This is a genomic window from Rhizobium sp. AG207R (genome assembly GCF_027109195.1).
Taxonomy (GTDB): Bacteria; Pseudomonadota; Alphaproteobacteria; order Rhizobiales; family Rhizobiaceae; genus Rhizobium; species Rhizobium dioscoreae.
Genome location: NZ_JAEPVT010000004.1, coordinates 227,580 through 456,745, shown reverse-complemented (window position 1 = coordinate 456,745; position 229,166 = coordinate 227,580). Strand labels below are relative to the sequence as shown.

The following is a 229,166-nucleotide window of genomic DNA, read 5'->3' as shown; positions in this document are numbered from 1 at the left end:
AATTCATCTGCAAATTATAGCCGATGAGGCGGGGACCGAAGGCGAGACGGGCAGGAGCATCGGGCTGTGCGGCGCGCTTCAGAGAGGCGACGAAGTTTTCCGGCTGCTCGAGGTTCGACAGGTCGCCGGAGCCGGCAACTGCCTGTACGTCGCGGTCTGCCCAGGTCGAGAGCTTGTAATGCAGCTCGTTGAGGTAAGGCAGTTGGTTGCCCTTTTCGTCGACCTTCCAGTAATAGGGATTGCGGCGCATGACGATGATATCGTCGGAACGGTATTCGACCGGGACCCAGGCACCCATGACCGGCATGTTCATATATTCCGGCGGGAAGGCGTTCTTGAACTGGTCGTAGGTGTTCTTGGAATATTTCGGGTGCTGCGGCTTCAAAAGATGCGACGGGCCTGGGCAGAAATTGGGATAGGCCATCGTGTAGAGATATTGTTTCGGGAAGGCGTCCTTGAAGGTCCATTCGATTGTGTAATCGTCGATCTTCTTGAGAGTTGTTCCTTCGCCGAAAGCTTCCGGAGATGCACCGCCGCCAAGCGGCGAGACGTTCGGATCGATGACCTCGTCATCCCAGTAGAACATGATGTCATCGGCGTTGAAGGGCGCGCCGTCGGACCATTTTGCACCTTCGATCAGGTGCATGGTGAGCTTATGACCGTCCGGAGACCATTCCCAGCTCTTGGCGAGGTTCGGCAGCGGTTCGGTGTCCTTGGCTTCCACCTGGAAGAGGGGAGCCGTGCGCGTCAGGCACTCCGAAAGGCCGATGTCGATGCCGCCCCAGCCCTGCGTCTGGCCGGCGCCGTAGTTCCAGCCTTCCGGCCGGCCGCCGATGACATGGCGCAGCGTGTCGCCATAGACACCGATGCCGTCGGGCATGTTGCCAGTTTTGAACACGAGCGGCTCTTTCGGTAGGCGATCCTTGACGGGCGGCAGTTTGCCGGTCTTGACGAACTTCTCCGTCACCCAGGCAGGCTCGTGATATTCCGGCAGCGCCTTGAACTCCAGAATGGAGTTGCGCTCGACATATTTGATTTTTCCTTCCGCCGGAAAGACCGGTGGAACGGGCGGCACAGTCGGGTCGGCCGCATGGGCGCTGATCGCGATTGCGGATGTGGCAATCGTCAACGCAGCCAAAAGGCCGATCGGTCGAAAATGTCTCATCTTTTCTCTCTCCCTAAATCGCGAGCGTTCCGTTCGAGACCTCGCGTTCCTCCTTTGAAACGAAAGATGGCTGGTTGAAGCGGGACATCCCCTTAAGATCCCGCTTCAACCCCCACCTTCCGGCCTGCCTGCTCGTCAGCCAGCCTGTTTCAAGGCTGCTTTCTCTGCGCGCAACTCCTCGATCGAGCGAACGTTGCGGCTCGCCGCGCCCTTCCAGTCGCGTGTCTTGACCTCGCCGCGCGACAGGCGCTCCTTTGCGCCATCAACCGCATGGGCATATTGCGGCAGCCAACGCGCTTCCGCGACGACCATTTCATCGACCATCTGCCACACCTCCTCCGGCGTGGCGACGGCGCCCACCAGCGGGTCGTGCAATACAGCGAGCTTCAAGAGATCGATGTCGCCGCTGATGGCGGCATGGACCGACATGCGCTGCACGTTGATCGAGGAAATGCAGGTGGCGGCGCATGCCTCTGGCAATGTGATACCCGCCACCATGTTGATGCCGAAGCGGTCGACGAAGCCTGGGGATTCAATGATCGCGTCGCTTGGCAGATTGGTGATGACGCCATTGTTCTTGACGTTGAAATGGCCGCGATAGACGCGGTTGGTTTCCAGCGCTTCGAGAATATGGCTGGCGTGCTCGTTGGAGCGGCGTGCGGGATCGATCGGTTGCGACGCGCTGTCGAGGATCTGCTGGAATTCCGTCTCGAACCAGTTGCGCGTCTCGGTGGAGTGGCGAAGATAGCCGCCGGTCTCGCCATGGATCCAGTCCGACATGTCGATCCATTTGTTGATCTCGTCCGGGCGCTTGCGGTACCAGGGCAGGTATTCCGACAGGTGACCGTTGCTCTCAGTCGAATAGACGCCGAAACGCTTGAGGACGTCGATACGCAGCTTTTCCTGCTGCGAATAGACCGGATGCGCCTCGAAGGCCGCGATCAGCTCGTCCCTGCCGATCTTGCGGCCGTTGAGGCGCAGGTCGACGAACCAGGTCTGGTGGTTGATACCGGAGCAGATATAGTCGAGTTCGCGCTTGTCCTTGGCGCCGAGCACCTCGGCGATCTGTTCGGCGCCGTGCTGGACGCCGTGGCAGAGGCCGATCGTATCGACCTTGCCGTATTCGATGGCCGCCCAGGTGTTCATCGCCATCGGGTTGGCATAGTTCAGGAATTTGGCGCCGCTCTCGGCGACTTCACGGATATCCTTGCAGAAATCGAGAATGACCGGAATGTTGCGCTGGCCGTAGAGAATGCCGCCGGCGCAGATCGTATCGCCGACGCACTGGTCGATGCCGTATTTCAGCGGAATGCGGATATCTTCGGCGTAAGCCTCCAAACCACCGACCCGCACGCAGCTGATGACATAGCGGGCGCCCTCCAGTGCCTTGCGGCGATCCGTGCTGGCGGTGACGCGTGTCGGAAGCTTGTTGGCTTCGACGATCCGGTCGAGGATCGCCTTGATCATCGTCAGATTGTGCTCACTCACATCGGTCAGCGCGAATTCGACGTCGCGGAATTCCGGCACGCAGAGAATGTCGGTGAACAGCTTTTTCGTGAAGCCGACGCTGCCGGCGCCGATGATAGCGATTTTGAAACTCATGATCCTCACCTTCAAGTCGATCGAACAAGCAGCGGCAGGGAAATCGACGGCATTTTCGTCCAGTGTCGCATCGATTGCGGAACAGGCCGAAATCGAGATTTTCCCTCCGATCGCCGTTCCTCGCCGGCGAGCATGCGCTGTTTTCTGGCGGGATTATGCCTATAATCGCCGAAGCGAACAGAGAACTATTATGCTTTTGAGGGTAATTTTGTGCTGCAAGAATTGATCGACAACGGACAGGTCATGCGGACGGTTTCGCTGCCGCGTGGACGCCACCGATTGCACGCCATGCCGACCAGTGCGGGATATGAAGTGCGCTATGACGAACCCTATGATTGGGATGGACGGCGGCGCGGCCTGACGCCATTCACCGTGCTGCAGCACACGATCAGCGGCACCGGGCGCCTGCGCTATGAAAGCCGCAATTATCGCGTCAATGCCGGCGACACGCTGCTCGTTCTCGTGCCGCATAATCACCGCTATTGGCTGGAGAAGGGGGAGCGCTGGGAATATTTCTGGATTTCCATGAACGGTGAGGAAGCACTGCGCATCCATCGCCTGATACTCGCTGCCGCCGGTCCTGTGTTGAAGCTGCAGCAGGCGACGATCGATCATCTTGCCGATTGCAGCCTTCGGCTCGTCAAGGGCGCCACGACGCCGGCTTCGGCTTCGGCCATCGCCTATGAGGCGGCCATGGCGCTCTATGACGACGTCTTCGGCTCGCATGCCTTTGCCGCCGACCGATCCGTCATGCAGATCGTCATCGACTACATCAATGCCAATCTCGACAAGCCGCTGCCGGTCGAAGAGCTTGCGAAAGTTGGCGGCCTCAGCCGCGCGCATTTTTCGCGCGTCTTCGCCGAGAGCGAAGGCGTGCCGCCGGCCGAGTTCGTGTTGCAGCAGCGCATGCAGCGCGCGGCGAAGCTGCTGACGAAGGCTGCCTTCATTCCGGTCAAGGAAGTCGCGATCATGTCGGGCTTCGACGATGCCAATTATTTCTCCAAGGTGTTTCGCCGCATCTACGGCATCAATCCGACGGAGTTCCGCACGACGGGCATGTATGCCGCGGTGCGCAGCCCGGTCGAGGAGACGAAGAATGCACGGAGCCGATAGAACCGTGATAGGTCGGCATTCTTGCTATCGCTTGCCTGTCTTGAAAATGGAAATCCGCCAACCGGTCGCATTGCGCAACGGCGGCGAGCCTGTATAGATATCGCCCCGCGGCGTCCCGCCTGCCTCGCCGCGCGTCTGACTTCCCAGCAACATCTGTTCGTCATCCGATGCGACGGGCTTAATCGATAGGATTGAATATGCGTTCTGTTGTCGCCTTCAATGAATCCTGGACGTTTCATGAAGGGTTTTCGCCCGGAGATGCCGGCCGCCCGCAGGATGGACAGCAGGTCACTCTGCCGCATACGGCCGTCGAACTGCCCTTCAATTATTTCGACGAGAAATCCTATCAGCGCGCCTTCACCTATCAGAAAATCGTCAATTGGGATGAAAGCTTCGCAGGCCGTGAGGTATCGCTGATCTTCGATGCGGCCATGGCCGATGCCGTCGTCTATCTGAACGGCGAGGAAATCGTTGCCCACAAGGATGGCTACACGCCGTTCGAGGCGCGGCTGACTGGTCGCCTGCATAAGGGTGAGAACCTGATCACGGTCAAGATCGATGGCAGCGAGAATCCCGAGATCCCGCCTTTCGGCGGTCGGATCGACTATCTCACCTATGCCGGACTCTATCGCGATGTCTGGCTGAAGGTCGCTGCGCCCGTCTCGGTCGCCAACATCAAGATCGAGACGACAGATGTCCTTTCCGACCACAAATCCGCGACGGTGCGCTGCGACATCTCCAATCCGCAAAATCTCGCTTTCAAGGGTACGGTGACTGTTACTCTGCGCTCTGCCGACGGAGCAGCCATCGCTTCGGGTGAGGCTGACACATCAGGTGAAAGCGTCAAGCTCAGCTTTAGCGGCCTTTCCGGTCTTGCGCTTTGGGAGCTCGACAACCCCGTCCTCTATTCGGCGGAAGTGGAGCTTGCGAGCGAGCACGGCGCGGACCGTCTTGCTGCGACTTTTGGCTTCCGTACCGCGAGCTTCACAGCGGAAGGCTTCCTGCTGAATGGCAAAAAGCTGAAGCTGCGCGGTCTCAATCGCCATCAGGCCTTCCCCTATGTCGGCTATGCGATGGGCCGTTCCGCCCAAGAGCGTGATGCCGAAATCATGAAGCGTACGCTGAAATGCAACATCGTACGCACTTCGCATTATCCGCAATCGAAATGGTTCCTCGATCATTGCGACCGTATCGGCCTCTTGGTCTTCGAGGAAATCCCCGGTTGGCAGCATATCGGCGATAAGGAATGGCAGCAGGAATCGATCCGCAACGTGCGTCGGATGATCGAACGCGACTGGAACCATCCCTCGATCGTCATCTGGGGCGTGCGCATCAACGAATCCCAGGATTCTCACGATTTCTACGCCGAGACGAACCGCCTGGCACGCGAGCTCGATCCGACGCGCCAGACGGGCGGGGTGCGCTATATCACCGAGAGCGAAATGCTCGAGGACGTCTATACGATGAACGATTTCATCCTCGGCAACGAGGAACTGCCGGGTGCCAACCGGCCGCGCACGCCGCTGAGGCCGCAGCAGGAAAATACCGGTCTCTCCAAGGATGTGCCCTATCTGATTACCGAATTCGGCGGCCATATGTATCCGACGAAAATCTATGACCAGGAGCAGCGCCAGGCCGAGCATGTCCGCCGGCATCTGGAAGTCCTGAATGCCGCCTATGGTGATCCGTCGATATCGGGCGCCATTGGCTGGTGCATGTTCGACTACAACACGCATAGCGATTTCGGCTCGGGTGACCGGATCTGCTACCACGGCGTCATGGACATGTTCCGCGAGCCGAAATTCGCCGCTTATGTCTATGCCAGCCAGTGCGAGCCCGCCGAAGAGATCGTCATGAAGCCGGTAACGATCTGGGCGCGGGGCGAGCGCAACATCGGCGGCGCGCTGCCGCTGATCGTGCTGACGAACTGCGACGAGGTCGAACTGCGCTATGGGTCGCTGACCAAGCGTCTCGGCCCGGACCGGGAAACTTTCCCGCATTTGCCGCACCCGCCTGTCGTTTTCGATCATCGATCCTTCACACCGGACGAACTCGGCGTATGGGGGATGGAGTGGGAGGACGTGCATTTCACCGGTTACATCAATGGCAAGCCGGTAGCGCAGCAACATATGGTCGCCAATCCGCTGCCGACCTCGCTGCAGGTGGAAGCCGATGCCGATACTCTGCGCGCGGGTGAGCGTGACACGGTGCGTGTCATCGTGCGTGCCCTCGATCAGGCCGGCTCGCGTCTGGCTTTTCTCAATGAAGCCATCACGGTCAAGATCGATGGCCCGGGCAAGGTCCTCGGACCGCAAACGGTGGCATTCCAGGGTGGAACCACGGGCTTCTGGCTGCAGGCGACGGGCAAGTCTGGGACGATCAACCTCGAAGTCTCGTCCCCGCGCTTTGCCAGCCAAAGCTTGAGTTTTACTGCGAGGTGAGCGAGCAGCCGGCTCTTGCCGTCAGGCGACCGAGCCGGCAATTTCCCCCGCACCCTGGGGGATCGACTGTAACAGCGTCTGCCGCGCCGAGGCGAGATGCCGGCGGCACGCGGCCTCGATCCTTCGCTGGTCGCGTGATTGCAGGGCCTCGATATAGTCGAGGTGTTCGGTCACGGCGCGGGCATTGCGCTCGCGGGCGAACGTCTTGTTCCACTGGTAGTGATAGTGAAAGATGATGGCGATGACGTCGTAGAAATCGGCGATGAAGCGGTTCCTTGAGGCGCGATGGATGAGAAGATGAAACTTTTCATCGAGACGCGAGAAATCGCGGTAATGCGCGTCGAAATCCTCGAGCAGGGCGTGATGCTCCTGCTCGATCGCTTTGAGATCCTCCCAGGCGCGGTGATTGGCGGGCAGGCGGCCGAATTCGGCGGCGGAATGCAGCTCGAACATTTCGCGCACGTCGGCGAGCTCAAGCGCAAATTCGCTGGTGAAGCCCTTGAGGATCCAATGGCTGTTTGGTCGCTTTTCGATCAGGCCGAAGCGGCTGAAACGAATGAGGAATTCGCGCACGACCGAGGTACCGGTGCCGATCTCGCGCGCCAGTTCCAGCTCGTTGATCTGCATGCCGGGCTGTGCTTCATCGGACATGATGCGCATCATGAAACTGCGTTCGATGATGTCATGGAGTGAATCGGTCTCTTCCTTCGGGAAGAAATCGTCCTCCGTCGGCCGGCGCAGAACCGTCTTCTGCCGCTTGTTCCAGAGAATGATGCCGGCGTCATTTAGACGCATTAGGATCGCGCGCGCCGTGCTGCGGCTGACGCCGAGTTCGGCGGCGATTTCCGGCTCGCTTGGCAGCTCGGTATCGGGCTTCAGGCGCGCCGCATAGCGATTATACGCCTCCTTGAAGAGCGTGTTTTGCCTTGCCATTTCCCCCTCGCGTATCGTCGCCGCTCTTTACCGGCGGCGCTGTCTGAACCATGATCGAATGGCAGTCAATTGCAGGAGTGTTGATGGAGCGCACTGGCCACCTTCCTCCAAGGCGTCAGGCGATTTGCTCGTTGACACCAAAATGTTTATTGTAGATAAAAAACAAAATCAATTGGTGGATGGACTATCGGGAGCTGACCGCCACCAATGACGAAGGAGGAATGGGAGCGGCCCGCTTGGATCGCTCCGATAGGGATACAAGAGCGCCGGAAATGCGCTCATGGGAAATTGCGTGACAGCCATCACAAGGGAGAGGTGATGCAAATAAGAACAATCGGCAGGACGGCCCTCAAGGTCACGGAGATCAGCTTCGGCGCTGCGGCGCTGGGCGGCCTCTATCGTGCCTGTCCGCGCGACCAGGCAATGGCAACCCTCCAGGCCGCCTGGGACAGCGGTATTCGCTATTTCGACGCTGCGCCCTGGTATGGCTTTGGCCTTGGCGAACGCCGCGTTGGTGATTTTCTACGAGACCAGCCCGAGGACAGTTACGTGCTGTCGACCAAGGTCGGTCGTCTCATGCGCCCGGTGCCGACCGACAAGGTGCCGAATTACGGCTATGTCGATCCTCTGCCCTTCGATGCCGACTACGACTACTCGTATGATGGCATCATGCGCTCAGTCGAGTTCAGCTATGCCCGTCTCGGACTCAATCGCATCGATATTCTCTATGTCCACGATATCGGCGGCTATACGCACGGCAAAGCCTTGAACGAGCGTTACCTTGGGCAGCTCCTGGGGTCGGGATTGAAAGCTCTGGGGGAGCTGAAGTCGTCCGGCGCGATCAAGGCCTATGGTCTCGGCGTCAACGAAGTGCCGGTCTGCCTGGATGTGATGAACGCGGCTGATATCGACTGCATTCTGCTTGCAGGCCGCTATACCCTGCTGGATCGTTCGGCCGTTGCCGAGCTGCTGCCGCTTTGCGAGAAGAAGGGAACGTCGCTCATCGTGGGCGGCGTCTTTAACTCCGGTATTCTGGCGACTGGCCCCGTGCCTGGCGCGCATTTCGACTATCTGCCGGCGACGCCGGATATTCTGGCCAAGGTGGGGGCGATGGAGGAGATCGCCCGCAAGCACGGTGTACCGCTTGCCCAGCCGGCGCTTCAGTTCCCGCTGCGCAGCCCTTGCGTGGCGTCGGTACTGATCGGTACGGCGAAGCCGGAAAGTCTTGTCCGCAACATGCAGCTCGTGGAGCCAAGGCTTCCCGACAGTCTCTATGCGGAGTTCGAAGGTTTGACTGTGGTCGCGCCTCCATTGGGAGACGAGGCGGTCAGAGTCTAGCAGATTGGGAGCTATCGAGCCGTCGGGAGAGACGGCCTCGAAGAGGAGGAAAGCCTGTTTTGGCGTCGGTGGCCTTTCCGCCGCGCGATGCGTAATGCCGCAAGGCGTTGCGATACCGAGCCGTAAGCGTTCAGCGGCGGGTGTGCAGGAGAACAGAGCGCGTTGAGAGGAGAAGCAGATGAAAATTGCCAAGTCACTTCTATCCCGCCGCAGCTTTACCGGCCTTGCCGGCGCTGCCATCATAGCGATGGCGATGCCCGTGCAGTCCTTCGCGGCCGACGTGACCATTCCGATCATTGTCAAGGATACCACATCCTTCTACTGGCAGATCGTTCTTGCCGGCGCTCGCCAGGCGGGCAAGGATCTCGGTGTGAAGGTGCCGGAACTCGGCGCACAGTCGGAATCCGACATCAACGGTCAGATCAGCATTCTCGAAAACGCCGTTGCCGGTAAGCCGGCTGCTGTCGTCATTTCGCCGACCGAGTTCAAGGCGCTCGGCAAGCCCGTGGATGAAGCCGCCAAGTCCGTGCCGGTCGTCGGTATCGACTCTGCTGCCGATTCCAAGTCCTTCGTCTCGTTCCTGACGACCGACAACGTCCAGGGCGGCCGTATCGCTGCAGACGGTCTTGCGGCCGCAATCAAGGGCATGACCGGCAAGGAAGAGGGTGAGATTGCCATCATCACCAGCCTGCCGGGCGTCGGTTCTCTCGACCAGCGCCGTCAGGGCTTCCTGGAAGAGGTCAAGAGCAAGTACCCGGGCCTGAAGGTCGTTGCCGACAAATATGCGGACGGTCAGGCCACGACCGGTCTCAACATCATGACCGACTTGATCACGGCCAATCCGAAGCTGGTCGGCGTCTTCGCTTCCAACCTGATCATGGCGCAGGGTGTGGGCCAAGCGATTGCGGAAAACAAGCTCGGCGACAAGATCAAGGTCATCGGCTTCGACAATGACGACAAGACGGTCGGCTTCCTGAAGTCGGGCGTTCTTGCCGGCCTCGTGGTGCAGGACCCTTACCGCATGGGTTATGACGGCATCAAAACGGCGCTCGCTGCTTCCAAGAAGGAAAAGGTCGAGGCCAATGTCGACACCGGCGCCAACCTCGTCACCAAGGCGAACATGAGCGATCCGAAGATCGACGCGCTGTTGAACCCGAAGGTCAAGTAAGGCTTGAGGCCGCGCCTGCACAAAGCGGGCGCGGCCTTTTCGTCTGGCCGCTTCTCCGAGGCGGTCGCGCGGCGGTGCGAGAGGGAGGAGACCTCATGACGAGCCTTGAAGAAATCAGCCATCGGCACGACGATACCGTCAAGACGGAAGCAAACCGCATTCCGCCAGGCTCGCCAATCCTGGAACTCAAGGGCCTGCAGAAACGCTATGGCTTCGTCGAGGCGCTGAAGCCGGCGACCGTCACGTTTCTGGCTGGAGAGATTCATGCGATCGTCGGCGAAAATGGTGCGGGCAAATCGACCCTCATCAAGCTCCTGACCGGCGTCATCACCAGGACGGCGGGCGAAATTTTCTGGTGTGGGCATCCGGTTGCGCTCGCAACGCCGAATGAGGCAATCGCCCGCGGCATCAATGCGGTGCATCAGGAAGTCGTGCTTTGCCCGCATCTGACCGTCGCTGCCAATCTTTTCCTTGGCGATGAAGTCAATCGTTTCGGCCTGATGCGCAAGAAGCAGATGGTGGCGATGGCGCAAACCGTGCTCGATGATCTCGGCTTCGGACTGCCGGCCGGCGAACTCCTGAGCTCGCTCACCATCGGCCAGCAGCAGCTCGTGGCAACGGCAAGAGCCGCGATGCGCGGCACCCAATTCCTGATTTTCGACGAGCCGACTGCCTATCTCACCCGCCAGGAATCGGCGCAATTGTTCAAGCTGATCCGCCGTCTGCAGGGCGAAGGCGTAACGATCGTCTATATCAGCCACCGCATGGAAGAGGTGTTCGAGCTGGCCGATCGCGTCTCGGTTTTGCGTGACGGCACGCATGTCGGCACCCGCACGATCGCCGAAACCAACGAGGACGAGCTGATCAAGCTGATGATCAATCGTTCCATCGAGCAGATCTACCACAAGGAGGAGATCCCGATCGGCGATACCATCCTCGATGCCCGCGGCCTTTCCGGCCCCGGCTTCGAGAATGTTTCGCTCAGCGTCCGTGCAGGCGAGATCGTCGGTCTTTACGGACTGATCGGCGCCGGCCGAAGCGAATTCGCGCTGGGTCTTTATGGTCGCCAGCCGCTTTCTGCAGGCGAAATCTACTGGCAGGGACGCAAGGTCGACATCCGCAACGAGCGTGACGCGATGGAACTCGGTATTGCCCTGGCACCGGAGAGCCGACGCGATCAGGGCCTCTGCCTCAACCTGCCGATCGGGCTCAACATCAATCTCCCCGTGTTCCGGCGGCTGAGCCACGGTCCGATCATCAACAACAAGAGTGAAGCTGCGAATGCCGACAAGCAGATCCGCGATCTCAGCATCAAGACACCGAGCCGGCGGGTTCTGGTTTCAGCCATGTCCGGCGGCAATCAGCAGAAAGTGGTCATCGGCAAATGGCTGAGCCACGGTGCCAAGCTCTTCATCTTCGATGAGCCGACAGTCGGCGTCGATGTCGGAACGAAGGCGGAGATCTATCGGCTATTTGCCAAGCTGCTGCGCGCCGGCGCCGGCATCATCGTCATTTCGTCCTATCTGCCCGAGGTTTACGAGCTCGCGGACCGTCTGCACGTCTTCCGCCACGGCCAGCTGGTCGCCAGCCATGATTTCCATGCCGCGACGCATGAAGAAGTCCTCGGCGAGGCGATCGGCGTCTGAACAATAAACAAGTCTAAAGAGGGAGAACAAAAATGGCCGCGAATACGACAGAAGGCCCGACCGTTGCGCCCCGGCGCAAGATGAACATCCTCTTCAGCTTGACGCTGATCCTGCTGTTGCTGGCACTGTGGGTCGTGCTCGGACTCTGGACCGACAAGTTCTGGACGCCGCTCAACATCACCAATCTGATGCGTCAGGGCTCTATGACGGCCATTCTTGCGCTTGGGCAAACCTTCGTCATCATCACCGCGGGCATCGACCTTTCCGTAGGCGCGATCGTCGGCTTCTGCACCGTCATCATCGCCTGGCTGCTGCAGGCCGGGTTTCCGGTCTGGGCGGCCATCCTGATCACATTGCTGTTCGGGGTTCTGATCGGGGCGTTCCATGGTTTCGGCATCGTGCGCATGGGCCTGCCACCCTTCATCATCACGCTCGCGACATTGACATCGCTTCGCGGTATCGGCCTGCTGATTACCAACGGTTCGACGATCAATATCGTCAATGATGATTTCACCAATTTCGCTGTCTCGGATTTCTTGGGAATCCCGAGCCTGTTCTGGATGGTGATCCTCGTGGCGATCCCGGCCGTGATCTTCCTGCATCTGAGCCGCTGGGGGCGCTATCTCTTCGCCGTCGGCTCAAACCGCGAGGCTGCACGTCTGTCCGGCGTCAACGTCAACTGGATGATCTATCTCGCCTATATCCTTTCAGGGACCTGTGCGGCGTTCGTCGGCATTCTTCTTGCCTCGCGTATCGCCATCGGCAATGCCACGCAGGCCGACGGCTGGGAGTTGCAGGCGATCGCCTCTTCGGTGATCGGTGGAACCAGCCTGTTCGGCGCCGTCGGAACGGTCTACGGCCCGCTGATCGGCGCCTTCATCCTGGCAACCATCAACAATGGCGCCAACCTGCTGAACCTGAATTCCTTCTGGCAGCGCATTATCACCGGTGTCCTGATCATCGTCATCGTTTATTTCGACCAGCTGCGGCGCCGCCGGGCCTAGGAAAGGGACAGGGCGAGGCATGGGGCGACAATCGAGCGGGACGCTATCCCCGTTCGATTGTTGCCCATGCTTGTCGTCAAGGAAGGTCGCTTTGGAGCGCTGTGGGCCTAGACCTATCCGGGCAGGCGCCAGTTTAGAGGCTTGCAGGTAGAAGCAGGCATCAGTCTGCGCACAAGCTGCGCCGGAACCAACTGTCCTTTAGGAGAGGTCTACCGAGGCGTCCTCAAGCGTATGCGCGATATTGCGCAACGGGTGTGCGCAGCGCGGGCCTCAGGCCGGCGAAGGGCGCGATCTTTGCCAGCTCAGGTTTCTCAGCAGATTGCGCAGCGGCTTTTCGACAGCTTCGTAGGCGCAGATGCCGAGAATGGTGCCGCTGATGACGGCGACGAAGGTGATGGCGTCGGAGGGTATCTGCATCCGCGCCATCAGCTTGACGACCACCGAAATGGCCAATGTGTGCCAGAGGTAGATCGAATAGGAGCTGTTGCCGAGATAGGTAAGGAGCGGGATGGAGGGCAACTTGCCGCTGCGTTCCACCGACACCATGCCGAGTACGAGGGCAACAGCGAGGGGTCCGCAGGTCACCTCGTTGAAGTCCAGGCCGAGAATCTGGATCGCAGCAAAGCCCGACAATGCGACGGCGATCAGGGCAAGACCGAGGCCCGCCCCCGGCACGTGTCCGGATAGCCAGAGGCGTCCGAGGATTGCGCCGGCGACGAATTCCAGGATGATCGGCCGCGTATAGGTCAAAAGCAGCGGGGACTGTGAGGCGATGATGCCGCCGGCAAGGACAAAGGCGAGGAAGATCGCCGTCATGCTGGCAAGCCGCAGCCGTTGCGGCAGGAACAAGCAGGCCGCGAAGATGACGTAGAAGAACATTTCGAAATTCAGCGTCCATCCCTGCACCAGAACCGGCCAGATCTCATCACCGCTCGTGCTTGGCGAGCGGACAGGAATGAACAGCAGCGAACCGAGGATATGACCTGCCGTCAGCTTCATGTTCGGAAACAGGCCGATGGCGGCGCCGGCAATCATGATGGCGGTCACGATCCAGTAGGATGGCGCGATGCGCTGCAGCCGGTCGAGCGCAAAGCGCAGCGGCGTCACCGGTCGACGCTCGCTCATGGTCCACATGATGAATCCGCTGATGACGAAGAAGACGTCGACGCCAGCGGCGCCGATGCGGAAATGGCCGCCGCTGCGCTCGGCTGCGTGAAAGAACACTACCGCGAGCGCTGCAAAGGCACGGAGATATTGAATGCCGTAGAGTGTCTTCATTGGCCCGTTCGCGGCTCCCAGTTGACAGGCGGCGCGAATGGTATCTGCTCATCCGTTCGCAATGGCATGTTCGCCGGCATGCGCGCTCGCATGGAAAGCTTTCCTGCTGTGAAGTAAAACAGGAAGGACCCGACATGGTACGGATTGAGAATATCGATCTCGACGAAAGAGCGGATCAGCAACAGGGTCGCGACACCCAGAAGGATGTAGGATTCATCGTTTCTGATGTCGCTCAGAAAGCGGCTGATATGGCCGATGAAAGCCGTCAGCAGGATCGAGGCGAGCAGGAAGACGCCGACGAGTCCGGTTTCGACCGTAGTTTCGATATAGGTATTATGGAAATGGAAGCCAGCGCGGGAGGCGATAAAGAACTCATCCCACAGTCGCTCGGGCTCGGAGAAACCCTGGACCCAATAAGCTTGATAGCCGACGCCGAAGAAAGGATTCTGCTGTGCGGCCGCGATGCCCTGCTGCCAAAGATAGGTACGCCCGGTAAGCGTGGAATCCTTGCCAAACGCACCGAGAACAAGATCGACCGCACCGAGATAGACGCCGGCAACCGCGAGGATGACGCCGGAGACGGCCGCTGTCACAAACAGCCTTTTACGCTGCTTGGGAGACAGATACAGGATGACGCGCAGGCTTATGCATAACACTACGACCAGTCCCGTCGTCAGCACCGATGTTGCCGATGCCGAAGCATGGAGGCAATAGGCGGACAGCAGGCCGGCAAATCCTGCACCCAGCATCCAGATCCGACGTTCGCCAAGGACGAAGACGGCTGCGAAGGCGAAATAGATGCCGAGCGAGGCATAAAAGCCGAGCTGGTTCTTGGAATCGAAGGCGCCGACGAAGCTGTAGCTTCCGTCGATCGGATCATAGGCGTAATAGCCGAACAATATCGAATAGATGAGCACGATGGCGGTGCCCGCGATCGCGCCGCGCGTCAGCGTGCGGATATCGAGCGTGCGCATGGCGACCAAGGCGCAGAAGATATGCGTCATGTACTGGATCGCCGCGCGCGCCGTCACGGAGGGCACGACCGACCAGAAAATCGAAAGGCAGGTGAAAACGCCGAATGCGAAGAGCCAGAGCTGTCTATTATAGCTGCCGAGCACGTTCCGGTAATCGATCATGACGAGCGGAAACCAGAGGGCATAGTACAGCAGAATCGAGGGCTGGCCGAAGCGGGAGGAATAGGCAAATACGAAGAAGGAGAGAGCAATCGCCACCGCTCCGTAGGTGGCGTTGCTGCCTGGACGCACAAAGATCGATTTGGCTATCCGCATCGACTTTCCTATCGGATGGCAAGGCCGGTAGTGACCTTGATTAGGTCGCCCGGCAGTACCTGCGTGTTCTCCTGAGCCTGAATTTCCTTCGACTGGCCGTTTTCGTCACGAATGATGGTGTAGGAGATGCTGACACCCGGTCCGCTTGGATCGAGGTTGCTGGCGTCGGCGGATTGGGCCACGGCTTCCTGCATGAGCGATTGGCTGGTCGACAGTTTCAGCTGCAGCGTTTCCAGCTGCGTGTCGGTATCCTGCATGTCCTGGGCCAACGAGCTCTGCCAGTCGTTGTGCAGAGTGATCTCGTCCTGGTTGGCCTTGTTGATATCCTGTTTGGCTTTCAGGGACGCGGTTTCCGTATCGAGAAGCGTCGCTTCCAGATCGGAGGCGCGCTGTTCAGCGGAGATCCTGCGGGAGGCAAGCTCCAGGCCGCGTTCCGTCAGGCTTTCGACTTTGTCGCGATCGGCCTTGGCCAGATCGAGCTGGCGGCTCTGCGTGTCGTTCTTTTTCGAAAGCGCCTCGACTTCGTTCTGTAGGAGCGCCTTCAGATCTTCCAGTGATTTTAGCTGCGTCGTCATGCGCTTGGCGCGCGTGTCCATCAGCGCTTTCTCGCTTGCGAGCAGACTTGCCGTTTGGGGCAATTGCTTGAGCTCTGGCGGCACATCGATGTCATCCTTGCCAGCCAATTCGGCCAGCAGCCGCGCCTTGCGCATCAGCAGGCGGCTGCGCTCCGCCATGTAGACGACGGCGTCGCCCTTGGCATTGATGAAATCGCGCGCAAAGCGCTGTCCGGCATCGGCACGGCGCATGCCGCCGCCGAGGCTTACGGCTTTCAGCACGGTCAGGTTGGGTACGAACGGATATTCACCCGGATTCTGCACTTCCCCTGAAAGGTAGATCGGTCGGAACTGCGACATTTCAACTGAAGCCGATGGGCGATCACGCAGGCCGAACTGCTTCTGCAGCCCGAGGCCGATGGCTTCGGCGATCTGATCCGTGGTCTTGCCGACTGCGGGCATGTCCCCGATGAAGGGAATGGATATCGAGCCGGAAGGGCCGACCGTATAATCGCCCGAAATGGTGGACCAGTCACGAACCGTGCCTTCGGCGGTCTGCCATTCGGCGACGCGCACATGCAGCTTGTCCATGACGCCCAGATGATATCCGGGAAGGTTTTCGGCCGAGGCCGAGACGGAAGCTACGCAAAGGCTGAGAGCAACGATAGTTGCGCAGCGTAGCGATGTATTGACGCGTACAAGCCTCTTGGAAGGCCGAAATTCAATCATGCAGGATCTTCCCTGTTATTGGTAGGCAACCCGCAAGACGCGGGAGAACCGCAGGAAACCTCCCGCGGTATCTGTCAGTCATCATCAATAGCTGCCGCGCGAGAGGCAGACTGCAGGAATGGTTTTGGCGATGATCACCATGTCGCTGCTGAGCGACCAGTTCTTCACATAATGCGTGTCGAAGGCGACACGGCTTTCATAGGAGACGTCGTTGCGGCCGCTGACCTGCCACAGACCGGTCAGGCCCGGACGGGACTGCAAATAGTAGATTGCCGCGGTCTCGTAGCGTTCGAGCTCGTCTTCCACGACCGGGCGTGGTCCGACGACGCTCATTTCGCCGCGGATGATGTTGATGAGCTGCGGCAGCTCGTCGAGGCTGAGCTTGCGCAGGACGGCCCCGACGGTGGTGACACGGGGGTCGTTCTGCAGTTTGCGCGTTGCGCGCCACTCTTCCATTGCCTTCGGATTGGCCTGCAGGTAGGCATGCAGCACCTTGTCGCCATCGACGACCATGGTGCGGAACTTCAGGCAACGGAAGGTCTTGCCGTTATGGCCGATACGGCGATGACCGTAGAAAGCGGGGCCGCGGTCTGTAAGTTTTACCAGCAGCATCAGCATCAGAAAGAGCGGGCTGATGAGAACCAAAGCGAGCATAGCGGTAGAGACGTCGAAAACGCGCTTCAGTACTCCACCAGTGGGCGGAAAGACGTCGCTTTCCGCGGCGCTGAAAAAAGCCGATGTGGCCGATCTCGTCGCAGACTTCATAGAGAAAACTCCATTCATGTTGACGATTGGTCGGAAATTCTCGGACGCGTAATTAGAGCCGGGATGATCGGAGTGTAGGTTCCGATTTGGACTTTTTAAGCCAAACTTTTGTAGCGATATGGCATGGCGGTATAGAATTACCGCACCGATGGTGAATTGGTTTAATTTAGTGATCAACTATAGATGGGTTGTACTGTATCGTGTTGCGTATAATGTCACGGTTGACAGCTCTGCCGCGTCATAGTCGACGATTTCTAAGGATGTTATAGGCATCGAACGGTAAGTTGTTCATTATCATTGGCTTCGATAGCCTGTGTTTGGTTTCCCTTCAGCTATATGCTATCCCGATTTCTTCATGAGATATATTGCGCTGCAGCAATATTTTGCAGCGCACATACTGAGATCGGATTTTTCAGGACTTTGTAATAAAAGTTGATTGGATTGACGATGAAACGATGGAGGCGCGGCTGACCTCATGCTTCGTAAAAATTGCATTATTTCATTACATCTCCATATAATTGCAAAGAGAAAGATGAACAAATTCAATTGTAATTATAATCGAGGTGTAGTTTTAACAGGCCCGGCGTTAGGGTCGTCTCAAATCGCAACGGATCTGGGTAACTTGGTTGAATCTCAATGAATCATAAAATATATTTAAGACTTAGGTCTGATAAGGGAGGAAAGACCTTGATCGTTTTTCATTTGATGGTCGAGCGGGCGGGGTAAGATTATGTATGCGCCCCGCGTTTTCATCAGCATGCTGGGCACGCTGATCGTATTTGCCATCGCAACATATTTCCTGACGAACTCGCTTTCGACCACCCTGATCGAAACGGTCATCTGTGCCGTCCTTCTGCAGGTCGGTTATTTCCTGGGTGTGCTCTACCTTGTCTGGAAAGAGCGCAAGGCGCATGAAGCCCTGTCGAGCGAAGATAAGGTGCCGTCATCGGCCCAGGAGGACAGCAAGGTCGCCGGTCTGTCCGCCTCCAGTTTAAAGCGTTCGGAACCGTTCAACCCCTGAACCGGCTAGACGATTAGATCTTTTGATGATCCGGTAGTTGCCGGATCGGCGCCATGTCCTAAGTCTCCGCCTGAACCATTGGAGGCTGACGTGATCGACAGTGCAGAAAAAAGTGTCTGCGTAATCATTGCCGCAAAGAATGCCAGCGACACCATCGGGCTGGCCGTTGCCTCGGCCCTTCGCGAGCCCGAAGTGGCGGAAGTCGTCGTCATCGACGACGGTTCGACGGATGGGACCGCTGCCGCGGCGGCCAAGGCCGATGACGGCAGCGGCAGACTGACGATCCAGGAATTCGAGAAGAACCGTGGTCCCGCCGCAGCACGAAACCACGCGATCGACATATCCAAGGCTCCGCTGATCGGCATTCTCGATGCCGACGATTTCTTCTTTCCGGGGCGTTTTGCTGCGCTGCTTGCCGCTGACGATTGGGATTTCGTCGCCGACAACATCGCCTTCGTCAGTGCCGACACCGTTCCTGACGCGCATGCACGGCTCGATCATTTCGATGCGAAGCCGCGGTTTCTTGATCTTGCTGCTTTCGTCGAGGGCAATATTTCCAAGCGAGGCGTGCGCCGCGGCGAGATCGGCTTCCTGAAGCCCTTGATGCGGCGTTCCTTTCTAGATGCGCATGGCCTGCGCTACAATGAGGCGCTGCGCCTCGGCGAGGACTATGACCTTTACGTCCGCGCGCTGGCGAAGCGTGCACGTTACAAGGTCATCCATAGCTGCGGTTACGGCGCCGTGGTGCGCAGCGATTCCCTGAGCGGCCGGCACAGGACGGAGGATTTGCGTCGTCTCTATGAGGCTGACCGGACCATTCTTGCCAAGGGCGGGCTTTCTTCGGAAGATGCTGCGGTAATCCGCCGTCATGAGCAGCATATCCGCGATCGCTACGAGCTCAGGCATTTCCTAGACATCAAGTCGCAATCGGGGCTCTTGTCTGCTGCGATCTATGCGCTTTCGCATCCCTTCGCCGTCCCGGCGATTGCCGGCGGCATTCTGGCCGATAAGACCGAGCGCTTCCGCAAGCGGAGCGGTGCGCCCATTGCCCATGCCGGTGCGAACGGCCTGCGCTATCTTCTGCAGGCCGCTCCGAAATAGCGGTATCGCGGCTTACAGATAATCGCGGCGAACGCCTTCGACCACATTGAGGAGGCGCTCCTTGCAGGCGGCGAGCGCGCTATCCTTGCTCAGCTGCGGCCTCGCCTTGCTTGCCTGCCACAGAGCCAGGGCGGAAGGCATGGCAAGTGCCTGCTTTGCCATGATGCGCAGCGTAGTCTGCTCGGGATCGGCAAGCATCACGTTTTCCCCGTAGCGCTGTTTTCCGAGCTCGTCTGCTGCCAGCTTGCTGCGTTCGAAGCCGACTCCCCAGAACTTCGCGCCCTTGGCGATCGCCTCGGCGCGGGTCGAAACGGGGATGTGCTTCGGCTGATAGGTGACGCCGAGCGAGCGCGCCCAGTCGTTCCATTTGAAGCTGTTGATGGAGCGCGAGGAGCTGACTGCAATCCATGGAACGCGGAAAGCATCGGCAAGGATGGCGCCATGCATGGACTCCGCAACGATCATTTCTGAGGCGGCAATTTCGCGGATCACGGCCTTTGCCTCGCCGCGGGGATCGAGATAGGAAAGGCCCACGGTCTTGCAGATTTCAGGCCAGAGACCAGCGGCAGCCGATTCCCAATGCGGAATGAAGGTGCGCTTGCCGTTTTTCGAAATGCTCTGGAACTCGGGCATTTCCGTCACCAGGACGGCGGGGTCGACAATGCCCATTGTGGCAGGCAGGCCAGCCTTTTCCGCTGTCAGCGGGCCGCGTACGCTGCGAATGTCCCATTGCGATGTGTCGCGCATGTCGGGAAGGGAACCATAGCCGAAGCCGCTGCCGATGACGAGCTTGCGTCCCTCGTCGGGCAGGATCTCTGTGTTGAGGACGGTTCCGACGCCGACCAGCAGTGTTTCCTTGTGAACATCGCGAAGGCCGGGAAGTAGGAAATCCCAGAGCCAGAGATTGAGATCATCACCGAAATTGCCATGGGTGGATTCCCAGTGGAACGGCTTCATACAGGACTCCTTGCTGATCCAAACGATAGCGGGGCACGCCGTGGCTCTTCGATGCGGCATGCGCAGCTCATGCTGCGCTGCAAAATCTAGGGCGCGAGTTTGCCGACGGCAAGCTGCATGACGCTTTGTAAAATCGCCGGGTCGCGCAAGGCCCATTTTGCCAGCAGTCCAAATTGCGGCAGACGCCGCTGCCGCACCTGCCGCGCCTGGCTCCAGAGCGCCTGCCGCCGGGCGCGATTTTTATAGAGGCGGATGGACTCGACATCCTGAGGCCGCCGCGAAAATCTCTGTTCCAGCGTGTTGAGCGCCGTCCACGTGTTGAATTGCTGACGCAGGAATTCGGGGGAATCGTTATCGATGCTGTGGAAGATATTCACGCCTTCGCCACGCAGTGCACCGGCATTTTCACATAGCAATACCCGCTTGGCTGCGAGAACGCAGTCGCAGAAGAACAAGACGTCCTCTGCCGCCAGCCGCAATGACGGCTCGAAACGGATCTTTTCGAAGAGCGGCCGCCCGATCACCATGCAGGACATATGCAAAAAGCTCCAATCCTGCAGCATGACGCTGGCAATGTTCGGAATTTCGACGACGGCGGGCCTGTCCGACAATCGTATCGTATCGGCCGACTTTCCGAGTTCGGCGATGCTGAAATGATAATAGAACTCCTTGCCGCCATCGATGGAGTCCCAGTAGCAATCTGCATTGTAATGGGTCAGCGTTCCGAAGGCGTTGCTGAGATGTTCCGGTGCCCATTCGTCATCGGAATCCAGAAAGGCCACGAACCGGCTCTCAGCTGGCACGCTGTTAAGGCCGGTATTCCGGGCCCCGCCGGGACCCGCGTTGGTCTGACGGATCACACGAATGCGTTTTCTTTCTTCATTGCTCAGCGACTGCAGCTCGTCTTCCGCCGGAAGCGGCGATGCATCGTCGACGATGAGGATGTCGAAATCCTGAAATGTCTGCCGGGATATTGATTTCAACGCGCGCAGCAGAACGCCGGTTTGCTTCTGATAGAACGGAATAACAATTGTGATAGACGCCATTTTCCCGCCTTTACGGTTTTGATTCAGGGGCTTGCGGTCTCATCCCCGAGGGCATGATCATTGGCTTTCCAACGGCATCCGCGGCAATTTTCCGGCCGATTGACCCATAACGGAGGTCGTTGTGACGCCAACAGGTAGCGTCCAATCGGTGTCGAGCAATGTTGAGAAACGAGATTTTCTGAAACTTTATCCCAGCGCGACGGCATCCAGACCATCCCGCCGTGGGATCCCAGACCATCTCGCGAGGGATCATTGTGACACATTGCGCGCCATGATCTTACATTTATGCACCCATGAGGGGAGCGACGTAAGCCGCTTTTCTCACATGGATTGAAATGCTGTCGCATTTTGGTCATGGTTCGCCTACCAAACTCTGCTGCGCTGCAAAAAATCTTCACCTTCCAGTAAAAAAACAAGACGGGTCGAACTCTTCCTCGGAAGCCGGCATCGAAAGTTCGCGCGGGCGTCTAAGTGCCTTTCGCAGCAGAGCTTTTCTCCAATTCAAATCGATTATTCCATGCTCAAAGGCATGCAGACCGGTGTTTTCAGCACTGGTCCGCATATGATTTTTTACTCATTTTTGCTGCGGTGCCATATTCCCTTTCCAAAGAGCGCCCTAGGTTAAGTCTGCGAGCTCTGCTGTGCTCTGTTTGAAATGGCTGCAAGGGGGGATGCAGCACGAAGAAGGGGTGACAGACATCGTGAATGTGACTGCCAACGTATCTTCGCGGATAAACCTCATGCGTATCGTGCTCATCTCGGGCATAATCTTTGTTCATATACCGTTCGATCCGCATAGCAGCCCATTCAACGGCGCCTATGGCTTTTTCGATTGGCTGCGAGTGTTCCTGCGTGACAGCTTGTTCCGTGTAGGTGTTCCCTGCCTGAGCGTAATCTCCGGATACTTGCTGTTTCGAAATGGAAAGGCACCGCAGAGCTATACAGAGACCATTAGCCGGAAGACAAAGACAATTATTCTGCCGTTCCTGTTGTGGAATAGCGCGTTCTTCCTCTTCGTACTTCTTCTTCAGTATTATGGTATCGGAGATGGATACCTGCCGGATCTGTCGGAGGCTAATCCGTACACGATATCGAATCTCCTGCTCGCTATCGATGGCGAACCGATAAATCTGCCGCTCTATTTCCTGCGCGATCTTTTTGTTTGCATTTTGCTGTCGCCGGTGCTGGCTTTTCTTATTCGTCGTGCTCCGTTACCGACGTTGATCTTTCTGCTCTTGCTGGCGGCATGGCCAATATCTATCGGGATAGTGTTGCGGAACTCGATCCTCTTCAGTTTCAGCTTTGGAATCTACCTGAGCCTCCATCGTATCGACGTGACGCTCATAGATCGCTATGCCGCCCTGATCGCGCCCGCCTTCATTGCGCTTGCCGCGCTTCTGGCCACGGCTGCCTATATGACAGGGCCTGGATTGCCGTTGTGGCTCGAGGTTTGTCGCAATCTGATGGTGTTGGTGGGCATTCCCGGGTTCTGGGCAGTATCGGCAATCTTCATCCGCAGCCGGATCGGGATGGGTCTGGCGGGAACGGGCAGCCTCAGCTTCTGGATTTTTTGCGCCCATTATCCGTTGCTCTTCTGTCTATGGGTTCTTTGGAACCGCGGCGGCAGCGAACTCTATCCGATTTTCTATCTTTTGGCGGCAGCGCTTGCCTTACTGCTGCTGCCCTTGACCAACGGCATGGCGCGCTACGCCCTGCCAAGCTTCCACAACCTGCTGACTGGCAGCCGGGTACGCCCGCAAACCGGAATCCGTGCTGTCCAGAACCGCGCCGCCGAAGGTCGGCAAGTGCGTTCGAAGCAAAGGTGATGCCATGACGACATCGAAAAGAAGTTACATGCAAAGACTTGGTCTTGTCTCAATCGCTCTCCTGAGCGCGTGCTTCCTGCCACAGGCCGTGTCTGCCCAGGATGATCAGGCAACCGGCCAGTCATTCGTCGACAATTTCGAACGTTTGGATACCAGCCGCTGGTATATTTCCGATGGCTGGAACAATGGAGCTTATCAGAATTGCACCTGGTCGCGGAAACAGGTGAACGTCAAGGATGGGACGCTGCAACTGCAGTTCACCCAGTCCAAGACTGGCGATCGCAATTATGCTTGTGGCGAAATCCAGACGATGAAACGCTATGGATACGGCACCTACGAGGCGCGTTATCGCACAGCCAAGGGGCCTGGCCTCAACTCAGCCTTCTTCACCTATATCGGTCCCACCGACAAGAAGCCGCATGACGAGATCGATTTCGAAGTGCTCGGGAAGAATCCCGGCCAAGTTCAGGTCAACCAATATATTTCCGCCAAGGGCGGCAACGAAAAGCTGGTGCCGGTTGCAGGTGGCGCCGACCAGGACTTCAACGATTATGCCTTCGTCTGGGAAAAGGATCGTCTGCGCTACTACGTGAACGGCAAGCTCGTTCAGGAAGTCACCGATCCTTCGAAGATACCGACGAACGCGCAGAAGATCTTCTTCAGTCTCTGGGGCACCGATACGCTCAGCGGCTGGATGGGCAAGTTCGCCTATAGCGGCGAGCCGGCAACCATGGAGATCAAGCGCGTCGCCTTCACTGCGCCGGGAGAGAAGTGCCTGTTCCCGGAATCGATCACCTGCAAGCTCGATTGAACATGGCCGGCCGCGTGGCATCTCGCGCGGTCGGTTGCAATGCCACCATGCAACACCAACCACACAAGGCGCCCGGTCGTGGCCGGGCGCAAAAGCGGAAATTTTGATGCTGCATATACTGTATTTCGTCCATGATCTTGCCGACCCGGCTGTGCGCAGGCGGGTGCTGATGCTGCAGGCCGGCGGGGCACTCGTGACGCTCGCGGGGTTCCGGCGCGATGACAATGCGCTGGCTGCCATCCAGGGTGTCGAGCCGATCGAGCTCGGCAAGACGCGGGACGCCCAGTTTGCGCAGCGCATCGCGGCGGTGGCCAAATCGGCGGCGAAACTGCGTGGTGCGCTGCGCTCGGTCGCAAGGCCGGACATCATCATCGGCCGCAATCTCGAAATGCTGGCGCTGGCCCATCGCGCCAAGTCCATTTTTGGCGGCGATATGCCTGTTGTCTATGAATGCCTCGATATCCACCGGCTATTGCTGCGCGACGATGTCGTGGGCAGCGCGCTTCGCAGTGCGGAACGCCATTTCGGTTCGCAGGCGGCATTGCTGGTGACCAGTTCGCCAGCCTTCATCGAACGTTATTTCCGCCCGCGCTCCGGGCTGCATGTGCCGGTCATGCTGCTCGAAAACAAGGTGCTGGCGCTTGAACCTGCGGCGCGCGCCATCGCATCGACAGCAAGACCGCCGGCTGCGGGCAAGCCCTGGAAGATAGGCTGGTTCGGCGCTCTTCGCTGCCGCAAGTCCTTGGCCTTGCTCGATCAATTCTCGCGGCGGATGGAGGGCCGTTTCGAGATCGTCCTGCGGGGTCGCCCGGCCTACTCCGAGTTCGAGGACTTCGATCGCACCGTCCGCGATGCACCCTTCATGCATTTTGCCGGCGCCTACAAGAATCCCGAGGATCTTTCGGCGATCTATGGCGAAGTCCAATTCTCCTGGGCGATCGATTTTTTCGAAGAAGGCTTGAACTCCAACTGGCTGCTGCCGAACCGCCTCTATGAAGGCGGTCTTTATGGCGCTGTGCCGATTGCGATCAAGGATACGGAGACGGCAAGATTTCTTGCCAGCCGAAAGATCGGGCTTACGCTCGACCAGGCTGATGCCGAACATCTGACGGCGCTTTTGGGTGAGATGGACATGAGGCGTTATCTCGACGCCTTCGAGGCGGTGGCTTCCCAGGATCGCAAGCAATGGATGATGGATCGCGCCGACTGTCAGGGGCTGGTGCAGCGGCTGGCGTCGCTGACGCACGCCAATGAGCAGATTGCCGAAGTACAGGCCCTCCCACAACTGCATCGCAATAGAGGTGGATTGCAATGACGACTGAAAGCTCTGGGGACATGCGCTGCATAATCGTTATTCCTTGCCTCAACGAGGAAAAGCATATCGAGCCGCTGATCGCCAAACTCGGGCAGGCTCTGGACGAACTCGACGCCAGGATCGTAGTGGCTGATGGCGGCAGCACCGATCGCACGCGCGAGATCGTCCGGGATATAGCTGTAAGAGATCCCCGCGTTCTGTTGCTCGACAATCCGAAGCGGCTGCAGAGCGCAGCGATCAATCTCGCCATCGAGACGTTCGGCGACGATCATGAGTATTTCATCCGCATTGACGCCCATGGCGATTATCCCGACGATTACTGCCAGACGCTGGTGCAAGAGGCCGGTGCGACGGGCGCGGATTCCGTCGTCGTTGCTATGCGCACCATGGGTTTCAGCGCCTTCCAGAAGGCAACGGCCGTCGCGCAGAACTCCAAGCTCGGCAATGGCGGCTCCAAACATCGCGAAGGAGCCAAGGGCCATTGGGCGGAGCATGGGCATCATGCGCTGATGCGCGTTGCCGCCTTCCGTGCCGTCGGCGGCTACGACGAAACCTTCAGCCATAATGAGGATGCCGAGCTGGATTATCGGCTGAACAAGGCGGGGTATCGGATCTGGCTGACGGACAAGACTGCCATGACCTACTATCCGCGCTCCAGCGTCCCGACGCTCTTCAAGCAATATCTCGGTTATGGCCGTGGCCGCGCGCGCAATATTCTCAAGCATCGCAGCATGCCGAGCCTGCGCCAGATGCTGCCGCTTGCGGTCGTGCCGATTTTCATCGGTGCCTTCCTGGCGGTCCTTAACTGGATTGCGGTTATTCCGGTTGGTCTGTGGGCTGTGGCCTGCATCGCCTACGGTTTCTGGATCGCTCTCGGCCAGAAGAACCCCTACGGCCCCCTGGCCGCAATTTCCGCCATGGTCATGCATTTCGCTTGGTCCATGGGCTTCTGGATGGAAGTTTTCAGCTTTCGCAATCGCAGGGTCGCGTCATGACACAAGTCCATCGACGCCCCATTAAGATCGACATAGCGGTCTGCACCTATCGGCGGGCAGAGCTCGATCAGACGCTGCTGTCGCTTGCCGTGCTCAACGTCCCCACAGGTGCGGTCATCCGGATCATCGTCGCCGACAATGATGTGACGCCGAGCGCGCGGGGCCGTGTCGACGCCATGCGTTCGGCCGTACCCTTCGAGATCGTCTATGTCCATTGCCCGGCATCGAACATCTCGATTGCCCGCAATGCCTGCCTCGATCATGCAAGCGGCGATTTCCTTGCCTTCATCGATGATGACGAGACTGCTTCGGAAGACTGGCTGACGGAAATGCTCATCATGGCCGACACGACCGGCGCCGACGCCGTTCTCGGCCCCGTGCAGGCGGTTTACGCGAATGTCGCTCCGGCATGGATGCAGCAGGGCGATTTCCATTCGACTCTGCCGGTCTGGGTCGCGGGAGAAATCCTGACCGGCTACACCTGCAATGTATTGCTGCGCCGCGGCGCGCCTTCGCTTGCCGGGCGGCGTTTCAATATCGCCCTCGGGCGCAGCGGCGGCGAAGATACCGAGTTCTTCACCCATATGCACAAGGCGGGCGGCAGGATCGCCTATGCCGCGGATGCGCTGGTCTACGAACCCGTTCCCAACGGTCGGGCAACCGTCTCTTGGCTCTCGAAGCGCCGGTATCGCATGGGACAGACGCATGGTCGCATGCTGCTGGAAGCCAGGGGTGGCTTCGGGCGCTGGCGCGCGATCGCGCTTGCAGGCACGAAATCTGCCTATTGCTTTGTTGCCGCGGCGTTGCTCTCGGCATCGCCCATCAAGCGCCATCGCTATGGCCTGCGCGGCATCATGCATGCCGGCGTCGTCAGCGGCCTCTTCGGAGTTCGCGAAATAGAACAATACGGAAATCTGGAGAAGGCACCGCAATGACGGATTTCATCCCCGATGTCAGCTTCGTCATTGCTGCCTATAATGCCGAGGAAACGCTCGAGCGCGCCATTGACAGCGCGCTGGCGCAAGGTGCCGTCAGCATGGAAGTCATCGTCGTCGACGATTGCTCGACGGACGGCACGCGCGAGATCGCCAGCAACCATCCCGATCCGCGCGTACGACTCGTCGCCATGGCCCGCAATGGTGGCCCGGGCGCTGCCCGCAATGCCGGGCTCGATGCGGCCCGGGGTCGCTGGGTGGCCGTGCTCGATTCTGATGATGCCCTGCGTCCGGACCGCATGGCCCGCCTGATCGCCAGGGCGGAAAAGGCCGAGGCGCAGATCGCGGTCGACAATCTCGACGTCATCCGCGAGGACGTGGGCACGATGCTGCCGATGTTCCCCGAGGCGATGCTGGCACGCATGCCGACGCTGACGCTGGCAAAGTTCATCGCCTCCAACATGATTTTCCAGTCCGAGCACAATTTCGGCTATATGAAGCCGGTCTTCGAGCGAGCCTTCGTCGAGAAGCATCGCCTGCGCTTCGATGAAACCCTGCGGATTGGCGAGGATTACATTTTCCTGGCTTCCGCGCTCGCTCGTGGCGGCCTCTGCGTCGTCGAGCCGACCGTAGGCTACTTGTATTACATTCGCGATGGATCGATCTCGCGTGTTCTCAGGCAAGACCATGTCGAAGCCATGCTTGCCGCAGATACCAGATTCTTCGCCGAACATCCCTTCGGGGCTGCTGCCCTTGCCGCACAGCGGCGACGCACGCGCAATCTGAAGGACGTCATCGCGTTCCTGAAGCTGGTCGACAGCATCAAGGAACGTGAATTGCAGGCGATGCTCAAGATCGCATGCCTCAACCCGCGGGCGGTGCGCCATCTCAGCATGCCGATCTTTGCGCGTTTTCGTCGGTTGGCCGCATCTCTGCGGAGCGGTCGCCAGCCGTCGCCTACCTCCCAACTTTCCTCCCCCCTGCCCAACATGGGCGCAGGCCCTCACTCTAACAAAGGATAGAGCCATGGACCCCAAACGTCGTGTGAGAAAAGCAGTCATCCCGGTTGCCGGCAATGGAACGCGCTTCCTGCCCGCCACCAAGGCGATGCCAAAGGAGATGCTGACGATCGTCGATCGTCCGGTCGTGCAATATGCCGTCGATGAAGCCATCGAAGCCGGCATCGAGCACATCGTCTTCGTCACCAGCCGCAACAAGTCGGCGATCGAAGACCATTTCGACGACACGCCGGAGCTGATTTCTTCGCTGCAAAGGGCAGGCAAGAGCCACCAGGTCAGCGAGCTGGAACGCCTCCTGCCGCGGCCGGGCGCTGTCAGCTTCACCCGCCAGCAGGCTCCGCTCGGCCTCGGCCACGCTGTCTGGTGTGCCCGCGATCTGATCGGCAACGAGCCATTCGCGCTGCTTCTGCCTGACATGCTCTGCTACGGCATTCGCGGCTGCATGGCCGGCTTGATGGACCTCTATAATGAGACCGGCGGCAACATCGTCGCTGTCGAGGAATGCGCTCCGGAAGAAACCTCGAAATACGGCATTATCGGCAAGGGCGAGTCCGTGCGCCATGGCTTCGCCGTGACCAAAATGGTCGAGAAGCCGCATCCGTCCGAGGCGCCTTCAAACTTTTACCTCAATGGCCGTTATATTCTGCAGCCCGAGATTTTCGACATTCTGGCCCGTCAGGAGCGCGGCGCCGGCAATGAGATCCAGCTGACCGACGGCATGCTGCGCCTTTCCGAGACGCAGACCTTCCATGCCCAGGTCTATAACGGACGCACGTTCGACTGCGGGTCCAAGCACGGCTTCATCGAAGCGAACGTCGCCTTCGCGCTCGCTCGCTCCGATATCGGCAGCTTGGTCTATGACTCGATCCGCAACATGGTCGTCTCGCACGAAGCGCAGATGACCGCCGCTTAAGCCTGTTCACATTGTGGCCTGCGGCCGGTAAGGCCGCGGGCCATGGCTATTGTTCATTCGGGCTTCTCCGACAAGGTGGTCGCCATGCATCAGAAGAACTTCACTTTCCACAGCGCTCTTCCGCAAGCGGAGTCGCAGGATAGCTTTATCGATCTCGACCGGCTGATGGCCGTCGTGGTCCGGCGCATCCGCACCATCATTTTCGCCGTGGCCGCCTTTGTCATCCTGGCCGTCGTCTATCTGTTGACGGCCACCTCGAGCTATACGTCGATGACGCAGATATTGCTCGACGAAACCATGACGAAATATGCCGAGGATCAGCCGCCGGCGGCAAGCAGCCAGCAGGCGGACATGGAGATCGCCAGTGCGGTCGAAATCCTCAAATCGAACGAGATGGCGTTGCGTGTCGTCGACACGGCGGGCCTCGCGGACAACAATACCTTGCTCAATCCGCCCGTATCTCCGGCGGCCTTGCTCAAATCCGGCGTTAGCCTGATCGTCAGCGTCTTCACACCTGGCCGCCCACCTATGACGCCCGAGGAACAGCGGGAAGCCCAGCGCCAGAAGGTTGCTGCCGTTCTGCAGGATAATCTGAAGGTCGAGCGCGTCACGCGAAGCTCGGTCGTAGCCGTCTCCTTCAGTTCGACGGACAAGCGTCTCGCCGCCAAGGTTACGAGCGCTTATGCCGACGCTTATCTGACCGACCAGCTGAACGCCAATTTCGACGCAACCGAACGCGCTTCCGTCTGGTTACAGGAACGCTTGAACGACTTGCGCCAGCGCGCTCAGGAGGCTTCGCTGGAAGTCGAGAAATACAAGGCGGACAATGGCCTGACGTCAACCGGCGGCGAACTGATGTCGGAACAGCAGATTTCCGACCTCAACAAGCAGCTGATCATCGCCCAGGCCGACACGGCCAGCGCCGCCGCCCGCTACAATCAGTATAAGTCGATCATTGACCAAGGCCCTGATAACGCCGTCAAGAACGCGACCATCTCGTCGAGCTCGACCGACAATTCGGTGCTGCAGGATCTAAAGACGCGCTATCTCGCCGTCGAAAAGCGCGAACAGGATGTCACGCAGAATTTCGGCGCCGATCATCCGCAGGCCGTGGCGCTCAAGGCCGAGCGGCAGGACATCACCCGGCAGATCTATCAGGTCCTTCAGCAGCTCACCGCCAGCTACAAGAACGAGTATGATGTCGCTCAGTCGCGGGCGGAATCGCTGCGCGAAAGCATCGACAAGGTCGTCGGCAAGAATTCCGAGGCCAACAAGTCGCTGGTTCACCTGAATGAGTTGAACCAGAAGGCATCGGCGCTGAAGACGCTTTACGAGTCCTATCTCGGCCGCTTCGAACAGGCGACCCAGCAGCGCTCGTTCCCCATCGCCAAGGCTCGCGTCATTTCGGTGGCCGGCGTGCCCACTGCGCCGTCCAGCCCGAAGAAGACGCTCGTCATGGCGCTCTCGGTCATCCTCGGTCTGATGGTCGGCTGCGGTGTAGCTGCATTCCAGGAGTTCCGCGACCGTTACTTCCGCGTCGAGGCCGACGTGCGGGCTGCTCTCGGTTTGAAATTCCTGGGCTATCTGCCGCTGCTCGGTCAGCAGAGCAAGAGCAAGAGCAAGAAGAAGTCGCGCAGGGCCGATGCCGGAGCGGAGCCGATAACGGCGGAAGAGGGAGAAAACGGCGTCGCCTTCGAGCGCATAATGCGCATCTCCGTCGAAGCGCCGCGCTCGATCTTCGCCGAGACCTTGAGGAATGCGAAACTCGCCAGCGACGTGATGCTGCAAGGCCGTGCCGACCGTGTCATCGGCGTCGTCTCGGCACTGCCGGGCGAAGGCAAGTCAACGACGGCTGCCAATTTTGCCGCCCTGCTTGCGAGCAGCGGTAAGCGCACGCTTCTCATCGACGCCGACTTGCGCAATCCGGGCCTCAGCCGCACGCTGAAGACGCCGCCGCAGGCGGGCCTGATCGAGGCTGTGCTTGGCGAGGTGCCCTGGACGAATGCCGTGAAGGTCGACCCGCGCACCAAGCTTGCCATTCTTCCGGTCGCCGTGCGTGATCATCTGCTGCACACCAGCGAGCTTCTGTCCTCGCAGGGCATGCAGCATCTGATGGAAAATGCCCGCAAGATGTTCGACTACATCATCGTCGATCTTGCGCCGCTTGGTCCCGTCATCGACGCAAAGGCCTTCGCGCCGCAGGTCGATGCCTTCCTGCTGGTGACCGAATGGGGCGCAACGCCGACCAATCTGGTGCGTGATGTTCTCGAGCAGGAGCCGCAGATCAACTCGCGCATCCTCGGTGTGATCCTCAACAAGACCGACATGTCGGAACTGCCGCGCTACAGCGATTTCGGCGGAACGGAGCGCTACCGGCAGAAATATGTGAGCTACTATACCGAGGTGCAGCCGCGCGCCCAGGTGGATGCTTAGCCCGCCGGTCTCTTGCCGGTCTTGAGCCGGGTTCTCGCCAGGGCATGTTCGCGCCAGATCGTGAATATGCCCGCCGCGACAACGATAAGCGCGCCTAAGATCATGGGCGCGCTCAACTTTTCGCCGAATATCATGACACCGATAATGGCGGAAAAGACGAGCTGCAGATAGGTCAGCGGCTGGATCACCACCGCGTCCAGCATATCGTAGGCTCGGATGAGGAAATAATGGCTTGAAACGCCGGTCAGGCAAAGAATGCCCATGAAGATCCAGTCATGGGGCGCAAGCGGTGTCCAGAAGAACGGCCCGATGCAGGTCATGGCGATCGCGCCCACCACACCCGTATAGAAAAAGCTGGTCATGGCGCCGTCTTCGCGGCTGACATAGCGTGTCAGGACGACGTAAAGCGAAAATAGCAATGCGCCGAAGAGCGGCACCAGGAAGCGCGCATCGAAGACGCCGCTTTCCGGCTTCAGGATCAACAGCACGCCGAAGAAACCGAAACAGATCGCCAGCCATCGCCGCCAGCCGACCTTCTCGCCGAGGATGGGGATCGACAGCAAGGCCACCATCAGCGGACCGGATGAAAAGATCGCCTGAGAATGGGCAAGGCCGACGACGACGAAGGACGAGATGGCGACGACGATCTGCGCGGCGAGCAGCAAGCCCCGGGCAATCTGTAGGACAGGGCGTTTGGTCCTGACGTTGCGCCGCAAGCCGCCAGGCGCGCGCGAAGCCATTGCGATGGCGAAAAGCATGAAAGCCCAATAGCGGATCATCGCCACCAGAAGCGGCGGGTAGGCGCTGACAAGGTGCTTGGAGATGCCGTCCTGTATGGCGAATATGCTGATTGCCAACAGCGTGAAGACGTAACCGGTACTATTGGATTTCATGGCTTTCGAAGGAAGAAGATGTGCGGGGCCCCGGAGGCGCCGGGACCCGGCACCACATTCACATTAGGTCATTCATCGGTTCAATCATAGGCTCCATGTTTGCGGTCCGGTCCATCCGCAGAGCCACGCATCAGTCCTTTTTGCGATCCGCGACGAAGGCCGTGAAGCCATCGATGAAAGCCGCAAGATTGTGCTTCACTTTCTCGTCGACGATTGCGCCATCGGCATCAAAGACACTGCCGGCACGTGACACCATGAGCCGACCGCCGAACCAGGCTTCGGCGCCGAGCGTGCGCAACACCGTCAACCAGGCGTTCTGGCTGAGGATGGTACCGAAATTGCCCGGCGAAGCTCCGAGGACGGCGATCGGCTTTCCGCCGAAAACCTGAGCGATGTCTGTGGAGGGCCGGCTCATCCAGTCGATTGCGTTCTTGAAAACGCCCGGAAGCGAATTGTTGTATTCCGGCGTAAACAGGATCAGCCCATCGGCTGAAATGGCGAGGTCCTTGAGTTCCTGTACTTTTTCCGGAATGCCATCCGCAGCCTCGAGATCGGCATCGTAAAGCGGCACGCCATGGATGGTGCGGGCGATCAGCTCGACGCCGTTTGGTGCCAATTCGACGGCCGCGTGCAGCAGGGCCGTGTTGAAGGAGCCTTTACGCAGGCTGCCCGATATGCCGAGTATCTTCATCGCTTCCCCCATTTGCCGTGATGGGAAGACATTTATGTTTCGCCGTCCTTCGTCAAGGCCTGACGGAATCTTATGTGGTGAGCAATAACTTCGGTTTGACCGTGCTTACCGCCCGGAAGGCATGACCCGGATCGGCGCTGAAGCCGATGCTGGCCGCCGCCGGCATCACTGGCCCTGTTGAAGCCGCCTGGTTTTGGTTGCCGCTCTCAAGGAGTATAGCCTAAGTCATCAGCTCTAACTGGGTAGTCCGCGGGCAACTTGCCGTCCACTCAGTCATGCGAATGGGGTTCGGGGTGGTCTGCGCCGTTGTCGGATGGAATGATGTGCAAGTTCCCGAAGCGTACGCCGCGTTGCGTCACGACGCTGTCGGCAAAGGTCTTTATCTCGTCCACCTTACCCTTCAGCACGGAGACTTCGAGGCAATCTTGCCCATCGATATGAACATGAAGCGTCGAGACTGAAAGATCGTGGTGATCGTGTTGCGCCGTCGTCAGCCGGCGCGACAGGTCGCGGGTCTCGTGTTCATAGACGTAGGCAAGGGCCGCGTAGCATCGCGCTTCGCCATCTATGGTCGGCTGCGCGCGGGTCACGGCATCGCGCACGAGATCGCGCAAGGTTTCCGAGCGGCTGGCATAGCCGCGCTGCGCGCTGATCTTATCGATCGTCTCCAAAAGATCGTCGTCGATGGTGATGGTTATGCGTTGCATATCCTGATCCTCGTTCCACGCAGCGGTTGACATCGACTAGAGGAAATTTCGAAGCGATTTGCAACGGTATCAGGCGTTATTGGCGGCCACGGAAACGACGCTGATAGGTGGGATCGTAGAGCGAGCTTTCGCGGAAATCACTAGCGGCGAGCGACGGGCCGACGAAGATCAATGCGGTGCGCTCGATCGGCTCCGCCGCTACCTTTGCCTCAATCGTGGCAAGCGTGCCCCGGATAATCCGCTCATCGGGCCAGGATGCCTTGACGACGATCGCAACCGGGCAGTCCGCGCCATAAAGCGGCGTCAGATCCTCGACGACTTCCTTGAGTGCATGGATGGCCAGATGGATCGCGAGCGTCGCGCCGGTCGCGCCGAATTTCGCTAGCGTCTCATTGTTCGGCATCGGCGAGGCCCGACCGGAAACGCGGGTCAGAACTAGGCTTTGGGCGAGGGCTGGTATGGTCAGTTCGCGGCCGAGCGCCGAAGCTGCGGCTGCGAAAGCGGGAACGCCTGGGGTCAGCGTATAGTCGATGCCATGCTGCTCCAGCCGGCGGATCTGTTCGGCAACCGCGCTCCAGACCGAGAGATCGCCCGAATGCAGGCGCGCGACATCCTCGCCCGCTGCATTGGCTTTCAGGTATTCGGCCTCTATCTCGTCAAGCGACATCGGCGCCGTATCGATGATGCGGGCGCCGGGTGGGCAATATTGCAGCAGTTCCGGCGAGACAATCGAGCCGGCATAGAGGCAGACCGGGCATTTGCCGATCAGGTCGCGGCCGCGCACCGTGATCAGGTCGGCGGCGCCTGGGCCTGCGCCAATGAAATGCACTGTCATCACTCTACCTCATTCTCAATTATGGCTTGATCCAAGACCATTGCGTCACCGGCATGGCCGGCCGCCAGCCGGTCATGCGGCCGACAGGTGCGGCGCGCGCAATGTCGATACGGATCAGCGAGCCGCCGCGGCGTGCCTGTTCGGCCAACAGAAGGACTTCCATTTCGGTCGTGACGGCATTGGCGACCAGCCTGCCGCCGCTTTTCAATTGGCCGATGGCGGCCTCCAGCACGCCGGCATCGCTGCCGCCACCGCCGATAAAGATCGCATCCGGTGCCGGCAGGCCGGTAAGAGCAGCCGGCGCCTCGCCTTCGACAACGGTCAGGCCCGGTACACCGAAATTCGCTGCGTTTCGGCGGATTCGAGCGGCGCGTTCAACGGAAGCCTCAATGGCAATGACGCGCAGTGACGGATCGGCCAGCATCCATTCGATGCCGATCGAGCCGGAGCCGGCACCGATATCCCAGAGCAGCTCACCATAACGTGGCGCCAGCGCGGATAGCGTCATCGCGCGGATCTCCCGCTTGGTGATCTGGCCGTCATGTTCAAAAAGCTCGTCGGCGAGGCCTGCGCTTAGCGGCAAAATCCGCGCGCCGGCTTCCGCCTTGACCTCGACGCCGCAGATGTTCAGATCGTTGATGCCGGAGAGGCTAAAGCTAGCCGCAGTTTCCCGGGAGACTTTTTCGTATGGACCGCCAAGCGCTTCCAGAACCGTCAGTTCTGACGGACCGAAACCAGAGCTGCGCAGCAGGGCGGCCAATTCGGCGGGGCCTTTGCCATCGGATGTCAGCGCCAGGATCTTGCGGCCCGAATGCAGGTGCGGCCGGATCAGATCGATGGACCGGCCATGGAGCGACAGAACCGTCGTCTCCTGCAGGGGCCAGCCGAGGCGCGACGCGGCAAGGCTGAAGGAGGAGGGTGCTGGGATAACGGTCATTTCAGCGGCCGGAATGTGCCGCGAAAGTGTCGCGCCGACGCCGTAGAAAAAAGGATCGCCGGAGGCAAGAACCACTGTCGGTTCTCCGCGCCGGGCAAGAACCGCTTCAACGGATTTTTCGAATGGCGAAAGCCATTGATGGGTTTCGCCTGTTATCAGTGACCTCATCAACTCGATGTGGCGTACACCACCGAAGACCGACGGCGCGTCAGCGATCTGCCGTTTGGCCTCGTCGCCGACACCGGCTGGACCGTCTTCGCCGATGCCGATAAGAGTAAGCCAGCGTTGAACTGAAGGTGTCTCAGCCATGGGCAAGGTCCGCATTCTGATCCTCGGCGGCACGACCGAGGCCCGAGCGCTGGCGGCGGCGCTTGCCCCGCGCACTGATCTCGACATTGTTCTGTCCCTTGCCGGACGAACCGCCGATCCGGCGCCGCAGCCCGTTCCGGTGCGCAGCGGCGGTTTCGGTGGCGCAGAGGGGCTTGCCCGCTATGTCATCGATGAAAAGATCGATCTGGTGATCGATGCCACCCATCCCTTCGCGGCCCGCATTTCCGCCAATGCCGCGCAAGCGGCTGTTCAATGCGCTGTGGCGGCCTTTGCGTTGCGCCGTCCGGCGTGGATGCCGGTCGAAGGCGATGACTGGCTTTCCGTACATAGCGTTTCGCAAGCCATCGCTGCACTTGGCGCCAAGCCTTTGCGTGTCTTCCTTGCGACTGGCCGGCAGGAGGCGCATCAGGCGAACGCGGCGCGGCAGCATCATTACTGGGTCCGCAGCGTCGATCCCGTCGAGCCGCCGCTGACCGTGCCTGACGTCAGCTACATCCACAGCCGCGGTCCGTTCCGCCTGGAGGACGAGCTGGAGATGCTGCAACGGCATGGAATCGAGGCGGTCGTCGCCAAGAACAGCGGCGGTGACGCGACCTACGGGAAGATAGAGGCGGCAAGGCAGCTCGGAATCAAGGTGATCATGGTCGAGCGCGCGGATACCGCCGGGTTGCCGGTGGTCGAAACGGTAGACGCTGCGCTCGATCGGATCGATCATTTCGTCTCTTCCCTGATGAAGCGCGGCGTATAGACCAGATCGGGGCGTCCTTCGCGGGCAATGACGCGCGTCTCGGCCGAGCCGATGATGACGCAGGTCGCCATATCCGCCTGCGAGGCCTCGGCATCGGCGAGCCGAGCCACTGTCATGCGCTCGTCGGGACGACCGGCGGCCCGACCGAAGATGGCAGGTGTTTCGCCGGGCAGCACGGCGCGCAGGATCTCGAAGGCTTTGCCAAGCTGCCAGGGCCGCGCCTTGCTGATCGGATTGTAGAGCGCGATCACAAAGCCCGCTTCGGCAACGGCGCGGAGGCGACTCTCGATCAGCGGCCAGGGTTTCAGATTGTCCGAAAGCGAGATCGCGCAGAAATCGTGCCCAAGGGGAGCGCCGATGCGGGCCGCAACGGCAAGCATGGCCGTGATACCCGGCACGACGATAAGGTCTACCGTCCGCCATTCAACCGGACCATGATCGATCGCCTCGCAAACGGCGGCCGCCATGGCAAAAACACCGGGATCGCCGCCGGAAACAACGCAGACATTGACGCCGGCTGCCGCCCGCTGCAGCGCCACCTTGGCGCGGTCCAGCTCCTCGCGATTGTCGGATGCCTGACGGATCTGGTCGCTGCGCAACGTCAGGCGGTCGAGATAGGGGCCGTAACCGTAAAATTCATGAGCATCCGTGACGGCAGCAAGCGCCTCCGGCGTCGTCTGCTGGGGATTGCCGGGGCCGGTGCCGATTACATAGAGACGTCCGCTCATGGCCGGCTTTCCCAGCCGGGAACCAGCACAAGGGAGAAATAGGGCGCTTCGGCATCGTTGCGGCTGGCTAGCGGCGTCATTGCGCCGTTCGCCATCGTGCCGCGCTCGACATAGATCGCTTCCTCCAGTCGGCCAGCGGCATCAAGCGCGCGGCGGATCTTGGGCAGATTGCGGCCGACCTTCATGATCACGGCAGCCTGTGTATCACCCAATCTGCGGGTTAGCTCGGCCTCCGCCATCGTTCCTGGCAGCACGGAGAGAATGTCGTCTCCCTGCACCATCGGCAATCCTGCAAGAGACCAGCAACCGGACATGGCGGTCACGCCCGGGATGACTTCAGTGGGGAAGCGATCGGCAAGGCGCACATGCAGATGCATGTAGGAGCCATAGAAGAGCGGATCGCCCTCGCTGAGTACGGCAACCGTCTTTCCTTCGCGAAGATGCGCCGCCACCATCTCGGCCGAGGCGTCATAGAAGGCGGTGATCTGACGGAGATATTCCGGCGCGTCCTTGTCGATCTCGGTCGTCACCGGATAGTAGAGCGGCAGCAGCGTTACGTCCGCCTTCAGCAGATCGCCGACGATGGCTTTCCCATTGCCACCTCTACCCTGCTTGGCGAAGTAAGCGACAACATCGGCACGGTCGAGAGCCTTGACGGCCTTGACCGTCAGCAGTTCCGGATCGCCAGGACCGGTGCCGACGCCGATCAGGTTTCCATTGGACGGCGCACTCATAGACCAGGCCTCGCAAGCGCATTGAGGGCGGCTGCCGTCATGGCACTGCCGCCCAGCCGGCCGCGCACGATGGCAAAGGGAACGCCGTAGGAGTTTTCGGCAAGCGCATCCTTCGATTCCGCCGCGCCGACGAAACCGACGGGCATGCCGATGATGGCAGCCGGCTTCGGCGCGCCATCGCGCAGCATTTCGAGAAGGTGGAAGAGGGCCGTCGGCGCGTTGCCGATAGCGACGACAGAGCCCGCCAGCCGATCCGTCCAAAGATGCATGGCTGCGGCCGAGCGCGTGTTGCCAATGGTCTTCGCGATCTCCGCCGTCCGCGGGTCCTGCAAGGTGCAGATCACTTCGTTGGCGGCAGGCAGACGGGCGCGGGTGACGCCGCGGGCGACCATCTCTGCGTCGCAGAAAATCGGTGCACCGTCAGTCAGCGCCTTGCGGGCGGATGCGACGAAATCGGGAGAGAAGAGAAAATGTTCTGCCGCTTCCACCAATCCGCAGGCATGAATCATGCGGATGGCGACATCGGCCTCGGCTTCAGGGAAACGCTGGAGATCGGCTTCGCTGCGGATGATCGCAAAGGAGCGCTCGTAGATCGCATCCCCTTCGCGGATATAGTCATAGTCAGGCATTTCTATCCCTGTCGTAAGGCCGTCGCGATTGCGTCCCGGCCGAGCCGTTTAAGACACTGCTGTGCCGATTCGCCAGCAGCTTTGTTGTTTCGCACCAGTTCCCCGAGCGCAGCCAGCGCCGATTTCAGATATTCCTTATGGATGTAAGCCACGGGCTCTGATGATGCTGACCCATTTACGACAATAGCATAGCCCGTTGCAGCACCGACGATGGTCAGCATCGCCGGGAAAGGATGGGCGCAGCCTTTTGCGCAGCCGGATAGATGCACCTTGAGCGAACCATCCAGCAGCTCATGCCCGATTTCGACCAGATCGGCGGCCGCCTTTTTCGTGGCGTAGTGGGCAGAGGCGCATGCGCCGGCACCGGAACAGGGAACGGCATAATTTGCGGGATCATCGGCGCGTGTCTGAAAGCCGCAATCAGCTGCCGCGGCGAGAATACCTTTGATCCGCTCGCGCGGGAGGCCGAGCAGCAACAGGCTGTGTTCGGGGCCGGTCCGTAATTCATGCGCCCCAGTCATCTCTGCATGGTCAAGAAATCGGATGAGGTCTTGAGCGTGGATTTGACCGAAGGCGGGCCGCAATCCGAGTGCGGTCTGTTCGTTATCGAGCGGAATGACACCGACAGGAAGGGCGGATGAGTTAGTTTCTCGTCGTGGGAAGCTGGAAGGGGCAGGAAACTGTAGTCCTAAAGCGGCGATGTCCAGGTCACGGCCGCGGGCGCGAGGGCCGATTGCCGCCAACGCTTTGAGCAATGCCATGACACAGGCTATCGCTTCTTCGCCAGACAAGGCGACAAGCCGTGTGGCCGTCGTCTCGGTTCCCGCAATGGCAAGAGTCCAAAGCTTTCGGCCATCGGCGGCAGTGACAGCCTTCAGCCTGATATCCGCCGAGAGTTCGTCAAGGACGAGCCGGCCGCCGCCGTCAACGATAATGGCGAGCTTTGCAGCGAGCAATGGCTTGGGACGAAGTGCATCGATGGCGCTTCGCAGACGCTCAGAAAGCCCACGTGCATCAGCAATCTCGGACGGATCGACACCGCTGAGCGGCGGGACTTCGATCGTGACGCCGCTCTCTGGCACGATGCCGGCCCGATCGATATCGGCGGCCAGTCCAGGCATGCTTTGCGGCGTCATGCCACGCAGCTGAAAATTGCCGCGCGCAGTGATCTCGATCAGGCCATTGCCGTGTCTCTCGGCTGCTTCCGCCAAGAGACGTAATTGCGCGATAGTCAGCCCCGGAGTCGATGGCCGCAAACGAACAAGAAGGCCGTCGCCGGTCTGCATCGGTGCATTCAGCGAGGGGCAGGCACCGCGAACCATAGAGGGCAGGGGCGATGCAACGCCGTCCTCGGCAGCTCCCCCTTTAGAGAAGCACGCTTGTTCCTCCACTGTCTGCGCGTCGACCGCAACCATAAGACTGCCCTTCATAAGGGACATTTCCTTGCACAAACCGGATCGGCGGGCAAACGATTTGGTACTTGGCGCTTATTCGAGATCGTCGAAGTCCCGACCCTTACGCATAAGATAGATATCCATGATCCATCCATGCCGGGCGCGGGCTTCGGCGCGGGTCGCAAGAATCCGCTCGGAAACCTCAGCCAGCCTGCCCGCGATGATGATTTCATCCTTGGTGCCGAGATAGGCGCCCCAATAGATATGGGCATCGGGATCGTCGATCTTGCTGAAGGCCTGCTCGCCATCGAGCATGACGACGGCCGTTTCGGCAATTCCGGGAAAGCTTTCGGCCAATCGCCGACCGGTGGTGATCTGAACCGGCTTGCCGACGAGGTTGAGGGGGATGCGATGGCTTGCCGTCAGCGCTTGGATGCTGGTGATGCCAGGAATAACGCTATAATCGATAACGACTTTGCCGCGACCGACGACACGCTCGAGAATGCGGAGCGTGCTGTCATAAAGGCCGGGATCGCCCCAGACGAGGAAGGCAGCACTCTGGCTTTCCGTCAGATGTTCCAGAAACAGCCGCTCGTAGGTCGCGGAAATCGCGTCATGCCATTCATCGACGCTCCGCACATATCTGCGGTCCGCCATCTGGCGTGACGGCACGTCGTAATCCACGTAGCGGGTGGCGGGATTGGTGACATAGCGCTGGCAGATATCGCGCCTGACGTCGGCAAGCTCGCTCTTGGCCGCGCCCTTGCTTGGAATGAGGATGACATCGGCTGAGTTCAGCGCATTGATCGCCTGCACGGTCAGATGTTCGGGGTTTCCCGTGCCGATACCGACGATGTGAATATGCCGCATATGCTTTGCCTCGCTCTTCAGCGCTGTTTGCCGGAAGCGCCTGCTCATTTCAAGAGGAGGCTTCAAGCTGATTGCCGCTCAAGGGTCCAGCGGTTGGCCATATAGCTGCGCGGCGAGGTGCCGAGCATGCGGCGGAACATGGTGGTAAACGCCGCCACGCTCTCGTAGCCTGCTTCGAGCGCGATGTTGATGACGGGCTGGCCCTCCGCCAGTTGCGGCAGGCAGGCAAAGACGCTTGCCTGCTGGCGCCAGGTGGTGAAGCTGATGCCGGTTTCCTTGCGGAACTGCCTGGTGAACGTTCGGCGGCTTACCGAAAGCTTTTCGGCCCAATCATCCAGCCTGGCATTAGGCGATGGGTTGGAGAGATAGTCGCGGCAGAGCGCAGTCAATCGGCGGTCGGACGGGAAGGGCAGGCCGAGCGGACGCTCGGGCAACGTTGCGATTTCCTCGACCAGTAGCGACAGAACGAGCTTGGCCTTGCGATGGCTGACCGGCGCCTCCCGCAGCCGGATGGCTTCGAGCAGCAGGCTGCGGGCAAGATCGGTCACTTCGACGACACGCGGCGCTTCACCCTTCGGCGGCTGGCCGCGCGGCGTCACGTAGACGGACTTCATGCTGACGTCGCTCAGGATCTCAATCGAATGCTCCAGCCCGACGGGGATGAATAGGGCATGGCCGGGCGGCACCATCCAGCGGCCGCGCGCCGTCATGATCAGGGCGACGCCGGCGAAGATGCAAAGCAGCTGCGTGCGGCGGTGGTGATGCCAGGGAACCGTGTAGCCCTGCGGCGGCTCGGCGCTATGGACGAGCACGTCGGCTGGCGATTCCTCCATCCAGCGCATGTTTCGCACATGGTCGTCGTCGAGGGTCGCCAGCAACTGTTTCGATAGCTTTTCCATTTTGGCCCAATCGAGAAACTATTGGACCAAAACACGAAAGAAGGACATTCGCAAGCCGTGGTAAAGGCGGATCAAGTCATATCGTCGGCAAGTCTCGCCGGCGCAGGAGGATTCCCCACATGGTTGCGGAAGTGGCGGGTACGCAGGCCCGATATCAAAAGACGACGATGTCGATCGTTATGGCGGTCAGTACCTGTCATCTGCTGAACGATACGATGCAATCGCTGCTGACGTCGCTCTATCCGATGTTCAGAGAGAATTATGCGCTCGATTTCGTGCAGATCGGCTTGTTGACGATGATGTTCCAGATCACCGCCTCGTTGCTGCAGCCGGTGGTCGGTATCGTGACCGACAAATGGCCGATGCCCTATTCGTTGCCCGTGGGCATGGTCAGCACCTTTGCAGGCCTGGTGCTGCTTGGCTATGCCGGCAGTTTCGGCGTGCTCCTGATCGCTGCAAGCCTGATCGGCTTCGGTTCGGCCGTCTTCCATCCGGAGGCTTCGCGCGTTGCACGTCTCGCTTCGGGCGGACGTCACGGGCTGGCGCAGTCGCTGTTTCAGCTCGGTGGTAACGCCGGCTCGGCGATCGGGCCGCTCATTGCCGCGTTCTTCGTCCTCCAGCATGGCCAGAAGAGCGTCGCCTGGCTTTCGGTGCTGGCCGTCATTGGCTTCATCGTTCTGAGCTGGGTCGGCAACTGGTTCATCAACCATCGCCGCCAGCAGTCGGCCCGCCCTGCACCGAGCCGCGCCTTGCCGATCGCGCGCAACAAGGCGATGTGGGCGCTTGCCATCCTCATCCTGCTGACGGCGACGAAGAACGTCTACATGGCGAGCATTTCGAGCTATTTCACCTTCTACGTCATCGACAAGTTCCATCTCGATGTCCGGGATGCGCAGCTGATGCTGTTTCTTTTCCTCGGCTCGGTCGCGGTCGGCACGATCATGGGCGGGCCGGTGGGCGACCGTTTTGGCGCGCGTTTCGTGATCTGGTTCTCGATCCTCGGCGTCATCCCGTTTGCGCTGCTGATGCCCTATGCGAACCTGTTCTGGACCTGCGTCCTGACCGTCGTCATCGGCCTCGTGCTTGCCTCGGCCTTCCCGGCGATCGTGGTCTTTGCGCAGGAGCTGATCCCTGGCCGCGTGGGACTGATCGGCGGCATCTTCTTCGGCTTTGCCTTCGGGGCGGGTGGACTGGGTGCGGCCTGGCTCGGCGATTTCGCCGATGCGCGTGGCATCCCCTTCGTCTATACGCTCTGCTCGTATCTGCCGTTGTTGGGATTATTCACGATCTTCCTGCCACGAATTCCGCGGCATTGATCGAAACCGGCGGGCGATCAGCCCGCCGCTGTTCTTGAGCGCCCGCGTTGAGACCCCTTTGTCAGGCGTAGCGGCTGATCGCGAGGTCGGTCGCGTCGATATCAGGCTTGCGGCCACTGACGAGATCGCTGATGACGCGTGCCGAACCGGAACTCATGGTCCATCCAAGCGTGCCATGACCGGTATTGAGATAAAGCCCCTTGATCCTCGTCGGTCCGATGACCGGCGTGCCATCCGGCGTCATCGGCCGCAGGCCCGACCAGAACGAGGCCTTGGCGACATCGCCGCCGGGGAAGAGATCGGTCACGGAATGCTCAAGTGTCCGGCGTCTCGCAAGGCCGAGATCATTGGTATAGCCGGAGATTTCCGCCATGCCGCCGACGCGGATGCGATCGCCAAGCCGAGTGATCGCGATCTTGTAGGTTTCGTCCATGACGGTCGATTCCGGTGCGCGTGACGCATCGGTGATCGGGATCGTCAGCGAGTAACCCTTAACCGGATAGACGGACAGGCTGATGCCGAGCGGTTTCAGCAGTAGCGGCGAATAGCTGCCAAGCGCGACGACGATCGCATCGGCATCCAGGCGTCCACGATCGGTCACCACGCCACGTACTTGGCTGCCCTCGATGGCGAGCCCCTTGATCGTCGTGCCGTACTGGAACCGGACGCCAAGCTCAATCGCTTTTGCAGCAAGCGCATTGGTGAATTTGAAGCAGTCGCCGGTCTCGTCCTTCGGTGTCAGCAGACCACCGACGATCTTGCCGCGGACATGCCGAAGGGCCGGTTCGACGCGAATGCAGCCGTCGGGATCGAGCACCTCATACGGAATGCCGTCGGCCGCAAGAGCCTTGACGTCCTTGGCGGATGCATCGAGCTGCGCTTGCGTGCGGAAGAGCTGGAGCGTGCCCTGCATACGCTCGTCATAGGCAATACCTGTCTCTTCGCGAAGCTCAGCGAGCGAAATGCGGCTGTAATCGGCAAGGCGCAGCATGCGGCTCTTGTTGATCGCGTAACGCTCCGACGTGCAGTTCGACAGCATCTTGATGAGCCATGAGAGCATGGCGCCATCGACCTTCGGGCGCAGGATGAGCGGCGCGTGGTGCATGAACAGCCACTTGATCGCCTTCATGGGAATGCCGGGTGCGGCCCAGGGCGAGCAATAGCCGAAGGAAACCTCGCCGGCATTGGCGAAGCTCGTTTCCAGCGCCGGGCCCTGCTGCCGGTCGATGACCGTAACCTCGTGGCCCGCCTTGGCAAGCTGATAGGCTGACGTCACGCCGATGATGCCGGCACCCAGAACGACGACTTTCATGATGTCCTCAGAGACTTGAGAGATGGGAAGGTCAGCGATATTGACGGTGGAAGCGATGGCCGAGACTGGTCAGGATTTCATAGGAAATCAAGCCGGCGTCGCACGCAAGATCATCCACGGTCTGATGATCTCCCAGAACTTCCACCATGCTGCCGAAAGAGAGAGCGCCTTCGGGCAAGGCGCTGATATCGATTGTCGTGCTGTCCATCGACACGCGGCCGACGATGGGCAGACGCACGCCGTCGTAATAGACGGCGCCGCGATCGCTGAGGCTGCGCGGCAAGCCGTCGGCGTAGCCGGCGGCGATCGTCGCGAGCCGGGTCTTGCCTTTCGTCACATGCACGCCGCCATAGCCGACCCGAGCGCCTTCCAAAACGGTCCGTGTCTGCACCACGGCAACTTCGAGCCGGACAACCGCTTCCATGGGGTTGGCAACGCCACTGGTGGGAGCGCCGCCATAAAGAGCGATGCCTGGCCGTGCCAGTACGCCATGGAAATCTCCGCCAAGAAAGATGCCGCCGGAATTGGCGAACGAAACATCGTATTGCGGAAACTCCGTTGCGACGCGACACATCTCGGCAAGCTGATCACCGTTTTGCCTGCTGTCGGTCTCATCTGCGGAGGCGAGGTGGCTCATGATGAACAGGATATCGACGTCGTCGGATGTCTGCAGATGAGCTGCCACGGCGCTTCTGTCCTCCGGCGGTATGCCGAGCCGCGACATGCCGGTATCGAATTGGAGAACCGCGGGGAGCCTGCGGTGAAGAGAGCGTGACATCTCCGACCACTGCCGCAACTGTTGGAGCGAATTGATCACAGGCACGATGCCGCCATCGGCGCAGGCAGCCTCATTGCCGGGTAAAAGGCCGTTCAGCACAAAAATAGTTGCATCGCCACGGAGTTGCGGACGCAGCCGTAGCGCTTCAATGAAGTGGGCGACGAAAAAGTGGCGGCAACCGCGCTCGTAGAGTGCTTTCGATACCTGATTGGCGCCAAGTCCGTAGGAATCCGCCTTGACGACGGCGGCGGCCCGCGCCGGTGCGACGATAGTGGATAGCTTGTCATAGTTCCGGCATAGCGCGGCCAGATCGATCGTCAGATAGCCACACGCTCCACTATCGATCGCCAATTTTGGCGCCAGAGAATCCACAATACCGCCGTCCATGTCCGCCCTCGTCGTTCAATATAAGATTATTGAAAGGATCGCGAAATTGCTTGCTAAACAGTGATTGATTATTGTTTAAATGCATTGATATTGAAAGGATCTGCGAATTTTTGAAAGAATCCACATGCCCGCTCTCGACGCCATCGACCGCAATATTCTCCGCTTGCTTCGCCTCGATGCCCGAGTCAGCAACGCCAAGCTGGCAGGCGAGGTGGGGCTGTCGCCATCGGCCTGCCTGCGGCGTATCAAATTGATGGAACAGGCGGGCGTGATCAGGGGCTATACGGCCCTGGTGGACACGTCCCAGGCAGAGGCATCGATCGCCGTCATCATCAACATCACGCTCGAGCGGCAAACGGAGGAGCATCTCGATCGTTTCGAGGCGGCGGTACGCAAACATCCCGAGATCAAGGAGTGCTTTTTGATGACGGGCGGCTCCGACTATCTGCTGCGCGTCGAGGTCGCCAATCCCGGCGACTTCGAACGCATCCATAAGGATATTCTGTCGACCATGCCGGGAGTGCTGCGAATCCATTCGAGCTTCTCGATCCGCAATGTGCTCGCGACGCGGCCGAAAGGACTGCGTTGAATCGACCGGGATTGAGCACCGGGTGCGGCGTTACTCTGCCTTGTCGTGAGCTTGATCCCAGCCGATCCCTGCGGCGGCATCCACCTCGCAGATCAAGCCGCTCGGCTCGTAACGGACTTGGACCTTGCCGCTCAATTCCGCCGCCAGCAGGTTTTCGATCAAGCGGGAGCCGAAGCCCTTGCGGGTCGGAGGCTTTACGATTGGCCCTCCCGATTCCTGCCAGCGCAGTTTGAGGTGATCCGTCCTGCCCGTTTCCAGTGACCACGTGATCGCAACACGGCCATCCGCCACCGAAAGCGCACCGTATTTGGCGGCATTCGTCGCAAGCTCATGCAGTGCAAGCGATATGGAAACGACAGCTCTCGGCGCGAGTTTGATTGCCGGTCCGGAAATTTCGAACCTGTCCTTCGGATAGGGGGATAGCGCCTGGGCAATGACGGCGGTCAACTCCGCCTGCTCCCATTGGCCGTGGATCAGCAGATCGTGGGCGCGCGCCATCGAGGAGAGCCGCGCCTCGAATGTCTCGACGGATGCCTTGTCCACATCGTCCCGCCCGAGTGTTTGGCGCGCAATGGCCATCACGGTTGCGAGCACATTCTTGACGCGATGATTGAGCTCGCCCACCAGCACGGTCTGCAGGCGCTCGGCCTCCTTCTTGGCACTGTTGTCATGGGCAGTTTTGGACGCCCCCACGATTCTGCCATAGACGTCATAGATCGGGGAAACGCTAAGCAGAACATCGACAAGCGCGCCGTTCTTGTTGCGTCGCTTGGTTTCGTAAGGCTCTACCTTTTGGCCCGCACGAATCCGCGCCAGGATCGCCGGCTCTTCGTCGCTGCGGTCTTCCGGAACGAGCATCATCACGGATTGGCCGATGGCCTCTTCGGCCGATTGTCCGTAAAGCCTCTCAGCACCGCTATTCCAGCTTGTAATGATCATGTTGAGATCGATGCTGAGGATAGCGTCGTCCGATGAGGCGACAATCGCCGCGAGTTGCCGCTCTACTTCCTGTGCACGCTTGCGCTCGCTTATATCGGTGACGATCGCGGCAGCCTGCTGGATGCGTCCCGAACCGTCTTTCAAGGCGGAAACGCAGTTCGCGACCCAGACGAGGCTGCCATCCTTGCGAACATAGCGCTTTTCGATCTCGAAGCTTTCTCCCGTCGCCATCATCGCTTCGAACAGACGAGTATTCTCATGCAAATCGTCCGGATAGGTGATGTCGTATGTCTTCATGCCGAGGAGCTCGCTCTCGGAATAGCCTACAATTTCGCAGAAACGCTCATTCACCCGAACGAAACGGCCGTCGAGTTCGCACTGGGCAAACCCTGTCGTCGATTGCGAGATGACGGCGCGAAACAGCTCTTCACTTTCACGCAGCGCCTGTTCCGTTCGGACCCGTTCCGTCGTCTCGTTGACGATGCAGAATACACCCAACGCCTTGCCGTCCGTACCGCGGACGGGCGAATAGGAAATGTCGAAGTAAACCGTTTCTGGATAGTCGTAGCGCTCGATATAGAAGGGCCGGTCCTTGGCAACGACCGCCATGCCATCATGAAGGACGGAGCGAAGAAGCGGTTCGAGATCGCTCCAGAGTTCGGCCCAATTTTCCCGCGCAGGCCGTCCGAGCGCTCGCGGATGCTTGTCGCCTATGGTTCGCGCGTATGCATCGTTGTAGAGTGCGATAAAGTCCTCGCCCCAGAACATGACGATCTGTGCTTGGGCAGGGAGCATGAGGTCGACTGCAGCGGTAAGGCACATGGGCCACGCCGATCTGGGGCCAAGACTGGTGGCTGCCCAATCGTAGCTAGAGATAAGTGCAGCCATCTCGTTCGTTTGTCTCGACAGTTCCGGCACGATATTCAGGATGCATCCTCTCTTTGGCGACCGTAATCCGCACGGATTGCCCGGTTCGTCTTATGCTTGCGAGAATTCATAGCATATTATCCCTCACGAAGTGCAGAGAGAAAAACTGCTGATTTCAATGTATTTTAGCTGACATAAGCAGCGTTTCCGTCGTGACTATTTCCGATTGCTCGAGGTGGTGTTGCAAAGCCTCTCATCCGAGGCGAGCGCAATCCGCCCCTGGCTCCGAGTGAGTTGTCAGGTGTCCGGCCTTGCATGCATTTCGGCCGTCAGCCATCTTTCGAGCGCTAGGGCATCCGGCCTTCCGGCAATGTGCGGCGCGATCCAAAGCACCATGCGGCGCGGGCCGGGTAGAAAACCGAAAGGTGCCACCAGCCGCCCGGAAGCAAGTTGATCGAGCACGAGCATTTGCGGCACGACCGCCATACCGAGGCCGCATGCGGCGGCCTGGATCAGCAGATAGAAATGATCGAAGGCCGCCTGTGGTGTCAGACGCAGATCCGCCTGTCCGGCTATGGCCTGCCAGTCGCTCCAGGCTTGCGGTCGTGTCTGCGTGGAGAGGATCGCTGCATGTTCCATATCGTCGGGACGCGAAATGCCGGAGCGGTTCAGATATTCCGGCGAACAGACAGGACCGATGGCCTCGCCGCCGAGCTCCCGGATGATCGCATCCTTCGGCGGATCGATGACACTGGAGCGGATGGCGAGGCTGATCTTGTCTCGGACGAAGTCGACCTGATCGTAATTCATGTTGAACTGAAGGGCGATATGCGGGTGGCGCTCGTGAAACTGGCCGATGCGCGGAATGATCCAGCCCATCATGATCGAGGAAGAGCAGGAGAGCGTCAGCGGGCTTGGGCGGACGCGCTCGACGCTTGCCTGCATCAGGCCGAAAGCACTTGCCAGCCCTTCAGCAAGCCGCGAGCCTTCCGGCGTCGGCTCTGTCGAACGGGCGCGGCGGGTCACGAGGATGACGCCGAGCGTCTCCTCTAGCCCGCGAATGTGCCGGCTGATCGCACCATGCGTAACGCAGAGCTCGTCGGCAGCAAGCGTCATCGACCTGTGCCGCGCGGTTGCTTCGAATGCCTTCAGCGCATTCAAGGATGGAAGAGGGCCGCTCATTTTTTAGATTCTGCTATCCCGTGATGTGATTTTTCCTCACATGATAGGGAGATTAAATCGTTTGCTTGCGGCTTGTCCATCCCGCTAGAGATCAAGGTCATTCGAAGGCGCATGCGGCCGAAGGCAGGGACTGGAGGGGAAGTCGGAGTTTCCGTCCTGTCAGCGACGCAAGCGGATCGCTGCGTTGTCAAGATTTCAGCACGGGGGAGGGATTTTCATTGCAGCCCGCAAATCAGGAAATGTCACAGGTCGAGCGTTCGGCCATATCAAAGGTTTCGAAGCGGCTGGTGCCGTTCATCGCCTTGATGTTCTTCATTAACTTTCTTGACCGCACGGCGATTTCCTTCGCCGGGCCGAACGGCATGACGACGGATCTGGCGCTGACGGCGGCGCAGTTCGGCTTTGCCGCCGGCATCTTCTTTTTCGGTTACATCGTTCTCGAAATCCCGAGCAACCTCGCGCTTCACAGATACGGCGCGCGCCGCTGGCTTGCCCGCATCATGGTAAGCTGGGGCATTGTGGCGATCTTGTTCACCTGGGTATCGAGCGCGACGGAGCTCTATGTGCTGCGCTTCCTGCTGGGCGTTGCCGAAGCCGGCTTCTTCCCGGGGGCCATCCTGTTCTTGAGCATGTGGGTGCCGGCCAAGCATCGCAGCAAGATCCTGGCACTGTTCTACCTTGCCCAGCCGCTGACAACAGTCGTCGGAGCGCCCTTTGCGGCCACGCTGATCCAGATGCATGGCCTCTTCGGCCTCGAAGGCTGGCGTGTCATGTTCTTCGGCGTTGCCATTCCGGCTGTCATCGTCGGCATCATCACCTGGTTCTACCTCGCTGATCGCCCCGATGATGCGAAATGGCTGACCCAGGCCGAGAAGGATTGGCTGAACCGGGCGCTTGCCGGCGAGGAAAAGGCAAAGGCGGCGGCGCATGGCAAGATGACCGGCCTTGCCTTGACGGACGGCCGCGTCTGGTTGCTGTCGGTCATCTATTTCGGCCTGATCTACGGCCTCTATGCGCTGGCCTTCTTCCTGCCGACGATCATTGCCGGCTTCGAAACGAAATTTGGCACCAAGTTCGATGTCTTCGACAAGGGGCTGATTACCGCTATCCCCTACCTGCCTGCGGCTTTTGCCCTCTTCTTCTGGAGCCGCGATGCGTCCAGACGTGGTGTGCGGCCGTGGCACATCGGCATTCCGGCCTTGGTGGGCGCCTTCAGCATTCCGGCCGCGCTTTATATGGGCTCGCCTGAAGCGACGATCGTGATGATCACACTGACGGCTTGCGCGATCTTTTCCGCCCTGCCGAATTTCTGGGCCATTCCGTCGCGCTTCCTGACTGGGCCGGCGGCTGCCGCGGGCATAGCCCTGATCAACACGATCGGCAATATCGCAGGCTTTGCCGCACCCTATGTGACGGGTCTCGTCAAGGATGCGACCGGCCTCTATGAGCTGCCGATGTTTATCGTAGGCGCACTGATGCTGTTGTCGGCCCTGCTGGCCTTCTCTTTGAATGGACGGGTCCGCGAGCCGGAACTGGTTGCTTACGGCAGCAAAGGCTGAATTCGCCTAGCCTGAAGGACGGATGTGTTTGATGGCGACCGTGGAAATGGCCGCCATTATCTTTCGTCAGGCTGCCCTGAGCAGCATGCCGAAGAGATCGCGCGGATCGTCCGGGTCGGCGATGATGTCGAGCTTCTGGAAATAGTTCGTGCCCGCCAGCTTCTCGCGAACGTAGCGCAGGGCGGAGAAATCTTCGATCGCGAAGCCGACGCTGTCGAACAGCGTGATCTGCCGGTCGCTGCTGCGGCCGGGTGCCCGGCCGCTCACGACCTGCCAGAGTTCGGTGACCGGATAATCCGGATCCATCTGCTGGATTTCGCCTTCGATGCGGGTCTGCGGCGGATATTCGACGAAAGTGTCGGAGCGCAGCAGGATATCGCGGTGGAGCTCCGTCTTGCCGGGGCAATCGCCGCCGATGGCGTTGATGTGCACGCCGGCACCGACCATATTGTCCGTCAGAATGGTCGCGAATTGCTTGTCGGCCGTACAGGTCGTGATGATGTCGGCACCTTCGATGGCGGCCTGGGCCGAAGTGCAGTGCACGAGCTTCAAGCCGGTCTTTGCGAGATTGCGAACCGTCTTTTCCGTGGCTCTCGGATCAATGTCGTAAAGGCGGACTTCCTCGATGCCGAGGACGGCCTTCATCGCCAGCGCCTGGAATTCCGCCTGTGCGCCATTGCCGATCAAGGTGAGGCGGCGCGAATTGGCCGGCGCCAGATGTTTCGCCGCCATCGCCGAGGTTGCCGCAGTGCGCAGCGCCGTCAGCAGCGTCATTTCCGTTAGCAGCACGGGATAACCGGTCGAAACTTCCGCAAGCAAGCCGAAGGCGGTCACCGTCTGCAGGCCCTGCGCCATGTTCTTTGGATGGCCGTTTACATATTTGAAGCTGTAGACGGCGCCATCCGATGTCGGCATCAGCTCGATGACGCCGTCATGCGAATGGGAAGCGACGCGGGGCGTCTTGTCGAAGAGGTCCCAGCGGCGGAAATCCGCTTCGATGGCGTCGGTGAGTTCGATGAGCACGGTTTCGATGCCGATGTGATGGACGAGCCGCATCATGTTCTCGACGCTGACGAAGGGAATGAAAGCTCTTTCCGATGGGAGCGGTGCGGACATTCTCGTATCCTCGATGGAAATCATTTCCCATAGGGTATCAAGCGGATCGATTGACTGAAATCGCAAAACTGTGCCAGTTTTGGTATGGGTTTGCACAAATTACCCATAATTTTTGACGGATTGAACAAGATCAGGATCGTGCGATGACGCTCGCCAAATATATTCCCGATGATCTCGACCGGCGTATCATCGCTCATCTGCGCGCTGACGGGCGGGCTTCGCTCTCCAAACTGTCCGATGTCTTGGGCGTCGCGCGTGGTACGGTGCAGAACCGGCTGGATCGACTGATAGAGACCGGCACGCTGCTTGGCTTCACCGTAAGGGTTCGGGAAGATTATGAGGAGCAGACCGTGCATGCCGTCATGATGATCGAAGTCGTCGGGAAATCGACGACGCAGGTCATCCGTAAACTGCGCGGCCTTCCCGAAATATATTCGCTGCATACGACGAATGGCAATTGGGATCTGGTCGCCAATATCCGCGCGACCAGCTTGTCGGACTTTGATCGGGTCTTGCGCGAAGTGCGGATGATCGATGGCGTTGCGAACAGCGAGACAAGCCTTTTGCTGAGCAGCCTGTGAGAGGCATCGTTGGCGGATGTGGCCGATGCGAACCGCATACAGCCAGCCATCATGGATTCTCGCGCTGTCGAACGGAAGCGCAGACAGGCCGTGCCCCGCAGCTTGAAAACTCGCGGCTTGTTGTTATGATTTTCGTATGGAACTTGCTCTGCTTGCCCATGCCCTTGCCTGGATCGTGCTTGGTCTGATCGCCGTGACGACGGTCGTTCCGGTCGGGACGAGGTATCCGTTCATGGCGATGGCGAGTATCGATAGCGTCATCCCGTTCGGCCTTCTGGGGTTTTTGTTTGTCATGGCTTACCCGGAAGACCGCCGCATCATTGCTCTTGTGTGCATATTGGTTGCAGCTGCAAGCGAGTCGCTCGCGCTCATCCTGCCGCAGAAGTGCCTCAGGATCGAGCGCGCGATCTTGAAAGTGCTTGCTACGGTTTCGGGCCTGCTTTTGGGCGCATTATTTATGGAGTGCATGCTGCAGGCATCGTAATTTGCCGACAGCACCCAGCCCATTCGACCCCCCTTGCATCCTTTGCGCCTTCTCAAAGCGAATGAATGATCATATCTTCCATATACAACTAACGATCAGACGGCTTGCCGCTTTGGCTCTCCAGCCGATAGCGATGCCCAGGATAAACGAGGCGCGCTGTGGAGACAATGCCGCGCGCCGACCATGTGCGCCTCCAGATCGTCAGGCAGGGTTCGGTCTTCAGGATCGTCAGCAGCTTGCATTCCCAGGCTTGCGGCATGACGGCTTCGACGACATGTTCCGATCCGCTGAGCGGAGCAACGGCCGAGAGATAGGCGTTCGGCGTCATGTCGGTAAAATCCTGCTGCAGATAGTCGGGTGCGGCGTCCGGATGGACATGCCGGTCCTCGATCTGCACGGGCACGCCGTTCTCGCTATGCACGATCAGCGAATGGAAAACCGGCGATCCGATGTCGAGTTCCAACGCGTCGGCAATGTCGGGCGATGCGGCTTCCCGGGCGAGAACGACTACGCTTGCCTGATGGGAATGGCCGCGTTCGGCGATCTCCTCGGCGATGTTGCGGACCTCGAACAGGGCGGAGGCGCCCTTGCGCTCGGCGACGAAGGAGCCGACGCCCTGGATGCGAACGAGCTCGCCTTCATTGGCCAGTTCCCGCAGCGCACGATTGGCCGTCATTTTGCTGACGCCAAGTTCGACCACCAATTCGTTTTCGGAGGGAACGCGATATTTGGGCGGCCACTCGCCACTATGAATGCGGTCGAGTATCATCTGCTTGACGCCGGCATAGAGGGGCGCGGCGTCATTTTCCGCCAGTTCGCGTTTCATCTCGCCGGAACGTTTCATTGCCTATTTCCTTTGCACAGAGTGAATCTGCCTCGAAAACAACTTTCCCACTTGCATATCATAAATTATCACATATGGTACCCTATACAACCTCGCAATCAATCCTAAAAATTAATTGGGAAAGCGGGCAAGCCGGCGAAGATCGGTAGGAAATGCTGCAAGGCTTATTTCAACCTCAGAGGAGCTCTACACGATGAGATTCAGTGCAATTCTCTTGTCAGGCGTCGTGGCTGCCGCCGCTTTTGCCGCGCCGGCCTTCGCCAAGGACTGGAAGACGGCAACGATCACCCTGGAAGGTGCTTACGCGCCGTGGAACATGACGAACGCCGATGGTACGCTCGGCGGCTTCGAGCCGGAGCTTGCCAAGGTTCTGTGCGAACGCGCCAAGATCGATTGCAAGCTCGTCGCTTCCGACTGGGATGGCATGATCCCGGCGCTGAACGCCGGCAAGTTCGACGTCATCATGGATGCTCTGTCGATCACCGACGAGCGCAAGCAGGTCATCGGCTTCACCATTCCTTATGCTGCAACGCCTGCCGCTTTTGCGACCGCCAAGGACAGCCCGCTTGCCAATGCTGCCGGCACCGGCACCACGATCAAGATGACCCCCGGCCAGACCGGCGTTAAGGAAATCGACGTGTTGAAGGAAGCCTTCAAGGGCAAGACCATCGGCATCCAGGCCGCAACCGTCTATGCCAAGTTCGTCTATGACAATTTCGGCTCGATCGCCACGATCCGCGAATACAAGACCGGCGCCGACCGCGATCTCGACCTGCAGAACGGCCGCATCGATCTCGGCTTCGACGATGCCGTCTACTTCGCGAACGCTTTTGCCAGCGCGAATGATTCGCTCGCCTTCACCGGCCCGGAAATCGCCGGTTCCATCTGGGGCGAAGGCGAAGGCCTTGGCATCCGCAAGGCGGATACCGACCTGCGCGACAAGTTCAATGAGGCGATCAAGTCCGCGCTTGCCGACGGTACCATCAAGACCCTGTCGATGAAGTGGTTCAAGGTCGACGTCAGCCCGAATTGATGAGTACGTCTTTGGGCCGTTATCATCGGTCTCCGGCTTTGCGGCCGGAGACCCTATGGTATCCTGACGCCTAAAACTGCCACGGACAGGGATTGGATCTATGGCAAGCTTGCAATTGCTGGGCTTCGGCTCGAACGGGTGGGGCGCGCTGCTGCTTGTTGCCGCCTTGATGACGCTGGCCGTGACGGCGACCGCCTTGGCCATCGGCGCCGTCCTCGGCGCGGCCATTGCCTTCGCGAAGCTCTCGGGAAGCATGGTGTTGAAGACGCTCGGCAATATCTACACCACCGTTTTCCGCGGTGTGCCCGAACTTCTGATTATCTATCTGATCTATTTCGGCGGGTCGTCGGCGGTAACCTCCATCGGCAAATGGCTTGGCTATGAAGGCTTTCTCGGCCTGCCATCCTTTGCCGCCGGTGCTCTCGCTGTCGGCATCATTTCCGGCGCTTATCAGGCAGAGGTTTTCCGTGGAGCCTATCTCGCCATTTCCAAGGGCGAGCTTGAGGCGGCGTCCGCAATCGGCATGCATCGCGGTTTGCGTTTGCGTCGCATCATCATTCCGCAGGTCTTCCGCTTCGCCATTCCCGGGCTCGGCAATGTCTGGCAGCTCAGCCTCAAGGATTCCGCTTTGATCTCGGTCACGGGCCTTGCGGAATTGATGCGCACCAGTCAGGTGGCTGCCGGTTCCACCCGCCAGTATTTCCTTTTCTTCATAGCCGGCGGCATTCTCTATCTGGTCCTGACCAGCCTATCGGATCGCATCTTCAACAAGGCTGAACGTCGCGCCAATCGCAGCATGCCGGCTGCGACGATCGGCCAGGCTTGAGGAGGACGGTATGGATTTCGATTTCCTTTCGAGCACGATGGTCACACTGCTGAAGGCAGTGCCAATGACGCTGCTGCTGTTCTTCCTGTCGATCTTCTTTGGCGGCATTCTGGCGCTTGTCATCGTCGCCATGCGCGTCAGCGGCAATCCGATTCTCTCCGGTTTTGCCAAGGGCTATATTTTCGTGTTCCGCGGCTCGCCGCTGCTGATCCAGATGTTCCTGGTCTTCTACGGTTTGGCGCAATTTTCGATCATTCGCTACTCCTTCCTCTGGCCCTTCCTGCGCGAGCCGGTCGTCTGCGCGATCCTGTCGCTGGCGCTTTGCACCGCCGGCTATTCGGCCGAGATCTTCCGCGGCGGCATCCGTGCCGTTTCGCCGAAGGAGATCGAAGCCGCCCGTTCGATCGGCATGTCCGGCTTCCTGCTGGTGCGTCGCATCATCGCGCCGATCGCCTTCCGGCATGCGCTCCCGGCCTATTCGACCGAGATCGTGCTGATGATGAAGTCGACCGCGCTCGCGAGCCTCGTCACGGTCTGGGAGGTCACGGGCGTTGCGCAGCGGCTGATCTCGCAAACCTACCGCACGATGGAGGTCTTCATCTGCGCGGCGATCATCTACCTCGTGCTGAATTTCATCATTCTGCAGGCCATGGCCCTGCTGGAATATTCTCTGTCCCGCCATCGCCGTGCGATCCCGCCGGCGCTGAAGGCTTAAAGCTTACTGGAGCAGGCAAATCATGCCAGGTGTCACCCGACTTTCCGTCCGCAACATCCGCAAGAGCTTCGGTACTCACGAGGTCTTGCGCGGCATTTCCCTCGATGCACAGGATGGCGATGTGATTTCGCTGCTGGGCGCTTCCGGCTCGGGCAAATCGACCTTCCTTCGCTGCATCAACCTCCTCGAAATCGCCACGGATGGCGAGATCTGGGTGGATGGCGAGCAGATCCGCATGGTCCACAAGAATGGCAAAAGCTATCCGGCGAGCCATAAGCAGGTGGATCATATCCGCTCCGAACTCGGCATGGTCTTCCAGAGTTTCAATCTCTGGTCCCATATGACGATCCTGCAGAATGTCATCGAGGGGCCGGTTCATGTCCTGAAGCGTCCCCGCGCAGAATGCATCGCCGAGGCCGAAGTGCTGCTGGAAAAAGTCGGTATTGCCGACAAGCGCCACGCCTATCCCGCGCATCTTTCCGGCGGGCAGCAGCAGCGAGCGGCGATTGCCCGCGCGCTTGCCATGAAGCCGAAGCTCATGCTGTTCGACGAACCGACCTCGGCGCTCGATCCTGAGCTTGTCGGCGAAGTGCTGCGTGTCATGCGCTCGCTTGCCGAAGAAGGCACGACGATGCTGGTCGTCACCCACGAGATGAGCTTTGCCCGCAACGTCTCCAACCGCGTCGTCTTCATGAAGGAAGGCCTCGTCGAAAGCACCGGCACGCCGGACGAGATGTTCGGCAGCGGCGCCTCGCCGGCCTTCCGTCAATTCATCGGCCATTTCGGAAATGGGCAATGACCGTCATCGTCGATAAGTCGCTATCCTGGCGCGACGTCGTTCGTGTTGGCGGCGGTGAGCCGCTGATCCTCTCCGACAAAGCCTGGAAGCGCGTTGAGCAGGCAAACCGCATCGTCGAGCGTATCGTCGAAACGGGCGTGCGCGCCTATGGCGTCAACACCGGCGTCGGCGCGCTCTCCGATACGGTGGTCGATCGCGATTCCCAGAGCCGGCTCTCGCGCAACATCATCTTGAGCCATGCCTGCGGTGTCGGCCCGCTTCTGCCGGCGCGCGAGGTGCGCTCGATCATTGCGGCGCAGATCGCCAATTTCGCCCATGGCTATTCCGGTGTGCGGCCCGAGATCGTCAGGCATCTTGCTGCGTTTCTCGAATATGACTGCATTCCGGAAGTCCCGTCCAAAGGCTCTGCCGGCTATCTCACACACAATGCCCACATCGCTCTCGTTCTGATCGGCGAGGGCAGAGCTGTCGTGAAGGGCAAGCTGATGAGTGGTGCAGAGGCGCTCGCAGCGATCGGTCTGCCTCCCCTGGTACTGGGTGCCAAGGAGGGTTTGAGCCTCGTCAACGGCACGGCATGCGCCACGGGATTGTCGGCGCTTGCAGTCTCGCGTGCCGAACGCCTGCTCGATTGGGCCGATGCCATCGCCGCGCTGACCCTGGAAGCCGTAGGCTGCCAGATGGCAGCTTTCGAGGGAAATGTGCTTGCGCTGCGTCCATCGGCCGGGATCGCCAAGGTCGGGCGCAGGCTTCGCAGCCGCTTGAATGGCAGCGGCCTTGTCGCTGCTGCCCTTGGGCGGCGGACGCAGGATGCTCTGAGTCTGAGATCGGTACCTCATGCCCATGGCGCAGCCTGGGATGTCTTCGAGCAGACGGCGCGCATTGTCGATCAGGAACTGGCTTCGGTCACCGATAATCCGGCCGTTTCGGGTACGCCGGAGGAGCCGATCGTCTCGTCCGAAGCCCATGCCGTTGCCCCCGCCCTCGGCCAGGCGGCTGATAGTCTGGCGATCGCGATCGCCCAAATTGCCGCGATGAGCGAGCGGCGGACGGATCGTCTCGTCAATCCCCTGGTCAGCGGCCTGCCGCCGTTCCTTGCGAGCGACGCCGGCAGCCATTCCGGCTTCATGATCGCGCAATACACGGCTGCCGCGCTGAGCAACGACAACCGGCGTCTCGCCGCGCCCGCATCGCTTGACGGCGGACTGACCTCCGGCCTGCAGGAGGATTTTCTGGCCCATCCGACAGCGGCGGCCAACAAGCTGCTCGCGATCCTCGATAACGCGGAATACATCCTGGCGATCGAACTGATGGCGGCGGCCCAGGCGCATGATTTTCTTACCTCGCACGGGACGCGGGCGCCGGGAACCGAGCGTATCTACGCGGCCGCCCGTTCCTGCGTGCCCATCTATGGCGATGACCGTCCGCTGAATGCGGATATGGAAGCCTTGCGGGGCATGATCGCCAAGATCGCGCCACCTGCGGAAGATGAAACTGGAGCATGAAATGACTGCGGAATTCGACCTTGCCGTCATTGGCCTCGGCGCAATGGGAAGTGCAGCCTTGTCTTTCGCCGCAGCGCGCGGTGCAAAGGCGATCGGGATCGAGGCACATTTCCCCGCCCATGTGCTCAGCTCCTCGCATGGCGACAGCCGCCTGATCCGCCTCGGCTACTTCGACGATCCGTCCTATGTTCCGCTGCTGAAGCGTGCCTATCAAAACTGGCGCTCACTGGAGGCGCGGCTGCGGGCCGAAATCCTGACCGTCACGGGTGTCCTGCAGATTGGCACGCCCGACAGCAAGATCGTCAGCGGCACGCGCGCCTCCTGTGACATGCATGGATTGCCGCACGAGATACTCGATCGCGATGCCATGAAGCGGCGCTTTCCGGCTTTTGCGCTGGAAGAAGGGGAGGTCGGCGTGCTCGATCCGCAGGGCGGCTATGTCAGGCCTGAAGCAGCGATCATGGGCTATTTGAAGCTTGCGGCGGAAGATGGTGCCGTTTTGCATTTCGGCGAGCGCGTTGTCGTGATCGAGCCCGACGATACGGGCGTGACGGTCGTTTCCTCGACGGGACGATATCGCGCCCGCAAGGTGATCGTTGCAACAGGTGCATGGATTGCCGAACTCGTGCCACAGCTGAAGGCGCACGCACAGCCGATCCGCCAGGTGGTTGCCTGGTATCAGCCGAGGGACGGTTTTGTTGCTGAGCCGCAGCGCATGCCCTGCTTCCTGCGGGATGAAGGCGCCGAAGGCTCCTATTTCGGCTTTCCGGCCATTGGCATCGATGGTGTGAAAATCGGCCGCCATGCTCACTTCAGGGAGCCGATCGATCCCGCCATGCCCAATCCGCCGGTCAATGACGCCGACACCGATCTGCTCGACAGCTTCGCCCGCAAGCGCTTGCCGAATGCCGCGTCATATCGCGTGCGGGCGACGACCTGCCGCTATACAATGCTGCCGAGCGAAGATTTTCTCATCGATAAAGTGCCTGGACAGCCGAATGTGGTGGTCTCGTCAGCCTGTTCCGGCCACGGCTTCAAGTTTACGAGCGTGGTCGGCGAGATACTCGCCGATCTGGCGCTCCAAGGCGGCAGCGCGCTGCCGACTGCTCTGTTCTCCTTCGAAAAGCACTTGGCGGCCAACCCGCTTAGCCGCCAATTTCGCAGATGACCTAGCCGATCGTCATACGTCGCAAGACATCCGATTTGAAATAGAAGTGCTGAACAAACGCTCCGAATATGTGCAGTACGACGGCGATCCAAAGCAGCGTCTTGATCGGGCCGCCATGGACGAAGGCGGCTGTATCGATACCGAAATAGTAGGCTGCCATTCCCGATAGGGGCATTGCGAAGATCAGTGCGTAGAGCAGGAAATGCGTGATGTTTGCGATGTAATGTAGAAATGCGGGCTGATTGTCGGGCAATGCTGGGACATCGGACACCAATCTCAGGCAAAGGCGCACGATAGCCAGCAGCAGGATCGCGATACCGGCATAGGCATGGATGTTGGCACTGGCGACATCGGCCGGTGTTGGCACCTGGCCATGCCGCACAAGACGCCGCCACGCGTTCATGCCATCGGGAAACAGGAGATTGAAAAAGATGAGAATGGCCATGAGCCAATGAAGAATGCGTTGCGGAGCAGAGTAGGTCGATCTGGCAGGCATCGGGTCTCCTTAAATTGGAATTGTTCTAAAGGTAGAACATGATTCTAACGAGAACCTGAATGCGAGCCTTCCAGCGTACTTCGTTCGGCATCCTCATATCCTGGCGCATACCTGGCGGTATCCTGAGGGCGCCAGCCTTCGCGTCCGGCTAGGGAGGTGCCCGGAAGGCTGTTAAGCTCTTCCGGGGCTCCGGGCTTCCTCACATCAGCTGAGCACCGCGCGCGGTTCGAGAAATGATTCCAGGCCGAAGGCGCCGAATTCTCGGCCTATGCCCGAGTGCTTGAAGCCGCCGAAGGGTGCAGTCGGTTCATGCGGCGCGCCATTGATGACGACGCGGCCCGCTTCGATGCGATCCGCCATCCGCTTTGCCCTGTCGACATCGGCGGAGAAGATGTAGGCCTGCAAACCATAGACGGTGTCATTGGCGATCTCGAGTGCATGCGTCTCATCGCGATAAGGGATGACGCAGAGTACCGGTCCGAAAATCTCTTCGCGAGCGATCCTCATGTCGCTATTGACGCGGGAGAAGATGGTTGGACGAACGAACCAGCCGCGATCGACCCCTTCCGGCCGGCCTTCACCACCCGCGAGCAGCCACGCGCCTTCTTCCTGGCCGAGACGGATATAGGATTGCACGCGATCCCATTGTTTCCGGCTGACCATGGGGCCGATCCTGACGGCGGGATCGCTTGCATCGCCCACCTTGAGTGTCGCAACCGCTTGAGTCAGACGATCGTGGATTTCCGCCAGCCGGCCTTCGGGCGCGAGAATGCGTGTGCCGGCGATGCAGGCCTGGCCGCTATTGGCAAATCCGGCTGCCAAGACCTGCGGGATGACAAGATCGAGATCGGCATCGTCGAGAATGATGTTTGGGCTCTTGCCGCCAAGCTCAAGCGTCACGCGCTTAAAGGTCGCCGACGCCGCCTGAAGGATCGCCCGTCCCGTCACCGTCGAGCCGGTGAAGCTGATCTTTGCGATGTCGTGGTGGCTGCTGAGAGCGGCGCCTACCACATGGCCGTAGCCGTTGACGATGTTGAAAATCCCATTCGGCAGGCCGGCCGCATGCAGGCACTCGGTGAGGAGTTGCGTCTGGATCGCGCTCATCTCGGAGGGCTTGATGACCATGGTCGCGCCTGCAGCGATGGCTGTGGCCAGCTTGTTGCAGATGAAGCCGTAATTGCTGTTCCAGGGCGTGATCGCGGCTGCAACACCGGCTGGGCGCATCTCTATTTCCGCATGGCCGATACGGCGGCGAAATTCATAGGTTTCGAGTGTCTTGGCCATGTTGAGGAATGCCGTGGCGGCATGTGGCACCGAAAAACCGATGAAGGATGCCGGCGCGCCATATTCCTCGCGCATGGCGTCGGTGAGGTCTGAGGCTCTGGCCGCAACGGCGTCGTGCAGGCTGTGCAGCATGGCGACGCGCTCGGCCTTCGAGCTTTGCGACTGGCTCGCAAATGCCGCCTTGGCGGCGCTGACAGCGTTGTCGACATCCTGCTCGTCGCCAAGGCATACGGTGCCGATCCGCTCTTCCGTGGCCGGGTTGAAAAGAGGTGCTTCCTCTTTGCCATGGGGCCGAACGAAGCTGCCATTGATGTAAATCGTATCTATCGCGCGCATGAGCGTCTCCTTCATCTTCACGACAGAGGTAAGATGCGCTATCTGTTCGGTCTAGTAGGACAAAGTGGGACAGGCTGATAAGGAAAATCGCGCAATGAAGGCTAGTCTGGCGGAGCTTGAGGCGATCGCTGCGGTTGCCCGCCATGGCGGTTTTCGCGCGGCCGCCCGCGAACTCGGGATGTCCTCCTCGGCGCTCAGCCACGCGGTCGCAACACTGGAGGAGCGCCTGTCCGTACGGATATTCAACAGGACGACGCGCAGTGTCACGCTATCGGATGCCGGTGAGCGCTTCGTGGCGGAAGTGGCGCCGGCGCTTGTGGCAATCGACAGGGCTATCGAAAATGCAGGCCTGTCTTCCGGTACGATATCAGGCACGCTTCGTCTCAATATGGCGCCCGGCGCAGCGCGCATACTACTGACGCCGCTTATTCTCGAATATGGCCGGCGCTATCCTGATGTCGAAATCGAGATCGTCACCGATAACGCCTTGGTCGATGTCATCGGCAAGGGCTTTGACGCCGGCATCCGGATTGCCGAGGCAGTTCCGACCGATATGGTCGCAATCCCGATTATTCCGACGCTGCGCTCGCTGGTCGTCGGCTCACCTGCCTATTTCAGCAACAGGCCATACCCGCTTGTTCCGGGCGATCTCCTGCGACATCGCTGCATCCGTGCTCGCATGGCGAGCGGCAAGCTTTATCGCTGGGAGTTCGAGCGGCACGGCCAGTCCATCCTTGTCGATGCACCGGGAAGCCTCACCCTCGATGCTTCCGACCTGATGTTAAGCGCTGCGCTCGAGGGGGCGGGGCTGGCCTATATCAGCGAAGCCTCCGTTGCCGGGCACATAGCGGCGGGCAATCTGATCGCGGTGCTGGAGGATTGGAGCCCACCCTATCCGGGGCTCAGCCTGTATTTCGCCGAGCGCCGCCAGATGCCGGCCCGATTGCGGGCCTTGATTGATCTGATCCGCGAGCACAATGCGTCCCGCTGAACGTCGGTGAAAGATTAAGTTTCAGACATGAATCTCCATAGCGCTTGAGTGGCGCCATATCGAGATGTAGCCATATCGCCTGAGATATCGTCGAGATGATTGTTTGGAAGGTGAGCGTGTCATGGACCAGAAGATCGAAGCCGTTCTCGAAGCCTATCATGAGCTAATTCGCGAAGAGCACAGCAAGCCGAGGGAAATGCCGCCGGGCGGGCGTGACGGTGGTCAGGATCGTCGGTTGAGGGCGGTCGGACCGGAGACGGGTCGCTTCATCAACATTCTGGCGAAGAGCCTGAAGGCGCCCACCATTCTGGAGCTTGGCACATCCTTCGGCTATTCAGGTATCTGGCTTGCCGAGGCCGCGCGCGCCAGCGGCGGCAAGCTTATTTCCATGGAGTTGCACGCCTATAAGACCGAGTTTGCCAGAGAGATGGCCGAAAAGGCGGGGTTATCGGCGCATATCGATTTCCAGATCGGCGATGCGGTGGAGATGATCAAGGCGCTGTCGTCCGGCGTCGATTTCGTGCTCGTTGACCTGTGGAAGGATCTCTACATCCCATGCCTTGAGGCCTTCTATCCGAAGCTCAATGCCGGCGCGATCATTGTGGCCGACAATATGTTCATGCCCGGGAATGAGGATGTGAAACGCTATGGCGAAGCCGTTCGCGCCAAACCTGGCATTACCTCTGTTCTGTTGCCCGTCGGCTCCGGGATCGAAGTTAGCCGCTACGATCCTGTATAAGGACTGGAGGCAGGCGGCGGTTCATTCCTGAGCCGCCGCCTGCTTGAGTTTACTTGCCGGCGTCCTTGGCTGCCTTTTCGATGACGGCGGCGACCTTTTCCGGCTGCGAGGCGAAGATGGCATGGCTTGCCTTGATTTCGGTCACGTCGCTGCCGGCGCGCTTTGCCATGTCGCGCTCAAGCTCGGGGTTGATGGAGCGGTCGTTGGTTGCGACGACCGCCCAGCTCTTCTTCGCCCTCCAGGCGGGATCGCCGACTTTGGCGGTGAAGGCGGCCTTCGACGCGAAAACCTGTGACTTCGCCAGAAAATTGGCTTCATCCTTCGGCAGGTCGGCGGCAAAGTCAGCAGCGAAAGTCGCCGGATCGAGATAAAGATACTGGCCGTCCTTGGTTTCGCGGATGTTCATGCTACCTGCCGGCTTCGAGCTCGCAAGGCTGATCAGGCTCTCGCCCTTGTCGGGCTGGAACGCTGCGACATAGACGAGACCGGCAACATCAGGGCGATTGCCCGCTTCGGTGATGACCATGCCGCCATAGCTGTGGCCGACGAGCAGGCTCGGCCCGTTCTGAAGGTCGAGCACGCGATTGGTGGCGGCGACATCGTCGGCGAGCGAGGTGATGGGTTCCTGCACGACCGTGACCTTGAAGCCGTCCTTTTCAAGGATCTCGGCGGTCTTGCGCCATCCCGAACCGTCGGCAAGGGCGCCGTGGACGATAACGATGTTCTTGATCTCGGCTGCCTGCGCAGCAAAGGCAAAGGTGCTTGCGGCAAGGCCGAGAGCGATGATGGAGAGAAAACGGGTCTTCATGGGTATAACTCCTGTCAGTTGAGCTTCATGCTTGGGGGTGAAGGGGAATTTCAGCCGAAGGTGAAGGCGTAGGCCTGCACCCCGGGATCGAGGAAACGGATTTCGAAGTTGCGGGCGGTGATGTCGCCGGACTGGCGGACGAGCTGATAGAGCTTGGTGGCCGTCACTGTGCCGTTGCCGTCGGCGTCGATATCGGAACCGTGGTCGGCGCCGGGCGCCTTTCCATCCACGGTTACTTGGAAGCGGATCGGCTTTCCATCTGCCGAGGGACCGAGGACGAGGTGCAGGTCGCGGGCGCTGAAGCGGTAAGTGATGCCGCCGCCTGCCTTATCGAGCGATGCCTGTTCCGGGCCGATTGTCCAGGTGCCCGTCAGGCCCCATTGATTGAGGCCGGGATTGGCAATGGAATAGTCGGCGGTCGTATCTGCCTTCAGCCCTTCGGGGGAGACGAAGCCTGTTGCCTGGCTATAGCCGATATAGGTTTCGCCGGAGCGGATATGGCTGAGGTCCGGGCTTGCTTCCGCACCCTTTGCATTCGGAACCACAGGGGCGCTCTGGGCCATGTCGCTGCCTGCTTCGCGCAAGAGGTCCTGGATTGCCTGTTCGGTCTGGCGGTAGTTGCCTTCGCCGAAATGCTGGTAGCGGATCTGTCCCTTGGTATCGATCAGATAATGGGCAGGCCAGTAGTTGTTTTCGAAGGCTCGCCAGATGCGATAGTCGTTGTCGATCGCAACGGGGTAGCTGATCTTGAAGTCGGCGACCGCCTTCTTGACGTTGTCGACATTCTTCTCGAAGGCGAATTCCGGAGCATGGACGCCGATGACGACGAGGCCCTGATCCTTATACTTTTCCGCCCAGGCACGAACATAGGGGATGGTGCGGATGCAGTTGATGCAGGAATAAGTCCAGAAATCGATGAGGACGACCTTGCCGCGAAGCTCGGCCGTCGTCAGCGGCTGCGAGTTCAGCCAGGTGACCGCGCCATCGAGCGACGGAGCGGGGCCTTCGACGGGAAGATCGCTGTGGAACGGGCGCACCGCGTCTGTCGCAACCTTGACGGCGCTGTTGCTGGCAACCTCGGTTTCCGGGGCTGAGGTCTTGGGGTGCAGCTTCTCTAGCAAGGCCTGCTCGAAGGAACCGGTGCTTGCGTAGGAGAGGCGGGCGAGCAGGCCGGTATCGAGGCCAACGGCGATCGCTGCAACACCGGCCAAAACGGCGGCGCCAGCGAATTGGCGGATGCGTTCGCTGACGCCGAGAGACTGCTTCATGCGGGCAAAGATCTTGCCGCCGGCAAAGAGAGCAACGGCAAGCGAGGTCGCGGCACCGGCACCATAGGCAAGCAGCAGGAATGTCGTCTGCAGATTGGCGCCCTTCAAAGCCGCACCAGTCAGGACCAGTCCGAGGATCGGGCCGGCGCAAGGTGCCCAAAGCAGGCCGGTTGCGATGCCAAGCACGAAGGAGCTTCTGACGCTCGCTGTTGCCCGATTGGCCCCGGCGGCGTTCAGCAGGTTGTTGCCGAGATCGACGGCCGGTCGGGAGAGGGCGCTGGCGATACGCGGCGAAATCAAGCTCAGGCCGAAGACGCCGAGCAGAACGATCGCCGCGAGGCGGCCATATTCATTGGCGCGGATCGCCCAGGCACCGCCGACAGCAGCCAGCGTCGCGACGACAGCAAAGGTGAGCGCCATGCCCGCAAGCATGGGAAGCGTGCTGCGGACGAAGGGTTGTCCTGCACGGGCAAAGACGAAGGGGAGGATGGGCAGGATGCACGGACTGAGAATCGTCAGCGCTCCTCCGAGATAAGCTATGATAAGAAGCGTCATCGTTCTTGTTCCTTTAGAAGCGATTGAGCGGCTGCGAACGGCCAGGTGCCGTGTGCAGCAGTGACGCTATCTGCCGGTGGCGACGTATCTCAAATGTGTCTGATTGGATGGCAGAATGTACCGAAACGTCGATGTCTCGGGCTGCGATACATTGCGATACAAATTGATTGTCGCGAGCCGATTTGGACGGGGGTCTCGGCGCCTATCGATTGTTTGCGGGTCAGGCCTAGTGGATTGTATCACACTGTATCTGTGCCGCCTGAAGCTACAAAGGCATTCAAAACGCCACCGGCTGCGACACATCGGCGATACATGCGGCTGGCTTTCTTATGCTCACGATCCAATCGACAGGAGATAGAGATGTCCGAGGAAATCAACCACACCCGCCGCCGCTTTTTCGGCATGGCCGCCATCGCCGTCGCCTCCGCCGAATTCGGCCTGCCTGCCATTGCCGGCGCACAAGAAACAAAGGCTTCCGCATCGACCCTGCCGGCGATCAAGGCCGGCACTCACACGTCCTTCGGCGCGCTGAAGCAGATCAATGCCGGCGTGCTCAATGCCGGTTATGCGGAAGCCGGCCCGGCCGATGGCCCGGTCGTGCTGCTGCTGCACGGCTGGCCCTATGATATCTATAGCTTCGTCGATGTCGCACCGCTCTTGGCTGGTGCCGGTTACAGGGTCATCATCCCCTATCTTCGCGGCTACGGGACCACCCGCTTCCTTTCGAAGGACACGCCGCGCAATGGCCAGCAGGCCGCACTTGCCGCTGATATGATCGACCTTCTCGATGCGCTGAAGATCGATAAGGCCGTCGTTGCCGGCTACGACTGGGGTGGCCGCACCGCTGACATCATGGCGGCTCTCTGGCCTGAGCGTTGCAAGGCGCTGGTCTCGGTCAGCGGCTATCTCATCGGCAGCCAGGAGGTCAACCGCAAGCCGCTGCCGCCGAAGGCGGAGCTTGCCTGGTGGTATCAATTCTATTTCGCCACTGAGCGCGGCCGACTTGGTTACCAGGAAAACCGGCACGATTTCGCAAAGCTGATCTGGCACACCGCCTCGCCGCAATGGGCTTTTGACGATGCCACTTTCGATCGCTCGGCCGCAGCATTCGACAACCCCGACCATGTCGATATCGTCATCCATAACTACCGCTGGCGCCTCGGTCTGGTCGAAGGCGAAGCGAAGTTCGATGCCTATGAAAAGAAGCTCGCCGGAGGTCCGGTGATTTCGATCCCAACCATCACAATGGAGGGCGATGCCAACGGTGCGCCGCATCCGGAGCCTGCGGCCTATCGCGGCAAGTTCTCGGGCAAGTACGAGCATCGCACCATCACCGGCGGCATCGGCCACAATCTGCCGCAGGAAGCGCCGCAGGCTTTCGCCCAGGCTGTAATAGATGTTGATCGTTTCTAGTTCAGCGGTAGCGTGTGGGAGGGTGCCGGCGTAAGCTGGCGCCTCCTGTCGTTGGTGCTATGAGGGAATGTTCGTAGCTCGATGCTTACGATGATGAGTGGGAAATCGAAATGGATCATATCGACCATATCCTGATCGTGGATGACGATCGGGAAATCCGCGAACTGGTGTCGAGCTATCTGAAAAAGAACGGTCTGCGGGCGACAACGGCCGCCGATGGCCGGCAGATGCGCAGTTTCCTCGAGGCCAATTCGGTCGATCTGATCGTGCTCGACGTGATGATGCCTGGTGATGACGGCCTGGTGCTGTGTCGCGAGCTTCGTGCCGGAAAGCACAAGGCGACACCCATTCTGATGCTGACGGCGCGCAGCGACGAAATGGACCGGATCCTTGGCCTGGAAATGGGCGCGGACGATTATCTGGCAAAGCCGTTTGCCGCCCGCGAGCTGCTTGCCCGCATCAAGGCGGTTCTTCGGCGCACCCGCATGCTGCCGCCCAATTTGCAGATCAGCGAAGCCGGTCAATTGTTGGTCTTCGGAGACTGGCGGCTGGATACGGTCGGCCGTCATCTGCTCGATAAGGACGGCACGGAGATCACGCTTAGCGGTGCGGAATACCGCCTGCTGCGCGTTTTCATCGATCATCCGCAGCGGGTGCTCAACCGCGACCAGCTTCTGAATCTCACCCAGGGCCGCGACGCCGATCTCTTCGATCGCTCCATCGACCTGCTCGTCAGTCGTCTTCGTCAGCGGCTGGGGGATGACGCGCGGGAGCCGATGTATATCAAGACGGTGCGCAGCGAAGGCTATGTTTTCTCCGTGCCGGTGGAAATTGCGGAGCTTCGCCCATGACGGTGATCGACCTTCCGGGTCACCGGCCATGGTGGCCGAGTACCCTGCGTGCTCGCATTTCGCTGATCCTGCTGGCTGGCCTCGCAATTGCTTACGGCCTGTCTTTCAGCGTGCTTTATATCGAGCGCTATATGTCGGCAAAGGCGGTCATGCTCGGCACGCTGGAGAACGACGTTGCGACCTCGATCGCGGTTCTTGATCGCCTGCCGGCCGATGAGAGGGCGAATTTCGTCGATTGGCTCAGCCGCGGCAATTACAATTTCGAGCTTGGGACGGGCCTGCCTGGTGTGCCCGATACCTCTGCGCACGGCGCGGAGATCGCCGCCAAGATAGAGGACGCGGTCGGCCATCGCTTTCCCATTCGCATGGAATCGATACCAGGCCCGATCTCGCGGCTGCAGGCACATCTCAATTTGAGCGATGGCAGTCCGCTGACGATCGATGTTACGCCCAAGGGCGTCATGCCGATCGCGGCCTGGCTGCCCTATGTCTTCGTTGTACAGATGCTGCTGATCGTGCTTTGTACCTGGTTTGCCGTCCGCCAAGCGACACGTCCGCTCGCCGAGCTTGCTGCTGCGGCCGATGCGCTCGATCCGAACAACAAGAGCCCGGCCTTGAGCGATCGGGGGCCGAGCGAAGTGGCGCATGCCGCCAGGGCCTTCAACGCCATGCGGGATCGAATAGCGCATTATCTCGAAGAGCGCGTGCAGATCCTTGCGGCGATATCGCACGATCTGCAGACGCCGATCACCCGCATGCGCCTGCGCGCTGACATTGCCGATGATTCGCCGGAGAAAACCAAGCTGCTGCAGGATCTCGGCGAGATCGAGCGTCTGGTGCAGGATGGGATCGCCTATGCACGCAGCGCGCACGGCAATGGCGAGAAGAGCGCCCGCATCGATCTCGCTTCCTTCATCGAAAGCATCAGCTACGATTATCAGGACACCGGCAAGTCCGTCGAGATTCTTGGCCTGATCCAGGGCACGGCGACGACCAAGCCGCATGCGCTCCGCCGCATCCTCACCAACTTCATCGACAATGCCCTGAAATTTGCCGGTGCGGCGGAGATCGCCGTGGAGCGGCGGGATACGGGCCAGATTGCGATCACCGTTCTGGATCGCGGTCCCGGCATTCCGCAGGACCAGATAGAAGCGGCGATGCAGCCCTTCTTCCGGCTGGAGCAATCGCGCAACCGCAACACGGGCGGTACGGGGCTCGGGTTGGCGATTGCCCAGCAGCTCGCCCAGACGCTCGGTGGCTCCGTCAGACTCTATAACCGCGAGGACGGCGGCTTGGCCGCCGAAGTTGTTATTTCCTGATCAGTCCTCAAAAGATCTTCAGGATCTTTGTAAGCATTTGTATCCGGCGTGTTAAGGCCTACGTTTTGTAACACTTCCGGCGATTCCGGAAACATGCCGGATACGTCGATCCATCAAAAACAACTCCGTCAACAGACGTTGCTCCCACGACATAACAGATCGGGCAGCGCAACAAAGGAGTGTTCCATGACCAAGATCGACAAGGTTCTCTACACCGGCAAGACCCACACCATCGGCGGCCGCGACGGCTTCGCGCGCAGCGATGACAACCAGCTGGATGTCAAGCTTTCGCCTCCCGGCAGCGCCCATGCCGGCACCAATCCCGAGCAGCTCTTTGCCGCCGGCTGGTCGGCGTGCTTCATCGGAGCCATGGGCCTGGCCGCTGGCAAGCGCAAGATCAAGCTTCCTGCCGATCTCGCCGTCGATGCCGAAGTGGATCTGGGTACCACGGATGGTGCTTACTTCCTGCAGGCGCGCCTGACCATCAGCATGCCCGGCATCGAGCCAGAGCTTGCCCGTACGCTGGTCGAGGAAGCTCACCAGACCTGCCCCTATTCGAAGGCGACTCGCGGCAACATCAATGTCGAGCTGAAGCTCGCCTGAGAATCGCTCAAGCGTCGATATTGCGCGTCGTTCCGGAAGGTGCGGCGCGCCGAATCGTTAATTTTTCTGCATTGACTATCAAGCAGGCCGGCGCCTGCTTTTCCCTCTGGAGGATCTCATGCGACCAATCATTCTTCTCCTTGCAGGAGCTGCGATTTTTGCCGCTCCCTGCGTCTACGACCCCAGCTCCAACGAGCCTTCGGCGCTTGCGAGCCTCGCCGTTTTGTGGGGCGGTTCGGGCCCCAATCGAGCCCCGAATTAACCATTTGTTAACCATATCAACGGTACACAGGATCAACGATTTATTCACATAGATGACCAAAGTGCTAACAGACGCTCGTTCGATCCGTATCAAGGGCCGCTCTTTTCTTGCGGTCATGCTTTCGCCGGATCTTCCGCTGGATCAGTGGTTGACCAGGCTTGACGACCTCGCAGCCCGTTCGGCCGGCTTCTTTCTGGGGCGGCCGGTCGTGCTCGATATCACCGATCTGCCGATCGACAAGGCGCAGCTCAAGGAGCTGATTGCCGAGCTTTCGGCCCGCAATGTCAGCATCATGGGCATCGAGGGCGGTCGCCCGTCGATATCGGGGCCTGGTATGCCGCCGATCCTGAAGGGTGGGCGTCCGGCTGCCGATTTCGAAGTCTCCGAGGCCGAACCGGTCGTGGAGCGCCGCAATAGCGAGCCCAAGGCGCCGCCGCCGGAAGTTCGTGCGGTTACGCAGTCGCTGATCATCCGCGAGCCGGTACGATCCGGCCAATCGGTGATCTTTCCCGAAGGCGATGTCACTGTCATCGGTTCGGTGGCATCGGGCGCGGAAGTCATTGCGGGTGGATCGGTCCATATTTACGGCGCCCTGCGCGGCCGCGCCATGGCGGGCTCGATCGGCAATGCCTCGGCGCGAATCTTCTGCCGCAAGCTCGAGGCCGAGCTGCTGGCGATCGATGGCATCTACAAGATGGCGGAAGACATATCACCCGGCCTCAAGGGGCAAGCCGTCCAGCTCTGGCTGGATGGTGAAACGATCATGGCCGAAAAACTAATCTGAGCCGAAGCCGGCCAAAACAGGAGAGCAAGATGGGCAAGGTAATCGTCGTCACATCAGGCAAGGGCGGAGTTGGAAAGACGACTTCGACGGCCGCATTGGGGGCGGCTCTGGCACAGAGAAACGAAAAGGTCGTCGTGGTCGATTTCGACGTCGGTCTGCGCAACCTCGATCTGGTCATGGGCGCGGAACGCCGTGTGGTCTATGACCTCGTCAACGTCATTCACGGCGATGCCAAGCTGCCGCAGGCCCTGATCCGCGACAAGCGGCTGGAAACGCTCTTCCTCCTGCCGGCTTCGCAGACCCGCGATAAGGACAATCTGACGCCCGAGGGTGTCGAGCGCGTCATCAACGAGCTCAAGAATTATTTCGATTGGGTCATCTGTGATAGCCCGGCCGGTATCGAGCGCGGCGCCACGCTTGCCATGCGCCATGCCGACGTCGCCGTCGTCGTCACCAACCCGGAAGTCTCCTCGGTGCGCGATTCCGACCGGATCATCGGCCTGCTGGACTCCAAGACGCTAAAGGCGGAGCGCGGCGAGCGCATGGAAAAGCACCTGCTGCTGACCCGCTTCGACGCCGGCCGCGCCGAACGCGGCGATATGCTGAAGGTCGACGACGTGCTGGAGATCCTCTCCATTCCGCTGCTCGGCATCATTCCGGAAAGCACTGATGTCCTGCGCGCGTCCAACCTCGGCTCGCCGGTGACGCTTGCCGATGCGCGCTGCGCGCCGTCGCTTGCCTATTTCGACGCCGCACGCCGTCTTGCCGGCGAGCAGGTGCCGATCACCATCCCTGGCGAAAAGCGGGGTATCTTCGGCAAGATCTTCGCAAGGAGGGCCGCATGAGCATTTTCGGACTGTTCCGCAAGCAGAGATCTGCACCGATGGCGCGTGAGCGCCTGCAGATCCTCCTTGCCCACGAGCGTGCTTCCGTGGGCTCGGATCTCGTATCCGTGCTGAGGGAGGAAATTCTCGCGGTTATCGCCAAGCATGTGCAGGTCGATCGCGACAAAGTGCAGGTGAAGATGGATCGCGACAAGGACGTATCCATGCTGGAGATCGATGTCGAGATCCCGCGCGACGCGGCCTTGAAGGCGGCCTGACTATAGGCCAACGCCTGTCAAATGTGCGAATTCTGTCACATGGAATTCTCGTGTGACAGAATTGCTAGAATTTTCGCACCCGCCTCTTGCAAAGGGTGCGATTCGCGATTATTTGCAGCCCATCACCTGTATCGATGGCCTGCCGCGCTGACATTTCTGTGTCGAGGCGGTGTTCGCTGTCCGGGTCAATAAGCAAGGGCGCTCCCCAGAAATGGGTAGAGCGCCCTTTGCTTTTGTCGCATGCCGGGTGCTTTTCTTGTTCCATGCTATATGCCAGTTTGCAGCGATGAGGCGGGAGGCGGCTGGCTTGAGCGGGTTGAATTATCGATGGAATGCGATCTTCAGATGGCTGCTCACCGGCCTCTTGGTTGCGGCCTGCGCCGTCTCTGCTCGCGCGGCCGATAAGACGATCTTTCTGACTTTCGATGACGGCCCTTTGCCTGGAACGAAGAACATTCTTTCCGTGCTAAGTCAGGAAAATGTCCCCGCCGCCATGTTCATGGTCGGCCAGCATGTCGAAACTATTCCAGCCGGGCGCGATCTCCTGGCAGAAGCCAAGGCGATGCCGCTGGTGACCGTCGGCAATCACAGCTACAGCCACGCCAATAATCGCTATAGACGATACTATTCCAATACCCAGGCCGTGGTTGCCGACATGCTACACGCCAATGAGGTGCTGGGTCTGACGCCGATCGTCAATGCGCGACTGCCGGGCAGGGACGTCTTCCGGCTTCCGACCGTATCGCGGGAGGATCTATCCATCAACGTTGCCCAATGGGAACGCGAGTGGCTGGATTACGAGCTCGTCGCCGAAGCAGGCTTCTATCTCTATGGCTGGGATTTCGAATGGGTGCATAGCGACGACGGCAAGCCGGTCCAATCGGTGGACCATCTCGTCAACGAGATCGACCACCTTTTTCAATACGGTCGTTTCACGCAGCGTGGAAAGATGATCCTGCTCATGCATGACGAGATGTTTCAGGACCAGTTCAATGGTCGCGAAAACCTGCAGTCGCTGATCCGCAAGCTTAGGGAGCGCGGCTACGCTTTCGGCGACATCAGGAATTATGCGCCCTCGAAACCTTGAACACTTCTGTGTCTTCAGGTTCGGGTCTGTGATCTCTCGGACATAGCGCGAAATCACCGTGCATGTTTGCGCGGCAGGGCGAAGGCTCGAGACAGAAGCGATCGTCGTTTTCGAATATGCTCGCCTTATGTATTCGCGCGAGCGTCATAGTTTTCCTGTGCCTCTTCGATGTGCCGCAGATGGTTGATCGCCCATTCGTAGACCGCGCCGAACGGCACTTGAAGCGTCCGGCCAAGATCGGTGATCGAATATTCCACCGCGACCGGTGAGGTTGCCAGCACTCTGCGCGAAATCAGCCCGTTTCTTTCAAGCCGTCGCAATGCCTGGGTCAGCGCCTTGTGAGTAATTCCTTCCAACCTGCGCATGAACTCATTGAAGCGGGTGGGCTTTTCCTCAAGCACGGTCAGTATCATGACGGACCATTTGTTCGCGACCTGATCGAAGAACGAGCGCGCCGCACAGTCCGCGAAGAAGACGTTGTCCACCTTGCCGGGCATCTGGATATCCTCCGGTATATCTACGCACTTTAAGGTGCGTAATTGATCGTAGATTTCCAATGTATATCTACAAGTCACCCGAGCAATCAACACCGGGCTGCCGAGCGGGAAGCTGGCGGACATGCCAGAGATTTCAAAGGAGACTATCAGTGGCAGAGAGCAATTTCGACCTATCGCGGCGCGGTCTGATGACCATCCTTGGAATGACGGTTGCGGCTGCTGCTGCAGGCCCCGGTGCTGCCCTTGCCGCGCCGCCGCGCACCGCCAAGCTTTTCTATACGGTCTCCGGAAAGGGCCGGAACGTAATGCTGCTGCATGGCTGGACGTGTGATTCCCATGACTGGAGTTGGCAATTGCCCGCCCTTGAAAGCCGCTATCGGGTCGTTGCCGTCGATCTGCGCGGCCATGGCTGGTCCGAGATCATGCCATCAGGCAGCTACATGCCTGGCGACTATGTTCGTGACATCGAAGCTCTGATCGAAAGGAAATTCGAGGGTGAGAAATTTATATTGATAGGACATTCCATGGGTGGGCAGGTCGCCGCGCGCCTTGCGGCAAAGCGGCCGGATCTTGTCGATGCGGTTGTATCAGTCGATGGTTCTCTTGGCTTTGCGGACAGCCTTGGGCCGATCTTCAAGAAAACCGTCGACGGCCTCCAGACGCAGAGTCCCGGCGTGGTCGGTCCGGCCCTGTTCGAAAGCGTCTACGACCCTTCAACCGATCCGGCAATCAAGCGCTGGCATGCAAGACGACTTCAGGGAATGCCGGAGCATCCCGTTCGAGAATCCTTCGGACCGCTATTCTTCGGATCTGATCAGGTCGGCCTTGGCAGCAATAGCGAAACCTTCTGCAAGACGATCACAGTCCCTTTCTATCATCTCTGCCGTGACGAGAGCCAGGCCGCACGGATGCGCACATGGTTCTCGAACGAGAAGTCCAAGGTCGATGTCTGGAAGAACGCCGGGCACTGGATCATGCAGGACCGCAAGGACGATGTGAACTCAGCGATCGTGTCTTGGGTGGAGTTACTATGAGCGAGGGGGCTGAGTGCTCCCTTAATGAAGTTCCAAGCTGACAGAAGGAGTCGACGGGGATATCGAGGCAGTCAGGAAACCGTTCGTTGAAGCGGCGGTCTGAACGGCACCATATGACGGAGCGCGTTTCCCTTACAATGGGTATTAGCCTTGCCTCGCCGCAGCTCCTGCTGCGACCGTCAGGATGAAATCGTCGAGCTCCTGTTCCAGGCTTTCGATCGGCAAGCCGACGAAACGCCCTTCGAGGCTGATGCTGACGACGCCATGCACGGCGCCGAAGAGCGTTCTCGCCCGGATTGCACGTGCCGTTTCCGACATGTTCGGCTGCAACTCCGCGAGCGGCTCGGCAATGACGCCCATCAGGAACATATGCTCTTCGAGATGCCATTCGGGGCTCGGGCGGTCATCGGGAGGCCGATGGTCGAACAGCGCCTTCCACAGATTGCGATGGGTGACCGCAAAGCGCAGATAGCCGCGCGCGAGATTGCGCAGCCGGTCCGTCGGTGTGTGATCCTTGACTTCGGCGAGTGTCAGCGATGCTTCCAGCGCCTTCAGGGTTGCCGAATTGACGTGAATGACCAGATCGTCAAGGTCAGCAAAGACAGTGTAAAGACCTCCGAGAGCACAGCCGACATCCTGTGTGACGTCGCGCGCCCTCAGGTTGGAAATCCCATTGGCTGCAATGCGATTGCGTGCCGCCTCGATCAACCTGAGCTTCAGGTCCTCGCGCTTTTCCAGAGTTTTTCTCGCCATTGACAATTCCAATCCGATTTTTTTGAACATCGTTCAAAATTTTTCTTGAACGATGTTCATCATTCTGGCATACATCGTTTCGTGAACATCGTTCATAAACGGGAGACGACAAATGTTCAATTCAATTCTGACGCTCATTCGCGGTCGGGCCTACGATGCCGAACAGGCATTCATCGATCGCAACGCGGTGCCGCTGCTGGCCCAGCAGATCCGCGAGGCGGCCAGCGCGATTCAGTCGGCGCGGCGGGCCGTGGCGATTGCCATCGCGCAGAATGAGCAAGAAAAGAACCGGCACGCAGCGATCATCGGCCGCATTGCGGACTTGGAAACACGCGCCGTCGCCGCCCTGCAGAAGGGAAGCGAAGAACTCGCGCGGGAAGCGGCCGAGGCGATCGCCCAGCTCGAAGCCGAGCGCGACGCATCCGAGAAGGCACAGGCGCAATTCACTCAGACGATCGGCAAACTCAAGGCAACCGTTCGCACATCGGAAGCGCGGCTGCAGGAATTGCAGCGGGGCGAACGCCTGGCGCGCGCCACCGAGCAGACACAGAAGCTCAATGCCGCCTGCGACGACAATTCCGGCCTGGCCACACTCGATGACGCCGAGGAGACGCTTGCCCGTCTTCAGGCCTATCAGAGCCGCTGCGAGATCGCAGCCTCGGCCATGAAGGAGATGGATGCCGCGAGCCGGCAGGCACATATCATCGAAAAACTCGCCAATGCCGGCTGCGGCGCACCGCTCGATCCTTCGGCCGACGACGTGCTTACCCGCCTGCGTGAGCGCATGAATTCAGCAGCCTGAAACCGAACACAACGAACACATTTGAGAGGATACGATCATGAATGACAGCTTTCAGAAACATTCCCAGGCTTGGGTCAGCTTTTCCTACATCTCTTTTGCCGCTGCCGCATTTATGCTCCTCATCGGCCTTTACATGATGCCGATCGATCTCTGGGGTAAAGGCTATCTCGCTATGGGCATCCTGATGCTGGTGCAGACGGCGGTCAACGTCACCAAGACAATCCGAGACAATAGCGAGGCTGACAAACTGATCCGGAAGGTGGAGGATGCCCGTACGGAAAAGCTTCTGGTTAAGTTCAATCGTGACGGTCAGGACTAGTTTTTATTAACGGTGCCATAGGGTTGTATCCGCGCTCAATCTTTGCGTAACAACTCTATGGCGTCCTGTTGGCCGAATGAGGGATACGCCATGCAAACGCACCTGATGAGATCGAGGAAGTTCGCGCCGCTGTTCTGGACGCAATTTCTGACCGCCTTCAATGATAATTTCTTAAAGCAGACCCTGGTTTTCGTCATTCTCGCGCAGATGGCGACCGAGGGTGCGGCGCTGGTCACACTTGCCGGCGGCATCTTCATCGTGCCGTTCCTGCTCCTGTCGGCGATCGCCGGCGAGCTTGCCGACAAATACGACAAGGCCAAGATGGCAGAGCTTCTGAAGCGCTGCGAGCTCGGTGTCGCGGCGATCTCCGTTGTCGGCATCGCCTTCTCCTCCATCTGGATCCTGATGCTTGCCCTCTTCGGCTTCGGCGTCATTTCCTCGCTCTTTGGGCCGATCAAATACGGCATCCTGCCGGATCATCTGCAAAGCCGGGATCTTCCAAAGGCGAATGCCTGGATCGAGGGCGGTACTTTCATTGCCATCTTGACCGGCACGATGGTTGCGGCGGTCGCCTTCCGCGAGGGCGAAAATGTCTGGATCTTCGGGCCGATGATGATGGGGCTTTCCATCCTCTGCTGGTTCGCCGCCCGTCTGATTCCTGCGACCGGTTCCAAGGCACCTGATCTCATCGTCGACACCAATGTCGTGCGCTCGAGCTACCGGCTGGTCAACGAGCTTCGCGCTGACAGCCGCATTTGGCGCGCTTCGCTCATGAACTGCTGGTTCTGGTTCGTCGGCGCCTTCATCATGTCGATGCTGCCGGTCATGGTCACCGATATTCTCGGCGGCTCGGAAATCGTCGTTCCCGCCTATCTGGCGATCTTCGCCATATCGGTTGCCATCGGCTCAGCCATTGCCGGATGGATGGCGGCCGGCCGCATCGTGCTCTTGCCGGCGCCGATCGGCATGCTCATCGTCGCGCTCTTTGGCCTCGATCTCGGCTGGAACCTCTGGGGTCTGCAGTCGACCTCTCATGCCGAAACCATTCTCGCCTTCTTCGAGGGACCAAAGACCATCCGCGTTGCCATCGACCTCGCCGGCATGGCGATTGGCGGTGCCTTCCTGGCGGTTCCAACCTTCTCGGCCATGCAGAGCTGGGCGCATGAGGATCGCCGCGCCCGCGTCATCGGCGCCTCGAATGTGCTTTCCGCTCTCTTCATTGCCGTGGGTTTGGCGCTTGTGGCGGTGCTTCAGGCCGTAGGCCTGTCGATCCCGATGATCATTCTTAGCATCTCCGTGCTCAACGCGGCGATCGCCTGGCTCATGCTGAAAATGCTGCCAACCAATGCCTTCCGTGATCTCATCTCCATCATCTTCCGCGCCTTCATGCGGCTAGAGGTCGAGGGCCTTGAGAACATCCGCAAGGCCGGCCCCGCACCGATCATCGCGCTCAACCATGTAAGCCTGCTCGACGGTGCTCTCGCGCTCGCCATCACCGAGGAAGAGCCCGTCTTCGCCATCGACTATGCCTTCGCGAGGAAATGGTGGGTGCGGCCGCTTTTGAAGATGTGCAAGTTCCTGCCGCTCGACCCTACCAAGCCGATGGCGACGCGCTCGCTGATCAAGGTCATCCAGGACGGCAGCCCTGTCGGCATCTTCCCCGAGGGACGCCTGACCGTCACCGGCACGCTGATGAAGGTCTATGACGGTGCCGCCATGGTGGCCGACAAGACCGGCGCCATGATCGTGCCCGTTCGCATCGATGGTTTGGAAAAGAGCTATGCCTCCTATCTGACCTCGAGCCATGTTCGCCGTCGCCTCTTCCCCAAGGTCAAGGTGACGATCCTAGAGCCGGTCAAGCTCGACGTATCCGCAGAACTCAAGGGCAGGAAGCGCCGTGTCGCCGCAGGTGCCGCTCTCTACCAGATCATGTCGACGCTGATGTTCCGCACCGCCGACACCAATAATACCGTCCTTGGACGCGTCATCGACAGCGCCCATGAATATGGCGGCAAGAAACTCGCTGTCGAAGACCCGATCGCCGGCAAGCTCTCCTATGCCAAGCTGCTGACAGGGGCTGCGGTATTGGGTGCGAAGTTCAGGAAGATGTTCCCGAACGAGAAGACGCTCGGCGTGATGCTGCCGAATGCCAATGGCACCGCCGCGACCGTGCTCGGCGTTATGTCGGCGGGCAAGGTTCCGGCCATGCTGAACTTCACGGCTGGTGCGGCCAACATCCTATCCGCCTGTCGGACGGCTGAGGTCAAGCATGTGCTCTGCTCGCGTGCCTTCATCACGCAAGCAAAGCTCGGTCCTGTGGTCGAGGAGCTCGAAAAGCATGTGACCCTCGTCTGGCTGGACGAGCTGCGCACGCAGATCACCGCTTTCGACAAGATCGTCGGCCTCATGCGTAAATATCGGCCGCTGGTAAAACGCAATGCCGATGATCCGGCGGTCATTCTCTTTACCTCCGGCTCGGAAGGGGCACCGAAGGGCGTCGTGCTGACGCACCGCAATGTTCTCTCGAATGCCGCCCAGGCCGCCTCGCGCATCGACTTCCACCCTGGCGACAAGGTGTTCAATGTCCTGCCGATGTTCCACTCCTTCGGCCTGACGGCGGGCACGATCCTGCCGCTGGTCTCGGGCGTGCCGGTGTTCTTCTATCCGTCGCCACTGCACTACCGCATCGTGCCGGAGCTGATCTATGTGTCGAACGCTACTATCGTCTTCGGCACGGATACGTTCCTGAACGGCTATGCCCGCACAGCTCATCCTTACGATTTGCGGTCGATCCGCTACATCTTCTCGGGTGCCGAGCCTGTGAAGGCATCGACCCGCGAGGTCTACATGGAGAAGTTTGGCCTGCGCATCTTGGAAGGTTATGGCGTCACCGAAGCCGCGCCGGTCATATCGCTGAATACCCCGATGTATAACCGCACCGGAACGGTCGGCAAGATCATGCCGGGGATAGAATGGAAGCTCGAGCCGGTACCCGGCATCGACGAGGGCGGCCGCCTTCTGATTCGCGGCGCCAACGTCATGGCCGGCTACCTGCGCGCCGACAATCCCGGCGTCCTCGAGCCGCTGCCTGAGGGTTGGCACGATACCGGCGACATCGTTACGATCGATGAGGACGGCTTCGTCAAGATCCGCGGCCGCGCCAAGCGCTTCGCCAAGATCGGCGGCGAAATGATCTCGCTTGCCGCGGTGGAAACGCTTGCCGCACAGCTCTGGCCGGGTGCTCTCAGCGTCGTCTCGGCGGTGCCCGACGTCAAGAAGGGCGAGCGTCTCGTGCTCCTGACCGATGCGCCGGGTGCGACGCGAAGCGATTTCCTAGCATTCGCCAAATCGAAGGGGGCCACGGAAATGATGGTCCCCGCCGAAGTGACCGTCGGCAAGGTGCCGGTTCTCGGCTCCGGCAAGGTCGATTTCGTGACGGCGCGTGCCATGGCTTTGGAAGCTCAAGCGCAGTCACAGGCGGCGTAAGCTCCGGATCCTGAAGCAGCGGAGCGGTCGATGGTTTCTGCCATCGGCCGCTTTTTGCTGCCAGTTCATGGCGGAGTGCATCACTTTCGTTTCAGGCGGCAATTGGCAGGATGATCTGAAACGTCGTGCCATCCTTGCCGCTATCCAACAACTCGACGCTACCGCCATGCGAGGCGAGCATCGCTCTCACGATGCCGAGGCCCATGCCCGTGCCGCCATCGTCCCGCCGCGTCGAGAAGAAGGGCTCGAAGACGCGATCCCGATTGCCATCGGCAATGCCACGACCATTATCGCGCACCTGGATCGTCATTCTCCGCCCTTCGTCGCTTGCCTTGATTGTAAGGCTTGTGGCGCCGTTCTGGGAGGCATTTTCCGCCAGATTGGCGAAGACAATACCGGCGGCCTCGACTGGCAGCGGCAGCATCTTGACGACGCTGCCTTCGTCGCTAATGGCCAATTGGCGAAATTGCATCTTTAGCTCGGTTATAACGTCGCGAAGGCTGCTTGAACCTTGCTCGGACGGAAGCTCGGCTTTCGCCAGCTCTCGCAGGCGGGACAATAGCCTGTCCAGCCGCTCGGTGTCGGCAATGATATTTCCGAGAAAGCGGTTGCGCTGCTCCGGGCTCATCGGATTGCTGTCGTCATCGTCGCGCAGCAGTTCCGCCGCTCCCTTGATCGAGGTGAGGGGCGATTTCAGTTCGTGCGAAACATGGGTGGCAAAGGAGCGCACATAATCGGAATGATCGACCAGCTTGCCGGCGAGATCGAGAAAGCTCTGCGAAAGGGCTGCGACCTCGCGCGTGCCGTAGATGTCGAGCGGCCGGATTGCGGATCGTCCGCCGCGGGCGATCTCTTCGGTGCGGGCGATCAGGGCATTGATCGGCGTAGTCAGCGTGCGCGTGAGCACATAGGCGACGATGAGGGTGAGGATCAGAACGGCAGCGAGGGTGGCGATCTCCGCCGGTGCCATGGCTCCCGAGGCGGCGCGTACGGCGCGAAACCAGATGACAGTCAGCAGCGGCAGCATCATCACGGTCAGAAGCACGGCATAGACGATGAGGGCAAGCGGCGGCCGCCATTTCGGCTTTACCCTTGGCGCATGCATCAGACGCTTCCTTCCGCTGGTGATGTCAGCTTGAAGCCGATGCCGTGCACCGTGGCGATGATGCCCTTGCCGCCAGCGGCCGAAAGCTTGGCGCGGAGATTGCGGATATGGCTGTCTATGGTGCGGTCTGCGACCTGCATGTCAGCGCCATAGGCCGCTTCCATCAGTTGATCGCGGCTGAAGACGATCTCGGGGCGCGACAGCAGCGTATCGAGGATCGAGAATTCAAGTGCGGTCAAGGTGAGTGGTACATCGGCAAAACTGGCGGTGCGGCCACCGCGATTGAGCCGCAGAGATCCCACGGACACGGAGCCATTGGCCGCATCCGGCTCAGAGCCATGGCCGGTTCGCTTCAGGATAGTCTTCACCCGGGCAACCAGTTCGCGCGGGCTGAAAGGTTTGGTGACATAATCGTCGCCGCCGATTTCCAGGCCGAGAATCCTGTCGATTTCTTCGTCGCGCGCCGACAGGAAGAGGATCGGAAGGTTCGATGTCTTGCGAATGCGGCGGCAGACTTCCAGCCCATCCATATCGGGCATGCCGACATCAAGGACGATGAGGTCGAGACCGCCTTTGTGAAAGGCCATCATGGCCTCAGTGCCATTGCGCGCGGTCGTCGTCTTCATGCCGGCGCGGTCGAGCGCGAAGCAGATCACGTCGCGAATATTCGGTTCGTCGTCGGCGACGAGGATGCGCTGGGCCATGCTGTAAGGATCCTGGTTCACCCATTCGTTTTCTTCGTTTCCGCCTGATCTTGCAAGAGTTGCGTCCATTTGAGGTAGCCGTCGAGACGGGCTCCACGGTATGTCCAGCTTCGCCAATCGTGTGAGCGTCCGAGATGCTGCCATAGTAGTGTTTCGCGCACCCTGCGAGCATCCGCGTCGGCGGGCAGCGATGCCAGATAGGTGTCGAGCGCCGGAATGGCCGCCGGGCCGAGTGTCAAGAGATAATCAAGATCGAGCACGATGCCTTCACCCGATATCTCACGGCTATGGGCAACGTTGAAGCGGGCGATGAAGGCGGGAATATCCGTGAGCGCGGCGGCATAGAGCGTAAGAACCAGCATCGCGGCACTCAACGCGATCAGCCACTCGTTGGAGCGATCCAGCAGGATGCGCAGAAGGATGAGGCAGAGACCGACCGCGACCAGCCCCATCCAGATGCCGGCAGCAACGCGCAGCTCCGTCAGCGAATAGACTTCGACATAGAGGTCGAGCCGCAGAATGGAGGAAAGGCAAAGCAGGATGTTCTGCGCGATCCAGAGATGCACCAGGCCGCGAAGCATGGGGCTTCTATCGCCTGGCCCGCCGCGCCGCATGGCAGCAAGCACGAAGATGGCAGCGAGGATTGCGGTGAGCATCAGCGGATAGGCGCCGCGATGGGCGTATTCGGCATGGCTCATGCCATCTGGCAGGTTGGCGCCACCCCAGAGATAGGTGAGATCGAGCAGCGTCTGCACGGCAAACAGCACATTGAAGACCAGCAGCGAACGCAGCAGGGCACCATGGCTGAATAGCGCATCTTCAGCTCCGGTTGCGATATCGGGAACATCCCGTCGGCGAAGGCGCCGCCGCATGAGGCGTGGGCGAAGCAGCAGGCGCAGAAAGGCTGCAACGGCAAGCCAGAAGCCGATCCGCCATATGCTCAACAGTTGGAGCAGGAAGGTAAGGTCGATGCTGCGCAGCGTCTTGTCGATCAGCGGATTGGCGGCTGCGAAGAGGGCAAGAAAGCCTGCGGCAAAAACCAGCGGCATGATCCAGTTGCGAAGATGATGCCGGACGCCGCGCGGTGACGGTTTTTGCAGGTGCTGCAGCCAGCGATAGCTCGCGCGGCGAAAAGGCCGCGCCGGTACGTCCAGAAGGAAACACAGCAGCACAAGCGGCAGGCGAGTCCATTGCGAGGGGATCAATCCGCCGATGCCGAGCGAGATCAAGCAAAGGCTGAGAAGGCTGATTGCGATGCCCATCCAGGAGGTGGCTTCGGCAAGCGGAATGGACGCGACAAGGCCGAGGGCGACAAGCGCCGCGATTTTTTGAACGGATGGTCTTTTTCGGGAGGAGTTGAGCAGACCGGCGGCAACGGCATTGGTGAAGATAAAAAGATTGAGGCCGGGCTGTCTGTCGAAAAGGAGAAGGTCTGCCAGGGCGACAAGGGCAATGAATGTGAGGAGTTTGCGACGGGATTTATTTGTGGAGTTTAAGGGAAGGGTCGCTGCATCGGATAGGCTCATCGGTATCGGCTCCGTGCGAGATGTTCGGCGAAGGGTATGATCTCGGCCTCTTGAGCGGGCGGATCGGCTTGAGGATGACGATCGTCCCTGAGCCACCAGCCTTCTTTGAGAAGGCTGCGTGGCAAGCGGGCGGGCGGAGCGGTGACTGTCTCGGGCGTGTTGTTCATGGCGCGACGATGGCGCCCGTCTTTGCAGAATCTGTGCAGAAGCCCAGGAGCTATTCAGGAAAATGGGTTAGGTTGGAAAGTTCAAATCATCGCACTTGTCTGAGATTTGAACAACAATTGCCGTGCGCAAGGCCAATCTGGGCAGGATAAATTTTAGCATTACGTGAAAGATGTCTCAAAATGGGGCAGTCACTTGTGGAACTTAAGCATATATTTCCCAGCTTCCAGTCGGCCTATGGATTGCCGGTCTGAAAATCGATTTGTTGACGCGGCTGTCGTACTCACCCCTGACGACAGCCGGGAATCTCGGAAGCGGCCGCTCGGCCGCAACCGAGGTTCTCGTCAGAAGATCGCGACGCCCACAGCTCTCCGCGCCGCGCGATGCAGACGAGGGTTGGTGCCTGTGCGCCGGAAAAAAGCTTTCCACGCTGCATATTCTCGCTTGATCCCGCAGCTGCTTTTCATAATAGAGGGCTCGGCACGGCGTGTACTTTAGGAGTGCCTGAAGAAGGCATAGAGGACGGCAGATGAGAATTACCACAATTACGAATTGGGCCTACGGTATCACCGTGGTCCTGACCGTGCTGTCGGCTGTGGCATTCATCCTCTCGGCCCGAAGTGCTGTGCAGGAGCGGCAGGCCGTGGAGCAGCATCTGCTGCTGAACAGCATGGGCGAGGAGCTTGCGCTCGGCGCGGAGGAAACGACGGACGAAGCTCGCCTCTATGTCGTGCGCGGCGAGGAGAGACATCTGAATGCCTTCACCGTCGACGAAGGTGAAGAGCGTCGTCGGGATGCGGCCATCAATGCTCTGCGCGGCCCCGGCATTCCGGATGCCGAGCGTCAGGTCATCGAGGAGGTGGCGGTCAATGCGCAGGCGCTTGATAAAGTGGAGGCGGCGGCGGTCGCCGCCTATACCGGCGGCGATCAGACCGGTGCGCGCGATACGCTGTTCGGCCCTGAACATGAGCGCATCCAGACGGCACTGCTCAACAGCGTCAATCAGTTTCGCGCCCTAGCGACGGCGCGCACCGAGGCGGCTTTCCGTTCCGCGCAGGCACGCAGCGATCTCTGGGCCAACATTGCCAAGGTGATGCTAGCCTTGACTGCGGTGATATTCCTCGGCGTGCTCTATTTCATCCTGCGGCGCCGGGTGGCGCTGCCGCTGGTGCGCATGACCGGGATCGTCAACCGGCTGGCAAGACAGGATTATGCCGTCGAGGTGCCGACCGACCGCCGCCGTGACGAGATCGGCGAAATGAACGATGCCATACAGATCTTCCGCGAGAACGGTCTGGAGCGAAACCGTCTCGACGCCGAGCGCAAGCGCGATCTGGAAACCAAGGATCTCATTCTGCAGATGATGCATCGCCTCCAGGCCTGCTACGCCCAGAAAGAACTTGCCGAAGTCGTTGCGCTCTTCGTGCCGCAGATCTTCCCCGGCGTCGCAGGGTGCCTCTACACGATGAATGAAAGCAGGACGGCGCTGAGCGAAGTCAGCCGGTGGCTGGAGCCTGAACATACCGAGCCTTTCTTTGCCGCTTCCGCCTGCTGGGGCCTGCGCCGTGGCCGTCCGCATGTCAGCCACGTGGCGGATACCGATATTCCCTGTCAGCATCTGGATCACTCCGGCGTGCCGGGTCTTTGCGTCCCCCTGACCGCGCTCGGCGAGGCGATCGGCCTGCTTTACTTCGAGGACCGCACGAAGGATGCGACGGCCGCCGATGCGCCGCGGCTCTATCTGGAGCTGATCGCCGAGAATATCGGCCTTGCGATCGCCAATCTGCAGCTGCGCGACCGGTTGATCAATCTCGCCGTGCGCGACGCGCTGACAGGCCTGCTCAACAGGCGCTCCCTGGACGAGGCGCTCAACAACCTTCACAGGGATCAATCCGCCCGCACGGTCATCTGCATGATGATCGACATCGATCACTTCAAGCGTTTCAACGACGAGTTCGGCCATGATGCCGGTGACGAGGTGCTGCGACATGTCGGGCAGATCGTTGCCGATACGGTTGGCGAGGCCGGTACAGTCTACCGCTTCGGCGGGGAGGAGTTGACGGTCATTGCCACGGATATGACCGACGAGGAAGGTTTTGCGCTTGCCGAGAAGCTGCGTACGAGTGTGTTCGGCACGCCTTTTTCTTATCGCGCGCGGATTGTTGGGCCGCTTTCCGTCTCCGTCGGCATCGCCTCTTCCCCGGTGTCGGGACCGACCACGACCCTGATCAACCGCGCGGACGGCGCTTTGCTGAAGGCAAAGCTGAACGGCCGCAATCGGACAGTGGCGGCGTTCGTCGTGGAGGCGGGCGGTGAATTGCGGGTGGAACGGAGCTGATTTCGACGGACGACAGCGGCGGCGAAATGCGGTGTGGTCACCTTGCCGAACACATGCTTGGATTGTAGCCTGAGCTGAAGGTCGCATAGCGGAGGAAGGTGATTTCATGGCCGTGACGCAGAGCAATTCATCCTTGTCACCTGATCGCGAGACCTTGCAGGCCATGGGCTTTGATCCCGAGCTCGGACGCAAATTTGAAGCCGGCATCGAATCCGGCCTGCTGCGCGATCTGCATGTCGTGCTTGCCGCCCGTTCCGGGCGCGTATGCCTGGAATATTACGCCGTTGGTTCCGACGAAAATTGGGGAGATCCGCTTGGGGATGTCGCCTTCGACGCCGATACGCTGCACGATCTTCGTTCGGTCACCAAGAGCATTGCCGGCCTTCTTTATGGCATCGCGCTCGACAGGGGATTGGTACCGCCACTGGATGCATCGCTCTACGAGCAGTTCCCGGAATACGGCGATCTCGCCCGAGATCCTGCGCGCGCCAAGATCACTGTCGGCCATGCCCTGACGATGACGCTGGGGATGGAGTGGGACGAGGATCGCCCCTATACGGACCCGCTGAACAGCGAAATTGCGATGGAGAATGCGCCGGACCGATATCGTTTTGTTCTGGAACGTCCGGTGATTGCCGAGCCGGGGACGCGCTGGATTTATTCCGGCGGCAGCGTCGCGCTGGTGGGGGCGGTCATCGAGCGCGGCACGGGCAAGCAATTGCCCGATTTTGCGCGAGAAGTTCTCTTCGAACCGCTGGGGATTGCAAAATTCCACTGGAACGCCGGGCGTGACGGCGTGGCGTCGCCCGCATCCGGATTACGCCTGACCGCTCCCGATTTGCTGAAGATCGGGATGCTTTTCCTTCAGAAGGGCGTGTGGAACGGCAAAAGGATCGTCTCGGAAGAGTGGATCGCGCAATCTCTCGCGCCGGCGATTTCGACCGGGGACGGTCTGAGCTATGGCAGACTGTGGTTCTCGGGCGACGCGCCGGTGCCGGCGTTTGATGGGCCGCGTCCATGGTATGCCGGCTTCGGCAATGGTGGGCAGAGGCTCTGGCTGATGCCCGATGCGGATATCGCCGCTGTCATCTACTCCGGCAAGTATAATTCCTGGGACGCGTGGATCACGCCCGCCCGCGTCTGGCGCGAAATCATCCTTGCCAATCTGCTGAAAGCGTGACGATGGCGCCTTCAAAAGCCGAGTTCCCCACCCTTGTCACCGAGCGGCTGCGGCTTCGCGAAGCGAGTATGGACGATCGCGACGACTTCCATGCGCTGATTTCGATTCCGGAGGTCACGCGGTTCTCGAATTGGGTTGATGCGCCCAAAATGGCGCAGATTGAACGTTCCCTGCGATGGATGATCAAAATCTTCCCCAAGGGAGCAGGTTGTTCATGGATCATCGAGGATCGGCTTTCAGGCCACTTGCTCGGCGCGATCCGCTTCAATAGCATCGATCGGCGTGCCAAATGCGCCGAACTTGGATATGAGCTGCACCCTTCGGCCTGGGGCAAGGGGCTGATGAGTGAGGCGGCGAGGGCTATCGTCCGGTGCGGCTTCGACGATTTTTCGCTCAATCGCATCGAAGCCTGGACGTTGCCGGGAAACACAGCTTCCGATCGGGTTCTGGAAAAAGCGGGCTTCCAATATGAGGGCACACTGCGGCAGAAGGCGCGGTTCAAAGAGGCCTTCCATGATTTCCGCATGTTCGGCTGCCTGGCCAGCGACCGACAGAACTAGCCTCTAGTCAGTCCCCTGGCTGATTTCGCCGGCCAGCGCTGCGGATTGAAAATAGCCTCGGGGCGAGCGCCCGAGCGTCCGCCGGAACATGGCCGAGAAGGCGCTTGGGCTCTCATAGCCGCAGTCCAGCGCGACATCGAGAACACTTCGACCTTCCGCGAGCAAGGTGAGAGCCTTCAGCATGCGTGCCTGTTGTCGCCACCGGCCGAAACTCAGTCCCGTTTCGCGCTGAAATAGCCGCATGAGGGTTGCCCGGCTCATATGCAGCCCATTGGCCGCCTCTTCGATCGAGATTGTGCTCGCAAGATCGCCGAGCAAGGTTTCGCAGAACGCCGCAAGCCTCGGATGTTTCGGTAGAGGGAGCTTCAGCGGCTGTGCCGGCAAAAGGGTAAGTTCGAGAAGCAGCAGGTGAATGACTGCCTCCACAACCTCTTTCTGATCGGGTTTGTCGACAAGACCGGCGAGCCGCAGGATGAGTTCGCGCAGCAGCGGGGTGACTTCCACCACCGTGCACTCATTCGGTAACGCATCTCTGCCATTGGGATCGATCAATAATGAGCGAAACTGCACGCTCGTATGGCTTGCCGTCACGTGTTCGAGCTGCGGCGGCAGCCAGACCGCTCGGCTCGGCGGTACGACCCAGGTGCCGCTATCCGTGGTCAAGGAGATCACGCCGCTGACGGCGTAGAGCAGTTGCGCCTGCTTATGGCTGTGGCGAGAACTGGTGAAGCGATGATCGTCATGTGCGATGACGGCGACACCTTCAGCGACATCCGTGCCGTGCTGAAGATAGTATTGATCCTTTTGCGACGATGAATGATCCATACGCGCGAGAATATCAAAGATGTCGACAGTAACCTAGAGTTCCTTTCCAGCAGGATATCTACTTTCGTGTCTGCCGCATCCCACAATCTGCATCGATCGGATCGGCCGCATGGCGCTGCCGTCGCATCGCTGCGCGTGCGGATGGATGCCGGCACTTCGTCCTGCATACCCGTTTCTCTTCAGTTTTCCGTTGCATTGCGACTTAGCCGCGGTCGTCGGGCCTGACGGCATCCCGGCGGCCGTATTCTGCTGTCCGCTTCTCCCCAATTGACCGACATGCAACGGAACGGATCATGCTGAAGAATCCTGAAACCAAATATCGTCCTTTCATCTCGCCCATCGAATTGCCGGATCGGCGATGGCCGAACAGGCGCCTCGCCAAGGCACCCCGCTGGCTGTCAACGGATCTGCGCGACGGAAACCAGGCGCTCGCCAACCCCATGGATGTCGAGCGCAAGCTGCGCTTCTACGACATGCTGCTCGCCTCAGGCTTCAAGGAGATCGAGGTCGCCTTTCCGTCGGCCTCGCAGATCGAGTTCGATTTCGTCCGTGCGCTCATCGAGGAACACCGCATCCCCGAGGATGTGACGATCCAGGTGTTGACCCAATCGCGCGCCGATCTCATCGCGCGCACGTTCGAATCCCTCATCGGCGCCCGCAAAGCCATCGTCCATCTCTACAATGCGACCGCACCACTCTTCCGCCGCGTCGTCTTCGGCATGGAGCGACACGAGATTGTCGACCTTGCCATCAGCGGTGTTACCGCAATGCAGGAGGAAAGCCTGGAGCAGCCGGAGACCGACTGGACCTTCGAATATTCGCCGGAAACCTTCTGCTTCACCGAGCCGGATTTCGCGCTCGAAATCTGCGAGCGCGTGCTCGATGTCTGGCAGCCGACTGCGGAACGCCCAGCCATCCTCAACCTGCCGGCAACGGTGGAAGTGGCGATGCCGAATGTCTATGCAGACCAGATCGAATGGTTCTGCCGCCATATTTCGCGCCGCGATGCCGTCATCATCAGCGTTCATCCGCATAATGATCGCGGTACGGCGGTGGCCTCGGCCGAGCAGGCGCTGCTGGCAGGCGCCGATCGGGTCGAAGGTTGCCTGTTCGGCAATGGCGAGCGTACCGGCAATGTCGATCTGGTGACGCTGGCGCTAAACCTCTACACGCAGGGCATCGATCCCGGCCTGACCTTTCCGTCGATCCGTGAGGTGGTGAAGACGGTGGAATATTGCAACGGTCTGCCCATCCATCCGCGTCACCCCTATGCGGGCGAACTCGTGCACACGGCCTTCTCCGGCTCGCATCAGGATGCGATCCGCAAGGGATTTGCCGCGCATGAGCGGCGCAATGACGGCGTCTGGGAAATGCCCTACCTGCCGGTCGATCCCGCCGATATCGGCGAGAGTTACGAGGCCGTCATTCGCGTCAACAGCCAGTCGGGCAAGGGCGGGGTCGCCTGGGTGATCGAGCAGGACAAGGGCTTGAAGCTGCCGCGCGCCATGCAGGTCGATTTCAGCAGGCGGGTGCAGCTCCTCGCCGATGAGACGAAGCGCGAACTGACGGCCGAAGATATCTGGAAGGCGTTCGTCGACGCCTATCATGTTGACGATTTCGAGCGCTTCGAACTCGTCGATTACGAAGGTGGTTTTCGCAGGGGAACCGGCGCCGAGCGCATCTTCACTGGCCGGATTCGCCATGGAAACCAGGATGTCGTCGTCAGCGGTCGCGGCAACGGCCTCGTTTCGGCGGTACTTGCCGCGATTGCCGAGGCCTTCGCAGTGGAACTGAGCGTCATGGACTATCAGGAGCATGCCCTGCGTCGCGGCAGCGATGCGCAAGCGGCCGCTTATCTGCAATGCGTCCGGCCGGACGGATCGCAGGTCTTCGGCGTAGGTATCGATGCCGATGTTGCGACCGCAACCGTCAAGGCTGTCCTCAGCGCCGCCAGTACGGCCGGTTGACGATCGTCTGTTCCGCCCGCGCTATCGGCTGCAAATCGGCCGATAGCCGGGCGGCGCCAAGACGCCGGATTGGATCATTCGATTGGCTGCAGCCAGCCCCGATAATGAACGACGGGGCCGATGAGAGGGAGGGCAATCGATACGTCGAAGTGGAAGCGATCGTCCTCCGCCCATTCACGAGCGATGCTTTGGGGCGCCAGAAGGCGCGGCAGCGGAATGCGCAGGAACGACCAGTGTCGCATCTCCATGCTGAGCCCGTTGCCACGGCTAGGAAGATCGAATGCAAAGCGGAAGGGACCGAAGCGTTCGACAAGGTGGCCATTCTCTTCGTTCAAATGGCTGTGGAAGCGCTGGCCGGAAAAATCCCGCGTCCATTCTTCTATGCCGTTGGTTTCCTCGAAGGACACATGTAATGCGTGCTTTCCTGCCGCGGGAAAGCCAAATATTTTCGCGACCAGCCGTGCAAGCGGTGAGCGCCCACGGGTGACGACCGCCTCGCCTCTGGCGCCGCCATCGCCGAAGACCTCGTGCATGGCACGGACCGGTTCGGATAGATGAGCAAATGCAGGCCCCATGACACGCTGATAGAGCGGCATATAGGGTGCTTCCGTCGTTTCCTCGGCAACCGCCAGATCGCGAAACAAGCCCCGGAAATCCTCAAGCGACAGGAGCCTGCCGGCGTGACGGGCGCCGGGCGAAAGACGGCAGTCGCGCAAGGCCCGCGCCAGCAATTGCGCCGGAAGCGTGGGAATTTCCACGCCGTCTCCATTTTCGGCGATCAGGGTCCAGCGACGAGCCTTCATGGTGCCTTGCTCTATGCCCTTGATCTCGATCATCACAGCCGATCGCGCCGTGCCAAGCCTCGCTGTCAGGCGTTGCAACGGCAGCAGAAAGCGGCTGATCTTTCTAAGCGATGTCAGCCAGCCCCAGGCGACCGGCCAGGACAACAGCCAGAGCGCCAAAGACTGAAAGACGAATTCCGGCCCCGCGCGGAAAATGACGCTGGGCTGTCCGGCAAAACTATCGACCAGAAGATCGTGATCCGGCACGTCGGCAAGCGCCACCAGCCGGCGCAGAGCGCGGTGGCCGGAAACCGCATAGGTTTCGCGCTTCAGCATGTGCCAGCCCGTCGCATCCTGCCAGTGCCGGCCGCGCCAGAGCCGCACCGGCTTGCCGACGTAACTCAGGATCGCGGCTGCGACCGAGGCGCCGGCGGTCGCGCGATTGGAGGCGCTGATCGACATTTTTATCGAGCGAACCTCCTCCATGTTCTTGGCAAGGGCGGCTACGACGGCGCCGGAGAGCGCCGGGACGCTCGACGCGCCCGAGATGATGGTGACGCCAGCGGTCTTAGCCTCTTCGTCAAGCGAGCTGATCGCGCCGACGAAATCGCGCGCGTCGGCAAGATCGATATAGTGGATACCGGCCTCTATGCAGGACCGCGGAACTCTCTGCTCACTATATTGGAAAGGGCCTGCCGCATCGATCAACAGAAAGGGTCTGTGCTCCCCGAGGATCGCAGAGATATCGCCATTTCGATCGGCTTGCAGGGCAAGTGCGTTGGGTAATCGAGCGGCGATTGCTTTTGCTGCTTCAAGATTGCGTCCGGCGACCAGAACCTCGAAGCCGTCTTCGGCAAGGCGCCGCGATAGCCGCGCGCCGAACCCGCCATAGCCGCCGAGAACGAGGGTTCTTTTCAAAGTATGCGGCTCGCCTGCTCGGGTGTCGGCAGCCAGCATGTCTCCCGTTTGCCGAAGATGCGATAGCGATTGCGGGCAAGCCAAAGGTAGATCGGGTCGCGCAGCATGCGCGGTACGATGCGCAGTACGGAAATGGCCTTCCAGGGCCAGCCGAGACCGGCATAAATGGCCAGCACCGCGTCACTATCGCGCAGCACCTTCGCGCCGTCGACGATGATGAGGCTATCCGGATCGGTGGGGTCCATGCCGCAGCGGCGATAGAGGGCGATGCCGGTTTCATTCTGCATGGAGGCAAGACGAAAACGGCCGAGGCGATCATGACGCAGCACGAACTGGGCGTTGGCGGTACACAGGACGCACATGGCGTCAAAGACGATGATCGGCCCTTGATAGTCGCTGATGGTGCTTTTGCTCATGTTGGCGGCATTGTTTTCCGTAGACCCGTCTGGTCACAGCTTTGACCGGTTGCATTGTCGCCGTCAATTGCACGTTTCCGTGGGCTGCCATGTCAAACCGGCAAACGACCGCGAGCTTTGCATCGCAGCGCTGGGCAGCGGAAGGATCGAGAGAAGCAAGCCGTTCGATCGCCGGTTGGCATGCGGCCCGATCTGCAAGATCGGGCCGCGCGCATCGCGGAAGAGTAGCTTAGCGATAACGCCAGCCACCATGCCACCACTCGCGATGCACCCAATAGCGATGCCCATCCCAGTAGCCGCGGCCGGGATAGTAGATGCCATAGGCCGGAACCGCCGGCACGACGACCACAGGCCGTCCATCCGGACGGCAGTAGCCATAGGGATTGCGATGCCAGCCGATGCCGCAGCCATCGCGGGCTTCGGCTGGAGAGATGGCCGCAAAGCAGGCGGTCGCGGCGAAAGCCAGCAAAATGATCTTTTTCATGATGTCCTCATTCGTCCTTGAAGAGCTTCAAGCTGTTATCCCTTCAGCGCTTGAACGGGGACGAGCGGCAAATCCGTCGCTGCATAGCGATGATTTTGCATTCGGACGGGAAAGGCTGGCATACGCGGTGCGTAAGCCGGCGAGCGATGCAGGAGAACTGTACTTACCGCGGAATCAGGCCGCGAGATCAGGATCGAATTTCAAGGGCTCGGGATGCGAGGCGAGATTGAGCCGGGCACGATTTTGCTGCAGGCACCGTTTTCCTGCCGATGAGCGGCATGCGCCGGATCAACGCGCGCAGAACGGCGAGAATTGCCTTGTATTGTTCCCCAGGACACAAGCGGCCGCTGGAATCATAGGCAAACAGGAGACGGCGTCGCGCGAATGCATGCGCGAGCCACAGGGCAAAAGCTACGCCGACGCCCCAGCCCATTAGCGTGTCGCTTGCCCAATGTGCGCCGACCCATTGGCGCGACAGGCAGATGAGGACGCCGACAGGCATGAAGACGGGGCGAAGGCGGGGAAAGACCAGCGCCAGCGACATCGCCATGGCGCCGGCCGTTGCCGAATGTCCGGAAGGAAAGGAGGCAAAGTCGGCGTGGAAGGCAAAGGGACGAAAGAAAAAGGCGCCGTTCGTATCCAGGAGTTCCGGCCTGGCGCGACCGATGATGTTCTTTGCGAGCGAATCGACAATGCCGCCGCCGGCCACCGCCAGGAAGACGAAAGCAGCCGCGGTCGCGATGAGATCTGCCCCCGTTCGCATGGATTTCCGCAGCTTATGCGCGGGCGCGAGGATCGCAAATATCAGCAGCGCTCCGCTGAATGAGAGCACCAGAAGCCCGGTGCCGAGGCTGCTGATCCATTTCGCCGTCCCACGCAATTGCGCGGGAAACGATTTCATCCAGATGCCCAAGGGATAATCGGCCGCCCACATGACGAGCAATGATAAGGCGAGGAAGATGGCGATGATAACGATCGGGCGCTCCAGAAATGCGCGATTCGCAGGCGGCTTAATGGTCGGGGTGTTGAAGAAGCAGTGAAGGCCGCCAGCCATGCGTCTGCGACCGGTGTCGGCGGAACGTCCCAGCATTTCTTTTATGGCCTCTCGGCCCCGCTGCCATGCCTGCATAAAGCCGACTTCCATCAATGTCGAAACAGCCGCTCGTGGAGCTGGGCTCACCAATCGCCTTCCGCTCCGTTTCCCTAGGAAGAAGCTGCTACAGCAACACGCTGACAGCGGCCTGAAAGGTCGCGATTGGCGGGTCAGATCTCGGTTGTGTAGGCGGCAAAACCAAAACGCACGGCATCTGCCAGACAGCTTCGATGTTCGGACTGTGCAATCATGGGCTGAAGAAACAACGGTGCCGAAAAAGACTGTGCCATCAACAAGGTAGCCGCCGAATTTCGCGGCCCTGGGCGAAAGTCGCCACGAGGATTGCTTCGATGGCCTTTTTTAGCGACAATTGGGCTAGCGTTCGGTGGGAGGAGCCAAATGCAGCACTATTCCGCACATGCGGATCAGGTTTACGCGTCGGCGCAATCGGCGGCGGCGAGTTCTTCGGTCGTTGCCTCCTGGCGACGGTGCATGGTCATGCATCGTCTGGCGCCGGAAGAGAAGCGTCTGCCGATGCGCTTGACCAGCCAGGAATTTCAAACAGCGCTGGAGCGATCGGAACGGCTGGTTGCCGAAGCGGCCAGTGAACTGGATCGTCTTTTTCTCGCGGTCGGCAAAGCCGGTTGCTGCCTGCTTTTGACCGACCGGGATGGCATCGCACTCGAACGCCGGGGTGCTGCCGGCGACGACAAGGATTTCCACGATCTCGGTCTATGGACGGGATCCGTCTGGACGGAAGCGAGCATCGGCACCAACGGCATCGGTACGGCGCTTGCCGACGAGCGGGCAGTTGCGATCTTCCGTGACCAGCATTTCTTCTGCTCAAACATCAATCTCAGCTGCACCACAGCGCCGATCCGCGATCATCGCGGCCAGCTTGCCGGCGCGCTCGACATTTCCACCTGCCGCGATGACGTGAACGACGCGACACTGGCGATCCTGTCGCAGACGGTGCGCGATGCGGCTGTGCGCATCGAACTCAATCTTTTCCGCAGCGCCTTTGCAGGTGCCCGCTTCGTCATGGTGCCGACGGATACGGCTTCCACCTCAGCACTGCTGGCCGTCGACCGCAACGACCTCGTGCTTGGTGCGACCCGCGCGGCCCGTCTAGCACTGCGGCTCGATGATCACCGCATTGCTGCAGGCATTCCTGCTTCTGACATTCTTAGCGAGCAGGGGGCCGGGAGTGAGGATCTCCTGGAGGCCGAGCGCGCTGCTTTGCTGAGGGCTCTTTCGCGCGCCAACGGCAATGTCTCCCAGGCGGCCGCAGCGCTCGGCATGAGCCGCTCGACGCTGCATCGGAAGATGAACCGCCTCAATCTCCACTGAAGCGCCATCAACGCGCATTCGATCTGGCAGCTGTCGCAGAGTTGCGACACTGTGCGCTGCAGCACGGCAAGCCGCCTCTATCGCCCGCCGCGATATGCCCTCAGACTTCTCCCATCGGTTCGCTTATTGAACCTGCCGACCAAGGGAGGATGGCATGCTGCATCAGAAGATCGTGGAATCTCCGTTCAAACTCAAATATGGCAACTATATTGGCGGCGAGTGGCGCGAGCCGATCGCGGGCAAGTATTTCGACAATCTCACGCCGATAACAGGCGGCAAGATCTGCGAGATACCGCGCTCCGACGAAAAGGACATCAACGCCGCGCTTGATGCCGCCCATGCAGCCAAGGACAAGTGGGGGCGGACGTCTACCACCGAGCGCTCCAATATCCTGATGAAGATCGCCCAGCGCATGGAAGACAAGCTGGAAGTGCTGGCGCAGGCTGAAAGCTGGGACAACGGCAAGCCGATCCGCGAAACCATGGCGGCCGATATCCCGCTCGCCATCGATCACTTCCGCTATTTCGCCTCCTGCATCCGTGCCCAGGAAGGCTCGATTGGCGAGATCGACCACGATACCGTCGCCTACCACTTTCACGAGCCGCTCGGCGTCGTCGGCCAGATCATTCCCTGGAACTTCCCGATCCTCATGGCCGCCTGGAAGCTTGCGCCGGCACTGGCCGCGGGCAACTGCGTCGTCATCAAGCCGGCCGAGCAGACGCCCGCCTCGCTTTTGGTCTGGGCCGAACTGGTCGGCGATCTCCTGCCGCCGGGCGTACTCAATATCGTCAACGGCTTCGGCCTCGAAGCCGGCAAGCCGCTCGCCACCAGCCCGCGCATCGCCAAGATCGCCTTTACCGGCGAAACGACGACGGGTCGGCTCATCATGCAATACGCCAGCCAGAACCTGATCCCCGTCACGCTCGAACTCGGCGGCAAGTCGCCGAACATCTTCTTTGCCGATGTTGCGGCCGAAGACGATGACTTTTTCGACAAGGCGCTTGAGGGCTTTGCGATGTTTGCGCTTAACCAGGGCGAGGTCTGCACATGCCCGAGCCGAGCGCTGATTCAGGAATCAGTCTACGACCGCTTCATGGAGCGTGCCGTCAAGCGCGTGGAAGCCATCAAGCAGGGCAATCCGCTTGATGCCGCAACCATGATCGGCGCCCAGGCATCGAGCGAGCAGATGGAGAAGATTCTCTCCTATCTCGATATCGGCCGGCAGGAAGGTGCCGAGGTACTGGCGGGTGGCGGTCGTGCCGATCTCGGCGGCGAGCTGTCGAGCGGCTACTACATCAAGCCGACCATCTTCAAGGGCCACAACAAGATGCGCGTGTTCCAGGAGGAAATCTTCGGTCCGGTCGTATCGGTCACGACGTTCAAGGATGAGAGGGAAGCGCTTGAGATCGCGAACGATACGCTCTACGGCCTCGGTGCCGGCGTATGGACCCGCGACGGCAATCGCGCCTATCGCTTTGGTCGCGAGATCCAGGCCGGCCGCGTCTGGACGAATTGCTATCACGCCTATCCGGCCCACGCCGCTTTCGGCGGCTACAAGCAATCGGGCATCGGACGTGAGACGCACAAGATGATGCTCGATCACTATCAGCAGACCAAGAATATGCTGGTGAGCTACAGCCCGAAGGCTCTGGGCTTCTTCTGAGACCTCCCAACGGAAGCTGACAAGGCTCCCGGCTGCGGCCGGGAGCCTTCGAGTATTCGCACATTGGGGATGGAGGATCATCATGGACGATAATGGGTCGGAACCGCGGGTGCTTGCGACCGAGAAGGCACTTGAGCTTATCCGCGAGATACAGAAGGACCATCCCGATATCCTGTTTCATCAGTCGGACGGGTGCTGCGACGGCTCTTCGCCGATGTGCTATCCGGCCAACGAATTCATGATTGGCGACAATGACGTCAAGCTCGGCGAGATCGGCGGTGTGCCCGTCTATATCAGCGGCAGTCAGTTCGAGGCGTGGAAACACACGCAGCTCGTCATCGATGTCGTACCGGGACGCGGCGGCATGTTCTCGCTCGACAATAGGCGGGAGAAACGATTTCTCACACGCTCGCGCCTCTTCGGCGGTGGCGAAGCCTGCGTAATCCCGGACATCAACCGTGCGCCGGTGCAATAGGCGGGGCCATAAACGGCGTGTAGTATTCGCCTAATACCTGCGACCGCAGACACTTTGCTAAAGTGCCGTCCGTTGGTTTTCAGGGAGGAAGACGATGCCAGCAGCAAAGATCCTGATGATTACAGGTGATTTCACCGAAGACTACGAGACCATGGTGCCGTTCCAGACGCTGCTTGCCTGCGGCTACACGGTCCATGCCGTCTGCCCTGGCAAGAATGCCGGCGAGACGGTGGCAACGGCCATTCATGATTTCGAAGGCGATCAGACCTATTCCGAGAAGCGCGGTCATAATTTTGCATTGAATGCGACATTCGCCAGCATCCGCGCCGAAGATTACGATGCGCTCGTCATTCCGGGCGGCCGTGCGCCGGAATATCTGCGCCTGAATCCAGACGTCATCAAGGCTGTTCAGCACTTCTTCGAGGCGGGCAAGCCGGTTGCCGCCATCTGCCACGGCGCGCAGCTGTTAGCCGCGGCCGGTGTCCTCAAGGGACGCACCTGCTCGGCCTATCCCGCGTGCCGGCCCGAGGTGGAACTTGCCGGCGGCATTTATGCCGACATCGCCATCAATGATGCAGTTGCCGACGGCAACCTCGTGACTGCACCCGCATGGCCGGCGCATCCGTCATGGCTGCGCCAATTCATGGCCGTGCTGGATGCCAATGCCTTGTCGTCAGCAAACGCTGCTTGAACTTGAGGGGAGACGCGCATGTGCGAATTGTTCATCAAGGCCGATGCCAGGCTCTGGGAAAGCACCACGCGCTCCCTGCGCATCGATGGCATGGTGACCAGTGTCCGGCTGGAAAATTTCTTCTGGTCGAAGCTGGAGGAAATCGCGCGACGTGACGGAATGAATGTGGTGCAGCTGATCACCAAGCTGCACCACGAATCCATCGACGCCGGCCACGATCTCGGCAATTTCACCTCGTTCCTGCGGGTGTGCTGCGCCCGCTATCTCGACCTGCAGCTGGCCGGCGACATTTCCAGCGATCTTTCCCAGCCGATCGCTGGTGTGGACGCGCCCGCCATCCTCGGTCGCGAGCGCCTGAAGTATCATTGAGCGTATTGCTATGCAGCGCCCGAGAGCCGGTTCTCGGGCGTCTTTGCATCCGACAATCGTTCGGCAATCAGCCGTGCCGCCGCATCAGCAGCGGTTTCCATGTAGCTCGGATCGCGATGGAGCAGGACCACCGCAAATGAACCGTCGAGGAGCAGCATGATCTGGCGCGCGAGCGGCAGGGCATTGTTGCCCGCGCCCGCCTCCACGAAGACCGATCCCAGCCACTCCTCAACCCGCTTCTTGTGAGCGCGCGCCGCAACCAGCGCGGGATGGCCGGGAAGGTTGATGAGTTCCACCGAAGTCCGCAAAAAACCACAGCCCTTCCATTTGGCGCTGCGTGCCGATTGCGCCAGCTGGCGGAAAATGCCGGCAACCTTTTCTGAAATGTCGCCTTCGGTTTCTTCGAACCAGCGTTTGAAGAAGGCAAGGTTCGGCTCGTCGCGCGCCTGCAGATGGGCGGCGATCAGGTCGTCCTTGCTGCGGAAATGATAATAGAGGGTGCGCTTGGTGACGCCTGCCTTCTCGGCGATGGCGTCGACACTGATCGCGCGGATGCCGTCGCTGTGGAAGAGTTTTGCGGCGGCCTGAAGAATACGCTCGCGTGTCGGCAGGGAACTGTCTCTCATGGCTCAATGTATACCGGGTAGTGAATATACACAACGCGGCGATCGTCCCATCTTGACGCCCATGAGCCAGCAACCTCGACCATCCTTGAATGAAGACAGTCTTTCGATTTCCATCCCCTGTCGGGATGACGTCGTTCTCGGTGGCCGCCTTTGGCTGGCGGAGACGAAAAGGCCGGAAGGCAGCGTCATCATCAACCCGGCCACCGGAGTTCTCGCACGCTATTATCACCGCTATGCGCAATTTCTGGTGCGGCATGGGTTCGATGTCCTGACCTTCGATTATCGCGGCATCGGCCAGTCGCGCCCGCAACGGCTGCGTGGGTCCCGTTATCGCTGGCGGGATTGGGGCGAGCGGGATTTCGATGCCGCGCTTCGGCTGATGTCCGATCACCGTCGCAACGGTCCGCTTTTGGTGGTGGGTCATAGCGTCGGCGGATTCCTGCCGGGATTGGCTGAGAATGCTCCGGAGATCGACAGGATGCTGACGGTCGGAGCTCAATATGCCTGGTGGGGCGATTACATGCCGAGCAGGCGGGCCGCTCTGTTCCTCAAATGGCATGTGGCTATGCCTGCGATGACTGCGCTCTGCGGCTATTTCCCGGGCCGGCGGCTTGGCTGGCTGGAGGATCTGCCGAAAGGTGTGGCAAACGAGTGGAGCTTTCGTGGCCCCCGGTTCGAGCGCAGCCATCCTGTGGGCGAGAGGCGGGAGGTGCTACGGCGAATGAGCGCCGTGAAAGCATTGATCCTGGCCGTTGCGGTTTCGGACGACGAACTTGGCACCGTACCGGCAATTCGCCGCACACTGAATTACTATACCGGCGCGCAACGTCAGTCGGTGCTGCTCCGTCCGGCTGATTTTGGTCGGGACGCAATCGGCCATTTCGGCCTCTTTCACGATAGCCATGCTGCCGGTTTCTGGGTCGATACGCTGTCGTGGCTTCGGGAGGGCCGTAATCCCTGGCCGGCATCCGAGCTGAAATAGCAAAGCCGAGTATCCGCATCGGCGCACCACTTCGCGCTTGTTGCATCGGCTGATTGTCTCGGGTAGATGCCATTCACAGATCGTGAATGAGATGAAAGCTAGGCATTTGCCGGCTTTGGAATACTCAAGAAACTTGCAGAATGGAGTTTGGCATGACCAGCCAAAATGACGAATATGTCTATGACGAAGTGACCGGCGAGTGGCGACCTGCCGCGGAGATGGCAGCGGCTGCCGTCGCTACGGAGCTTGTCGTTCACGATGCAAGCGGCAACGTCCTCGCCGATGGCGACTCCGTCACCCTCATCAAGGATTTGAAAGTGAAGGGCGCCAATCAGACTTTGAAGCAGGGTACCGTTATCAAGTCGATTCGACTGACCGACAATCCTGAAGAAGTCGATTGCCGTTACGACGGGATCAAGGGTTTGGTTCTTCGCACCGAGTTCATACGCAAGCGCTAGAACTGTTCCTCCCTCTTCGCATTGCAAAATTGAACGATATCGGGCCGATTATCCGGATTCCCGAATTGTAAAATTGGAAATTGGTGCTTATCTCCTTTGCTGGATGCTTTTACATAACCTGCACGGGTATGTAACGGTTGCAGGCCGGCTGGGGGATTATGCATGCATCTTGAAGACTATGCCGCACTCGGCCGCTCGGAGTTGCGCGTCAGTCCGCTTGCGCTCGGAACCATGACTTTCGATAAGGGGTTCATCCGGCATTCGCATGAAAATCAGCCCGCGGCGATCCTGACGCGCTATCTCGAACTCGGTGGCAATTATCTCGATACAGGCAATGGAGCGATGAAAGCGGGCGGCCAGACGGTCGTCGGTAGTTATGTCGCACAAAACTCGATCCAGCGCGATCGTCTTGTCATCGCCGCCAAATTCGATGTCGCGCGACATGGCGAAAGGCTTGGCCGCAAAGCCGTGATCGATGGCTTCGAGGAGACCCTTCGTCGGCTGCGCACCGACTATCTCGACCTCTATTGGCTGAACAATTGGGACATACAGGCGCCTTTGGAGGAAATGCTGGAGGCGCTCCACGATCTCGTTCAGTCGGGAAAGCTGCGTTATTTCGGTATTTCGGATACGCCGGCATGGAAGGTAGCGCATGCCCATCTCCTGTCGCAGTCCAACGGCTGGGCTCCGTTCATCGGTTTGCAGATCGAATATTCGCTTGCCGCACGGCTATTTGAAATCGAGCTCATTCCCTTGGCACGCGGCCTGGGGCTTGGCGTCGTCTCGCATTCGCCATTGAGCGGCGGCCTCATCAGCGGCCGATATACGCGTGCCAACAATGCGGGCGCAAGAACGGGACATGCCGCGCAATTGGCGCAAAGGCCCGACGAGCAGGACCTTGAAATCGTCGACGCCCTGTTCCGCGTTGCCGATGAGCTCGGTACGACAACCGCACGCGTCGCTCTTGCCTGGGCAATGGGACGCCTTGGCGTAACCTCGACAATTATCGGCGTTCATACACTGGAACAACTCAACGAGGATATCGGCGCACTTGAGGTCCGGCTTTCGCCCGAGCAGACGGCGACGCTGGATGCGCTTACGATCCCGAATCCCGTCACTGCCCTGCCGCTGCCGTTGCAGAATGCCGCGCCCTTGTGCTGTGTAGACTGAACCGCAAACCGTCGCTTGTGCGGGCGGTTGCCGACGCCGGCATCCCTGCCGACGATCGCAATGGCTTCCCTTATCGATTGGCTGGCCTATCTAACCTACTTCATTGTTCATGGTCTCGGCGGGACGCCGATACCTCCTCTTTTGAAAAGCTCAAGGAGATCGAAAATGGACAAGAACCGTGTCAGAGGCGCAGTCAAGGAAGCAAGCGGTTCCATCAAGGAGGCCGCAGGAAAGCTGACGGGAAACAATCGACTCAAGATGGAGGGGGCAGCCGAGAAGGTCGAAGGCAGGATCCAGGCGAAAGTCGGTAAGGCCAAAGACGCCATCAGGAACGCGCTTCGCTGACGCCAAGCGCGTGCGAAACTTTGCCACCGCGATTTATCGAGGCTTTCGATGCTTTTCCTGGCCAGGTGCCCATCGCCGACGACACCGTCGGGTCGCTACGCAACCTGCGCGGCGATCCGCTGTCTGATCGCTTATGCCGAGGGACTTGAGGATTGTCATATCGATGTTGCCGCCATTGAAGGCGCAATCGTTCTTTCCGGAGTGTCATCGAACGATGAGGCGCGGCAGCGGGCCATTGCAATAGCCGCCGAATATGACCGGACCCGCATCGTCAGCAGCATCACCCTCCGGGCTGATCGCGACCCTTCCAGCCGTCCGCAGATCGAGCGGTCGAATTCCCCCGCGCCGTCCGGGCAGACCGCGGCGCCCAAAACGCCGAAGGAGACGTCATGAAAAAAGTCATTGTAACGGCCGCGGCAATTGCAGTCGCCCTTGGTTCTGTGGCTTTCGCCGCCAGCACCCATTCCAAAAGGCAGTCGACACAGGTGGTGTCCGAGCCGAAGCAAAGGCTCGGAACGCTGTCCTGCGAGGTCGCCGGCGGCGTCGGCATGATCATCGGGTCGAACAAGGCGATCAGCTGCACATTCAAGCAGAGGGCCGGCAGAGTTGAACGCTATACGGGCACGATCGGCAAGCTTGGCATCGATATCGGGGTCACCCGCAGGACCTATATGAGCTGGGTCGTCGTCAATACCGCGCCAACGCGTGTGGGCGACGGTGCCCTGGCCGGCACCTATGTTGGTGCTTCGGCGGGCGCTTCCGTTGGCCTCGGCCTAGGTGCGAATGCTCTCGTTGGCGGCAATTCCAAGAATTTCGCCCTGCAGCCGTTGAGCGCGGAAGCGGGAACCGGCCTGAACGTTGCAGCCGGCGTCTCGCGCCTGCAATTGCAGTCTGCGCGCTGTGGTCCGGAGCGCGTTTAGAAATCACGTCATGCCCGGACGCGACCTGAGAGTAGGGTCGCGTCCGGGCGTATTGTTCAGTCACTTCAAGCGATGTCGAAGCGGTCGGCGTTCATGACCTTGGTCCATGCCGCAACGAAGTCCTGGACGAACTTCTTCTCAGCGTCAGCCTGGCCGTAGACTTCGGCGATCGCGCGCAGCTGCGAGTTGGAGCCAAAGACGAGATCGACGCGCGTCGCGGTCCACTTCACGTCGCCGCTTGCGCGGTCCCGTCCCTCGAAGACGTCCTTGGCATCGGAAACCGCCTTCCACTCCGTGCCCATGTCAAGCAGGTTTACGAAGAAGTCGTTGGTCAGCGTTTCCGGACGCTTGGTGAAGACGCCGTGCTGGCTCTGGCCGACATTGGCGTTCAGCGCACGCAGGCCGCCGACGAGAACCGTCATTTCCGGAGCCGTCAACGTCAGCAGTTGCGCTTTGTCGATCAGCAGCTCTTCGGAAGAGACGGTGTAGGCCCGCCGCTGATAGTTGCGGAAGCCGTCGACGATCGGCTCGAGAACGGCGAAGGCCTCGACATCGGTCTGTTCCTGCGACGCATCGGTGCGGCCGGGAGCGAAGGGTACGACCACATCGTGGCCGGCCTTCTTCGCAGCCTGTTCGATAGCGACCGAGCCGCCGAGAATGATCAGATCGGCAATCGATACCGTCTTGCCGCCGGTCTGGGCATCGTTGAACTTCTTCTGGATGCCTTCCAGCGTTGCAAGCACGGAAGCGAGCTGGGCAGGCTGGTTGGCCTCCCAATCCTTCTGCGGAGCAAGACGGATGCGGGCGCCGTTTGCACCGCCGCGCTTGTCGGAGCCGCGGAAGGTCGAAGCCGAAGCCCAGGCGGTCGAAACCAGCTGCGGGATGGTGAGACCCGATGCGGCAATCTCGGCCTTGAGGGCAGCGACATCGCTGGGATTGATCGATGCGGGACCGGCAGCCGGGATCGGATCCTGCCAGATGAGCTCTTCGCTCGGCACCTCCGGGCCGAGATAACGAGCACGCGGCCCCATGTCGCGATGGGTCAGCTTGAACCATGCGCGGGCGAAGGCATCGGCGAACTCATCCGGATTTTCGAAGAAGCGGCGGGAAATCTTCTCATAGGCCGGGTCGAAGCGCAGGGCGAGGTCGGTCGTCAGCATGGATGGAGCATGCCGCTTGGACTTGTCATGTGCATCCGGGATCGAGCCGGCACCGGCGCCGTGCTTCGGCACCCATTGATGCGCGCCGGCCGGGCTCTTCGTCAGTTCCCATTCGTAGCCGAACAGGTTCCAGAAGAAATTGTTGCTCCACTTGGTCGGCGTCGAGGTCCAGGTGACTTCGAGACCGCTGCCGATCGTGTCGCCGCCCTTGCCGCTGCCGAAGCTGTTCTTCCAGCCGAGGCCCTGTTCTTCGATGCCGGCTGCTTCCGGCTCGGGGCCGACATGGGCCGCATCGCCCGCACCATGGGTCTTGCCGAAGGTGTGGCCGCCGGCAATGAGGGCGACGGTTTCTTCGTCGTTCATGGCCATGCGGGCGAAGGTTTCGCGGATGTCGCGTGCGGCTGCAAGCGGATCCGGATTGCCATTCGGTCCCTCGGGATTGACGTAGATGAGGCCCATCTGCACGGCTGCGAGCGGGTTTTCCAGATCGCGATCGCCGCTGTAGCGCTTGTCGCCGAGCCAGGTGTCTTCCGCGCCCCAGTAGATGTCTTCTTCCGGCTCCCAGACGTCTTCACGACCGCCGCCGAAGCCGAAGGTCTTGAAGCCCATGGATTCCAGAGCGACGTTGCCGGTGAGGATCAGCAGATCGGCCCAGGAGATGCTGTTGCCGTATTTCTGCTTGATCGGCCAGAGCAGGCGGCGAGCCTTATCGAGGTTGACGTTGTCCGGCCAGCTGTTGAGCGGCGCGAAACGCTGCGTGCCGGAGGAGGCGCCGCCGCGGCCGTCGCCGGTGCGGTAGGTGCCGGCGCTGTGCCAGGCCATGCGGATAAAGAGCGGACCGTAGTGACCGAAGTCGGCCGGCCACCACTCCTGCGAATCCGTCATAAGGGCTGACAGATCCTTCTTCAGAGCCTCCAGATCGAGCTTCTTGAATTCCTCGGCGTAGTTGAACGCCTTGCCCATCGGGCTGGATAGCGCCGTGTTCTGGTGAAGAATCCGAAGGTTCAGCTGATTCGGCCACCAGTCGCGGTTCGAACGTGCGGAAACGCTCGTGTTCCCATGCGGAAACGGACACTTGCCGGCAGTTTCGACTTTTGTATCCATGATACTCTCCCTTACGATGATTTGATTTGTGACGACCGGAGAAGGAGCTTTGCCAGTCCGCCGGGGAATGGCCCGGTTCTAAAACGGGTATGGCAGCGACATGTCAGACGCATGAATCTCTCGTTGTTCTGGCCTCGCGTGAAACGGAGACGTGGAAGCAGGCAAAGCTTGGGTCCCCTGCCTTCCGACCGGTCCGTGCATCGATGAACTGAACGCAGTCAATGCTCTCAATATGAGCTTTGCATGACAGGCGGCCGCATCTCATCTCTGCCGCGGCACTATAGCCAAGCCTTTCCATTAATTTAAGTTGGATTTCCTGATTGGCGCGATAAGATGAACTTATGGCAAACTTCACGCTCAAACAGCTTCGCTATTTCGAAGCGCTGGCTCGGCTCGGCCACTTCGGACGTGCCGCCGATCTATGCGCGATCTCCCAGCCCGCCCTGTCGATGCAGATCAAGGAGCTGGAGGAGCAACTCGGCACGGATCTCTTCGAAAGAGGCGCGCGCCAGGTCCGGCTGACCAATTTCGGCGAGGCCTTCGCGATCCGCGTCCGCGACATCCTGCGCTCCGTCGATGAGCTGGGAGATCTTGCCCGCGCATCGCATAATCAGCCGGTGGGGCGGCTGAGGATCGGCATCATCCCCACGGTCGCACCCTATCTGCTGCCGAGCATCATCGGCAACCTCACCCGCATCTATGAGGGGCTGGATATCCATGTGCGCGAGACCCTGACCTCGAAGCTGGTCGAGGAGCTGGAGGAGGGGAGGCTGGATACGGCGATCGTCGCCCTGCCGATCTCCGAAACATCGCTAACGGAAGTGCCGCTGTTTGCGGAAAATTTCGTGCTGGTGCGGCCAAGCGAGGACGAGGGCAAGCCGGTTCCCAACCGCGAGGCGCTTCGCGAAATGCGGCTGCTGCTCCTTGAGGAAGGGCACTGCTTCCGCGATCAGGCTCTTTCCTTCTGCAACATCCATTCAGCCTTGCCGCGGGAACTGATGGACGGCAGTTCGCTGTCGACGCTGGTGCAGATGGTCAGCGCCGGCATCGGCGTCACTCTGATACCTGAGATGGCGGTAGCCGTCGAAACCCGCTCGGCTTCGGTATCGACGGTGCGCTTCCAAAGCCCGCAGCCTTCGCGCACCATCGGCATGATCTGGCGCAGGACAAGCCCTCTCGCCAAGCAGCTTCTGCAGATTTCCGAAGTTGTCCGCGAGGCGGCCGATGTCATGCGCGAGCAGCATGATTCGATCTGGCGCGCGCAAGACCTGGAGCTCGAAGGCCGATTGCAACCGCCGGCTGCTCGCCACCCCGGCTTTGGTGCCGTCGATGACCCGGCTTCACGCCGGTAGGCTCTGCGTTGCGCATTAACGCTGTTGGAAACTTTTCCACAGAAGACGATATTTCAAACGATTGAAAATATTTTAATCGTTTAAATAGTTTAATACCTTGATTTACAAAGAAACTCCTCCATGTCATGCCAATAACGCATGGCAATGGAGGTCGTGATGCAAGAGCTTGAAAGCGTAAGAAATGAAATTCCTACGTATGTGATTGATCGCCTCGAAAATGAGTGGCGGGTAATGCAGACTCAGAATGTGCAGCTGGAAACCGGGCTGGGGACTGAAACGCCTGCAAATACAGCGCCTGCAACGGGCGATAGTCTCGGATCCCTCGATAAGTAGTATTTATAAAGGCAGGAATTGCACCGTGTTCCTAGGTCTTGCGGCGCTATTGAGAGCATCGCATTCCGCCTTTTTCCATGACATCCAGAAAACGGGCCAGCCCCGGCTTATTGCCAGGGCTGTTATTTATCGTGGCGGCGCCGGCTTCATCAGCGATCGAGATAAGAACAGGTTCAGGCGTCGAGATAGCGCTCGGTTAGACGTGCCCACATAGCGGCACCGACGGTGAGGCTTGCATCGGCGAAATCATACTTGGCGCTGTGGAGAATTGCCGAATTCAAGCCATTGCCGAGGCGCAGGAAGCTGCCGGGCTTGTGTTCCAGGTAGTGGGAGAAATCCTCGCTGCCGGGGATAAGGCCGCAGGTGGTGACCTTTTCGGCGCCGACAAGCTCCTCAGCCACCATCCGCGCGAATTCCGTTTCCTTCTCGGAGTTGACGACGACCGGATGACCGTGGGCGTAGTCAATCTCGGCGCTCGCGCCATAGCCATCCGCGATAGAAGCCGTCAGCTTGCGGATACGGGCTTCAAGCAGCTCCCGCACCTTCGGATCGAAGGAGCGGACCGTGAGTAGCATCTTCGCGCTCTCCGGAATGACGTTCGAAGCCTCGCCGGCGTGGATAGCGCCGACCGTCACGACCGCCGTCTGCGTCGGATCGACGCTGCGGGCGACGATCGTCTGCAGACTGACGACGAGGTTGCAGGCGACAACCACCGGGTCGATGGTCAGATGCGGGCGTGAGGCATGGCCGCCCTTGCCTGTGATTGTAATTTCGACCGTATCGGCGGCGGCCATCAGCGGGCCGGAGCGTAACAGCCACGTACCTTCCGCAGCACCCGGATGATTGTGCAGCCCGTAAATGACGTCGAAGGGGAAGCGTTCGAAAAGCCCATCCTTGATCATCGCCGGAGCGCCGCTCACCGCTCCCGCCTCTTCGGCCGGCTGGAAAATCAGGTTCACCGTGCCGTTGAAGCGGCGGGTGCGGGCGAGATATTCGGCAGCCCCCAGGAGCATCGTCGTGTGGCCGTCATGGCCGCAGGCATGCATCTTGCCCGGCACCTTGCTGGCATAGTGTTTGCCGGTCTGCTCGGCAATCGGCAGCGCGTCCATGTCGGCGCGGATTGCAATGCTCTTCTTGCCGGCACCGACCGTCATGCGCGCGACGACGCCGTGGCCGCCGACATTGCGCGTGACTTCATAGCCCCAGGCTTCCAGCTTTTCGGCGACGAAACGCGCCGTTTCCGCCTCCTCGAAAGACAGCTCGGGATGGGCGTGCAGATGCTGGCGGATACCGGTCAGTTCGGCCTTCATCGGCTCGAAATCCGAGAGGCGGGCGAAATCGTTGTCGAGGGTCATGGCTATTCCAATGGTTCGCTTGAGCCGCCATTCGCGCACAATGCGCGCAGGCCCTTGGTGATGGTGCCGCCGCGCTAGATAAAGCGCGACAGGAAGCTTCTGGTGCGGGGATGCTGCGGATTGCCGATCACATCCTCGGGCTTGCCCTGTTCGACGATCTTGCCGCCGTCCATGAAGACCACGCGGTCGGCTGCCTCGCGGGCAAAGCCGATCTCGTGGGTGACGACGATCATCGTGAGGCCCTGTTTGGCAAGGTCGCGCATGGTGGCAAGCACTTCGCCGACCAGCTCTGGATCGAGCGCGGACGTCGGTTCGTCGAAGAGCATCAGCTTCGGCTTGATCGCCAGCGCTCGGGCGATTGCAACGCGCTGCTGCTGGCCGCCGGAGAGTTGCCGAGGGTAATTGTTGGCTTTGGCCGAAAGCCCGACGCGATCAAGCAACGCCAGCGCATTCTCGGTCGCTTGGCGGCGGCTTTCGCCATGGATGCCGATCGGCGCCTCGATGACATTCTGTAGCGCCGTCATGTGCGGATAGAGATTGAACTGCTGGAACACCATCCCGATCTTGCGCCGCTGCAGCGCAATCGCATGGTTGGAGAGCTTGACCAGCCGGCCCTTGTTCAGCCGGTAGCCGATCTGCTCGCCATCCACTTCGATCGAGCCGCGATTGATCGATTCCAGATGGTTGATGCAGCGCAGGAAGGTCGACTTGCCGGAGCCGGAGGGACCGAGGATGACGACGACTTCGCCTGGCGCCACATCGAGGTCGATGCCTTTCAGGACTTCGAGATGTTCGAAGGACTTGTGGACGTTGCGCGCCTGTACCAGCGGCGGCAAATCGGCAACGGTGCTGATTGGTGTGTTCATCGGAGCGTTCATTGGCCCGCCTCCTGTGCCGGCACGAGCGCTGGTGCGCTTTCCGTTACCGCTCTCGTCCCGCCAGTGCGGCGGTCCGACCGGCTGTAGTAGCGCTCGATGTAGCTCTGGCCGATGTTGAGCACGGAGGTGATCAGCAGATACCAGATGACGGCGACGAGCAGCATCGGGACGACTTCGAAGGTGCGGTTGTAGATCGACTGTACGGAATAGAGCAGATCGGCCATGGCGATGACGCTGACGAGCGAGGTCGCCTTGATCATGCTGATGAGCTGGTTGCCCGTTGGCGGCACGATGGAGCGCATGGCCTGCGGGATGATGATGCGGCGCAGGGCCCGGCTTCTCGTCATGCCGAAGGCCTCGGCGGTCTCGAACTGGCCTCTGTCGACCGAAAGCAGGCCGCCGCGGATGATCTCCGCCATGTAGGCAGCCTCGTTCAGCGCCAGGCCGGCGATCGCCGCCGTCATTGGGCTGATGACCGAATTCGTGTCCCAGCTGACGAAGGTCGGGCCGAAGGGGATGCCGATCGACAATGTCGGGAAGAGCGTCGAAAGATTGTACCAGAAGATCAGCTGCACGAGCAGCGGCGTGCCGCGGAAGAACCAGATGAACAGCGAGGCGAGCGTGCTTGCCAGCCTATCCTTCGACATGCGGGCAATCGCCAAAAGCAGGCCAAAGGCGATGCCGAGCGCCATGGCGACGACGGTCAGGCCAAGCGAGACGTAGAGGCCGCTGACGACGACGGGATCGAAGAAGTACTGGGCGACGACATGCCAGCCGAAGTTTTCATTGTGGGCGACCGACCAGGCCCAATAGGCCGCGATCGCAAGGGTAACGATCCAGGCAGCCACACGACCCTTCGGGAACGGTGTGTGGGCGTTCGCCACATCCCGTTCCGACGCATCGCCAGAGGGCGATGCGTTGTTTCTGGAATTCGTACTCATTTCGGCAATGTCCCGCCAAGATTGATACCGGGTTCCTTGATCATGTTGTTCTCAAGGCCCCATTTCCTCATGATGGCGGCATAGGTGCCGTTGTCCATGAGAAGTTTGACGGCATCCTTCAGAATTGGGCCGAGAGGCGAGCCCTTCGGCACGACGGCGCCCTGATAGAGATCCTCGAAACCGTTCTTCTGGCCGACGCCCGTCAGTTCCAGCTGGCCATTCGCCTGCGAGACGAAATAGGTGAGCGGGGCCTGCGAGGAGAAGAAGGCATCGGAGCGCTTGGAGCGGACGGCGAGGATCGAGCTCGGCTGATCGGTGAAGGACTGGACCTCGATCGCGCCCTTGCCGACGGTCTTGCACTTCTCGGCCTGCACCTGGATGACCTTTTCGGCCGAGCCGCCGGCCATGACGGCGATGCGCTGGCCGCAGGCGCTGTCGAGCGAGGCAATGGCTTTCGGGTTGCCCTTCTGGACGGCAAAGACGACGAATTCCTGTACCCAATCGACGAAATCATTGGCCTCTTCGCGGCTCTTGAAGTCGCCGATCGGGCCGAAGGCGAATTGATAGCGGCCGGAATTGATGCCGGCGAGGATGGCGGGCAGGCCGCTGACGCTTTCGTGCTCGATCTTGACGCCAAGCACCTCGCCGATCGCATCGGTCAGATCGGCGCTGGCGCCCGTCAGCTTGGTGCCGGTGACGATTTCATAGGGAGGGAAAGAGCCGTTATTGACGGAAATCATCTTGCCGGATGTGCGGATCGCCTCCGGCAGTTTGGTCTGCAGGTCCTTGTTGACCGAAAGTTTCGGCAGGCTCGCATCCTCGGCGAAGGCAGCACCTGACATCATCAGGCTTGCCAGGGCGACGTAGGTCATTTTCTTCAGCGACATGTTCATTCCCCTTTTTGCTTTGTGTCTCTGATTTCAGGTGGTCGTCAGGCAGCGCTCGTCCGGCTGCCATCAACGTCGAACGGGAAGAGTTCTTCCGGCGTCATCAGCCGCGGCAGGATGCCCTGCACATGCAGCTCCCCGGCGAAATCTGCGATCATCTTGCGGTTGGCGGCATAGCCGCTCGCATCCCACCCTTCGGGCAGCTCGGCTGCCGATTTCAACAGTTCGTCGAGCATGAAGGGCGTGGTGTCGGCATATTTGCGCCGCTTGCTGAGCCACATGCGCTGCGATTCATCGATGAGTGCGCTCAGTTCGCCCATGACCCAGGGATGCTCGGCGACAAATTCCGCCTTGAAACCGATCAAGTGCATACCCGGTACATAGCCCACATCGGCAAAATAGCGATGTTCCGCGGCGCGGAAATCAGGCAGGAGCTGGCGGAAGCCGGAATTGCCGGCGAAATAGCCGTCCGGCATGAATGGCGTGAAGATCGCGTCGAGTTGGCCTTCCTTCAGCAGCTCCATCATCGGCCTTTCGCCAGGTGCTGCCTCAATGCGGCCGGGGCGGCCGAAGCCGTCGAGGCGATCGGTGATCGGATGGGCTTCAGTGAGGCGGCCGGCATACCACATGGCATCTTCGACGCCGACACCTTCGCGCCGTAGTGCTGCCCGAGTCCAGGTATTGCCGGAGTCGCGCCAGCCGGTTACGCCGATGCGCTTGCCGGCGAGCTCGGCAAAGCTTGTGATCGGGCTTTCCTTGGTGGTGATGACGCAGCGATGGCGGAAGCCGCGCATGATGAAATTCGGAATGCCGACGACACTTTCGTCACCGTCGATGCGCATCTGCGTGTAGCGGCTGAAGGACGTTTCCGCCGCGTCATAGGCGTCGCTCTTGCCGACATGCGGGATCAGCGTGCCGACCCGGTCCACTCTAATGTCGAGTTTTGGGGAAGAGACATCGCCCAGGACCAGAGGGGTCATGTAATCCCAGTCACGAAGGGCAAGGCGGAGAGCAAGGGGCATGAAATTCACTCGCAGGAAAACTTGTTTTCTCAACGAGTAAATGTTCAATATAGGTCGATCAAATGTTATTACGTTATTGAACATTAAAAATGGTGCGAAAATGAGCGAAGAGTGGGATGCGAAATGGTTTGCCTCGAAATTGAGCGATCGGACCATTCGCGGCATCGCGCTCGAGACGAGCGCGCTCATCCGAGCCGGTGCCCTACCTGTTGGCACCAAGCTGCCGCCGCTCCGCGACCTGGCCTTTGCCCTTGGTGTGAGCCCGGCTACCCTATCGGAAGCCTGGAGCGAGCTCAGACGCCAGAAGATCATCAGCGGGCGCGGCAGGAATGGCACATGGGTGAGCGGCGACCGCTTCGTCGCCAAGCCGGCACGGCTGGCAAGCGTCGGCGACTACGGTTCCGATGCCCTCAATCTGACGGCAGCCGTTCCCGATGTGCAGCTACTGCCGAAGCTGGAGGCCGCGATGGCCTATGGCGCCTCGGCCGAAAATCTCAACAGCTACGAGCGCAGCCGCATCCTGCCGGAGCTTGAGCGCGAGGTCAGGAAGACATGGCCCTATGAGCCGGAAGCGTTCCTGGCGACCAATGGCGGCTATAATGCCGTCTATACCCTGATCAATGCCTTGGTCATGCCGGGTGCCGCCGTTGCGATCGAGGATCCGACGGGAATGCGGCTTCTCGATATTCTTGAGGATCGGGGCGCCCGCATCATTCCGGTGAAATGTGATGAAGAGGGTCCGCTGCCGGCCTCGCTGGAGGAGGCGCTGAAATATCGCCCGGTCGCCTTCATCTTTCAGCCGCGCATCCATTCCGTCACGGGCCAGAGCGTGAGCCCTGCACGCATGGCAGGGATCGCGGAGATCCTTCGCGACAAGGATACGTTGATCGTCGAAGACGATGGTGTCGCCGACATCTCGATCTCGCCTCGCCATTCCATGGGGCATCTCTTTCCCGATCGGGTCATCCATATCCTGTCATTTTCGAAAACGCATGGGCCGGATCTGCGCCTCGCCGTATTGTCGAGCTCGCGCGCGATCATCGACCAGATCCAATCCTATCGCAGCTTCAGCTCCGGCTGGACCAGCCGCATTCTGCAGGCGGCGGCTGCCTGGTTGCTGCGCGATCCGGCAACGGCATCATGCCTCGATCATGCCCGCAGGACCTATCGGGAACGCCGCGCAGGCCTCATCGATGCGCTTCGCGAGCGCGGCGTCGATGCGTGGCATGGAGAAGGACTATGTGCCTGGGTGCCTGTCTCGTCGGAGCCCTTCGCAATGGTGACGCTTGCCGCCCGGGGCATTGCAGTGCATCCCGGCGCCAAGTTCTCGATCCTGCCCAGCAGCCATTTGCGGGTCGCGACGGCCAAACTCTTGGAGCGGCGCGAATATGTTGCGGATGCCATCGCACTGGCGGCCGTTCACACGTGAAGGGTGGAGCTAATGGCTTGAAGTTGCGCCCAGGCTTTTAGGCGTCTCCCTCCAAGAGGAAGCGTACTTGACGAGGATAGTCGCAAGCCTGGCCGAGATGAGCGAAATGATGGAAATTGCGACGAGATAGATCGCGATGTAGACGGGCTGCGGCAAGTGGATATTACGCATCAGATGCCCGTAGATCTCGGTAAAGCCGCGATGGCACATGTAGATCGGGTAGGAGAGATAGCCGAGAAAGATTCCGAGCCGCTGCAGCCTCTCCGGCAGTTCGAGCATGGTGCCGGCAAGGACGATGAGCGGCGAGATCAGAATGCAGAAGACAAGCGCATATTTCAGCGAATAGGTGGGGAGAAACAGCAAGGCTAAGATCGCCGCGATAGGCAATAGTGCGGCATAGCTGTTCACCGTGCGCCCCAGCACGGTTTTACCTCGAAGCCGATAGATGATCATTCCGAGGGTGAAGGAGAAGAAGACGCGGGCAAGGCCGCCATCCACAGAGTGCCATTCCCAGCCGAGATCGAGCGATTTGTGGAAAAAAACCGAGACGATCAGCATCGCCAGAGATGCGGCGGCAATGAGGATGAGGCTCCGCGTTTTCAGCCTGAACAGCACCAGTGCGAATACCAGATTGGCCAACAGCTCCCAGAACAGCGACCAGGCGGGACCATTCAGCGGGTAGAGCGCCAAGATGTCTCCGGCCGACCGCGTCAGAAAGCTTGGAGAAGGCAGCATCAAGACGGTGGTGAGGATGCTTGCGGCAAGATCGGCCCGCCCGACGCCTGCCGCCTGCCAATGTAGCAGCAATTGCACGAGGCCGTAGACGCTGCCGATCAGGAAGAGCGGATAGAGACGCGCGTATCGTGCCTTCATGAAGGCCAGCACCGTCATGCCGCCATCAAGCTTTTCACCATAGGCCCTGGCGATGACGAAGCCGCTGAGCACGAAGAAGAAATCGACGGCGATATAGGCCGAAGGCGCATAGGGCCTGTCGAGGTGATAGACGACAACGGCGAATGCCGCCAGGCCGCGCATCGCATCCAGGGCGGCATATCTATGTCTCGTCGCATCAGCCGGCATTGATCGAAACCTCGTTGAGCGGAAGGGATTGCGCTTACGCTATCCAGCGGCACGCGCGCCGAAAAATTCGCTTCTCAAATTTCGATCGAGCGGGCGCACCCGCGAAAGATTGCCCAGGAACTGACGGGGACTTGTCAGCACCGACCGGTTCAGGAAATGGGTCCTGATGAGATTGGAGGACTTGCTGTGGGCACCCGCATGGCCGACCCGATAGATCGCGCCGCGGAAAGGCAGCGAGCCGAGCGGCGCGCCGGCGTCTGCAAGCAGCTTGCCGATGCGCACATGGCTGCCGAGCATGGATTTGATATAGTCGATCTCGGCATCCTCGAAGGTCGCCGGCAAACGGTAGAGATCGGAGCGGATGATCAGCGATGTCCCGCAAAAATTGGCGAAGTCGTTGTGATGCATAAGCAGCCGGCCGCCTTCGTTCCAGAGATAGCCGCGGTCGATCTTCCAGCCGTTGGCATCGGGATTTCTAGCGGCGAAATCGACGATATTGGCGCTGACAAAATCATCGTCGTCGACGATCATGAAGAAGCGGGTATCGCGCGCGGACAGCATGCCGCTCAAGACGCGGCGGCCCTTGTCCAGCCGGAACGCATCGTAGACCTTTTCGCGATCGGCACCATCGATGTCGTGGAGCTGGTTCGGCGGGAAGGTCACGCGTTCCGCCGTAAAATTCGGCGGCAGATCCGGCAGATCTGCGCCTTCATTGGCGACGACTACGCCGCGCCAGTTTTTGTTGGACTGCCCGGCGATCGATGCGATCGTTTGCGACAGGCGTCGTTTGAGCGCCGGCCAATCATTGGAATTGGCCTGATGGCGAACGGGAATGATGAACGTGACCAGTGTCATGAGGCGCCTTTCCGACTTGGTATTCTATCGCGGGATCGAATGAGCGTTGTTTCCGTCCTTATTCGCGATGGCGGCTACTATGCCTTCGCGCGACGGCCTTGCAGCGTCGTCCGCACGAGGAAGAGGACCCTTTCCTTGCATAAGAGAAGGATGAGGGCCGAATAGGCGAGGCCACCGACCAGGACTTCGCAGACGAGGCGTTCCGCAAGGGGCCGGTCGATCAGCGCCGACGAGATTGCCAAGACGGCGACAAGCATGCCGAGATAAGCAGCGATAGGTCTTAGGAACTGGCCGAAATATTCCAGAATGCTGAGGCCGATCAATCGCGACACCATCCACAGCGTCACCGGCCAGAGCATCACCACTCCGAGCATGAGTCCGAAGACGACGGTTGTCACCCCATATTGGTGAAGAACGAGCACGGTGAGGATTGAGACGATGTTGCGCACCAGCTGATAGTAGAACCACCAGTCGGATCTGCCCTGGCTGGTAATCAAGGAAGCCTGGATGATGCCGATGCCGGCCATCAGGCCGATGACGCAGAAGAAGCGAACCGGCCAAACGGCGGCAGCCCAGTGCGGCCCGAAGATCAGCGGAATGGCATCGTCGGCGACCGCTGCAAGCCCCATGAAGGCCGGAAAGGACACTAGCGAGCACCCGAAGGTCGCCATGAGGAAGGCTTCACGCACTTTGTCCTTATCATGCTGCAGTGAGGAGAGCAGCACGTGGCTGACCGAATTCAGCCCGCCCGCCACGACATTGTTGAGCATCTCGTAGAGCCGCCGGGCGAAATTATAGATACCGAGAGCAGCCGGGCTTACCAGCGTGCCGATGATCAGCTGGTCGAGATTCATGGTCTGGAGGAAGCGGTTGCCCGAGGCGAAGATGCCGTAATGCAGCAGTTCGCGCAAGCTCGAGAGCTTTACCCTGAAGCCAGGCAGCCATTTCGCACCCCAGAAAGCGGCGATGCAAGCGGCGGCCGGTGCTGCGATTTGGGCAATCGCAAGCGCCCACAGGCCGAAACCGGCGAAAACCAGCGAAAGACAGATGATCGCCGAAACAGAGGTGGCGATCGCGGTGCGGGCCGCAGCAAGATGGAAGGACATCGTGCGGCCGATCAGGGCATTGGGCACGATGATCATCATGTCGAAGAAGATTTTCAGGCCGATGATCAGCAGCAGTTTGACGATATCGTCATGTCCTAGCCAATGGGCGAGAAACGGCGAAAGCAGAAACAGCGCGGCATAGAGGATGGCTGCAGAGACGAAGGATAGCCAGAAGACCGTATCGAGATGGCTGCGCCGAATGGATTTCTGCTGGATCAGCGCCTCGCCGAAGGCCGTCGGGCCGAAGCCGGAGGCGAAACTGACGATGGCGAAGGCGAGCGCTACCAGGCCGAAATCCTGCGGCAGAAGGAAACGGGAGGTGACGACGAAGACAAGGCTGTTGAGTGCCGTCGGGATAAGCGTATCCAGCGCCGACCAGAAAGCGCCCCTCAATGCGGCCCGTGACCGGTTTTCGCTTAAGTGTTCAAAGACGACTTCATCCGCTTCGGACGCTAGCAATCGCATACCTCGCCGTTTTAGATCTGCAGCGGATGCCGGAGATCCGGCGCCCGCCATTGCCGCTTCGCCATCGTTTGATAGAGCAGGACGGCGTGTTGGATGCTTGATCTAGGCCAGCCCCTCGATTTGTCTAGGGAGAATTGTTGCATTGCAACATTGCGTTGCTGAAAGTGATCTCGCGATCAAGGCAAACGCGAATTTTATCTGTTCAGAGCGGCGAAAAGCGCCGCCTTCACTGCGCGGCCGAGCGGACTCTTGGCTCGTCCCATTCGATTTCGGGAGCAGCATCGGCTTCATCCAGAGGCTCGTTCATCTCGTAAAGATAGCCTTCGAGCATGTCGCAGGCGCGTTCGTTGGCGCCGATCTTGGCTTCCGTTTCGCTGATGGCGGTGGCGATCGCCTTGATGCGGGCGCGCAGCATGTGTCCGACCACGTCCTTGCCGGGGCGCTTGCCGAGCCGGTCGAGATGAAGGCCGATGCGATTGGAGTGTCGCTCGAGCTCGCTCTTGCTGAAATTCGCCTTGCGAATTTCTTCCAGAAGGCTCGCTCGCATCTTGGCGACCGGATCGAATGTGCCGGGTTCCCGCTCGTCCAGCACTATCTCGGTAATCAGCTTTTCGATGGCGACCAGCGCCTGCAAGTCGACGGCATCGGTCAGTTCGACGTCATAGCCGGTATCGTCGAACACCTTGCGGCGAACGGGGTCGAGAAGAAGCTCGTAGGCCTTCTGCAGCTGCGCGAAAGCGTCGGTATCGCCGCCGGAATCCGGATGGGCTGCCTTCGCGCGCTTGCGATAAGCCGCCTTGATCTGCTCTTCGCCCGCATCGCGCGCAACGCCGAGAATATCGTATGGATCAGTCACTCCAACTCCTGCCGCCGCTTGTTCCTGTTTTAAGGCCTGGCCGCTGATATCGCCCGCGCGGTTTAAATGTCCCGCCTGGCCGTTTCAATCGGCTCCGGCGCTATTTGTACCATCACAAAGGCAGAGTTTGGACAAAAAGAGTCCTATGTCAAAGGCGAGCAGCCTCTTCTGTGGAAATTCAGCATCTCAAATCGTTCGGTCGAGCGCGACTGCTTGAGCCGGCAGAGTTGACAATGGTCAGCCTTGTGGAACGTCGGCGTCTTTTGGTGACATAACGGCAATCGGCCCGCTTCGTCGACGGAAGCGGGCCGATCATTCACTGCCTCAGATGCTTACGCCGCCGAGAACGGCACGGCGACGAAGGTCTTGTTGCCGTCGCGCTCGATCAGAAGCAGCACGGACTTGCGACCATCCTTGCCGGCCTTGGCGACGGCCGTCTGCACCTCATGGGCGTTATGCACCGGCTGGTCGTTGACCGAGACGATAATGTCGCCGGTCTGGATGCCGGCCGCAGCGGCGGGCTTGTCCGGATTGACACTGGCAACGACGGCGCCCTCGACGCCATGCGGCAGATTCAGCTGCTCACGCACATCCGGTGTGAGGTTGGCAAGGCCGACACCGATGCTTGGCTGGTTGGACGGTTGCACCTTGCCGTCGCCAGCGTCGTTGGCAGCCTGCTTGCTGTCGTCATTGCCGCCGATGGTGACATTGACGTCCATGCTCTTGCCGTCGCGCCACAGTGTGACCGAACGCTTGTCGCCGGGAGAAAGATCGGCGACCAACCGCGACAGATCCTTCGGCGTCTTGACGGCCTCGTTGCCGACGGCGGTAACGATGTCGCCGCTCTTGATGCCGGCGCGTGCGGCTGGCGTATCGTCATTGACGCTGGCAACGAGCGCACCCTGGGTCTGCGAGAGGCCCATGGCATTGGCGATATCCGAGGTCACCGGCTGGATGGCGACGCCTAGATAGCCGTGATCGATCGAGCCGTTCTTCTCGAGCTTGGCGACGATCGCCTTGGCCTCGTCGGAGGGAATGGCAAAGCCGACGCCGACGCTGCCGCCATTCGGCGAGTAAATAGCGGTGTTGATACCGACCACATTGCCTTCGCGGTCAACCAGCGGCCCGCCGGAGTTGCCGTGGTTGATGGGCGCATCGATCTGGATGAAATCGTCATAGGGGCCGCTGTGCAGGTCGCGACCGCGGGCCGAGACGATGCCGGCGGTAACGGTCGTGCCGATGCCGAAGGGGTTGCCAATCGCCAGAATCTGGTCGCCAAGCTTCAGCTTGTCGGAATCACCCCAGGCGATTGTGGCGAGCGGCTTCGGCGCGTTGATCTTCAGGACGGCAAGATCGGATTTAGCATCGGCACCCAAAAGCTTGGCAGGCAGCTCGGTGCCGTCATCGAGCGTCACCTTGATGTCGACCGCATTCTGAATGACGTGGTTGTTGGTGACGATGACGCCGTCCGGGCTGATGATAAAGCCGGAGCCGAGCGCCATGGCGCGCTGGTTCTGTTGCTGGTGCGGCATCTGCTTCGGGAACGGGATGCCCTGATTTTCGAAGAATTGCCGGAACTGCTCGTCCATCGGCGAATTGCTTTCGGCGCTGGTGTCGGTCGCCTTCATGGTGGTGGTGACGGTGACGACGGCCGGTTTATCGGCGTCGACGATCGGAGCGAAGGAGCCGCCGGGCGCGATGATGCCGGCCGGCTCTGCCGCCGAGGCGAGGGTTGCGGATGTGCTGAAGGCAAAAGGCAATGCGCCGGCGCCGACGATGATAGCGGCACCGACGATGGCGGCTGTGCGATGTTTGCGGAGAAGAGAAGGCATGGCAAAAGTCCCTTGCGAGATCGTTGGCGGTTTGGCGGCCCGTCCATATCGGGGATGGGCTGCGATTGGTCCGCGTCAATTTTGCGAGCGACTTCGTTTCCCATTTTTTACTACGGGAAGCAAAGTATAGATTTGAATTGGCGCTTGGTGTTAATATGATCCGCAAATTAACTTTTACAAATTAAATATTGATCATGTTTTTATTGCAAAATTTTAAGATATTACATGAATTTAATGTTGGGCGGCCGGAAATTTTCCATATTCAAAGCTGCGCTGCCGGCCAACGCTTGAGGGCCTCTGTTCCAAGCTCCGTCAGCGCGTAGATGCCGCGGTCGATGCGCTCGAACCAGCCATAGACATTATCCCTTAGAATTTGTGGGGCCTTCGGTGCCGCTTCGCGCATATCCTTAGGGCGCTGCACGCCGTTTTCGATAGCGGCGGCGCAGGCAAGGGCCTGTTGGCGGTAGGCGGTCATGATCGGCTTGCGGGTGCTGCCGCCGAGTGCCGGGTCACCCTTGCGCCGGCGATGTTCCTCGACAAGGCGCGATCTGCGCCGTGTGTTCTTGCGCGGCATTGGCGCGATGGGGCTGACGACGATATCCACGACGTCGTTGTCCGATACGGCGAGCATGCCAAAGCCCAGCCGGCGGCACAAGTCGCGGAACCGGCGATCGCCTTCCCGGCCCTTTCCCTTCTTCGAGACGCGGGCGGCGATCCAAACTTCATCGCTGGCAGCTGCGCGATCCACCGCCTGCAGGATGAGTTCGAGATTAAAGGTCATCTTCAGTTCGCAGATGACCACGACCGGCGGCTCGCCATCAGTCACTCCAACGAGGTCGCAGCCGCCGATTTCGCCTTTCACCGCATAGCCGGCGGCTTCGAGAAATGACTTGATGGGGAGATAGAGCGCCGTTTCCAAATCCGCCTCCGGGCTTTGCATGTCCGGACAAGGTTAGCCGATTCGGTTAACCAGACGGTCGATAAAGGTGCGAAGCGGGTCTTGCTGCAAAGGCGAATATTGCAGGCGTGTGAAAAAAAAAGGGCCGATGGCGAGGCCCCTCTCACGGGTAGCTTACGCCTTGAAATCCAGCTTGACGTCGCAGGCGCCGATCGAAGCCGGCAACAACGGCTTGCGGATGCGCTGCCCGAATTGCCGCTTGAAACCGAAGATATTGCCGATGAGGCTCTTGGTATAGAGGCCGGGGCCGCTCGAATAGATGCGCCAGCCGCCATCGACGGCGATATCGCCTGCCTTGACGCGCGCCCATTCCGCGGAAGCCTGATAGCGGTCGTCGAAGGTCGCATCGCTGCTGCTGAAATAGGTATTGCGCTGGCGCAGCGACGCATGTTCCACCCGGCCGCTGACTGCGATCGGGTTGGCAAGTGCCAGTGCTGCCCATACGGCCTCTGCATCGTCTTCAAGCGCCAGGGCTTCGCAGTATCGCAGATGCGCATGCACATACATGAGTCCGATCTCGCGGCCGAAGAACGACGAGGATTCGGCACGCCGGAAGAGCTTTTCTGGGCCGCCGGAATAGGTCGCCGGCTTTTCCATCAATCGGACGCCATCCGGGAACAGCAGGTTCTCGCGGATGATCTTCATATGGACATGGCGCTGATCGGGCGTGAACAGGCCGCCGATCATCGGCTGCGTCATCGCGATCAGCGAATAATGCAGGCCCGTGCGCGTATCCTCTGGATGCAGAAGCAATTCGACGCCGTCATGGCTCGGATCGAAGACGCCATAACCGGCAACGATGCCGTCACGCATCAGGAGCCGGTTGAAATCGGCGCGCATGGCGACCGCAGTCGCTTGAAGCGACTGCGCTTCCTCATTGCGGCTGGCAAGCGTCAGGATATTGGCGTAGCGCACCAGCTGCTCGTAAAGAAGTGAAACGGTCCAGCTGCTGACCATCCAATCGCGCAGATGCGGGTCGGCCGGCTGCAGGCTGTCGTTCCAGTCGCCCTCGCCGTAGCGGATGAGGCTCGTGCCCGGCACGAAGCGGCTGCGTACGGTGTTCAGCAGTTTTTCGATGTGATCGGAGATCGTCGCGCGTTCCGACGTCAGCTGCATGGTGTCGTCGGCACGCCACGGCACGGTTTCTGCAAGGAAAGCGATGTCGCCGGTCGCCTCGATATAGTCGCAGAGCGCCTTCAGCGGCCAGACGACGATATCGCCGTGAGCCTCGCCGGCGCGGATGTTGGCATAGGGCTCCAGCATGAACCATTGCGGCCAGTCGCCGCGATCGCGATACTGCTCGGAAAAGAGCGTTGAAAGGATCTGCCGGACTTCTTCGTCATGCTCGTAGGAAAGCAGGAACTCGATCGGCCCCTGGCAGACGTCCCGCGTGCCCCAGGCAGCACCCGTATATTGTTCGAGCCCGTGCGGCACGCTCAAATGCACGATGGCATCATGCGCGATCCAGGGCAGCATGACCGCCTGTGCCGCCACATCGCGGCCATCGCCCTCGATGCGCGCGCTTCGCGTTACATGGCTCCAGAAACGTTGCGCGGGTGCGAGCATCTCTTCGCTCTCGACACCGGCGCTGTAGCGCGCGGCAAGCGCTTCCGCCGCATCCGGATCGGTCATCGAGCCCGTGACGGCAAAGCGTAGTGCCTTCGTCGGGCGCGATTTCAGGGCGATGAACGGGCCGTTGCGGGTGGTGCCATCGGTATAAAGCAGCTCATCGCCGCCAACGGTTTCGAAGGCATCCGGGGTCGACGTGACGAGGTGATAGCCGGCCTTCGGGTAGCGATCCCAGAGCCAGGACGGCTGCGGCCGGAAGGAGATGCGCTTGCCTACCGTATCGATTGCGATGTTCGCCACGGCCTCATAGTCTCGCTCGCCAAGCACGACATAGCCGAAGACGAGGAAACGGCAGGGTTCGCCCTCCACCGAAACGCTCCATTGCATGGCCGGATCGTCGCCAGAGGCGATTGCCGAAACGATGATGGTGCGACCGGGGAGCTTGTAGATCCACCTGGTATCGCTGAGCCCCATTTCGAAGGCGGCGGGCACGCCGAGCAGGCGCCAGCCGTCGCCAAGGTCGACGAGAATGCGCAGGCCGCTCGATCGCGTCATATTGTAGGGATCGCGCGAGACCGAGAACAGCTTGTGGAAGGAGGTGTTGCCGATGGTCAGCTGCGCGGCGAAGATGCCCTGCATCCAGCAGGTGGCAGCCAGCGTCTGGTCATCGAGCAGCATATTCTGGCCGCTGCGAACGATGGCGCCGTGGCGGCGAGCCACCAGGCGTTCCTTTTCCTGGAGCACGATGTGCCTGTTATGCACTCCATCCGGCACGAAGAAGGAGAGCAGTTTTCCATCGGCCCGCTCCTCCAACATCCGCTTCGGATAAAGCGTGTCGATGGCGGCCTGATCCAGGCTGCCGCTCTCAGCAAGAGGGGCATCCTGCACGAGACTGCGTGCCGATTGAGCGGTAGCAATCGTATCGATCGCCAATTCGCCCTGAAGTTTCGGCAGGCCATCGAGATGGGTAAGGTCGGCATCGCTGGAAGCAGCCGGATGATCGGCGATGAAGAGGCCGAAGAAGGTCGTTGTGGTTGATGCACCTGCTGCTAGGGAAAGCGGCTTCGACTGAATTGTCGGGCAGGCGACCTCATGCTGGCGGCGCGTGCTCGGCAGGCTGGCGCCGAAATCCGGCACCATGACGCCATCATTGCTCTTGGGGGGCACGAGCAGCTGGATTGCATCTGTCGCGTAAGCGGCCGCACCTTCGAGGCAACCCTGCGCAAGCCACGGATTTCGCCCGCCGCCCTGCTTGAGGTTTTGTCGATTCATGATGACAGGGCCGAAGGCGGCATGGCTGGCGATGTGATGGTCGATATATTGTGAGGCATAGGCCTCGCTGTTCATCAGGAAGCCGCGATCGCCGAGGCCGACATCCTGAACGAGGATGAGATCAGCCGAAAGCATCGCGTTGGTGCTGTTTTCCAGCGAAATTTGCCAGAACCATGCGGTCTGGCTCGGATGCAGCCGGAGGCTGACGGTGTGTCGTACGCCTTCCGTTTCGCCGCTCCAGGAAAAGCCGCTCTTGCCATGGCCGAACTCTACCGTGGCTTTCGGGCCGACGATTTCGGCCGTCGCCGGCTTACGCCCGCCGATGCGCAGATAGAGCCGGCCAATACCGCCATACACAGGCGATCCGAGCACCTGATTGATCATAACGCCGCCCTGCTGGTCGGCAAAGTCGATCGAAAACAGTGTGCCGTTCGGCAGCGCCGAAGCCGAAAGACCGGCGGTATTGGCGAGCGTGATAAGGCCAAGTTCTTCGCGGCGGGGCGTTTGAAAGCTGCGATTGGTGTCCGAGGACATAAGCGTGATCTCGCTGATTCATGGATCGGATGAGGGGCACTAGATCACAAGGCGGCGCCCGATCATAGGAGGCAATTCGCCATTCACCAGCGCAATCTTTTGTGACGGCCTACGGAAAATACAGGCGCCGATCCGGCGCAATGCGCCGGATCTTTTCTGTGGGAGAGCACCCGGTGTCAGTGGTGCGGGTGCTCCGCAACCTGGTTGGCCGTGCGTATAACAGCCGAAAGATCGGCATCGTCGAAGGCTTCCTTGGAAATGCCTTTGACCTTGAACGTTCTGCTTTCGCCAGGCGCGAGATTGACCAGCATGTCGTCGACTTCGGCATTCGGACTGATGCGATCGACGAACAGGCAGACATCACGCAGGAAGGACTGCGCCGTGATGGTGATAGCAATCTCGTCCGGCGTCTGGACGCTTTCGATATCGAAGCGGGGCTGCGGATATTGCAGCTGCATGTCCTTCTCGAAGAACCACCAGGCTTCCGCATCGCCGAGGCGAGCGCGCAGATATTCGCGGCGCGGATCGCCCGGGGTCGCGACCTCGGACGGGATGTCGATATCGGTATTTTCGAAGCGATCGCAGAGGATGCGCCAGACGTGGTGACGGGCGAGCAGCTTGCCGGTGAAATCGAAACGCTCGACCGTGAAGGGCACGCGCCAGAACAGGGTCGCGTCGTTGACGGCAACGGCGGCCAGCCCATCGCCGCGTGGCTGAATGGTGAGGAGATGCGGCGCATAGCTATGCTTCAAGGCATACCACAGCGGCTTCTTCCTGCCAGCGCCATCGACGGCCGCCCAGGAGGTGACCGGCCAGCAATCGTTGAGCTGCCAGACGATGGTGCCCATGCAGGTCGGCCGATGCGAGCGCATATGGTCGATGCCGTAGCTGATTGCGCGCGCCTGGTTCAGCTGCGTGACGAAGAGCCAGTCGTCGAAATTTTGCGGGTGGGGAAACCAGCCTTCCAGCCCCTGTAGAAGCTTGTCATTGCCGCCGGTTGCCTTCTGGTGATGCAGGACCGCGGGGGAGGCCGGGGCGCGATCCTTCTCGCGAACGGATTGGGCAAGTGTTGCGAAGGTCGGCGGCGCCTGCCAGCCGAATTCGGAGCAGAAGCGCGGGATATAATTGCGGTAGGTCTCGTAGCCCACCTCGTTCCACACATCCCAGATATGCCTGCAGCCGTGCTCATCGGCATTCGGCGCGATCTCCATCGAGCCGGAATAGGGGCTGCCTGGCCAATAAGGACGGGTCGGATCGATCTCGGCCACCAGCTTCGGCAGGAGGTCGAGGTAGTAGCCGGCGCCCCAGGGGCGATTGCCCAGCACGTCCTGCCAGCCCCAGTCGAAATAGCCCCAGATATTCTCGTTATTGCCGTTCCAAATGACCAGCGAAGCGTAAGGCATGAGCCTTGTGATCGCCTCGCGCGCTTCCGCCTCGATCTCGCTGTAGACCGGCTCTTCTTCGGGATAGGTGGCGCAGGCAAACAGGAAATCCTGCCAGACCATGATGCCGGCGGCATCGCATTCCTCGTAGAACGTATCGGTCTCATAGATGCCGCCGCCCCACACGCGCAGCATATTCATATTGGCATCCCGGGCCTGGGCGATCCGCTCGCGATAGCGTTCGCGTGTCACGCGCGGCAGGAAGCAATCGTCGGGAATCCAGTTGGCGCCGCGGGCAAAGACCGGCACATCGTTGACGACGAGGGTGAAGGCGGAGCCGACTTCGTCGGGCGTCGTATCCAACCGCACGGAGCGGAAGCCGACGCGCCGCTTCCAGCCGTCAAGCGCCGCACCATCCGAGCCGAGCAACTGCAGGTCGAGATCGTAAAGCGGCTGACCGCCCATGCCGTGCGGCCACCAGACCTGCGGATTGTCGATGCGGCATTCGATCAGCGCGTGGGTCTCCCCCTGCGCGACGCGCACTTCCGCGCGCTTGCCGCCGACGGAGAGCACGAGCGCCACGCTATCCGTGCCCTTGTCGGCCCATTCGATTTCGACATGCAGGCGCGCGACGCCCTGGCTGCCTTGCAGGGTGATTTCCGGGCGGATGCTGCCGAGACGGGCCTTCGACCAGCTCTCGATCAGGATCGGCTTCCAGATGCCCGAAGTGACGACGGTCGGGCCCCAGTCCCAGCCGAAGTTGCAGGCCATCTTGCGGATGAGATTGCTTGGGCCGGGATAGTTCTGGGGAATATCGGCGGCGCTGCCCAGCTGCTTGCGGACTTCCTCGCCATGTTCATAGGCGGATTGGAAATCGACGATCAGCTCGTTGCGGCCGCTTTTCAGATGATCGCTGATGCCAAAGCGGTAGCTGCGATGCATGTTGCGGGTTTCGCCAAGCAAACTGCCGTTCAGTTCCAGGCGCGCGGCAGTGTCGAGGCCGAGGCAGGAAAGATCGATGCGCTCGGCGTCCTCGCCGTCCCAGTCGAAGGCCAGACGATAACGCCAGGCGGCGCGGCCGATCCAGTCCTGCGAGATTTCGTTGACGTCGAGATAGGGATCGGTGATCAGCTGCGCCGCCATCAGGTCGAGATGAACGTTGCCCGGCACGGTCGCGGGAATCGAATTGGGCAGGGCCGGTGCGCTGGAGGGCGCGCGAAGGCGCGAGATGGTCCAGCCGGTGTCGAGCGTCTGTCTTTTCATGTCATGTATCCGTGATGAAATGGATGTCTCAAACAGCCTTTGGCGCGATGAACTGCAGGCCCGCCTGCAGGTGGCGGTTCATGTGATAGGCGTAAGCGATTCGATCCCGTTGTTCCAACGCTTCGATAATGGCGCGATGGTCATGATAGGCGCTGTCGACGGCCTCGCGTGAGCGCTTTCCCGCCTCCATCAGCCGCTGCAACAATGGCTGCAGAATGCCATAGACTTGTGACAGGGTCTGATTGCCGGCGAAGCCGACAAGGGTGGCATGAAACCTGAAATCCAGTTCCGCAGCTTCGGCCAATGTCGATGCGGCCTTCATCGCGTCGTTGATGGAGCGCAGCCTGTCGACGGCGACTTCATCAAGCGTTTCGAACAGAAGATCGCTGAGATTGACCTCGATGAGGCGACGAAATCCCTGGATATCGAGAAAGCTCTCCGCCGAGATGTCGATAGCGAAGGAGAAGAGGTCCATCAGTGCCTGCTGGCGGCGGTCCGTAATCACCGCGCCGACCTTCTGGCGGCTTTCGACAATGCCATAGGCCTTCAGGATGCGGATCGCTTCGCGCACCGTATTGCGGCTGGTATTGAACATGGAAGCGAGCTCGGCTTCCGAGGGCAGTGCGTCTCCGAGACCGAGATTGCGCTCGCGCATCAGTCGCCGCAGCGCGTCGACCACCTGATCGACCGCGGAACCTCTATCCTCGATATCAGCGGTATCCACCACCGTCTCTCCTCCGTTGTTGAAAGCATATTGTTGGTCAATAGTGGCGTCAAGCGACCAAAGATGATGGACATTTCGCTTTTCAGCGGTATTTTGACCGACAAATGGAGGGGACATCATATGGAAAGCTGCTGGCGGTGGTTCGGCCCGAAGGATCTCGTTCCGCTCTTGCATGCGCGCCAGGCCGGCGCGACAGGCATCGTCACGGCATTGCATGAAGTCTCGCATTCGCGCGTCTGGACGCCGGCCGAAATCGAGGCGCGAAAGGCGCTGGTGGAAGCGGCGGGGTTGCGCTGGAGCGTCTGTGAATCGATCCCGGTACCAAACGCGATCAAGCTCGGCGGGGCAGGAGCAAAGGCTGCGATTGGTGTCTGGAAGGACAGTCTCGCCCATCTCGCCCGCGCTGGCATCAAAACCGTCTGCTACAATTTCATGCCGGTCGTCGACTGGACGCGTACGGATCTGCGCTTCGAAATGCCGACCACCGCGCTCGCATTGCGTTTCGACATGGCGGAGTTCGTTGCCTATGATGTCTTCGTCCTGCGCAGGCAAGGTGCGGAAGAAAATTATGCGCCGGACCTGCTGCGGCGTGCCGAGGAGCGGCTGAAAGGGCTCTCGCCGGAGGCCGTGCAACGGCTGGAGAATAACATCATCGCCGGTCTTCCTGGCGGCGAAGACAGCTATGGCCGCGATGCCATACGCTCGGCCATCGCACTCTTCGACGGTATGACGGCTGAGGATCTCCAGGCCAATCTCGAAGCCTTTCTGCACGAGATCGTGCCAGTTGCCGCAGAGCTCGGTGCGAGACTTGCGATTCACCCCGACGATCCGCCCATCTCGCTTTTTGGCCTGCCCCGCGTCGTCTCGACGGCGTCGGATCTGCGCCGCATCCTCGGCAATGTCGACGATCCGGCCAACGGTTTGACGCTCTGTGTCGGATCTCTCGGCTCTCGCGCCGACAATGATGTGTTTGCTATCGCAAGCGAATTTGCCTCGCGCATCAATTTCGCGCATCTGCGCGACGTTGCGCTCGAAGCCGATGGTTCATTCGTGGAGGCCTCCCATTTGGAGGGGCGCAGCGATATGTATGCCATCCTGCGCACATTGCTCACGGAGGAGGCACGGCGTCGCAAGGAAGGCCGGGAAGACCATATGATCCCGATGCGGCCGGACCACGGACATCTGATCGGCGACGATATCGATAAGCCGACCAATCCCGGCTATTCCCTCATCGGCCGCTTGAAAGGTCTTGGCGAACTTCACGGCGTCATCCATGCGATCGGCAAAGCAGGGCTTTGAACCTCACGGCATTTGCCGTCCCATGTCGGTGAAAAGGGGCGGAGGAATAAAGCCTGCTGTTGCATATTCGATAGGCTTTTGCCTAAAGTTTAACCTTGTTACAATTTTGATTTTATTTAGTTTTCTCGTCTATCAATGTCCAATTCGCTGATCTTCAAACTCGAATTGGCAAGGTCGACCTCCTATGAATTCCGTTTGGCCCGACGCCCCGAACGACGATTTTCGGTCACTTTTCAAGACGCATCCGTCTCCGATGTGGGTCTATGATCCCGAGACGCTGAAATTCCTGATCGTCAACGATGCCGCCCGCGATCTCTATGGCTATAGCCTCGCTGCTTTTGCGGTCATGACCGTCCTTGATATCCGGCCTCCGGAAGAGCGCGAACGCATGCTCGATGCGGTGCACCACCGCACCGACATCGAGACGGCGCAACGCTGGACGCATCTGAAGGCGGATGGCGAGACATTCGAGGTTCTGACCTATGGGCGGGAAATCCGCTTCGACGGCAAGATGGCGATTCTGGCGATCGTGCAGGACCGCACCGAGGTCAATGCGGCACGGCGGCAGGTCGATGCCACCCAGTCGCTGCTGGACAGCATCGTCGACAATCTCCCCGTCGGCGTTTTCGTCAAGGACATGGAGCGGGATGGTCGTTATATCCTGTTCAATGAGGCGTGCGGCGCCATCGTCGGGCAGGCAGCACCAGATGTGATCGGCAAGTCGGATCGTGCGATATTTTCCGATGAGCAGACGGCGCTTTTCCGGGAGCAGGACAAGCTTGCCTTCGAAACCGCCGAAACCGTCTACTTCGAGGAAACCATTCACACGGTGGACGGCGTATTGCGTATCCTGAAGACAGCGAAACGGGCGCTTCCCGCCCCGTCAGGGCAAGCGCCGCGCTATGTTCTCGGCATTTCCCAGGATGTGACCGAGGAGCGCAGCGTCGAGGCAAGGCTTGCGCATCTTGCCATGCATGATTCCTTGACCGGGCTTCCGAACAGAGCTTTCTTTTCCGAGAACATCGTGCGGCAGGTGGCTGCTGCGAGGCCGGAAAAGCCAATCGCGCTGCTCTATATCGATGTCGATCATTTCAAGCATATTAATGACAGCAAGGGCCATGCCGCCGGCGACATGCTCCTGCGCCAGGTTGCCGAACGCCTCCAGCAGCTTGCCGAGAGGAGCGATCTGGTCGCGCGCCTGGGTGGCGACGAGTTCGCGCTGGTTTTACGGATGACGGATGCCGGGCGAGCGCGCCGCTTCGCCGACCTGTTGTTGCAATCGCTGTCGGCACCCTTCGATCTCGATGGCGTCCGGGAACATGTGACCTGCAGCATCGGCATTGCCATTGCGCCCGAGCACGGCAACGATGCTGACGTGCTGATGCGGGACGCGGATCTGGCGCTCTATGCCGCCAAGACGAGCGGCCGTTCGACCTATCGGTTCTACCAGACGGAGATGCGGCTCGAAGCTGAACGGCGCCATCAGCTCACGCTGGAGCTTCGTGAGGCGTTGCAGAACGACGAATTCGAACTTCATTACCAGCCGATCATTCGTCTGGACGAAGATACTCTCTCCGGCTTCGAAGCTCTGATCCGCTGGCGCCATCCGAAGCGCGGACTCATCTCGCCGGCAGAATTCATCCCCATCGCCGAAGAAACGGGGATGATCGTTCCGATCGGCGACTGGGTGCTGAGGGAAGCTTGCCGGACCGCCATGGAGTGGCCCGGCAACCTGAAAGTGGCAATCAATCTCTCCGTCTATCAATTCCGTCATTCGAGCCTGCTGGCCACCGTCGTTTCAGCACTGAGCGAGACAGGTCTTTGTCCCGGACGCCTGGAGATCGAGGTCACGGAATCCATCCTGCTTTCCGAGGTCGAGCAAAGCTTATCGCTGCTGCGTGCCCTCAAGGAGCTCGGTATTCGCATCGCGATCGATGATTTCGGCACGGGCTATTCCTCGCTCAGCTATCTGCGCTCCTTCTCTTTCGACAAGATCAAGCTCGACCGCAGTTTCGTCGCCGGCATGGATGCCGATCCCGGTAATCTTGCCATCGTGCGGGCCGTAGTTGGCATCGCCTCCGGCTTCAATGCGGTCACATTGGCTGAAGGCATCGAGACGGAGGCTCAATTGGCAAAATTGCGAGCCGAGGGCTATCACGAGGTGCAGGGTTTCCTGCTCGGCCGGCCAATGTCACGCGAGGATGCCCTGGCGCGAATTCTCCGTGAGGCCTATCCCGCCCCGACGTTACGTGCCCGAAAACCAGCGCATGTATGACCGCCGAAACCTTCGGGCGGCCGTCGCAATTAATAACCAAAAAAATTTGGTACCTTGTTGTCGGGAAGGGTGGTTGACCAACGTCCTTGGATCAGCCCCGACAAGGGCGCGACACAAAGAACCGTTCCAAGGAGACCAACATGAGTGATGCAACAGAACAGTCCCAGCAGCCGCGCGTGCCGGTTCGCGGCGGCGTCGTAGCCTATCTGACGGTAGATGGCGCTGTGAAGGCAGCCGAATTCTACAAGCGCGCCTTCGGCGCCGAGCAGGCCTTCATGTATCCGGTCGATGAAAAAGGCCGGACCATGCATATTCATCTCTACATCAACGGCAGCTCGGTCATGCTCGGCGACGCTTTTCCGGAATACGGCCATGCGCTGGAAAAGCCGCAGTCCTTCACGATGCAGCTTGTCGTCGATGACCTCGATTTCTGGTGGAAGCGTGCCGTCGATGCGGGAGCGGAAGTGGTCGTCGAGCCGCAGGTTATGTTCTGGGGCGATCGCTGGGGCCAGCTGCGCGATCCATTCGGCGTCGCCTGGGCGATGAATGCGCCGGTCAACGGCTGACGATATAATGCCCTCGGTGTTTGTGGCGCCGAGGGCATTTCTTTTGGTCCGGCTGCGAAGACGCTATTCTGCAAGCAGGGTCCGCGAGAGAGGATGCTCAGCGTCCGTAAGGCCGTCCAGAACCGAATAGTGATGCTTGTCGGGCTCCACCACGACCTCGGTCGCCGCGCCGAGCCCGGTCCAGATATTGGCGAGCAGCGCATTCTGGCGGACGAATTCGGCGCGCTCGGCACCGCCAGCCCAACAGGTTAGGCGAATGTTGTCGACCGGCTCGAGGAGAGCCGGGCTTTCGGTCCTTGCTTCGGCGTCGTCGATCTGAAGCTGCGCGTTCATGCTGCGCTTCATGATCGGGCGCAGATCATGAAGGCCGGAAATGGCAAGCACATGGCGAATGCGTTTGCGGATTGTCTCGTTCAGCGGCGATGTCGTTGTCATCATGCGGGCGACAAGCTGACCGCCCGCCGAATGGCCGGTCAATACGATGGGTCCGCTGACGAGTTCAGCCGCTTTCGTGATCGCGGAGGCGATTTCCTTGCCGATCCCGGCGATGCGATTTTCCGGGCAAAGCGTATAGGACGGGATCGCAACCGCGTATCCTCTGATAATTGAGCCTGCTGCAAAGTGCGACCAGTAGCTTTTGTCCAGTTGCAGCCAGTAACCGCCATGGACGAAAACCACCAATCCCTGCGGCTGGCTTTCGGGCAGAAAGAGATCGAAGCGATTGCGCTCCGCAGGACCATAGGCCAGATCGAGTTTCGCGCGTCCCGCGGTCGTCAGCCTGTCACGGAAGGATTTTGCCGGCTCGACCCAGGCGGCTGGCCAGTGATCGCCGTCGACGATATAGGCGCCATTGGTATAGGCTGCGTCCCAATCGGTGACCCTGAAATAGCTCATGTTCAGCTTCCTCTCTCCAGCTGCCGACGCCTGTAGATCAGGTCACGGCCGCGCGCACCGCAAAGCGTGCGTCCTTCCATGATCCGCTGCTCAGGATTTCCTCAAGCACCGTCACGGCGCGCCATACGTCATGATAACCGACATAGAGCGGCGTAAAGCCGAAGCGCAATGTCGACGGGGCGCGGAAATCGCCGATGACGCCGCGTTCGATCAGCGCCTGCATGACCTCATAAGCATTGCTGTGGATGAAGGACACCTGGCTGCCGCGCTTTTCGCTGTCGCGCGTCGTCTCGAGTTCCACACCATATTGGCCGCATTTGGCTTCGACCAAACGGATGAAGAGATCGGTCAGCGCTATGCTTTTCCGGCGCAGCGCGTTCATGTCCACCTCATCCCAGATGGAGAGCGCTCCTTTCAGAGCCCGCAAGGAGAGGATCGGCTGCGTGCCGCAGAGAAAACGCTTGATGCCGGCATCGCCGTCGAAGCTTTGTTCGAAGGCGAAGGGACGGGCGTGGCTCCACCAGCCACTGAGCGGCTGGACGATCGATGCGTGATGACGCTTCGCCGCGTAGATGAAGGCCGGCGCGCCCGGGCCGCCATTCAGATATTTGTACGTGCAGCCGACGGCGAAATCGGCACCGGCACCGTCGAGATCGACGGGCAGGGCGCCGGCGCTGTGACACAGATCCCAGATGACGAGTGCGCCCGCTGCCTGGATGCGCTTCGTCAGTGCCACCATGTCGCGCAGTTCGCCGCTCTTGTAGTTGACATGATTGACGAGAACGACGGCGACGGTCTCATCGATCAATTCCTCGATGGTGTCGGCATCGCGGCCTTCGAGGCGCAGCGTGACACCTGGGCGCGTCGAAACGACGCCTTCGGCCATGTAGAGATCGGTCGGGAAACTGTCGCCCTCCGCCACGATCACGTTGCGATCCGGTCGCATCGCGAGCGCCGCATGAAGTGTCTTGTAGATGTTGATCGAGGTGGAGTCGGTCACGACAGTCTGCCCTTCGGCAGCGCCGATCAGTCTGCCGATACGATCACCGAGTTCCAGTGGCAGATGAAACCACCCGGCGCTGTTCCAGCTGCGGATCAGGCCATTGCCCCATTCTTCCATGGCGGCCTGGCGCACTTCGGCAAAAACCTCGTGCGAGGCCGCGCCGAGCGAATTGCCGTCGAGATAGATGACGCCAGCGGGCAGGGCGAAGCGGCTGCGGAAGACGCGCAGCGGGTCGGCCTCGTCCATGGCCTCGACGGCCGCGAGATCGGGAAGGCTATCCATGATGTCGTTGCCTCGTAAACTTATTCGCGAATGGTTTCTCGGGTGACGGCTCCGCCGCGGCTGCGGCGGATGCTCGGCAGCGCCAGCATGATCAGCACGAACAGGCCGGTAGCGAGTTTGAGGTTCGGCGGCGGCATGCCGGCGGCAAGGCAGAGCGATACGAGCTGATAATAGATGATGGAGCCGACGAAGGGCGCCAGCAACTGACGCAGGACTGTCTGCTTGCCGGTGAAAGCTTCGCCGATCATCAGCGCTGCAAGGCCGTTGATGAGGATGCCGATACCCATATTGACATCGGCAAAGCCCTGCGATTGCACCATCAGTGCACCGCTTGCGGCTGAAAAGGCGCTGGCGATGCCGACGCCGCCGATGGTGGCAGCCCAGACATTGATGCCCTGTGCCTCGGCCATGTCGGGATTGGAGCCGACCGCCCGCATGGCCGTGCCTTTCTCCGTCTTGAAGTAAAGGTTAAGGGCGATCAACACGATGATGGCAAGCAGGCCGGCGATGACGATCTTGCTCGCGGGAAAGCCGGGCTCGGTGAATGGCACGACATCGAACACGGTCGGAGAGCCGAAGACGGAGAGGTTCGATTTGCCCATGATGCCGAGGTTGACACTATAGAGCATGGTCGACATCAGGATGCCGGCAAGCAGCGTATGGATGCGGAAGCGCAGGTGAATGAAGGCCGTGCAGCAGCCGGCGGCAAGGCCGACGGCGAAGGCGACCGCAATGGCAAGCGGCGGCGCGACGCCGGCGGCAAGCAGGATGCCGCAGACGCAGCCGCCGAGCGGAAACGCACCTTCACTGGTCAGATCCGGAAAGCTCAGCATACGGAAGGGGATCATGATGCCGAGGACGACGAAGCTCAGGATGAAGCTCTGCGCCAGCGTGACCGGGATGAGCGAGACGAAGCTCGAAACGGTTGATTGAATGAAATCCATCATGATGTCAGCTCACCAGCAGCATGCGGTCGGTCTTGACGGCGAAGTGGCCGATCAGTTCGGGCACGGTGATGCGCCGCTTGCCATCTCCGGTTATTTCGAGATGGACGCGGCCGGCATCGAGCATGATGATGCTGTCGCCGAAATCGACGGCGTGCTGCATGTTGTGCGTGACCATCAATGTCGTCAGCTTCAGCGCCTCGACCGTGCGCACTGTTGCCTGCATGACGATATCGGCCGTGCGCGGGTCGAGCGCGGCTGTGTGTTCATCGAGCAGCAGCACATCTGGCGAGCCACCGACCGCCATGATGAGCGACAGCGACTGGCGCTGGCCGCCCGAAAGAAGCTCTACTTTTGTGTCCAGCCGATTTTCGAGGCCGAGGCCGAGGACGGCGAGCCGATCCTTGTAGGCGGCGAGCCGCGCCGCATTCAGGCCGGGCCGAAATCCTCTGGCTTTGCCGCGCAGTTCCGCCAGAAGCATGTTTTCGCCGACCGTCATGCTGGCGGCGGTTCCCTTCATCGGATCCTGAAATACGCGAGCCAGACGCGCGGCGCGTTTGTGGACCGGCATGTTCGTCACGTCATCACCGTTAATGAGGATCTGACCGGAATCGAGGCTGAGAGCGCCGGAAATCGCATTCAGCATGCTGCTCTTGCCGGCGCCGTTGGAACCGATGACGACGCCGAATTCGCCTGTCTTGAGGGAGAGCGTCAGGCCATTAAGCGCGACCTTTTCGTCGGGCTGGCCTCTGTAGAAAACCTTGCGCGCGGATTTGATCTCAAGCATCCGTGCCTCCCCTGCAGTGTAGGGTTATGAAATGGCGGCGTTCCTGACGCCGCCATGGATCGGATTGATCCTACAGCGCCGCGCGTCACATCTGACGCGCAAAAGTCGCTGTAGCACTTTAAAGCTGCTGCATAATTTTATCCTTAGATCGACATCGATTTAAGGAATTATGCAGTAGAAAATGCCGCCTATTACTTCGTGAAGCAATTGCAATCGGCAAGCGAAGCCGGAACTTCGGCGCCGAATGCTTTCAACACGGTCTTGTTGATCAGCGGCGCGTGGTCCTTGTAAGCCGGAACGGAGGGCTTGATCGTCTTCGGATCGGCACCCTTGAGGATCTCAGCGGCGATCTTGCCGGCATTTTCGCCAACCTGCTCATAGTTGACAGCAAAGCTTGCCGGCACGACGCCATTGCGGACGGCCGCGTCGTCGGAATTGACGATCGGGATCTGAGCCTGGCGGGCGGCGGCGGCAACGGCGGGGATTGCCGGCTGCAATAGGTTGGAAGCGGGCGTGTAGATCACGTCTGCCTTGCCGGCGAGCGATGCGATGCGCTGCTGAATGTCGTTGACATTGTCGACGCCGACCGGAACCACTTCGAAGCCGGCTGCCGGAGCGGCGGCCTTGACCTTGTCGATCAGCGCAACGTCGTTGGCCTCGCCCGGATTATAGGGCACGCCGATGCGCTTGGCATTCGGAAGCAGCTTCTTGGTGAAGGTGAGGATGGCCGAGATGTCCTGCAGGTCGCTCGAGCCGGTGATGCCTGTGTCACCGGCGTCCCAGGACGGGACGAGCTTGGCGGCGACGGGATCGGTGACGGCCGTAAAGACGATCGGAATGCCGGAGCCGGCCAGCGCCTTCTTGGCAATCTGCGATACGGGGGTGGTCACCGTATACATCAGCTTCGGATGTTCGGATTGCAGCTTGGCGATCATCTGCGGAACGAGCGAGGCGTCGAAGCTCGTGTTGCTTTCGGAATAGACGACATCCTTGCCTTCGACGAAGCCGTTGTCAGCAAGAGCCTTCTTAAAGCCGGCAATCGATGCGTTGAGCTGCGGATGCTCGCCGAAGTTGGCGATGGCGATCTTGATGGGCTCGGCCGATGCGGTTGCAACGCTTGCTGCGAAGGCGCCGACGACAGCGAGGCCGGCCAGCCACTTGGACGTAGATCTCAGCATATTTTCCTCCCGGTGTAATAAGGAGCCGTTTTCCTTCGGCTCTCTCGGGCAGGGATCATAGCGAGTGCTGCAGGCCTGTCAATTTGTGATATATGATATTCACGATGGGCATATATAATATATAATTTCCGGATAAGGAGCTTTTATATATAATCTGCGCCTGGGGAGGATCGGGACGAGGGCCATGCAGGACAAGGATGCGCTGAGCAAGACGGAAGCGGCTTACTGGCTGTTGCGACGCGACATCCTCAATACCAAGCTAAGGCCTGGTGCCTCTCTTCGGTTGAGCGCCCTTCGGGATATCTACGGCCTCGGCTGGACGCCGCTTCGCGAGGCGCTGTCGCGGCTGGAGGCCGAAAAGCTTGTGACTGCGATCAGCAATCGCGGCTTCGCTGTCGCTCCAGTATCGCGGGCCGAACTGGAGGACCTGACGCGGGCGCGCATGGTCGTAGAGCTGCCGCTTCTCATGGAGTCGATTGAGAAGGGTGGCCCGGATTGGGAATCGGCCGTCGTTACTGCACATTATCGCCTCTCACGCTGCAAGATCGTGCCCGACTCCGCCTCGGAGGAGATGGCGGACGAATGGGATGAGAAGCACAGCGCCTTTCACGCTGCGCTTGTCAGCGCGGCAACGTCGAACTGGCTCCAGCGTTTCCAGTCCACCATCTCGGATCAGCTTCGCCGCCACCATCGTTTTCTCGGCCTTGCGCCGACGCAGCGCGCGGCTGCTGGCCTTTCGATCGGTTATGAAAAAGCCGTTGCCGCTTTGCAGGATGCCATGGCGATCGAGCATCATACGGCATTGATGGAAGCGGCCCTCGACCGGGATCTGGAACGTGCCAGAGCGCTGATGACCGAGCATATCGGGTACACGCTGCAGGTTTATATTCGCTCGGAGGGTCATGTGAGTTAGGTCGAAACCGGATCATCGGAGAGCTGGAACGCTTGGCGCGCGAGATGTCTCCCCCTGCAGGTTTTCGTCGATAAGCCGCTCGTCAGCGCCGCCAAGGAAAATATCCTTGCCGGCGTTGCCGCTATCGAATGCGAACTGGTGCGCACCCCAGGGTCTTTCCAGCCCGTTCCAGTGATTGCAGCTCCATCGGTTCGATTCCCGTTAGGAGCGCTCAACTTGGGCCTGCCTGGGGTGGGTGATCGGTCATTGCCCAAAGCGACTGGGTAGGAAAGGGCATGCGTTGTCGCTGATGCGACGTTCCAATGCGTCGAGTACCAGATCCGCCGTTTTGGGAGCTGCCGCGATGCCGACATGCCCGTGGCCGAATGCGGCGATCAGGCTGGGATGGCGTGACAGTGGGCCGATCACAGGAAGCCCGTCGGGCGTGGATGGCCGATGTCCCATCCAGAGGCGAAGGTGGGGTGTCTTGTCGGCAGCCAGATAGGGGTAGCTCGCCAGGGCATGGCGTTGCAGCACCTGCGCGCGCTCCCAATTAGGGGGTTTGTTCACGGTTGCAAGCTCGACCTGGCCCGAAAGGCGCAGGCCCATATTGGTCGGCGTATTGGCCATCCGGCCGGTACTCGGCATGACGGGAATTTCGAAGGGTGCCTGCCCTGATGTCACAGTCACATGATAGCCCCGTTCGCTCTGCATCGGAATGCGCACGCCAAGCGGGCGAAGCAGGCGGCCGGAATGTATGCCCGCGGCCACGACGATGCGGTCGGCAGATAGCGTCTCGCCACCCTCCAGCACCGCCTGCGGCGTTACGCCGTCGAGGATAGCTGTCACGGCGGACTGGTGGAATTGTACACCCTTGCGTCGAGCGGCTTCCACAATGCCGGCTACATAGCTTCCGGTGTCGCGGCAATGGGCGCCGTTCACCACATGGATGGCGAAGCGATAGGGGGGACCGAGAGCCGGAAGCCTTTTCCGGATTTCGGTCTCGTCCCACTCCACATATGCTACGCCGTTTTCTCGGCGCAGTTCCCAGCTCAGCGCTTCCGCCTCGAAGGAGGCCCGGTCGGGATAAGCGTAGAGCAGCCCTTTCTGAAGAACGAGCTGTTCCTGTCCGGTCTTTCGCGCGAGTTCCAGATGTCGCTCAGGGCCATCATGCAGCAGGAAGTTCAGCAATTTCGCCGTCCGGCGTACGCGGGTCTTACTGGCGCCAGCCCACAAGAACCGCAGGAGCCAAGGCGTCAGCTGCGGCAGCGACCTCCAGTCGATCGTCAGCGGCCCGTTTCGATCGAGAAGGAAACCGGGAACCTTACGCCACAGGCCGGGCATGCTCATCGGAATGATCGATGCCGGGCTGATCCAGCCGCCATTGCCGTAGCTTGCCCCGGCTTCGCTACCCGGGGCGTTGCCGTCGCAAAGCGCGACATCCCAGCCTGCTTCTGCCAATCTCAATGCCGCGGTGGCACCGATAATGCCAGCGCCAACAACGATTACCTTGCCTGTCATTGCCGTTTCGTCCTGCTCTCAGGAAAGTCCGCCATGGAAATGGCTGAGGAATTCTCGCGTTCTCGTCTCGCGAGGCTCGTTGATGACTTGGCGCGCGTCACCCGACTCGACGACGAAGCCGTCCTGCATGAAGATGACCGTATCGGCGACATCGCGGGCAAAGGCCATCTCATGAGTGACGAGGATCATCGTCATGCCCTGCTCGGCGAGCTGACGAATGACCGCCAGAACTTCGCCGACCAGTGCAGGGTCGAGTGCCGAGGTGGCCTCATCAAACAGCATGACTTCTGGTTTCATGGCGAGCGCGCGCGCGATCGCCACGCGCTGCTTCTGCCCGCCCGAAAGCTGCTCCGGGCGCGCGTCGGCTTTCGCGACCAGGCCGACCTTGGCGAGAAGCTCCATCGCGACGGTTCGCGCGGAATTCCTGTCCTGCTTCAGCACGCTCACAGGCCCAACCATCACGTTGTCGATGACGCTCATATGCGGGAACAGATTGAAGTTCTGAAACACCATACCGGTATTGGCACGGAAGGCCGCAAGGTCCTGGTCGCGCATGGCAACCCGGCCCGCGGAAAAATCCATCCGCCTCCCGCCGATGGTAATGCAGCCCGCATCCGGCAACGACAGCAGATTGAGGCTGCGCAACAGGGTCGACTTTCCCGAGCCGCTTGGCCCGATCATCGCCACCACATGACCGCGCGGCACCGAAAGGTTGATGTCCTTCAAGACGTCGAGAGGACCGAAGGATTTCTTCAGGCCCACGACCTCGATCATCGGCTCTTCTGCGCCCATTCTCTCTATCTTGCCATTCATGCCTTACGACCCTCCAGCCAGTGCGCCAGGCGTGTCATGGGAAACAGGATCGCCAGATAGACGAATGCAATCAAAGTGTAGGTTTCAAGCGGCCGGTAGGTGGCCGAGGTCACGAGCTGACCTTGATAGAGCAGGTCGGGCACGGCAAGCACGGAGAGAAGCGAGGTGTTTTTGAGCTGCAGGACAGACTGGTTGACCAGCGGCGGCACCATGCGGCGCAACGCCTGCGGCAGAATGATCTTGGCCATCAACTGGCCTCGACGCATGCCGATCGCGCGGCCGGCATCCCATTGCCCGGCATCGATCGAGACGATGCCGCCCCGAATGATTTCCGCATAGAACGCGGCGCCGTACATGGTCAGCGTGATGAAGGCTGCCATCGCAGGGGAGATCTGAATTCCGACCAGCATGGGTAAGGCATAGTAACACCAGACCAGTTGCACGAGGACGGGCGTACAGCGAAAGAGTTCCACGATCGTCATGATCGGAACGGTGACGATTTTCAGACCCGAAAGCCGGGCAAGAGCGAAGAGCGTGCCGACAAGGATTCCGGAAACGATGGTCAGAACGGTAAAGCCGACCGTGTAGCCCAAGCCCTGAAGAAAGAGGCCGCGATACTGCCAAAGGCTGGAAAAGTCCCATTGATACTGCATCACAGCGCGCTTTGTTCTGCCCGGCTGAAAGTCCGGGGAGAGGTTGATGTAAAAAGCCACTCGCCCAATGTCAGGATGTCGAAGACGGGAAGGCCGAGAGCCGTCGCGATCGCCTGCGCAAAGGGTGGCATGTTGGTGCATTCCAGCACGATGGCGCCGACCGACGGATGCTCGGCGACGAGCTTGCGTGCAGCATCGACCACCTCGGCCTCCAGCGCCGCGTGATCGTATGCGGCAGAGCCTTCGATGAGGGCGTGGAATGCCCCGTTGTCGGGCACGCCGCGCACGGGCACGGATGGATCTGCCCCGCAGGCTTCGAACACCTCGGGAACGAGGCTGGCTGCGTCATACGTTATCACGCCGGGGCGCAGGCCTGCACCGAGCGCCATCTCGACCATGGGCAGCTGCATGAGACTGGAGGCAGCCACCGGCACGCCCAACGCCTCGGCCAGTTTCCGTTGGTGTCGCGCCATGAAGCCGCAGGACGTGACAATCGCGCTGCAGCCCTCCGAGATCAGCTCCCGTCCGGCGGCGACGAAATCATCGACGAGACCCTCGCCGCCGGCACGGAGGACGAGGGAAACGGATGCACCGCGCACCTGACGGAACCGGACCGGAAAGCGCCATGATCCAGCATGGCCGACATCGCCGGGCGGGCGTTCGAACGTCGTGTCCAGCATGATGATGCCCAAGGCACCCGAAGAGACGGACATGGTCGTGCCTGTCAGAAGGTCAGGCTTGCAGGCAGTGCAGCCTTGTCGACACCCACGAGCGCGAGGCTATCGACAATCCAGCCCGAGACCTTGCCTTGTCTGCGGCGTTCCGCAAGCCAGGCATCGACATAGTCGCGGAACTCGCCGTTCGGATCGCGGCGCACGCCGATGGTGGTCGGCTGGCTTCCGTGAGGGTCGGGAATGATGAGTTTGACGTTTGGAGCGAGGTGTTTCGTCGTCACGACAGCGAGGAGCGCGACCTGGATGATGGCATCGGCGCGACCCGACTGAAGCGCCAGAATGGTCTCATCGGCAGATTTGAGCGCAACCAGCGTGCAGTTCGGCAGGTTCTTGCGCGCGAAGTTGTCCTGCGTCGAGCCGAGGTCGACGGCCACCCGCATCTCCGGTCTGTTCATTTCCTCCCACTTCGTCACCTCCAGATCCTTGCGGGCAACGAGCGTGAAGGTATTGTCCATCAGTGCCTTGGTGAAATCGACAACCTTGGCGCGCTCCGGGTTGTTGCTGAGCCCGAACATGATATCGATCTTGTTGCTTTGAAGATCGATCACGGAGTTGCCCCAGGTCGTCTCGACCAGTTCCAGCTTGACGCCGATATATTGCGCGAGGTCTTGTCCCATCGCGACGCAGAAACCTTCCCATTTTCCGGTTGCGAGATTCTTGTGATAATAAGGCTCGGTGCCTGCAAACACGCCGATCCGTAGCGCCCCCCGCGCCCGGATCGCTTCGAGCGTCGGACCTTCGGTCGCTGCAAGAAGTGCGGAGGATGGAAGTAGCGCAGCAGCGCCTGCGAGCAGCACTGCCCTTCCGAAATCACGTCTGTTCATGGTCATATCCCAGTTGATTGCTCGTTCCCTATTGCGCCTTGCGGGCGATCAATGCGTTTTCGCGATTGATTTTGTTGGAAAGCACGACCGAATAGGTCACGCTTTCGATTTCTTCGATCCGCGCAAGCTCATCGATGAGCGCTTCCAGATCTTCTAAAAAATTGACGTTCACGCGGCAGAGAATGTTGGCCGGGCCGCTGATCGCGTCGGCGGTCAGGATCTCGGGATAGCCGCGCAATACCGCAAACAGCCTTTGCGTCGCGCGCAGGGCGGTGGTGATGAAGATATAGGCTGAAACGCTTTGATCAATCTCGCGACGGCCCACGATCGCACGATAGCCAAGAATGACGCCGCGACGTTCCAGCCGCTCGATACGCTCCCGGACACTTGAGCGCGCGAGGCCGACGCGTCGCGCCAGTTCACTGGCCGTTACGCGTGCGTTTTCCTCCAGGATGCTAAGCAGATTGCGGTCAATGCTATCGCCGTAGTCCATGTCGTTCCCACTTTCTTTTGCGGGAAGACTGGGGCCAAATTTTCCCAAAGAAAAGCATTGAAAAATGGGTTCTTCATGACTTTTATTCATGCTGGTCAACAGGAGCTTCGTCATGCGCCGTTTTCTGCCGTCCTTGAGCGCCCTGCATGCCTTCGATGCATCCGTGCGTCACTTGAGCTTTACCAAGGCTGCCGAGGACATGGGGATCACGCAGAGCGGCATCAGCCGGCAGATAAAAAACCTTGAGGATTTTCTTGGACTTACCCTGTTCGAGCGCGCCGGCCCGAAGCTGGTGCTGACGGAGGAGGGCGCGCGCTATTACGATGAGATTTCGCGCCTGCTCGACAAGTTAGAAGATGTCTCCATCGATGCCGTCCGCGGTCGAAAGGCGCAGAGCATGCTGAAGATCGGCTTTCCGCCGACATTGATGCGGCGCTGGGGTGCTGCGATGCTGACCGCCTTTGCAGCCGCCCATCCTCAAACATGGTTCGAGGTCTATCCCTGTCGTCACGATCTCGATTTCGCGGCATCCGAGCTGGATCTTGCGTTCGTGCGCGGTACGGGCAATTGGAGCGGGGCGCGCAGTCAGTTGCTCTTCGATGAAGAGTTGATCGTTGTGGGAGCGCCGAATCTGGTGCCATTGCAAGGCCTGCCAAACGACGAGGCGCTGCTGGAATACCCGCTGATCCAGAATTCCAGCCGGCCGAGCCTGTGGCTGCATTGGCTGCGGGGAGCAGGTGTGCACTACAAGAGCCGCATCTACGGTCCGCGTTTGCCGAACTTCGATATGATCCTCGAATGTGCCATCAGCGGCATGGGGCTGGCGGTCGTTCCCGAGCTCCATGTGCGCACCGAACTTGCCGCAGGAATTCTGAAGCCCGCCTTAAGCAGGCTCCAGACGTCGGGGGAAGGCTTTTATCTCTGTTTCCCGCAGGCGCGGATGAACTCGGCCAACGTGCGGATCTTCCGCGATTGGTTCGCCACCGAATTCACGCGCCGGCGGCAATTCCTGCCTCTGGCGTATCCCTTGGATCAAAAATAGGCCTTCTCCACCGGCTTTAGCTCGAGCGGATCCTCTCCCCGCTTCAATAGCCATGAATAGACCGGCGGTACCCGGTCTGCGATGGATTCGACATGAACGTCGATGAAGCACGGCCCATCGTCGTGAGCAAAGGCGGACGCCAACGCGGTATCGAGTTCCGAAGCCGTTTTGGCCGTCCATGCCTTGAGACCATAAGCCTCCGCGATTGCCTGACCGCGCGGCGCCAGAAAATCCACACCGAAGCAATGATTATGGCCTTTGAGCCGGTGGAGGCCCTTGATCCAGCCGAATGTCCCGTTGTTGAAGAGGATAAGGATCGCCGGCACCTGCAGGCGCACCAGCGTTTCCAGTTCGCCGACCGTCATGCCGAACGATCCGTCGCCGAAGAGACCGATCGGCCTCTTGGATGGATCGGCCCGCCAGGCTCCGACTGTGGCGGGAAGCGCTGAACCCAGGCCACCAAAGGCACGTGGTATGGCAAAGCGGGTCTCGCGGTCATTGATTTTGAGGAAGCGCGTCATGTATGGGGTCGGCGTTCCCGCATCGGAGTAGATGAGCGCGGGCTTGCCGGAAGATTGCAAAGCTTGATTGAAAGCACGCACGGCGCGCTCGGGCCGTAACGGAACCCGCTCGTCGGAAAGCGCCTCCTCCGCATGCTCCCAAAAGACTTGCCGACGCCGGTTGAGCTCACCGACCCAGGCTTCGTGCAATACGGGCTCGATACTTGCTTTCAGCTCCAGCAACTCCGTGAGGACAAGCAAGGCATCTCCCTGGATGGACAGCAGATTCTCGTAGTTGTTCGCCATGATCTCGGGTGAGATATCGATCTGCGCCAGGCGTTTATTGAGCGTGATCCGCGGAAAGGTCCAGCCGATGGTGACGACCGAACCAATGCGCGAGCCTACGAACAGCGTGAAGTCGGAATGTTCAAGCGCCCAGTTCGCATGCGGATGATATCCGTTGTCGCCGATGACGCCGATTGCGAGGCGATGGTCGTCATCGATTGCACCCTGGCCAGTCATCGTCGTGCACATCGGCACATTGAATTTTTCGGCAAGCCGGGTGATCTCGTGGCCTGCACGGGCGCGGTTCACCCCACCTCCCGCCACGATCAGCGGTCGCTCGGCCCTGGAAAGAAGCTCCAGCAGCTTTTCGAGCTTCGAGCGCGGCGGCAGCGTGGGATAAGCAGGGAAGGTACGGCATTCCTCCTCGACATGCAGAGATATTCGCGTCAGGTCTATCTCGGCCAGAAGCATATCCTCGGGGATCTGCAGATGTACCGCGCCAGGTTTGCCTGAGCAGGCGACGCGAAAGGCGCGGCGGATGATTTCGGGCAGCTTTTCCGGCGTCTTTACCTGCACGGACAGCTTTGTGACCGGTTCGAACAGTTTCGCGCAATCCAATTCCGTCAGGACGCCGCGCCCCTCGCCGGGTAGTGGAATGTCGATGGTCAGCAGGATTACCGGCACTGACGATCCGTTCGATTCAGCGACCGGCGGCAAGGAATACATCGCGCCGGCGCCCGATGGGCATTCAAACACGCCGGGCTTGTTGGTGAACCGCCCGTAAGCATCCGCCATGAAGCCGGCAGAGCGCTCGTCGCGGGCCATCACATGCCGTATTTCGCCTTCGCGGTGCTGGAGTGCTTCATAGAGCGGCACATTGGTATCTCCGGGGACACCAAAGATCGTATCAACCCCGTATCCGATGAGCATGTCTACCAGAATGTCAGCACCGCGCATTCGTCTCTCCTGTATCTCGCTGTGCTGATCAGGATAATGAAGCAAAGGTTTGCCGGGGACCGGCAAACCGGCGGCTTGAAGCGGCAGTCGCCGGCAATCTGCCGGCTCTGTCCTTGAGATTGCATGGGGCTGGCGTGCGCCAAGCGCATCGCGATCATATCCGCGCTGTGACTTACCAAGCGAGGCGTTATCGATTGCTGTCGTGAGATGGTGAGGCGACCGATCCGCGCTCGATCAGGCCTGTTTTGATGGCGGTTCGCCCGACGGGCAGATCCTTGCCGTTCAGCCGCGAGATAAGACGCTCGGCCGCCTTCTTTCCCATTTCGTAGACGGGCTGGTCGACGACGGTGATCGGCGGTGTCGTGACGGTCGTCCAGTCCGCATCAAGGAAAGAGATCATCGATATATCGCGCGGCATGGACAATCCCAGTTTTTGCAAGGTCTTGAAGACCCTGAGCCCGACGAGACTGTCCGACGCTATGATGGCGGTCGGAGGCGCCGCATCGTGCAGCAGGCTCTTGACGACATCATCCGTCCTTGACTGGTCGGTCGCGCCGAGCCGCACGTAATATAGCGCGTTCTCGATGCCCGCATCGGCCTGCTCCTTCAACATGCCATCCACCCGTTCGCGCACGGCAGAATTGGAAATGCTGCTGATATCGCCAAGGGGTTCGCTCCCGGCATCCATCGCCGATATATAGGCGATCCGTCTATGCCCCATGTCGAGAAGATGGCGGGTGGCGACCATGGCGGCATCGAAATCGGCGCCCGTCACGGCGTCGACGCCGAGCTCCGGAATGTTTCGGTCAAAGAGGACGAGAGGCACGCCGACGCGGCGTATGTCCTGAAGATGCTCCATTCGGTCGCAGCGTGCCGGCGTTACGATCAATCCATCGACGCGCTTGCCGATGAGCAGGTCGACCGCCGACTTTTCCGCATCGAGTTCTTCACCGGAATTGGCAATGATCACATTGAAGCCGGCCATGCGCGCGGCATCGCTGATGCCCCGGACGGCAAGGCTGAAGAAGGCATTTTCGATATCGCCGACCACGACCCCGATGATGCCGGATTTGCCTGTCGTCATGCTCCGGGCAAGTTCGTTCGGCCGGTATTCGAGCGCTGCCGCAGCGGCAAGCACCTGCTCGCGAACCTTGTCGCTGACGACGCCATAGCCGCCGAGCACACGGGCAGCGGTCGCCTTCGAGACTTTAGCGACCCTGGCAACATCGGCGACTGTTACGGAGCGTTTCGAGGTGAGGGGCTCTTCCATGGGATGACGATTACAAGAGTTGTTGACGGGCGGTCAATCTGAAGTTAACAAATAGCATTGAGACCGGTCTCTTTTTATATGATACCGGTCTCTCGTCCAGAAAGTCTCTTGCTGCCGCAAGGAGTGGAGATGCGGACGCGCATGCATGAATGCCGATAAGAGCATCCTTCAGAGCGGAGAACGAACATGAACCTATCCAGCATTTTCTCGGCCATCGCCGCGCCTCTGCGCGCTGGCGTGCTCGCCTATATCGTCGCGGCAAGCGTCGGCCCGGCGATCGCCGCCGACAATCCCTATAACCTGATCGATCCGAACGTCATCAGCGTCGGCACGATGGGAGATTCCAAGCCCTACACCTTCACGACGGCCGATGGGCAATTCACCGGCTTCGATATAGAGCTCTTTCTGAACGTCGTTTCCCGCATGGGCTTTCCCAAGGACAAGGTGACGTTTACCGGCCAGGAGTTCTCGGCCTTGCTGCCCTCCGTTGCCAACCAGCGTTTCGACGTCGCCGTCGCGGCGATCGGAACGACCGAAGCACGCAAGAAGACGGTCGACTTCTCCGATGGCTATCTCGCCGGCTATCTCTCGGTTCTGACATCGGATGCCTCGATGAAGGATGCAGCCGGCCTCAAGGGCAAGCGCCTCGGCGTCGTGCAGGGCACGCTGCAGGAGGTCTATGCCACGAAGAATTTCACCGGCACCGATCTCGTCAAATTTCCGGACAACAATTCTGCCGTGGCGGCGCTGAACAACGGCACCATCGACGCACATTTCCTCGATTATGAAGCAGCCAAACAATATAGCGAGCGCTATCCGGCACTGAAGATTGCCGTGAATATCCCATCCTTCGACGCACTGGCGGGCTTCGTCGTCCACAAGGGCAACGACGCCTTCCGGCTGGCGCTCAACAAGGCGCTGCACGAAGCGATGCAGGATGGCACCTGGAAGACGCTCTATGAGAAGTGGTTCCCCGGCTCGCCGATGCCCGATCAATACCTTCCCAAGAAGTAAGGCCGCGCTGCTGCCCGGCTTCCCGGGCAGCAGCATCAACCTGCCTCACGAATTTCATGAGGAATTGAATGGATTGGCTTGAAAATCTCCGTCGCAGCTTCCTCGATTGGGGTGCGATGGCGGAAGTCCTGCCGAGCATGATCACGGTCGGACTGAAGAACACACTGATTTTGGCGGCAGCCTCCACCGTGCTCGGCGTCATCATCGGCATGGTGCTCGCCGTTATGGGCATTTCGCAGTCACGTTGGCTGCGCCTGCCGGCGCGCATCTATACCGATATTTTTCGCGGCCTGCCGGCGATCGTGACGATCCTCATCATTGGCCAGGGCTTTGCCCGCATCGGTCGCGAGATCTTCGGGCCGTCGCCTTTTCCGCTTGGCATCATCGCGCTGAGCCTGATCGCCGGTGCCTATATCGGCGAAATCTTTCGATCCGGCATTCAGAGCGTCGAGCGGGGGCAGATGGAAGCCTGTCGCGCGCTGAGCATGAGTTACGGACAGGGCATGCGGCTGATCGTCATTCCGCAAGGGGTCCGGCGTGTCCTGCCCGCCCTCGTCAACCAGTTCATAGGCAACGTCAAGGATTCGAGCCTCGTCTACTTCCTGGGGCTGCTGGCCTCTGAGCGCGAAATCTTTCGCGTCGGCCAGGATCAGGCTGTTGTGACGGGCAATCTCTCGCCTCTGCTGCTGGCCGGCATCTTTTATCTGGTCATCACCGTGCCGCTGACGCATCTCGTCAACTACATCGACGCGCGTTTGCGCCTTGGACGGCAGGGGCGCGGATCCGGTGGCACGAGCGGCCTTGTCGAGGTCGGCGAGCTGGAGGCCGCTTCGGGTACCGGGGCGCCTTCCGACGCCGCTGCTTCGCGCTTCAAAGGTGGGGCCGTTCAAATCCGCGATCTCAGCATGTCCTATGGCGATCTCGAAGTGCTGAAAGGCATCGATCTCGACATAGCCAGAGGCACGGTGACCTGCATCATCGGGCCGTCGGGATCGGGCAAGTCGACGCTGCTCCGGTGCTTGAACAGGCTCGTTGAGCCGAAGCGCGGCGACATCGAGCTCGATGGCGAAAGCATCCTGTCCATGAAGCCGGAAAGCCTGCGCCGCCGCGTCGGCATGGTGTTTCAGCACTTCAATCTCTTTCCGGATCACACCGCGCTTGAAAACGTCATGCTGTCGCTGACGAAGATCAAGAGGATGCCGAAAGCTGAGGCGCGCCGGATTGCCGAGACCCGCCTGGCGGAAGTGGGGCTTGGTGGCCGCAAGGACCATCGCCCAGCCGGTCTTTCCGGCGGCCAGCAGCAGCGTGTCGCCATTGCCCGGGCGCTCGCCATGGATCCGGAAGTCGTCCTCTTCGACGAGGTCACGAGCGCGCTCGATCCGGAATTGGTGAAGGGGGTGCTCGACCTGATGGCCAATCTCGGGCGCCAGGGCATGACCATGGCAGTTGTTACTCACGAAATGGGATTTGCCCGCAGGGTCGCCGATCAGGTCGTCTTCATGGATGAAGGCCGCATCGTTGAAGCCGGCCCGCCGCAACAGATCTTCGACAATCCGCAAAGCGAACGGCTGAAACGCTTCCTCGCCGAGGTCCTCTGACAAACGGGCCGGCGAGAAATCAGACGGCCATTCCATCGTAACATTCCCTACTGACAAGGTTTTCCAACATGCATGCTCCCATTCGTTCTTCAAAAGTCGTCGTTGTCGGCGGCGGTATCTTCGGGGTTTCCACGGCCGTTCATCTGGCGCGACTAGGCATTCAGACAACGCTGATCAACGACGGCCCACTGGCGAATGGCGCATCGGGCCGCTCGCTTGCCTGGCTCAATTCCGCAAGGCGCCGCTCCGATGCCTATCATCGGCTGCGTCTCGCCGGCATCGACCGCTATCGCACGCTTTCCGCACGATATCCGGACGCGGCATGGCTACGTTTCGACGGCGGCCTGACCTGGGATGCCGACGAAGCCGATAACGACATTGCCGCCGTCTTCGATTACGAGCGTGACCTTGGCTACCATGCCCAATTGCTGACGCCGGGCCAGATTGCGAAAGTGACGCCAGGCGTCGATGCAAGCGCCGTCACGCAGCAGGGCGCAATCTTCAATCCGGGCGAGGGGTGGGTCGATCTGCCGTCCCTGATCGGCGTTCTTGCCGAAGAGTTCCGGGCATTGGGCGGCGAAATCGTCACCGATGCCGGCCGGGCGGCTGTCAAGGTGGAGGATGGCTGCGCCCGTGGCGTCACGACTGCGAATGGCGCCCGTTGGGCCGCCGATGCCGTATTGTTGGCGGCCGGCGGCGAGGTGCCGGCGATCGTTGCGGAAGCCGGTCAGCATATTGGCGACGATACGCCGATCGCTCTTCTCGTTCGGACGAAGCCGGTCAAGCATCCCCTGAAGGCTGTGCTGAATACGCCAAGGGTTGCCATCAGGCCCACTCCTGACGGCGCTTTTGCGCTCGATTCAGCCTGGTCGGAGGAAGAGGTTGTCGTAAAGGACGATGGCAGCTATGCAATCAAGCCTTCGACCCTTGAAGGGCTCCTGCAGGAAGCCTCAAAGGTGTTGGAGGGGAATCCGAAGCTCGAAATCGGCGACTACGGCGTTGGTCCCAAACCCATTCCGGGGGATGGCGAGCCGGTTTTCGGCGAATTGCAGGCCATACCGGGCTATTTCGTTGCCTTCAGCCATAGCGGTGCCACTCTCGGCCTGATCGCCGGCGAACTGCTTGCCGATGAGATCGCCACCGGCAAGCGTCATCCGCTTCTGGCCCCTTTCCGGCCGGAACGCTTCGTCAGATAGTTTGATCGGAACAGCAGCAGACAGGTTCAAGAGTGTCCGTGAGCGCACACAAGCGATCTTCACGGTCAAACCTGTCGCGCCTGCCGGCATTTCGGCCTTCTCCTGATCGAGGATGTTGGCGGCGATCAGGCATGCGGCGGCAAAGGAACGCCCGCCAGTTTGGTCTTGATCCAATCCGAAATACGATAATAGCGCAGCGTCAGCTTCGGACCGTAATTCATATAGAAGGGAGCCGCTGAAAGCGGCTCCAGCTTCAGCGACAGGTCTTTTTCCGGCACGCCTCTGGCCCATTCCGAGAGGATACCGCCGAGCATGCTTCCTGTTGGCACGCCGCGGCCAGACAGGCCCGTCAGCGCCACGACGCCTGGTGCCAGATCGTAGAGGCGGGGGATGGTGCGGTATTGCATGTCCAGCTCGCCAAACCAGAAATATTCCCAGCGGATCTCCTGTTTGATCTGCGGATGCAGCCATTTCAGCCGGTCGCTCATGACCTGCCGCGTATAGTCCATGTCGCGGCCGCGCCGTCCCATCGGGAACATGGAGGCGACGATCCGGCCTTCGGCATTGTATTTGTAGACATAGATATCGCCACGTCCATCATGGATGGTGGTGTTGCGCGGCAGCACCGACAGCCGCTCGTCGTCGGAAAGCGGCTGGGTAGCGGCGACGAAGACCCTCTGGATCTTGAAGGTCCGATCGAGTTTCGGCCAGCCGCCGACGGTATAGGCGCCCGTCGCGAAGATCACCTTGTCGGCAATGACTTTCCCTTTCAGCGTGCTGACCGCCCAGCCGCCCGCCACGCGCTCGCATCCGGTCACTGGCGAATCGGTGTGAATGACGCCGCCTTCCTGGATGACGGCACGTGCGAGACCACGAGAATAGCCGAGGGGATTAAGATGGCCGGCCTCTTCATGCAGCCAACCGCCGTGAAAGCGCGGGCTGCCGGTGATCGCTGCAACCTCGTCCCTGCCGATGGCCCGCGTTTTCGCGCCGACAGCATTGTAGGTGCGAACCTTCTCCTCGATTGTCTTCATCAAGCCGGGATAAAGCGCGCCCATGACATAGCCGTTCTGCTGCCATTCGCATTGGATCTGGTACTGCCGGATCATGCTGGAGACACGGTCGTTGGCGCGCGTCTGCCGGGCGATCAATCGCTCGGCCCAGGGCTCGCCCAGCATGGAGCGCAGTTCCGGCAGGCTGTAATGGGTGAAAGTCGGCGTGCAGTGCCCGGCGTTACGGCCAGAGCCGCCGAAGCCGATTTCCTCCTTTTCGAGAAGTACGACGCTTGTGCCGCTCTTCGCAAGCTCAAGAGCGGTGGTCAGGCCCGTATAGCCGCCACCGACAATGCAGACATCGACCTTGATCGTGCCTTCCAGCTCCGTCGTATCGGGTGCGGGGGCCGCAGTGGCATACCACAGGGTTGTTTTGAACGGCGAAAATTTCGTCATCCCGCATCCTCAGTGCAGATCGCTGCGGGCATCGAGCGCATCGCGCAGGCCGTCGCCGATGAAGTTGAAGCTGGTGACGGCGAGCGTGATGGCGACGCCCGGGACGATGGCCAGCCATGGTGCGCTGGCGAGATATTGCTGGGCGCCGTTCAGCATATTGCCCCAGCTCGGGAGCGGCGGCTGGATACCGTAGCCGAGGAAGCTGACATAGGCTTCGAGCAGGATGGCGCGGGCAACCGTCAGCGTAGCGGCGACGATGATCGGGCCGATTGCGTTCGGCAGCAGTTCGCGAAACATGATCCATCTGTTGGAGAGGCCGAGCATGCGCGCGGCGAGCACGAAATCGCGTTCGCGCAGCGATCGCACTTCCGCCTCGACGATGCGCGCGGTCTCCATCCAACTCGTCACCGCGATGATGACGGTGATCATGAACGGGCTCGGCTTGATGAAGGCGGCCAGCGCCAGCAGCAGGAAGATGCTGGGAAAGGACAGAAAGGCATCGACGAAGCGCATAAGCAATATCCCGATGCGCCCACCGTAATAGCCCGCCACCACGCCGATCACCGTGCCGATCAGTGTGCTGAGCACCATCGCGAAGAAGCCGACGAGGAGCGAAATCCGGCCTGCCATGAACAGGCGTACAGCAACGTCGCGCCCAAGCGGGTCAGTACCGAAAATATGGTAGCCGGCCGTAAAGGGCGGTGCGAAACGAGCCCGCAGGTCGATATAGAGCTCGTCATAGGGAAGCAGTGACGGCCCGAGCAGGCAGGCAAGGACTATGAGCGTGATCATGGCCACGCCGAGGAGCGCGAGCCTATGGCGGACGAAACGGCGCAAAGTCCGATTTTGCCACCAGCGCGAATGGGCGAATAATGATTGCGAAAGGGTTGCGGGGGAGGAGGAAGACATGGCGTTTCTCCTAACCAAGCCGGACGCGCGGATCGACGAAGGCGACGAGCAGATCCGCAAGCAGATTGCCGATCAGCACGAAGATTGCCGAGAACATCAGGAGGCCCATGACGACCGGATAGTCGCTGTAGCCAAGGCTATCAAGGAAAAGCCGGCCCATTCCCGGCCAGGTGAAGACGGTCTCCGCCACCAGAGCACCACCGAGAATGGTCGGCAATTGCAGGCCGGCAAGCGTGATCATCGGCAATAGCGCGTTGCCGACGACATGGCGCATCAGGACGCGCCGGGGCGAGAGGCCCTTGGCCCTGGCGGTGCGTACGAAGTCCTGGTTGATGACCTCGAGCGTGGCTGTGCGCATGTAGCGGCTCCAGACCGCGATGTTGACAAGCGCAAGCACGAGGCTCGGCATGATCAGATGGATCGCATAATCACCGAGCGAGCCGTTGCCGACCGTGTACATGTTGCCCGCCGGCAGCCATTTCAGCTTCAGCGAGAAGATATAGATGGCGACGAGACCGAACCAGAAGGTCGGTATCGACAGCGCCACCATGGCGCCGACGGTGGCGCTGTAATCGAAGATCGAATAGCGGCGGGTTGCCCCCTTGATGCCGATCCAGGTGCCGATCGCGATCGAGATCACCATCGATGTGCCCATCAGCAGCAGCGTGGCGAACAGATGGCCGAAAATGATCGACAGTACCGGCTGGTTGTCCCGGTAGGAGCGGCCCCAGTCGCCCATCAGCAGATGTCTCAACCAGTCGAGATATTGGATCGGCAGCGGCCGGTCGAGACCCATTTGGGCAGCGATCCTGTCGAGCGCTTCCTTGGTCATGCCTGGCGTCAGCGTATATTGCGACAGCGGACCGCCGGGAGCGAGGGTAAGTACGGCAAAGCCGATCATCGATACGAGGAGCAGCAGCACCAGGCTCTGCCACAGGCGGCTCAGGAGATAGCGCAACATGGCATTCGTCTCCGATGGTTGCGGAATGTGAAGCGATCAGCCCTTCGATGCTTCGGCCGAAGGGCTGGAACGAGCAGCCTATGCCTTGGCCCAATACCAGGTGCCCACATTCCAGCTGTCGATGCGCACATTGATGTTGGGAGTGACGTTTTCGACCCCCACCTTATGGCCGCGTACGGTCGCATACTGGAATAGCGGCAGGAAAGGCAGGTCGTGGCGCATGATCTCCTGGATCTTCTGGTAGACCTTCTTGCGTTCCTCCGGCACGAAGATCTGGCCGCCTTCCGCAAGGAGCTTGTCGACCTCCGGATTGGCATATTGCCAGGAGTTCTGGCCGGCTCCGCCCTTGGCGGTGATCGCCGAGGAACGGAAATAATCGGAGGTGTCGGGGTCGGAGCCGGTCTGGAAGTTGATGCCGACGATGACGGAATCGAACTTCGACATTGTCCAATAATCGCCCCACATGACCGCCGGCGGCAGGTTGGAGATCGTAAGCTCCACGCCGATGTCCTTGAAGGTCTGCTGCATGAACTGCTGCACCTGTTCGCGGATATGATTGCCGGCGGTGGTGGAGTTGGTGAAGGAAAGCTTGACGCCGTCCTTCATGCGAATGCCGTCGGGACCGGGCTTCCAGCCGGCATCGTCGAGGATCTTCTTGGCCTTGTCGGTGCTGAATTCCTGCTTCGGCAGGTCCGGATTATAATAGAAGGACTGCTGCGGAATGTAGCTCTCGGTCGGTGTCGGCAGGCCGTAGTAGAGCGCATCGATGATCGTCTGCTTGTCGATCGCGTAGTAGAGCGCCTCGCGCACCGCCGGATCCTTGAATTGCGGCTTCTCCATGTTGAAGCCGACGGATTCGACCGTGGCGGCCGGAACGACGGCAACAGCCTTTCCATCCAGCCCCTTGGCCTCGTCATAGTGATCCGGGGTGATCCATTGCAGGCCGACGACGTCGATATCGCCGGTCTTGAACTGCGTATACAGCACCGTCAGGTCGGGAACATATTTGTAGACCAGGGTTTCGAGATAAGGGCCGGTGCCGAAATAGTCGGTATTGGCCGCGAGCGTGATGTGATCGCCGGGGACGCGCTCGACCCATTTGAAAGGGCCGGTGCCGATGGGGGCATTGTTGAAGGGGGCGGTGTTCTTGTCCTTCTCCGCACCAAGGATATGCTTTGGCACGATGAAGGTCATGGCGAGGATCGACGGGTAGGGCGCAAATGGCTTTTCCATCCGCCAGGTGATTTCCGTCGGCGAGACGACGGTCAGGTCGCGTACCAGCTCATGGCCGGTCTTGCGCCAGCTGCGGAAGTTCGGATCGACCATGAGTTCGAGGGTGAACTTGACGTCTTCGGCGGTGAACGGCGTGCCGTCATGCCACTTCACGCCATCGCGCAGTTTGACCTTCCAATGAAGGCCGTCGGCCGAGATGCCGCCGTTTTCGACCGTCGGAACTTCGGTTGCAAGCGAAGGGGAAAACTTGCCCTCCGGTGTGACGGCAAAGAGCGGATCGAAGACACTGAAATGGATGCCCTCATCGACTTCGATGTGGATCAGATGCGGATTGAAGACGGTCGGCTCCTGCGAGAAGCCGATGACTAGCTGGCCGGTCGGCTTGGCGGGAGGTGCCGCGAAAGCCTCGCCGCGACCGAGGATATTGGGCATGATCAACCCGGAGGCACCGAGCGCCATCATAGTCAATGCCTGGCGGCGGGTTGGTTTCAGGAGGATGGTGTCATTTGCATCGGTCATGATCGTTCCCCTTTTTGTTGGTAGGATTCGGCTGTTTTTCTCTTTCGTCTTTGTATTGTCTGCTTGGTTCGGAGAGGTCAGAAACCACTGATCAGTTCGATCTTCGAACCGTCATGGAAGCGGGAAAAGCGGAAGTTCTTGCGATCCACCACTGGCGGCTTGCCGGTGACGATGTCGGCCATCAATCGTCCGGCCGCAGGCCCGATGCCGAAGCCGTGGCCGGAAAAGCCGGTGGCGATATGAAAGCCCGGAATGCTGTCGATCGCATCGATCACCGGCACGGCATCCGGTGTCACGTCGATATAACCTGCCCAGCGCTGAGCGATCTCGGCCTTCTCGAAAACCGGAAAGGCTTTCTTGAGGTTGGCAAGCGCCGCATTCGAAAGCTTGGTGGAGGGTTTGGGGTCGAGAACGCGGCAATATTCGAAGGGGCTTGCCTCGTCCATCGCCCACCGATTGGGAATGCGCGCTTCGTCGAAGAACCGGCCGGAAACGCGGAAGTTCAGCGAGCGCCACTCCTTTTTCAGCGCCGGCAGGAACTTGCCGGCGTAGCGGAAGGAGCTCGGCACGATGTCCACGATGTTCTCATGGCCCGAAGCGATGGTGTAGCCGCCATCCTGACGCTTGCGCAGGGCAAAGCCGCTCGCCCAGATGGCTTGCTCGGGGCCGCCTTCCAGCGGCTTGGTGCGCAAGACGGAATTCATCACCTTCAACTGCGGCAGATCGAGCCCGAACATGCCGGCAAACAGGCTTGACCAGGCGCCGCCGGCAAGCACGACGGCCTTGCAGGCGATGGGACCACGTTCCGTGATGACGCCGGAGATGCGGCCGCCGGCTGTCTCGATACCGCGCACGGCGCATTCGGTCAGAATGGAGGCTCCCTTGTCGCGGGCGGCCTCGGCAATGGCGGGGGCGGCTCGCTGCGGCTCGGCACGGCCGTCGGCGGCGGTAAAGAGCGCACCCTTGAGCTCCATCTGCGTGCCGGGAAAGAGGTTCTTGAATTCGGTGCCGCTAATCATGCGGCTTTCCAGCTGGTAGCCTTCCAGATTGCGGTTCCAGCGCTCATGATCGGCATATTGCTTGTCATCCGCGCAGGTGAAGATGATGCCGGCGCGCTTGTAGCCGGTGTCGCGGCCGGTACGTTTGTCGAGCGTGCTCCAGATGCGCAGGGCCTCCGCCATGAGGGGCACCTCGCGCGGATCGCGCCTCGAAATGCGCACCCAACCCCAGTTGCGGCTCGATTGCTCCTGGCCGATGCCACCCTTCTCGCAAAGCGCGACCCGCAGGCCCCGTTCGGCAAGTTCCAGCGTCGTCGAGGTGCCGATGATGCCACCACCGATGACGACGACGTCGACTTCCTTGGGCAGTTCCGCATCCCCGTGAACGGGAACAACATAGGGGCCGGGCATGGTCAGAAGGACTCCTCTAACTGGCAATTGATGGTAAATTCGGCAACGCTTGCCTCGTTCGGCAGCTCCATCAGCATGGAAATGATGCGGGCGAGGTCGCGCGGATCGGTCATCTCGCTATCGGGCTTGCTCGTAAGTCCGCGCGCCATGTCGGTCGCGACGAAGCCGGGGCAGATGGCGGTGGCGCGGATGCCAAGGTCAAAGCCGGTGTGGCGTATGGCGTGGGCCAGCGCGACCGCCGCGAATTTGGAGACGGCATAAAGGCCGGAGTTCGCGGACTTCACCCGCTTTCCCGAGAGCGAAGCGACGATGATGACGCGGCCGCGACCGCTTGACGCAAGGGCGTTCCACGCGGATTTTGCAAGTCTTCGCGGTGCCTTGACGTTCACCTCGAGCAGATCGTCGAGGTCGGCATCATCGGCTTCGATCACCGTCTTTGCGATGCCAATGCCGGCATTGGCGACGATCGCGTCGATGCGCCCGAAGGTGCGAAGCGTCTCTTCCACCCAGCGATCGGATGCGTCCGTATCGATGGCATCATAGGCAAAGGCGCTAACGTGCGCAGGGTCTGCCCAGGCGGGCATTTCAGGACGGCGCATGCCGAGCGAGAGCCGCCATCCCTTGGCGGCAAGTTCCTCGGCGAGTGCGGCGCCGATCCCCCGGCTGGCACCGGATATCATTGCTACCCGCTCGTCACTCATGCCCATGTTTGCTCTCCCACGGTTTGCCGGCTCACGATTGCGCCACGATGCGCCGGTAAGTCCGGCGCAGTATGTCGATCAGGAGCCTGTGTTCTTCGTCGGTGATGTCGGAAAAGAATTCGCGTGATTGCTTGGTGACGATGGCACGCACACGTTTTGCCAGTTCGTGACCTTTTTCCGTGATGTAGAGTTCCTGGGCGCGGCTGTCGTCCGCCGACGTCTCGCGCGTAAGGAGATCATGTGCTTCCATCTGTTCGATCAGCCTGCCGGTCGCCGAGCGGTCTTTCAGGATGATTTGCGCGATGGTGGAAGGCCGGATTCCCGGATTGTCGTCGACCAGGAACAGGGTCGTGATCTTTCCCGTTCCGCGGGCGACGTCCAAACCTTCCAGCTTCTCGTCCAGATCGCGCGAGACGGCGAGATTGATGCTGCGGATGTAAAAGCTCAGCGTATCCTCCAGGACGTCGATATCGATGTCCTTGACAGAAGTTGGCGGGGCCTTGGTCGGCGGCATGGCTCGGAACCTTTGAAAGGCGACGAAACACCGTTCCCGCCACCCCTAATGCGTGGCAGGTCCATGATCGTCTGCGGCGGATCGTCGCTGGAAATTTCATGCTCATGAAAGGACGGATAGTGGATAAATGCAACTATTTTTTCGCCCAATCAGATAAAAAATAATCAGTGCGGAAGGCTGCCCGTTTCTCAGGCATCAATCGCCGCCGGTGCATGCACGAATGGTGGTAATTAAGCAGAAGCGGGTCGCATTCGGCGCCGCCATGCCTCGTTGGTGGACATTTAGCCGACCGCTTCCCAATCGCCGCCGGGGATGGCAGCCAACAGGTTTTGGGTATAGGCATGAGCCGGCGCACGAAAGATCTGCGAAGGCGGCCCACATTCGACAATCTCGCCCTTGTACATGACGGCGACTTCGTCACAGATCTGGCTGGCGACGCGCAGGTCGTGGGTAATGAAGATCATCGCGACCCTGGTATCCTGCTGGATTTCGGCAAGAAGCTTGAGGATTTGCGCCTGGATCGAGACGTCGAGAGCGGAGACTGCCTCGTCGGCCACCAGCAGCACGGGGTCGAACATCAAGGCGCGGGCGATGCCGATGCGCTGGCGCTGGCCACCGGAGAACTCATGGGGAAAGCGGTCAAAGGCACCTTCGTCGAGGCCGACGCGCTTGAGAAGACGCAGTGCCTTCGCCTTGGCCTCATGCATCGACAGGCCGTGCGCCATCGGTCCAACGGTGAGAATGCGGCCGATCGTATGGCGCGGGTTTAGCGAGGCGAATGGGTCTTGAAAGATCATCTGTATATAAGGACGCAATGGCCGGAACTCGTCGTCTGACAGCGGAGCGATATCGCGGCCATCGAAGAGAATCCGACCACTGTCCGAGCTCAAAAGCTTCAACAGGACGCGGCCGAGCGAGGATTTTCCGGAGCCGGATTCACCGACCACTCCCAATGTGCGTCCCTTGCGGATCGAGAAGCTGACGTCGTTGACCGCCTGCACCGTCCGCGATTTCGACAGGAAGCCGCTTCCCGCTCGATAGGTCTTGTTGAGCTTATCGACTTCCAGCACCACGGGCGCTTCGGCAATGGTTTCGCGACCGGCGGTCGTCATGCGGGGAACGGCCGCGATAAGACGCTGCGTATAGGGATGAACAGGCGCATTCAGCACCTGCGCCGCCTGTCCCTGTTCGACAAGATGCCCCTTCTCCATGACGATCACCCTGTCGGCAATCTCGGCGACCACCCCGAAATCATGGGTGATGAACATGACGCTCATCTTCTTGCGCGCCTGTATCTTGCGGATCAATTCGAGGATTTGGGCCTGCGTCGTCACGTCCAATGCAGTGGTCGGTTCGTCGGCGATCAGCACATCCGGATCGAGCGCCAGCGCCATGGCGATCATCACGCGCTGACGCTGCCCGCCGGACAGCCGGAAGGGATATTGATGCTGGAGAAGATCCGGATCTGGCAGGCCGACTTCGCCGAGGAGTTCCTTCACCTTCTGTCGCCGGCTTTCCGGCGTGCCGATCTTATGAGCATCGAGAACCTCGATGATCTGGTCGCCGATCGTCATCAGTGGATTGAGTGCCGAGAGCGGGTCCTGGAAAATGATCGAAACGGCTCGTCCCCTCAGGCTTTGAAGGGTGGCAGCGTCGGCGCTTACGAGGTCCACGCCCTTGAAGCGGATCGTACCCGCCGTTACTCTTATGATGGATGGCAACAGGCCCATGATCGCATTCGCGGTCACCGATTTCCCCGAACCGGATTCACCGATGATGCAAAGGATCTCGCCTTGCATCAGGTCGAAGGTGATATCCTGCACGGCATGCACGCGTTCCATGTTCTTCGGGAGGCTGACCGTCAGACCGCGCACGGAAAGTACCGGCTCGTTCGGCAGGACTCTATCTTGAGTATCGGATGGGATCATGGAAGGCCTCCTTGCTCTGAACCAGCGAACACGCCCTCTCAGGGAGAGCTGACGAATTGCCAGAAGCAAGAAGAATGCCGGTATTGCTGCCCTGAAGGCAAGCGAAGGAAATTAATCGACAGATTTTTGCCGTCCACCCGCGCTTCAAGCGATCGGTCACAGCAACCTGCGGGTATGGAAATCTTCGCCTATGCACATTTGCTATCGTTCAAACGGTTCGCCAAGTGAGGCGACACCATTGAGCTTCAGGAGCCGGCGATCTACGGAGATGATGCCAAGGACGATGATCGTCACGAGATAGGGCAGGCATGCGAGCAATTGCGAGGAAATTGCGAGCCCGCTGGCCTGCGCCGCAAGACCCATCAGCGACACCGCACCGAACAGGCAGGCGCCCAGGAAAATCCTGGATGTCAGCCAGGTTCCAAAGACAACGAGGGCAATGGCAATCCAGCCCCGCCCGGCGATCATGCCGTCCGCCCAGAGCGGCGTATAGATCGTGGAGGCGTAAGCGCCGGCAAAGCCTGCCATCATGCCGCCAAACGCAACTGCCGCGAAGCGGATCGAGACAATGGGATAGCCGATAGCATGCGCAGCTTTCGGATTTTCGCCGACGGCGCGAAGAATAAGACCGACCTTGCTATAGGCAAACATCGCCCATATGCCGACCGTCACGACAAGCGAGATCCAGACGACGATATCCTGGCTGAAGAGGCCGCCCACGACTGGAATTTGTGAAAGCCCGGGAATTGCGATCTTTGGCAAGGTGGTGACGGTCAGGCTCTCATAACTCTTGCCGAATAGTGCCGAGAGGCCCTGGCCGAGAATGCCGAGGGCAAGACCGGCAGCAACCTGGTTTGCGTTGAAGCCCAGTGTGATAGCGGCAAAAATCATGGAGAGGAGTGCACTTCCGAGACCGGCCGCAAGGAAGGCAAGAAGATGACCGCCGCCATGATAAACGACAATGAACGCGATGACGGCGCCAACGGCCATCAAGCCCTCTACGCCGAGGTTCAAGACGCCGGCGCGCTCGGCAACAAGCTCGCCCAGGGCTGCCAGCAGAAATGGCGTTGCGGCTGCCAGCATGCCGGCAAGAATGAACTCGACGGCGCTCATGATGCGCTCCGGACGGGCATGGGGCGCCAGACGATGCGATAGCGCACGAAAGCCACGGCGATGAGATAGATGAGGAGCAGACTGCCCTGGAACACGCGGACGGCTGCAATGGGCAGATTGGCGGAGACCATGGCGTTATCGCCACCGATATAGAGAGCTGCCATGATGATCGCGGAGATGACGATGCCGATTGGATTGAGGCCGCCAAGATAGGCAACGATGATTGCCGCGTATCCATATCCGGTCGAGATCGAACGCTGCAGCTGGCCAAGCGGTCCGGCAACTTCAGCGGCGCCCGCAAGTCCGGCGGCCGCTCCGCCAATGATCAGCGACAGCCAGATTGCCCAGCTCTCCTTGAAACCGGCATAGCTCGCGGCCCGGGGAGCCAGTCCGCCGACCTGCAATTTATACCCGGCGAAGCTCTTCTGCATGAAGATCCACGCCGCGATCGACAGGCCGACGGCAAGGATAAGCGAGACATTGACGCGGGTTCCCTCGAACAGGATCGGCACCATTGCGTCGTACTGGAACATGACCGATTGCGGGAAATTGAAGCCGCCGGGATCTTTCCATGGGCCGAGAAGAAGATAGTTGAGCAATTGCGCGGCAACGAAGCTCAGCATCAGTGAGACAAGGATTTCATTGGCGTTGAGCCTGACGCGCCAGAAGGCAGTGAGAGACGCCCACAGAGCACCGCCGAGAGTGCCGAGCAGCAGCATTGCCGGCCATATCCATTGGCCCGTTGCCTGCGGCATCCAGATGGGTATGGCGGAGGCGAAGATTGCGCCAAGAATGAATTGGCCCTCAGCGCCGATATTGAAGACCTTCGCGCGAAAGCCGATTGCGAGACCCTGTGCAATCAGAAGCAGGGGGCCAGTCTTGAGCAATACTTCCGAGAATGAGGCCCAGGAGACGAATGGTTCGATCAGCATGGCATAGATCACCGCCATCGGATCACGGCCCATCGCGACATAGAGGCCGAGATTGAGTGCGATGGTGACGATGAGGGCGATCGGCGGCGCGAGCAGCTTTGCGGCGAACGAGGCTCGATCGCGGCGGACCAAGCTGGGAAGGATTGTAGAAAAGGAACGGCTCATGCGAATGCCTTTTCGCCTCGGTGCTGTGCACCGATCATGTACCGACCGATATCTTCAGCTTTTGTATCGCGGGTCACGAGTGGCAGGCTCAGCGTGCCGTGGTAAAGGACCTGAATGACGTCGCTAAGCTCGAACAATTCCTCGAGCTCTTCCGATATGACGAGAATTGCCATGCCTTGATTGCGCAGCTCGATCAGTCGCTTGCGAATGGCGGAAGCCGCGCCGACATCGACGCCCCAGGTTGGTTGCGCAAGAAACAGCAGTTTCGGGGCGAGCATGATTTCGCGGCCAACGATGAACTTCTGCAGGTTTCCGCCGGAAAGCGAGCCTGCTTCCGCATCGGGGCCGCGCGTGCGCACGTCATAATTCTGGATGCACTCCTTTGCGAAGTCCGTTGCCTTCGCTTTGTCGAGGAGACCATGCTTGACGAGTTTCAAGGGATGGGCCGTCAGCAGGCTATTGAGCGTTAAAGACATTTCGGGAACGGCGCCATGCCCAAGCCGATCCTCCGGAACAAAGGCAAATCCAAGCTTCCGGCGGCTGGCGGCTTCGAGGGTGCCGACATCCTGCCCCATCATGAAGATCTGATCGCGCTTGTCTCGGGGCAGGGGCGTTTCCCCGGAAATCAGGGCAGCAAGCTCCTTTTGCCCATTCCCGGAAATGCCGGCAATGCCCAGGATCTCGCCGCTGCGCACCGTCAGGCTGATGCTGGAGAGCGGCATGCCAAAGGGGTCGTCCGGGCGGTAATCGAGACCGATGATTTCCAGGCGCTTTTCACCCTCGGCCAAAGTCAAGGCCGGTATCGCTTCCGGCATGTCGCGGCCGATCATCATGCGGGCGAGATCATGGGCGTCGTGCTCGCGCGGATCCACACGCCCGGTCACGCGTCCACCGCGCAGGATCGTGGCTTGGTCGCACAGGGATTGGATTTCTTCCAGCTTGTGCGAGATGAAGAGGATCGAGACGCCGCCATCGCGCAGGCGGCGCAGCGTATCGAACAGTTTCTCGACGGCCTGCGGCGGCAGGACTGACGTTGGCTCGTCGAGGATCAGCAGCTTCGGATCGGTCATCAGGCATCGGATGATTTCCACCCGCTGCCGCTCGCCAACAGACAGTTCGTGCACATGGGCGAGCGGATCGACTTCGAGACCGAATTCATCCCCCAATGTGCGGATGCGTTGCGCAAGTTCGGCCCTGCGGCCCGCCGCGATCAAGCGAATGTTCTCGACGACCGTCAGGTTCTCGAACAGCGAGAAATGCTGAAAGACCATCCCGATGCCGGTACGCCTCGCCTCCGCAGGGGAGGTAAGGCCGAGAGGTTGTCCACGCCAGGCGATGGTCCCTTCGTCCGGCTGTTCGACGCCGTAGATCAGCTTCATCAGGGTCGATTTTCCGGCGCCGTTTTCTCCGAGGATGGCATGGATCGAGCCCTTGGCCACATCCAGGTCGATATGCTTGTTGGCATGGACTTGGCCGTAGCTTTTGGAGATGCCGCGCAGCGACAGCAGCGGGATGGTCATGATTTGATTACTTCGGCAAAGGCGTCTTCACACCTTTGACATGCCAGTCCATCGCGACGATTTGGGCATCCGTGAGTGTTGCGCTCGAAGCCGCTCCTTCGCTTCCATCGGCCTTGGTGATCGGGCCGGTGAATGGCGAGAAGCTGCCGCTAGCGATCTTCGCTTCGACCTCTTTGATCTTCGCCATGGTGTCGGCCGGGATCGCCGGGCTCCAGTCGACCACTTCAACGACCTTGTCAGCAACGCCGAGGAAAGCATTGGCGCCCTTGAAGGTGCCGGCGAGATGGGCGTCGACCGATGTCTTGAAGAAGGGCGACCAGTCTGTGGACACGCAGCCGAGATAGGTTTTCGGCGCATATTTCTTCATCGAGGAATTCAGGTTGAAGGCATAGACACCGGCTTCTTCGCAGGCCGATATGACCGAGGGCGTGTCTTGCGCATTCGAGAAGATCACGTCGCAACCCTGCGAGATCAAAGCCTTGGCCGCTTCCTGTTCCTTGGCCGGATCGAACCAGGAATTGACCCAGACGACCGATACTTCGATGTCCGGCTTCACGGCCTGCGCTCCGAGGGTGAAGGCGTTTACCGATGTGATCAGTTCGGGAATCGCGAAGGCGGAAACCGAACCGAGCTTGCCCGTCTTGGAGACGGCGGCCGCCGCCATACCGAGCAGATAGGTTCCCTGAAAATATTTGGCTGCAAACGGCGAGAAATTCGGTGCGACCTGGAAGCCGGAGGCGTGCAGGACGCTAACCTTCGGATTGCGGCGGGCCACCTGAAGCGCGCCGTTTTGATAGCCGAACGAGCCGGCGATCAGGAAGTGGTTTCCGTCGGCGACCGTCTTGTTCATGATGCGGTCCGCATCCGGGCCTTCGGCGATGTTCTCGATCACCGTTACCTTGACCTTGTCGCCATAGGCGGCCTTGATCGGATCAAGGCCAGCGGCCAGCGCATGGCCCCAGCCGACATCGCCGATCGGCGAGGGCACGACGAGCGTGATGCCGAGCGGTTCGGCAGCGGCAAAGGCGGAGCGACCGGTGAAGGCCGTTGCGAGGCTTGCAACGGCCGCGCTCTTCATCAATGTTCTGCGGGTCAGATTCTTCTGCATCCCAGTTCCCCTTTTTGGTTTTCAGAATTCTACTGTTGCAAGAGCCGCTTCGGCCGCCGCAAACAGCGCGGCCTCGTCCAGTCCGGTGAATTCACCGTTTTGCCAGACGATGCGTCCGTTGATCATGGTCAGATCGGTGGGCATGCCGATCCCGACCTTGGCAATCAGGCTCAGCGGGTCATGCCGCGTCCCGACATAATCCATCCGTCGCGTATCGATCGCGAAGAGGTCGGCGGCCATTCCCGGGGCGAGACGCCCGATATCCGTACGCCCAAGCAGACTTGCGCCTCCGCTTGTCGCGTACTGGAGAAAGTCGAGCGGGGCGGGGACGGCGTGCTGACGCGTCGAGGCGGTCAGGCACTGCAGCATGTAGGCGGAATGGATGCAGTGCATGAGGTTCGAGTTGTCGTTCGATGCCGCTCCATCGCAGCCGAGGCCGATACGCAGTCCGAAGGCCTGCATTGCCGGGATGTCGGTCACTTCGGCGCCGACGAGGTAGACCGGCTCCGGACAATGGGAGACGCCGGTGCCGCTTGCCGCCATCTTGCGCAACTCGTCATGCGTCAGTTCCCAGCAATGGGCGTAGAATGCATCAGGGCCGGCAAAGCCCAATTCGGTGCAGTAATCGACCGTGCGCATGCCATGCCGCGCCTCGATAACAGGGCTTTCGCCTTCGCCGACATGCGTGTGCAACTGCACGCCACGATCCCGCGCCAGCGCGGCCGACTCGACGAAGGTTTCGCGATAGCAATTGACCGGCTGGCAAGGCGCGACCACCACCTGGCGCATGCTGAAGGGGCCGGCATCGTGATAGCTATCGATCAGCCGCGCACAGTCCGTGATGAATTCGTCGGTGGTTTCGAGCATGGCATCCGGGATCGTCGACCCCTCGGATTTCGGCAGGGTGTTGCCGCCGCGGCCTGCGTGAAAGCGCATGCCGAGAAGGTCGGCTGCCTCGAACTGGCGATCGATCAGGCGTTTGCCCGCATGGCGGGGGAAGCAATATTGATGGTCGAAGGCTGTGGTGCAGCCGTGCTTGATCATCTCGGCCATGGCGGTGACCGAGGAATGATAGAAGCAATCCTCCGTCAGACGCGAGAAGATCGGATAGATGCGATCGAGCCATTCGATGACCGAAAGCTTCGTCCAGTCGAGGTCGGCCCGGTTGCGCGCGAAGCATTGAAAGAAGTGGTGATGGGTGTTGACGAGCCCCGGATAGACGAACCAGCCGGATGCGTCCTGGACTGCCGTTCCTTCGGGTAGGCCGTTCAACGACAGGTTTTCGCTAATCGCCTGGATCGCTGAGCCCTTGGTGAGCAGGTCGACGTTCCGGCGTACGCTCGGCCCATTGCCCTCATCGACGATAACAGCCGCACAATTCTTTAGGAGATAGCCGGTCATTCCATCATGCCTCTGCTGCCGGATGCGGATCGGGTTTCAACTCATGCAGGCGATGAATGCCGGGCATTTCGATGAAACCGGGTAGGCTGCGGATGGCGCGCATCCAGAGGCGGATCAAGGGATAGGGATCAAGCGGGATGCCGCCGTCAGGCGCAAGCGCGACATAGGGAAAGCAGGCGATATCGGCGATGGTCGCCCGGCTTGCTGCAAGGAATTGCATGCCGCGCTCGCCCTGTTCGAACAGGGCAGCTTCGAGTTCGCGCAATGCCGCAATCCCCTGAGCCTGTAGAACCTTGATGTCACCCGGTCGCAGGAGCATTTCGTGGAGCCGCGCGCCACCAAGATTGGCTGTCAGGCGATGGGAGAAGGAGAGCCATTGCTGCACGCGCGCCGTTTCCTGCGGCGAACCCTGCCCCAGCCATTCCGGCGCAGCATTGGCAGCGAGATAGGCAAGCATTGCCGAGGATTCCGTGAGCACGAGATCGCCATCTTCGAGGATCGGGATGGAGCCTGCCGGATTGAGCGCCAGAAGCTCCGGCCCGCGATGCTCCGCGCCGGGATGGAAGTCGACCGGCCGGATTTCGAGCTTGGTGCCGAGGATCGCGGCCATCAGCCGGATCTTGTAGCAACTCGGCGATAGAACATAATCGTAGAGCTTCATTGTGCGACCAACTGTGCGCCGTAGGTATAGTTGTGGCGCTTCAGCCATCGCCGGTAGGCGACCGAGGTGAGGTCGGCCCTTGTCGGAATTTCCATACCGGGATCGAGCGGGAGAAGCGCGGGTATCTGGTTTTCGAGGATCGAGCGGTCCTGCAGGAAGATCGTCTGTTGAAAGTGGATGAGGTCCGTCATCGGCGTTTCATCATCGAAGAGCGCCATCCACGGCCACACATCGCAGAGGTCTTCGGCAAGAGGCTGGACGAACAAGGTGATGACGTCCCATTCGCTGGGGCGCGGAGGGCATGTCTTGTAGAGGACGGAACAGGTCGGCGCCGGCACGCGATACATGTACTCGGTCGTAATGCCGCCGGTTGCGGATTTTGCAGCCTGCGGCTGGTAGAATTTTACCTGCGTAGCCCAGACCTCATCGACACCCTCGCGGATCTCGACCTTATAGTTTTCGACCTCTGTATGCGGTTCCGCGCCGAGGATGTCGGTGTGAACGAAGGGAAAATGCGCGATGTCGAGAAAGTTCTCGACAGCGCGAAGCGGCGAGCAGCGCACGCGAACGACGCCGACATCGACGAAGCGGCGGCCCGGCTGATCGGCCTCCGGAATGGCGAAAAGCTCCTTCTCCGGGTTCCCGAGGGAGGACCAGACATGGCCATACCGGACACGGATGGGGAGGGCTCTTCCCTCGGCGGTCGTCACCTGCGCATTGCCATGCCGATCGCGCGCGACCTCGATCGCCTCGCCCATCAGCCAGGTCTTGTTTCCCTTCTCGCTGAGCTGGCTGAAGAGGCCCACCGGATACCATTCGTCGATCATAGCGCCGCCTTTCATTCCGCACTCTCCTTCAGGCGCTCTTCCGCCGCGCGGCGGAGGGACTCGACAATCCTGGACGCCGCAATGCGGTCTGCCGGGCTCCGATCCCTATCGATCAAGAGAAGAAGGAGCGTATGTTTTCCCTGGGGTGCCAGCAGCAGCCCGATCCAAGGAAATTGAGGTAGGCGAACCAGCCCCCTTGCATCATTCTTTGCCCCTGCCGCAGCTTCGATCTCCGCGACGCCCGTTTCAACGATCAGGGAGCGCAGCGGGATGAATTCCTCGAGCTGAGGAGGCGGTGTTGCCGGTTGTCCGATTGCCACCCATAGAACACCATCCGCTTCTTCCACTTGCTGGACGGCGACGCGGATGGTTTCCGGCGGAACGAGATCGGGATGGGCCGGAATGCGAATACATCCGCCTGACGGCGAATAGCTCCACCCGTGGTAGATGCAGGAGAGTGCCTCGCCGCGGACGAAGCCATGTGACAAGCTCATTCCGCGATGCGGACAGCGATCGGATGATGCGGTTGCGCGACCCGACTGACTGCGCCATAGAGCAATCGGGCCAACCGATGTCCAGGCCGGTATGACGGTTCCTGGTGGCAGATCGGAGGAAAGGGCGACTGGCGCCCAGGATCCGGCCCCATCAAATGGCATGGTCTCAACTCTCTAATTTCACCAATGGCTTAGCGCCACAGGTCATAGGCAGGCACTGATGCCTGCATCCCCTTAGCGTTCAAAGATTTTGCATAAATAATTCGCATTGGCAACAATGATTAAATAAAAGGCAATAGATCAGGAATTCCTAAGATGCGATGTTTCCGGCCCATTCATGACCCTGCGTTGAATCTCCTCAACCCAGACGTCGATCGGACCGAGTGAGCAGCCCATTTCCAGCATGTCGATCAGTTCCACAGGTCCGGTGACCTCAAGTTCGATCCGGGCCGCATCGGAATGGAAGAATGTCTGCGCAAGTCCGAGCTTGTTGGCGTGACGCCGGATCCACGGGACGAATGAGGCTGCGTTAAGGTCGCCCAGTATCGTCATGCGCTCCCGAAATTCACCTTGCGGCACGTGCATTCGCCAATGATCCCTGCCTTGCATCAAGATTACAGAATAACCGCTTCATGGGTTTGCGAAAGGGGCATCTCCCAAAACAATGCTCCGCCGTCCCTGTGGGCAGCGGAGCTTGAGGCTGTGTCAATTCTTGACGGTGTCTTCCAGGAAGAATCGGCCAAGCGGGTTTTGATGGAAATTATCGATATTCTTGCGCGCGACGTTGATATACGGGCTGTAATATAGGTCGATCCAGTTGACGTCGTCCTTCGCCATCTTCTGCAGATCGATATACATCTGCTCGCGCTTCTTCGGATCCAGCTCCAGCCGCGCCTTGGCGACGAGATCCTTTACCGCATCATTCTTGTAGTTGGTCATGTAGTTGTTGTTGGAATCGTGGCCGAGAACGAAGGTCGTCTTCTGGTCCGGATCGAGAATATCGTTGGTCCAGTAATTGACGGAAATGTCGTAGTCGCCAGCGATGGTCATGTCCCATTCCTGGCTGGGGTCCACCTTTTGCAGGTCGGCGGTAATGCCGGCCTTGGCGAGTTGCTGCTGGACCAGCACGGCCGTCTGTTCATCCACTTCATCGCCGGCGCGAATGAGGTATTTTAACGTGAGATTGGAGACGCCGGCCGCTGAAAGCATCTGCTTGGCCTTTTCCGGATCGTAGGGGCGTTGCGGATTATCCGCATAGTAATACAAGGCGCCCTTGGGAATGTAGGAATTGGCAACGGTGCCCTGATGGAAGGTAACGGCGTCGACGATCGCCTTCTTGTCGATCGCCATATCCAGAGCCTGGCGGACCTCCTTCTTGCCGAGGTCGCCATGGGCGTGGTTGATCAGCAGGTGATCCTCACGCGTGGAAGGATCGATCAGCACGTTGAGGTTTGGGTCCTTTTTCAGCTCTTCGACACGCGAGAACGGAACGAAAATGGCGGTATCGAGCTGGCCGGCCTGCACGTTCAGCATCCGGGTGTTGTCGTCCGGTACCGAGATCCATTCGACGCCGTCGAGTTTCACGCGGTCGGCCTGCCAGAAATTCGGGTTCTTCTTCAGGATGATGCGATCGCCGCGGCGCCATTCCTCGACGGAGAAGGCGCCGGAGGCGATCGGCTTTTCCGCATAGGCATCCGGCCCCATCGATTCCATCCCGGCCTTCGAGATGACCGATGCGTTCGGCAATGCCAGCGTTGAAAGGAAGGGCGCCGATGCATGTTTGAGCTTGATCGTCAGCGTGTGCGGATCAGTCGCGACGGCGGTATCGATCACCTTGTATGAGTCGCTCCAGAGCGATGCCTTGTCGTCGCGGATGCGCAGCAGGCTGAAGGCTGCATCGTCAGCCGTCAGCGGCGAGCCATCGGAAAACTTCGCATCGCGAATCTTGAAGACATAGGTCAAGCCGTCATCCGAGGTCGTCCAGCTTTCTGCGAGACCCGGCTCCAGCTTCGTGCCCGTCTTGTCGACGCGCACCAGCACGTCGTAAACGTTGGAGAACACCCAGTTGTCGATATTCTGCGCTGTTTTGATCGGATCGAACGTCGTCGAGTCCTCACGGCGGCCGATGGTCAGCACGCCGGCGGCTTCCGCATAGCTCGCGCTCAGCGTCAGGCCGGCGAGGACGGCGGCAAGCCCGATTGTCTTCCATTTGTTGATCATGAATTCGTTCCCTTCGTTGTTATCGCATGCGTTTGGCTGATTGTGTCTGCCCTGCGGGTGCCGCATCGCGTTCGCCATGCAAGGGCTTGTCCGGATCGATATCGGGAATGGCTGCAATGAGCGCTGCGGTATAGGCATGCTTCGGGCGGGAGAAGATCTCCTGCGAGCGGCCTTCTTCGACGATCTCGCCGCGATACATCACAACGGTTCGCTCACAGAGGTCGCGCACGATGGCGAGGTCGTGAGCGATGAAGATCAAGGTCAGGTTTATCCGGCGCGTCAGTTCGCGGAAGAGATCGATGATCTGCGCTTGGATGGTGACATCGAGGGCAGCCACGCATTCGTCGGCGATGATGAGCTTCGGATCGACCGCAAGCGCCCTTGCAATGCCGGCACGTTGGCATTGGCCACCGCTCATGCTGCGCGGCTTGCGATCGGCGAATTCGCGCTCCAGCCCCACGAGATCCAGCAACTCGCCGATGCGCGCGGGGATGTCGGACTTTGCGATCTTGCCCTGGACTTTCAGCACCTCGGCAAGCGTCTGGCCGATCGTCAGCCGCGGGTTAAGCGCATTGAAGGGGTCCTGGAAGACCATGGCGGTTTCGCGCCGGAGCCTTGCGAGGCCAGCGCTCTTCTGCTGGGTCAGATCGACACCATCGAACGTGACGTGACCGGAGGAAATCGGGGTAAGGCCGAGAACGGCACGCGCAAGCGTGCTCTTGCCGCTGCCGGATTCTCCGACGATGCCGATGGTTTCGCCCGGCATGACCTGCAGGCTGACGCCGGAAACGGCGCTGACCGTCTTTGCGCCGCTGCCCCTATAGAGACCGCCGCCGACCCTGAAGTCGACACGCAGGTCATCGATTTCGAGCAGCGGCTTGGTTGACGTTTTCGGCCTGGTTGGCTCCGATTGCGTTGCAGCTTCGTCGGGCAGGGAAGGGTGGCTGTTGATCAGGTCGATCGTATAGGGATTTTCAGGCCGGCTGAGGATCGTCCTTTTGGGACCCTGTTCGAGCAGCCGGCCGTTGCGCATGACGGCGATCCTGTCGCAGGTCTGGGCGACGATGCCGAGATCGTGGGTGATGAGGATGATCGAAAGCCCGCGCTTGTCGCGAATGTCGATCAACAGTCGCAGGATCTGCGCTTGGATGGTGACGTCGAGCGCTGTCGTCGGCTCATCGGCGATCAGGATCTTAGGGTTGCAGGAGAGTGCGACACCGATCATGGCGCGCTGCCGCATTCCGCCGGAAAACTCGTGCGGATAGCTGTCATACTGTCTTTTGGGATCGGGAAAGCCGACCTGCTCAAGGATCTCGGTCGCGGCTGCGCGCGCCTCGCGTGCCTTGAGACCTTGATGATAGCGGATGCCTTCGGCGATCTGGTCGCCGATGCGCATGACGGGATCGAGATGGCTTGTCGGATTCTGGAAGATCATGCCGATCTCGCCGCCACGCACCTCGAGCATCTCGGCATCGCTGATTTCCGTCAGTTCCCGCCCTTCGAGGCGGATGGAGCCACTGTCGATCTTCAGAAGCGACGATGGCAGCAGTCGCAGCAGCGAACGGCACAGGAGGCTCTTGCCCGAGCCGCTCTCGCCAACAAGGCCAAGTATCTCGCCCTTGCAAAGATCGAGCGAAACGCCGTCGATCAGCGTGCGGGCACCATCGTCTAGGCGGGCCTTAACCACGAGGTCGCGGACGGAGAGGATGGGCTCGCTCATTCATGCACCCCGAGCAGTTCGCCGAGCGCATCGCCCAGCATGCTGAAGCCAAAGGCGAGGCAGACGATGGACAGGCCGGGAAACAGCGTGATCCACCAGGCCGTGGTGATGAAGCTCTGGCCTTCCGCGACCATGACGCCCCATTCGGCAAGTGGCGGCTGAACGCCGAGGCCGAGATAGCTGACGGCCGCACCGCTTAGGAGCACCAGAACGGCGTCCGACATGGAAAAGACGATCGAGCCGGCAATGGCATTCGGCAGCAGGTGACGGAACATGATCCTGGGCCGGCTGAAGCCGAGACTGACGGCGGCAATGGCATAATCGCTGCCCTTCAGCACCAGCATTTGTGCGCGGATCAGGCGCGCATAGGAAACCCAGCCGACGAGAGCCATGGCGATATAGAAGCTGCTGAGCCCCGGTCCCAGAATGGCGATGATCGACAGCATCAGCACCAGGAAAGGGAAGGCGAGGATGATATCGACGATGCGCATGAAGAGCGCATCGACAATGCCGCCGAAGAAGCCGCCGATGGTGCCGACCGTGGTGCCGATCAGAAAGGGGAAAAGCACGCCGATCACGGCGATCTGCAGATCGATGCGCACTCCCCAGATGACGCGCGAAAGAATATCGCGCCCGAAATTGTCCGTGCCGAACGGATGCAGGAACGACGGTGCCTGCAGACGCATGTCGGCATTCTGGAATATCGGGTCATAGGGAGCGACGATCGGTGCTGAAATCGCCAGAAGAAGGAAGAACAGAAGGATGCCTCCGCCAAGCGTCAGCGTCAGGTGTTTTCCGAAGAGCCTGTTCAAGCCGAGGGAGGTTGTCGCTGTCGTGCCGATGCTCATAGCTTCACCCGCGGATCGACGGCGACCGTGACGATATCGGCGAGGAAATTGACCAGCACCGTGGCGCAGGCAAACACCATCGCCACGCCCTGGACGACCATGTAGTCGCGCGAGAAGATGGCGCGCACCAGCAGTTGACCCATGCCGGGCAGGGCAAAGACGCTTTCGACGACGACCGTGCCGCCGATCAGCCAGCCGATGTTGACCGCAAGCAGGTTGATTGATGGCACCAGCGAGTTCGGCACGACATGCCGCCAGAAGACGATGCCCTCAGGCATACCCCGGGCGCGGGCCGCAGTCGCCACATCCGATTTCAAGGATTCGATCATCGCCGCCCGCAGGCTGCGGGTGAGCACGGTTGAAAGCGATAGCGCAACCGTCAGGGCCGGCAGGATGAGATGGGCGATCTTCTCGCCGATCGTCGAGCCATATCCCGAGACCGGCAGCATCCCGAGTTGAACGCTGAACAGGATGATCAGCATCAGCCCCAGCCAGAAGGGCGGGAAGCCGATGCCGAAGGTCGAGACCACGCGCACGATGTGATCCGGTGCGCGCCCGACATTGCGTGCGGCAATCGCCGACATCGGCACGGCAATCAGGATCGACAGGATGACGCTCGAGACGACCAGCGAGACGGTCGGTTCGATCCGCGTCGAAATCAGCGGCAGCACGTCGATCTTGTAGAGGATCGATTTGCCCATCTCGCCATTGCCGAGATTTCTGATGAAATAGAAATATTGCAGCCACATCGGCTGATCGAGGCCGTATTGCGCGCGAATGCTGGCAAGCGCTGTCGGGGTGGCGCGTGTGCCGAGGATATTGCGCGCGGGATCGCCGGGAATGAGGCGGACCAGAACGAATGTGATGACGCTGATGCCGAAGAGGACAGGCAGGAACTGCAGCGGTCGCGTCAGTACGAATCTATAGCGATGCATGGCGGCGATCGCCCCCTTGTCGTCGGTGGGATTGGATCACCTTAGCTTGCATCAGCTTGCCCTATGCCGCGACAGGAAGTCGAGGAGCGCCGGATAGTAATCCCACGGGTTCTCATAGAAAGGCATGTGGCTGGCATTGGCGAAGACCTTGAGTTCGGCATCCTTCAAGGCACGCTTCATCCTGAGCGCACAGGCCGGCGTCAATTCGTCATGTTCGCCCGCCGTGATCAGCACCGGCATGGCAAGCTGCGGAAGGTCCGGAATGCGGTTCCAGTCCTTGAGATTGCCGATATAGAGAAATTCATTCGGCCCCTGCATCGTCTCGTAGGGACCCATGTTCCAATCGTCGAGCGAGCGGCGGACGGGTGCCGGCCATTCCGGCAGACGGCAGACATGGCGATAATTGAGGATGGTGACGGCGGCGAGATATTCGGGGTGATTATAGGTGCCCTGCGCCTCGTGCTTCTGCATCATGGCGACCGTTTCCGGACCGAGTGCCGCGCGCAGCCGCTCCAGCTCGGAAATCAGGTGCGGCATATCGGCGACGGTATCTTCGAGGATCAGCGTCTTGAGGTTCTCGGGATAGGTCAAAGCATAATCGATTGCCAGCCAGCCGCCCCAGGAGTGACCGAGCAGATGGACCTTGCCGAGGCCGAGCGCCTTGCGGACAGTCTCGGTCTCCTCGACATAGCGGCCGATGGTCCACAAACCCTTGTCTGTTGGGCGGTCTGAGGCGCCGGTGCCGAGCTGGTCGAAGGCGACGACCCTGTACCCCTTGTCGATCAGGCAGGAATGCGCCTCGCGCAGATAGTCGCAGGGCAAGCCTGGGCCGCCATTCAGGCAGTAGACCGTCTCCGGCCCGCTGCCGAAGCTGTAGGCAACCACCTTGTAGCCATCGACCTCGACGACATACCGCGCCTCCGGCTCAATTTCACGCCACATTGATAACTCCGGCGAAAGATTCTGCTTGCTCAATATTTGAGCATGGCTAAATTTTTACCTTAAACCGTGCTCGGCACCAGCTATAAGAAGTGATAGGTTGGGAGGTCGCAGGCACAGACGGGAACCGCTGCATGTTCGATCAAATCGGAACCATCAGGCGCCAGTTCACGGCGCATCAGACGCTGGACGGCCGTATCGATCATATCTTCGAGAGCATGAAGGCGATCGGTTTCGAGGCTTTGATCTACGATTATTCGCCGGTGCCCTACGACCTAGACGGCAAGATCATGATCCCTTCGCTTCTGAAGCTCAGGAACATCTCCGACGACATGTATGAATATTGGTTCGATCGCGGCTATTTCCGCATCGATCCCGTACAGCAAGTGGCGCTACGGACTTCGGCGCCGTTCTTCTGGAATTACGATCCCGATGCCGATACGCTGATCAAGCGCTTCATGAGCGAGGACACGGTTCCCGTCGCGCGCTACCTGAGTGAGCGCGACATGTCGACGGGTGTCACAGTGCCTGTGCACATGCCGCGCGGCGATTATGCGACGGTCACCGGAGTTCGTTTTGGTACCAACAAGGAGTTCGAGCGCGACGCCCTGCGCTATATCGCTGATTTCAACCTGCTTGCGCATGTCTTTCATGAGACGGCCTATTCGCTCTTTGATACCGCAGCGCTGAGTGTCGGCAAAATCCGGCTGACGGAGCGCGAGAGGGAATGCCTGCGCTATTCCGCCGAGGGCTATTCCGCCAAGGAGATCTCGCGCATCATCGATCGCTCGGTGCCGACCGTCGTCATGCACTTGAATGCCGCGGCAAAGAAGCTCGGCGCCAAGAACCGCACGCAGGCAGTCGTCCGGGCCACGCATTATCGCCTGCTGGACGCACAGCCATCCTATAACTTGTGATAGCTGCCGTACCCGTTTCGGCCGCGTTATGGTCTGGTCCATCGAAGCCTGGAGATGGAGAGATACGTGGCCGCAATCCCGACGCAGGAAGCCTTTCTGCCCTTCCGTGAATACCGGACATGGTACCGCATCACCGGCTCGCTCGATTCCGGCAGGCTGCCGCTCGTCGTCGCCCATGGCGGGCCGGGCTGCACTCATGACTACGTCGACAGCTTCAAGGGCATTGCCGAAATCGATGGCCGCGCCGTCATCCACTATGATCAACTCGGCAATGGCAAGTCCACGCGCCTGCCGGAGAAAGGCCCCGACTTCTGGACGCCGGCGCTTTTCCTCGATGAGCTGGATGCGTTATTAAGGCATCTCGGCATTCAGGAGCGCTACGCCTTTCTCGGGCAATCCTGGGGCGGCATGCTGGGTGCCGAACATGCGGTGCGTCGACCAAAGGGTCTCAAGGCGCTCGTGATCGCCAATTCGCCGGCCAACATGCATACCTGGGTGGCGGAAGCGAACCGCCTTCGCGAGGAGCTGCCGCAGGAGGTGCAGGACACGCTGCTGAAGCACGAACGGGCTGGCACGATCACCGATCCGGAATATATCGCCGCTTCCCGCGTCTTTTACGATCGCCATGTCTGCCGTGTCGTGCCTTGGCCGGAGGAGGTTGCTCGCACCTTCGCCACCATGGACGAGGACAATACCGTCTACCGCAATATGAACGGCCCGACCGAGTTTCACGTCATCGGCACCATGAAGGATTGGACGATCGAAGACAGGCTTGCCCTTATCGAAGCACCGACCTTGCTGATTTCGGGCAAGTATGACGAGGCGACGCCGCTGGTGGTCAAGCCCTATGTCGATGGCGTGAGGGGTTGCGAGTGGGTGCTCTTTGAAAATTCGAGCCATATGCCGCATGTCGAAGAGAAGGATCTTTGCCTGAAGACGGTTTCAAGTTTCCTGGAGCGGCATGACTGATCGTTGGGCCTTAACAGTGTAGCTAATCCCGATGCCAGGCTCGCTTCTTCCGCGTGGACCAATCGGATTCCATAGCGGAATAGCGCGCTGTCCTAGATCGGTTTGTGGAGCATAGGGCGGCCGTTGTCGAAGCTCTTGCGCCCCTTTTTCCAGCCGGCAATCACTCGGGCAATCTCGCGCACGGCCGCACCGGGGCCGGCACTGTCGAGGAGCACGATCGTCGCTTCGTCGCCGGCCTGCAGACGCGTGCTGCCGTCGCGTTGGCCCGCTGCCATTCCGCTCACCATGTCGAAAGCCAGGCTCATATCTTCGTCACGCGAAAGCTGGGCGACATTGGCGTAAAGATTGGCCATGCGAATGAGCGAAGCGTCGCCATAGGGCGTGAAGGGATTGAGAATATTGTTGGTCGCGATGGAGGTGACGACCCCTCTTTTTGCGAGCAGATGGGCCGGCGCTACGCCACGTGGAATCAGCCGGTCTTGACCTCGGCCCATGAGGAACAAATCGGTCGCCGGAAGCACCGATAAAGCGATCCCTGCTTTTACCAGGTCGTTGGCAATGGCAAGAATCTGCGCCTGTGGCATGGCCGACAGATTGGTGACGTGGCCGATCGATACGCGGCCCTGCCAGCCATGACGGAGCGTCGCGTCAATCACGTCAGGCAGATCGGTTCGATCCGGATCGAGACTGAAATCGAGATGAAAGTCGACCGCGACATTGTGCTTTACGGCAAGGGCAAAAATCATGTCCACGTGCCGGCCGGGGGAGGGATCTGTATAGGGGCAGCCGCCGACCAGATCCGCACCATCGGCAAGTGCTGCGTCGAGCATATCGTATGTTTGGGGTTCGTTCGTAAGCCCGTCCTGGGCAAAGGCACAGATTTCGATGTCGATCGCGAAGGCATAATCCCGACGGAGACGCTTGATCGCTTCAAAGGAGCGGAAGCCCGCGCGCGGATCGATTTCGACGAAGGTGCGCATCCGCGTCGTGCCATGGGATATCGCTTTCTCCACGACGCGCGCAGCGCGCGAATAAACATCGGCTTCTTCGAAGCCTGCCTTCGCTTTGGCGACTTCCCGCACGGCCTCAGTCAGTGTCCCCTCGCACATTGCGCAACGATCGAGAATGCAGGCCTTGTCGAGATGAATGTGGGTATCGACAAATCCGCCAAAGGCGAAGCTTCCCCCGCCGTCTACGTTCGATACTGCGTCACATCGAATGCGGGGTTCGATGGCTGCAATCCGGTCATCCCGCACGCCGATGTCGACGAAATCGCCATCTTCTACAACACGGACATTTCGAATGATGAGATCGAACGGTTGGCCGTTGGCGCTCACAGCAGGATCGCGCCTCCGTCGCTCCGCGGATCATGCGCGCCGTCAATCGCCCCGTCTTCGCCGATGCGGATGATACCGGCTTGGCCCCCAAGTGGACTGAAGGCGTCGATGGTGGAGATCTCATGCCCCATGGCTGCGAGGGCAGAAACCGTTTCGGCGCCAATATTTTCCTCGATCTTTAAGCTATCCCGACTGTCGGAAAATGTGCGGCCGAGCAAGAAGCGCGGGCGTGCGAGTGCTGCAGCGGGATCAAGGCCGTGGTCGATCAGCAGGCTGAGCAGCAGCGACAGGGTCTGGGGTTGACCGTCCGCGCCCTGTGTGCCGTAGACCAGATGCGGACGCCCGTCCTTCAGCGCAAGGCCCGGGTTGAGCGTATAGAAAGGACGCTTTCCCGGTTGGATGCAATTGGGATTTACCGGATCGGTGCTGAAGGCCGCCCCTCTGTTTTGCCAGAGGAGGCCAGTGTCGCCGACCACTACGCCGCTGCCCCAGTCGAAATAGAGGCTTTGCAGCAGAGAGGCGCATCTTCCATTGGCATCCACGGCGGCAAGCAGCGCTGTATCGCCGTGTCGATAATCTTGTGGCCAAGGCAGGGCTCGTGCCGGATCGATCGCCGCAGCCTTGGCGGCAAGGCGCATTGGATCGAGGAGGTATTTCGAGGCGTCCTCGGCGAAACGAGGATCGGCGATCGCATGCCGATCGAGGAACGCCTGTTTCACGGCTTCGACCAGCGCATGATAATAGGCTGGACCGTCAGGTCGGAAATTCGCCATCGGCAGATGGTCGAGCACACCCATGATGGCGAGGGTGGTTATTCCTTGCGTCGGAGGGGGTGGAGCAAGAAGTATCGTGTCGCGATACGCCTTCTGGAGAGGAGCCGCGACATCAGTCCGCGTGGCAGCAAGATCTGCGGCCGAAAGAGGAGAGCCGGCCTCGGCAAGCCCGTTTACAATTCGACGGGCGAGAGCCCCCTCATAGAATTCGCGGGTGCCGTGACGCGCTATGGCTTTGAGCGTCTGCGCCAAGGCAGGCTGGTGCTGGATGCCGCCGGACTGGAAGAGCCCGGTAAAGCCCGGCCAGCCCTCCAGTTCATCGCGCCGGAATTCGTACCAGAAGGCTTGCGACCTGCTGACTTCGAAGCCGGCGTCCGCCAGTGCGATGGCGTCATCGAGAAGGGCCGGCAATCGCTCCGTGCCGCCCCATTCGTCGGCGGAATAGGCAAGCACTTTCTCCCAACTATCCACGAGGCAGGCCGTCGTCAGGGTAGAGGCTGCGCCCCGCAAAAGTATGTCTCCACGCGGAATGGCCGCAGCCGCCTGCCCGATGCCGAGGAAAGTCTGTGCATTGCCTATTTCGTCCGCCACCAGCCAGACAGCGTCACCGCCGAGCCCGCAGAAATGGGGGTAGGTTACCGATAGAGCAGCTCCGGCCGCGACCAGTGCCTCAATCGCATTGCCGCCGCGTCTGAGCACTTTCGCGCCTGCTTCGCTGGCCTGCCAATGCGGTGTCGCAATCATGGCGCGGGACGATGGCGAATTGGTTTGAGCGATCTGTCTGGTGGAGGGAATCATGAAATCAGCGGTCGCACTGATGGCGATGATGTCTTGTTCGGCATTGGTAAATCCTGGCGGCATGGTCTGGAAAACCGGACATGCAATACCGATGCCATAAGGCGACGCAGCCGGACGATCATGATTCAAGCCATTGTATCTATTCAGAATAAATCAGTTCCTTGTCGCCAAGGCGGCAAAGATGCCAAGGGCCGATCTTGCGTTCATGCCTCAGCGAGTGCCCAGGAATTCGCATGCTCGTGTATTGGTGATGGAAAAAGTGGCGGTTCAGCCCCCGATGCAGTCCGGAAGACGCCGCTGCCATTGGATGACGCGCTGGACTGTCTGCGAGTGCCACCCGCAATCTCGATCGCAGCGCACTACACCGCTGCCTGCGCCAAAGTGATGCTCGGATGCCTCCGTCACCGCCTCCAGCAATGAAGACGGTGATGAATGACTTTTTCAGCCATGAGAGGGGATGACAAAGCCGTTCGCTCTCCTATTCTCACGGAGCAGATCATTTCTTTGATATCGGCAGCCGCCGATTTCGATCTTGACCTTGGGAGGACATCATGACGCGCACGGTGATTATCGGTGCAACGGGCCATATCGGCACCTATCTCGTGCCGCGGCTCGTGGAAGCAGGGCATGAGGTCGTGGCGATCAGCCGCGGCCACGCCAAACCCTATTCGCCGAACAAAGCGTGGAATGATGTGGAGATGCAGGCGATGGATCGCTCCGCCATGGAGAAGGAGGGCAGCTTCGGTCGAGCCATTCGCGCCTTGAAACCGGATATCGTCATCGACATGATCTGCTTCACGCTCGATAGCGCAAGGCATCTGACTGAGGCGCTCACCGATCATGTCGGCCATTTCCTGCATACGGGTACGATCTGGACACATGGATTTTCGACCGTGGTTCCGACGCCGGAAGAGGCGCCGAAGCGGCCCTTCGGCGACTATGGCATCCAGAAGGCGGCGATCGAAGCGCATCTGCTCGAGGAGGCGCGCCGCAGGGGATTTCCCGCAACCCTGATCCATCCCGGCCATATTGTCGGTCCAGGCTGGGAGCCTCTTAATCCCGCCGGGCATTTCAATCTGTCGGCGTTTTCGACATTGGCGCGCGGTGAAACCCTCGTCCTGCCGAATTTCGGCCTGGAGACAGTCCACCACGTTCATGCCGACGATGTCGCGCAAATGTTCATGGGCGCTATCGCCAATTGGCGGGCCTCGACAGGAGAGGCTTTCCATGCGGTTTCAAGCGGTGCGCTGACGCTTAGAGGCTATGCCGAAGCGATGTCGCGCTGGTTCGGACATGAGCCGAAGCTGGAATTCCTGCCCTATGAAGCATGGGCCGAAGGCCAGTCGGCGGAAGATGCGCAGGCGACCTGGGAGCACATTGCCAGAAGCCCGAATTGCTCGATTGCGAAGGCCGAGAGGCTGCTTGGATACCGGCCGCGCTATACGTCGCTGCAGGCCGTTCAGGAGGCGGTTACCTGGCTGATGGAGAATGGTCGGATCGGTTGAAAGGCCAGTCTTTAAGCCTGGTCAGTGGTTTTGAGCCAGGCATCCATGCCTTTTGCTGCAGCATGACCAGTCGCAAAGCAGGCCGTCAGAAGATAGCCGCCGGTCGGCGCTTCCCAATCGATCATTTCTCCGGCCGCGAACAGGCCGGGAAGTTTCTTCAGCATGTATCTCTCGTCGAGCTCATCCCAGCGAATGCCGCCGGCAGACGAGATGGCTTCGGCAATGGGCCTTGGCCTCAGCAACGGAATCGGCAGGGCTTTGATCAGGCGGGCAAGCGTTTCCGGATGCGAGAGAACGGCGGGCTCGGCAAGCTCGCGCAAAAGGCCCGCCTTGACGCCCTCGATGCCGGCGCCCTTGCGCAGGCGATTGGAGAAGCTGGCCTTTGGGTCCTGCCGCGCCAGATCGCGCGCCAAGCGCACCTCATTGCGTCCGGGCGCCAGATCGACAATGAGCGAAGCCTCGCCCATTTTTGCCAACCGGTCGCGCAACGAGGCGGCATGCGCATAAACCAGACTGCCCTCGATTCCCGTTTTCGAGATGACGAATTCGCCGGGAAAAGTCCCTTCTTCCGATGTTGCCGTCACGGATTTGAGGGGTTCGCCGGCAAAGCGCTCGCTGAAGGTCGCATTCCAGGTGACGTCGAAACCGCAATTGGCCGGCTGGAAGGCGGCGATATCGATGCCTTTGTCGCGAAGCCAGCTGACCCATGCCGCATCCGATCCGAGCCGGGCATAGCTTGCCCCGCCGAGTGCCAGCAGAACGGCGTCATGATGCACGAGCTCGCGCCCGTTCGGTGTTTCGAAGACCAGGCCGCCATCTTCGAAGCCGCACCAGCGATGCCGCGTCATGATGCTGACATTACGCGCCTCCAGCCCTGCCAGCCAGGCACGCAGCAGCGGCGAGGCCTTCATGACTTTTGGGAAGACGCGGCCGGACGAGCCGATGAAGGTTTCCGTTCCCAGGCCTTTCGCCCAGGCTCTGATGTCATCCGGTTGGAAATCGTCAAGCGCTGCGCGCAATCGGGACGAGGCGGCGCCGAAGCGGTTGGCAAAGACATCGTAATCTTCCGAATGCGTGATGTTGAGACCGGATTTTCCGGCCAGCAGAAACTTGCGCGCAACCGTCGGCATGGTGTCGTAGATCACGACGCGATGGCCAAGCCGCGATAAGGTCTCTGCCGCCATCAACCCGGCAGGGCCGCCGCCAATGATTGCAATTTGCTTTTTTGTCATACTCACCCGGTGCCGCTTGCCTACTGTTCTCTAGGGCCGGATGGGGGCCGAACGCAAGATCGCCGCCGTCCCGGTCCAATCTCACTGTCGTTGAGCCGGGTTACGGCAGCGCCGGAAATCCCACGTTTCCTCTCGTATCCCGTGCCATATCCACGTTTAAATCGATATAACCATATGGTTACTATTGCTTCTGATTCACCGGGGGCTGTCAACTTATGCGATGATCGGTTACTTATCGGCGTGAGGGTGGGCCGCATAAGCCTTACGAAATGCCGCCGGGAGCCATGATGTCAGAAGCCAAGACCGTGAAGCGCAGCGCAAGGAATGCAGGCCTTGCGAATGCAGAGAAAGCTCCCTCGCGCGCAGCTTCGGAACGGCCCCGTCTCAGGGATGCGGAACGCACCAGCAAGGCGATTTTGGCGGCCGCGACCAAGGAATTTGCCGAGCGCGGCTATGGCGGTGCTCGCGTCGATGCCATCGCCGAACGGGCGAAAATCAATAAGCGGATGCTCTATCACTATTTCGGCGGTAAGGATGCGCTCTACGTCGCCGTTCTGGAAGGCAGCTATATCGCCATCCGTTCGGCGGAAGCACGGCTCGATCTCTCGCATCGCTCCCCTGCAGACGGCTTGCGGGAGCTCGTCGTCTTCACCTGGCAATATTTTCTGGATCACCCGGAATTCCTAGGAATCCTCAGCACGGAAAACATGCATAAGGCCCGCTTCCTGAAGCGTTCGGCGCGCATTTTCGAGCTGCACTCGCCGCTGGTGTCGGAGATCTCCGGCTTGCTGGACCGCGGCGCGGCCGCGGGCGTATTCCGCAGCGGCTGCGATCCGGTGAAGATCTATATGAGCATCGCGGCCCTCGGCTCGTTCTTCCTGACGAACCGTTGGACGCTCTCGACGATCTTCCGTCGCAATCTCTCGGACAAGAGCGAAATCGACGCCTGGGGGGAGCATATCGTCGACGTGATTTTCGCCTATCTGCGTCCCTGAAATCTCCCGCGCAACAGACTCAGCAACGATAGACGATTGCCGCTGTGACCATTGACGATGGCCGTTGACAGCATGGCTTTGCCATGTCAGTTATGTAACTATATAGTTATTTACGGGAGGAAGAAACTCATGGCAACGAAGCCGATCGGCATCATCATGCACGGCATTACCGGCCGCATGGGCTATAACCAGCATCTCGTGCGTTCCATCCTGGCGATCCGCGAACAGGGCGGCGTTCTTTTATCGAACGGCGACAGGCTGATGCCGGAGCCGGTGCTTGTCGGCCGCAATGCTGAGAAGATCGAGGCGATTGCCCGCAAGCACGGTCTGTCCAAGACGACGACCGATCTCGATGCCGCTCTTGCCGATCCCAGCAATACGATCTTCTTCGATGCCGGTTCGACGCAGATGCGCGTCGAGCTTCTCGAGAAGGCGATTGCGGCCGGCAAGCATGTCTATTGCGAGAAGCCGATCTCGGAGACGCTGGAGGAGGCGCTCTCGGTTGCGGCTTCGGCAGAGCGTCGCGGCGTCAAGAACGGTGTCGTCCAGGACAAGCTCTTCCTGCCTGGCTTGCGCAAGATCGCCATGCTGCGCGATAGCGGCTTCTTCGGCAAGATTCTCTCCGTGCGCGGCGAATTCGGCTATTGGGTTTTCGAAGGCGATTGGGGCGTCAAGGCACAGCGCCCATCCTGGAACTATCGCAAAAAAGATGGCGGCGGCATGATCCTCGATATGTTGCCGCATTGGCGTTATGTGCTCGACAATCTCTTTGGTGAAGTCAAGTCGGTCAGCTGCCTCGGCGCCACACATATTCCAAGCCGCGTCGACGAGAACGGTAACACCTATGTCGCCGATGCTGACGATGCCGCCTATGCTACCTTCGAACTCGAGGGCGGCGTTATCGCCCATATCAACTCCTCCTGGGCGGTGCGTGTACGCCGCGACGATCTCGTCACCTTCCAGGTCGACGGCACCCATGGATCCGCCGTCTGCGGCCTGATGCGCTGCTGGACACAGCATCGCGTCAACACGCCGAAACCGGTCTGGAACCCCGATCAGCCGCAGCCAATCAATTTCTTCGATACCTGGGAAGAGGTGCCTGACACGCAAGCCTTCGACAATGGTTTCAAGGCGCAATGGGAGCAGTTCCTGTGCCATGTGGCCGAGGACGCGCCCTGGAAGTTCACGCTGCGCGAGGGCGCCAAGGGCGTGCAGCTGGCAGAGCTGGCACAGAAGAGCTGGGCGGAACGTCGCTGGGTCGACGTGCCTTCCCTTTCGGCCTGCTAGGAGGCTGATCTCATGGAGAGAAGCCTTCACTTGCCAAGGGCGGACGGCACGATCACTGCCTTCTCGCCCGTCAATGAGCCGTTGATCGCGCCTGTAAAACCGACGGGCGGCCATCACTTCAATCGCGTGGCCTATGCGGCGGCGCATGTCGTGGTCGATGCGCTTGCGGACAACGATCCCTGGCTTGACCGCAACATCGACTGGGAGCGCACGATCGCCTTCCGCGAATATCTCTGGGGTCTCGGCCTCGGCGTCGCGGAAGCGATGGATACCGCACAGCGCGGCATGGGACTCGACTGGACCGGCGCAAAGGAGCTGATCGCGCATGCGCAGTCGGCCGCCCGCGGCCGGCCGGATGCCGTGATCGCCTATGGCGCCGGGACTGATCATCTGCAGCCCGGTCCCGATGTCACGATCGATGATGTCATCCGCGCCTATGAGGAACAGGTCGCTTATGTCGAAGGACAGGGCGGCCGCGTCATTCTCATGGCGAGCCGGGCTCTGGCGGCAGTCGCCAAGAGCCCGGACGACTATGTCAGGGTCTACGACCGCATCCTCGGTCAGGTCAAAGAGCCCGTCATCATTCATTGGCTCGGCTCGATGTTCGATCCGGCCCTGGCGGGCTATTGGGGCTCGGCCGACGACATGCTGGCCATGAAGACGGCAACAGCGATCATCAATCAGAACGCAGCCAAGGTCGATGGCGTGAAGATTTCGCTGCTTTCGGCAGAGAAGGAAATCATCATGCGCCGCCGGCTCGATCCGTCGGTCAAGATGTATACCGGCGACGATTTCAACTACGCAGAACTGATCGCCGGTGACGAGCAGGGCTATTCGCATGCCCTGCTCGGCATCTTCGATGCCATCGCGCCGGCAGCGAGCGCAGCTCTCGCAAAGCTCGCTCAGAACGACCTCGACGCCTTCCACGCGATCCTGGCGCCGACCGTCCCGCTATCGCGCCATATCTTCAAGGCACCGACGCGCTTCTATAAGACAGGTGTCGTCTTCCTCGCCTATCTTAACGGCTTCCAGGACCATTTCCAGATGCTCGGCGGCCAGCAGAGCGCCCGCTCGATCCAGCATCTTTCGGAGCTGTTCCGTCTGGCGGACACGGCGCGCGTACTGCGTGATCCGGATCTCGCAGTCTATCGCATGAAGGCAATCCTTGCCACCATCGGCATCGACTAGCGGATAAGAATGGGGGAGGATCACGATGGCCGTAGAGGGTCTGTCCATCAATCTGGCGACGGTGCGCCAGCAATATGACATGCGCCAGGCGGTCGAAGCCTGCCTGAAGCAGGATATCGTCGCTATCGCGCCCTGGCGCGATCAGGTGCATAAGATCGGGCTTTCGGAGGCTGCTCGCATCGTCGCCGACAACAAGCTCAAAGTGACTGGCCTTTGCCGCGGCGGCATGTTTCCCGCGGCAAGCGCCGAGGGTAGGGCGGCTGCAATCGACGACAACAAGCGGGCGATCGACGAAGCGGCGGCGCTGAATGCCGATTGTCTCGTCCTTGTTGTCGGTGGCCTGCCGGAAGGATCGAGGGATATCACGCATGCCCGCGAGATGGTAGCGGACGGTATCGCGGCGATCCTGCCACATGCGCGCAGCGCCGGTATTCCGATCGCGATTGAGCCGTTGCATCCTATGTATGCGGCCGACCGCGCCTGCGTGAACACGCTGGAGCAGGCGCTCGACATCTGCGATCTCCTCGGCGAAGGCATTGGCGTCGCGATCGATGTCTACCATGTCTGGTGGGACCCGAAGCTTTATCAGCAGATCGCGCGCGCTGGCGCCGGTGGCCGCATCCTGGCGCATCACATCTGCGACTGGCTCGTGCCGACCACGGACCTGCTGCTCGATCGCGGCATGATGGGCGACGGTGTCATCGACTTGAAAGGCATCCGCGCCGAGATCGAAAAGGCCGGCTTCTTCGGCCTGCAGGAGGTCGAGATCTTCTCTCAGAATAATTGGTGGAAGCGCCCGGGTGAGGAGGTCCTCTCCACCTGCATCGAGCGTTTCCGCAGTGTTTGCTGAGTGGCAGTACCCAGGATCGATAACAAAAAACCGGACCAGCAAGTGGCCCGGCTCTTTTTCGAAGCGATGAGGTGACGGCTTACTCGGCCGAAACGATCTTGCCGCCTTCCCATTTGTAGAGCGAGAAGCTCTGCGAGGTCAGGTCGCCGGTTTCGCCGTAGGTGACCTTGCCGATGGCGGTGTCGATCGGTTCGCCTTTCTTCAGAGCGGTACCGACTGCTTCGGCATCGTCTGCCTTGCCGGCCTTCTCGATGCCGGCCTTCAACACCTGCACGGCAGCATAGGCGTTCAGCGTGAAGGCTTCGGCCGGGATGTTGCGCGCCTTGAGGGCGGCAACGGCGCTCTGCGAATCCGGGTTCTTCAACGCGTCAGACGCGTTGGTGAAGAGCGTGCCGGCAGCCGAATCGTTGGCGATCGCCCAATATTCGGTATTGGAAAGGCCGTCGCCGCCGATGATCTGCGCCTTGACGGAGATGTCGTGCAGCTGGCGGGCCAGCAGACCTGCTTCCGGATGATAGCCGCCGAAGTAGATCACGTCGACGCCGGCCTGCTTCAGCTTTGTCGTCAGAGCGCTGTAGTCTTTCTCGCCGGGGGTCAGCGAGTCATTGACGACCTCAGTGATGCCACCTTTGTTGATCGCAGCCTTGAAGGCGTCTGCCAGGCCCTTGCCGTAAGCGCCCTTATCGTTGAGGATGGCGATCTTCTTGTCCTTGAAGTTCTTCACGACATATTCGCCGGCGACGACGGCCTGCTGGTCATCTCGGCCGCAGGTGCGGAAGATGTTCGTGAGACCACGATTGGTCAGGTCCGGAGCGGTTGCGGTCGGCGTGACCATCAGGATGCCGTTTTCGGCCAGCGCGTCCGAAACCGGAATGGCAACACCCGAAGTGACCGGGCCGACGACGAAGCGGATGCTATCGCCGACAAAGCCGTTGGCGACGGATACGCCCTGCTTCGGATCGCCGGCATCGTCGCCGAGCTTCAGGATGAGCTTCTGGCCGAGAACGCCGCCGCTCTTGTTGATTTCGTCGATGGCGGTCTGTGCGCCATTCTTGACCTGCTCGCCATAGGCAGCGACGGGGCCGGTCAGCGGCGCGATGAGGCCGATGGTGATGTCCGCATGTGCGAGAGGTGCGAAGGCCAGCGAAGCGACGAAGGTCGCGGCCGTCAATGTCTTCAGACTCATGTTAGCTCTCCTTGGATGGGCGCGGCAGCGCCCTTTGAACCCGCTCGCAATCGCCTGTCTCGACGCGCAAACTGCCGTGAGGCGTTCTTTTTAAAGAGACAAAGCTGATATCGAAGCCGATGATCGCCTTCGGACATTTTTTGATCTCGAAAGCGCTCATGAGGGTATTTTGTGTAGGAATATTGCGACGATTCCGCAAGAAAATAACCGTCGCGAAGACAATTTTAGCGTTTTTTCGAAAAATTTTGACGAGGGATGGTTGTTGCCTGCTTGCCGCAAGGGCCTAGGTAATAGGGCGGCAAAGCGAGGTGGATCTGAAAGTGGAAATCTGCATGCGGCGGATCCACATAAGCCGCGGCGTCTGTCATGGTGCGGCCCGGGCCAAGGAGATCAGTATCGCGTGAACGACAATGACGATTCGAAGGTCTATTTTGACCTCTGGCGGCTGATTCCCGACGGTACCCCGATCGTGACGCATTCCAGCCGGCTTTTTCCCGTGCGTCGTGATGGCGAGCCGGCGATGCTGAAGATCGCCGACGCACCGGAGGAGAAATCGGGGGCCGAGCTTATGGTCTGGTGGAATGGCATTGGTGCTGCGCGCGTTCTCGAGCATCAGGACGATGCTATCCTGCTCGAACGGGCAATAGGCAGCCGCTCACTTGCCGAGATGGCAAGGAATGGTGAGGACGACCAGGCAAGCCGGATCATCTGCAAGGCCGTCGCCGGGCTCCACGCCTCTCGCGGCGGCGCCTTGCCGCAATTGGTTCCGCTTGTCCACCGCTTTCGTTCGCTCGAAACCATGGCTCATTGTGAAGGCGGTATCTTCGTCCAGTCCGCGGTTGTCGCGCGCATGCTGTTGGCGGAGCCCCGCGATGTCGTCGCCCTGCATGGGGACATTCATCACGGCAATATCCTCGATTTCGCGGAGCGTGGCTGGCTTGCGATCGATCCCAAGGGCCTGGTGGGCGAGCGCGGCTTTGACTACGCCAATCTCTTCTGCAATCCCGATAATGCCGTCGCCACATCTCCCGGCCGTCTTGCCCGGCAAGTAACGGTCGTTGCCGAGGCGGCGGGAATGGAGCGCGGACGCCTGTTGCAATGGATCATTGCCTGGGCCGGCCTTTCGGCAGGTTGGCTGATCGAAGATGGCGAGGATGAACACGTCGAAGCAGCGTTGCGCGTTGCCGAAATCGCGGCGGCAGAACTCGCCAGAACCGAAGATTAGGAGATCAGGGTCCCGCGCCAGGACTGCCGATAGCGCGCCAACCCCGGCAGTTCGGTGCGAGTGGAGGAGCTGGCCGCGGCACTGATGGGTCTTATCCCCGTCAGCAAGGCGGCACCCTGGCTGGTGCCCGTTGAGCCGGCTAGTGCGATGACATCGGTGCTCGTCAAGGCAGAGAGGGCGATGAGGTAGGCGCGATTGAACGCAAAGGGACCTTCGACGAAGATTGGTCCTTTAGCGCCGATCAGATCGAGGCAGGCTTCCGTCATCAGCGCGAGATAGACGCTGACGGCGGCAAGGCGTTCGGCGGAATTGGTCGCACTGCCGATCCAACGCATTTTCCTGCCCGGAAACGGACCAGAGCCCTCGACTACATTGGGCAGTAGCATGAGGCCTTTCTCGATCACCCGTTCCAACGCGGCTTCGATTGCTTCATGGGATGCAATACCGATTTCCGCTGCCAGAATCTCGAACTCGCGGCCGCCCATGAAGCGGGAAGACGGCACGGCGCGGCCATAGGCATCGACATTGGCAAGGGTATCGCGGGCGGGATCGAGATGATCGAGATCGCCGCCGACGCCAAAACTGATAACCCATGTCCCCGTCGAGACGACGGCAAAAGGCGCTTCATTCTCGACAAGATGCGGCAGCAGCGAGGCGTTGGAATCATGAATGCCGCAATAGACAGGGACAGGCGACGAGAGACTGATATCGGCGGCAAGTGCTGGTAGCACCGGGCCTAGGGCGTCGAATGCCGAACGGACCGGCGCCATCAAGGCACGAATGCCAAGCGTGTCAACCAGGGACGAATAGCTTTGGGTCGTCGGGTTCCAGAGATCGGTATGGCAGCCAAGAGACGTCATCTCGTTGGCCGCGACGCCGGTCAGGCGAAACGCCCAATATTGCGGATAGGTCAGGATCGTTGCGACGCGGGCAAAATCAGCGGGGAAGGCGCTTTGCTGATAGTGGATCTGCGCGCCAGCATTCAGGCCACCGGATAGCCGCGGCGAAAAGGTTTCGGCAAAAGCCGGACGCACTTGCCCATAGGCTTCCTGAACGGTTTGCGGATAGATGTGTTCGTAATCGAGAACCGGCAAGGCAAGATCGCCGCCGGCGTCCAACAGGACCACCGAAGCACCGTGCGTCGTGATTGATATGGCATCGAAGCCGGGCGTGGCTGCAAAGCCCTTCAGCGCATCAATGATGAAGCGCCATAGGCTTTCGATATCGTAATGCGGGTAAGGACCTGACTTCAGGACGCTGTTTGTAGTCCTGACGGCGGCAATCTCGGCTCCGGTCCCGGCATCCAGCACAACGACCTTGGCGTTGGTCTTGCCGATGTCGATCACGGCGATGTGGCGGTAGGCTGTCTCGCTGTTCATGGCAGATGAAAGACCGTGACAAGATCGCTTTGGATGGGCGAGTTATCGGGATTGGTCGCCATGATGTCCGCCATATGTGCCCACCATTTCTTCATGATGGGATGTTCGGGCAGGCTGGCCATGGTGTGATCTTTCGGCCGGGTCAGCACGCCGAAAAGCGTATTCGTCTCGCGGTCGAGATGGATGGAGTAATCGCTGACACCTGCCTGATGCAGCAGATCCACCAGCTCAGGCCAGATTTCATCATGTCTCTTGCGGTATTCTGCTTCCATGCCTGGATTGAGCGTCATCTTGAAGGCGTGGCGTTCGTGAGCAGCGGTCATTTGGAGCTCATGGTCTTGATGCGCTTTGCCACGATCGGCAGCGCGATGGTGATGATGAGGAGGAGGCCGATGAAAATCGACATGACAATGCCGGGAACATTCAGCAGGCCAAGGCCGAAGGTGACCAAGCCCATGACGAAAGCAGCGATGACGACGCCGCCGATCGTCCCCGAGCCGCCGAGGATCGATACGCCGCCGAGCACGACCATGGTCACCACCTCCAGTTCCCATCCCAGCGCGATCGAGGGGCGCGTCGAGCCGAGGCGCGAGGTGAGGCAGACGGCGGCGATACCGCTCATGATGCCGGTTAGGAGAAACAGGATGAATTTGACCCGCTCGACTGGAATGCCCGAGAAGCGCGCAGCAAAATCATTGTTGCCGATCGTATAGACCTGCCGGCCGAAATTCGTCGCATGCAGCAGGATGGCAAAGGCGATCGCCAGCACGATGAAGAGCACGAATTCGAACGAGAAGACCCAGACGACATAGCCCTGGCCGAAATAGGCGAAACTATCCGGATAGTTGCCATAGGCCTGGTCGCCGAGAACGATATAGGAAATGCCGCGAAACAGGCTCATCGTGCCGATGGTGACGACGATTGACGGCAGCTTCAGCACGGAAACGAGGAATCCGTTGAAGATGCCGCAGACGAGGCCGACGCCGATACCGATCGCAACGAGGCCGGCCGTGTCGACGCCCATTTGCGCGGCAGCGCCCATCGCCGTCGACGCCAGCGCGATGATGGCTGCGACCGAGAGGTCGATTTCGCCCGCGATGACGAGCAGCGCCATGGCAAAGGCGATCATCGCCTTTTCGGTAAAGTTGAAGGTCGCGTCCGAGAGATTGAACGGATCGAGGAAATAGGGCGAGGCCAGCGAGTTGAAGATGAAGATCGCGACCGCGACGCCGAAGAGCAGTGTTTCCCAGCTTGCCATGATGCGCTTGAAGGGCGTGCCGAGGCGATCAGGAATGGCGCGCTTTTCCGCGGTTGCCGCTTGCGAACCGTTGCTCATGCGTGTGCTCCCTGGCTGGCGGTGTCCTTTGCGGCTTGATCGCGCAGGATGATGCGGCCGCGGTTGCGTTCGCGCCGGGCGTTGAAGACGACGGCAAGGATGATGACGGTGCCTGAAATCGCCATCTGCGTGAACGGCGAGATGCCGATGACCGGAAGTGCGTTCTTGATGACGCCGAGGAAGAGGGCGCCTAAGACCGCGCCGGCGACTGAACCGACACCGCCGGCGATCGATATGCCGCCGATGACGCAGGCGGCTACGCTATCGAGTTCGAAACCATTGGCGATATCGACATAGGCGACCGCATAGCGCGAAACCCAAAGGTAGCCGCTCAGTCCCGCGAGCGCACCAGAGAGGACGAAGGCGAGGAAGCGCGTCCAGCCGACATCGATACCGGCATAGACGGCGGCAACCGGATTGCCGCCGCTGGCATAGGCCGAGCGGCCGAACTGCGTGTAGCGCAGCACCAGATACATCATCAGAACGATGGCGATACCGATCCAGGCAAGCACCGGCAGGCCGAGAAGCGGCGTGCGCGGCACGTTCAGGAAAATCGGCGTGAATTGATGCGCATTGACCCAGGCGCCGCCCGATAGGACGAATGCCATGCCGCGATAGATCGTCAGGGTGCCAAGCGTGACGACGATCGGCGGGATTTCCAGCGCCCAGACGAGATAGCCATTGATGGCGCCGAGAGCCGCGCCCATCAGGATTGCCGTAATGACGAGTGCGATCAGCGGAATATCGGGATAGGATGCGTTCAGCATTGCAACCGCCATGCCGGTCAACGCCAGATTGGCGGCAACGGACAAATCGATCGATTTTGTCAGGATGACCGTCATCTGGGCGAGCGCGAGGATGATGAGGATCGATGTGTCATTGAAGATATTGGCGAGATTGGCGGGCTCGGCAAAGCCGGCTGCGCGCGTCGCGAAGCCGGCGATCATCACGACGATGATAATGGCGAGCAGAGTTTCGCGCTTTTTGAGGATGCGTGGCATCCCGTCCTCCCTATGCATTTCCAGTGGCGGCGCGCACCAAGGTTTCCGGCGTGAGCCCCTCGCGCTCGAAAAGGCCAGCGGACAGGCCTTCCTTCATGACCAGCACACGATCCGACATGCCGAGGATCTCGGGCAGTTCGGAGGAGATCATGATGATGCTGAGACCTTCAGCCGCCAATTCGCTGATGAAACCATGGACGGCGGCCTTTGAGCCGATGTCGATACCCTTGGTAGGCTCGTCCAGAATGATGATCTTCGGCTGCGTCGCCAGCCACTTGCCGATGACCACCTTCTGCTGATTGCCGCCAGACAGCGTGCCGACGGGCACGGAAAGTGCGGCAGCGCGCAGATCGAGCCGCTCGGCATATTTGCGGGCGAGAGCGAATTCGTTGGCTGCCTTCAGGAAGCCCTTGCGCGAGGTGCGCCCGAGTGAAGGCAGCGACATATTCTGATAGATCGGCATCGGCAGTGCCAGGCCGTGGCGACCGCGCTCTTCGGGCACATACACGATCCCCGCGCGAATGGCATCCTGCGGCGATCGCACTTGGATTTCCTGTCCGTCGAGCGTCAGGCGTCCGGACAGCGGTTTGGTAATGCCGAAGAGCGATTGGCAAAGCTCGGAACGTCCGGCGCCGATCAAGCCATAGACGCCGAGGATCTCGCCGCGCCGAAGCTTGAAGGAAATATCGCGGAATTCGGTGCGGTGACAGTATTTGTCGACTTCGAGAACGGTTGCACCGATCGTCACAGGCACTTTCGGGAAAGCGTCCTTGACATCGCGGCCGACCATCATACGGACGATCTCATCCTGTGGTGTCAACTTCAATTTGCCGTGGCCGACGGCCCGGCCGTCGCGGAAGACGACGAAATTGTCGGCGATCTCGTAGAGTTCGTCGAACTTGTGGCTGATGAACAGGATGGCCTTGCCCTTTGCCTTCAATCCCTCGACGATGCGGAAGAGATCATCGATCTCCTTGCGGGAGAGAGCGGCGGTGGGTTCGTCCATGATGACGATGCGGGCCTCGATCGACAAGGCGCGTGCGATTGCCACAAGATGGCGCTGCGCGATGGAGAGGTCCTTCAAGCGGGTTGTCGGATCGATCGCGCTTTCCAGCGATTGGAGAAGCTCTTTCGATCGGCTGTTCATCCTCTTCCAGTCGATGGTGCGCCAGGATGTGCGCGGCGCATGGCCGAGGAAGATGTTTTCGGCAACAGTCAGCTCGTCGAAGAGTACGGTTTCCTGATGAATAGCTGTGACGCCGGCATCGATAGCGGCCTGCGCATTCGCAAAGGCCATCGCCTTGCCATCGACGAGGATCTCGCCCTCGTTCGGGCGGTAGATTCCCGTGAGAATCTTGACGAGTGTCGATTTGCCCGCGCCGTTCTCACCGATCAGGGCGGTCACCTTGCCGGGATAGAGCGAAATGCTGACGCCATCCAGCGCCTTGACGCCGGGAAAGATCTGGGAAATGCCGCGCATTTCCAGAATGGCCTGATTGTTCGCGGCTGGTGCGTCCGCGATGGAGCGTTGAAGGACTGTGGTCATCAGCAATGTACCGGATCAATGAAACCAGGTCCGGCGGCTGATGCCGCCGGAGAGCTGCGAGTTCGATTTTCGATCAGAAAACCTTGGAGAACTGATCGATGTTCGAAGCATTGTAGACGAACGGATCGGCCATGGCGGCTTCGCCGTTTTCGCCAACCTTGATCTTGCCCATGCGGCCGGCATTGATCTCGCTGCCCGGCTTGCCGTCGGTCTCGCCCTTGACGAGGCGATAGGCGATCTGCGTTGCGGAATAGCCGAGATCGATCGGATTCCAGATCGCAAATTCCTTCGTCGCGCCGGACTTGATGGCGCCGGCCATTTCGGACGGCAGGCCGAGACCGGTGACATAGACCTGGCCGATCTTGCCGGCATCCTTGACGGCCTGCGAAGCGGCGAGCACGCCGACGGTCGTCGGAGCGACGATGACCTTGACTTCGGGATGCGAGGTCAACAGGCCCTGGGCTTCACGATAGCTCTTGTCGGAGAGATCGTCGCCATAAACGGTCGTGACCAGGTTGAGGCCGGGGAAATCCTTCAGCTGCTTCTTCATCTCGCCGATCCAGATGTTCTGGTTCGTCGACGTCGTCGTGGCCGACAGGATGGCGAAATTGCCCTTGCCGCCGTCGAGGTGATCCTTGGCGAGCGTCAGGCACATCTTGCCGATCAGTTCGTTGGACGAGGGGTTCAGCTGCAGGATACGGCCAGCCTTGGCGACGCCGGAATCCCAGGAGATCACCTTGATGCCGCGCTGTGCCGCCTTCTTCAGGGCCGGAACAACTGCGTCGGGATCGTTTGCGGAAATCGCGATGGCATCGACCCCTTGGGCGATCAGCGAGTTGATGACTTCGATCTGGCCTTCGGCCGTGGTCGAGGTCGGGCCGGTGTAGATCACCTGCACGCCGCCGAGATCCTTGGCTGCTTCCTGTGCGCCCTTGTTGGCGGCTTCAAAGAAGCCGTTGCCCAGCGACTTCACCACGAGGCCGATCTTGATGTCCTTTGCACTGGCCGCGCCGGCGAAAAGCGTGGCGGCGAGCGCGACGCCGATCGCCAATTTCTTTGCAATATTCATGTCACTTCCTCCCAAAGTTAATAGGCATGCTCACCCCACCTGAGCCGCGCGTCTCATGCGACCGACGGGGAATCTTCCTCCTCGGCTTCAGCCGAAACATTTGCAATAATGAGCGAAATGCCCGCATCCTCGATCATGCGCATGGTTTCGGCGGTAACACCGTCGTCGGTGATGATGGTCGAGACCTGATCGAGCGGGCAAAGGATCAGGCTGGAGCGCTGGCGGAATTTGCTTGAATCCACCATGACGACGAGTTCGTCGGCCTGGCGCATGAGCTTCTGCTCGCTCTGGATGACCAGCGCGTCGGCTTCCATGACGCCCAGCGGGCCTACGCCCTGCGCACCGATGAACATGCGCTGAGCATAGAAATTGCGGATCGTATCGTTGTCGAAGGGCGAGAGGATCAGGCTTTGTTCGCGATAGATCGCGCCGCCCGGCACCGTCACGTTATTCTTCGAATGCTTGACCAGGTGTTCGGCGATCGCGAAGGAATTGGTCATCACCTGCAGCCGGAAGGCCGAGATATAGTGAACCAGCTGGAATGTCGTCGTGCCGCCATTGATGATAATGGCGTCGCCGGGATTGCAGAGTTCGGCCGCCTTGCGCGCAATTGCGCGTTTCCTATCGATGTTGACGGCTTCGGATACACGAAACGGCCGCGCGGCCAGATTGCCGAGCTGCGGAGGATGGATCGATTCCGCTCCGCCGCGCACACGCCTGATCTTTCCCTGTACGTGCAGGGCAGCGATATCACGGCGTATCGTCGCTTCCGAAGCCTCGGTCAGCTCGGAAATATCCTGAATCGTCACGACAGACTTTTCCTGTACGGCGCTCAGAATAATGCGATGGCGTTCGCGTTCGTGCATTGGCTCCTCCTTGTCGGCGGTTATTTCGCAAATATGACAATGTGTCAATCATAAACGATCATAAACTTTCATATTGCATCGCAACATTATCGAATTTGATCGTTTTCGATTGACAAGGCGACTATACGTGAGCGATACCCTGCTCACAAAGGGCGGTTCCATCATGATCCGATCTGCCCGAAAGACTTGATTTCAAGGGAGGATGACATGGCGGCTGGCGTTCAGCTTCTGGAAAACCGTTGGGATGATGCACATGCTGATGGGCTCGATGAGCCTGGCAAGCTGCTTTATCGGTCGAATCTGCTCGGTGCCGATAAGCGTATCACCAACTATGGTGGCGGCAACACGTCGGCCAAGGTCATGGAAACCGATCCGCTCTCCGGCGAGAAGGTTAGGGTGCTCTGGGTCAAAGGCTCCGGCGGCGATGTCGGCACCATCAAGCTTGACGGTTTCGCCACGCTTTATCAGGACAAGCTGGACAGCCTGAAGAACATCTATCAGGGCGTTGCAGACGAGGATCGCATGGTCGGCTTCCTGCCGCATTGCACTTTCAACCTCAACGCCCGTGCCGCTTCGATCGATACGCCGCTGCATGGCTTCGTGCCGTTCACCCATGTCGACCACATGCATCCGGATGCCATCATTGCCATCGCCGCCTCGAAGAACTCGCGCGAGCTGACGCGCGAAATCTTCGGCGACGAGATCGGCTGGCTGCCCTGGCGCCGTCCGGGCTTCCAGCTCGGCCTTGATCTCGAAGCCTTCGTCAAGGCGCATCCGAATGCCAAGGGTGTTGTTCTCGAAAGCCATGGCCTCTTCACCTGGGCCAACGACGCCAAGGAATGCTACGAGCTGACGCTCGCGATCATCAACAAGGCGATCGAATGGTTCGCAGCCAAGACCGAAGGCAAGACGATTTTCGGCGGTGCCATCACCCAGAGCCTGCCGCAGGCGGAGCGTCGTGCGATCGCCGCCCGGCTAATGCCTGAGATCCGCGGCCGCATCGGCAAGGCCGAGCGCAAGCTCGGCGATTTCGACGACCAGGATGCCGTGCTCGAATTCGTCAACTCAAAAAACCTTCGCCCGCTTGGCGCGCTCGGCACCAGCTGCCCGGATCACTTCCTGCGCACCAAGATCCGGCCACTGATCGTCGATTTCGATCCGGCCAAGCCTGATGTCGATGCCGTCATCGCCGGCCTCGACAAGGCATTGGAAGATTACCGCGCCGACTACGCACGCTATTACAATGATTGCAAGCATGACAATTCGCCGGCCATGCGCGATCCGAACCCGGTGATCTTTCTCGTGCCCGGCGTCGGCATGCTGTCCTTTGCCCGCGACAAGGCGACTGCCCGTATTGCTGGCGAGTTCTACGTCAACGCCATCAACGTCATGCGTGGCGCCTCCACGGTTTCCGAATATCAAGGCCTGCCTGAGCAGGAAGCCTTCGATATCGAATATTGGCTGCTGGAAGAGGCAAAGCTGCAGCGTATGCCGAAGCCGAAAAGCCTCGCCGGCCGCGTTGCCTTCGTGACCGGTGGCGCCGGTGGCATCGGTCGCGCCACGGCCGCCCGGCTGGTAGGCGAGGGCGCCTGCGTCGTTTTGGCTGATATCGACCAGTCGGCACTTGAAGATACCCAAGCCGATTTTGCCAAGAGATACGGTGCGGATGCCGTGCGCAGCGTTAAGCTCGACGTGACGAAGGAGGATGCCGTTATATCCTCCTTCGCTGAGGCTTGCGTCGAATTCGGCGGTATCGACATTCTGGTCTCGAATGCAGGCATTGCTTCGTCCGCGCCGATCGAAAGCACCGAGCTTTCGATGTGGAACCGCAATATCGATATCCTCGCGACCGGTTATTTCCTCGTCTCGCGCGAAGCCTTCCGGCTGTTCCGCCGTCAGAACCTGGGGGGCAATGTCGTTTTCGTCGCGTCGAAGAACGGTTTGGCGTCCTCGCCGAATGCCGCTGCCTACTGCACGGCAAAAGCCGCCGAGATTCATCTCGCCCGCTGCCTGGCTCTGGAAGGTGCGGAAGCCGGCATTCGTGTGAACACGGTCAATCCCGACGCCGTGCTGCGCGGCTCGAAGATCTGGAACGGCGAGTGGCGCGAGCAGCGCGCTGCTTCCTCGAAGATTGAGGTGGACGAGCTGGAGGAACATTACCGCAAGCGCTCGATGCTGAAGCTCAATGTTTTCCCCGAGGACATTGCCGAGGCGATCTACTTCCTGGCATCGGATCTTTCCGCCAAGTCGACGGGTAATATCATCAACGTCGACGCCGGCAACGCGCAGAGCTTTACGCGGTAGTTGGCCGCACTTCCTTCTCCCCACTGGGGAGAAGGTGGCCCAAAGGGCCGGATGAGGGGGCGCGGCAGATGCAGTTCTATCTTTCGCTCACGCTCAAGATGGTCGTCGCTCCGCTCCTTATCCCCTCATCTGCCCGTTGGGCATCTTCTCCCCGCGGGGGAGAAGAGGGAATAAGCTGATCGAAACGCCGATATTTCGAATAACGCATTGGGAGGAAAGAATGGCCGAATACAGGATCGCGCCCGATCTGGTCGCCGCAGAAAACGACAAGCGCGCCGCCGCATTGAAATCCGATTATGAGGCGCTGGGCGCCACGCTCGCCCGCCGCGGCGTCGATATCGAAGCCGTCACAAAAAAAGTTTCGGAATTCTTCGTCGCGGTCCCGTCCTGGGGTGTCGGAACCGGCGGCACGCGCTTCGCCCGTTTCCCCGGCACCGGCGAGCCACGCGGCATCTTCGACAAGCTCGACGATTGCGCCGTCATTCAGCAGCTGACGCGGGCAACACCAAGGGTTTCGCTGCATATTCCCTGGGACAAGGCCGATGCGAAGGAATTGAAGGCGAAAGGCGATGCACTCGGCCTCGGCTTCGACGCCATGAACTCCAACACTTTCTCCGATGCGCCCGGTCAGGCGCATTCCTACAAATTCGGTTCGCTGAGCCATGTCGATGCGGCGACCCGCGCCCAAGCTGTCGAGCACAACATCGAATGCATCGAAATCGGCAAGGCGATCGGCTCGAAGGCGCTGACGGTATGGATCGGCGACGGCTCCAACTTCCCCGGCCAGACGAATTTCACCAAGGCCTTCGAGCGCTATCTCGCCGCCATGGCCGATATCTACAAGGCGTTGCCAGATGACTGGCGACTGTTTTCCGAGCACAAGATGTACGAGCCGGCCTTCTATTCGACGGTCGTGCAGGACTGGGGCACCAACTATCTGATCGCGCAGACGCTCGGCCCCAAAGCGCATTGCCTTGTCGATCTCGGCCATCACGCGCCGAATACCAATATCGAGATGATCGTCGCGCGCCTCATCCAGTTCGGCAAGCTCGGTGGCTTCCACTTCAACGATTCCAAGTATGGTGACGACGATCTCGATGCCGGTGCCATCGAGCCCTACCGCCTGTTCCTCGTCTTCAACGAGCTGGTCGATGCGGAACGGCGCGGAGTGAACGACTTCAATCCGGCGCATATGATCGACCAGTCGCATAACGTGACCGATCCGATCGAGAGCTTGATTTCCAGCGCCAACGAGATCCGCCGCGCCTACGCGCAGGCGCTGATCGTCGATCGCGATGCACTTAGCGAGTATCAGGACGCGAATGACGCGCTGATGGCATCGGAAACGCTGAAACGCGCCTATCGCGCCGATGTCGAACCGATCCTGGCCGAAGCTCGCCGCCGCGCTGGCGGTGCCATCGATCCGGTCGCCACCTACAGGGCGAGCGGTTATCGCCGCAAGGTTGCCGGAGAGCGTCCGGCTTCCGTTGCCGGCGGCGGCGGTATTATCTGAGATTATCGGGTGCCGGCACAAAATGGCGCCGGCACCCGATGCCTATCGCGCCTGCCCCAATTGCTGGAGTTCGGCCTCTCGCCAGGCGGACCAGCGACGCCGCAATTCGCCTGGCCGCAGGCCATAGTTTTCGTCGAGCACCTCGACCGCGAGAATTCGCTCCGTGCGGAAATGCCGGAAGCCTCCACGTAGCTCGCACCACGCCACCAGAATGCGGCTCGTGTCGGAATAACCAAGGATGACGGGCCAGACGATCCTTGTGCTTTCCGCGCTCGCATCGGACCGATAACGCAGGCGAAGTTTTCGTCCTTCGCGGATTGCCGCCCGCAGCATTGGCAGGTCGATGTTTTCCTCTTCGGATTCCTGAAGAAGCGGTTTGGCGCCGACGCTCGGCTCGAGGATGAAGGGGCGCAGGTGCTCGGGCACGATGGCAGTGATCTTGGCAACCACATCGCGTGCGGCATTGGCAAGGGCCTTGTCGGCGCGGCTTGCAACCCATTGCGCTCCGAGGACGACAGCCTCGATCTCCTCCGGTGTCAGCATCAACGGCGGCATTTCGTAGCCGGGCGAGAGGAGATATCCGAAGCCGGCCTCACCCTCGATCGGCACGCGCTGGCCCATCAGATCGGCGACGTCGCGATAGACCGTGCGTTTGGAGACTTCGAGCTCACCCGCCAGCGCGGCAGCGGTCACCGGCCGGCTCGACCGGCGCAATATCTGTATGATCTGAAACAAACGGTCGGCGCGACGCATTCCTGCTGACTCCTGCTGTCAGTATGGTGGCAACAGCCTTATGCAACAAGAGCCTTCGAGCGCCAACGATATGTTCGGCCGGCCTTTTGAAGGAGTATGCGATGAAACTGGCATCCACGCGTCTGATCGCCTCAGACATCAGGAAAATGGTCGGCTTTTATGAGATGGTCACCGGCCATCGGGCCGAGTGGCTGGCACCGGTCTTTGCCGAGATCGTCACCCCCGCGGCGACGCTTGCGATCGGGAGCGTCGAGACCGTCGCTCTGTTCAAGGAGGGCAGTGCCGAGCCCTGCGCCAATCGCTCTATCATCATCGAATTCCAGGTTGATGATGTCGATGCCGAATTCGCAAAGCTAAAGGACATGGTGGAGGTCGTGCACGAACCGAAGCTGATGCCATGGGGCAACCGGGCAGCGCAGATCCGCGATCCCGAGGGTACGCTCATCAGCCTCTACACGCCTGTCACGGACTTTGCGAAGCAGCGTTTTGCTGGACGTTGAGCGATAAGGCGCCGGCGAAATCCTGCGGTTGGGCGATGCCGTCTGCCTGTCGGCATTTCTCGTCTTCAGTCACGCCTTGGCGTCTTGCGAGCGTGACCAACCGACCTAAATAACTGCATATTTGTCATGGTCGTCTGGCAGATTTGAAATCATCTTTCGGCACGACAACCGAAGATGGTCGCAGCCGTGCTTCGTCGATTTGCTTCAGTCGCATGTGCACTTTCGAGTGGCCCGACAGTGGGAATTGGGTATTGTCGCTTGCAACGGCTCGCCTTGATTTGACGGTCGAGGCTGGCAAAAAGCAGAGCCCTGCTGTTGATAGGTGAGGAAAGACGATGACGACTGACATGAACGGTTTTACCGGACGCCTGAAACGCCGCGAGAATGGCGGCATGATCTCCGGCTGGGTCGGCATACCCGATCCGATGCTCGTCAATCATCTGGCGCAGGAAGACTTCGACACCATCGTGCTCGATATGCAGCATGGCATGTGGAACATGGAGTCTGCCGCCAACGGGATTGCCTATGTGCGCCTGGCCGGCAAGCCGGCGATTGCCCGCATTCCCGTCGGCGATTTTGCCTCTGCCTCGCGCCTTCTCGATGCGGGCGCCTCCGCGATTATCGCGCCGATGATCAATTCTGCCGATGATGCGCGCGCGTTGGTGCAAGCGACGAAATATCCGCCGCTCGGTGAGCGGAGCTGGGGGCCATCGCTGGCGCTCAATCATTTCGGCCTGCCAGCTGAAGATTATCTGCAGAGCGCCAACAGCCTGACCGCCACCATCGCCATGGTGGAAACCCGCATGGCACTCGATGCGATCGACGAGATTCTCGCGGTCGACGGCATCGATGGTATCTTTGTTGGCCCGTCCGATCTTTCGATCGCGCTTTCGAACGGCGCCCGTCTTGCACCCGATAGCGCCGCGATCGATCAGGCGCTTGCAACCGTGCTGGCACGCTGCCGCGCCCACGGCAAGGTCATTTGCGCCTTCGGCGGCGATGGCGCCCGCGCCGGGGAATATCTGAAGCTTGGCCTCGATCTGGTTATCGCCGGCACGGAAACGGCGCAGCTGCGCGCCGGCGCCCGCACGGCCATTCAGGCTGCGCGAAAAGGCGCTGATTCATAATCGGCTGAGATAAAAGCTGCCCGAGGTATCCCACGGGCAGCGGTGGTTGCGCTAGAGCCGGATGATTTAGGTCTGTTCAACCTAAAATCTGGATCCGCTCTAGTTCACCAGCTTTACATAGCAGGGCCGATAGGTCTCGGTACCGCAGCCGCCACCGACCGCTTGTGCCGGCGTGATTGTGTTTTGGATGGCGATTGCCGCGAGCGCGACGGCGATGATTGTCAAAACAGTTTTGGTGTATTTGTCCATGAGTTTCCCCTAATGATAGAATGACTAACGATATGCATCTTAAAATTGCTTTTCTGAATGCGGGCTGAATACAGATGCTCAAGGTTGTGCCCCGATGTCGGGTGATACTATCGGATAACAGCCCAAACACGACCTTCCCCCCTTGTCGACTTTGATCGCAGCCTGCGCTTGCATCGTCACCCGCCTGCGGGCATTCTCGCTCCGACATGGCGGAGCGGAATGATTTGTCGAAGGTGCAGGGATTGGCGGCGGGGCGCGGCTTGCGTCGCGAAGTAGGTCAGCGCGTGACCTTGCGGACCGTTGCTACGGCTCTCGGTCTTTCGGTCACGACGGTCAGCCGTGCCCTTAAGGAGGGCGCAGAGGTCAATCGCGAGACCATCGAACTGGTCAAGCGCGTTGCGGGCGAGCTTGGCTATCGTCCCAATCTCGGTGGCATCAATCTGCGCACCGGCAAAACCCACGCCATCGGCATCGTGCTGCCTTTCGGGCGTGAGGGCGAGATGAACATTGTCGTTGCCTCGCTGATCGAAGGCGCTTCGCGCTATATGAAGTCGCGAGGGTACCGAACGACAATCGTCCCGCAGCTCCAGGCAGATGATCCACTCGCGACGGTGCGCGATATCGTCGAGGAGGGATCGGTCGACGGCGTCATCATCACGCATACGACACCACAGGACGATCGCGTCAAATACCTGCTTGAAGTCGGCATGCCTTTTGTCACCTTCGGGCGGACGGAGCTCTTGAGCGTTCATCCGAGCATCGATCTCGATCATGAAGTGATCGGCGCAGAGGCTGCACGCCTTCTGCTCGATGCCGGCCACCATATGCCGCTGCTGATCGCGCCCAACCAGCAATTCACCTACAGCCTGCAATTCGTAAGAGGGTGGCGCAGGACTTTTGCCGAGCATCATCTCGATGTGCCTGATGATGGCATCCATTTCACCACGGCGACACCCGACAATGGTCGCGAGATGGCAAAGCACATAGCAGCGCAGAATCCCGCAGCGACCGCCGCTTTCGTTGCCAGCGAGGAGGCAGCTCTCGGTTTCCTCGCCGGCTTGCGCGATGCCGGGCGGCAGGCCGGCAGTGATTTCGCGCTGATTACCTATGGCGGCACCGCACTGCCAGATTTCTTCAACCCGCCTTTGAGTACCTTTCACTATTCGAACCATGCCATAGGCGAGCGATTGGCGGCCTTCCTGCATCGGGCAATCGCCGGCGAAAATCCGGCCGATCTGCGCGAAGTCGTCCAAGCCGCCTTCGTCGATCATCAAAGCCAGTCACGTCACGCTTGAAAAATATTGCTGCTTGCAGGATGAGCAGGCGGCGAGAAGGTATTCGTAACGTTACGAATTTGCAGATTGCGCAATATTGAAACGTTAGTCGGCCAGAAAATCGCTGATTGACAGTCTTCCTCTTTTCCATAATCGTAACGTTACGAATTGCCGATTTCGAGTGAGGAAGCTCATCGGCAAGGCACATTGTTCAGGCGTGGAGGCCTCGCCGCGCGCGGCTTCACGCATTGTAAGGGGAGGATGACGTGAGCGACGGATCGCTTTTTTTCGGATCGCCTATTTGGACCTTCAATTGGAACCCGCCGTATCAAGCGCCGTTGCGGCGGCTCGCTGCGACAGGCTGCAAGGGATTTGAGCTCACCGCCTGGTCGGTGGACATGTTGAGCTACTACACGCGCGAAACCATCCGCGAGTTGAAGCAGATTGCAGACGGAGAGGGGCTGGTGCTCACCAACTTCTTCTTCAATCTACCCTTCAGCCGCGCAGCAAATGCTGCCGTCTCGACAGTTGACCTCGATGGCTACAGGCGCGGCATGGAAGTCGCCGCCGCGATCGGCACGCCGATCGTTACCAGCATGACACCCTATCCGTTTCAGTCCGAGGTCAGGCCGATCCTGCAGCGGCCGATCTCGCAGGAGTGGGGCGCGGCAGTCGAACCGCAATGGGATTGGACGGGTGAATATGAAGCCGTCGTGGAGGGTTTTATCCGGGCTTGCGAGATTGCCGCCGCCGCGGGTCTCAAGGTCGCGATCGAGCCGCATCCTTATCGCTGGGTCAGCTCCGGTCAGGGCATGCTGCGGCTGATCGAGCGCACCGGTGCCGCCAATCTCGGCCTGAACTTCGACCCGAGCCATCTCTTTCCGGCCGGCGACATGCCGCATTACGTCGTGCTGGCGCTCGGCGATCGGATCTTCAACACGCATTTTTCCGATAATGAAGGGCACACCAACGCCCATTGGCGCCCGGGGCGCGGCAAGATCGATTGGAAGGCGATTTTCGCGGCACTCAAGACCATCGGCTATTCCGGCCCGATCACGCTGGAGCTGGAAGACGCGCCGGGTGCATCGCATTGGACCCATTTCCGCGAAGCGACGACGGAATTCGATGACGAGATGCGCCGTGGCATGAGCTATCTGCGCGCCGCTGCCGCCGAACTCGATATCACCATTTCCTAGAGGCAAGCCAATGAGCAACGAACCCATGAAAGTCGGCATTGTCGGCGCCGGCAATATCAGCGCCACCTATGTTGCGACCCTGCATATGTTTGATTTCATTCGCGTGAAGTCTGTTTACGATCTTTATCAGGAGCCTGCCCGCAAGCTCGCCGAGCAGTTTGGCATCGAGGCCGTTGCGCTCGATACGATGCTTTCCGATCCGGAAATCGGTCTCATCATCAACCTGACGACGCCGGTCTCGCATTATGCCATCAGCAAGAAGGCGCTGCTTGCCGGCAAGCATGTCTATTCGGAGAAGCCGCTTGGCGTCTCCATGGGCGAGGCGGAGGAGTTGATGGCCATCGCGCGGGCAGGAGACCTGCGGCTCGGTTGCGCTCCCGACACCTTCCTTGGCGGCGGTCACCAGTTGACACGGCGCTTGCTCGATGAAGGGCGCATCGGCAAGACGATTTCGGCCACCGCCATGCTGCTGTTGCCGGGTCATGAGCATTGGCATCCCAACCCAGACTTCTTCTACGGCCGCGGCGGCGGGCCGATGCTCGATGTCGGTCCGTACTACGTGACGAACCTCATCGCCTTGCTCGGCCCCGTGCGCGAGATCTTTGGCACTGCGAAGATCACCCGCATCGAACGCACGGTGAAGACTGATCCGCGTCGCGGCGAGACGATTAAGGTACTGGTGCCGACCCATCTGACGGGCGTTATGGAGTTCCATAGCGGTGCGACCGTCACCATTGCCACCAGCTTTGATGTTATCAAGCACAAGCACAATCAGATCGAGCTTTACGGTTCGGAAGGTACTATGGTGACGCCGGATCCAAACAATTTCAGCGGCAAGGTTGAGATATTTCGCGATGGCGATGAGGCGTGGAGGGAGATCCCCGTCGATCACCCCTATACGGAAGGTGTGCCAGGTCATCTCGGTCTGCGCGGATTGGGCGCGGCGGAGATGGTGGATTCCCTTCGCTCGGGACGTCAGCATCGGGTATCGTCGGAACTAGCTTTCCACGCCCTTGAGGTGATGACGGCATTCGAGCGTTCGGCGCAATCGCGTTCTGTGGTTGCAATCCACAGTAGTTGCGGTCGGCCCGATCCAATACCGCGCGCAATAAATGAGGGACGTTTCTCATTGAGTGCGCTATAGAGTTGAGAAAATGCGGTCCTTTTGGACTGCGGGCTTGACGAAGGGGCAATGCCTGAGGAAGCATTGCTCACGTGCTGCAGGGAACGGAGGCCCTGCCGCACAGTTTTGGAGGATCAGGAGATTCGGCATCCGGTGTCTGGAGACGGCGGCGGCTGAGGAAAGGCGTTTGAAGAACGCCCTCAAAGGAGGAGGAACGCATGCGCAAATTGATGATGGCATTGGTCGGCGCTACGGCGCTGGTCGCGGCGAGCGTGACCGGCGCTCTGGCCGAAGGCAAGAAGGCCGAAGTTCTGCATTGGTGGACTTCGGGCGGTGAAGCCGCAGCCGTGAAGGAGCTGGCCAAGGCCTTCAACGCTGCAGGCGGCGAATGGGTGGATACCGCAATTGCCGGCTCCGGCTCGACTGCTCGTCCGATCGGCATCAACCGCATCATCGGCGGCAATCCGCCGACGGCCATGCAGTTCAACACCGGCACGCAGATGAACGAACTGGCCCAGCAGGGCCTGCTGCGGCCGCTCGACGATCTCGCCAAGGAGCAGGATTGGAAATCGGTTCTGACACCATCTTTCTATCAGGCCATCCAGTTCCAGGATCATATCTATGGCGCTCCCATCAACGATCACGGCCAGAATTGGGTCTTCTATTCCAAGGCCGTTTTCACCAAGGCCGGCGTGACGGAAGAGCCGAAGACCTGGGATGAAATGTTTGCCGCGCTCGACAAGATCAAGGCTGCCGGCCTGATCCCGGTTGCCGTCGGCGGTCAACCTTGGCAGCTGCAGTCGATGTTCAACGCCATCCTGCTCGGCGAGGGCGGGAAGGATCTCTATGCTAAGGTCTGGAAGGATCTCGACACGGATGCCGTCAAGTCCGACCAGTTCAAGCATGTGGCGGAAGTCTTCGCCAAGCTCCGCAACTATCAGGACCCTGGCAGCCCGAACCGCGACTGGAACGTCGCGACCGGCATGCTGATCGACGGCAAGGCCGGCATCCAGTTCATGGGCGACTGGGCCAAGGGTGAATTCATCCATGCCGGCCTCGTCGCCGACAAGGATTTCGGCTGCATCCTCGGACCTGGCGAATCCAACTTCATGATGGGCGGCGACATTTTCGTCTTCCCCGTTCTCAAGGATAAGACGGCGACCGACGCCCAGACCCTGCTCGCTACCGTCATCATGTCGAAGGAAGGCCAGCTTGCCTTCAACTCCAAGAAGGGTTCGGTGCCCGTGCGTCTCGACGTCGATACGTCAAAGCTCGACGCTTGCGCCCAGAAGGGCCTGAACGCACTCAAGGATCCGAGCCGCCAGATCCTGGCACCCGACGTGCTGACCCCTCAAGATATCGTCCAGACCGAAGGCGATCTCATTGCTCAATACTGGACGACGCCCAGCATGACGGCGGACCAGTTCGCCACGCAGTTTGCCCAGGTCATCGAACAGGCCAAGTAAGCTTCGATCGACATCCATGCGGCGGCAGGTGAGCCTGCCGCCGGTTTCCATGAATGCTGAGGAGGAGCGCGTCCATGAGCAGCCCCAATACGAGCGCCACTGCTGCAAAAGCGGCTGTCGCACCTGCGAGCGTCAGCCGCAGGAGGATACATTTTTCGCCCTACGTGGCCCTGTTTCCAGCCTTCGCCATCGTGCTTCTGGCCTATGTCGTCACCGTCGTCTGGAACATCTGGATATCGTTCACGGACAGCAAGGTGCTGCCGGTCAACACTTTCGTCGGCACGAAGCAGTATGAGCGGTTGTTTTCGACGGCGCGCTGGCTGCTGTCGCTGCAGAACGTCGTCGTCTTCGGCATTCTCTTCATTGCCGGCTGTCTGATCCTCGGCTTTCTTCTCGCCGTCGCGCTCGATCAGAAGGTCCGTTTCGAAAACACCTTCCGGACGATCTTCCTCTATCCCTTTGCCATGTCCTTCATCGTCACCGGGCTGGTCTGGCAGTGGATCATGAATCCGACGCTCGGCCTGCAAAAGGTTGCCGACAGTGTCGGCTTCACCTGGTTCCGCTTCGACTGGATCGTCCAGAGCGATCTCGCGCTCTACGTCATCGTGCTTGCCGGTGTCTGGCAATCTTCCGGCCTCGTCATGGCGATCATGCTTGCGGGCCTGCGCGGCGTCGACCGGGAATTGTGGAAGGCGACCCGCATCGACGGCATACCGAGCTGGCGCGTTTACCTGCATATCGTCATCCCGATCCTGAGACCGACCATCATCACCGCCAGCGTTCTTCTGGCGATTGCGGTTGTGAGGGTTTACGAACTGGTTCTGGCGACGACCGGCGGCGGTCCGGGTATCGCGACCGAAGTGCCCGGGAAATTCATCATGGATTACCTCTTCGGGCGCGGCAATATCGGCCTTGCAACCGGAGCATCGACCGTGATGTTCATCACGGTGGTTATCCTGGTGACGCCCTGGCTCTATTATGAATATTTCCGTGAAAAGCCGAGGGGGAACTGATGACGACGCCATCTTCCGTCACTGGTGCCATGCAGGGTCCGACCGGCCGCAAGCCGCAGCATCTGACCCCAGGACGCATCGGCCTTTATCTCTTTCTCGTCATCGCGGCCCTGTTCTTCCTGCTGCCGCTCTATGTGATGCTTGTCACCTCGTTCAAATCCATGCCGGAGATCCGTCAGGGCAATATCTTCGCCTTTCCGCAAATGTGGACTGCGGATGCCTGGATACAGGCGTGGAGCACGGCCTGCACCGGACTGGAATGCGGCGGCATCAGCGTCGGCTTCTGGAATTCGGTGAAGATCCTGATCCCGAGCATGATTTTGTCGATCCTGATCTCGTCGCTGACCGGCTATGCGCTATCCTTCTGGCGGGTCAAAGGGGCAAACGTGCTCTTTGCCATCCTGCTGCTCGGCGCCTTCATACCGTACCAGGTGTTCATCTATCCGCTGGTTCTGATCTATCGCGACGTGGGCATCTATTCGACGTTGCCCTGCATCATCATCACCCACACAGTCTTCGGTCTGCCGGTGCTGACGCTGCTTTTCCGCAACTATTATTCGAGCCTGCCGATGGAGCTCTTCAAGGCAGCTCGCATCGACGGCGCGGGGCTGTGGCAGATCTTCTTCCGGCTGATGATCCCGATGTCGATCCCGATCCTGGTGGTCGCGGCGATCCTGCAGGTGACCGGCATTTGGAACGATTTCCTCTTCGGCGTCGTCTTCGCCGGCCGAGAAAACTTCCCCATGACCGTGCAGCTCAACAACATTGTCAACTCCACCCAGGGTGAGAAGCTCTACAACGTCAACATGGCGGCGACCATCCTCACCGCCCTGGTTCCGTTGATCGTCTATTTCGGCTCGGGCCGCTGGTTCGTGCGCGGTATCACCGCCGGCGCAGTCAAGGGATAGTTCATGGCCAATGTTTCCATTCGCGAACTTGCAATCGATTTCGGCAGCGTCAGCGTCCTGAAATCGCTCAATCTTGAGATACAATCCGGCGAGTTCATCGTACTCCTCGGCCCCTCCGGCTGCGGCAAGTCGACCTTGCTCAACGCCATTGCCGGGCTGACCGATATCACGGACGGCCAGATCTGGATCGGCGACAGGAACGTCACCTGGGAGGAACCGAAGGACCGCGGCATCGGCATGGTGTTCCAGTCCTATGCGCTTTACCCGACGATGACCGTCGAAGGAAATCTCTCCTTCGGGCTGCGCATTGCGGGCATGGCGAAGGAGGAGATTGCCGAGCGTGTCGACCGCGCCGTGCAGATCCTGCAGATCGACCCCTTGCGCAAACGGCGACCGGGGGAGCTTTCCGGCGGCCAGCGCCAGCGTGTCGCCATTGGCCGTGCGCTGGTGCGTGACGTCGACGTCTTCCTGTTCGACGAGCCGCTCTCCAACCTTGACGCCAAGCTCAGAACCGAGCTGCGTGTCGAGCTGAAGCGCCTGCATAGCGGCCTCGGTTCCACCATGATCTACGTGACGCATGACCAGATCGAGGCGTTGACGCTCGCCGATCGCATCGCCGTCATGAGCGGCGGCGTCATCCAGCAATTCGCCACGCCGAAGGAGATCTATCGCCGTCCGGTCAATCGCTTCGTGGCAGGCTTCGTCGGCTCGCCATCGATGAACTTCCTGTCGGGGCAGGTGGCGAGCAATGGCGGCATGCCGGCGTTCATGTTGCCGGATGGCCGCGCGATCGACCTCAACGGCTACGAGTTTTCCGGCACGCCGGGCGAGGGCCGCAAGGCGACACTTGGCGTTCGGCCCGAGCAAATGCAGTTCCGGCCCGCGAGCGGGCGGGCTGCCAGCCTGCCGGCGACGTTCACCATCGTCGAGCCCATGGGCTCGGACAATCTGATCTGGGGCCAGGTCGGCGGCGAAACACTGTCGGTGCGGATCGATGCCGATGAGGATGTCGCACTCGACACCGAGCAGCCGGTTTATTTTCAGCCGGCGCTCGCGTCGTTGTTCGGGGAAGACGGGCAGCGTCTATAAGATGCGGTGCCGCGCGTTGGACGAAGCGTGCGGCACAATCTTCATGCCCTGACTTCGAAGATCATGTTGAACGGCGTTTCAGTCGCCTTGCGGAAATGCGAATAGCCCGCATCCATGGCAACCTTGCGCAGTTTCAGCTCGCCAGCCTGCGCGCCCAGACCAAGCCCGACCTCCTGCGACAGCGAGGCTGGCGTACAGATCATCGTTGAAGCCCCGTAGTAGACGCGGCCGACGGGGTTGAGATTGTCCTTCAGGCAATCATGGGCGAAGGGCTCGACGATCATCCAGGTGCCGTCATCGGCGAGGGTTTCCTTAATATGTTTGCCGGCACCGACGGGATCGCCCATGTCGTGCAGGCAATCGAACATCGCCACAAGATCGTAGTCGGCAGCCGGGAAGTCCTTGGCGGTCGCCTGTTCGAACGTGATACGGCCCGCAACGCCCGCTTCCTGCGCCGCAGCTTTCGCTCGTTCGATGGACGGGAGATGGTAGTCGAAGCCGAAGAAAGTCGAGTTCGGATAGGCTTCTGCCATCAGGATGGTCGAGGCGCCGTGGCCGCAGCCGACATCGGCGACGATCGCGCCGGCCTCGAGCTTTTCCTGCATGCCGTCGAGCGCCGGTATCCATTCCGAAACGAGATGGCTGTTGTAGCCTGTCCGGAAGAAGCGTTCCGTGCCGCGAAACAGGCAGGTGCTGTGCTCATGCCAACCAAGGCCGCTGCCGGTCTTGAAGGCGTTGACGACCTTCGGCTCGTCGATCCACATGGATTGAACGACATCGAAAGCGCCGGCGAAAAAGGCAGGGCTGTCTTCCTCCGCAAATACCATTGCCTGTTCCGGCGTCAGGTAGAAGCGCTCGGTCTTATCGTCATAACTGACATAGTCGGCGGCTGCCTGAGCTGACAGCCATTCGCGCACATAGCGTTCTTTCACACCGACTTTGTCGGCCAAATCGGCCGAAGTCCTTGGCGTTCCGTCAGCCATGGCCTTGAACAGGCCCAAATGGTCTCCGAGCGTTACCAACACGCCTGAGACCGCCGCGCCGAGATCGCCGACCAAGCGCCCGACAAGGGTATCGAGTTTCTGCATATCAGGTTCGCGCATGACATCCTCCCATCAGAATTGATGCAGCGTTCCGTCACGATGTATTCGGATAGGGAAAGATACTCCCAGGCTGGAGGGCAGGCAATTACGCCATCCGGCTGAACACGCCAGGCCCTCGCCCTGAAAAGTAGCGCAACCTATTGATGTGATGTGTTATTTTTGGAGGTCCAAAAGAGAGCTCACGCCTCAGTTGGCGCGCGCCAGCTCCTTTTCCAGAACTGAGAGCAGGCGCGGATCGTCGGCGGTTACGTCGGGCGCAAAGCGCGCGGCAACCTTGCCGTCGCGGCCAATCAGGAATTTCTCGAAGTTCCAGACGATGCCGCCATTGTCGCCGGTGTGCAGGCCGCGATCGGCGAGGCGGGCACGCATCGGACCGTCGCCGATGGTCTCGACGCCGGATGCGATCAGGCTGTCGTACAGCGGATGACGCTCGTCGCCAGTCACTGCGATCTTGGAGAACATCGGGAACTGCACGTCGTAGGTCAGCGTGCAGAAGTCCAGAATCTCTTTGTCGGTGCCTGGCTCCTGGCCCTTGAAATCATTGGCCGGGAAGCCGGCGATGACCAGACCTTCGCCGCGCTTTTCTTCATAGAGCTTTTCCAATCCTTCGTACTGTACCGTCAGGCCGCATTTGGACGCGACATTGACGACCATGATGACCTTGCCGCGATAGTCGGCAAGCGTCGTATCGCTGCCGTCGATCCTCTTTACCGGAATATCGAGCACGCTATCGGTCATATCATTCACTCCAGATGAGACGGAAAACAGGATGCCGATATTTGCCCGGAATTCGGTGGCGTCAAGGTCAGAATGCGCGTCAGGCAGCCTCCTCCATTCGAACCAGATGGCCCTGCGAGACTTCGCGGTAGTGTCGCGCGGGTGGCTGATAGCCGACGGGGCGCACCGGGCTCTTCAATTCGTCGACGGCGAGGTTGCGCCGGATGCCGCGCCGGGATGGATCCGGTACCGGGACGGCCGCCATCAGCTTCCTCGTGTAGGGATGCTGTGGATTCTCGAAAACCGACGCGCGCGGGCCGATCTCGACGATCTCGCCGAGATACATGACGGCGACGCGGTGGCTGACGCGCTCGACCACGGCCATGTCGTGCGAGATGAAGAGATAGGAGAGATTGAGGCTCTGCTGCAGATCCATCAGCAGATTGCAAACCTGCGCCTTGATCGACACGTCGAGTGCCGAGACGCTTTCGTCGGCGACGATTACTTTCGGATCGAGCGCAAGCGCGCGGGCAATACAGATGCGCTGACGCTGGCCGCCGGAGAATTCGTGTGGATAGCGGCTCATCATGTCGGCCTTTAGCCCGACGCGCTCCAGAAGATCGGCGGCTTTTTCCCGGGCTTCGGCGCGCGTGCCCAAGCGATGCTCGATGAAGGGTTCGGCAACCGCAGCGCCGATCGTCATACGCGGATTGAGGCTCGCGAACGGGTCCTGGAAGATCATCTGGATGCTGCGGCGCATCCGGCGCAGATCTAGCGTATTGAGCTTCATCACGTCATAGCCGTCGAGGCGAACCTCGCCGGATTTGGGATTGATGAGGCGCATGATGGAGCGCCCCGTCGTCGACTTACCGCAGCCGGATTCGCCGACCAGCGACAGCGTTTCCCCTTGTGCAAGATCGAAGGAGACATTCTCGACCGCATGGATCGCGCCCGTTGGGCGGGCCAGCAGGCCGCCACGAAGATCGAAGCGGGTGACGAGGTTCTTCACCTCGAGCACCGGTGTCTTGCCGTGATCGACGGTATCCGCGAGCGCCTTCGGTTCGCTGCGCTCGCCAGTGCTTGCGTCGACGACCGGGAAGCGCAGCGGCTGCGGCTGATCTTTCATGGAACCGAGGCGCGGCACGGCTGACAGCAGGGCGCGGGTGTAAGGATGCTGGCCGCGATGAAAGATATCGTCGGTCTTGCCGGTCTCCACCGCTTCGCCGCGATACATGACGATGGTGCGGTCCGAGATTTCGGCGACGACGCCCATGTCGTGGGTGATGAAGAGGACGGACATGCCTTCCTCTTCCTGCAGCACCTTGATGAGATCGAGGATCTGGCCCTGGATTGTCACGTCGAGCGCGGTCGTCGGCTCATCGGCGATCAGGAGTTTCGGGCGACTGGCAAGCGCCATGGCGATCATCACGCGCTGGCGCATGCCGCCGGAAAACTGGTGCGGATATTCGTCGAAGCGCGAGGACGCGTTGGGGATGCGCACTTTCTCCAGGAGGCGGATCGTTTCGGCTTTTGCCTCCGCCTTGGAAATATTGCGATGGCAGGTCAGCGCCTCGGAAATCTGCCGGCCGATGGTGAAGATCGGATTGAGTGAAGTCATCGGCTCCTGGAAGATCATCGCGACGTCCTTGCCGCGCACCTTGCGCATCTCGGCCTCCGGCAATGCCAGGAGATCGCGGCCGTTTAGCCGGATCGAACCTTCGGTGCGGCTGTTTGCTCTTGCAAGAAGCCGCATGATCGAGAGCGAGGTCACGCTCTTGCCGGAGCCGCTTTCGCCGACGATGGCGACCGTCTCTCCCGGCATGACATCGAAGGAAATGTCCTTCACGACCTTGCGCCACTCGCCATCGACGAGAAACGACGTGGTGAGATTGGAGATGGAAAGAACAGGCTGGGTGTGTGGATTGGTCATCTGCGCTGCAACGGTCGGCATGAAGTTCCCTTTTATGATTTTACCATTGGTCAGGCTTCAATCGCGATTGCTCACGATGGGACTGCCATCGTGGCACGGGAGGCTGAAGGGCGACCTTCGGCAATCCTCTTGGCCTCAAGCGCGGCAATCTTTTCGTCGACCTCGCGGCGGTCGGTCATCCCGCTGGGGTTCTGCCGCGTCGGCATGGTTTCTGCGACATGCAAATAGCGTTCCTGCGCAACTGTGTAGAGCCGCTCGAGTTCGGTCAGCGGATCGGCGCTGTCGTCGACTCGGATGTTCAGCCAAGCGTAATCCTGGTCACGGTGGATGACGAGTGCTGCCGATTGCTTGCCACGCTTATCCCCGCCTGCATCTTCGCCCGCCCGCATGGCTTCGAGCAACCGCTCCGCAAGTGGTTTGCCTGCGGCCTTCTTGAAGGTCGCAAGCGTTTCCGCAATCACCTGCGGTCCAGCCAGCATGTTGCCGGCCACCGATACATTGTCGTCGACCAGATGCCCCGCCCAATCGATACACCTGGCGCCGGTAAAGGCGGCATTGTTGCCCTTGTTGTCGATCAGGTGAAACTGCCGCTGTTCGCGGCCTTCGTCGCGGGCGCTCAGCGTTTCCAGAATTTCATGGGGCGCATGCCCGGATGCCAGCATCGCAAGTCCGTCGATGCCGTAAAGCGGGCTGGCAAAGGCCTGCGTCGCAACCGCGCCGATGCCGCCGCGAATATGCGGCACGATGCTGCCGACGGCAAAGAAGCGCGTGGCGACGGCGATGGCGAGATTTCCGGTTTCGGGTTCTCGGGCAACGATCGACCATGTCATCGGCTCTATCTCCCAACGGCATAGGCTTGCATCAAACGAGGTGTTGCCGCTGCGCGCAAGAGGCCATCGGCGTCGCGCCGTGCGGCGGTCAGCCGACCCACGGTCCACTCCGGTGCGACGGTCAGCTGGTGGCCTCTCTTGCGGAGCGTATCGAGCACGTCAGCGCCGAAATTCGCCTCCGCCGTCAGGCCACCCGGTTCGCGGGTGCGCGGATAGAAGGAGCTCGGGAAATGCGTGCTGTGGAACAGCGGCTTGTCGATCGCTTCCTGCAGGTTCAGCCCATGATGGACATAGCGCAGGAAGAAGGAGAGCTGCCACTGCTCCTGTTGATCGCCGCCGGGCGTGCCGAAAGCGAGCGTCGGGCGTCCTTCATGCAGTGCCATTGTCGGGGTCAGCGTCGTACGTGGCCGCTTGCCCGGTGCCAGCGAGGAGGGCAGACCCGGCTGCAGCCAAAACATCTGGGCGCGAGAATTGAGGCAGAAGCCGAGGCCAGGAATGATCGGCGAGGATTGCAGCCAGCCGCCCGATGGCGTGACCGAGATCATGTTGCCTTCGCGGTCGATGACATCGATATGCACGGTGTCGCCGCGCTTCTCGGTAAGATGCGACATGGTGGGCTCATAGACCGCGCCGCTCTTGGCTTCCGGTGCGTCGAGCATCGCCATGGTAAGATCGTACTGGCTTTCAAAGCCGGGCAGCTTGCCGGGGCGCAGGGCAAGCGACGCCTCTGACGAAACCAGCCGGCGGCGCTCGTCGGCATAGGCGTCCGACAGTAGGGTTTCGAGCGGTACGCGCGTGAAATTGGGGTCGCCGTAATAGACCTCGCGATCGGCAAAGGCGAGTTTCATGGCCTCGGTCACGGTGTGGACGAAATCGGCGCCGGCGGGATCCATGCCGGCCAGATCGAAACCCTTGAGCAGCGACAGTGTCTGGAGGAAGACGGGGCCTTGACCCCAGGGGCCGATCTTGGCGACCGTCCAGCCGTGATAATCATAGGTCAGCGGCGCCTCGACCGTCGCCTGCCAGTTGGCCATGTCGTCGGCGGTCAGCACGCCCTTGTGGCGCCCGCCGCTTGCATCCATGACCTCCGTCTTGCTGACATAGCTGTCGATGGCTTCTGCGACGAAGCCGCGGTAATAGGCATCGCGAGCGGCTTCGATCTGCGCTTCGCGATCGCTCTTGCTTTCCGCTTCCGCGACAACACGCTTCCAGGTGTCGGCAAGAACCGGGTTCCTGAAATTGGACCAGGGTTCGGGCGCAGCTCCCCCCGGCAGCCAGGTCTCGTAGGAGGTCGGCCATTCCTTGCGGTAGAAATCGGCAAGACCTGCGATGGTGGCGGAGACGCGCGGCAGGACTGGATGGCCTTTCTCCGCATAATGGATCGCCGGTTCCAGTACGTCGCGGACGGTCAGCCTGCCGTAATCGCGTAGCATCAGCATCCAGCCATCGAAGGCACCGGGGATGACGGTGGCGAGCAGGCCATCGCCGGGGATCAGTTTCAGCCCCTCGCGCCTGTAATGCTCGATCGTCGCGCCGGCCGGTGCCGGGCCTTGGGCACAGATGACCTCGACCTTATCCTTCTTCTTGGAATAGAGGATGGCTGGCATGTCGCCGCCCGGCCCGCAGAGATGCGGCTCGACGATCTGCAGCACGAAGCCTGTAGCAACGGCCGCGTCGAAGGCGTTGCCGCCCTTTTCGAGAATGCTCATGCCGACGGCGGATGCGATCCAGTGCGTCGACGTGACGACGCCGAAGGTGCCGAGGATTTCAGGGCGGGTGGTGAATGCGGTCATTGGGGGCATCCTTTTGAGTTTATTCATGCTTCGCGCGGGTCGAGCGCATCGCGCAGGCCGTCGCCGAGGAGATTGAAGCCGATCACGACGAGAAAAATAGCGGCACCCGGCCACATGGCCATCCAGGGCGCCTGTTCGAGATAGTTCTTGGCGACATTGAGCATCGAGCCCCAGCTAGGGGCAGGCGGCTGCTGGCCGAGCCCGAGGAAGGAGAGGCTCGCCTCGGCGATGATGGCGGTCGCGATGGTGAGTGTTGCCTGCACGAGGATCGGAGCAAAGACGTTGGGCAGGATATAGCGGGAGATGATGCTGAAATGGGTGAGACCGATCGAGCGGGCGCCCTCGACATAATCCTCCGTCTTGACCGCCAGCACCTGGCCGCGCGTCAGCCGCACGAAGACCGGCGTTGCGGACAATCCGATCGCGATCATCGCGTTGGTGAGGCTCGGGCCGAGGAAGGCGGCAAGCGCAATAGCGGTGATAAGGAATGGCATCGCCAGGAAGGCCTCGGTGATGCGCGAGATGATCTGGTCGATCCAGCCGCCATAGTAGCCGGAGATGAGACCGAAGGGCACGCCGATCGCGACCGCGATGGCAACCGAGAAGACGCCGGCCATCAGCGATGCCCGTGCGCCCCAGATCATGCGGGAGAGAATGTCGCGGCCGAGATCGTCGCTGCCGAGCCAGTGTGCGGCGGATGGCGCCTTGCGGATCGCAGACCAGCTGGTTGCGACCGGGTCCGGAATCGGCAGGAGCGGTGCAAGCGCAGCAAGTGCGGTAAAGAAAAGGATGATGGCAAGTCCGACCAAGGCCCCCTTGTTGGCCCTCAGCTTCCGCCAGGCCCGATTGGGAGCGCGCTTGGCGGGAGGGGCTGCAGCGGCCGTCTGAACGATGGTGCTCATAGGGCTGCCCTCATGCGCGGATTGAGGAGGACGTAGAGAATATCGGCAATAAGGTTCATGGCGATGAAGCCGATGGCCGTGCAGAGCACCACGCCCTGGACGACGGCGTAATCCCGGTTGAAGACCGCATCGACGATCAGCTTGCCGAAGCCGGGGATGGTGAATATCTGCTCGGTCAGAACGGCACCGGCCAGGAGCTCTCCGAACAGCAGGGCGCTGACGGTGACAACGGGCAGGATGGCGTTGCGGAAGCTGTGCTGCAGCACGACGGCCATCTCCGGCAGGCCCTTGGCGCGGGCAGTGCGGATATAGTCGGCGCTGAGCACGCTCAGCATCGACGAGCGCGTGTGGCGCATCAAGGTGGCAGCAAGCGCATTGCCGAGCACGAAGGATGGCATCAGCATCGTCTGGATGGAGCGCCATGGATCTTCGAAGAAGGGTTGGTATCCCGAGGCCGGCAGCCAATGCAGCTTCACCGAGACCAGCAGGATCAGCATGATGCCGAGCCAGAAATTCGGCACGGACAGGCCGCACAAGGCGATGATGTTGGCGAGAAAATCGATGAAGCTATTCTTCTTCACCGCCGCCAATATGCCCATGGGAATGCCGATGGCGAAGGCGAAGATCATCGACATGACGGCGAGCTGAATGGTGACCGGCAGCTTTTCGGCAACGAGCGTCAGCACCGGTTGGTTGGTGCGCAGTGAAACGCCGAGATCGCCCTTGGCGACGCCCTGCAGCCAGTAGCCATATTGGTAGATCACAGGGTCGCTCAGGCGATATTTCTCGCGCAACAGCTCCAGCACCTGAGGATCGCGCTCCTCGCCTGCCATGGCTAGCACCGGATCGCCGGGCAGAAGCTTCTGCAGCGAGAAGACGAAGATCGAAATGATCAGAAGCGTCGGTATGGCGACGAGCAGCCTCTTTCCGATATAGCTATACATGGGCAGATCCTTGCCGCGATGTCGAATGTGAAAGCGCCATCCGGAAAGAAGCCCGCATGGCGCTCATAGCTCAGCCGCTTTTCTTCACGCCTACGAGGCGGATCATGCCGTCCGGGGAGGGCACAAAGCCGGACACCTTCTTATTGTAGGCCCAGATCCAGGCCTGATGCCCGAGAAAGATGATCGGCAGGTCCTGGCTGAGGATCGCCTCGGCCGCATCGTATTTCTGCTTGCGTACGGTGTTGTCCTGAGACTGGCGCGCCTCAAGCAGCAGCTTGTCGACCTCCGGATTGCTGTATTTGGAATCGTTGAGGCCGGCGCCTGTTGTCACGAACTGCTGGATATTGCCGTCCGGATCGGAGCGGCCGGACCAGTCGGATCGGCTGAGCTGGTAGTTGCCGCTCGACTGCGCGTCGAGCAGGGTCGCGAATTCCGTCGTCTTCAGTGTCACGTCGAAGCCGGCTTCAGCAACCATCGACTGGATGATCTGCATCATCTGCATCGATACGGGATTGTTGGCGACGGCGAGCTCGACCGGGATACGGTCGAAACCGGCTTCCTTGACCAGAGCCTTAGCCTTGTCGACGTCGCGGGCGGGTACCGGAATATCCTTGTCGAACCAGGGGCTGTTCGGTGCAAAAGGCTGGTTGCCGGCAAGCCCGGTGCCATCGAAGACGATCTGCATGGCGGCTTCGCGGTCGATTGCCAGCGAGAAGGCCTGGCGCAGGCGCTTGTTCTTGCCCATTGGATTGTCGGCGCGAGCGCCATTGCCGACATTGGCGTAGACGCCAAGCCAGCCGGTGCCGACAGCGTCGGCATAGACGAGATTGGGATCGCTCTTGACAGTGCCGGCATCGGAGGCGGCCACGCGCTCGATCATGTCGAGGTCGCCGGAGCGCAGGTTTGCAAGACGCACCGTTGTGTCGGGGATCGGCAGATAGGTTACCTTATCGATGAAGATATTGTCCTTGTTCCAGTAATCCTGGAATTTTTCGAGCACGATCCGGTCCTGCTGCACGCGCTCGACGAATTTGAAGGGGCCGGAGCAGACGGGATGGTCGCCGAATTTGGCACCGGCAGCCTTTGCAGCCGTTGGCGAAACCATCATGCCCGAGCGGTCGGAAAGCTGGGCAAGCAGCGTGACGTCGGGCGCCTTCAGGGTGAAGGTAGCTTCGTATTCACCGGATGCTTCGACCTTGGCGACAGAGGAAAGCTCGCTCTTGCGGCGTGATTCCGGCATGGTCTGATAGCGCTGGATGTTGTCGACAACAGCTTGCGCATTGAACGGCGTGCCGTCCTGGAATTTCACGCCCTGGCGCAGCTCCATGACGAGCTGCTTGCCATCGGCGGACCATTTCCAGGATGTGGCGAGCTGCGGCACGAACTTCAGGTCGGGTGTTACGTCAACGAGCTTGTCGCAGAGCGCGGTATAGACGATGCGGCCGACGAAGGTGCGGGATTGAGCTGGGTCCAGCGCATCGGCATCGTCCTGCAGGCCGATCTTGAGTTCGACGGCGAAAGATGGCAGCGCGATCAGGGCGCCGGCGGCAAGCGATGCCATGAATTTGGCGATCTTCATTTCGTTCTCCTGTTTATCGTTTTCGTTCTTTGCAGTTTCGACCGGTTTCCTCTCCGGTCGTGGTGGGCAGGCCGGCTTTGGGGTCAGCCCACCTCCTCGGTCAGTGGCTCCTCAGCTTGCTGCGCATCCAGCGACGTGATGCGGATCAGGCTTTCCTGCAGCATCAGCAAATGTTCGCGCATGGCCTCGGCCGCCTTCATCGGATTGCGCGCGGCAATCGCGTCGATGATCGTCCTATGCTGGGCGTAGGAGACCGGGCGGGTCTTGTTGATGCTGCGGGCCAATTCGCGAATGGTTTGCCAGGCTTCGTCCTGGCGGACATGGTTGATGACGTCGAAGATGGTCAAAAAGAACTGGTTGCCGGCGCTTTGCGCGATCAGCCGATGCAACGCGCCATCCCAGAGTTCGCGGCTGTCGGCGTCGTCGCTGGCGGTGATCTTCTTTGCCAGTTCGTACATGCGGTCGATGTCGTCGGGCTTGGCGCGCATGGCGGCAAGCTGGGCGAGTTGCGGCTCGATACGCAGGCGAACTTCCATGACTTCCATCAGATCCGTGCCAGCGACGAGCGTGCTGACATGCTGGCTCCAATCGTCCGGGCGCTGCCCGACATAGGTTCCAGAGCCTTGGCGCCGCCAGACGCGGCCTTCCGCTTCCAGCACCTCGAGCGCCCGCCTGATCGCACGCCGGCTGACACCCAGCGTCTCCGATAGAGCCCGTTCAGTCGGCAGTTTTCCGTCAGCCGGGAGATCGGCCGAATTCAAAAGCCCACGGAGCCTCTCCAGGGCATGAACCGAATTCTCCGGAAGGCTGCTGATTGCCATATTGAAAGGTGAACCAATTTGTAATTGGTTCAATAGAAGTTGAACTCGATCGTCTCGTCAAGCGCTTTTTTTGTGCAATTTCGGCAATGCACAATGTTTGTGCGCAATGCAGAAAGGCGACTGACGAAACGAGCAGCCGCTTGCTGAAATGTGGCATTCGGCAAATATTGGATTCCGCTTCTCATACGATGTAGTCGTTTCGGATGGAGCGGTCTGCTGGAAATGTCACCGTCAAGCATCGTACTCCCTCAACCGTCGCAGAATGATGTTCCTTGAGAAGCAGCTGGGCTAACCGATGATTCAAGAAACAAGAATTGCAAACACGATCTTCTATTTAATTGGTCCGCCAGGCATTGGAAAAATGACTGTAGGTCGGCAGCTGGCTGAGATGACGGGAGCACGATTGGTGCATAATCATCTGTGGCTCAATCCAGTATTCTCACTTATCGAACAGGACGGGATAACTCCCCTACCAGATGCGGTCTGGACGCTTACGGCCCAAATCCGCCGTGCGGTTTTTGAAACCGTGAGAACGCTCACTCCAATCTCTTGGAATCTCGTTTTCACACACGCTGCCGTTGGGGAAAGCGAGGTTGACCGCGAAGTTGCGGATGAAATCCTTGGCATCGCCGATAGTAGACATGCGCGGTTGATCGTCATCCAAATGACGTGCAGCCAACGTCCTCGCGGCTCGCGTTGCTTTGCCTGAGCGACGGGTTCTGTTCAAAGAGAACGATGTCGATGCTGCTCGTGTTAATGCATCACGCAAGCCCTTTGATCCCGGTCATCCGAACACTATTGCACTCGATACGACCCATCTCAGCGCCGAGGCAGCAGCGCGAGAAATCCTTCAGAGGGCTCGAGACAGATCGTCAATCGGGTAAGAAGACTCAGCGACCGGCGGCGCGTGCCGAAATGGCTGTCTCAGGCGTGAAGTCGAAATCCTTGTCGAAAGGATAGGTCGGCTTGGCTTTACGCAGGCGCGGCAGGCGTTCGACGAACTGATCGACGACACCGGGCGACAGAGCCATCAGGTTCGGGTTGGCGATCGGCGCCAGCTCGGGCGAGAGGTAGCCGGATTTGACGACGATGATCTTTGCCTTCTGCGGATCGAGGCCGAGGCGGGTGAAATCGGTGATATTATGATAGGGGCGGCGCTTGGCCGACAGGACGAGGTCGATGCCGCCGATGGAGACGACGGCCTGTCTGTCGCTGGCTTCCGTAGTGTCCAGCAGGTACTTGACCGTGAAGTTGCCTTGTACCGGCTTGCTGCCCTTGGTATCGAGTGATGCGCCGACGGAGAGGTCGAGGGTGGCGCCGATGCCAGCGGCATAGCATGCTTCCGTAGCAGCCTTGTCGGCGATGCCAGCGAAGATGACGCCTTCCGCACCCTTGGCAATTAATTCAGCCAGCACATCGGCGCGGTCGCCGACACCGCCGCCCGTCGGATTATCGCCGGATTCCGCCAGAACCACGGGCGCGGTCGTACTGGCGATTGCCTTCGCGACGCATTCCTCGATCGAGCCGGTCTCCGAGCCGAAAACGAAATCCTTGCGAACGTCCCAATAGGCCTGCGCCAGTCGTTTCGCCTCGCGTTCGAGTATGCTGCGATCCGTGCCGGTCATGATGGCAGCAGCCGTTGCGCGCGGCTCGTCGGCCCAGACATAGCCGACCATGAGCGAGGCATCCCAGACGCCCTCGATGGCGTCAATATCGGGCAGCCTATCGTAAAGACTCTTGGCCGGCTCATCGACGGTACTGGTGCGTTCGCCCGGCAGCACTACGGGGATCGGCGCCCAGAGCAGGATCGGCTTCACGCCGGTCTTCAGGCTGTCGGTCAGCATCTTGACGGCGCGGCGCATGGTTTCCTCGACATCGATATGCGGCGCGGTGCGATAGGTGGAGTACATGTCGAGCGCATCGATGATGCGCTGGGTGACATTGCCGTGCAGGTCGTAGCTTGCCGAGACCATGCAATCCTCGCCCACGACGGCGCGAGCCGCACTGATCCAGTCACCCTCGGCGTCTTCCATACCTTCGACATACATGGCGCCGTGCATGGCGAGATAGAGTCCATCCAGCGGCAGCAGGGCCTTCAGCCCTTCCAGAAACTCCGCCTTGAAGGCTTCGTATGTATGACGGGCGACCGGGCCGCCGGCGATCGCTCTGGCATGGATGGTTGGCAGGAATTCGCCGTCATAATCCCTAAGGAAGGCGAAGTAGGGCGAGGCAGTCAGCTCCGCGCCGCGCAGAACGCGAAAATCCTTCTCTTCGTTCAGGACGGGATTGTAGGTGCTGCATTCGATGTGAATGCCTCCAACGGCAATACGCATGGGAACCTCAATAGGGGTTGGGACCAATCAGGAAATTATGGGCGGCAATGCTGGCAGCGCCCCGCGCCCAGATATCGCCATCGACACGCTGCGTGCGGATCGGCGTCTGGCCGGCATAGCGCGGCAATACGTTCGCCTCGACCGCCTGCCGCATGACGGTGCCGAAGAGGCGATCAAACCGGCTTTCGACATGGGTAATCAGGATTAGGCCGGGATCGTTGAACTGGATGAGATGCGCAATCGCAAGCCCAAGTGCGCTGCCGGCGCGGTGCAAGATGCGGATTGCGGTGGCATTGCCGAGAGATGCTTCCGTCTCCAAGTCGTCGAGGGATTGACAGGCGAGACCTTCCGCTTTTGCCATTTCCTTGATCGCCTTCAGCGAGGCCACGGTATCGAGACAGCCGCGCTTGCCGCAGCGGCAGGGCGAACCATTGAGCTCGATCGTGCAATGAGCGATTTCGCCAGCGCCGCCATGATTGCCGCGGTAGAGCTTGCCGCCGACGAAATGGGCGCACCCGATACCGTCATCGAAGGAAACGACGCTGAAATTCTGCACGTCACGGGCGCCGCCGAACAGCTTTTCGCTGACGGCGACCGCCTTGGCGTCGTTTTCGATAAAGGTGGCGATACCGGTCTTCTGCCTGACGATACCGGCAAGCGGTACATCCTGCCAGCCGAGTAACGTGGATTTGACGCAGCTCGCCTGCTTTTCATCGACGAAACCGGAGAGCGCAACACCAAGGCCTGAAAGCTTTTGTCCGGCATCTTTACATTCGGAAAGCAATTTCGGCAGCGTATCGGCGATCATCGCGGCGATGACATCAGGATCGCGCGACAGTGGCATCGTCTGACGCGCGACGATATTGCCGTTGAAATCGCAGAGAACCAGCGGCGCCGGGTCTTCGAGAAGCGAGATGCCGCCGAAGAAGGCGCCTTCCGGATGCAGGTCCAGCAGGATCGAGGGGCGGCCCTGTCCGTAGATCGTTTCCGTTTCCCGCAAGACGCCGAGGGAAATCAGATCGCGCGCAATCCCGCTCATCGCAGCCTTGCTCAGCCCCATGGAGGCTGCCAGAACTGTGCGGCTGGAAGGGCCTGATTGGCTGATGACCCGTAAGAGCTGCTGCTGGGAGGACGTTAGCAATTCGACGTTCCGCCTGGATTTTTGCTTGTTTTGCCGAGAATAAGTTCAGAAAATAAACAAAGCAATCATATTTGGTTTCATTGCAGCCCTAATCATGCCGCGCTGCAATGTATCGGAAGAACGCACCGATTGCTCGACCTGCTTTGTGAAGGCGGCTGTCCAGGCGCCGTCTTGGGGCGATCTCGCAAAACATGTTCGCGTTTAAATGGTTGACATCGACCCGTATCAATATGCAAAGCTTACCATAACGATTCAGCCGGCGCTCGCCCGCAATCGTCTCGTCCCTAGACTTTGATCCCATAAGCTTAGCGCTCGACCATGGCCGTTATGGCGGCATGTGCATGTTTCGATCCCGGGTGCAGCAGTCAGAAAGGAATGCCATGTCCAGCACGGTCGATCGTTCGAGACGCCCGTTGGTCATCGTCTCGATCATGCTTGCGACCTTCATGGTCGCCATCGAAGCGACCATCGTTGCGACCGCCATGCCGCGCATCGTTGGCCAGCTCGGCGGCTTCACCTATTACAGCTGGGTCTTTTCCGCCTTTCTGCTGGCGCAATCCACCACCACCGTCATCTATGGCAAGCTTTCCGATATTTTCGGCCGCAAGCCGATGCTGATCGGTGGCATCATCATCTTTCTCATAGGCTCAACGCTCGCCGGTTTCGCCTGGTCGATGGCGTCCCTTATCGTCTTCAGGCTGCTGCAGGGCCTCGGCGCGGGTGCCATTCAGCCTGTGACCATGACCGTCGTCGGCGATCTCTATAAGCTGGAGGAGCGCGCCAAGGTGCAGGGCGCGCTCGCCAGCGTCTGGGCCATCTCCGCCGTCATCGGCCCGCTTGCCGGCGGCATCATCGTCGACAATCTCTCCTGGGCCTGGATTTTCTGGATCAACCTGCCGCTTGGCCTGCTCGCCATCGTCGGGTTCATCCTCTTCCTGCACGAGTCGGTTACGCCGCGCGAGGCGAAGATCGATTATCTCGGCACGATCCTGTTTTCGATATCGATCGTGTCGCTTCTCGTCATCCTGACGGAAACCGATGCGGGCTTCGCCGTTCTCTGTCCCCTGGCGATCGTCTTTATCGTTACCGGCATCCTGTTCCTGTGGCAGGAGCGGCGAGCGCCGGAGCCGATCATTTCGATCGCTCTCTGGAGCCAGCGGCTGATTGCCACCAGCAATGCCGCAACGCTGCTTGCCGGCATGGCGCTGATCGGCCTGACGACCGTTCTGCCGATCTATGTTCAGGGTGTCCTTGGTCGTTCGCCGCTAGAGGCAGGCTTTACGCTGACGATGCTGATTGTCGGCTGGCCGCTGGCCGTGATGCTGGCGAGCCGGTTCTTCCGCACTTTCGGCATCCGCAACACCTTGCGCGCCGGCAGTCTCATGTTTCCCTTCGGCTCGCTTTTCCTGCTGTTCCTAACGCCGGAGAGCAGCCCGGTGATCGCCGGTATCGGCTCGTTCCTGATGGGCTTCGGCATGGGTCTCATCAGCCTGACGAGCGTCGTGCTGGTGCAGGAAAGCGTGGAGTGGTCGATGCGCGGCAGCGCCACCGCCTCGATCATCTTCTCGCGCAGCCTCGGCAACACGCTTGGCGCAACCGCGCTCGGCGCGATCATGAATGTCGGCATCGCCCATTATGGCAGCGGCGAGCTCGCAACCAGGCTGCACGATATCCTCAATCAGCCCAGCGGCCTTTCCGATCTTGTCACCGATCCCGCGATCAGAAGCGTCTTCGATGCGGCCCTGCACTGGAGCTTCTGGGGGGTCGTCATCGTCGCTCTGACGACCTGCGTGACCATCTGGCTGATCCCGGTCACCCGAGACGCCGGCCGTGGGTCGTCAGTACCCAAGGCGGATGCACAGGAAGCCATGACTCATTAGCGCGAGGTCCGGGCGGTCGGGCAGGGCTTGATCTGTCAGAAGCCGTAGTCGCGCGCGAGCCAGGCTTCCAGTAGGTTTCGCGATGCCTTGATTGCGGCGTCCGTATCCTGTGCGACGATGGCGTCGAGGATCGCCTTGTGGAGGGGCAGGGCGCGCTTTTGCCCTTCGGCGATGTCCTCATGGCCGGAAAGCGTGCGATTGGCGTAGATCCCGACGGCGATCAGATCGATCAGCTGCGAATAGATCATGTTGTGTGTGGCGGCGAAGATCGCCGTATGAAAGCGCAGATCGGCATCGGCATTGCTGTTGACGTCGCCAATGGTGGACGCCATCTCCTCGTAGGCGGAGCTGATCGCGGCAATATCGCTCTCGGTGCGGCGCAGTGCTGCGCGCGCCGTCGCCTCCGGCTCGAGTGCCAATCGCAGGTCCTTGATCGATCGCATGATTTCGACTGAGGGGCCGGTCTCATAGTACCAGACCATGACATCCGTATCGAGATGATGCCAGTTGGAGCGTTCCTTGACGCGCGTGCCGACGCGGGTCTTGATCTCGACCAGTCCCTTGCCGGCCAGGCACTTCATCGCTTCGCGGATGACCGTGCGGCTGATGCCGAATTGTTCGACCAAATCGGGCTCGTTTGGCAGTGTTGCGCCGACTGGATAGTCTCCGCCGACGATACGGCGGCCGAGCTCGTGGACGAAATAGCCGAAGACGCCACGCCGGGGGATCGTGCCGTATTTTCGCACAAAGGCATCGAAGGGCGACTGTGTTACGATCAGTTTCGACTCCGGGGTAGCCCTGGAGGTTATTGCGTCCTGGCCATGTTTCATTATGCGGGACTCTCGTTCCTTATTGATGCGCCGTTCGCGAGAACAATCATCAGCCTACGTCGATTTGCGAGGCTTCTTGCTGGTATCTCGGCCAGTTTGGGGCTGTTCCATGTTGATGTTGTATCGATCCCATTGTTCTTCCCGCGGCATTTTCCAGTGAAAACCCTAGCATGTCTTGCGTATGCATGCCTACTGGCACCGGGTTGATCGATCTGTTCACCAATTTGAACATGCTAATGCGTTTCGCCTTAAGGCCTCTATCGGGATCGGCAGCGGTGATCAAATTGCGCACCATCCGCTAAGCGAAACGTGATCGCTCAATCCATTGATGGGACGATTTCGACTATCGTAAACGTTACCGAACCGGTTAAATGCAGGCGGGATGCGAGGCGGATTCGGAGTTGCTGATCCATGAATGACATGTCCACGCCTGGGCAAAGGGAGGATGCGCAGGAAGCGGGCTCGCGCTCGCTGTTGATTGCATTGCTTGTAGCCGGTGCCTTCTTCATGGAAAATCTCGACGGTACGGTCATCGCGACCGCCTTGCCGCAGATGGCCGTTTCGTTCGGTGCTCGCCCGGTCGACCTCAATATAGGCATGAGTGCCTATCTTCTGACCCTAGGCGTCTTCATCCCCATCAGCGGCTGGATCAGCGATCGCTTCGGTGCGCGTCTGGTCTTCACAACTGCCGTCGTCATTTTCACGCTCGCCTCCGTTCTCTGCGGCTTTGCCAATGGGGTCGGCTCCTTCGTTGCCATGCGCATTCTGCAAGGCATCGGCGGGGCGATGATGGTGCCGGTGGGCCGGCTTGTCGTCT

206 protein-coding genes (2 of these 206 cut by a window edge) are annotated in these 229,166 nt (G+C 60.1%); 90 read left to right on the top strand and 116 right to left on the bottom strand.

Annotated features, from left to right (window positions below; all coding sequences use genetic code 11):
• Both JJQ51_RS12130 and JJQ51_RS12125 read right to left on the bottom strand, forming a co-directional pair.
• Positions 1-1,165 carry the 5' portion of an ABC transporter substrate-binding protein gene (locus JJQ51_RS12130; protein WP_269244759.1) on the bottom strand. The gene continues 923 nt to the left of window position 1, outside the view, so the window shows 1,165 of its 2,088 coding nt (coding positions 1-1,165); the start codon lies at positions 1,163-1,165; the stop codon falls past the left edge of the window.
• A 135-nt stretch (positions 1,166-1,300) separates the two neighbouring features.
• The gene (locus tag JJQ51_RS12125) at positions 1,301-2,767 is read right to left on the bottom strand and encodes an alpha-glucosidase/alpha-galactosidase (RefSeq protein ID WP_145318863.1); all 1,467 of its coding nucleotides are present in this window, start codon (positions 2,765-2,767) and stop codon (positions 1,301-1,303) included.
• A 210-nt stretch (positions 2,768-2,977) separates the two neighbouring features.
• On the opposite strand from JJQ51_RS12125, the gene JJQ51_RS12120 reads away from it, so the two are divergent.
• Positions 2,978-3,880, top strand: coding sequence for an AraC family transcriptional regulator (locus tag JJQ51_RS12120; RefSeq protein ID WP_113350615.1), 903 nt, complete (start codon positions 2,978-2,980; stop codon positions 3,878-3,880).
• A 197-nt stretch (positions 3,881-4,077) separates the two neighbouring features.
• On the top strand, positions 4,078-6,321 hold the full coding sequence (locus tag JJQ51_RS12115; RefSeq protein ID WP_113350614.1) for a glycoside hydrolase family 2 protein: 2,244 nt from the start codon (positions 4,078-4,080) through the stop codon (positions 6,319-6,321).
• A gap of 21 nt (positions 6,322-6,342) precedes the next feature.
• On the opposite strand, the gene JJQ51_RS12110 is transcribed toward JJQ51_RS12115, so the two are convergent.
• Positions 6,343-7,254: a GntR family transcriptional regulator gene (locus JJQ51_RS12110; RefSeq protein WP_113350613.1), complete on the bottom strand. Its 912-nt coding sequence runs from the start codon at positions 7,252-7,254 to the stop codon at positions 6,343-6,345.
• Positions 7,255-7,572: 318 nt separating this feature from the next.
• On the opposite strand from JJQ51_RS12110, the gene JJQ51_RS12105 reads away from it, so the two are divergent.
• From JJQ51_RS12105 to JJQ51_RS12090, 4 genes are all read left to right on the top strand, one after another.
• A complete protein-coding gene (locus tag JJQ51_RS12105; RefSeq protein ID WP_113350612.1) occupies positions 7,573-8,592 on the top strand; it encodes an aldo/keto reductase in 1,020 nt (339 codons plus the stop codon).
• Positions 8,593-8,770: 178 nt separating this feature from the next.
• The gene (locus tag JJQ51_RS12100; protein ID WP_113350611.1) at positions 8,771-9,760 is read left to right on the top strand and encodes an ABC transporter substrate-binding protein; all 990 of its coding nucleotides are present in this window, start codon (positions 8,771-8,773) and stop codon (positions 9,758-9,760) included.
• A 95-nt stretch (positions 9,761-9,855) separates the two neighbouring features.
• Entirely contained in the window at positions 9,856-11,406 is a 1,551-nt protein-coding gene (locus tag JJQ51_RS12095) for a sugar ABC transporter ATP-binding protein (protein WP_113350610.1), read from the top strand.
• A gap of 32 nt (positions 11,407-11,438) precedes the next feature.
• Positions 11,439-12,410: an ABC transporter permease gene (locus JJQ51_RS12090; protein ID WP_069610314.1), complete on the top strand. Its 972-nt coding sequence runs from the start codon at positions 11,439-11,441 to the stop codon at positions 12,408-12,410.
• 270 nt (positions 12,411-12,680) lie between these two features.
• Here JJQ51_RS12090 and JJQ51_RS12085 read toward each other — a convergent pair whose 3' ends face one another.
• The 4 genes from JJQ51_RS12085 to JJQ51_RS12070 all read right to left on the bottom strand — a co-directional run bounded on the left by JJQ51_RS12085 (position 12,681) and on the right by JJQ51_RS12070 (position 17,025).
• Positions 12,681-13,688 carry an acyltransferase family protein gene (locus tag JJQ51_RS12085; RefSeq protein WP_113329622.1) on the bottom strand — a complete coding sequence of 336 codons (1,008 nt, stop codon included), beginning with the start codon at positions 13,686-13,688 and terminating at the stop codon, positions 12,681-12,683.
• Complete coding sequence (locus JJQ51_RS12080) at positions 13,685-14,977, bottom strand: O-antigen ligase family protein (RefSeq protein ID WP_113350609.1); 1,293 nt, start codon at positions 14,975-14,977, stop codon at positions 13,685-13,687. Before JJQ51_RS12080 ends, JJQ51_RS12085 begins: the two co-directional genes overlap by 4 nt.
• An 8-nt stretch (positions 14,978-14,985) precedes the next feature.
• Complete coding sequence (locus tag JJQ51_RS12075) at positions 14,986-16,260, bottom strand: polysaccharide biosynthesis/export family protein (RefSeq protein ID WP_113329624.1); 1,275 nt, start codon at positions 16,258-16,260, stop codon at positions 14,986-14,988.
• Positions 16,261-16,344: 84 nt separating this feature from the next.
• Positions 16,345-17,025: a sugar transferase gene (locus tag JJQ51_RS12070; protein WP_095437080.1), complete on the bottom strand. Its 681-nt coding sequence runs from the start codon at positions 17,023-17,025 to the stop codon at positions 16,345-16,347.
• Positions 17,026-17,755: 730 nt separating this feature from the next.
• Here JJQ51_RS12070 and JJQ51_RS12065 point away from each other — a divergent pair.
• Both JJQ51_RS12065 and JJQ51_RS12060 read left to right on the top strand, forming a co-directional pair.
• Positions 17,756-18,046, top strand: coding sequence for an exopolysaccharide production repressor protein (locus JJQ51_RS12065; RefSeq protein WP_113350608.1), 291 nt, complete (start codon positions 17,756-17,758; stop codon positions 18,044-18,046).
• 90 nt (positions 18,047-18,136) lie between these two features.
• A complete protein-coding gene (locus JJQ51_RS12060; protein ID WP_113350607.1) occupies positions 18,137-19,147 on the top strand; it encodes a glycosyltransferase family 2 protein in 1,011 nt (336 codons plus the stop codon).
• Between the two features lie 12 nt (positions 19,148-19,159).
• On the opposite strand, the gene JJQ51_RS12055 is transcribed toward JJQ51_RS12060, so the two are convergent.
• Both JJQ51_RS12055 and JJQ51_RS12050 read right to left on the bottom strand, forming a co-directional pair.
• Positions 19,160-20,104 (bottom strand): polysaccharide pyruvyl transferase family protein, encoded by a 945-nt coding sequence (locus tag JJQ51_RS12055; RefSeq protein WP_145633963.1) that lies wholly within the window; start codon positions 20,102-20,104, stop codon positions 19,160-19,162.
• An 86-nt stretch (positions 20,105-20,190) separates the two neighbouring features.
• The gene (locus tag JJQ51_RS12050; RefSeq protein WP_113329627.1) at positions 20,191-21,150 is read right to left on the bottom strand and encodes a glycosyltransferase family 2 protein; all 960 of its coding nucleotides are present in this window, start codon (positions 21,148-21,150) and stop codon (positions 20,191-20,193) included.
• A 740-nt stretch (positions 21,151-21,890) separates the two neighbouring features.
• Between JJQ51_RS12050 and JJQ51_RS12045 the strand changes: the two genes are divergently transcribed.
• From JJQ51_RS12045 to JJQ51_RS12010, 8 genes are all read left to right on the top strand, one after another.
• A complete protein-coding gene (locus JJQ51_RS12045) occupies positions 21,891-22,976 on the top strand; it encodes an acyltransferase family protein (RefSeq protein ID WP_233788569.1) in 1,086 nt (361 codons plus the stop codon).
• A gap of 4 nt (positions 22,977-22,980) precedes the next feature.
• Complete coding sequence (locus JJQ51_RS12040) at positions 22,981-23,787, top strand: glycoside hydrolase family 16 protein (RefSeq protein ID WP_145633965.1); 807 nt, start codon at positions 22,981-22,983, stop codon at positions 23,785-23,787.
• 106 nt (positions 23,788-23,893) lie between these two features.
• The gene (locus tag JJQ51_RS12035) at positions 23,894-25,102 is read left to right on the top strand and encodes a glycosyltransferase family 4 protein (RefSeq protein ID WP_145633967.1); all 1,209 of its coding nucleotides are present in this window, start codon (positions 23,894-23,896) and stop codon (positions 25,100-25,102) included.
• Positions 25,099-26,097: a glycosyltransferase family 2 protein gene (locus JJQ51_RS12030; RefSeq protein ID WP_112723370.1), complete on the top strand. Its 999-nt coding sequence runs from the start codon at positions 25,099-25,101 to the stop codon at positions 26,095-26,097. Before JJQ51_RS12035 ends, JJQ51_RS12030 begins: the two co-directional genes overlap by 4 nt.
• Positions 26,094-27,032, top strand: a complete 939-nt coding sequence (locus tag JJQ51_RS12025; RefSeq protein WP_095437072.1) for a glycosyltransferase — start codon at positions 26,094-26,096, stop codon at positions 27,030-27,032. The genes JJQ51_RS12030 and JJQ51_RS12025 overlap by 4 nt, the downstream gene beginning before the upstream one ends.
• On the top strand, positions 27,029-28,054 hold the full coding sequence (locus tag JJQ51_RS12020) for a glycosyltransferase family 2 protein (protein WP_113350604.1): 1,026 nt from the start codon (positions 27,029-27,031) through the stop codon (positions 28,052-28,054). The genes JJQ51_RS12025 and JJQ51_RS12020 overlap by 4 nt, the downstream gene beginning before the upstream one ends.
• Before the next feature lie 4 nt (positions 28,055-28,058).
• Positions 28,059-28,964 (top strand): UTP--glucose-1-phosphate uridylyltransferase GalU, encoded by a 906-nt coding sequence (gene galU, locus JJQ51_RS12015; RefSeq protein ID WP_069610329.1) that lies wholly within the window; start codon positions 28,059-28,061, stop codon positions 28,962-28,964.
• Positions 28,965-29,048: 84 nt separating this feature from the next.
• The gene (locus tag JJQ51_RS12010) at positions 29,049-31,397 is read left to right on the top strand and encodes a polysaccharide biosynthesis tyrosine autokinase (RefSeq protein WP_113351040.1); all 2,349 of its coding nucleotides are present in this window, start codon (positions 29,049-29,051) and stop codon (positions 31,395-31,397) included.
• Here JJQ51_RS12010 and JJQ51_RS12005 read toward each other — a convergent pair.
• From JJQ51_RS12005 to cbiE, 5 genes are all read right to left on the bottom strand, one after another.
• Positions 31,394-32,290, bottom strand: a complete 897-nt coding sequence (locus JJQ51_RS12005; RefSeq protein ID WP_113329632.1) for a DMT family transporter — start codon at positions 32,288-32,290, stop codon at positions 31,394-31,396. The two genes, JJQ51_RS12010 and JJQ51_RS12005, sit on opposite strands and share 4 nt — an antisense overlap.
• 130 nt (positions 32,291-32,420) lie before the next feature.
• Positions 32,421-32,981: an NADPH-dependent FMN reductase gene (locus tag JJQ51_RS12000; protein WP_113389411.1), complete on the bottom strand. Its 561-nt coding sequence runs from the start codon at positions 32,979-32,981 to the stop codon at positions 32,421-32,423.
• 269 nt (positions 32,982-33,250) lie between these two features.
• Positions 33,251-33,688: a nickel-responsive transcriptional regulator NikR gene (nikR, locus tag JJQ51_RS11995; RefSeq protein ID WP_113329634.1), complete on the bottom strand. Its 438-nt coding sequence runs from the start codon at positions 33,686-33,688 to the stop codon at positions 33,251-33,253.
• A gap of 76 nt (positions 33,689-33,764) precedes the next feature.
• Positions 33,765-34,523: a precorrin-4 C(11)-methyltransferase gene (gene cobM / locus JJQ51_RS11990; RefSeq protein ID WP_113329635.1), complete on the bottom strand. Its 759-nt coding sequence runs from the start codon at positions 34,521-34,523 to the stop codon at positions 33,765-33,767.
• 19 nt (positions 34,524-34,542) lie between these two features.
• On the bottom strand, positions 34,543-35,784 hold the full coding sequence (cbiE, locus tag JJQ51_RS11985) for a precorrin-6y C5,15-methyltransferase (decarboxylating) subunit CbiE (protein WP_113501176.1): 1,242 nt from the start codon (positions 35,782-35,784) through the stop codon (positions 34,543-34,545).
• On the opposite strand from cbiE, the gene JJQ51_RS11980 reads away from it, so the two are divergent.
• Entirely contained in the window at positions 35,768-36,538 is a 771-nt protein-coding gene (locus tag JJQ51_RS11980; RefSeq protein ID WP_113389336.1) for a cobalt-precorrin-6A reductase, read from the top strand. The two genes, cbiE and JJQ51_RS11980, sit on opposite strands and share 17 nt — an antisense overlap.
• On the opposite strand, the gene JJQ51_RS11975 is transcribed toward JJQ51_RS11980, so the two are convergent.
• The 6 genes from JJQ51_RS11975 to JJQ51_RS11950 form a co-directional block, all read right to left on the bottom strand.
• Complete coding sequence (locus JJQ51_RS11975) at positions 36,502-37,266, bottom strand: precorrin-3B C(17)-methyltransferase (RefSeq protein ID WP_113389337.1); 765 nt, start codon at positions 37,264-37,266, stop codon at positions 36,502-36,504. The genes JJQ51_RS11980 and JJQ51_RS11975 overlap by 37 nt on opposite strands.
• A complete protein-coding gene (locus JJQ51_RS11970) occupies positions 37,263-38,000 on the bottom strand; it encodes a precorrin-2 C(20)-methyltransferase (protein ID WP_152093184.1) in 738 nt (245 codons plus the stop codon). Before JJQ51_RS11970 ends, JJQ51_RS11975 begins: the two co-directional genes overlap by 4 nt.
• Positions 37,997-38,629 (bottom strand): precorrin-8X methylmutase, encoded by a 633-nt coding sequence (locus tag JJQ51_RS11965; protein ID WP_152093185.1) that lies wholly within the window; start codon positions 38,627-38,629, stop codon positions 37,997-37,999. The genes JJQ51_RS11970 and JJQ51_RS11965 overlap by 4 nt, the downstream gene beginning before the upstream one ends.
• Positions 38,630-38,631: 2 nt before the next feature.
• Complete coding sequence (gene cobG / locus JJQ51_RS11960; RefSeq protein ID WP_152093186.1) at positions 38,632-40,059, bottom strand: precorrin-3B synthase; 1,428 nt, start codon at positions 40,057-40,059, stop codon at positions 38,632-38,634.
• 57 nt (positions 40,060-40,116) lie between these two features.
• A complete protein-coding gene (gene cobF, locus JJQ51_RS11955; protein WP_152093187.1) occupies positions 40,117-40,893 on the bottom strand; it encodes a precorrin-6A synthase (deacetylating) in 777 nt (258 codons plus the stop codon).
• A gap of 62 nt (positions 40,894-40,955) precedes the next feature.
• A complete protein-coding gene (locus JJQ51_RS11950; protein ID WP_152093188.1) occupies positions 40,956-41,792 on the bottom strand; it encodes an AraC family transcriptional regulator in 837 nt (278 codons plus the stop codon).
• Between the two features lie 119 nt (positions 41,793-41,911).
• On the opposite strand from JJQ51_RS11950, the gene JJQ51_RS11945 reads away from it, so the two are divergent.
• Positions 41,912-43,108 carry an MFS transporter gene (locus tag JJQ51_RS11945; protein WP_113350599.1) on the top strand — a complete coding sequence of 399 codons (1,197 nt, stop codon included), beginning with the start codon at positions 41,912-41,914 and terminating at the stop codon, positions 43,106-43,108.
• A gap of 61 nt (positions 43,109-43,169) precedes the next feature.
• Here JJQ51_RS11945 and JJQ51_RS11940 read toward each other — a convergent pair whose 3' ends face one another.
• Positions 43,170-44,420: a D-amino acid dehydrogenase gene (locus JJQ51_RS11940; RefSeq protein WP_269244758.1), complete on the bottom strand. Its 1,251-nt coding sequence runs from the start codon at positions 44,418-44,420 to the stop codon at positions 43,170-43,172.
• Between the two features lie 31 nt (positions 44,421-44,451).
• Positions 44,452-45,585, bottom strand: a complete 1,134-nt coding sequence (gene alr / locus JJQ51_RS11935) for an alanine racemase (RefSeq protein WP_152093191.1) — start codon at positions 45,583-45,585, stop codon at positions 44,452-44,454.
• A gap of 124 nt (positions 45,586-45,709) precedes the next feature.
• Here alr and JJQ51_RS11930 point away from each other — a divergent pair, with 124 nt between their 5' ends.
• Positions 45,710-46,174, top strand: coding sequence for an Lrp/AsnC family transcriptional regulator (locus JJQ51_RS11930; RefSeq protein ID WP_152093192.1), 465 nt, complete (start codon positions 45,710-45,712; stop codon positions 46,172-46,174).
• Between the two features lie 30 nt (positions 46,175-46,204).
• Here the strand turns inward: JJQ51_RS11930 and JJQ51_RS11925 are convergent, their stop codons facing one another.
• Together JJQ51_RS11925 and JJQ51_RS11920 are read right to left on the bottom strand one after the other, a co-directional pair.
• A complete protein-coding gene (locus JJQ51_RS11925; protein ID WP_269244757.1) occupies positions 46,205-48,001 on the bottom strand; it encodes a PAS domain-containing sensor histidine kinase in 1,797 nt (598 codons plus the stop codon).
• Positions 48,002-48,277: 276 nt separating this feature from the next.
• On the bottom strand, positions 48,278-49,162 hold the full coding sequence (locus tag JJQ51_RS11920) for a LysR substrate-binding domain-containing protein (RefSeq protein WP_113350595.1): 885 nt from the start codon (positions 49,160-49,162) through the stop codon (positions 48,278-48,280).
• Between the two features lie 239 nt (positions 49,163-49,401).
• On the opposite strand from JJQ51_RS11920, the gene JJQ51_RS11915 reads away from it, so the two are divergent.
• Positions 49,402-50,721, top strand: coding sequence for an MFS transporter (locus JJQ51_RS11915; protein ID WP_113350594.1), 1,320 nt, complete (start codon positions 49,402-49,404; stop codon positions 50,719-50,721).
• 66 nt (positions 50,722-50,787) lie between these two features.
• Here JJQ51_RS11915 and JJQ51_RS11910 read toward each other — a convergent pair whose 3' ends face one another.
• Entirely contained in the window at positions 50,788-51,837 is a 1,050-nt protein-coding gene (locus JJQ51_RS11910) for an ornithine cyclodeaminase (protein WP_113351037.1), read from the bottom strand.
• A gap of 143 nt (positions 51,838-51,980) precedes the next feature.
• Between JJQ51_RS11910 and JJQ51_RS11905 the strand changes: the two genes are divergently transcribed.
• Both JJQ51_RS11905 and JJQ51_RS11900 read left to right on the top strand, forming a co-directional pair.
• A complete protein-coding gene (locus tag JJQ51_RS11905; RefSeq protein ID WP_015343394.1) occupies positions 51,981-52,418 on the top strand; it encodes an Lrp/AsnC family transcriptional regulator in 438 nt (145 codons plus the stop codon).
• A gap of 136 nt (positions 52,419-52,554) precedes the next feature.
• A complete protein-coding gene (locus tag JJQ51_RS11900; RefSeq protein ID WP_113350593.1) occupies positions 52,555-52,902 on the top strand; it encodes a hypothetical protein in 348 nt (115 codons plus the stop codon).
• Between the two features lie 88 nt (positions 52,903-52,990).
• On the opposite strand, the gene hutC is transcribed toward JJQ51_RS11900, so the two are convergent.
• Positions 52,991-53,746, bottom strand: a complete 756-nt coding sequence (gene hutC / locus JJQ51_RS11895; RefSeq protein ID WP_069610348.1) for a histidine utilization repressor — start codon at positions 53,744-53,746, stop codon at positions 52,991-52,993.
• 193 nt (positions 53,747-53,939) lie between these two features.
• Between hutC and JJQ51_RS11890 the strand changes: the two genes are divergently transcribed.
• The 6 genes from JJQ51_RS11890 to solA all read left to right on the top strand — a co-directional run bounded on the left by JJQ51_RS11890 (position 53,940) and on the right by solA (position 59,789).
• Positions 53,940-54,779: a transporter substrate-binding domain-containing protein gene (locus JJQ51_RS11890; protein ID WP_113350592.1), complete on the top strand. Its 840-nt coding sequence runs from the start codon at positions 53,940-53,942 to the stop codon at positions 54,777-54,779.
• Between the two features lie 100 nt (positions 54,780-54,879).
• Positions 54,880-55,605 (top strand): ABC transporter permease, encoded by a 726-nt coding sequence (locus JJQ51_RS11885; protein ID WP_113329653.1) that lies wholly within the window; start codon positions 54,880-54,882, stop codon positions 55,603-55,605.
• Between the two features lie 10 nt (positions 55,606-55,615).
• Positions 55,616-56,320 carry an ABC transporter permease gene (locus JJQ51_RS11880; protein ID WP_113329654.1) on the top strand — a complete coding sequence of 235 codons (705 nt, stop codon included), beginning with the start codon at positions 55,616-55,618 and terminating at the stop codon, positions 56,318-56,320.
• A 22-nt stretch (positions 56,321-56,342) separates the two neighbouring features.
• Positions 56,343-57,119: an ABC transporter ATP-binding protein gene (locus JJQ51_RS11875; protein WP_113329655.1), complete on the top strand. Its 777-nt coding sequence runs from the start codon at positions 56,343-56,345 to the stop codon at positions 57,117-57,119.
• On the top strand, positions 57,116-58,621 hold the full coding sequence (locus JJQ51_RS11870; RefSeq protein ID WP_113395018.1) for an HAL/PAL/TAL family ammonia-lyase: 1,506 nt from the start codon (positions 57,116-57,118) through the stop codon (positions 58,619-58,621). Before JJQ51_RS11875 ends, JJQ51_RS11870 begins: the two co-directional genes overlap by 4 nt.
• A 1-nt stretch (position 58,622) precedes the next feature.
• The gene (gene solA / locus JJQ51_RS11865; RefSeq protein ID WP_269244756.1) at positions 58,623-59,789 is read left to right on the top strand and encodes an N-methyl-L-tryptophan oxidase; all 1,167 of its coding nucleotides are present in this window, start codon (positions 58,623-58,625) and stop codon (positions 59,787-59,789) included.
• A 1-nt stretch (position 59,790) separates the two neighbouring features.
• Here solA and JJQ51_RS11860 read toward each other — a convergent pair whose 3' ends face one another.
• Together JJQ51_RS11860 and JJQ51_RS11855 are read right to left on the bottom strand one after the other, a co-directional pair.
• Positions 59,791-60,285: a cytochrome b gene (locus tag JJQ51_RS11860; RefSeq protein WP_069610354.1), complete on the bottom strand. Its 495-nt coding sequence runs from the start codon at positions 60,283-60,285 to the stop codon at positions 59,791-59,793.
• 204 nt (positions 60,286-60,489) lie between these two features.
• Positions 60,490-61,905 (bottom strand): aldehyde dehydrogenase family protein, encoded by a 1,416-nt coding sequence (locus JJQ51_RS11855; protein ID WP_113350589.1) that lies wholly within the window; start codon positions 61,903-61,905, stop codon positions 60,490-60,492.
• Between the two features lie 94 nt (positions 61,906-61,999).
• Between JJQ51_RS11855 and JJQ51_RS11850 the strand changes: the two genes are divergently transcribed.
• A complete protein-coding gene (locus JJQ51_RS11850) occupies positions 62,000-62,896 on the top strand; it encodes a LysR family transcriptional regulator (RefSeq protein ID WP_269244755.1) in 897 nt (298 codons plus the stop codon).
• Positions 62,897-63,017: 121 nt separating this feature from the next.
• A complete protein-coding gene (locus JJQ51_RS11845; protein WP_113329659.1) occupies positions 63,018-63,635 on the top strand; it encodes an O-methyltransferase in 618 nt (205 codons plus the stop codon).
• 49 nt (positions 63,636-63,684) lie between these two features.
• Here JJQ51_RS11845 and JJQ51_RS11840 read toward each other — a convergent pair whose 3' ends face one another.
• Together JJQ51_RS11840 and JJQ51_RS11835 are read right to left on the bottom strand one after the other, a co-directional pair.
• Entirely contained in the window at positions 63,685-64,443 is a 759-nt protein-coding gene (locus JJQ51_RS11840; RefSeq protein WP_113329660.1) for an alpha/beta fold hydrolase, read from the bottom strand.
• Between the two features lie 50 nt (positions 64,444-64,493).
• A complete protein-coding gene (locus tag JJQ51_RS11835; RefSeq protein ID WP_269244754.1) occupies positions 64,494-66,266 on the bottom strand; it encodes a cytochrome c biogenesis protein DipZ in 1,773 nt (590 codons plus the stop codon).
• A 360-nt stretch (positions 66,267-66,626) separates the two neighbouring features.
• Between JJQ51_RS11835 and JJQ51_RS11830 the strand changes: the two genes are divergently transcribed.
• The 8 genes from JJQ51_RS11830 (at position 66,627) to JJQ51_RS11795 (ending at position 73,687) form a co-directional block, all read left to right on the top strand.
• Positions 66,627-67,679, top strand: a complete 1,053-nt coding sequence (locus JJQ51_RS11830) for an alpha/beta fold hydrolase (protein ID WP_269244753.1) — start codon at positions 66,627-66,629, stop codon at positions 67,677-67,679.
• A gap of 110 nt (positions 67,680-67,789) precedes the next feature.
• Positions 67,790-68,530 carry a response regulator gene (locus JJQ51_RS11825; RefSeq protein WP_113329663.1) on the top strand — a complete coding sequence of 247 codons (741 nt, stop codon included), beginning with the start codon at positions 67,790-67,792 and terminating at the stop codon, positions 68,528-68,530.
• A complete protein-coding gene (locus tag JJQ51_RS11820) occupies positions 68,527-69,849 on the top strand; it encodes an ATP-binding protein (protein WP_269244752.1) in 1,323 nt (440 codons plus the stop codon). The genes JJQ51_RS11825 and JJQ51_RS11820 overlap by 4 nt, the downstream gene beginning before the upstream one ends.
• A 186-nt stretch (positions 69,850-70,035) precedes the next feature.
• Complete coding sequence (locus tag JJQ51_RS11815) at positions 70,036-70,452, top strand: organic hydroperoxide resistance protein (RefSeq protein WP_113329666.1); 417 nt, start codon at positions 70,036-70,038, stop codon at positions 70,450-70,452.
• Positions 70,453-70,766: 314 nt separating this feature from the next.
• Positions 70,767-71,498, top strand: coding sequence for a septum site-determining protein MinC (gene minC, locus JJQ51_RS11810; protein ID WP_069610362.1), 732 nt, complete (start codon positions 70,767-70,769; stop codon positions 71,496-71,498).
• A gap of 29 nt (positions 71,499-71,527) precedes the next feature.
• Complete coding sequence (gene minD, locus JJQ51_RS11805; protein ID WP_095437032.1) at positions 71,528-72,343, top strand: septum site-determining protein MinD; 816 nt, start codon at positions 71,528-71,530, stop codon at positions 72,341-72,343.
• On the top strand, positions 72,340-72,600 hold the full coding sequence (minE, locus tag JJQ51_RS11800) for a cell division topological specificity factor MinE (protein ID WP_112344625.1): 261 nt from the start codon (positions 72,340-72,342) through the stop codon (positions 72,598-72,600). Before minD ends, minE begins: the two co-directional genes overlap by 4 nt.
• A gap of 307 nt (positions 72,601-72,907) precedes the next feature.
• Positions 72,908-73,687 carry a polysaccharide deacetylase family protein gene (locus tag JJQ51_RS11795; protein WP_152095421.1) on the top strand — a complete coding sequence of 260 codons (780 nt, stop codon included), beginning with the start codon at positions 72,908-72,910 and terminating at the stop codon, positions 73,685-73,687.
• A gap of 125 nt (positions 73,688-73,812) precedes the next feature.
• Here JJQ51_RS11795 and JJQ51_RS11790 read toward each other — a convergent pair whose 3' ends face one another.
• Complete coding sequence (locus JJQ51_RS11790) at positions 73,813-74,307, bottom strand: winged helix-turn-helix transcriptional regulator (RefSeq protein WP_308936578.1); 495 nt, start codon at positions 74,305-74,307, stop codon at positions 73,813-73,815.
• 26 nt (positions 74,308-74,333) lie between these two features.
• Here JJQ51_RS11790 and JJQ51_RS11785 point away from each other — a divergent pair, with 26 nt between their 5' ends.
• Positions 74,334-75,218: an alpha/beta fold hydrolase gene (locus JJQ51_RS11785; protein ID WP_233788571.1), complete on the top strand. Its 885-nt coding sequence runs from the start codon at positions 74,334-74,336 to the stop codon at positions 75,216-75,218.
• 144 nt (positions 75,219-75,362) lie between these two features.
• On the opposite strand, the gene JJQ51_RS11780 is transcribed toward JJQ51_RS11785, so the two are convergent.
• Entirely contained in the window at positions 75,363-75,971 is a 609-nt protein-coding gene (locus JJQ51_RS11780; protein WP_152095422.1) for a TetR/AcrR family transcriptional regulator, read from the bottom strand.
• Between the two features lie 112 nt (positions 75,972-76,083).
• Between JJQ51_RS11780 and JJQ51_RS11775 the strand changes: the two genes are divergently transcribed.
• The 3 genes from JJQ51_RS11775 (at position 76,084) to JJQ51_RS11765 (ending at position 80,578) form a co-directional block, all read left to right on the top strand.
• Positions 76,084-76,773 (top strand): PspA/IM30 family protein, encoded by a 690-nt coding sequence (locus tag JJQ51_RS11775; protein ID WP_152093206.1) that lies wholly within the window; start codon positions 76,084-76,086, stop codon positions 76,771-76,773.
• A 37-nt stretch (positions 76,774-76,810) separates the two neighbouring features.
• The gene (locus JJQ51_RS11770; protein WP_069610368.1) at positions 76,811-77,092 is read left to right on the top strand and encodes a YiaA/YiaB family inner membrane protein; all 282 of its coding nucleotides are present in this window, start codon (positions 76,811-76,813) and stop codon (positions 77,090-77,092) included.
• Between the two features lie 90 nt (positions 77,093-77,182).
• Positions 77,183-80,578 (top strand): acyl-[ACP]--phospholipid O-acyltransferase, encoded by a 3,396-nt coding sequence (locus JJQ51_RS11765; RefSeq protein ID WP_113329670.1) that lies wholly within the window; start codon positions 77,183-77,185, stop codon positions 80,576-80,578.
• Positions 80,579-80,669: 91 nt separating this feature from the next.
• Here JJQ51_RS11765 and JJQ51_RS11760 read toward each other — a convergent pair whose 3' ends face one another.
• Genes JJQ51_RS11760 through JJQ51_RS11750 form a run of 3 tightly spaced genes read right to left on the bottom strand, consistent with a single transcriptional unit; the run spans position 80,670 to position 83,913 of the window.
• Positions 80,670-81,683, bottom strand: coding sequence for a sensor histidine kinase (locus JJQ51_RS11760; RefSeq protein ID WP_113329671.1), 1,014 nt, complete (start codon positions 81,681-81,683; stop codon positions 80,670-80,672).
• Positions 81,683-82,387 (bottom strand): response regulator, encoded by a 705-nt coding sequence (locus JJQ51_RS11755; RefSeq protein WP_113329672.1) that lies wholly within the window; start codon positions 82,385-82,387, stop codon positions 81,683-81,685. Before JJQ51_RS11755 ends, JJQ51_RS11760 begins: the two co-directional genes overlap by 1 nt.
• A 17-nt stretch (positions 82,388-82,404) precedes the next feature.
• Complete coding sequence (locus tag JJQ51_RS11750) at positions 82,405-83,913, bottom strand: DUF4153 domain-containing protein (protein WP_269244751.1); 1,509 nt, start codon at positions 83,911-83,913, stop codon at positions 82,405-82,407.
• Positions 83,914-84,607: 694 nt separating this feature from the next.
• Between JJQ51_RS11750 and JJQ51_RS11745 the strand changes: the two genes are divergently transcribed.
• From JJQ51_RS11745 to JJQ51_RS11735, 3 genes are all read left to right on the top strand, one after another.
• Positions 84,608-86,416, top strand: coding sequence for a diguanylate cyclase (locus JJQ51_RS11745; RefSeq protein ID WP_152093211.1), 1,809 nt, complete (start codon positions 84,608-84,610; stop codon positions 86,414-86,416).
• 106 nt (positions 86,417-86,522) lie between these two features.
• Positions 86,523-87,596 carry a serine hydrolase domain-containing protein gene (locus tag JJQ51_RS11740; RefSeq protein WP_152093212.1) on the top strand — a complete coding sequence of 358 codons (1,074 nt, stop codon included), beginning with the start codon at positions 86,523-86,525 and terminating at the stop codon, positions 87,594-87,596.
• A gap of 2 nt (positions 87,597-87,598) precedes the next feature.
• Positions 87,599-88,156 (top strand): GNAT family N-acetyltransferase, encoded by a 558-nt coding sequence (locus tag JJQ51_RS11735; protein WP_112723403.1) that lies wholly within the window; start codon positions 87,599-87,601, stop codon positions 88,154-88,156.
• A gap of 3 nt (positions 88,157-88,159) precedes the next feature.
• Here the strand turns inward: JJQ51_RS11735 and JJQ51_RS11730 are convergent, their stop codons facing one another.
• Positions 88,160-88,981, bottom strand: coding sequence for an AraC family transcriptional regulator (locus JJQ51_RS11730; RefSeq protein ID WP_113329677.1), 822 nt, complete (start codon positions 88,979-88,981; stop codon positions 88,160-88,162).
• 293 nt (positions 88,982-89,274) lie between these two features.
• On the opposite strand from JJQ51_RS11730, the gene leuA reads away from it, so the two are divergent.
• Entirely contained in the window at positions 89,275-90,948 is a 1,674-nt protein-coding gene (leuA, locus tag JJQ51_RS11725; RefSeq protein ID WP_269244750.1) for a 2-isopropylmalate synthase, read from the top strand.
• Between the two features lie 74 nt (positions 90,949-91,022).
• On the opposite strand, the gene JJQ51_RS11720 is transcribed toward leuA, so the two are convergent.
• From JJQ51_RS11720 to JJQ51_RS11705, 4 genes are all read right to left on the bottom strand, one after another.
• Positions 91,023-92,687 (bottom strand): SDR family oxidoreductase, encoded by a 1,665-nt coding sequence (locus tag JJQ51_RS11720; protein WP_113350570.1) that lies wholly within the window; start codon positions 92,685-92,687, stop codon positions 91,023-91,025.
• The gene (locus JJQ51_RS11715) at positions 92,645-93,064 is read right to left on the bottom strand and encodes a thiol-disulfide oxidoreductase DCC family protein (protein WP_113350569.1); all 420 of its coding nucleotides are present in this window, start codon (positions 93,062-93,064) and stop codon (positions 92,645-92,647) included. The genes JJQ51_RS11720 and JJQ51_RS11715 overlap by 43 nt, the downstream gene beginning before the upstream one ends.
• 229 nt (positions 93,065-93,293) lie before the next feature.
• On the bottom strand, positions 93,294-93,548 hold the full coding sequence (locus JJQ51_RS11710) for a GCG_CRPN prefix-to-repeats domain-containing protein (RefSeq protein WP_113329682.1): 255 nt from the start codon (positions 93,546-93,548) through the stop codon (positions 93,294-93,296).
• Between the two features lie 187 nt (positions 93,549-93,735).
• Positions 93,736-94,638 carry a phosphatase PAP2 family protein gene (locus tag JJQ51_RS11705; protein ID WP_233788576.1) on the bottom strand — a complete coding sequence of 301 codons (903 nt, stop codon included), beginning with the start codon at positions 94,636-94,638 and terminating at the stop codon, positions 93,736-93,738.
• Positions 94,639-95,040: 402 nt separating this feature from the next.
• On the opposite strand from JJQ51_RS11705, the gene JJQ51_RS11700 reads away from it, so the two are divergent.
• From JJQ51_RS11700 to JJQ51_RS11680, 5 genes are all read left to right on the top strand, one after another.
• A complete protein-coding gene (locus tag JJQ51_RS11700) occupies positions 95,041-95,991 on the top strand; it encodes a GAF domain-containing protein (protein WP_113329684.1) in 951 nt (316 codons plus the stop codon).
• A 154-nt stretch (positions 95,992-96,145) separates the two neighbouring features.
• A complete protein-coding gene (gene adh, locus JJQ51_RS11695; RefSeq protein ID WP_113350566.1) occupies positions 96,146-97,654 on the top strand; it encodes an aldehyde dehydrogenase in 1,509 nt (502 codons plus the stop codon).
• An 82-nt stretch (positions 97,655-97,736) separates the two neighbouring features.
• On the top strand, positions 97,737-98,129 hold the full coding sequence (locus JJQ51_RS11690; RefSeq protein WP_145633978.1) for a DUF779 domain-containing protein: 393 nt from the start codon (positions 97,737-97,739) through the stop codon (positions 98,127-98,129).
• Positions 98,130-98,223: 94 nt separating this feature from the next.
• A complete protein-coding gene (locus JJQ51_RS11685) occupies positions 98,224-98,820 on the top strand; it encodes a DJ-1/PfpI family protein (RefSeq protein WP_113329687.1) in 597 nt (198 codons plus the stop codon).
• An 18-nt stretch (positions 98,821-98,838) separates the two neighbouring features.
• Positions 98,839-99,189, top strand: coding sequence for a ribbon-helix-helix domain-containing protein (locus tag JJQ51_RS11680; RefSeq protein ID WP_004124790.1), 351 nt, complete (start codon positions 98,839-98,841; stop codon positions 99,187-99,189).
• Positions 99,190-99,197: 8 nt separating this feature from the next.
• Here the strand turns inward: JJQ51_RS11680 and JJQ51_RS11675 are convergent, their stop codons facing one another.
• Positions 99,198-99,815: a TetR/AcrR family transcriptional regulator gene (locus JJQ51_RS11675; RefSeq protein WP_113350564.1), complete on the bottom strand. Its 618-nt coding sequence runs from the start codon at positions 99,813-99,815 to the stop codon at positions 99,198-99,200.
• 61 nt (positions 99,816-99,876) lie between these two features.
• On the opposite strand from JJQ51_RS11675, the gene JJQ51_RS11670 reads away from it, so the two are divergent.
• From JJQ51_RS11670 to JJQ51_RS11645, 6 genes are all read left to right on the top strand, one after another.
• Complete coding sequence (locus tag JJQ51_RS11670; RefSeq protein ID WP_246661125.1) at positions 99,877-100,797, top strand: alpha/beta hydrolase family protein; 921 nt, start codon at positions 99,877-99,879, stop codon at positions 100,795-100,797.
• A gap of 140 nt (positions 100,798-100,937) precedes the next feature.
• Positions 100,938-101,255: a zinc ribbon domain-containing protein YjdM gene (locus tag JJQ51_RS11665; RefSeq protein WP_113350562.1), complete on the top strand. Its 318-nt coding sequence runs from the start codon at positions 100,938-100,940 to the stop codon at positions 101,253-101,255.
• Between the two features lie 162 nt (positions 101,256-101,417).
• Complete coding sequence (locus tag JJQ51_RS11660; protein ID WP_269244749.1) at positions 101,418-102,425, top strand: aldo/keto reductase; 1,008 nt, start codon at positions 101,418-101,420, stop codon at positions 102,423-102,425.
• Positions 102,426-102,590: 165 nt separating this feature from the next.
• Entirely contained in the window at positions 102,591-102,770 is a 180-nt protein-coding gene (locus tag JJQ51_RS11655) for a CsbD family protein (RefSeq protein WP_269244748.1), read from the top strand.
• A gap of 48 nt (positions 102,771-102,818) precedes the next feature.
• Positions 102,819-103,163, top strand: a complete 345-nt coding sequence (locus JJQ51_RS11650; RefSeq protein ID WP_269244747.1) for a BON domain-containing protein — start codon at positions 102,819-102,821, stop codon at positions 103,161-103,163.
• The gene (locus JJQ51_RS11645; protein ID WP_269244746.1) at positions 103,160-103,690 is read left to right on the top strand and encodes a DUF992 domain-containing protein; all 531 of its coding nucleotides are present in this window, start codon (positions 103,160-103,162) and stop codon (positions 103,688-103,690) included. Before JJQ51_RS11650 ends, JJQ51_RS11645 begins: the two co-directional genes overlap by 4 nt.
• Positions 103,691-103,755: 65 nt before the next feature.
• Here JJQ51_RS11645 and katG read toward each other — a convergent pair whose 3' ends face one another.
• A complete protein-coding gene (katG, locus tag JJQ51_RS11640) occupies positions 103,756-105,954 on the bottom strand; it encodes a catalase/peroxidase HPI (RefSeq protein ID WP_269244745.1) in 2,199 nt (732 codons plus the stop codon).
• Between the two features lie 341 nt (positions 105,955-106,295).
• Between katG and JJQ51_RS11635 the strand changes: the two genes are divergently transcribed.
• Both JJQ51_RS11635 and JJQ51_RS11630 read left to right on the top strand, forming a co-directional pair.
• On the top strand, positions 106,296-107,306 hold the full coding sequence (locus tag JJQ51_RS11635) for a hydrogen peroxide-inducible genes activator (RefSeq protein WP_269244744.1): 1,011 nt from the start codon (positions 106,296-106,298) through the stop codon (positions 107,304-107,306).
• A 156-nt stretch (positions 107,307-107,462) separates the two neighbouring features.
• The gene (locus JJQ51_RS11630) at positions 107,463-107,639 is read left to right on the top strand and encodes a hypothetical protein (RefSeq protein ID WP_168192593.1); all 177 of its coding nucleotides are present in this window, start codon (positions 107,463-107,465) and stop codon (positions 107,637-107,639) included.
• Between the two features lie 173 nt (positions 107,640-107,812).
• On the opposite strand, the gene JJQ51_RS11625 is transcribed toward JJQ51_RS11630, so the two are convergent.
• The 5 genes from JJQ51_RS11625 to JJQ51_RS11605 all read right to left on the bottom strand — a co-directional run bounded on the left by JJQ51_RS11625 (position 107,813) and on the right by JJQ51_RS11605 (position 112,722).
• Positions 107,813-108,994, bottom strand: a complete 1,182-nt coding sequence (locus tag JJQ51_RS11625; protein WP_269244743.1) for a M20 aminoacylase family protein — start codon at positions 108,992-108,994, stop codon at positions 107,813-107,815.
• Between the two features lie 74 nt (positions 108,995-109,068).
• Positions 109,069-109,872, bottom strand: a complete 804-nt coding sequence (locus JJQ51_RS11620) for an amino acid ABC transporter ATP-binding protein (RefSeq protein WP_269244742.1) — start codon at positions 109,870-109,872, stop codon at positions 109,069-109,071.
• The gene (locus tag JJQ51_RS11615; RefSeq protein WP_269244741.1) at positions 109,869-110,813 is read right to left on the bottom strand and encodes an amino acid ABC transporter permease; all 945 of its coding nucleotides are present in this window, start codon (positions 110,811-110,813) and stop codon (positions 109,869-109,871) included. Before JJQ51_RS11615 ends, JJQ51_RS11620 begins: the two co-directional genes overlap by 4 nt.
• On the bottom strand, positions 110,810-111,700 hold the full coding sequence (locus tag JJQ51_RS11610; RefSeq protein ID WP_269244740.1) for an ABC transporter substrate-binding protein: 891 nt from the start codon (positions 111,698-111,700) through the stop codon (positions 110,810-110,812). The genes JJQ51_RS11615 and JJQ51_RS11610 overlap by 4 nt, the downstream gene beginning before the upstream one ends.
• Before the next feature lie 44 nt (positions 111,701-111,744).
• Complete coding sequence (locus JJQ51_RS11605; RefSeq protein ID WP_269244739.1) at positions 111,745-112,722, bottom strand: ABC transporter substrate-binding protein; 978 nt, start codon at positions 112,720-112,722, stop codon at positions 111,745-111,747.
• 100 nt (positions 112,723-112,822) lie between these two features.
• On the opposite strand from JJQ51_RS11605, the gene JJQ51_RS11600 reads away from it, so the two are divergent.
• Positions 112,823-114,151: an aminotransferase-like domain-containing protein gene (locus tag JJQ51_RS11600; protein WP_113350554.1), complete on the top strand. Its 1,329-nt coding sequence runs from the start codon at positions 112,823-112,825 to the stop codon at positions 114,149-114,151.
• Between the two features lie 9 nt (positions 114,152-114,160).
• Here JJQ51_RS11600 and JJQ51_RS11595 read toward each other — a convergent pair whose 3' ends face one another.
• From JJQ51_RS11595 to JJQ51_RS11555, 9 genes are all read right to left on the bottom strand, one after another.
• Positions 114,161-115,231: an acyltransferase family protein gene (locus JJQ51_RS11595; protein ID WP_145633981.1), complete on the bottom strand. Its 1,071-nt coding sequence runs from the start codon at positions 115,229-115,231 to the stop codon at positions 114,161-114,163.
• A 39-nt stretch (positions 115,232-115,270) separates the two neighbouring features.
• Entirely contained in the window at positions 115,271-116,086 is an 816-nt protein-coding gene (locus tag JJQ51_RS11590; protein ID WP_113350552.1) for a galactosyl transferase, read from the bottom strand.
• Between the two features lie 77 nt (positions 116,087-116,163).
• Positions 116,164-117,657, bottom strand: a complete 1,494-nt coding sequence (locus JJQ51_RS11585) for a lipopolysaccharide biosynthesis protein (protein ID WP_145633983.1) — start codon at positions 117,655-117,657, stop codon at positions 116,164-116,166.
• A gap of 226 nt (positions 117,658-117,883) precedes the next feature.
• Complete coding sequence (locus JJQ51_RS11580; RefSeq protein ID WP_113329703.1) at positions 117,884-118,513, bottom strand: DnaJ domain-containing protein; 630 nt, start codon at positions 118,511-118,513, stop codon at positions 117,884-117,886.
• A gap of 332 nt (positions 118,514-118,845) precedes the next feature.
• The gene (locus JJQ51_RS11575) at positions 118,846-120,345 is read right to left on the bottom strand and encodes a DegQ family serine endoprotease (RefSeq protein ID WP_113329704.1); all 1,500 of its coding nucleotides are present in this window, start codon (positions 120,343-120,345) and stop codon (positions 118,846-118,848) included.
• 262 nt (positions 120,346-120,607) lie between these two features.
• Positions 120,608-121,264, bottom strand: coding sequence for a DUF2161 domain-containing phosphodiesterase (locus tag JJQ51_RS11570; RefSeq protein WP_113350550.1), 657 nt, complete (start codon positions 121,262-121,264; stop codon positions 120,608-120,610).
• A 153-nt stretch (positions 121,265-121,417) separates the two neighbouring features.
• Positions 121,418-124,678 (bottom strand): GH36-type glycosyl hydrolase domain-containing protein, encoded by a 3,261-nt coding sequence (locus JJQ51_RS11565; protein ID WP_145633987.1) that lies wholly within the window; start codon positions 124,676-124,678, stop codon positions 121,418-121,420.
• A gap of 176 nt (positions 124,679-124,854) precedes the next feature.
• The gene (locus JJQ51_RS11560; protein WP_145633990.1) at positions 124,855-127,323 is read right to left on the bottom strand and encodes a glycoside hydrolase family 2 protein; all 2,469 of its coding nucleotides are present in this window, start codon (positions 127,321-127,323) and stop codon (positions 124,855-124,857) included.
• A gap of 28 nt (positions 127,324-127,351) precedes the next feature.
• Positions 127,352-128,047, bottom strand: a complete 696-nt coding sequence (locus JJQ51_RS11555) for a FadR/GntR family transcriptional regulator (RefSeq protein WP_233788579.1) — start codon at positions 128,045-128,047, stop codon at positions 127,352-127,354.
• Between the two features lie 120 nt (positions 128,048-128,167).
• Between JJQ51_RS11555 and uxuA the strand changes: the two genes are divergently transcribed.
• From uxuA to JJQ51_RS11540, 3 genes are all read left to right on the top strand, one after another.
• On the top strand, positions 128,168-129,346 hold the full coding sequence (uxuA, locus tag JJQ51_RS11550) for a mannonate dehydratase (RefSeq protein WP_113351030.1): 1,179 nt from the start codon (positions 128,168-128,170) through the stop codon (positions 129,344-129,346).
• 184 nt (positions 129,347-129,530) lie between these two features.
• Positions 129,531-131,621, top strand: coding sequence for a putative bifunctional diguanylate cyclase/phosphodiesterase (locus JJQ51_RS11545; protein ID WP_113350546.1), 2,091 nt, complete (start codon positions 129,531-129,533; stop codon positions 131,619-131,621).
• Positions 131,622-131,761: 140 nt separating this feature from the next.
• Positions 131,762-132,187, top strand: coding sequence for a VOC family protein (locus JJQ51_RS11540; RefSeq protein WP_069610406.1), 426 nt, complete (start codon positions 131,762-131,764; stop codon positions 132,185-132,187).
• A 63-nt stretch (positions 132,188-132,250) separates the two neighbouring features.
• On the opposite strand, the gene JJQ51_RS11535 is transcribed toward JJQ51_RS11540, so the two are convergent.
• The 5 genes from JJQ51_RS11535 to JJQ51_RS11515 form a co-directional block, all read right to left on the bottom strand.
• Entirely contained in the window at positions 132,251-133,081 is an 831-nt protein-coding gene (locus JJQ51_RS11535; RefSeq protein WP_113350545.1) for an alpha/beta hydrolase, read from the bottom strand.
• Positions 133,082-133,118: 37 nt separating this feature from the next.
• Positions 133,119-134,366, bottom strand: a complete 1,248-nt coding sequence (gene kynU, locus JJQ51_RS11530; RefSeq protein ID WP_113350544.1) for a kynureninase — start codon at positions 134,364-134,366, stop codon at positions 133,119-133,121.
• A gap of 20 nt (positions 134,367-134,386) precedes the next feature.
• Positions 134,387-135,310, bottom strand: a complete 924-nt coding sequence (locus tag JJQ51_RS11525; RefSeq protein ID WP_069610480.1) for an ABC transporter permease — start codon at positions 135,308-135,310, stop codon at positions 134,387-134,389.
• Between the two features lie 7 nt (positions 135,311-135,317).
• Positions 135,318-136,097: an ABC transporter ATP-binding protein gene (locus tag JJQ51_RS11520; protein WP_113350543.1), complete on the bottom strand. Its 780-nt coding sequence runs from the start codon at positions 136,095-136,097 to the stop codon at positions 135,318-135,320.
• A gap of 191 nt (positions 136,098-136,288) precedes the next feature.
• Entirely contained in the window at positions 136,289-137,275 is a 987-nt protein-coding gene (locus tag JJQ51_RS11515) for an ABC transporter substrate-binding protein (RefSeq protein WP_113329712.1), read from the bottom strand.
• 184 nt (positions 137,276-137,459) lie between these two features.
• On the opposite strand from JJQ51_RS11515, the gene JJQ51_RS11510 reads away from it, so the two are divergent.
• The gene (locus JJQ51_RS11510; protein WP_113350542.1) at positions 137,460-138,188 is read left to right on the top strand and encodes a GntR family transcriptional regulator; all 729 of its coding nucleotides are present in this window, start codon (positions 137,460-137,462) and stop codon (positions 138,186-138,188) included.
• A 243-nt stretch (positions 138,189-138,431) separates the two neighbouring features.
• On the opposite strand, the gene JJQ51_RS11505 is transcribed toward JJQ51_RS11510, so the two are convergent.
• From JJQ51_RS11505 to JJQ51_RS11480, 6 genes are read right to left on the bottom strand one after another with little or no spacing between them, the layout of a single operon-like run.
• Positions 138,432-139,688, bottom strand: a complete 1,257-nt coding sequence (locus tag JJQ51_RS11505; protein ID WP_113350541.1) for an NAD(P)/FAD-dependent oxidoreductase — start codon at positions 139,686-139,688, stop codon at positions 138,432-138,434.
• A gap of 18 nt (positions 139,689-139,706) precedes the next feature.
• Complete coding sequence (locus tag JJQ51_RS11500) at positions 139,707-140,501, bottom strand: amino acid ABC transporter ATP-binding protein (RefSeq protein ID WP_269244738.1); 795 nt, start codon at positions 140,499-140,501, stop codon at positions 139,707-139,709.
• Entirely contained in the window at positions 140,498-141,154 is a 657-nt protein-coding gene (locus tag JJQ51_RS11495) for an amino acid ABC transporter permease (RefSeq protein ID WP_269244737.1), read from the bottom strand. Before JJQ51_RS11495 ends, JJQ51_RS11500 begins: the two co-directional genes overlap by 4 nt.
• Positions 141,154-141,867 (bottom strand): aspartate/glutamate racemase family protein, encoded by a 714-nt coding sequence (locus JJQ51_RS11490; RefSeq protein WP_269244736.1) that lies wholly within the window; start codon positions 141,865-141,867, stop codon positions 141,154-141,156. The genes JJQ51_RS11495 and JJQ51_RS11490 overlap by 1 nt, the downstream gene beginning before the upstream one ends.
• 11 nt (positions 141,868-141,878) lie before the next feature.
• A complete protein-coding gene (locus JJQ51_RS11485; protein WP_269244735.1) occupies positions 141,879-142,712 on the bottom strand; it encodes a transporter substrate-binding domain-containing protein in 834 nt (277 codons plus the stop codon).
• Between the two features lie 28 nt (positions 142,713-142,740).
• A complete protein-coding gene (locus JJQ51_RS11480) occupies positions 142,741-143,319 on the bottom strand; it encodes an Lrp/AsnC family transcriptional regulator (RefSeq protein ID WP_246661718.1) in 579 nt (192 codons plus the stop codon).
• Here JJQ51_RS11480 and JJQ51_RS11475 point away from each other — a divergent pair.
• Positions 143,318-144,247, top strand: coding sequence for a LysR substrate-binding domain-containing protein (locus JJQ51_RS11475; RefSeq protein WP_069614756.1), 930 nt, complete (start codon positions 143,318-143,320; stop codon positions 144,245-144,247). The two genes, JJQ51_RS11480 and JJQ51_RS11475, sit on opposite strands and share 2 nt — an antisense overlap.
• Here JJQ51_RS11475 and JJQ51_RS11470 read toward each other — a convergent pair.
• Together JJQ51_RS11470 and JJQ51_RS11465 are read right to left on the bottom strand one after the other, a co-directional pair.
• Positions 144,238-145,989 (bottom strand): thiamine pyrophosphate-binding protein, encoded by a 1,752-nt coding sequence (locus JJQ51_RS11470; RefSeq protein ID WP_269244734.1) that lies wholly within the window; start codon positions 145,987-145,989, stop codon positions 144,238-144,240. The two genes, JJQ51_RS11475 and JJQ51_RS11470, sit on opposite strands and share 10 nt — an antisense overlap.
• A gap of 187 nt (positions 145,990-146,176) precedes the next feature.
• Positions 146,177-147,259, bottom strand: coding sequence for a LacI family DNA-binding transcriptional regulator (locus JJQ51_RS11465; RefSeq protein WP_152093244.1), 1,083 nt, complete (start codon positions 147,257-147,259; stop codon positions 146,177-146,179).
• A 186-nt stretch (positions 147,260-147,445) separates the two neighbouring features.
• Here JJQ51_RS11465 and JJQ51_RS11460 point away from each other — a divergent pair, with 186 nt between their 5' ends.
• From JJQ51_RS11460 to JJQ51_RS11450, 3 genes are all read left to right on the top strand, one after another.
• Positions 147,446-148,273, top strand: a complete 828-nt coding sequence (locus JJQ51_RS11460) for an ABC transporter substrate-binding protein (RefSeq protein WP_269244733.1) — start codon at positions 147,446-147,448, stop codon at positions 148,271-148,273.
• Between the two features lie 68 nt (positions 148,274-148,341).
• Positions 148,342-149,871 (top strand): amino acid ABC transporter permease/ATP-binding protein, encoded by a 1,530-nt coding sequence (locus JJQ51_RS11455; RefSeq protein ID WP_152093246.1) that lies wholly within the window; start codon positions 148,342-148,344, stop codon positions 149,869-149,871.
• A 68-nt stretch (positions 149,872-149,939) separates the two neighbouring features.
• Positions 149,940-151,067: an NAD(P)/FAD-dependent oxidoreductase gene (locus JJQ51_RS11450; protein ID WP_269244732.1), complete on the top strand. Its 1,128-nt coding sequence runs from the start codon at positions 149,940-149,942 to the stop codon at positions 151,065-151,067.
• A gap of 125 nt (positions 151,068-151,192) precedes the next feature.
• Here JJQ51_RS11450 and JJQ51_RS11445 read toward each other — a convergent pair whose 3' ends face one another.
• From JJQ51_RS11445 to JJQ51_RS11340, 22 genes are all read right to left on the bottom strand, one after another.
• Positions 151,193-152,515, bottom strand: a complete 1,323-nt coding sequence (locus tag JJQ51_RS11445) for an NAD(P)/FAD-dependent oxidoreductase (RefSeq protein ID WP_113350532.1) — start codon at positions 152,513-152,515, stop codon at positions 151,193-151,195.
• Between the two features lie 9 nt (positions 152,516-152,524).
• The gene (locus JJQ51_RS11440; protein WP_113329724.1) at positions 152,525-153,424 is read right to left on the bottom strand and encodes an ABC transporter permease; all 900 of its coding nucleotides are present in this window, start codon (positions 153,422-153,424) and stop codon (positions 152,525-152,527) included.
• A 10-nt stretch (positions 153,425-153,434) separates the two neighbouring features.
• Positions 153,435-154,385: an ABC transporter permease gene (locus tag JJQ51_RS11435; RefSeq protein ID WP_069614686.1), complete on the bottom strand. Its 951-nt coding sequence runs from the start codon at positions 154,383-154,385 to the stop codon at positions 153,435-153,437.
• A gap of 78 nt (positions 154,386-154,463) precedes the next feature.
• On the bottom strand, positions 154,464-156,137 hold the full coding sequence (locus JJQ51_RS11430; protein ID WP_269244731.1) for a peptide ABC transporter substrate-binding protein: 1,674 nt from the start codon (positions 156,135-156,137) through the stop codon (positions 154,464-154,466).
• 77 nt (positions 156,138-156,214) lie between these two features.
• Entirely contained in the window at positions 156,215-157,546 is a 1,332-nt protein-coding gene (locus JJQ51_RS11425; RefSeq protein WP_113350530.1) for an NAD(P)/FAD-dependent oxidoreductase, read from the bottom strand.
• A 2-nt stretch (positions 157,547-157,548) separates the two neighbouring features.
• Positions 157,549-158,247 (bottom strand): SDR family NAD(P)-dependent oxidoreductase, encoded by a 699-nt coding sequence (locus JJQ51_RS11420; RefSeq protein WP_113351028.1) that lies wholly within the window; start codon positions 158,245-158,247, stop codon positions 157,549-157,551.
• 31 nt (positions 158,248-158,278) lie between these two features.
• On the bottom strand, positions 158,279-158,761 hold the full coding sequence (locus tag JJQ51_RS11415) for a MarR family winged helix-turn-helix transcriptional regulator (RefSeq protein ID WP_145633996.1): 483 nt from the start codon (positions 158,759-158,761) through the stop codon (positions 158,279-158,281).
• A gap of 281 nt (positions 158,762-159,042) precedes the next feature.
• On the bottom strand, positions 159,043-160,689 hold the full coding sequence (locus tag JJQ51_RS11410) for an ABC transporter ATP-binding protein (protein WP_145633998.1): 1,647 nt from the start codon (positions 160,687-160,689) through the stop codon (positions 159,043-159,045).
• 201 nt (positions 160,690-160,890) lie between these two features.
• Positions 160,891-161,802: an ABC transporter permease gene (locus JJQ51_RS11405; protein ID WP_113329729.1), complete on the bottom strand. Its 912-nt coding sequence runs from the start codon at positions 161,800-161,802 to the stop codon at positions 160,891-160,893.
• A complete protein-coding gene (locus JJQ51_RS11400; RefSeq protein WP_269244730.1) occupies positions 161,799-162,899 on the bottom strand; it encodes an ABC transporter permease in 1,101 nt (366 codons plus the stop codon). The genes JJQ51_RS11405 and JJQ51_RS11400 overlap by 4 nt, the downstream gene beginning before the upstream one ends.
• Positions 162,896-164,419 (bottom strand): ABC transporter ATP-binding protein, encoded by a 1,524-nt coding sequence (locus JJQ51_RS11395; RefSeq protein ID WP_269244729.1) that lies wholly within the window; start codon positions 164,417-164,419, stop codon positions 162,896-162,898. The genes JJQ51_RS11400 and JJQ51_RS11395 overlap by 4 nt, the downstream gene beginning before the upstream one ends.
• 7 nt (positions 164,420-164,426) lie before the next feature.
• The gene (locus JJQ51_RS11390; protein WP_269244728.1) at positions 164,427-165,527 is read right to left on the bottom strand and encodes a BMP family ABC transporter substrate-binding protein; all 1,101 of its coding nucleotides are present in this window, start codon (positions 165,525-165,527) and stop codon (positions 164,427-164,429) included.
• A 21-nt stretch (positions 165,528-165,548) separates the two neighbouring features.
• The gene (locus JJQ51_RS11385; protein WP_269244727.1) at positions 165,549-166,928 is read right to left on the bottom strand and encodes an amidohydrolase; all 1,380 of its coding nucleotides are present in this window, start codon (positions 166,926-166,928) and stop codon (positions 165,549-165,551) included.
• A 4-nt stretch (positions 166,929-166,932) separates the two neighbouring features.
• On the bottom strand, positions 166,933-167,589 hold the full coding sequence (locus tag JJQ51_RS11380; RefSeq protein WP_269244726.1) for a glutathione S-transferase family protein: 657 nt from the start codon (positions 167,587-167,589) through the stop codon (positions 166,933-166,935).
• Positions 167,586-168,431, bottom strand: a complete 846-nt coding sequence (locus JJQ51_RS11375; RefSeq protein WP_269244725.1) for an aromatic ring-hydroxylating oxygenase subunit alpha — start codon at positions 168,429-168,431, stop codon at positions 167,586-167,588. The genes JJQ51_RS11380 and JJQ51_RS11375 overlap by 4 nt, the downstream gene beginning before the upstream one ends.
• A complete protein-coding gene (locus tag JJQ51_RS11370; protein ID WP_113329736.1) occupies positions 168,428-169,072 on the bottom strand; it encodes a Rieske 2Fe-2S domain-containing protein in 645 nt (214 codons plus the stop codon). Before JJQ51_RS11370 ends, JJQ51_RS11375 begins: the two co-directional genes overlap by 4 nt.
• Positions 169,073-169,210: 138 nt before the next feature.
• Positions 169,211-169,495 (bottom strand): acylphosphatase, encoded by a 285-nt coding sequence (locus JJQ51_RS11365; RefSeq protein WP_113329737.1) that lies wholly within the window; start codon positions 169,493-169,495, stop codon positions 169,211-169,213.
• A 120-nt stretch (positions 169,496-169,615) separates the two neighbouring features.
• Positions 169,616-171,130 (bottom strand): ABC transporter substrate-binding protein, encoded by a 1,515-nt coding sequence (locus tag JJQ51_RS11360; RefSeq protein WP_113350520.1) that lies wholly within the window; start codon positions 171,128-171,130, stop codon positions 169,616-169,618.
• Between the two features lie 19 nt (positions 171,131-171,149).
• Positions 171,150-172,850 carry a dipeptide ABC transporter ATP-binding protein gene (locus JJQ51_RS11355; protein ID WP_113350519.1) on the bottom strand — a complete coding sequence of 567 codons (1,701 nt, stop codon included), beginning with the start codon at positions 172,848-172,850 and terminating at the stop codon, positions 171,150-171,152.
• Positions 172,847-173,698 (bottom strand): ABC transporter permease, encoded by an 852-nt coding sequence (locus JJQ51_RS11350; protein ID WP_113350518.1) that lies wholly within the window; start codon positions 173,696-173,698, stop codon positions 172,847-172,849. The genes JJQ51_RS11355 and JJQ51_RS11350 overlap by 4 nt, the downstream gene beginning before the upstream one ends.
• Positions 173,695-174,633 (bottom strand): ABC transporter permease, encoded by a 939-nt coding sequence (locus tag JJQ51_RS11345; RefSeq protein WP_113350517.1) that lies wholly within the window; start codon positions 174,631-174,633, stop codon positions 173,695-173,697. Before JJQ51_RS11345 ends, JJQ51_RS11350 begins: the two co-directional genes overlap by 4 nt.
• Positions 174,634-174,684: 51 nt before the next feature.
• The gene (locus JJQ51_RS11340) at positions 174,685-175,575 is read right to left on the bottom strand and encodes a proline iminopeptidase-family hydrolase (protein ID WP_113350516.1); all 891 of its coding nucleotides are present in this window, start codon (positions 175,573-175,575) and stop codon (positions 174,685-174,687) included.
• Positions 175,576-175,706: 131 nt separating this feature from the next.
• Here JJQ51_RS11340 and JJQ51_RS11335 point away from each other — a divergent pair, with 131 nt between their 5' ends.
• Both JJQ51_RS11335 and JJQ51_RS11330 read left to right on the top strand, forming a co-directional pair.
• The gene (locus tag JJQ51_RS11335) at positions 175,707-176,489 is read left to right on the top strand and encodes a LuxR family transcriptional regulator (RefSeq protein ID WP_113350515.1); all 783 of its coding nucleotides are present in this window, start codon (positions 175,707-175,709) and stop codon (positions 176,487-176,489) included.
• 54 nt (positions 176,490-176,543) lie between these two features.
• Positions 176,544-177,458, top strand: coding sequence for a proline iminopeptidase-family hydrolase (locus JJQ51_RS11330; protein ID WP_162748752.1), 915 nt, complete (start codon positions 176,544-176,546; stop codon positions 177,456-177,458).
• A 92-nt stretch (positions 177,459-177,550) separates the two neighbouring features.
• Here the strand turns inward: JJQ51_RS11330 and JJQ51_RS11325 are convergent, their stop codons facing one another.
• Together JJQ51_RS11325 and JJQ51_RS11320 are read right to left on the bottom strand one after the other, a co-directional pair.
• The gene (locus JJQ51_RS11325) at positions 177,551-178,795 is read right to left on the bottom strand and encodes an amidohydrolase family protein (RefSeq protein ID WP_113389391.1); all 1,245 of its coding nucleotides are present in this window, start codon (positions 178,793-178,795) and stop codon (positions 177,551-177,553) included.
• A complete protein-coding gene (locus JJQ51_RS11320) occupies positions 178,792-180,312 on the bottom strand; it encodes a gamma-glutamyltransferase family protein (RefSeq protein ID WP_442966487.1) in 1,521 nt (506 codons plus the stop codon). The genes JJQ51_RS11325 and JJQ51_RS11320 overlap by 4 nt, the downstream gene beginning before the upstream one ends.
• Before the next feature lie 605 nt (positions 180,313-180,917).
• On the opposite strand from JJQ51_RS11320, the gene JJQ51_RS11315 reads away from it, so the two are divergent.
• On the top strand, positions 180,918-181,871 hold the full coding sequence (locus JJQ51_RS11315) for an NAD-dependent epimerase/dehydratase family protein (RefSeq protein WP_269244724.1): 954 nt from the start codon (positions 180,918-180,920) through the stop codon (positions 181,869-181,871).
• 11 nt (positions 181,872-181,882) lie between these two features.
• On the opposite strand, the gene JJQ51_RS11310 is transcribed toward JJQ51_RS11315, so the two are convergent.
• On the bottom strand, positions 181,883-183,103 hold the full coding sequence (locus JJQ51_RS11310; protein ID WP_145634007.1) for a TIGR03862 family flavoprotein: 1,221 nt from the start codon (positions 183,101-183,103) through the stop codon (positions 181,883-181,885).
• Between the two features lie 287 nt (positions 183,104-183,390).
• Between JJQ51_RS11310 and JJQ51_RS11305 the strand changes: the two genes are divergently transcribed.
• From JJQ51_RS11305 to JJQ51_RS11290, 4 genes are all read left to right on the top strand, one after another.
• Positions 183,391-184,098 (top strand): TetR/AcrR family transcriptional regulator, encoded by a 708-nt coding sequence (locus JJQ51_RS11305; RefSeq protein WP_113351026.1) that lies wholly within the window; start codon positions 183,391-183,393, stop codon positions 184,096-184,098.
• 129 nt (positions 184,099-184,227) lie between these two features.
• Positions 184,228-185,385, top strand: coding sequence for a Gfo/Idh/MocA family protein (locus tag JJQ51_RS11300; RefSeq protein ID WP_113350510.1), 1,158 nt, complete (start codon positions 184,228-184,230; stop codon positions 185,383-185,385).
• Between the two features lie 12 nt (positions 185,386-185,397).
• The gene (locus tag JJQ51_RS11295; RefSeq protein WP_113350509.1) at positions 185,398-186,573 is read left to right on the top strand and encodes a dihydrodipicolinate synthase family protein; all 1,176 of its coding nucleotides are present in this window, start codon (positions 185,398-185,400) and stop codon (positions 186,571-186,573) included.
• Positions 186,574-186,598: 25 nt separating this feature from the next.
• On the top strand, positions 186,599-187,423 hold the full coding sequence (locus JJQ51_RS11290) for a sugar phosphate isomerase/epimerase family protein (protein WP_113350508.1): 825 nt from the start codon (positions 186,599-186,601) through the stop codon (positions 187,421-187,423).
• A 79-nt stretch (positions 187,424-187,502) separates the two neighbouring features.
• Here JJQ51_RS11290 and JJQ51_RS11285 read toward each other — a convergent pair whose 3' ends face one another.
• Positions 187,503-188,609: a branched-chain amino acid ABC transporter substrate-binding protein gene (locus tag JJQ51_RS11285; RefSeq protein ID WP_113329751.1), complete on the bottom strand. Its 1,107-nt coding sequence runs from the start codon at positions 188,607-188,609 to the stop codon at positions 187,503-187,505.
• 400 nt (positions 188,610-189,009) lie between these two features.
• On the opposite strand from JJQ51_RS11285, the gene JJQ51_RS11280 reads away from it, so the two are divergent.
• Positions 189,010-189,834 (top strand): aminoglycoside phosphotransferase family protein, encoded by an 825-nt coding sequence (locus JJQ51_RS11280; protein WP_113389393.1) that lies wholly within the window; start codon positions 189,010-189,012, stop codon positions 189,832-189,834.
• Here JJQ51_RS11280 and JJQ51_RS11275 read toward each other — a convergent pair.
• The 7 genes from JJQ51_RS11275 to JJQ51_RS11245 form a co-directional block, all read right to left on the bottom strand.
• On the bottom strand, positions 189,831-191,213 hold the full coding sequence (locus JJQ51_RS11275) for an FGGY-family carbohydrate kinase (RefSeq protein ID WP_113350506.1): 1,383 nt from the start codon (positions 191,211-191,213) through the stop codon (positions 189,831-189,833). The two genes, JJQ51_RS11280 and JJQ51_RS11275, sit on opposite strands and share 4 nt — an antisense overlap.
• On the bottom strand, positions 191,210-191,536 hold the full coding sequence (rhaM, locus tag JJQ51_RS11270; RefSeq protein WP_113350505.1) for an L-rhamnose mutarotase: 327 nt from the start codon (positions 191,534-191,536) through the stop codon (positions 191,210-191,212). Before rhaM ends, JJQ51_RS11275 begins: the two co-directional genes overlap by 4 nt.
• Positions 191,533-192,549, bottom strand: coding sequence for an ABC transporter permease (locus JJQ51_RS11265; protein WP_113350504.1), 1,017 nt, complete (start codon positions 192,547-192,549; stop codon positions 191,533-191,535). Before JJQ51_RS11265 ends, rhaM begins: the two co-directional genes overlap by 4 nt.
• Positions 192,546-193,550, bottom strand: coding sequence for an ABC transporter permease (locus JJQ51_RS11260; protein ID WP_113350503.1), 1,005 nt, complete (start codon positions 193,548-193,550; stop codon positions 192,546-192,548). Before JJQ51_RS11260 ends, JJQ51_RS11265 begins: the two co-directional genes overlap by 4 nt.
• Positions 193,551-193,560: 10 nt before the next feature.
• On the bottom strand, positions 193,561-195,096 hold the full coding sequence (locus JJQ51_RS11255; RefSeq protein WP_113351025.1) for a sugar ABC transporter ATP-binding protein: 1,536 nt from the start codon (positions 195,094-195,096) through the stop codon (positions 193,561-193,563).
• Positions 195,097-195,169: 73 nt separating this feature from the next.
• On the bottom strand, positions 195,170-196,165 hold the full coding sequence (gene rhaS, locus JJQ51_RS11250) for a rhamnose ABC transporter substrate-binding protein (protein WP_075853916.1): 996 nt from the start codon (positions 196,163-196,165) through the stop codon (positions 195,170-195,172).
• A gap of 53 nt (positions 196,166-196,218) precedes the next feature.
• Positions 196,219-197,031, bottom strand: a complete 813-nt coding sequence (locus tag JJQ51_RS11245; RefSeq protein ID WP_113329757.1) for a DeoR/GlpR family DNA-binding transcription regulator — start codon at positions 197,029-197,031, stop codon at positions 196,219-196,221.
• Between the two features lie 207 nt (positions 197,032-197,238).
• Here JJQ51_RS11245 and JJQ51_RS11240 point away from each other — a divergent pair, with 207 nt between their 5' ends.
• Together JJQ51_RS11240 and rhaI are read left to right on the top strand one after the other, a co-directional pair.
• The gene (locus tag JJQ51_RS11240; RefSeq protein WP_113350502.1) at positions 197,239-199,335 is read left to right on the top strand and encodes a bifunctional rhamnulose-1-phosphate aldolase/short-chain dehydrogenase; all 2,097 of its coding nucleotides are present in this window, start codon (positions 197,239-197,241) and stop codon (positions 199,333-199,335) included.
• A gap of 220 nt (positions 199,336-199,555) precedes the next feature.
• A complete protein-coding gene (rhaI, locus tag JJQ51_RS11235) occupies positions 199,556-200,848 on the top strand; it encodes an L-rhamnose catabolism isomerase (protein ID WP_113350501.1) in 1,293 nt (430 codons plus the stop codon).
• Between the two features lie 42 nt (positions 200,849-200,890).
• On the opposite strand, the gene JJQ51_RS11230 is transcribed toward rhaI, so the two are convergent.
• On the bottom strand, positions 200,891-201,601 hold the full coding sequence (locus JJQ51_RS11230; RefSeq protein WP_113350500.1) for a helix-turn-helix transcriptional regulator: 711 nt from the start codon (positions 201,599-201,601) through the stop codon (positions 200,891-200,893).
• A 101-nt stretch (positions 201,602-201,702) separates the two neighbouring features.
• Between JJQ51_RS11230 and JJQ51_RS11225 the strand changes: the two genes are divergently transcribed.
• Both JJQ51_RS11225 and JJQ51_RS11220 read left to right on the top strand, forming a co-directional pair.
• A complete protein-coding gene (locus JJQ51_RS11225; protein WP_113350499.1) occupies positions 201,703-202,101 on the top strand; it encodes a VOC family protein in 399 nt (132 codons plus the stop codon).
• 335 nt (positions 202,102-202,436) lie between these two features.
• Positions 202,437-203,228 (top strand): HpcH/HpaI aldolase family protein, encoded by a 792-nt coding sequence (locus JJQ51_RS11220; protein ID WP_113329762.1) that lies wholly within the window; start codon positions 202,437-202,439, stop codon positions 203,226-203,228.
• A 99-nt stretch (positions 203,229-203,327) separates the two neighbouring features.
• On the opposite strand, the gene JJQ51_RS11215 is transcribed toward JJQ51_RS11220, so the two are convergent.
• Complete coding sequence (locus JJQ51_RS11215) at positions 203,328-203,477, bottom strand: hypothetical protein (protein ID WP_015342612.1); 150 nt, start codon at positions 203,475-203,477, stop codon at positions 203,328-203,330.
• A 233-nt stretch (positions 203,478-203,710) separates the two neighbouring features.
• On the opposite strand from JJQ51_RS11215, the gene JJQ51_RS11210 reads away from it, so the two are divergent.
• From JJQ51_RS11210 to JJQ51_RS11180, 7 genes are all read left to right on the top strand, one after another.
• Positions 203,711-204,772, top strand: coding sequence for a LacI family transcriptional regulator (locus JJQ51_RS11210; protein WP_233788593.1), 1,062 nt, complete (start codon positions 203,711-203,713; stop codon positions 204,770-204,772).
• A 245-nt stretch (positions 204,773-205,017) separates the two neighbouring features.
• Positions 205,018-205,947, top strand: coding sequence for a sugar phosphate isomerase/epimerase family protein (locus tag JJQ51_RS11205; RefSeq protein WP_113329764.1), 930 nt, complete (start codon positions 205,018-205,020; stop codon positions 205,945-205,947).
• A 10-nt stretch (positions 205,948-205,957) separates the two neighbouring features.
• Entirely contained in the window at positions 205,958-207,091 is a 1,134-nt protein-coding gene (locus JJQ51_RS11200; RefSeq protein ID WP_113350497.1) for a Gfo/Idh/MocA family protein, read from the top strand.
• 197 nt (positions 207,092-207,288) lie between these two features.
• Complete coding sequence (locus JJQ51_RS11195; protein WP_233788581.1) at positions 207,289-208,536, top strand: ABC transporter substrate-binding protein; 1,248 nt, start codon at positions 207,289-207,291, stop codon at positions 208,534-208,536.
• 74 nt (positions 208,537-208,610) lie between these two features.
• The gene (locus JJQ51_RS11190) at positions 208,611-209,549 is read left to right on the top strand and encodes a carbohydrate ABC transporter permease (protein WP_113329766.1); all 939 of its coding nucleotides are present in this window, start codon (positions 208,611-208,613) and stop codon (positions 209,547-209,549) included.
• Positions 209,549-210,457 carry a carbohydrate ABC transporter permease gene (locus JJQ51_RS11185; protein ID WP_069614645.1) on the top strand — a complete coding sequence of 303 codons (909 nt, stop codon included), beginning with the start codon at positions 209,549-209,551 and terminating at the stop codon, positions 210,455-210,457. Before JJQ51_RS11190 ends, JJQ51_RS11185 begins: the two co-directional genes overlap by 1 nt.
• A 3-nt stretch (positions 210,458-210,460) precedes the next feature.
• Positions 210,461-211,546 carry an ABC transporter ATP-binding protein gene (locus tag JJQ51_RS11180; RefSeq protein WP_113389394.1) on the top strand — a complete coding sequence of 362 codons (1,086 nt, stop codon included), beginning with the start codon at positions 210,461-210,463 and terminating at the stop codon, positions 211,544-211,546.
• 41 nt (positions 211,547-211,587) lie between these two features.
• Here JJQ51_RS11180 and JJQ51_RS11175 read toward each other — a convergent pair whose 3' ends face one another.
• The 9 genes from JJQ51_RS11175 to JJQ51_RS11135 form a co-directional block, all read right to left on the bottom strand.
• Positions 211,588-212,649 (bottom strand): class I SAM-dependent methyltransferase, encoded by a 1,062-nt coding sequence (locus JJQ51_RS11175; RefSeq protein ID WP_113329768.1) that lies wholly within the window; start codon positions 212,647-212,649, stop codon positions 211,588-211,590.
• A gap of 186 nt (positions 212,650-212,835) precedes the next feature.
• Entirely contained in the window at positions 212,836-213,387 is a 552-nt protein-coding gene (locus JJQ51_RS11170) for a glutathione peroxidase (RefSeq protein WP_145634013.1), read from the bottom strand.
• Between the two features lie 79 nt (positions 213,388-213,466).
• A complete protein-coding gene (locus JJQ51_RS11165; protein WP_173004575.1) occupies positions 213,467-215,317 on the bottom strand; it encodes an ABC transporter ATP-binding protein in 1,851 nt (616 codons plus the stop codon).
• Between the two features lie 50 nt (positions 215,318-215,367).
• The gene (locus tag JJQ51_RS11160) at positions 215,368-216,126 is read right to left on the bottom strand and encodes a DUF1028 domain-containing protein (protein WP_145634015.1); all 759 of its coding nucleotides are present in this window, start codon (positions 216,124-216,126) and stop codon (positions 215,368-215,370) included.
• A 5-nt stretch (positions 216,127-216,131) separates the two neighbouring features.
• Positions 216,132-217,919 (bottom strand): gamma-glutamyltransferase family protein, encoded by a 1,788-nt coding sequence (locus JJQ51_RS11155; protein ID WP_145634017.1) that lies wholly within the window; start codon positions 217,917-217,919, stop codon positions 216,132-216,134.
• Between the two features lie 23 nt (positions 217,920-217,942).
• Positions 217,943-218,821: an ABC transporter permease gene (locus tag JJQ51_RS11150; protein WP_113355826.1), complete on the bottom strand. Its 879-nt coding sequence runs from the start codon at positions 218,819-218,821 to the stop codon at positions 217,943-217,945.
• Positions 218,818-219,765, bottom strand: a complete 948-nt coding sequence (locus JJQ51_RS11145) for an ABC transporter permease (protein ID WP_145634019.1) — start codon at positions 219,763-219,765, stop codon at positions 218,818-218,820. The genes JJQ51_RS11150 and JJQ51_RS11145 overlap by 4 nt, the downstream gene beginning before the upstream one ends.
• Positions 219,766-219,835: 70 nt before the next feature.
• Complete coding sequence (locus tag JJQ51_RS11140; RefSeq protein WP_269244723.1) at positions 219,836-221,344, bottom strand: ABC transporter substrate-binding protein; 1,509 nt, start codon at positions 221,342-221,344, stop codon at positions 219,836-219,838.
• Positions 221,345-221,427: 83 nt separating this feature from the next.
• Positions 221,428-222,165, bottom strand: coding sequence for a FadR/GntR family transcriptional regulator (locus JJQ51_RS11135; protein WP_269244722.1), 738 nt, complete (start codon positions 222,163-222,165; stop codon positions 221,428-221,430).
• Between the two features lie 295 nt (positions 222,166-222,460).
• Here JJQ51_RS11135 and JJQ51_RS11130 point away from each other — a divergent pair, with 295 nt between their 5' ends.
• On the top strand, positions 222,461-222,874 hold the full coding sequence (locus tag JJQ51_RS11130; RefSeq protein ID WP_152095445.1) for a hypothetical protein: 414 nt from the start codon (positions 222,461-222,463) through the stop codon (positions 222,872-222,874).
• A gap of 181 nt (positions 222,875-223,055) precedes the next feature.
• On the opposite strand, the gene JJQ51_RS11125 is transcribed toward JJQ51_RS11130, so the two are convergent.
• Complete coding sequence (locus JJQ51_RS11125; RefSeq protein WP_152095446.1) at positions 223,056-224,498, bottom strand: M81 family metallopeptidase; 1,443 nt, start codon at positions 224,496-224,498, stop codon at positions 223,056-223,058.
• 7 nt (positions 224,499-224,505) lie between these two features.
• Positions 224,506-225,639 carry an ROK family transcriptional regulator gene (locus JJQ51_RS11120; RefSeq protein ID WP_152095447.1) on the bottom strand — a complete coding sequence of 378 codons (1,134 nt, stop codon included), beginning with the start codon at positions 225,637-225,639 and terminating at the stop codon, positions 224,506-224,508.
• A 380-nt stretch (positions 225,640-226,019) separates the two neighbouring features.
• Between JJQ51_RS11120 and JJQ51_RS11115 the strand changes: the two genes are divergently transcribed.
• The gene (locus tag JJQ51_RS11115) at positions 226,020-227,519 is read left to right on the top strand and encodes an MDR family MFS transporter (protein ID WP_269244721.1); all 1,500 of its coding nucleotides are present in this window, start codon (positions 226,020-226,022) and stop codon (positions 227,517-227,519) included.
• Positions 227,520-227,554: 35 nt separating this feature from the next.
• On the opposite strand, the gene JJQ51_RS11110 is transcribed toward JJQ51_RS11115, so the two are convergent.
• Positions 227,555-228,349, bottom strand: a complete 795-nt coding sequence (locus tag JJQ51_RS11110) for a FadR/GntR family transcriptional regulator (protein ID WP_113333149.1) — start codon at positions 228,347-228,349, stop codon at positions 227,555-227,557.
• Between the two features lie 411 nt (positions 228,350-228,760).
• Here JJQ51_RS11110 and JJQ51_RS11105 point away from each other — a divergent pair, with 411 nt between their 5' ends.
• Positions 228,761-229,166 carry the 5' portion of a DHA2 family efflux MFS transporter permease subunit gene (locus tag JJQ51_RS11105; protein ID WP_269244720.1) on the top strand. Its footprint extends 1,058 nt past the window's final position, so 406 of the gene's 1,464 nt are visible here — the first part of the coding sequence; it begins with the start codon at positions 228,761-228,763; its stop codon lies beyond the right edge, outside the window.

Excerpts from the sequence above, each read along its gene's own strand:
- JJQ51_RS12125 (WP_145318863.1), bottom strand. The coding sequence starts at position 2,767 with ATGAGTTTCAAAATCGCTATCATCGGCGCCGGCAGCGTCGGCTTCACG.
- JJQ51_RS12115 (WP_113350614.1), top strand. The coding sequence starts at position 4,078 with ATGCGTTCTGTTGTCGCCTTCAATGAATCCTGGACGTTTCATGAAGGG.
- JJQ51_RS12110 (WP_113350613.1), bottom strand. The coding sequence starts at position 7,254 with ATGGCAAGGCAAAACACGCTCTTCAAGGAGGCGTATAATCGCTATGCG.
- JJQ51_RS12105 (WP_113350612.1), top strand. The coding sequence starts at position 7,573 with ATGCAAATAAGAACAATCGGCAGGACGGCCCTCAAGGTCACGGAGATC.
- JJQ51_RS12100 (WP_113350611.1), top strand. The coding sequence starts at position 8,771 with ATGAAAATTGCCAAGTCACTTCTATCCCGCCGCAGCTTTACCGGCCTT.
- JJQ51_RS12095 (WP_113350610.1), top strand. The coding sequence starts at position 9,856 with ATGACGAGCCTTGAAGAAATCAGCCATCGGCACGACGATACCGTCAAG.
- JJQ51_RS12090 (WP_069610314.1), top strand. The coding sequence starts at position 11,439 with ATGGCCGCGAATACGACAGAAGGCCCGACCGTTGCGCCCCGGCGCAAG.
- JJQ51_RS12085 (WP_113329622.1), bottom strand. The coding sequence starts at position 13,688 with ATGAAGACACTCTACGGCATTCAATATCTCCGTGCCTTTGCAGCGCTC.
- JJQ51_RS12080 (WP_113350609.1), bottom strand. The coding sequence starts at position 14,977 with ATGCGGATAGCCAAATCGATCTTTGTGCGTCCAGGCAGCAACGCCACC.
- JJQ51_RS12075 (WP_113329624.1), bottom strand. The coding sequence starts at position 16,260 with ATGATTGAATTTCGGCCTTCCAAGAGGCTTGTACGCGTCAATACATCG.
- JJQ51_RS12070 (WP_095437080.1), bottom strand. The coding sequence starts at position 17,025 with ATGAAGTCTGCGACGAGATCGGCCACATCGGCTTTTTTCAGCGCCGCG.
- JJQ51_RS12065 (WP_113350608.1), top strand. The coding sequence starts at position 17,756 with ATGTATGCGCCCCGCGTTTTCATCAGCATGCTGGGCACGCTGATCGTA.
- JJQ51_RS12055 (WP_145633963.1), bottom strand. The coding sequence starts at position 20,104 with ATGAAGCCGTTCCACTGGGAATCCACCCATGGCAATTTCGGTGATGAT.
- JJQ51_RS12050 (WP_113329627.1), bottom strand. The coding sequence starts at position 21,150 with ATGGCGTCTATCACAATTGTTATTCCGTTCTATCAGAAGCAAACCGGC.
- JJQ51_RS12045 (WP_233788569.1), top strand. The coding sequence starts at position 21,891 with ATGCGTATCGTGCTCATCTCGGGCATAATCTTTGTTCATATACCGTTC.
- JJQ51_RS12040 (WP_145633965.1), top strand. The coding sequence starts at position 22,981 with ATGACGACATCGAAAAGAAGTTACATGCAAAGACTTGGTCTTGTCTCA.
- JJQ51_RS12035 (WP_145633967.1), top strand. The coding sequence starts at position 23,894 with ATGCTGCATATACTGTATTTCGTCCATGATCTTGCCGACCCGGCTGTG.
- JJQ51_RS12030 (WP_112723370.1), top strand. The coding sequence starts at position 25,099 with ATGACGACTGAAAGCTCTGGGGACATGCGCTGCATAATCGTTATTCCT.
- JJQ51_RS12025 (WP_095437072.1), top strand. The coding sequence starts at position 26,094 with ATGACACAAGTCCATCGACGCCCCATTAAGATCGACATAGCGGTCTGC.
- JJQ51_RS12020 (WP_113350604.1), top strand. The coding sequence starts at position 27,029 with ATGACGGATTTCATCCCCGATGTCAGCTTCGTCATTGCTGCCTATAAT.
- galU (WP_069610329.1), top strand. The coding sequence starts at position 28,059 with ATGGACCCCAAACGTCGTGTGAGAAAAGCAGTCATCCCGGTTGCCGGC.
- JJQ51_RS12010 (WP_113351040.1), top strand. The coding sequence starts at position 29,049 with ATGCATCAGAAGAACTTCACTTTCCACAGCGCTCTTCCGCAAGCGGAG.
- JJQ51_RS12005 (WP_113329632.1), bottom strand. The coding sequence starts at position 32,290 with ATGAAATCCAATAGTACCGGTTACGTCTTCACGCTGTTGGCAATCAGC.
- JJQ51_RS12000 (WP_113389411.1), bottom strand. The coding sequence starts at position 32,981 with ATGAAGATACTCGGCATATCGGGCAGCCTGCGTAAAGGCTCCTTCAAC.
- nikR (WP_113329634.1), bottom strand. The coding sequence starts at position 33,688 with ATGCAACGCATAACCATCACCATCGACGACGATCTTTTGGAGACGATC.
- cobM (WP_113329635.1), bottom strand. The coding sequence starts at position 34,523 with ATGACAGTGCATTTCATTGGCGCAGGCCCAGGCGCCGCCGACCTGATC.
- JJQ51_RS11980 (WP_113389336.1), top strand. The coding sequence starts at position 35,768 with ATGGGCAAGGTCCGCATTCTGATCCTCGGCGGCACGACCGAGGCCCGA.
- cbiE (WP_113501176.1), bottom strand. The coding sequence starts at position 35,784 with ATGCGGACCTTGCCCATGGCTGAGACACCTTCAGTTCAACGCTGGCTT.
- JJQ51_RS11975 (WP_113389337.1), bottom strand. The coding sequence starts at position 37,266 with ATGAGCGGACGTCTCTATGTAATCGGCACCGGCCCCGGCAATCCCCAG.
- JJQ51_RS11970 (WP_152093184.1), bottom strand. The coding sequence starts at position 38,000 with ATGAGTGCGCCGTCCAATGGAAACCTGATCGGCGTCGGCACCGGTCCT.
- JJQ51_RS11965 (WP_152093185.1), bottom strand. The coding sequence starts at position 38,629 with ATGCCTGACTATGACTATATCCGCGAAGGGGATGCGATCTACGAGCGC.
- cobG (WP_152093186.1), bottom strand. The coding sequence starts at position 40,059 with ATGAAGGGCAGTCTTATGGTTGCGGTCGACGCGCAGACAGTGGAGGAA.
- cobF (WP_152093187.1), bottom strand. The coding sequence starts at position 40,893 with ATGCGGCATATTCACATCGTCGGTATCGGCACGGGAAACCCCGAACAT.
- JJQ51_RS11950 (WP_152093188.1), bottom strand. The coding sequence starts at position 41,792 with ATGGAAAAGCTATCGAAACAGTTGCTGGCGACCCTCGACGACGACCAT.
- JJQ51_RS11945 (WP_113350599.1), top strand. The coding sequence starts at position 41,912 with ATGGTTGCGGAAGTGGCGGGTACGCAGGCCCGATATCAAAAGACGACG.
- JJQ51_RS11940 (WP_269244758.1), bottom strand. The coding sequence starts at position 44,420 with ATGAAAGTCGTCGTTCTGGGTGCCGGCATCATCGGCGTGACGTCAGCC.
- alr (WP_152093191.1), bottom strand. The coding sequence starts at position 45,585 with ATGGACGGCGGTATTGTGGATTCTCTGGCGCCAAAATTGGCGATCGAT.
- JJQ51_RS11930 (WP_152093192.1), top strand. The coding sequence starts at position 45,710 with ATGCCCGCTCTCGACGCCATCGACCGCAATATTCTCCGCTTGCTTCGC.
- JJQ51_RS11925 (WP_269244757.1), bottom strand. The coding sequence starts at position 48,001 with ATGGCTGCACTTATCTCTAGCTACGATTGGGCAGCCACCAGTCTTGGC.
- JJQ51_RS11920 (WP_113350595.1), bottom strand. The coding sequence starts at position 49,162 with ATGAGCGGCCCTCTTCCATCCTTGAATGCGCTGAAGGCATTCGAAGCA.
- JJQ51_RS11915 (WP_113350594.1), top strand. The coding sequence starts at position 49,402 with ATGTCACAGGTCGAGCGTTCGGCCATATCAAAGGTTTCGAAGCGGCTG.
- JJQ51_RS11910 (WP_113351037.1), bottom strand. The coding sequence starts at position 51,837 with ATGTCCGCACCGCTCCCATCGGAAAGAGCTTTCATTCCCTTCGTCAGC.
- JJQ51_RS11905 (WP_015343394.1), top strand. The coding sequence starts at position 51,981 with ATGACGCTCGCCAAATATATTCCCGATGATCTCGACCGGCGTATCATC.
- JJQ51_RS11900 (WP_113350593.1), top strand. The coding sequence starts at position 52,555 with ATGGAACTTGCTCTGCTTGCCCATGCCCTTGCCTGGATCGTGCTTGGT.
- hutC (WP_069610348.1), bottom strand. The coding sequence starts at position 53,746 with ATGAAACGTTCCGGCGAGATGAAACGCGAACTGGCGGAAAATGACGCC.
- JJQ51_RS11890 (WP_113350592.1), top strand. The coding sequence starts at position 53,940 with ATGAGATTCAGTGCAATTCTCTTGTCAGGCGTCGTGGCTGCCGCCGCT.
- JJQ51_RS11885 (WP_113329653.1), top strand. The coding sequence starts at position 54,880 with ATGGCAAGCTTGCAATTGCTGGGCTTCGGCTCGAACGGGTGGGGCGCG.
- JJQ51_RS11880 (WP_113329654.1), top strand. The coding sequence starts at position 55,616 with ATGGATTTCGATTTCCTTTCGAGCACGATGGTCACACTGCTGAAGGCA.
- JJQ51_RS11875 (WP_113329655.1), top strand. The coding sequence starts at position 56,343 with ATGCCAGGTGTCACCCGACTTTCCGTCCGCAACATCCGCAAGAGCTTC.
- JJQ51_RS11870 (WP_113395018.1), top strand. The coding sequence starts at position 57,116 with ATGACCGTCATCGTCGATAAGTCGCTATCCTGGCGCGACGTCGTTCGT.
- solA (WP_269244756.1), top strand. The coding sequence starts at position 58,623 with ATGACTGCGGAATTCGACCTTGCCGTCATTGGCCTCGGCGCAATGGGA.
- JJQ51_RS11860 (WP_069610354.1), bottom strand. The coding sequence starts at position 60,285 with ATGCCTGCCAGATCGACCTACTCTGCTCCGCAACGCATTCTTCATTGG.
- JJQ51_RS11855 (WP_113350589.1), bottom strand. The coding sequence starts at position 61,905 with ATGCGCGCGATAGATACGATTTACATCAATGGCAGCTTCGTTCGGCCC.
- JJQ51_RS11850 (WP_269244755.1), top strand. The coding sequence starts at position 62,000 with ATGAAGGCTAGTCTGGCGGAGCTTGAGGCGATCGCTGCGGTTGCCCGC.
- JJQ51_RS11845 (WP_113329659.1), top strand. The coding sequence starts at position 63,018 with ATGGACCAGAAGATCGAAGCCGTTCTCGAAGCCTATCATGAGCTAATT.
- JJQ51_RS11840 (WP_113329660.1), bottom strand. The coding sequence starts at position 64,443 with ATGAAGACCCGTTTTCTCTCCATCATCGCTCTCGGCCTTGCCGCAAGC.
- JJQ51_RS11835 (WP_269244754.1), bottom strand. The coding sequence starts at position 66,266 with ATGACGCTTCTTATCATAGCTTATCTCGGAGGAGCGCTGACGATTCTC.
- JJQ51_RS11830 (WP_269244753.1), top strand. The coding sequence starts at position 66,627 with ATGTCCGAGGAAATCAACCACACCCGCCGCCGCTTTTTCGGCATGGCC.
- JJQ51_RS11825 (WP_113329663.1), top strand. The coding sequence starts at position 67,790 with ATGGATCATATCGACCATATCCTGATCGTGGATGACGATCGGGAAATC.
- JJQ51_RS11820 (WP_269244752.1), top strand. The coding sequence starts at position 68,527 with ATGACGGTGATCGACCTTCCGGGTCACCGGCCATGGTGGCCGAGTACC.
- JJQ51_RS11815 (WP_113329666.1), top strand. The coding sequence starts at position 70,036 with ATGACCAAGATCGACAAGGTTCTCTACACCGGCAAGACCCACACCATC.
- minC (WP_069610362.1), top strand. The coding sequence starts at position 70,767 with ATGACCAAAGTGCTAACAGACGCTCGTTCGATCCGTATCAAGGGCCGC.
- minD (WP_095437032.1), top strand. The coding sequence starts at position 71,528 with ATGGGCAAGGTAATCGTCGTCACATCAGGCAAGGGCGGAGTTGGAAAG.
- minE (WP_112344625.1), top strand. The coding sequence starts at position 72,340 with ATGAGCATTTTCGGACTGTTCCGCAAGCAGAGATCTGCACCGATGGCG.
- JJQ51_RS11790 (WP_308936578.1), bottom strand. The coding sequence starts at position 74,307 with ATGTCCGCCAGCTTCCCGCTCGGCAGCCCGGTGTTGATTGCTCGGGTG.
- JJQ51_RS11780 (WP_152095422.1), bottom strand. The coding sequence starts at position 75,971 with ATGGCGAGAAAAACTCTGGAAAAGCGCGAGGACCTGAAGCTCAGGTTG.
- JJQ51_RS11775 (WP_152093206.1), top strand. The coding sequence starts at position 76,084 with ATGTTCAATTCAATTCTGACGCTCATTCGCGGTCGGGCCTACGATGCC.
- JJQ51_RS11770 (WP_069610368.1), top strand. The coding sequence starts at position 76,811 with ATGAATGACAGCTTTCAGAAACATTCCCAGGCTTGGGTCAGCTTTTCC.
- JJQ51_RS11765 (WP_113329670.1), top strand. The coding sequence starts at position 77,183 with ATGCAAACGCACCTGATGAGATCGAGGAAGTTCGCGCCGCTGTTCTGG.
- JJQ51_RS11760 (WP_113329671.1), bottom strand. The coding sequence starts at position 81,683 with ATGCATGCGCCAAGGGTAAAGCCGAAATGGCGGCCGCCGCTTGCCCTC.
- JJQ51_RS11755 (WP_113329672.1), bottom strand. The coding sequence starts at position 82,387 with ATGGCCCAGCGCATCCTCGTCGCCGACGACGAACCGAATATTCGCGAC.
- JJQ51_RS11750 (WP_269244751.1), bottom strand. The coding sequence starts at position 83,913 with ATGAGCCTATCCGATGCAGCGACCCTTCCCTTAAACTCCACAAATAAA.
- JJQ51_RS11745 (WP_152093211.1), top strand. The coding sequence starts at position 84,608 with ATGAGAATTACCACAATTACGAATTGGGCCTACGGTATCACCGTGGTC.
- JJQ51_RS11740 (WP_152093212.1), top strand. The coding sequence starts at position 86,523 with ATGGCCGTGACGCAGAGCAATTCATCCTTGTCACCTGATCGCGAGACC.
- JJQ51_RS11735 (WP_112723403.1), top strand. The coding sequence starts at position 87,599 with ATGGCGCCTTCAAAAGCCGAGTTCCCCACCCTTGTCACCGAGCGGCTG.
- JJQ51_RS11730 (WP_113329677.1), bottom strand. The coding sequence starts at position 88,981 with ATGGATCATTCATCGTCGCAAAAGGATCAATACTATCTTCAGCACGGC.
- leuA (WP_269244750.1), top strand. The coding sequence starts at position 89,275 with ATGCTGAAGAATCCTGAAACCAAATATCGTCCTTTCATCTCGCCCATC.
- JJQ51_RS11720 (WP_113350570.1), bottom strand. The coding sequence starts at position 92,687 with ATGCTGGCTGCCGACACCCGAGCAGGCGAGCCGCATACTTTGAAAAGA.
- JJQ51_RS11715 (WP_113350569.1), bottom strand. The coding sequence starts at position 93,064 with ATGAGCAAAAGCACCATCAGCGACTATCAAGGGCCGATCATCGTCTTT.
- JJQ51_RS11710 (WP_113329682.1), bottom strand. The coding sequence starts at position 93,548 with ATGAAAAAGATCATTTTGCTGGCTTTCGCCGCGACCGCCTGCTTTGCG.
- JJQ51_RS11705 (WP_233788576.1), bottom strand. The coding sequence starts at position 94,638 with ATGCTGGGACGTTCCGCCGACACCGGTCGCAGACGCATGGCTGGCGGC.
- JJQ51_RS11700 (WP_113329684.1), top strand. The coding sequence starts at position 95,041 with ATGCAGCACTATTCCGCACATGCGGATCAGGTTTACGCGTCGGCGCAA.
- adh (WP_113350566.1), top strand. The coding sequence starts at position 96,146 with ATGCTGCATCAGAAGATCGTGGAATCTCCGTTCAAACTCAAATATGGC.
- JJQ51_RS11690 (WP_145633978.1), top strand. The coding sequence starts at position 97,737 with ATGGACGATAATGGGTCGGAACCGCGGGTGCTTGCGACCGAGAAGGCA.
- JJQ51_RS11685 (WP_113329687.1), top strand. The coding sequence starts at position 98,224 with ATGCCAGCAGCAAAGATCCTGATGATTACAGGTGATTTCACCGAAGAC.
- JJQ51_RS11680 (WP_004124790.1), top strand. The coding sequence starts at position 98,839 with ATGTGCGAATTGTTCATCAAGGCCGATGCCAGGCTCTGGGAAAGCACC.
- JJQ51_RS11675 (WP_113350564.1), bottom strand. The coding sequence starts at position 99,815 with ATGAGAGACAGTTCCCTGCCGACACGCGAGCGTATTCTTCAGGCCGCC.
- JJQ51_RS11670 (WP_246661125.1), top strand. The coding sequence starts at position 99,877 with ATGAGCCAGCAACCTCGACCATCCTTGAATGAAGACAGTCTTTCGATT.
- JJQ51_RS11665 (WP_113350562.1), top strand. The coding sequence starts at position 100,938 with ATGGAGTTTGGCATGACCAGCCAAAATGACGAATATGTCTATGACGAA.
- JJQ51_RS11660 (WP_269244749.1), top strand. The coding sequence starts at position 101,418 with ATGCATCTTGAAGACTATGCCGCACTCGGCCGCTCGGAGTTGCGCGTC.
- JJQ51_RS11655 (WP_269244748.1), top strand. The coding sequence starts at position 102,591 with ATGGACAAGAACCGTGTCAGAGGCGCAGTCAAGGAAGCAAGCGGTTCC.
- JJQ51_RS11650 (WP_269244747.1), top strand. The coding sequence starts at position 102,819 with ATGCTTTTCCTGGCCAGGTGCCCATCGCCGACGACACCGTCGGGTCGC.
- JJQ51_RS11645 (WP_269244746.1), top strand. The coding sequence starts at position 103,160 with ATGAAAAAAGTCATTGTAACGGCCGCGGCAATTGCAGTCGCCCTTGGT.
- katG (WP_269244745.1), bottom strand. The coding sequence starts at position 105,954 with ATGGATACAAAAGTCGAAACTGCCGGCAAGTGTCCGTTTCCGCATGGG.
- JJQ51_RS11635 (WP_269244744.1), top strand. The coding sequence starts at position 106,296 with ATGGCAAACTTCACGCTCAAACAGCTTCGCTATTTCGAAGCGCTGGCT.
- JJQ51_RS11630 (WP_168192593.1), top strand. The coding sequence starts at position 107,463 with ATGCAAGAGCTTGAAAGCGTAAGAAATGAAATTCCTACGTATGTGATT.
- JJQ51_RS11625 (WP_269244743.1), bottom strand. The coding sequence starts at position 108,994 with ATGACCCTCGACAACGATTTCGCCCGCCTCTCGGATTTCGAGCCGATG.
- JJQ51_RS11620 (WP_269244742.1), bottom strand. The coding sequence starts at position 109,872 with ATGAACGCTCCGATGAACACACCAATCAGCACCGTTGCCGATTTGCCG.
- JJQ51_RS11615 (WP_269244741.1), bottom strand. The coding sequence starts at position 110,813 with ATGAGTACGAATTCCAGAAACAACGCATCGCCCTCTGGCGATGCGTCG.
- JJQ51_RS11610 (WP_269244740.1), bottom strand. The coding sequence starts at position 111,700 with ATGTCGCTGAAGAAAATGACCTACGTCGCCCTGGCAAGCCTGATGATG.
- JJQ51_RS11605 (WP_269244739.1), bottom strand. The coding sequence starts at position 112,722 with ATGCCCCTTGCTCTCCGCCTTGCCCTTCGTGACTGGGATTACATGACC.
- JJQ51_RS11600 (WP_113350554.1), top strand. The coding sequence starts at position 112,823 with ATGAGCGAAGAGTGGGATGCGAAATGGTTTGCCTCGAAATTGAGCGAT.
- JJQ51_RS11595 (WP_145633981.1), bottom strand. The coding sequence starts at position 115,231 with ATGCCGGCTGATGCGACGAGACATAGATATGCCGCCCTGGATGCGATG.
- JJQ51_RS11590 (WP_113350552.1), bottom strand. The coding sequence starts at position 116,086 with ATGACACTGGTCACGTTCATCATTCCCGTTCGCCATCAGGCCAATTCC.
- JJQ51_RS11585 (WP_145633983.1), bottom strand. The coding sequence starts at position 117,657 with ATGCGATTGCTAGCGTCCGAAGCGGATGAAGTCGTCTTTGAACACTTA.
- JJQ51_RS11575 (WP_113329704.1), bottom strand. The coding sequence starts at position 120,345 with ATGCCTTCTCTTCTCCGCAAACATCGCACAGCCGCCATCGTCGGTGCC.
- JJQ51_RS11565 (WP_145633987.1), bottom strand. The coding sequence starts at position 124,678 with ATGTCCTCGGACACCAATCGCAGCTTTCAAACGCCCCGCCGCGAAGAA.
- JJQ51_RS11560 (WP_145633990.1), bottom strand. The coding sequence starts at position 127,323 with ATGAAAAGACAGACGCTCGACACCGGCTGGACCATCTCGCGCCTTCGC.
- uxuA (WP_113351030.1), top strand. The coding sequence starts at position 128,168 with ATGGAAAGCTGCTGGCGGTGGTTCGGCCCGAAGGATCTCGTTCCGCTC.
- JJQ51_RS11545 (WP_113350546.1), top strand. The coding sequence starts at position 129,531 with ATGAATTCCGTTTGGCCCGACGCCCCGAACGACGATTTTCGGTCACTT.
- JJQ51_RS11540 (WP_069610406.1), top strand. The coding sequence starts at position 131,762 with ATGAGTGATGCAACAGAACAGTCCCAGCAGCCGCGCGTGCCGGTTCGC.
- JJQ51_RS11535 (WP_113350545.1), bottom strand. The coding sequence starts at position 133,081 with ATGAGCTATTTCAGGGTCACCGATTGGGACGCAGCCTATACCAATGGC.
- kynU (WP_113350544.1), bottom strand. The coding sequence starts at position 134,366 with ATGGATAGCCTTCCCGATCTCGCGGCCGTCGAGGCCATGGACGAGGCC.
- JJQ51_RS11525 (WP_069610480.1), bottom strand. The coding sequence starts at position 135,310 with ATGGATTTCATTCAATCAACCGTTTCGAGCTTCGTCTCGCTCATCCCG.
- JJQ51_RS11520 (WP_113350543.1), bottom strand. The coding sequence starts at position 136,097 with ATGCTTGAGATCAAATCCGCGCGCAAGGTTTTCTACAGAGGCCAGCCC.
- JJQ51_RS11515 (WP_113329712.1), bottom strand. The coding sequence starts at position 137,275 with ATGCTGAGATCTACGTCCAAGTGGCTGGCCGGCCTCGCTGTCGTCGGC.
- JJQ51_RS11510 (WP_113350542.1), top strand. The coding sequence starts at position 137,460 with ATGCAGGACAAGGATGCGCTGAGCAAGACGGAAGCGGCTTACTGGCTG.
- JJQ51_RS11505 (WP_113350541.1), bottom strand. The coding sequence starts at position 139,688 with ATGACAGGCAAGGTAATCGTTGTTGGCGCTGGCATTATCGGTGCCACC.
- JJQ51_RS11500 (WP_269244738.1), bottom strand. The coding sequence starts at position 140,501 with ATGAATGGCAAGATAGAGAGAATGGGCGCAGAAGAGCCGATGATCGAG.
- JJQ51_RS11495 (WP_269244737.1), bottom strand. The coding sequence starts at position 141,154 with ATGCAGTATCAATGGGACTTTTCCAGCCTTTGGCAGTATCGCGGCCTC.
- JJQ51_RS11490 (WP_269244736.1), bottom strand. The coding sequence starts at position 141,867 with ATGTCCGTCTCTTCGGGTGCCTTGGGCATCATCATGCTGGACACGACG.
- JJQ51_RS11485 (WP_269244735.1), bottom strand. The coding sequence starts at position 142,712 with ATGAACAGACGTGATTTCGGAAGGGCAGTGCTGCTCGCAGGCGCTGCT.
- JJQ51_RS11475 (WP_069614756.1), top strand. The coding sequence starts at position 143,318 with ATGCGCCGTTTTCTGCCGTCCTTGAGCGCCCTGCATGCCTTCGATGCA.
- JJQ51_RS11480 (WP_246661718.1), bottom strand. The coding sequence starts at position 143,319 with ATGACGAAGCTCCTGTTGACCAGCATGAATAAAAGTCATGAAGAACCC.
- JJQ51_RS11470 (WP_269244734.1), bottom strand. The coding sequence starts at position 145,989 with ATGCGCGGTGCTGACATTCTGGTAGACATGCTCATCGGATACGGGGTT.
- JJQ51_RS11465 (WP_152093244.1), bottom strand. The coding sequence starts at position 147,259 with ATGGAAGAGCCCCTCACCTCGAAACGCTCCGTAACAGTCGCCGATGTT.
- JJQ51_RS11460 (WP_269244733.1), top strand. The coding sequence starts at position 147,446 with ATGAACCTATCCAGCATTTTCTCGGCCATCGCCGCGCCTCTGCGCGCT.
- JJQ51_RS11455 (WP_152093246.1), top strand. The coding sequence starts at position 148,342 with ATGGATTGGCTTGAAAATCTCCGTCGCAGCTTCCTCGATTGGGGTGCG.
- JJQ51_RS11450 (WP_269244732.1), top strand. The coding sequence starts at position 149,940 with ATGCATGCTCCCATTCGTTCTTCAAAAGTCGTCGTTGTCGGCGGCGGT.
- JJQ51_RS11445 (WP_113350532.1), bottom strand. The coding sequence starts at position 152,515 with ATGACGAAATTTTCGCCGTTCAAAACAACCCTGTGGTATGCCACTGCG.
- JJQ51_RS11440 (WP_113329724.1), bottom strand. The coding sequence starts at position 153,424 with ATGTCTTCCTCCTCCCCCGCAACCCTTTCGCAATCATTATTCGCCCAT.
- JJQ51_RS11435 (WP_069614686.1), bottom strand. The coding sequence starts at position 154,385 with ATGTTGCGCTATCTCCTGAGCCGCCTGTGGCAGAGCCTGGTGCTGCTG.
- JJQ51_RS11430 (WP_269244731.1), bottom strand. The coding sequence starts at position 156,137 with ATGACCGATGCAAATGACACCATCCTCCTGAAACCAACCCGCCGCCAG.
- JJQ51_RS11425 (WP_113350530.1), bottom strand. The coding sequence starts at position 157,546 with ATGCCCGGCCCCTATGTTGTTCCCGTTCACGGGGATGCGGAACTGCCC.
- JJQ51_RS11420 (WP_113351028.1), bottom strand. The coding sequence starts at position 158,247 with ATGAGTGACGAGCGGGTAGCAATGATATCCGGTGCCAGCCGGGGGATC.
- JJQ51_RS11415 (WP_145633996.1), bottom strand. The coding sequence starts at position 158,761 with ATGCCGCCGACCAAGGCCCCGCCAACTTCTGTCAAGGACATCGATATC.
- JJQ51_RS11410 (WP_145633998.1), bottom strand. The coding sequence starts at position 160,689 with ATGATCCCATCCGATACTCAAGATAGAGTCCTGCCGAACGAGCCGGTA.
- JJQ51_RS11405 (WP_113329729.1), bottom strand. The coding sequence starts at position 161,802 with ATGAGCGCCGTCGAGTTCATTCTTGCCGGCATGCTGGCAGCCGCAACG.
- JJQ51_RS11400 (WP_269244730.1), bottom strand. The coding sequence starts at position 162,899 with ATGAGCCGTTCCTTTTCTACAATCCTTCCCAGCTTGGTCCGCCGCGAT.
- JJQ51_RS11395 (WP_269244729.1), bottom strand. The coding sequence starts at position 164,419 with ATGACCATCCCGCTGCTGTCGCTGCGCGGCATCTCCAAAAGCTACGGC.
- JJQ51_RS11390 (WP_269244728.1), bottom strand. The coding sequence starts at position 165,527 with ATGCAGAAGAATCTGACCCGCAGAACATTGATGAAGAGCGCGGCCGTT.
- JJQ51_RS11385 (WP_269244727.1), bottom strand. The coding sequence starts at position 166,928 with ATGACCGGCTATCTCCTAAAGAATTGTGCGGCTGTTATCGTCGATGAG.
- JJQ51_RS11380 (WP_269244726.1), bottom strand. The coding sequence starts at position 167,589 with ATGAAGCTCTACGATTATGTTCTATCGCCGAGTTGCTACAAGATCCGG.
- JJQ51_RS11375 (WP_269244725.1), bottom strand. The coding sequence starts at position 168,431 with ATGAAAGGCGGCGCTATGATCGACGAATGGTATCCGGTGGGCCTCTTC.
- JJQ51_RS11370 (WP_113329736.1), bottom strand. The coding sequence starts at position 169,072 with ATGCCATTTGATGGGGCCGGATCCTGGGCGCCAGTCGCCCTTTCCTCC.
- JJQ51_RS11365 (WP_113329737.1), bottom strand. The coding sequence starts at position 169,495 with ATGCACGTGCCGCAAGGTGAATTTCGGGAGCGCATGACGATACTGGGC.
- JJQ51_RS11360 (WP_113350520.1), bottom strand. The coding sequence starts at position 171,130 with ATGATCAACAAATGGAAGACAATCGGGCTTGCCGCCGTCCTCGCCGGC.
- JJQ51_RS11355 (WP_113350519.1), bottom strand. The coding sequence starts at position 172,850 with ATGAGCGAGCCCATCCTCTCCGTCCGCGACCTCGTGGTTAAGGCCCGC.
- JJQ51_RS11350 (WP_113350518.1), bottom strand. The coding sequence starts at position 173,698 with ATGAGCATCGGCACGACAGCGACAACCTCCCTCGGCTTGAACAGGCTC.
- JJQ51_RS11345 (WP_113350517.1), bottom strand. The coding sequence starts at position 174,633 with ATGCATCGCTATAGATTCGTACTGACGCGACCGCTGCAGTTCCTGCCT.
- JJQ51_RS11340 (WP_113350516.1), bottom strand. The coding sequence starts at position 175,575 with ATGTGGCGTGAAATTGAGCCGGAGGCGCGGTATGTCGTCGAGGTCGAT.
- JJQ51_RS11335 (WP_113350515.1), top strand. The coding sequence starts at position 175,707 with ATGTTCGATCAAATCGGAACCATCAGGCGCCAGTTCACGGCGCATCAG.
- JJQ51_RS11330 (WP_162748752.1), top strand. The coding sequence starts at position 176,544 with ATGGAGAGATACGTGGCCGCAATCCCGACGCAGGAAGCCTTTCTGCCC.
- JJQ51_RS11320 (WP_442966487.1), bottom strand. The coding sequence starts at position 180,312 with ATGATTGCGACACCGCATTGGCAGGCCAGCGAAGCAGGCGCGAAAGTG.
- JJQ51_RS11315 (WP_269244724.1), top strand. The coding sequence starts at position 180,918 with ATGACGCGCACGGTGATTATCGGTGCAACGGGCCATATCGGCACCTAT.
- JJQ51_RS11310 (WP_145634007.1), bottom strand. The coding sequence starts at position 183,103 with ATGACAAAAAAGCAAATTGCAATCATTGGCGGCGGCCCTGCCGGGTTG.
- JJQ51_RS11305 (WP_113351026.1), top strand. The coding sequence starts at position 183,391 with ATGTCAGAAGCCAAGACCGTGAAGCGCAGCGCAAGGAATGCAGGCCTT.
- JJQ51_RS11300 (WP_113350510.1), top strand. The coding sequence starts at position 184,228 with ATGGCAACGAAGCCGATCGGCATCATCATGCACGGCATTACCGGCCGC.
- JJQ51_RS11295 (WP_113350509.1), top strand. The coding sequence starts at position 185,398 with ATGGAGAGAAGCCTTCACTTGCCAAGGGCGGACGGCACGATCACTGCC.
- JJQ51_RS11290 (WP_113350508.1), top strand. The coding sequence starts at position 186,599 with ATGGCCGTAGAGGGTCTGTCCATCAATCTGGCGACGGTGCGCCAGCAA.
- JJQ51_RS11285 (WP_113329751.1), bottom strand. The coding sequence starts at position 188,609 with ATGAGTCTGAAGACATTGACGGCCGCGACCTTCGTCGCTTCGCTGGCC.
- JJQ51_RS11275 (WP_113350506.1), bottom strand. The coding sequence starts at position 191,213 with ATGAACAGCGAGACAGCCTACCGCCACATCGCCGTGATCGACATCGGC.
- rhaM (WP_113350505.1), bottom strand. The coding sequence starts at position 191,536 with ATGACCGCTGCTCACGAACGCCACGCCTTCAAGATGACGCTCAATCCA.
- JJQ51_RS11265 (WP_113350504.1), bottom strand. The coding sequence starts at position 192,549 with ATGAGCAACGGTTCGCAAGCGGCAACCGCGGAAAAGCGCGCCATTCCT.
- JJQ51_RS11260 (WP_113350503.1), bottom strand. The coding sequence starts at position 193,550 with ATGCCACGCATCCTCAAAAAGCGCGAAACTCTGCTCGCCATTATCATC.
- JJQ51_RS11255 (WP_113351025.1), bottom strand. The coding sequence starts at position 195,096 with ATGACCACAGTCCTTCAACGCTCCATCGCGGACGCACCAGCCGCGAAC.
- rhaS (WP_075853916.1), bottom strand. The coding sequence starts at position 196,165 with ATGAATATTGCAAAGAAATTGGCGATCGGCGTCGCGCTCGCCGCCACG.
- JJQ51_RS11245 (WP_113329757.1), bottom strand. The coding sequence starts at position 197,031 with ATGCACGAACGCGAACGCCATCGCATTATTCTGAGCGCCGTACAGGAA.
- JJQ51_RS11240 (WP_113350502.1), top strand. The coding sequence starts at position 197,239 with ATGGCGGCTGGCGTTCAGCTTCTGGAAAACCGTTGGGATGATGCACAT.
- rhaI (WP_113350501.1), top strand. The coding sequence starts at position 199,556 with ATGGCCGAATACAGGATCGCGCCCGATCTGGTCGCCGCAGAAAACGAC.
- JJQ51_RS11230 (WP_113350500.1), bottom strand. The coding sequence starts at position 201,601 with ATGCGTCGCGCCGACCGTTTGTTTCAGATCATACAGATATTGCGCCGG.
- JJQ51_RS11225 (WP_113350499.1), top strand. The coding sequence starts at position 201,703 with ATGAAACTGGCATCCACGCGTCTGATCGCCTCAGACATCAGGAAAATG.
- JJQ51_RS11220 (WP_113329762.1), top strand. The coding sequence starts at position 202,437 with ATGACGACTGACATGAACGGTTTTACCGGACGCCTGAAACGCCGCGAG.
- JJQ51_RS11215 (WP_015342612.1), bottom strand. The coding sequence starts at position 203,477 with ATGGACAAATACACCAAAACTGTTTTGACAATCATCGCCGTCGCGCTC.
- JJQ51_RS11200 (WP_113350497.1), top strand. The coding sequence starts at position 205,958 with ATGAGCAACGAACCCATGAAAGTCGGCATTGTCGGCGCCGGCAATATC.
- JJQ51_RS11195 (WP_233788581.1), top strand. The coding sequence starts at position 207,289 with ATGCGCAAATTGATGATGGCATTGGTCGGCGCTACGGCGCTGGTCGCG.
- JJQ51_RS11190 (WP_113329766.1), top strand. The coding sequence starts at position 208,611 with ATGAGCAGCCCCAATACGAGCGCCACTGCTGCAAAAGCGGCTGTCGCA.
- JJQ51_RS11185 (WP_069614645.1), top strand. The coding sequence starts at position 209,549 with ATGACGACGCCATCTTCCGTCACTGGTGCCATGCAGGGTCCGACCGGC.
- JJQ51_RS11180 (WP_113389394.1), top strand. The coding sequence starts at position 210,461 with ATGGCCAATGTTTCCATTCGCGAACTTGCAATCGATTTCGGCAGCGTC.
- JJQ51_RS11175 (WP_113329768.1), bottom strand. The coding sequence starts at position 212,649 with ATGCGCGAACCTGATATGCAGAAACTCGATACCCTTGTCGGGCGCTTG.
- JJQ51_RS11170 (WP_145634013.1), bottom strand. The coding sequence starts at position 213,387 with ATGACCGATAGCGTGCTCGATATTCCGGTAAAGAGGATCGACGGCAGC.
- JJQ51_RS11165 (WP_173004575.1), bottom strand. The coding sequence starts at position 215,317 with ATGCCGACCGTTGCAGCGCAGATGACCAATCCACACACCCAGCCTGTT.
- JJQ51_RS11160 (WP_145634015.1), bottom strand. The coding sequence starts at position 216,126 with ATGACATGGTCGATCGTTGCCCGAGAACCCGAAACCGGAAATCTCGCC.
- JJQ51_RS11155 (WP_145634017.1), bottom strand. The coding sequence starts at position 217,919 with ATGACCGCATTCACCACCCGCCCTGAAATCCTCGGCACCTTCGGCGTC.
- JJQ51_RS11150 (WP_113355826.1), bottom strand. The coding sequence starts at position 218,821 with ATGAGCACCATCGTTCAGACGGCCGCTGCAGCCCCTCCCGCCAAGCGC.
- JJQ51_RS11145 (WP_145634019.1), bottom strand. The coding sequence starts at position 219,765 with ATGTATAGCTATATCGGAAAGAGGCTGCTCGTCGCCATACCGACGCTT.
- JJQ51_RS11140 (WP_269244723.1), bottom strand. The coding sequence starts at position 221,344 with ATGAAGATCGCCAAATTCATGGCATCGCTTGCCGCCGGCGCCCTGATC.
- JJQ51_RS11135 (WP_269244722.1), bottom strand. The coding sequence starts at position 222,165 with ATGGCAATCAGCAGCCTTCCGGAGAATTCGGTTCATGCCCTGGAGAGG.
- JJQ51_RS11130 (WP_152095445.1), top strand. The coding sequence starts at position 222,461 with ATGATTCAAGAAACAAGAATTGCAAACACGATCTTCTATTTAATTGGT.
- JJQ51_RS11125 (WP_152095446.1), bottom strand. The coding sequence starts at position 224,498 with ATGCGTATTGCCGTTGGAGGCATTCACATCGAATGCAGCACCTACAAT.
- JJQ51_RS11115 (WP_269244721.1), top strand. The coding sequence starts at position 226,020 with ATGTCCAGCACGGTCGATCGTTCGAGACGCCCGTTGGTCATCGTCTCG.
- JJQ51_RS11110 (WP_113333149.1), bottom strand. The coding sequence starts at position 228,349 with ATGAAACATGGCCAGGACGCAATAACCTCCAGGGCTACCCCGGAGTCG.